The sequence below is a fragment of the Acidicapsa acidisoli genome (assembly GCF_025685625.1).
In the GTDB taxonomy this organism is placed as follows: domain Bacteria; phylum Acidobacteriota; class Terriglobia; order Terriglobales; family Acidobacteriaceae; genus Acidicapsa; species Acidicapsa acidisoli.
Map to the genome: position 1 here is coordinate 865,072 of NZ_JAGSYI010000001.1, position 230,686 is coordinate 1,095,757.

Genomic DNA, 230,686 nt, shown 5'->3' on the forward strand with positions numbered 1-230,686 from the left:
AGGTTTGTACCAACTCGAAGGACGCTGTCGATGGCGTATTGCGTTGCGTGCAACAGAGCCTGGCGAATCTGGTGCGCGTTGCCGAAGATTGCGGGCAGATCGGGCGCAACAGTGAGGCGGAATTCGATGGAATGGCGCAGGAAATCGGGTCGGTGCATCTGTTCGATGTCCGTGATGAGATCGACGACCGAAAACGAGTTGAAGCGCTCGGTGGAGAGGCGAGAGAAACGCGAGAGCCTCTCGAGGATTCCCTTCATTCGTCGTGCCTCGACCGTGATGGCCTCAGCTCCTCGGCTTTCGACGCCTCCCGGCACGGTTTCCTCAATCAGGGCGGAGTAACCGAGGATGACGGTGAGGGGATTGTTGAGCTGCTGGGCGACGTTGTTGGCCAGTTGTCCGACTCCCGCGAAGCGCTCAGAGTCGATGAGCTTGCCGAGCATGAGTGCCTGGGCGCGGGCTGCCTGCAGGCGGCCGGAGAGTATCTCCATGGGCAGCATGTCGTCGGCGCGGAGGTGCGGCAAGGGTGTCCGGGGCGCAGTGATCAGGATCGCGCCCTCTGGAGAGTTGTCGGGGCCGAGCATGGGAACCGCGCCGACGCGGGTCAGGCGCAGTCGTTCCAGATCGTCGCCGGGAGTCAGCCACGGAGTCAGGTCAAGACTCAGGGACTTGCTGTCGGGAACGAGCGCCTCTCCGTTGTTGGAGAAGCAGTCCGAGGGCAGGCGCTGAGCCAGCGAATCCAGAGCGCCGGCTGTAGCGCCGTCCATGCCAGCGTAACCGACCAGCTTGTATGCGCCGCTGGCGTTGCGCACGACCATGGCCGCAGAGGCGAAGCAGCTGTGCTCAACAATCATGCCGCAGAGGTGGCTGGTCTCGCGGTCGAACTCTTCCAGGTTGCGCGCGGTCAGCGACTGACGGGCATAGGCCTCCAGCTCCAGACGAACGCGGCGCTCCCTCTGCTGAGCGGTCTCATTCTTGTCGACTTCGTCTTCCAAAACCAACAGGATGAGTCCCATGGCAATAATGACCTTGCCCAGAATGGCAATACGGGCAAGGAGCAGTCCGAGCAGAATTGCCCGCATTTCGGGCCGGATGAGGAAGAATGGCGGCAGAGCGGAGGCAATGAAGCCCGAGGTGGTGAGAAAGACGCCTGGAGACAGCCGGCGAAAGTTGTAAACGACCAGGAGCGCCGCCATGAGCATGTTGCCCGACTCGACCACGAGCAGCGGGAAGTACACATTGCCATGAATGTAGTACGGGATACAGATCGCTCCGGCGACTGCGACTATCAGAACGGAAAGCCAGACGGGAACCGGGCCCTTCTGTAAACTCCAGGGGATGGCTACGGCAGCCGCCCAATAAGCCAGAAGTAGATAAACCCACAGAAACGGCCGGGTGGAGTACTGCGTATAGCCGTAATAGAGAAAGGTATACAGCAACAGAGGAACCGTGTAGGGAACGACAAACAGGATGCGTCGCCGGCCCATCTGAAAGCCGAAAGGTGACAGCGAGGCCAGAAAGAGCGCGGAAGAGAGCATCAACAACGACTCCCCCGCAACCTTGAGCCATACAACTGCGTGAGGTATCCCGGCGCCGGGCGGAATGACCCACTGGTTGACCATCCACAGGAGGATCTCCTGAAGCCCGGTGCAACTCAGAGCGAGCATCCACAGGAGTGTTCGAACACTGCGGAAGCGCGCGTGCAGGTAGGCAAACGCCAGCATGAGCGCTGCGATCAGGGTTATAGACGGAATCTGATAGTCATCGGGCATTGAAACTGACAGCAGACTCCTTCTCGGTTCGGTTCGGACTCAAAAAATTGCCTATGGACGGACCCGAGCCCGCGTATTGATCGCAGACGCCAGCCTGAATTTTCATATTGTGAACGCCCGCAGTGTGCACAAAGCTGTGCGGAAAGGAAACCACGAGGAGTTCATCAACGTCCACACTGATTAGAGAGAATCATGGGCTTCGATGGACTGTCACGAAAATTCAGCGGCATTTAGACCCGTATGTATCATCCTTCTTAACCCGGTCAAGCTATATGCGTCTAAAGTTGTAGTTGTTGTCGAAAATGATCGGAGCAAAAGCACGTGTCCACGGTAACTGGGAAATGCAAAATGGTGCGCCGAAGTGGTTTAGTTCTCCTTTTCGGCATGGTTTTGTGTGCCGGGGTGGTTTGGGGCAGCGACAAGAAGAAGCATGACGCCAATGCCACGGTTTCCTATACGCCTATGCCGCTCGATTCGGGTTACGGGCCGATGGATATTACCGAACCACCGATCTCTCCGGACGAAATCATTCACAAATTCACGGCCAAGGAGTCCGAATTTCGCCAGGCGCTGAATCACTACACCTACCGGCGTACGGTCAGGGTGCAGACGGTCAACGACGACGGCAAGGTGGACGGCGAGTACTACCAGGTGGACGATGTCATCTTCACTCCGGATGGCAAACGAACGGAGAAGGTGGTGTTTGCTCCGGCGAGCAGCCTGGAGCGGATCAGCATGTCCCCGGCCGATTTCCAGGACATTCAGCAGCGGTTGCCGTTTGTCCTGACGACGGAGGACGCGGGGCAATACGACATCAAGTATGTTGGCCGCCAGACGGTCGACCAGGTGCCCTGCTATGTCTTCGAGGTCGCCCCCAAGGTGATCGAGAAGAACAAACGGTATTTTCAGGGGAAGATCTGGGTGGATGCGGACGCGCTGCAGATTGTGATCACGAATGGCAAGAATGTGCCGGACGATCTGCGCAAAGGGCACGAAGATCTATCGACGCCGTTTACCACCTACCGCGAGCAGGTGGATGGAGAGAACTGGTTTCCGACGTACACCAAGGGCGATGGGGTGCTGCACTTCACGGGGGGGAACGGCTACCTGGGCGAGGATGTGCATGTGCGCCAGACGGTGAAATATACCGACTACAAGCAGTTCGGATCGTCCTCGACGATTATCTACGAGGGAACGAACATTTCGAATTCGCCGGATACCAATAAACCACCGGATGCTCAGAAGCCGAAGTAGATCCCTGAATCCAGATCAGTGATCCCAGGTCTCAAAATCGAGACCTGGGGCACCCGCACCCGCACCGCACGCGTCAGCAAATGACAGTTTATGCGTTGATGGCGAGGCCTTCGACTGCGCCGTAGGCGTCGAGCATGGATTCGCTCAACGTGGGATGCGCGTGGATGGTGTACATCAGCTCGTCTACCGTTCCTTCGAGGTCCATGGCGACAACGGCTTCGGCGATGATTTCCGTCGCCGAGGGACCAATGATGTGGACGCCGAGGATTTCGCCGTATTTTGCGTCGGAGACGATCTTCACGAAGCCGTCGTGGGAATCGACAATGGTGGCTTTGGAGTTTCCGGCGAAGGGGAACTTGCCGATTTTCACTTCGTGGCCCTTTTCCTTGGCTGCCGTTTCGGTCAATCCGACGGAGCCGATCTGCGGCTCGGTGTAGGTGCAGCCGGGGATGCGCAGGCGATTGATGGGGCGGAAGTGCTTGCCCGCGATCTTGGCGACGGCGACCATGCCGGCCATAGAGCCGGAGTGGGCGAGCTGTGGCATGCCGGCGACGATATCGCCGATGGCGTAGATGCCGGGCTCGGCGGTTTCCATCCACTCGTTGGTCTTGATGAAGCCGCGGTCTAGTTCGATCTTTGTCTTGTCGATGTCGATGTTATCGGTGCGCGGGGAACGGCCGACGGCGATGAGCACCTTATCGGCTTCCTTGACCTGCGATTTGCCGTTCTGGTCGGTGAAGGTTACTCTGACGCCGTCGGTTGTCTTCTCAACCTTTTCGACCCTGGCCCCGGTGTTGATATCGATGGCGCGCTTTTTGAACTGGCGGGTCAATTCCTTGGAGATTTCTTCGTCTTCGACTGGGACGAGCCGGGGCAGGAACTCGATAATGGAGACTTCCGTACCGAAGCTCCGGAAGATGGAGGCGAACTCGACGCCGACGGCACCTGCTCCAATGACCACGAGCGACTTGGGAAGAGCGGGGATGGAGAGGATTTCGATGTTGGTGAGGATGCGCGTATCGGCTTCGAGGCCGGGAAGCATTTTGGCCTGGGAGCCGGTGGCGACGATGACGTTTTTCGCCTTGATAAAGCTCTGCTCGCCGGCTGCTCCGCCGCCGCCCTCGGTGTAGATGCTGACGGTGTGGATGCCATCTTTGGCGGGGCCGGTGAGGCGTCCGTAGCCCTCGATGGTGTTGACCTTGTTTTTGCGCATCAGGAATTCGAGTCCCTTGACGTGCTTGGCGATGATGGCGTTTTTGCGCTTAAGGCCCTGCTGCCAGTTGAGGACTGGCTGAGTAACGCCGTCAATGCCGTAATCGGCTCCGTGTTTGAGGTGATCCCAGACTTCGGCATGGAAGAGCAGCGCCTTGGTGGGGATGCAGCCGACGTGGAGGCAGGTGCCGCCGAGCGCGCCGGAGCTTTCGATGAGAGCCGTCTTGAGGCCGAATTCGCCGGCGCGGATGGCGGCGGTATATCCAGCCGGGCCGCTGCCGATGATTGCTACGTCGTAAATTGTCTCTGCCAAGGGTCTTCCTTCCGGGCGCGCAGCGTCATCCTGCGGTCGCTCTTGCCACACATCAGTCTAATGGATGCGGTCTGGCGGGTTTCAGGATCATGCTTCGCAATCTGGGAGCGGAAGCAGGTCTGGCGGACGCCACTCCCTGCGAGCCGCCGAGTCTTTGACGACGTCGCCGGAGTAGTACAGGGTATGGAGGGTGCGGGCCTCGCCGAAAACCTCCACAGCCTGACGGGCGGCTTCAAGGCGGGATTGCGGCTGGCGCTGGCGGAGGAATTCGGCGACGATGACGAGCCAGAAGCGGGTGAGGGTTTCGTGATAGCCGGAGGTGGTTGTGTTTGCTCCGCCAACAGCACGGTTATAGGCACTGATGCGGGCGCGCATCTGCGGGAGAACCACTGCGACAGTCGAGCCGAACAGGTAGTTTGCTGCTGACGCCACGTGAGCGCCATGCGTCCACTCGGGCTTGGGGAGGGTGCCGTTCTCAAAGCCATGGAGAAAGGCGTCGAAGGACTCGGGGGTGGCCAGATGTTCGAGGCGCATGCTTTGAGTTTAGCCGCGATTTGACTCGGGATTGGCGTTGGGATTGGCGTTCTGGATGAGGCCGATTGCCGTTTGTGTGGCTTGGGGGGTGTCGCCGAAGTCTTCGATCCAGTGGACATTGGGCTCGCGGCGGAACCAGGTTAGCTGGCGCTTTGCGTAGTTGCGATGGCCCTGCTGGGCGGCGGTGATGGCTTCTTCGGGCGACATGGCGCCGTCGAGGACCGCGAGGGCCTGCCGGTAGCCGAGGGCGTCGAGGGCTTTGACTCTGCCGTAGCGGGCCAAGAGGCTGCTGGTTTCTTCGATTAGGCCGGCTTGGAACATCTGGGCTGCGCGGCGGTTTAGGCGATCATAGAGTTCTTTTCGAGGCGGGTTTAGGCCGATGCGCAGCAGGCGGAAGCCGGTGAGCGGGTCGCGGCCAGAGGCGAAGGCTGCGGAAAGCGGCTGTTTGGCGGTCAGGCAGACTTCGAGGGCGCGGATGAGCTTTGGGGTGTCGTTGGCGTGGATGCGGGCGGCTGAGGCTGGATCGAGGCGTTGCAATATTCGGTGCAGCCAGCCGGATTGGTGGCGCTTTTCGCTGCGGATGAGCCGGGCGCGCAGGTCTTCCTGGCGGGCGGGACCGGAGAAGAGGCCCATAGTCAGAGCGCGCAGGTAGAGGCCGGTGCCGCCGGTGACAAGCGGCAGGTGGCCGCGCTCAGCGATTTGGCGCATTGCGTGACGCGCCTGACGGGAGTATTCGCCGGCGGTGAAGGGCTGGTCGGGATCGACGACGTCGATGAGGTGATGCGGGACTCTGCCTTGTTCTTCGACGGAGGGCTTGGCGGAGCCGAGGTCCATTCCGCGATAGACGGCGACTGAGTCGCAACTGATGATTTCGCCATTGAAGCGCTCAGCGAGAGCCAGCGACAGCGCCGTTTTGCCGCTTCCGGTGGGTCCGAGGATCAGGACTGCGAGAGGATCATTAGAAACGGATGCCGCTACCAAAGACGCCACCAACCCTGGGGGAACAGCCATTCCGATGGAGTGTGCAACAGGCGGTATGCAAGAACACCGGCGACGGCGAGGAGCAGGCCGATGGCCTGATTGCGGTCGAAATTGAGCCGCTGGGCATTGCGGCGGGCGGTGCGCTGTTGCTGGTCGGCGAGGCTTTCGAGGGTGTTGTTCATTCGTTGGGCAAACATTGGTCACGCATTGGTCAAAGGCTAAGACCGGCAGCATCCTAGCGGAAGTATAGCGGACAGTTGGACGCTGAAGTGCCTGCGGTCTTTGCCGGGAAACCTGGATTGCGCTCGCACGGGTGCGGCTGGCTCGGATAGGCTGTAACTGGTAGCAGGCCGTTGTCGTCTTGGTCCATATCTGGCGGTATATTTCCCAGCAACGTATCAGGTAGAGGAAGTCATGAAGGTTCTGATTTTTGGTTCGGGTGGGCGGGAACATGCGTTGGCATGGGCCATCGCCAGGAGTCCGCGAGTTACAGAGGTTGTTTGCGCGCCGGGTAATGGGGGCATTGCTCAAGTGGCCAGGCTGGTGCCGGTGTCACTTTCGGATCTCGACGGAATGGTGCAGGTGGCGGTTGCCGAGCAGGCGGATTTGACCGTGGTCGGTCCGGAGTTGCCGCTCTCGCTGGGACTGGTGGACGCCTTGCAGCTTCGGGGATTGAAGGTCTTCGGGCCTACGAAGGCGGCCGCAATGCTTGAGTCGAGCAAGTCTTTCGCCAAGCGGTTTTTGCAGCGGCACAAGATTCCTACGGCGAACTACGCGGTTTGCAAATCGTTGGTGGAGGCGGAAAAGGCCATTGAGTTCTTTCACGCGCCGATTGTGGTCAAGGCAGATGGCCTTGCTGCGGGCAAAGGCGTAGTGATCTGCCAGTCGCGCAGGGCGGCTCTTGAAGCTGCGCAGGGATTGTTCACTGGCAAGCTGCTTGGTTCGCAGGAACAGCAACTGGTGATTGAGGAGTTTCTGGTTGGCGAAGAAGTCAGCTTTCTGTGCCTCACGGATGGTAATCACGTTTCTCCGCTGGTTCCGGCGCAGGATCACAAGCGCATCGGCGAAGGCGATACGGGGTCGAATACCGGCGGCATGGGAGTGTACTCGACCGATTCCATTCTGGAGCCGGAGATGCAGGAGTGGATCATGCATCACATCGCGCGGCCGACGGTTCGCGGGATGGCTCAGGAAGATAGTCCGTTCGTCGGCGTGCTCTATATCGGGCTGATGATGACGGCGCGCGGACCGCAGGTGCTCGAATTCAACGCCAGGTTTGGAGACCCCGAGACGCAGGCGATCCTGCTGCGGCTGGAGAGCGACCTCCTGGAGGCGCTGGAAGCGTGTGTCGAGGGACGGCTGGCCAAGACAGAGTTCCGCTGGAAGCCAGGAGCGAGCGCATGCGTGATCGCCAGCTCGGGCGGCTATCCGGGGAGCTTTCAGACAGGGTTTGCGATTTCGGGATTGGAAGACGCGGCTGCGATTCCCGGTGTGCAGGTTTTTCACTCCGGAACCGCTATGGTGGACGGCAAGGTATGTACCAGCGGCGGCCGGGTGCTGGGAGTGGCTGCCGCGTCTGATACGCTGACCGAGGCGCTTGAGAGCGCTTACCGGGCGATGGAAAAAATCAGCTTTGCGGGCATGTATTTCCGGCGGGATATTGGTCATCGGGCTCTGAACAAGTCTGGTTCTCGACCCGGTTCGCGATGAGGATGAGATAGATACAGCATGGGAGGGGGTTGGATGCGGAGAGCGATGCGTTTGGGTGGAATCGGGCGAATTGAGGGACTTGCGCTAGCGACGTGCGCGATAGTGGTGGGGCTGGGGCTGAGCTCTTGCGTGGCGAGCGGTCAGCAGAGTAGCGCGGCAAGCCCCTCTGCGGCACAGGTTCCGGAGACGAAGACGGAGATCTCGCCGAGTGAACGGTCATATCTGGACTACGCCAAGCAGGAGGAAGCGTTGCGGCGCACGGATTTTGCCAATCTCAAGCGGTTTCACCAGGAAGATGCGGCGGTGCCCGCTCCTGTTCCCGACGAGCAGCGGGTTGTTTTCATGGGCGACTCGATCACGCAGGCCTGGGTCCACAACGGCGTTCCTCCGGAGGCGCCGGTTGCGGGCAGACTGTATATCAATCGCGGGATCAGCGGGCAGACCACGCCGCAGATGCTGCTGCGCTTCCGTCAGGATGTGATCGAACTGAAGCCGAGCGCCGTGGTGATTTTTGCAGGGATCAACGACATTGCCGGGAACACCGGGGATATGACGCCGGAGCAGACCGAGGACAATCTGGCCTCAATGGCGGATCTGGCCAAGGTCAATGGAATTCGGGTGGTGCTTTGCTCGATTACGCCGGCTTTCGACTTTCCCTGGCGACCGGGACGGGAACCTGCGACAAAAGTGATCGCGCTGAACAACTGGATTAAGTCGTATGCGGAAAGCCACGGGTACGTTTATGTGGATTTCTACTCCGCCATGGTGGACGGACGCGGCGGTCTGCCACCGGCGCTGAGCAAGGATGGCGTGCATCCCACTCCGGCTGGGTACGCCATTATGAATCCGCTGGTGGAGGCTGGGATTGCAAAGGCGCTGGGTGGCATGTAGCTCCCGACATCAGGGTTTAGGCGCAAGGCTCTCGATTAGCTTGCTGTGAATTGTGGCCTGGGTTTCGGGGATGGTGCCGTCGTTGAGCCGCACTTCTTTGGGGATGCCTTGAAGCAGGATGCGCTGCACGCTTTTGCTGCGTCCGGCGAGCAGGACGCGCTGCGTGACCGTGGTGAGATCGCTGATGACCTGCACCGGCGCTTCGACGGCTGCATAGCCGTTGTTGGCGAGGTTGACGGCTACTAGATATGAGCCTTGCGCAGAGGCGGGCGTCGAATAGACGCTTTCGATGGAAAGGTCGGGGAGTCCTCTGTCCTTGTAGACCCAGTCATTGAAAAACCAGGCGAGATTGCGTCGCTGGCCGGCCTGTTCGATCACCTTTTCGAAGGCGTCGGGCGTGGTGTCTTTTGCGGGATCGTAGGCGCGGAGTGCGGCCGAGAGCGCTGCGTCGCCGACCAGGTCGCGCAGCATCCAGAAGACGTAGGCGGCTTTGGTGCGATAGTAGACAGGCGAGATGCAGGCGACCAGAGGTTGCCCATCGCTTTCGCCGGGGCTTTCCGGTTCGGCGAGGGTCAATGCTCCACGCGCATTGTCGAGCGTGGCCAGGGCTCGGTCGCGGCCCTGCTGCTTTTCGATCCACAGCGTACCCATGAAGTGCGCGACACCTTCGCTGAGCCACGACCTGGGCGACATGACCCAGGCGTGAGTGAGCGCGTGAGCCATGACGCCATCGAGCACGTCAACGGTGGCTGCGCGGACCGGGGTGGCAAGGAGCGAGCCGGTTTCGTAGGGGATATCGCCGTCCTCGGGCAGATCCAACACGACGAGTTGGGCACGGGGCTTTACGCCGAGCCAGCCTTGCAGGAATGGGGTTACTTCAGTGGCTGCGGCGGACCATGTGCCAACATTGGCGTCTGACTCGGGTCGAGTCCACAGGGTCATATTGGTCGCGGCGTGGCTGGTTCGGTTGGCTAGGAAGAGGCTGGGAGTTTCGAAGCCCAGGACGGAGTCGTCGACGTGGGCGGTTGCGATGGCGGGCAGCGTCGTGTCTGTGGACGAAGAGGTGGAAAGCGGAACTGTGCGGCCGTTGATCAGAGCTATGGTCTGGGCGACGTTGGGAGCGAGGCCGGCGGCGTACTCAACGGTGAGCGCCATGCGAAAGTGCGCTCCGGTCAGGCGCAGTTTGTGGTCGCCGATTTCGTCGAAGAGCCGGGCGCCGTCGCCGAGAATGACTGGCACGGACGAGACCGGATACCAGACCACGTTACCGAAGCCGCGCAAGCCGGTGAAATCGGTGCTGATGCGGTCCCAGTCGGAGCGCTCCGCGACTTCGTCTGGGGTTCCGATGGCGAGCAGGCGCTTGGTGGATTGGGAGATCGAGCCGGAGTAGGTCACGTCCAGTTGCAGGCTTGCGCCGGGAGCCAACGGAGCGGGTGGCGTGATAACAGCCTCGTGGAGCTGGCCGGTGTGATCGGCGTCGGAGTTGAGCACGGCTGTCGTAAATGGCATCTGGCGGTTATTCAGCCGAATCAGCTCCCAGTTCAGATCCGAGGAGAGCTGCAAGGGCAAGTGGACGAGCGGAACTTTGCCGTCATTGCGGACTGTGACTAGCGCACGCACGGCGAGATGGGCTTCGGCTGGGCGGAGCCGGAGATCGAAATCGAAATCCGTATATGTGAGGGCGGAGCGCTCAGTATCTGCGGCCGTGGGCTGCGCAGAAGCCTTGGCGGACTGTTGGGACGTTGCAGAACTTCCAGAGGAAGCGTTGGGAGCAGGGCCATCCGCCTTCTGGTCGACAACCTGGCCATTCTCGTCGGTTGACCTTTCGAGGATGACTTTGCTTTTCTTTGCCTGGTTTTGCTCCGTTTGCTGGATGGTGTCCGAAGAGACGGGCGGCGCGCCAGTCGATGTCTGGGCGGCGGCTTGGTCTATCAGCGCAGCGGACAGAAACAAGGCCGCGAGCATGGTCGAGGCGGCTGCGGGAAGAACGCTTGCTTTCATGAAACTTGTCTCCAGCTGATCCCCCACCGTTACGAACCAAGGCCCTTCAGCTTCCTCGGTTTGGACGGCGCTGCCGCGCTTTTGTCCTGCGTTTCGCCTCGGAGCTTGTTGCGGCGCTGGCGGTAAGCTTCGAAAAGCACGACGGCTCCGGCAGCGGAGACATTGAGCGAGCTTACACCGCCGGCCATGGGAATGCGCAGCAGGTGGTCGCAGGTTCGACGGACGAGGTCGTGAAGGCCGTCACCTTCGCGGCCCATCACCAGAGCGCAGTCTCCGCTGAAGTCGAACTGGTCGTAGTCCATGGTGCCGCGTTCGTCGAGGCCGATGATCCAGATATTGTTGCGCTTCAGATCCTCCAGAGACCGGACCAGGTTGACGACCCGGGCGATGCGCAGATGTTCCTGTGCACCGGCTGCGGCTTTTGCTGCGACGGCGCTGAGCGGGGCGGCGCGACGCTCGGTCATGACCACAGAATCCACTCCGGCGCCGTCGGCCGAGCGCAGCAACGCGCCGAGGTTTTGGGGATCTTCTATGCCGTCGAGCGCGAGAACGAGACGCGGCGAGCTGGTGGGCTCCAGGATGTCTTCTATGGAGAGGAATTCCTGCGCGCGAACGAAAGCGACCACGCCCTGATGAGCGGGAGTGCGGGCGATGTCGGTGAGTGTCTCACGTGGCTCGGTGCGGAGACGGATTTTTAGTTCGCGGCAGAGGGAGACTATCGCTTCGAGACGATCATCGCGGCGTTCGCGAGCCACCAGAACGTGGTCGAAACGGCGCTTGCCCGCTTTCAGCGCTTCTTCCACCGGATGGATCCCGTAGAGAGTCTGCATACTCTTTAGTGTAGGGCTTTTGGGTGCTGCCCGGCCGGATCGGTTCGTGGGCATCCGACGAGACACGTCTTCCTAGGCGGCTCTTGCGCGGATTGGGAATGCATGACACTGATATTGCGGAAGTTTTTGTCGAGATTCTTCGGTCCTCGAATAATATTTTCATTTTCTTGCGGAAGTTATTCAACGCGGCGAGGCGATTTTGCGTCTAAAGAATTGTGATGACAATGTTCGCCTCAGCCACCACGTATGGCACGACCGCCAAATCGCTCAGCGTTCGGGAAGCTCAGGAGCTGGTTCGCCAGGAAAGCCTGCAGATCGCCCAGGGGCTGAAACGTCAGGATGCCGGACTGCTCGACCAGCTGATTGTGCGCTATCAGCATCGGTTGCTGCGATATTTGCTTTACCTGACCAGCAACCGGGAACAGGCGGAAGATCTCTTTCAAGAGGTTTGGATGCGGGTTCTGGTTCGTGGCGGGCAATTTGACGGCAAGGCACGGTTCGACACCTGGCTGTTCACGGTAGCGCGAAATCTGGTGATCGATTGGCGGCGCAAGCGTACCATGTCGAGTCTGGATGAATTGTTCGAGGCTGCAGGCGAAGACGACCGCCCGATAGGGATTGAGATCGCGGCGGATGGCCCGTCGCCATTTGACCAGTGCGCCGGCGGCGAGGATCGGGAGCGGCTGACTGCGGCATTGCTGCAGATGGAACCGCTCTACCGGGAGGTTCTGGTTCTACGCTTCCATGAAGACCTTTCTTTAGAAGAGATAGCAAAAGTTACCCGGGCGCCTCTTTCCACGGTAAAATCACGCTTGTATCGCGGTCTGGCTTCCATGAAGCCGAAGTTGCAGGGATCCTACGGGGCGGAGCACACTGCAAATTGATCTTTCTGAACGGCAAGTCAGTTCGCTGCAATAGAGAATCGGAGCAGGATTGAACGCAGCTTCACATGCCGGGGAAACACAGAACGAGAACCGAGCCGGATCTGCTCCAGCGCAGACGTCTGGGCAGGCTCCTGAAGTGAGTTCCGATCTGCTGTCCGCCCTGACAGGCCGGGACGCGAACCGGGACCGGGATGTTTCCTTGCGGACTCGCCGTGTCATTATGAGTTCGCTGGGGGTGCTTCGGGAGCGAAAAGAGGACAAGAGCCGTGTGCGCTCTGTGGCTCTGGCTGTCACATTCGTGATTCTATTGTTGATAGCGCCGTTACTCTGGGAAGCCACGGACAGCCTGATCGCCGGCGAGCATCTGGGTGACCCCGGCAGCCAGTTGAGCCTGTGGGCCTGCATTGTTTGCACCACGATGCTGGGCGCCGCGCTGGTGGCTGGCTGGTGGCGCAAGCGATCGTAAGTTTCGTAACAACCTGACAGTATTCTTACCGCAACCTGACACAATCCTTACAAAAAATCGCTTCCCGCCCTCAAAATCGCAACTTCCTGTGGCCATAGAGCGTCTGTTTACGTAGATTTGCACGGTTAATCTGAGTTATTCTTCCGTGACACCCCTATGCGTGATCCACAAGCTTTCCCGGTCAATGAAGATGCGCGGCTGATCCCCATGTGGTCGATCATCGCCGCAGGCATCGCGTTTGTTGTTGTCGAATATTACTGGTGGCTCATCCTGCCGGCCACCCGTCACCATCCACCAGCGCCACTTGGGCTTCGCGTCTACTTCAACCTCTCATGGGGGCTGCTGGCCGCGCTTTACTTCCTGATGGTTGGCTACGTCAGCCGGGATGCGCCGCGCCGCTCGATGAGCGCGCGTTTCTGGATGGTGATCTGCTTTGTGCTGCCGGGTGGGATTGGCGCGGTGCTCTATTTCCTGCTCCGGCTGCCGGTTACTTCGCTTTGCGCCGCGTGCGGTACACATGTGCAGAATGAGTTTCATTTCTGCCCGCAGTGCGCTTATCAGCTTACCGCCAGCTGCGGGAACTGCTTCCGCTCGGTTCGAATCACCGACCAGTTCTGCACCCGGTGCGGCCATGAGTTGGCCGAGGATCACATGCCCGCGCGCCTGAGGGCAATTGCCGATTAAGGTGTAGTCGGCCAGTTTGACGAAATGGCAACCCTCAGGGGCTGAAGCCCCGCTCTTATTGCGGGATCTATGTACGGGCTGAAGCCCGTATCTTTCAAACTGATTCCACTACCGACGAAGACCTCGCTCCTGTGTTCCGGCTCCCGAAGAGTATTCTTTAGGGTGAAGTTCGTGGAGGAAGTGGTCTGGCATGGCAAACGGTATGCTGAAGGACGATTCGCTGCAACCATCTTCCCCTTTGAACGCTCCAAATCCCATGCCCATTACTGCACTGGTGATTGATGACGAGCGGCTGGCTCGGGAAGAGTTGAAGTTTCTGCTCGACGCTGCGGGCAATGTAGAGGTTCTGGCGGAGGGCGCGAACGGAATCGAGGCTGTGGAACTTATCGAGGAGTACCAGCCGGATGTGGTCTTTCTCGATGTGCAGATGCCAGGGCTGGATGGGTTTGCCGTTCTCAAGCACCTGATCGAGCATCGCGGCGTAGAGCGGCTCCCGCAGATCGTATTTGCCACGGCGTACGACCAGTATGCGGTTCGCGCCTTCGACGTGAACGCCGTCGATTACCTGCTCAAGCCATTTGATGGAAGCAGAATTCAGCAGGCTCTGGCTCGTGTTCGAGCGCGGCTTATCGATGGCGGGCAGGAGGGCAACGGCACGAATGGCACGGGAACGGGTTCCGGAGCGAAACCCGGCTCGGACGCCGAAATCAGTACCCTGTTGGAGATGCTGCATCGCCAGCAGGCTTCCCCGCGCAGCGCAACTCCCAGCAAATTGATTGTGCAAGTGCAGAGCCGGCTTCTGCTGGTGGATCAGGCAGAGATCTGCTATGCCGCCATCGAAGAGGGAACGATCCGCGTGGTTACACCGACGATCGAGGGGCATTCAAAGTGCCGGACCCTGGAAGAACTGCTTGAACTGCTCGATCCGAATCTTTTCTGGCGGGCGCACCGGGGATTTGTGGTCAGCATCAACCACATTCGCGAGGTGGTGCCGTGGTTCAAGTCCAGCTACCAGTTGCGCATGGATGACCGGAAGCAGACGGAGATTCCGGTGAGCCGGGCGCAGACGCGACGACTGCGTGAGCTCTTCAACCTTTAGAATGAGGCCGGATTTCTCTTCCGTGCATCCTTGAATCAGCAGGCGAACGAAGGGGTTGGAGCATTATGGGGCTATTTAAATTCGTGACCAACGGGTTTATCAACTTCTTCGGGATCACCCAGCCAACACCGCAGCATGAGCGGCAGGCGATCTGGTTCATTACCGGACTGCTGGTGCTGATCGTACTGGGGGCTGCTGTGGTTTTTGGCGTGATTGTGATGGCCTTTGGGCGGTAGGGCTGAAGCGCGGTTGCGTCGGCCTTTGTGGTTCCCACCCTTCGCAAAAGACGCGAAGGATGGGGCACCCAGATTTGTGGTAGCTACGTAAGTAGATAAAAGAATGTATTGTTGCTTGCTACTTAGTCGTAGCGTTCGAAGATGATCTGTTTCTTGTGCCAGCCGAAGCCGGTGAGGCGCTCTCGAACGGCCGAAACCATGTTGTTGAGGCCGCAGATGTAGGTATGGATATCGAAGGTCGGAGTCTGGTTTTGTAGCATTTCTTCGACGGCTACAGCAGTTTCTGCGACCGCGCCGGCTACAGCGGCTGAGGCGAGAGTGGCGGCATGGCCGCGGGTCTCGACAATGTGGCCCAAATACTCCTGCACGTAACCTCGGTGCCCTTCCCACTCATCGCCCGCGCGGCTGAGGGTGGTGATGTAGTGGAAATTCTCGTGCTCGGCGGCGATGCGGTCGAAGTAGTCGCGGTAGTAAAGCTCGCTTTCGTAGCGCGTGCCATAAATCAGCCAGAACTGCTTGCCTTCGCTCCGGTCTTCCCCGGCGTGTTCGCCTTCTTCCGGAAAGAGCCATTGGGTGAAGGAGCGCATGGGTGCAATTCCAGTGCCTGTCGCAACAAAGATGGAGTCTGTCAGCGGAGAGCGAAGGGTAAAGTTCCCGTGAGGTCCGTGGACCTGAACTGTGCCACCCTCGGGCAGATCGCAAAGGTGATTTGAGAAGAAGCCATTTTCGACGCGGTTCACGCACAGGTCAAAGCGGTTGGCGCTGGAGGCTGACGCTATCGAGTAGGCTCGCGTCTGGGTCTTGCCCCGGCCATCGACGGCAACGGTGGAGATGAATTGTCCAGCGGCGAAATCGAAGGTGGGCATCTCGTCGATCTGAAATTCGAGGTGATAGCACTGGGCTATATCCGAAATGCAAGCTTTCTGCACGAGGCGGGCAGTATAGGTTTGACGGAGCAAATTGGGTTCTCGCTTGAAATCGGAGTAAGGCCAGATGCGGGAAACGATCTCGCCTGCATGCGCCGATGAAACCGCTTCGAGCCTGATCTGATTATAAGACGGAGCCCGCTGCTATTTTGTGGCGTGGATTATACGGGTTGAGTTCGACGATGTAACTTCTTTTGCAATGTACGACGGCCCGGGCACTTATCTGCCCAGGCCGCTTTCTGCTCTTTGACTGGAAATTACGCTATTCGGAACATTCCCTCGGCGGCTAAAGCCAGCTGATTGGCTTGACTCTACGGCGTGGCTGAAGCCACGCCCTTTCAAGACAACAGGCTCCGGACAACCTGGCTCCGGGCTTGTTCAGAAGTTTCTTAGTGTGCGCGCAGGGTTTCGAAGAGGAACCATGCCCTGCGTTCTGCCTGATCGATCCAGTTTTCGAGCAGGCTGGTTGTGGCTACGTCGTTGTGCTTGGAAGTGATTTCATGCGTCTCGCGCATGAATTTGACCAGTTGCATGTTGTCCGAGTGCAGTTCGGAAAGCATGTCTTTCGGAGCCACGAAGGCTTCGGAATTGTCTTTCAATCGCTGGAAATGGGCGATGTCGGCGATGGAGTGCAGAGTGGTTTCGCCGATCTTGCGGGCGCGCTCTGCGATTTCGTCGGTAATTTCAAAGATCTGATCCGCGTGCTCGTCGAGCAGGAGATGGTAATCGCGGAAGTGGGGGCCGCTCATGTGCCAGTGGAAGTTCTTCGTCTTGATGTACAGAACAAAGGTGTCGGCTAAGAGATGCTTCAACTCCTCGGCGATCTCCACAACGCCCTTGCGCGCAAGGTCGGTTGGAGTCTTCAGTTCCTTGCTCTCCCGGGTATCCAGAACTGCTGATTCGCTCTTTGACATTTTTCTCTCCTTGAATGCCGTCCCCGAACAAGCTAAAGCACGATTCCTATGCCGATCACTCGTAATTCTGGAGTGTCCGGTGCTGAGCTGGTGGGCCATTCAGGCCAAAATCAGCGGCGCACCATCGTGCGAGAGTATTTCGGGATTGGCATGCATTCCATAAGATGCGTTTTACCTCAAGTAGACGCGGCGATTCGTTGAAATTCCTGTTACGGTTTCTGGCTGGCCAGTCGGGCGGCCTCGAATTCGTCGCCCTTGTTCCATGTGATTGGCGTTGTGGACGAGATTGCCTGCCAGCCGAGGTCCATGCCGAAACGAACCAGTTTGGCGTTGCCGGCAAAGTCCCAGTCGGGATGGTAGTTGTCGGAGAAGTTGTGGTAGTCGTTGGCGACGAAGTCCTTCAGCTTGGTTTCGCCCCAGGCGTGATCGTGCCCTTCGAAGAGCGTCCCTTCATCTACGGAAAAGGCGGGAATGCCAACGCGTGAGAGCGAGAAATGGTCGGAGCGGTAGTAGCTGCCGGCCTCGGGCCGGGGGTCGGGAACGATGGTCATGTCGAAGGCCTTGGCGGTCTTTTCGACTTCAGGATAGAAGCTGGTGCGCTGAGCGCCGTTGACGTCGATCTCCTGCGGTTTGCCGATGGGCAGGATCATGTCGTAGTTGATGTCGAGCGCGATCTGGCCTGCGGGAACGGGCGGGTTCTGGCCGAGGTATTCGGAGCCCAATAGGCCCTGCTCTTCGGCGGTGACGGCGGAAAAGATTACGGAGTGCGGCAGGGGAATCTTGACCTGGCTCCAGACGCGGGCCATCTCCAGGAGCATGCCAACGCCGGTTCCGTTGTCGGCTGCGCCGTTGAAGATGTTGTCTCCGGGCGATTTTGGATTGCCATCGGGGCCGGCCACGAAGCCGAGGTGATCGTAGTGCGCGGTGTAGAGCACCGCCTGGTCGGACGGCGGCTTGACGGCGGGAGGCAGGATGCCAACGACGTTTGCCGACTGGAATGGGCGAACCGTGCTTGCGACGTGGGCTTGAAGCTTGACCGCCAGTTCGACGGGCTTGAATCCGGGCTTGCCGGCATCGGCGAATTGCTGGTCGAAGTTGAGGCCGGTGGCGGCGAAGATCTTCTTCGCTACATCGAGCTGAATCCAGCTTGCAGCCTGCAAGTGCGGGTTCTTATCGTCGCGAAGGAAGGTCTTTTCGCTGGTGTTGGAGTTTTTCACCACGTCCCAGCCGTAGCTGGCGAGATCGGTGCGATGGATAATCAGCGCTCCGACTGCGCCCTTGCGCGCGGCCTGTTCGAATTTGTAGGTCCAGCGGCCGTAGTAGGTGAGCGCCTTGCCGCCGAAGAATTTCGGATCGTCGGATGGCGGGTCGCCGACGATGCAGAGGATCACTTTGCCCTTCACGTCGACGCCGGCATAGTCGTCCCAGCCGAATTCGGGAGCGGTGACTCCGTAGCCGACGAAGACGATCGGGGCCTCGATATCGACGGCGGGGGTGAGGGTTTGATTCGCAACGGTGTAGTCGTCGGCGTATTTCAGCGGAGTTGGTTCACCGGCGGAATTGACCAGGGCGAAATTTGTCTCGTCGGGGTTGACCTTCATGCCGACGAAGTTGATGTTCTGGAAGTACGTGCCCTGATCGCCAGCGGGTTTGAGGCCATAGAGCGCGAATTGCGTGGCGATGTATTTGGCCGCGAGATCGCCGCCGCGCAGGCCGGGATAACGGCCTTCGAGCAGATCGTCGGAGAGAAACCTGACGTGGGCGCGGATGTTTTCCGGGTCGACGAGCGGCTCGTATTTCTGGATCGTGTCTACAGGTGCAGCAGGCGCGGCGGGTGCGGGTGCGGGTTTCTTCTTTTTCTCGAACGGCAGCTTGATCTGAAAAGCATACGCCGACGTGCCCATCATGACGGCGGCCAGCAAAATGGCCAGCGTGGTCCTACTGTTGGGCGAGAGAAGCCTTGCAATTTTCTTGGATTTCACGGGAAACTCCGGACGATTATCGATTGGAGACGCGGTGCTGCAAAGGATGGTCTCAAATTCCCCGCTACCCTGCAAACGAAACTCTTGCGGCTGCTTATTCGAGAAGCCGGGAGATGCGCTCGACCTGCTCGCGCAGTTCCCCTAGTTCGCGCGTGAGATCGGCAACCTCCGATTCGAGCTGGGCGACGCGCTCGCTGAGTTCCGGATCGGTTGCCTGCGAGCTTGCGTAGGTCGATGAGTTTGCCGAGCTTGATGAGGCGGAAGCGGATGCGGATTCGAAACCCTGCACGTCGCCGCTGAGCAAATGCGCGTAACGGGCTTCTTTAGTGCCGGGCTGGCGTGGCAGGACTTTCACCAAGGCCGGATCGCGGGTCATCAGGCGCTGTAAGACGCTTTGCACATCGCCTAATTCGTCAAAGCGGTACATGCGCTCGGTGCGTCCGCGCAGTTCGCCGGGCGTCTGCGGGCCGCGGAGGAGCAGGACGCAGAGAATTGCGATTTCGCCGCGGGTGAAGTTGAAGACTTCCTGGCAGTGGTGCTCGAATTTGGCAACGCGGCCATCTCCGCGGACGGGGGCTGCGAGGTGTTCGTCTTCGAGGCCATGCAGCGCCTGGCGCACCTCAACCTCATCAAGAGCCATCACCGGCTCGCGGTTGTTCTTCTGGTTGCAGGCGTTCACCAGCGCGTTGAGCGAAAGCGGATAGTACTCGGGGGTGGTGATCTCCTTCTCGATCAGGGCGCCGAGGACGCGGGTTTCTACGCTGGTGAGCTGCATTACCTTGGGCATCTCCTCGGGAATATTTTCTCAGGCTTCCGCCTGTAACCCAATTGCCTTTGTATTCGTCTAATTATAGATAAACCATTCTAGATCAGCGCGATCCTGACAGAGAGCCCCAAAACACACCGCAACATTTCTTCTCTATTGGCATCTATACCAATAGAGGTTTGGGGATGATTACTAAGTTAAAAACATTTTTCTTTTTTCTTTCGGTATTTTCCTTGCCGGTTCTTTGCGCGTCAACAAGTCTGGCGCAGAATGCTAACCCTCCGGTTCGTCCAGGAACTCTGAATTACGTTGAGGGGTCCGCGACGCTCAGTGGCCACCCAATTTCGCTGCGCGCCACAGCCGCAGGCCCAAGAGAAGTGGCGGCCGGCAACACGCTCGCTACGGATAACGGCAAGGTTGAGATGTTGCTGACGCCGGGTGTATTTTTTCGCCTGGACGACTTCAGCTCGGCAAGAATGGTCTCGCCAGATCTAATCAATACCGTTGTGCAACTGGATAGTGGCCGGGCTTCCGTCGAGGTCGATCAGCTCTTCCCGCAGAACAACATTCAGATCGTGGTGAACGGCACCCCGACGCAAATCCTCAAGCCCGGCTTTTATGAGTTCGACGCGGACCGGGGAGCGGTGCGGGTCTTTGAAGGCAAAGCCGCCGTTCTCAGCCACGAAAACCAGCGGATTACCGTCGGCGGGCATCACGAGTTCGCCTTTGAAGCGTCGGCTCACTTCAAGCCCGCCAGCTTCGATACGCATATCACTAACGACGAACTCTACAACTGGAGCAGTCTGCGATCGGAATATCTGGCCGAGGCGAACACACAGATCGCGGGCGAATATGGATATGACGGCTTCGCCCCGGGCTGGTACTGGGATCCGTACTTCGACGGATATACCTTCATCGGATTGGATCCATTCTGGAGTCCCTTCGGCTGGGGATTCTACGGCCGAGGATTTTATGGGCGCGGCTTCTATGGTGGCGGCTATGGGGGCTACCGAGGCGGAGGCTACGGCGGTTTCCACGGTGGTGGCTACGGTGGCGGAGGCTTCCATGGCGGTGGTGGCGGCGGTGGTCACCGCTAAACTGTCCTTCCCGTTTACCTTTTCCTTATCCCGCGGCGGAGCGCCAAGCGCTCCTGCCGAGTGACAATAAACTTTTCATCTTTAAACCTCCTTCGGCGCTCATGGAGATTCTCCGTGAGCGCCGAAGCTGCAATTGCGGCGAATGCGCGAAAAACAACAAAGATCTTCGCGAGACCTGTTCCGGCTGTCGCGAGTCACGATCTCTTTGCGATAGAGTCCATGCTCCTCAGTTCGTCGGTATCAGAGCGAAACGCACCGAGCAGACTGCGTACACTGGCGGGTACGCCGATTCCTTCCGGCGATCCAGGGTCCGGTATGGGCGATTGCGGCAGCACCGGAAGCGGCAGGATACCCGCCCATACGGGCAGCGCGTAGTCCGCTTCGTCATCGATCGGGTGACCCGTTCGAATTTTGGCTGACGCTTCTTCGATCGAGAACTCCAGCACTTCGGTGGCCTTCAGTTCTTTTTCGGAGGGAGAGCGCACTTCATCCCAGCGACCGGCGAGGATGTGTTCGGAGATGATGCGCAACGCCTCGGTCTTCCGAGCTGCATCCTGGATCATGCGGGCATGTCCGAAGGCAACTACCGATCGGTAATTCATCGAGTGGTGAAAGGCTGAGCGTGCGAGCACAAGCGCATCCACGATCGTTACGGCTATGCAAGCAGGCACGCCGGTTTGCAGCTCACGCAACATGCGACTAGCAGGCGAACCGTGCAGGTAAAGCTTGTCAGCGTTGCGTCCGTAGATTGTCGGAATAACAAATGGCTGCTGGTTGACGGTAAAGCCGGCATGTGCCACGAACGCGGCATCGAGAATCGAATGGATCGTTTCTGTGTCGTATGCTGCGCGTTTGGGGACCCGCTTGATGCGAGAGCGTCCGGTGATGTTCATTCTTTCGCCCTGGTCTGGTCCGTGATCCAATTCACTTCCCACGTTTTGCCGCCGTCCTCGGAAAAGGCCTGTTCGAAGTGAGCCGAATTCGGTGTGATCTGTGACCATTGATAGCGAACGAAGATCTGGCGGCCATTGAAGGCTTCCTGGTCATAGAATTCACCGATGCCGTTCTTGAACTCGCCAGTTGTCGCCGGCAACGAGAGCTCGCCGGTCCTTCCGTTGGCCCAGTAGAGGCTCCATTGCCGCGACTCGGGGTTGTAAAGGCGAAGCGTCAAGCCCTCGACGTGGCCTGCGGGTCCATCGGTCTCAAACTCTTCGATATTTGCTCGACCGTTCCAGAGTTTGCGTGTCACAGAGGTTCCGTCATACTCAATCCACTGCGATGAACCGGACAGGGGATGCAGCATGCGCCTGAGGTGGATCTTCCAGGCCCCGATCTCGAAGTCGAAGTCATGCTGGCCACCGTGTTGTTCGGTGACGCTGCCGGGCGCGGACTTCGGTTCAACCTGGCCGGCTTGCTGTGCGTGGGTCTTAACTGCGAGAGCCAAGGCTGCCACGAGCACGAGCGCGCCAACGCTCAATCGGCGATTGCTAACTGTTCTCTGACGTTTCAATGTCGATCTCCTCCTGCACCGGACGAATCGTCACGGCACATCTACGATCTTGGAGAATCATGTGGTAATGTCAAAGAGCCACTTTCTATGGATTTCGTAATACCAATTCTGCGAGACTCGGGACCTATCTTTCGGCAGATTTACGCCGCGCTCCGCGACGCAGTGCTCGCCGGCAAGCTACCCCAGGGAGAGCGTCTGCCATCAACTCGCGAGTTGGCCGAACATCTTCATGTTTCGCGCACCGTGGTATTGCTTGCCTACGATCAACTGCTCGCGGAGGGATATGTGTCCGGGCGGCGCGGTTCGGGAACGTTCGTGGCCGGCGATCTCAATCTAACGATGATGAAGGAGCATACGGTTTCTGCGCAGATTCGCTTGTCCCGCTACGGGAGGCGGGCGGCGGATGCCTCATCGCATATCTCATTTCCGCAGCGACGTGAACGTCCTCTGCGTTACGACTTTGCATACGGCCGTAGCAATATCGATCTGTTTCCATTCGAGGCATGGCGGCGTATGCTGCTGCGCACCGCGCGTAAGGCCCCTGTGCGCGAATTGGACTATGGCGCGGCCGCAGGTTCTCCGGAGTTACAGGAAGCGATCGCGTCGCATGTGAAGCGGTCACGGGGAGTGGTGTGCGACCCATCGCAGGTCCTGATCGTGAACGGATCGCAGCAGGCGCTGGACCTCATTGCTCGCGTGCTGGTCGAGCCCAACGATGTGATTGGTTTGGAAGAGCCTGGATATCAGGGCACTCGCGAGGTCTTTCGCGTTGCAGGCGCCCGTCTGCATGGAATACCGGTAGACCATGACGGGATCGTTCCGGAGAAGATTACGCCCGGAGCGCGCATGGTCCTGGTTACACCATCGCATCAGTTCCCAACAGGTGCAGTCCTGTCGCTTTCGCGGCGACTGGCGCTTTTGGATTGGGCAAAGCGCAAGCGAGCTGTCATCGTCGAAGACGACTATGATGGCGAATTCCGATATGGAGGCCAAGCCCTCGAATCACTGCAAGGTCTGGACAGGGAGGGACGCGTTATCTACATAGGAACGTTCTCACGTACTGTGTTTCCGTCCTTGCGCATCGGATACATGATCGCTCCGGTAACACTTGTATCGGCTTTCACCGCGGCTAAATGGCTGTGCGATCGACACACATCGATGTTGGAGCAACAGACGCTCTCGGAGTTCATTGCGGGCGGGATGTACGAACGGTATTTAAGGCGCGTTCGACGGAGTAACACGGCACGTCGCGATGCGCTCCTCGAATCCATCGACACGGTCCTCGGAAACGATGTGGAAGTGACGGGCCAGGGCGCAGGCGCGCATGTTGTTCTATGGCCACGCGCCGATGTGAACGAAAGAATCGTCATTGAGCGAGCGGAAGGCTGCGGCGTGGGCATTTATGGCCTGTCGGGCTACTATCTCGGAAAACGCACACGCCCCGGAATCATTCTTGGATATGCGCGCTTAAGTGAATCAGAGATTCGTGAAGGCATTCGTCGACTGCATGCTATTTTCCGGCCAGATGGGACGATGCGGAGATCGAGATCGTCGCGGAAGCCGATCACACGATGATGCCGGCGGTGAGTTCCAAGAAGCAAATCTACTCGATGCTCTTTCCCGAAGGGCCACCTCTTCCTGCCTGGCACAGGGTGTCTTGAATACAAGGAATACTGGAGACGAGTTTCTCTTCTTACCGACGTCCGAGTGGGGCCGAATCAGTTGTCAATTGACCAGCACGGAGCGTAGTTGACGAACGGCCCGTGGTATCTCGTTCGTCGTTGTACTCCCAAAACCCAGGATGAAACCTTGACGAACCCGCCGGCCAAAGTAAGAAGGAGACAATGGGAACAGCCACAGCTTGTTCTGGGCCGCTCTCGCCGCGATCTCTCGATCGCGAAGCCCATTTGCCAATGTGACCGTCAAGTGCATACCGGCCTCGCTTCCGTGTACTTCCAGGAGATCGCTGCATTCGTTCCGAAGGCTTTCGGTAAGCACTTTTCGCCGTTCGCTATATAGTTGCCGCATTTTTCGGATATGCCGGCCAAAGTGTCCCATGTTCATAAAGTCTGCAAGCACTTCCTGATAAAGATAAGGTGGAAAAATGTCCATGGCAAAGCGGACTGCAACGAAGCGCTCCACAAGGTCAGGCGGAATCACGATATATCCGATTCGCATTGAAGGAAACAGGACCTTACTGAATGTCCCTATATAGATCACGCGAGAATTCGCATCCAATCCCTGCAATGACGCGATGGGCTGACTGTCATAGCGATACTCGCTGTCATAGTCATCCTCAATGACCCAGGCTCCCGAACTCTGCGCCCAATTGAGAAGCTGAAGTCGCCGCGAGGCGCTCATTGTCGAACCAAGCGGATATTGATGGGAGGGAGTTACAAAGACGGCACGCGCCTTGTGATATAGCTCAAGCCCTGCCGACACATTCAGGCCTTCGCTGTCCACGGGAACTGGTATGAGGCGGCAGCCCGCCGCTATGAGTACCGTTCGCTCCAGACTGTATCCGGGCTCCTCGACCCACACGGCACTACCCTGGTCGAGAAGAACGCGTGCGGTGATATCCAGCGCCTGCTGGGAACCGGAAACAATCATGATCTGATTTGGCTCGCACTTAACTGCTCGGGCAGTGCGGAGATAGTTGCAGATAGCGTCACGAAACCGTTCGGAACCAAGTGGGTCGATGTGATGAAGGATGTTGGCACGGGGATTTTTGCTGTGGTGAGTTACAAGGCCAGACCAAATCTGAAACGGGAACTGATCAATTGCCGGCTGGTGCACACCAAACGCGCCGTAGCCACGCGTCGTTGCACTGCTGTCGAAGCCGGGGAAGAGCAAGGAGCGGCGTGCTATCGGCCGCGGCCCGGAATGAGTTTGAGCCGGTATAACGACGGGCTTTTGCACTGACATCAATTGCTCTGGCAAAGAGCTGGACACATAAGTCCCTGCACATGCCCGGCTCTCAAAATACCCTTCGGCCAGAAGCTGAGCATATGCATTGAGGACAGGGAAACGAGATACCTTGATTTCGAGTGCAAGCTCACGGCTTGATGGTATCTGTTGTCCAGGACGAATGTCGCCCCGAAGGATTGCTGCACGGTATGCATCGTAGATCTGCTTGTGCAGTGGCGCGGCCGCTTTTCTATCAACGACGATGATGGGCGATATTCCGGCACAGGGAGGTCTCATAGTTACATTATTCTGGCTATTACAATATACGCTCATCTGGATATGGTTACTGACCAGACGCCGCCGGATACTGGATAAGTCAAAAGCTTCATGACCATAGACGCAGACAAAACCAGAGTCGCCTGCGACCTGAGTATATTCGTGAAGATTGTCGTGCTTCACCTAGTGAAGATTGATCGAATCATTGATTGAATTAGGGCCAAAATGCCACAAGTTATTTCGATGGCGGATAGCTATTGCTGTTCCAAAATTTGATGCATGCGCCCAGCGTTTTGTATTTCTTGCAGCGACGGGTTCTTACCTTCCTAACCTGTCGCTCTTTTTTTTGGGGGGGGCGCGAATTCGCGAACCTATGGGTAAACATTGTCCATCAGCCATGTGCAGTTGTTTAGAGGCAACTTGTTGCGGCATGTACCAGCCTTACTGGCGCGTGGGACTGCTTTCATGCAGCGCGGCCCCAAGCACAACTCCGAGATTAGGCTCCTGCACGAAAACGACCAACCTGAGATTTCCGGGATCGATGCCCGGTTTCAGATTTGCTTGAAAATCTTTGCTGAAGGGTCTTCCCTTCTCCAGTTTGCCTACTTTGATCAGTTCTTGCGCAACGGCTACATGTGTGAGCCGATGGCCACCGTTTTCTCCATGCAATACCTGAGACTCCGCGTGATCGAGCGCAAGTGCCGCATAGATATCTGCATTGCGTTTTTGTGACGTTCCATCAACCTCTATATGAGCTCGGAGAACAGCCGGTGCGCTCCCGTCAACTGTCATTGCGCTGATTGTTACAGGAACCTGCGGAGCCTTCACCGCATTCAGCAGCACCTGGCTCACCTGCTGTGAGTCACTCAATTTCAATACACTTGTTCCGTCGACGATCACTTGCGGCGTGTACGGGGAATTCAGTCCGAGGGCGCGAACATAGCCGTTCTGACGATCTGTGAACAATTGTGAGGAGTACGGGTCTTTCCAGCCGTCATGATTCCAGTAGTCTACGTGCTCGCTGAGTACGATCGCCTGCGCTCCTGCAATGGGTTGAGTCGAGTCAAGTTTCTGCAACCAGATATCCGCAGGAGGGCAACTGGAGCAACCTTCTGAAGTAAACAATTCGACCAGAATCGGCTTTGCAGAGTTCGGTGCATCGAGGCCTTGCGTCAGTTCAGCACCGTTTATCCATGCGAGGATGGCGAGAAGGGCAAGCAGTTTCATGGTTCATTCACCGTTGATGCGTTGTTGATTTCCGCGTCTCTGGCAGATGCATCCTTAACGAGGAAAGAAAAATAAGACGCCGCTGGCGTTTCACCGGCGGCGCCCTATGGTTGCGATCAGATTAGAACACGAACTTTCCGCCGAGTTCAAGGACACGCGGATCCCAGGTGCTGGTGGCTGTTCCATAGTTGCTGCCACCCGTGCTGGTCCCGATGTTATTGAATTCAGTGTGATTGAAAGTGTTGAATGACTCTGCACGAAATTCGAAATGAGCGCGCTCGGTAACCGCGAATGACTTGTAGAGCGAGGTCGTGAAGTTGACTCGGCCAGGACCGACGAAAGTATCTCTTCTTCCGTCACCAAAGCCCAGATTCGGACCGCCAAGGTAGCCCGGTGTGGGAGCTGCCTGAGGATCGGCCCCGCCGTCGGTTGCTGGAGTGCTGAACCAGTCGCCTACCTTGTGGTGATAATTGATCTTGCTCACAATGTTGGCACGGTTGGTGTAAGTTCCGCCCAGTGCGACGGGGTCTGTCACTCCCCCAAACCCGGCCGCGGCGGGAAGACCAGTCTCGGTGATAAACGTGCCGGCGATTTCCCATCCCCCGAGAACAGAGTGAACCAAACCGGGGCCCTTCGCGAAGATTGGAAGCTTGTAAATGTAGTTGGCCTGCAGTATCTGACGCCGGTCGTACCCGCTGCCCCCCTTATCGTACTTGAGGTTCCATGGGTTGCTGATCTGGGTAAGGTCCGTGTCGGTCAGATCGATGTTGTGCGAGTAGGTGTAGTCCAACTCACCGCTGAGTCCCCATTTGTTCTGAGCGCGAAGGCCCGTCTGGAACCCGTTGTAGGTTGAGTTGGTTGTGTTCTCCTCCTGGAGGATGTTGCCAAAGCCTTGGTAACTGCGGAGAGCGTTGTTAAGGCCGTAAGTTAGATTTGGCGCGCTACCCAAGCTCAGACCGTTGTAGCCTACCGATGCTTCCCGGAGGACATTGGAAGTAGTGACAGGGAAATTGTTGAGTGGGAGATCGATATTCTGGTGCCAGGCAAGGTTACCAACATACTGGACTACCCAGATCAGAGAAGGCGCCAATTCGTGCTGGACGCCCAGGCTAAACTGGGCTACTGCGGGAGCCTTATATGTGGTGGCCAGAGTCACCAGGCTGGCCGGCAGAATGGGCAGGTTCGTGACGCTCAGACAATTCGCCGGGTTGGCTGTCGTAGTCGCCGAGGTATACGAGCAGTGCGGATTGCTGTAGTAGACGCTGCCTACGTTGGGCACGTACTCGTAGGGCAAGTTGTTGTTGGCAAGATCGTAAATATCGTTGCCCTGCATGCGCTCATAGAAGGTGCCAAAACCGCCGCGAAGAACGGTCTTCCCGGTCCCGGTGAGGTCGTAGGAAAATCCCACTCGTGGTTGCAGGGTGGCGTAGTCATTTGTAACCACGCCGTGTGGGACACCGTTGGTTCCGGGGACTACCATGCCGTTGAGATAGTACGGGGCGGCAAAGCCTGCCGGCGTGCTGACCCCCACGCTGGTGGGATCGATTGCATTGGTCGAAGTCCAGATTGGCGGCGTGTTGATGTATTGGCCAGGCTCGAAATTGGACAATTGGTTATTGCGCTCCCACGCATGTGGCAGTGCGTCGTAGCGAAGCCCGAGTTGCAGGCTCAACCGGGGAGTGACCTTCCAGTTGTCATTTACGTATGCCGAAGGTGTCTGGTTGACGTAGTGCCGAATGGACATGGACTGCGGTTGCGAATAGCCCGTCGAAAGACCTAGCACGAGGCTCATGAACGGATCACCTGAGGTGCCGCCATTGCCGCTCCCTGTCTGGTTCTGGGTGAAACCGAAGTCTCCCGCTGCGTCGTTTTGCAGTTGCTGATTTTTGGTGTAGCGGTTGTAGCTGAAGCCGAACTTCATCGCGTGCTTGCCCCTGGTGTAGGAGAGATCGACCTTGGGCTCGTAGTCTTCCGCGGCGTTGTGCCACGGGCCATATCCGGTTTCTTCGTTGGTTCCGATACCTTTTCCGTTTAATCCGTTTCCGCTACCGCCGACGTTACCGAGGCCTGGAAATTGCCCGGAACCGGAATTGGTGAAGAAGTTTGCGGTTGTCCAGCCGCTTGGAGCAAGGGCGTCAGATGAGTTGGTGATGTTGATGATGTTGCCGTCGTAATTCATGGACGCTTCAACCAGCAGGCTAGGAGAGATTGCTGCGCTGACCTTGATCGCAGCACTGTTTGCGGGGTTGCTAAGCGTGCTACTGATCGTGTTGTAAGATTCGGAGTTCCAGCCAAGGTCGGCATCGGGAAAACCCTGAGAGACGCTGTCATGGATATAGTGTCCGAGGATCTGCCATTTGTCATTGACCTTGTGATCGATGCGAACAATTTCCTCAGAGACCGTAATGGGATTGCTTTCCGATGAGATGCTGTTGTCGGTAGAGGCCTGGGCGACCTTCGGGATCAACGGCGACTGAAGGTAAAGGATCGCATTGCTGTCAAACAATGAGGAGGGGATGATCTGGTTAGGGAACGGCTGTCCTCGATAGCCTGACAGACCAGCTGCGGCCAACTTAGCCGCGAATGCCGGATCCGGGACCTGCGCTACAGTCGGCACAACAATGACCTGATTGGGCGCATATGCGGGCGCAATGTAATGCAGATCTGTCCCCGCAACCGGGCGATCCGCGTCTGGAATTGTCGGTTGAACATTTGGCTGGCTGCCCTGAATAATGCGGCGCCATTCCTGGTTGTAAAAGAAGAAGGTCTTTTGCTTGCTCTGGTTGTAAACATGTGGGATAAACAGCGGCCCTCCCGCATTGCCGCCAAAGATATTCTGCCGCAGCTTGGCAACAGGGGAATGGGCGCCGTTGTATTTGTTGAAGAAGTTGTTGGCGTCGAAGTCGTCGTTTCGAACAAAGTCGTATGCTTCGCCGTGGAACTTCTCGGAGCCGCTCTTAAGAGCGAGGCTCATGGTTGCGCCGGAAGAGATGCCGTAGTCCGGAGGATAGTTGCTGGCCAGCACTTCAAACTGCGCAATCGCATCCATCGACGGCATGATGTCCATACCGCCCGCACCGCCGCGATCATCGGCTTCACCGCCGTCGATAAGCCAGATGTTGTGGCTCTGTCGCAGGCCGTTGACGCTGATGCCAAAGTCGGATGCCACCGATGTTGGCGTGTTATTGTCTGGCAGCATTGAGCTGACACCCAGGCCGAGCGCAGCCAGGGCGGCGAAGTTGCGGTTTTCTGTTGCGATCTCTGTGACCTGCTCGCCACTGATCAGAGTGCTGACCGTGTTAGATTCCGACTGCACTTGAAGTGCGTCTGCGGTTACGTCGACATTGACCGTCTCGGCGCCGATAGTCAGCTTTACATCATGCGCGAGGGTCTGAGAAATGTTCAACGTGAGACCTGCGGCAGTGTAGCTCTCGAAGCCCTTAGCTGTTGTCTTGAGGGTGTAGACGCCAACGTTGAGTCCAGGGAAAGAATACCCGCCTGTACCGTTGCTGACAGTGTTGTAGGCAAAGCCGGTTTCGGTCTGCGTGAGTGTCAGGTTTGCGCCCGGCACGGCAGCTCCGGTCTGGTCCGTAACGGTGCCGATAATCTCGGAGTTTTGCTGCGCCATTGCTGAAGCGCATGCAAACACCAGGAATAGCGGCAAGAGAAGCAACCTATATTTTGTGTGCATCATTTGGCCATCCTTTTGAAAGTTGATGCTGGTTCTGTTGCTGTTTTTGTTTTCGCTTTCCCAACTTTCGGCATAAGCGTTTTCATGAGTCTCGATTTCATGGCTCGTGCAATCAGCATGTCGATCGGAGACTCACCGAATATGCCTTTACTCGCTGTGAACGCGATAAATAGGGTTGACTGAAAGAGGTTGAAGCGCTTCTATTTCGCACACTCGCTTTTTCGCGCGCGCACGATAGCAGCGCCGTTGACAGAGCTTTGTTGCAAGCGGGATGGGCGTGACGGTACCTCATCAAGACACCGCGCCCGCGCGCCACGAAATGCTGAGTCATTTCGGTACGCGACAACTCATGGATCCTCGATCATGAACCTTCGGTCATGAATCTTCGGCGCGGAGAGACTCGGGACTCGGGCCGCTCCCGAACGCAACAGCACAAGAACCATTTATCCCCCTCGCTGCGGTCGGCAGCAATAGCCAGATTTTGGTTTTTGTCATAGCCAGGCATGCTGGCTTAAGAGGCGGCTGGAACGAATTGTGGGTGGATTTGAAGATGGAGGAACTGTCTTCCGGTCCGCATTTCGACCGGAAGGTCATCATCCTATGTGTGTGCTGGTAACCGGGTTGGACGCACGCCGGCCAGGTTGGCCAGAATCGGTCCGCACGTCGTTATCAGGCATGATCTGCAATCGCCAGCAAATAGATATAGACAGAAACACCGATGAAAATTAGCGGGAATTATCCATTCAGTTATCTGCAACAACAGTCTCTCCAGGTGCGCTGCAGTTTTCTTGCAACTACTCGACGGTGACGGACTTGGCGAGATTGCGCGGCTGGTCCACGTCGCAGCCGCGGCGAACGGCGATGTGGTAAGCGAGCAGCTGCAGTGGAACAATCTCAAGCAGCGGCAGCAGCAGCTCCGGTGCTTTCGGGATGGAGATGACGTGCTCTACGAGCTGCGCTATATCCTCCTGGCCCTCCACCGCGATGGCGATCACGCGGCCGGAGCGGGCCGTGACTTCCTGCACATTTGACAGCGTCTTTTCGTAACGGAGGCGCGAGCCCGAGTCGGTGTGATCCTGCGTAGCGAGCACGACGACCGGCAGCGTCTCGTCGATGAGAGCGTTGGGTCCGTGCTTCATTTCGCCTGCGGGGTAGCCCTCGGCGTGAATGTAGGAGATTTCCTTGAGCTTGAGCGCGCCTTCGAGGGCGATGGGGAAATGGATGCCTCGGCCCAGGTAGAGAAAGTCGCGCGCGTGGGAGAAGCTGCGCGCCAGCTCTTCGCATTGAGCGGAGATGCGCTTGAGCATCTCTTCGATCTTGGTTGGGATACGGCTGAGTTCTTCTACCAGCGCCATCGACTCGGCTGTGGTCAACTGTCCCCGGACCTGGGCTAGATGCAGGGCAAAGAGGAACAACGCCGTGATCTGCGAGGTAAAAGCCTTTGTGGAGGCAACGCCGATCTCAGGGCCAGCGTGGGTGTAGATGGTGCCGCTGGCGTCGCGCGTGATCATGGCTCCGACGACGTTGCAGATGGCGACGGTCTTTGAGCCGAGGGCGATCATCTCGCGCTGGGCCGCGAGGGTGTCAGCGGTTTCGCCGGACTGGGTGATGAGCAGGCCCAGCGCGTTCGGGTCGGCGATGGGGCCGCGGTATCGGTATTCGCTGGCGTAATCGACCTCGACGGGCAGCCGGGCGAGGCGTTCGATGATGTATTTGCCGGCGAGCGCGGCGTGCCAGCTTGTGCCGCAGGCGGCGATGTTGATGCTGGTAGCCTGTGCGAGATCTTCGGGTTTGAGGCCCATTTCTGCGAGAAAGACCTGGCCGGAGTCGAGCGAGATACGGCCCAGGGTGGTGTCCCGAATGGCGCGCGGCTGCTCCCATATCTCCTTGAGCATAAAGTGCTTGTAGCCGCCTTTTTCCGCCTGGATCGGATCCCAGAGGATGCGCTGGGGCTTGACCGGTAAGGACTTGCCCTCGAAGTCCGTGATTTGAACGCCGCCTAGTGTGAGGATCGCCATTTCGCCGTCATTGAGGAAGACGATGTTGCGTGTGTGGTGCAGGATGCCGGGGACGTCGGAGGCGACGAAGTACTCGCCCTCGCCGATGCCGAGGACGACTGGCGGCCCGAAACGGGCGGCGATGATCTTGTCCGGCTCAAGCGAGGACAGGACGCCGAGCGCGAAGGCACCGGTGAGGCGCTTGACGGCCTGGCGGACGGCTGCTTCGAGGGGGATTGTGGGAACCCACCCTTGGCCCACAGAACGGTCAAAGGATGGGGCACCCGCAGTCTCTGAGTGCGCGGAACTTTCTTTTTGAAGCGAACTTTCTTTTTGAATCTGTTCGATCAGGTGGGCGATGATCTCGGTGTCGGTCTCGGTAACGAAGACGTGACCCTGGGCGGTTAATTCCCTCTTCAGTTCCAGATAGTTCTCGACGATCCCGTTGTGAACTACGACGATGCGTCCGGTGCAGTCGCGATGCGGGTGGGCATTTTCTTCTGTGGGGCGACCGTGCGTGGCCCAGCGGGTGTGGCCGATGCCGTATGTGCCGTGCAGCGGGTGGTCGCGCAGCACCTGTTCTATATTTCTCAGCTTACCGGGAGCGCGGCGCACAGAAAGCGTCGCTTGGCCCTCGGTGCCCACGGCAATGCCCGCTGAGTCGTATCCGCGATACTCCAGACGCCGCAAGCCTTCGAGAATGACAGGGACTACTTCTTTTGAGCCGACATAACCGACGATTCCGCACATAGTTGGATTGTAGAACCCGACACCCGCTGAAATTATCGTTGATTCTCTGGCTTAGGCCTCTTCTGCTGCTACCGTGGCATAGGAACGCTGAAAGGATCGCCGCGCCCAGAAGCACAACACCAGCACAACTGTGCCGATGCCTACGGACACGGGATACCAGATGTTCGGGGCGGTCATGACGAAGGGTAGCAAGCCAACGGCTAGTGCAGGCGGCATATGCACTCGGAAGGCCCTCAGCACCGCGATTGAGCAAAGAGTGGTCAGCATGACGGCCAGAGAACTCGCCTGGAAGGCTTGATCGGCGAGGACTCCGATCAATGCCGTAAGAAAGCAGACGATGGGAAAGAAAATGGGACAGGCCATCCAGCCTGGCACCTCGGGATGTCCGAAGATTTCGTAGGCCATTACAACGAGCGGCGGAAAGAGGATGAAACGCAGGCCTGTGATTTGCGCGGCTGCTCCCAGGACAAGCACGAACGCGAGCAAGCTCAGAACCCAGAAGCGGCTATGAGGATAGGCTTCGAGAGCGTCCACCACTTCCGAGTGGCGCGCCGAACTGCCGGATGATGCTTCGACGCGAGGGCCCCAGCGTTTGAAAGCCAGCAATAGAACCACAAGACCGACGAGGCCGGCGCAGATCGAAACAGGATACAACCAGCTCTTTTCGCCCAGCACCATCGGCAACACCCCGGCGGAGATCGCCGGGCCGATTGCTGATCGGAGCAGCTTGATTACAGCCAGCGCGAGCAGCGCTATCACCGCACTGGCAACCGCGCCGTAGCTCGCGTGGCGGGTAATAAACAGGCCAACGATTGCTGTCATTGTCGGCGTCAGAATCAACCGCCATGGCTGGCTTGCCCATTTCCCGCCGGGACGAGTCATCACGTCATGCGACAGGGCCGCAAGTTCCGGGAAAAGAAGCAGATTTATCCCGGTGATGTGCGCAGCCAGCGCGATGATTCCCATGTAAGCGATCACCAGCGCTTCCGCTGTGAGAGTCGCAGTATGCCTTCTTTGTATAGTTTCCATCTGAATCCGAGCCGCTGATTTAATTCGTGCGCTGCAGGTACGCCTTGGCCGAGTCAGCCAGTGTGACAAAGGCAGCGCCGAGCATGATGACGTCCTTCACGATCAAGCGGCCCGCGCCGGAGAGATACGGGAACCCGTGAGTTGAGTCACCGAGAGCGGGTACCCAGGCCTCAGGCGTCGTCACGAGAAAGGACAAAGTCGTACACGCCATCAGAATGAGCAGAAAGCTGCCGACCGCAGCCACCTGTGGCAGGCGCGGATGAAGAGCGATGAGAATACCTATGGACACGATCACGATTCCAAGACCGTAAGAAACGGGGTAGGTTCCGTTGGTCTCATGCCATTGATGGTTTGCGGCGTTCAGCACACCTTCCTTGTTCATGTGCGCGCGGTACTCGGGCGCAGGGTGGTGGTAGACATAGCTCATCAATGGGCTGTTCGCCACCAAAGGCACAATGCCATCTGCCTCGTAGTTGGCGAACTTCAGACCGCCAATCCAGACCAGTACAATGACCAGCGCGAGGCGCAGGAGGCCCATTCCAAACCGGTCCAGCGATGCTGCTGCCCGGTAAATGCGCCGGATTCCGCTAGCTTTGGGCATTGTCGCCGCTTGATACGTTGCGTTCATCAGAAAATCTCCGTTCCATGGGCAGTTTTCGCTTGCCCTCTACAACAATGATCCTGCGATTTTCGAGACGGAGAGCTATCGGGAGTAGCATTGAGATAGCTGAGAGTCTCGATATGGACAGCCTTTCCCCGCTTTTTACACAGTTCACCCTTTCCGCATGCGTCTTTTTCTCGGGCCGACTCTGTGGCGTCTCCGGCGACCATGCGACGGAAACTGCCGGGCATCTCCATCTGCTGCGGAAGGGAGTACTGACTGTGGAGCGGCCAGACGGCCAGCGGCAGATGCTGACCGAGCCCAGCGTCCTGTTTTATCCGCGCTCTTGCCGCCATCGGCTCTGGGCCGATGAGGCGAGCGGCGCCGAGATTGTGTGCGCCCTTATCGAATTTGGCGCCGAGATGCAGAATCCGCTGGTACGCGGGCTGCCCGAACTGCTGGTTATTCCCTTGAAATCGATGAAAGAGCTTGAGCCGGCTATTGAACTGCTTTTCACGGAAGCTTCGGGAGAGCATCCGGGCCGTCAGGCGGCGATTAACCGGCTTGCGGAGTATGCTGTCGTGCTCATCTTCCGCGCGGCGATGCGGGAGCATCTGATTCACAGCGGAGTACTGATGGGGTTGGCCGATCCCCGGCTGGCCAGGGCCATCGCCGCCATGCACGCGGAGCCCGAACATCCATGGTCACTGGAAGCGCTCGCCGGAAAAGCCGGAATGTCCCGCGCTCGATTCGCAGCGCACTTTCGCCAGGTCGTGGGTGTCACGCCATTCGAATACCTCACAGACTGGCGTATAGGGATAGCTCAGACGCTGCTGAAAAAGGGAAAGCCGCTCAAGATCGTGGCTCCATCAGTCGGCTATGCCAGTTCGATCGCGCTCACGCGCGCATTCTGCCAGCGCGTTGGGCAGTCTCCCACGGAATGGACAATGCAAAATCGGGGAAGAATTAGGCATGCGGGCGCCACAATTGAGTGAGCCGAAGTAAATTAATCTGTCAGGCGGCGCGTGAGCGACCCGAACTGGGCGGCAGGAGCCATCAGGAAAATGGCGATCAGGTGCGTCCAGTGCGAATGATCCGGAGTTGAATACCAGGACCACATGGCAACGACTCCGATGGTCAGGGCGATCGCTGCTCCGATTCCCAGGGCGTTCTTGCGCGAAAACGAAGCCCCGACTGTGGCTCCGATGACTGCGAATACGATGCCGTAGATGGCGGTGAACCACGTGACTGCCGTGGATGCAGGCTTGTCGGGAGGAATACGGCCAACGAGGAACAGCAGAGCGGAGGAGACGGCAGAGATCAGATAGCCGACAATCCAGCCAGCTACACACAGGCCGAACGTCCTAAGAACGGAGGATTCAGCAGGTGGTGCATCCTTTAGGCTGGCCGGATTGGGCATGGAGGCTACTCCTCAATGCGATAGGTGTAATCCTCGATGACGGGGTTGGTCAAGACCTCTTTGGCGACGCGTTCAACCTCTCCGCGAGCGGCTTCCGGGGTCAGCCCTGCGGCAAGAGAAAGCACGAAATACTTGCCCTGACGGACGCTTTCGACGCCGGTGAATTGAATCTTTTTCAGTGCATTTTGGATCGTCTGCCCCTGGGGATCGAGAACAGAAGTCTTCAACGTGACATAGACATGTGCCTTCATTAACCATCATTATAGTAGTTCCGGCGTTGCCGGTGACGGCCTGAGTGCTCGGTGGTTTGTTGAGCAGGCCCGTGGGCCCGAACCCCAACCCGATTGAGGAGAAGTGAGAAAGCAATGATCAATTACCTGGAGTTGCCGGTCGGCGACCGTGCCCCTGAGATCTTTCGAGCAGTTATCGAGATTCCCAAGGACGGGACCAACAAGTTCGAGTACGACAAGGAGTTACACGTCTTCAAGCTCGACCGCAACCTTTATTCCCCAGTTCATTATCCCGGCGATTACGGATTTATTCCCTCAACTTTGAGCGACGACGGCGACCCTCTGGATGTCCTTGTGCTCGTACCGGGACCGAGCTTCCCGGGCTGCGTGCAGGAAGTCCGCCCGATTGGCCTGATGGAGATGCTCGATCAGGGCGTGCTCGACGAAAAGGTACTGGCAGTCGGCAATTCCAATCCCCGCTACAACAACGTCTGGAACTACACAGACATCTACCCGCATATGCTCAAGGAAATCACGCATTTCTTCTCGATCTACAAGGATCTGGAAGGCAAGCGCGTCGAGATCAAAGGCTGGCACGATGCGGCGTATGCCCGGGATCATGTCGTGCGAGCCATGAAGCTCTTTGAAGACACCAAACTGAAAAAGGCGCAGAAGGCCTGATTTAGAGAAATCACAGAATGGGTCTGAAATAGGTCAGAGGCGGAGCGGATAGTTCCGCCTCTGATTTCTTGTTTTCTCCGAAAAATCAGCCGGTCAATCCCGTCTAATTTCCGGTTAATCCGCCGCCGTCTCCTGCAGACGCCGCCGGCTTTGGCTCCATGCTGTGAGCCAGTAGAGAACCGGACCAACCAGCGCGACCAGAAAAGCAAACAGCAACGCGGAGAAGCTGCCCACTCGTTCGTCGCGCGAGGCGTAGAGCGCGTAGCCGATCAGCGCCGTCGGACCCAGCCCCAGAGCGCAGGCAACGGCAAAGTTGCCGGCTTTGAAAGGCCGCTCCAGATTGGGCTCGCGCAGCCGCAGCACGACCAGAGCCACGAATTCCAGGATCAGGCTCGCGCCATACAGCACCAGGTCGATCGAAATCAATCGCTCAAACGGCAGGTTGAGCGCCAGTGCCCAAGCAAGGGCGCAAAGCACCACAGAGACGTAGGGCACTCCGCGGCTGTTGCGCCGGGTCACGAATCTGGGCAGCATTCCATCCTCTGCCATGGCGACGGGCAGACGGGTGTAGCTCATCATGAGCACGTTGAACATGCCGAAGCCGTTGATGGCTCCCCCGGCGACGACCGCTGTCGCCAGCACTGGTCCGCCGATCATGCGCGCCGCGTCTGCCCACGACCCGGTCGAGAAGTTCGCCACCGAAATACCCATCAGAGCGACCGCCGCCAGCGGCAGGATATACGTGACCGCCACCAGCAGCGCTGCAGAAACCATCGCAAGTGGGTAATTGCGCTGTGGGTTTTCCACCTCCTGCGCCACAGTGGAGGCGTTGTCCCACCCCATGTAGTTCCACATGGCGACCAGTATGGCTGTGGAGAGCGAAGCCTCGGTGGACGCTGCGTGCCACTGGATCGCAGGATGAGCTGTAAAGCCATGCCAGAAGCCAAGTGCGATGAAAACCGCGAACGGAGCCAGCAGGAGCACGAAAAGCCCTACCGTGCCCTCGCCAACAGCCGGAGCGCCGCGCAGGTTCCACGCGCAGCAGACGACGACCACCAGCAGCGACCAAAGATAGGCGCGCGGGCCTTCCGTCAGATTGGGATTGAACCGGGCCAGATAACTGACAAAAATCGTCGGGTAAATGGCCATGTCGAAGACGCTTGCCGCAAGTGAGAGCCATCCCTCCTGGTAACCCCAAAAGGAGCCAAGCGCACGCCGGACCCAGACGTAAAAGCCGCCCTCCGCTGGAATCGAGCTGGCCAGTTCGCCGATCATGAGCGTAGTCGGTAAGCTCCACAGGAATGGCAGCAGGACGAGAATCAAAATCGCTTTGGCGAAGCCGGCGCCACCCAGAATGTCTTCAATCCCATACGGTCCGCCCGAGACCATGAAATAGGTCGCCGCGATCAGCGGGATAATACGAAGCTTCCGCCGGACGGGTTTGAGGGCAAAGCGCATGAATGTGAATGTAACAACCAAATGCCCTCTGCCAAAGGAAAAAATCGACCCTGCCGCTTTTTCAATTGGGAGGATCGTTCTGCCTCTCAAATGATGCCGGAAGCGGCGACTGGCGTGCCTGGAAGCAGGTTTTCCATCGGCCATTTGCGCCGCTGGATTGACCATCTTTAGAGGAATTCAGGCTGCCGGTTTCGAACTGCGAATACGATGCCGGTCGGTGCAGGCGGTGCCTTCAACCTGTCGAGATGGTGTCTGCACGGCAGAGATGGCCAGGCTTCGGGTATAATCCGGAGAGTCGGAGAGATGGCCGAGTGGCTGAAGGCGGCGGTTTGCTAAACCGTTGTAGGGTCAAAAGCTCTACCGGGGGTTCGAATCCCCCTCTCTCCGCCAGAACTATACATAAGATCAATTTATTCAATCACTTACATTATGCCTAATCCATCGCTGGCTCCTCGGGAATCTGCTCTTTGTACCTCTCGAGTTGCACATTTGTTGCATATGCGAGCCAAGGTAGCAATTCCATCCTCATAAGAGGTGAACGTTTTGAGCTTGAATACCTGACCCTAGCCGACTTCCCGGTAGTGACCTAGATCGGTTGATTTGCGCTGGAGCAGAGCCACAGAACCGTTCGATCCAGCTGACTGCGAAATCCACAGGAGGAATCAGAAGTGATCAAGAACGTGGCTGCATTGCTTAAAGCTTTCCAGGAAAGAGAGATCGAAGCGATCCAGCGCTCTGGTATCAGTCATGCTCCTACTATCGGGGCGCAATATGAAGGGATGACCGGCTCAGTCCTCAAGATGATGATCCCTCAAGAACTGGAACTTCAGGTTGTTTCGGGCTTTGTCGAAGGCGTGGATGGCACGCTCAGCGGTCAGATTGACGGAATGCTTGTTCGGGGCTCCGGCACTCCGATTCCAGGGATTCAATAGCAGTATAAATGGCCGATCAAAGATGTCCTTGCAGTCCTGGAAGTCAAGAAAACATTATTCGGAAGCGATCTGTCGGACGCGCACGACCAGCTCCAAAGCGTGATGGCACTCTTTTGGGAATATGCAAAGCTTATTAAGCCCTCCGACGGTATTGATATAAGCGCACCTCGGTACGTCTACTCCCAGATCTTAGGCGAGCCCGCGCCGGTAGCGTGAGAGCGATTTTCACACTTGGCTCGACTAACTCCGCGGATGGGCTGAGACCGGACTTTACGGTTGAATCGCATCTTTGTCGATACCTGCCCGGAGATGTCCAAGCTCCAACCCACTCCGAGCGGTTTTAGCGTTGCATATTCGAGTGCGGAACCTATCCGCAGCGCTGCCGTGTCTCGCATACGCAACCCCGGCGCGCCGCAAAGCAACTTCTCAACCCTGAGTTTCTAAAAATGTCCCCTTTCCTCGTTTCCGTCCGCCTTAACTGATAGGAAGCGCTGCCCATCCGCTAAAGCACCGATCCGAAACACGGCAGTTCGATTGAATCTCCTGATTTCATGGGTCTATTAAGACCAGGTATCGGGTCACTGAAAGCAGTAGGTCATAAGGAGGACGCAATGAGCCGTTTGACAGCAATGGCACTCTTCTCCGCACTCACTCTCAACTTGGCTACCGCCGACGCCCAGCAAATGAAGACGATTGTTACGTATACGTCCGGCTACGGCTCCGCTACCGAGACCGATCGAGACTTGGCAATCTCTGAGGCAACCCAAACAGCGCAGAATTGGGCGAACTCAGCCTGTCTGGGTATGGTCACGGATAGCAACGCCTCATCCTCAGCGTGCTCCAAGCTAAGCACCGATGACGACGGCAGCATCATATGGTTCTGCAGCGTTACGGTGAAGGATCGTTGCGAGACAGAATTCCGCGGGAGGTGATCTCTCCCGCAGATCCGTCTCCAGCCGGAAGCTGATGATAACTCACGGGCAGCATTCGCCGAAGGTGGCATTGTAGTCGTGCTGACTTCAACCTTGATCTGATTCGACACATTGATAACGGGGATGCTCACAGCTTTGACTTATCAACAAGCCCAAACCTTCGTGTAAAAGGAGGAAAAAGAAATGCGAAACCATCTTGGAAGATTGATCGCACTGCTCATATTGGTGGTTCCTCTGGCTATATCAGCTCAGCAGCAGAGCCCATGGACCGATACAGGTATTAATGGGCTCTCCATCCGATTCGACCAAGTAACCCCCACGAGGTGTGCGTGGGAGTTTCGAAACGATAGTATTCGAACTCTTGCGGTGTTCAACTTCCGCATTGAGGACTTCAACGCTGAAACGCGTGTACCCGAACACTCGGTCAGTCTGATTCCAACTCCCTTAAATTCCGGGCAAGAATTTGGAGGAGCATCAGCGTTCTCAGCTAATGCCAGCTGCAGATCGGTAAAACTCATAGTCACGAACATTCAATGGAAGTAAGATCCTTCCGGGGATGCGGACATTTCTGCATCCCCGGCAAACAAGTTATTGTCAATTTGGCTGACATCCTGAGAGGACGGCCAGCAACACCCGGGATAGAGAGCGGGCATCTAGTTGTGAAAGTTACCGAGCGACTATGCCGCCCACAAACCAGCGACTACGCTGATAAGTCGTGTTATACTCGCGGGCACACCGGAGCGTCATGCATGAAGCCTCTCAAACCCGACTCGGGTGACGGGAACTCCATTACTGCTCTGCTACAGCAACTCAGCGAAGGGAACAGAGAAGTAGAGGCGGCCCTAATCCCTCAAATCTACCCGGAACTACGGCAACTGGCGGCCCGCTATATGCGACACGAGCGCCGGAATCACACATTGCAGCCTACAGCGCTCGTCCACGAGGCTTATGAAAGACTCGTCCAGCAACCGCAGATTCCATGGCAGAATCGTGCGCATTTTTATGCATCTGCCTCTCAACTCATGCGCCATATCCTCGTAGATCATGCCCGCACCCGCCAAGCTGCTAAGCGAGGGGGTATTCAACATCAAGTAACACTGGACGAAGCACTTCTTCCGGAGGCTGGCCAATCCGCAGACATACTCGCCGTACACGAAGCACTTGAACGCTTAGCCAGGTTCGACGCCAGGCAATCACGGATCGTGGAGATGCATTTCTTTGGTGGATTGACATTTGAGGAGATGGCGTCGGTCCTGGGAGTGTCAGACCGCACAGTAAAACGAGATTGGAGCATGGCGCGAGCATGGCTGAAGGGAGAACTAACATCGAAGCAACTATGACTCCCGAACTTTGGCAACGGCTAAAACCGCTATATGAGGCTGCCCTCGATTTGCCAAAGGAACAGCGCGCCCAATATGTCTCAGACGTCTGCAAAGACGACGTGTGCTTGAAAGATGAGTTAGAGAAGCTGCTGAAATCTACGACTGAGCGAACACTTCCGCTCGACAATCCACTAATTCAATTTGGCAAGATATTCCGTGAGGGTCAGCGGACGCTTTCTGACGGGCAAGTGCTCCTAAATCGATTCCGGATTGTGAGGCATCTAGGATCGGGTGGCATGGGAGAGGTTTACGAGGCTGAAGACCTCTTCCTGCGGGGTGTTCACATTGCACTTAAAACGATTCATCCGGACATATCCGGCGATCCCATGATGCAGAAGCGCCTGGAGCGGGAGGTCCTGCTTGCGCAAGAAGTGACGCATCCGAATCTCTGTCCAATCCATACAATCTTTCACTGCGACGATCCGCCGCCTGCTTATTCGTTTCTGACCATGAAGCTGTTGCCCGGGCAGACACTGGCCGCACGATTGCAAGAGTCTTCCCAAATAACTAATGAGGACGGACTCTCAATTCTCCGCCAGATGTCTCTGGGAATTGGCGCTATCCACGCCGCAGGCATAGTCCATCGGGATATCAAAACGAACAATATCATGGTTGTCGGAAGCGGCCCCGGCCTGCATCTGTGGATCACCGATTTTGGCTTGGCGCGCGCCTACGAAACTGAATCGACCGCCTTGACGGTAGGAGCAGTAGGGGGAACACCCGGATACATCGCCCCGGAGCTGTTTCTTATGGACCCACCGTCCCAGGCCAGCGATCTTTTTGCTCTTGGCGTCGTCCTCCACGAGGTTTTTGCCGGAGAAAAGCCAAGGCCCGTTCCCGGCACGCATTCCTATACGATCAGCCCTCGGTTGACGGCCCCGAAAGTACCGTCACTTTGCGTTCACCTTATAACCGAGTGCCTCCAGGATGCCCCGCAGCGAAGATGCACCGCCTTTGCGGATGCTTTAGAAACTTTCGATTCCAAACTCGATCGCAGCCACTACATAGGTCGATCAGGACAATTCTGGACCCGACGTCGCTTTGCAGCCACCGCGGCGGTTGGCGTTTGTGCCGTTGCCGGAGGCACCTGGTGGAAATGGGATGAACTCGATAATGTGCTCCACCCGTTACCTCCGAAGCGCTTTGTCGCCCTTCTAAATTGGCCCAAGACCTCTGATTCCCGACTCACGCCGATGCTGACTGGGGCGCTTAGTGCGATCAAAAGCGAACTCTCGCGCCTTGAGGCGTTTGATCGGGACCTGTTAGTGATTACGCCTGAGGATGCGGGTACTGAGTTGATGCAAATGGATCACCTCAAAGACATCTGCGATTCATTAGGTGCAAACCTCGTCTTGGCGGCCTCGGTCCAGCCAACTCCGAGATACTTCAAAGTGCTTTTCAGGTTGCTAGATCCTGTATCCGAGCGCTTACTGCGCGAACGAACGCTAGAGACTTCTATTGCGGCGATAACCTCATTGCCACAGAAGGCAGTTAAGGCTGCGTCGGATTTGCTGAACTTACGTCATCCTTTTGCCAACAATTCCGTATCTAATGAACCAGGCACGGAGTCCGCTGCAGCGTTCAGCGCCTTTCAGGCAGGCGAAGATTTGATGAAGCAGCCGAATGATGCCGGTCTGAATCCTGCCATCGATAAGTACAAACTTGCCGTCGAGCAAGACGTGCACTTCGCCAAAGGCTATGCGAAGCTGGCCCTCGCATATTGCCGCCTCGCCACTCTGCGACACGATTCCGGCGCTCTCGAATTAGCCCGGGGAAATTCTAGGCTTGCCTTGGGACTCGACACGAATCTGGTAGACGGCCATATGGCCATGGCGTCCGTCTATGAGCAAAGTGGCGATATGCCTTCCGCCTTGCAGGAGATATCCAGGGCCTTGGCTATTGATCCCTCTAACCCTGTCACTCTAGTGTGGCAGGCCCAAATTTACACCCGCCTCAACCGTTGGGCTGAAGCCGAAGCCACCTATCAAAGGATATTGAACCAACGGCCTAACTTCTGGCTCGCCTATAACGAATGGGGCGTAGTCTTGAATGACCAGGGCAAATATTCCGAAGCGATTCAGAAATTCCAGGCAGCCTCCATTGCTGCTCCCCGTAACTCACTCGCCTTCAATAACGTCGGTTCGATCTATCTTCAGACGGGGCACTACCCCGAAGCCATTGACAATTTCACGAAAAGCCTTATGCTAAAGCCCAATGCTTTAGCTGCGTCTAACATCTCCGCTGCTTTGCGTACCGAGGGAAAACCCGCCGATGCGCTTCCATTTGCTTTAAAGGCCGTCGAACTGGATTCCGCGGACGATAACAACTGGCTAGAACTGGCGGACTGCTATGCTTCGCTTCCCGGAAAACAACGTGCCGCCAAGGAAGCTTACCTGAAGGCGGCGATAACTGCAGAGCGACGCCTGCAGATCGATGCGTCGGACGGGGCCTCCTGGATGCAACTCGCTCTGTACAAGGCCAAATCGGGCGCCCCCCAGATCTCGCTCTCGTTGATCAAGAAGGCTGAATCACTTGGAGCAGGGGACATTGACTCACAGCTTTGCAAGGCCAGGGTCTTGGAACTGTTGGGTTATCGAGACGAAGCGCTCGAGACACTGAGAGCTTGCCTATTAAAGGGGGCAACCGATTTTCAGATCTCCTCTGTCTCTGATCTGCGAACCCTCGCGCGCGACCCGCGCTACCGCAAACTCCTTCATACCAATCCAGCAACCTAGAAGGACCAATCCGCACCTAGTCGCTGAAAGGAAATCGACCCTTGAAAATGACAAAGTTCTCCCTCATTGCCATTTGTCTGCTCTTTCTGCTGTTGCCGAGCGGCTGCAAAAAGGTCCGAGTCGTAACGTGGGTTGCACCTAGCTTACCTGTGGAGAGCTATGCCGATGCCGGAACCACTCTGGAATGGGACCCGGTCGCGGGTCAGGGCTTCGAGATTAAGTTCACGCCAACGACTATCAGTCCATGTAAAGGCAATGAACCCTTAACCAGCGATGGTAAAAAACCGGTCGTGTGCCATTTGAAGAAGAATCGAGCCGGGTTTTATCAATACACCATTGTCATTTCTAACACCGTTGCTCCCACTGGCACTGTACCAAGTGGAGCGCCAGGCGTGTTTGCGCAACGAGTCGGACCGTGCAAATACTGTTCCAACCCAAGTGGTTTCGAATTCGTTTCGGCCAACACAAGCGGCTTGGCCACGCGTGGTGCCCAATCAATTGAGTTAGATGAGTGCAGTACCCCCAGCCAGACGGCGACCGCGCAGCCCCCATCCCTATCCGCTCCCGCTGGAACCAAGGTTTACTGGACATATGCAGGAGATGATCCGCCTGATGGCACATCTCCTATTAGCGTCGTTCTTCCAGCAGGGGTTTGCTCGAATTCAGGTACACCGACCACAATCACGAACCCCTACACCGCATGTACTCTAACGACGCCATCGTCGAATCCTTACACGTACCAGATCTCTGTGTACAACTGCACGAACCCAGGCTCGGCCTCCTTGACTGTGCAGTAGCAGTTGGCACGTGTAACGTGGCCGATCCTATTGGATCGCCGGACTCTGCTGAACGCAGGAACGCTGCAATCTTGTGCAATCAGAAAAGGTACTCGTAACTGCACTGTTTGAGCGGTCCGAGATAGTCAGAGATACCTTCACATGTCAGTCCGTTAGAAATAGACCCGGAGACGATTTCTCCGGGTCTATTGATTTCAAGCACAGTCTAACATTAAAGACCTATTTGAGCGCGATCAACGTGTCGCTGTTAGGGTTGAGACCTGCGTCCAGGTGATGTTCCATGGCTCTCTTCTCCGCTTTCGATGCTGGGAAGCTCAGCTTTCTCGAAGCACTCGGATAGCGAATCTCACGCAGGAAGTACTGGTCGCCATACTTGTGAAACAAGAGGCTGCCAGTGTTGGCCGGTTCGTTTGAATTGACTAGGCCCATGGCCCACATATCGACATTCCCCTGCCGGCTTCTAATGCTGAGCAAGTTAGGACGCTCAATGTTTGTGCCAATCGTGTAGATCCCAGCAGGCAGAGAGCTGCCGTTGACGGTGAAGTTGAATGGAACGGTTGCTCGCACGAGATGGTCTTGTGCGAGTGCGCAACCAGTGGCGATGAGGGTGACGGCGACGAAGTTGACAATTGCGACGATGGGTTTCATGACTATCTCCTTTTCCAGGAACCTTCTTCAGGTTCCTCCTGGGGCTCCAGAACACTTTCTCTTCTGGAGCTTGTTACTACGCATGGAGATATTGCATGCATGTGGCCAAAGATGAGCGCGCACGCGGTGTTTTCGTGATTTAACTGAGCACGTTTAATATCAATGAGATAGAGGGTACTTACAGTTTTCTGTTCAGCGAATTCCTGCTGCGCCCCTTCCAACGGTATCCGAACAGATACCAGCCAGTATCTTGTCGGTTCTGTCAGGGCATCGTTCCTCGATTTATCTATGTTTCTTTTTCGATTACGTTACACTCGAATGCACCGGAGGCTCTGATGCAGCCGCGGCTCCTCGTCATTTCGGGTTCGTTGACAGGAACGGTTCGACCGCTAATCGACGGACATATTACGATCGCCCTCGACGAGTCGAATCAGTTATGCCTGATCGACTCCGATGTCTCGCGCAGACATTGCACGATCGAGCAGGTGGCCGATCAATATGTGATTGTCGATCGCGAGAGTCCGTGCGGAACTTTTGTAAATGGAATTCCCGTAAGTCGAAAAGGTCTTGCACACGGTGATGCGATCCGAATCGGAAGATCTGAACTGGTGTTTCTGCTACACGAAGGGGAAGATACCGAAACGTCTCAAATACGCCTTAGTGACATTGCTTCCGCTCCATCTCTCCAGACAATTCGATTGGAAGACCGAACAGCGCCGACCTTCGCGGATCGAGTTGGATGGATGGCACGAGACCTGACAGCATTGTTGAGGATCAGCAATATCATCAATTCCATTCGAGATTTTGGACTCCTTCAGCTAGAGCTTCTGCGGCTAATCTGCGAAGTGATTCCCGCAGACCAGGGCGCCGTAGTGCTGCTCACTGATCTCAATGGGGAGCCCCATTCGATCATTACCTGGGACCGGCAACCTGATGCGAAGGAGTTGATCGAGATCCAGCGCGAGTTGGTTCACCGGGCAATCTGGGAACGATCGGCCGTCTTCACGGGCGCGTCAACGGGCGCTGGAGAGGCACACAGCGTTCTCTGCATGCCGCTCTGCGCCGTGGAAAAGACAATCGGCGTTATCTATCTCACTTCGCCTCACCCGGATTCGCCTTTTCGTGAGGATCACATACATTTTCTTGACTCGGTCTCACGCATCGCAGCGGTCACTCTGGAAAACATACTTGCCCTTGATGCATTGCGTTCCGAGAACCTGCAATTGAAGGCGGAACTAAACCCAACCTGCCGACTCGTAGGCGAGAGCCAGCAAATTCACCAGGTTGAAGAATTCATCTCTCGAGTTGCACATAGTGATTCCACGGTGCTGATCCGTGGAGAGAGCGGAACGGGCAAAGAGGTTGTAGCTCGCGCGATCCATCAAAACAGCCCTCGATCCGATCGGCCTTTCATCGCCATCAATTGCGCCGCAATTCCGGAGACACTGTTCGAAAGTGAACTATTCGGATATGAGAAAGGCGCCTTCACCGGAGCGACCGGGATGCGGAAGGGTAGGTTGGAGGCGGCCGGCGAGGGAACTCTCTTCCTTGATGAGATTGGGGAATTGCCCCCGCCAATGCAGGCGAAATTGTTGCGCGTCCTGCAGCAACGGGAATTCGAGCGAGTTGGCGGAACTCTATCCGTCCCATTCAAGGCACGGGTTCTCGCCGCCACGCATAAGAATCTTGAGCAAGCAATCAAGTCCGGCGAGTTTCGACAGGATCTGTACTACCGCCTCAACGTAGTCTCGATTCGCGTGCCGCCTCTGCGTGAGCATCGCGAGGACATTCCTCTGCTTGCCTTATATTTCGCGACAAAGTACGCAATAAAAAGTAAGCGACCGTTCAAAGGTATTTCCCGGGCAGCGCGGATGCTCCTGATAAGTTATAGCTGGCCCGGAAATGTGCGCGAATTGGAGAACGCAATCGAGCACGCGATCGTGCTTGGCCTGACCGAGGAGATCCTTCCGGAAGATCTTCCCAATGGCCTGCTCGAGGAACAAGCCGGGGGGCTCCCAGTATCGCGATACCACGAAGCGCTCAACGAGACAAAAAAGGAGTTGATTCGCAGCTCGCTGGGAGAAGCAAAGGGAAGTATTCCCGAGGCCGCGCGACTGCTCGGTATTCATCCCAAGTATTTGCATCGACTTGTCCGGAATCTCAATCTCAAGTCGGAGCTTTACTGATCATGTGTTTTCTCGAATTTGAGTCGGGACCGCTCGTATCGCCACTTTCGGACCAGAACGTCGATCTATATCGATAAGCCGTCAATTCTTGGGTTCACCGCGATAGGAATATTGAGCTATACACAGGAACGCTGGAAGATCTGTCTCTCATTCATTGCCGTTGTAACGAACCTCCACTAGAGTGCAGTCATCCTGGGCAGGGTTAGGAGCCTGGAATTTAGCCACCTGGTCGAGAATCTCCCCGATGTTGGGACAGTGGGTCACTACACTGAGCCATGACTCTTCAAACTGCCGACCTTTGCTATTTTCAGCTTCTGTGATTCCATCGCTTGCGATTACCAAACGTTCGCCAGGCAGAAGCACGGTTTTGGCTGAAGCGTAGATTGCTTCTGCGAACAGTCCAACCATCAAATTGCTGTCTTCCAAACGCCGGATCTGTTTGCCGCGAATTACGAGCGGCAATATGTGCCCGCAGTTAATGTATTCCAACTGGCCATCTGGATAGAGCTTAACGATCACCATCGTCGCGTACTTACCGATGTTTCGCTCGCAGAGGAAGCGATTTACCGCCGTGGCTATGTCGGATAAGTCTTGCCGCGCCGCTAACTGCGCATGGACAATACCTTGCAGGGTCGCCGCAACAATGGCTGCTGAAATCCCCTTGCCGGATACATCCACCAGAGTCACACAAACGCAGTCATCCAGGACCACAGCGTCGTAGAAATCGCCGCCGATCGCAAGGCAGGGGACGGTTTTCGCTTGAAGCGACGCATAAGGGAGCACGGGCAAAGCGATGGACATTAATCCACTGTGTATCCTGGCGGCTACAGCAAGCTCTTCTCTGGCTTGCCGAGCCTTCTGTTCGGCCTCGACCAGCAACGCGTTCTGCAGGAGAGCTGCTGCCTCAGCAGATACGGTGTCGAGAATCAGGTGATCAATCTCGCTAAGATCGCCCGGGGCGATCCGGCTGTCCAGGTATAACAGTCCGAGCAACTTGTCAGGCTCTTTCGGTGCGACCCGTTTCCGCAAGGGAACGCAGTGAATTCTGCGAATGTCATTCATCATGACGCTCGACCAACCCATTACCCTCTCATCGGTAGATGTATCGCTTACCGAGAACTTCCGCCGGCTATTGATCGCGTTCTCAATTGCTTTTTGTGAGATGCTCTGATCCTGCGCCAGCACTTCACCGGCGGAGTCGAGACCTTTCGCAAAATGCAGCTTTCTGTCTGCCCAAAGAAAGACGAATCCCCGCTCTGCCCCGGTCAATTGCAGTGTCAGATGCAATAATGCGCCCAGAATTTCGTCGATAACTTCGCCCTCATTCAACTGACGGGCCGCGCGAAGCAGCCAGTTCAGTAATTCGATCTCGCGTGCCGCCGGAGGGATTCCAGCGAGGGTGTCGGGCATCTCCTGAATGGAGGACAGCAAGTCATGGAAAGAAGTCTGCTTCAATGGACCGGTTACCTGCTCGTCAGATTCAACGACAAATCGCAATTTCTTGCCGGTGAGAGACCCGATTTGCAGCACATCGCCAGGCTTCAGAACCGCGTTTTGGATGCGGGCGCCATTGAGAAAGGTGCCGTGAGTACTGTTTTCATCTGAGACCGTCCAATTATCGCCCTCACGCGTAATGACTGCATGATGACGTGAGACGAGGGTTTCGTGCAGGACCATGTCTCGATCCGGAGAGCGGCCAATCGACACGGACGCGCCATCCAGAACGAAGTTGTGCTGTCCGTCGGAGTCGGAATAACTGAGAAAGCTGGCAGGCATCGTAAAATCCTTCCTCACTGACTGTACTCTTCACGACGATAGGACCGACTAGATTTATGTGACTCAATTTTGGCCAAAGCCATCAGGACGAAAGAGAGAGGCGACTGGCTGTCTGAAGCTTTGGAGGAAATGGTCCAACCGCACATTTGAACGGACGGAAACTCATCTGTCCGAAGGGGAAGCGCGTTCGGCGGCGCTTCCCTCTTTCGAGAGACACAATCGGACTGATCTACGTGTCTAACCGAGAAGCCTGATTAACAGGCCGCGGGGTAGCGGACGCCGTCTGTTCGAATTGCGATCGTTCCATACGCGGTCCTTACTATCCGACCAATCACAAACCAATTCCCAAATGCATTTACTCCCCAGATCTGGTAAGAGTAATCGACTTGGTAATCGACGCCGTTGACGTTGCACACTGTCATCACGGGAACTGGCGGGACAGCATATTGAGCAGTCTGATAGTGTGCGGCAGGGGACGAAAGCGCCGGGGCGTCTCCGCTCGAGAATGGCCCGACAACGGTGAACAGTGCCAATGCGATCATATTGTTGATCATGACGAATCTCCTTGGAATGAAGTGTCTCTGCGTTCGACTGCCTTCATTCCCTTAAGCGAAAACTGGCGACAAATCGTGCAAAGCACCTAGCTTCAAGATGCGCTACCCCGTTAGCATCAGGGCTCCCATTCAGGCAGAATTGAAAATGAGTTTCTTGTGTTGACGGAAGCACGCCCAACCGGTTTGAGAGTGGGAAGACGGCTCCGAAAGTCGGTATTCAGTAGAACCCGGGCACCAGTTCCCGAAGAGATCGAGCAGTTGCATGTTCCGTTGCACATTCGAGTGCCGAACTGCCTTATTTCATCCGAATACAGCCATTTCACATGATGCTAAGTTGTTGATTCCGCACGAGAAGGCACATGCGCGATAGATTTGCTAAACCGTTATAGGGTCAAAAGCTCTATCGGGGGGTTCGAATCCCCCTCTCATCTAGTCTGAAATCTATAACTTAAAAGATTCAAGCTCGCTAATTTCTGCAGATTTCCCCGTAAATTCGCAGATTCTGCCCCGCTAGAGAATTCTCTCCTCTCACTCGACTCCAACTCACATTCCTGCTGATTTTCTACCGGCGTTTTAACTAGTCGCTTTTCGATGCGAAGTTCGGCGATCGGAGTGCGGCTTCTTCGGGAATGGCAAATTGGATCTGCACATTCCCTCAGGGAAGCGTGATTGATATTCGTCGATTTGTTCCAGATGCCTAATTCACTGTTGGGACTGGAATACCCAACTCGGCAGGCGAAGGCAGCTTGTGATGTTCCCGCCATTCATCCCGGGCTAACTTGAAACGGTCGCTTCGTGATACCCAGAGTTGAGTTGCCATGTCATAGCGGAGCAGAACATTCTGCAACCAGTATGGGCGGTTTTCGCGCAGCCAAAGCTGCGAATATTGCAGGCGCGTGTAGCTGTAACCGTCGCGCATGTCTTCGCAGAGTCCGTTGACTCCTGTGATCGTTCCGAAGATTCCGTAGGCGCGCTTTGCTACCTGCGGATCGGCCTGTCCGGAATATAGATGGTTATAGAGGTTCGCAATCGTATCGGCTGTTTCGAACTTCTGTGCGATGAAGTCAAAACGGCGCGCGCCCAACTCCAGTGCATCGATGGCGTCGCTCTCACGCAGAGGCCCCGCGGCTCGTGCCTGCGCGATCTGCGCAATGGCCTGCTCCGCATGAAGGCGCATCTCGTGAATGAGCGGCCGCAGTTGGACGGCGACTGCCTGCCCTTCGGCACTCCATGGGTCGAGCCAGAAAAGGGCATCGGTGGACTCCCTTATCTTCGACTCGTCGAGCGCTTGGTAGATCGCGATCAGTTCGCGTTGCGCCTTGTCGAGATTGCCGGTCGTGTCTCCGTGAAAGATGCGTCCGTAAGAGTCTTGAAATTGCGCAACATCGCTGCTTCCGGATTGCCACCCCGCGGCGGCGCCGAACAACACGCCGTACCAGTCGGACAGAAAGAGACCTTCTCCATCGTCGTTCCAGATCGTATTCAACATGCCTGTGCTATGAGCCGCCTGGCCGTCGCGAACGAAACCCTGGATGTTGCCCAGTGCATAGTTATTGTCGGGGTAGACACGGCTCCAGTTATTCACTCCGGGCGCGACCCATGTCTCCATTCCGGCATCGACATATGGTTTCAGCCATGGTTCGAATCCCTTGGGCTCTGGATGATATGTCCAAGCCACGGCAATCATGTCTTTGGGCAGGCGCTTCACTTCGGCAGGATCATTCATTGCGATGTCGCCCCAGAACAACAGTCGGCGGTGCAGCGGCGCGAGCGTGTCATGAACCTGGGAGAGAAAATCAATATACACCGCGCCTAACCCGCGCGCGTCCACGGCATCGTGTGTCTGCCCTTTGCCTAAGTCGGCGGTTTCGTCTGCACCGATATGCAGGAATGGCGAGGGAAACATTGCGGCAATTTCCTTGAACCATTGGCCAATCAATGCCGGGGAGCCGGGCTGGCCGGGAGCGAGGACATTTCCCATTGGAGTTTCCGCGAGCGGAGCATACTGCTCATACTTCAAGACGTGATGCAGATGCCCGAAGGCTTCCTGCTCGGGGACGATGGTGACGTGATAGAGACGCGCGTAGTCGACGAGTTCGCGAACATCTTCGCGACTCATGCTTCCGCCCGGCAGCCCAGGAACGGGATTGGAGAGATACTGCAGAGTGTTCTCAAAGTATGCCGAGTAGAGATTGATCTTATAGGCTGCCAGGGTGCGTATCTGGCTCTTCTGAAAGTCCAGGGTCGGAACTGGACCACGCGATAGATCGTCTGATATTCCGCGATAACGCATCGCGGGCCAATCGCGAATCAGCGCCTTTTGCAATGTCGCCGAAGTACTGTTTCCGACGATCAACTGTTTGACCGTCTGCACGCCGTAGAAGATTCCGGACGAAGTGTCCGCAATAACGGCTAATCCGTTCCCGTTCGGAACAATCGCGTACCCTTCTTCATGCATTGGGCTATCGATTTTTGCGCCGGAGGCTGAGAGCAACTTCGCTGCCCGCTTCGAGTCCGACCGGAGCAATTCAATCACAGCCGAATGGCCATGCGCGTTCGAGATGTTAAGTTGCTGAAGCCACGCAGAGAGATCCTGCGCGGCAAAACGATCTTCCGAATCAGATCCGCTCTTGATCGACACCCCATGAGTCAGTTCGATCACGCCCTGAGAAGAATACTCACGAGGTATGGGCAAAAGCTTCGGCGCTTCGCCTGCGGTGACGGCTCTTGCGCTTCCCGCGGACGCTGCGATCGTCAAGGCAACTGCAATCAAACGGACAAAACCAGCTCGCGCTGAAATTGGGTTCCATACACGCTGTGAATTCACCTGTGCGACTCTCTGCTCTTTCACCAGCAATTTCCTCCACAAAACACTCTGTTTATATTGGTCGAACTGACCGCTTGCCGTCTGATCTGCCTAGGGGTCAAGCGGCTCAATCGGGTCCTGTTCCAGCGACTCCACCAAAGGCAGAAACGCAAGACTGGTATCGGAGGGCTGGCTGAGAATCCGGTAGGGCATATATCCCAATTCTTTCAGACAGCGGTCGGCGAATGGCTGTCCTGCGATGTAACCGACCTGCGCAGCATCGCTGATGACCAAAGCGGTCTTGTTCATCGGGACTCCATAGCGATATATTTCCCGCGCGGCGTTGCGCATGTTGGTGGTCGTGTGGCGGGCATGCGGATCGATGAGGATTGCGGATTCCGGCACGTTGAAATCCTGCAATAGCGCCTTTTTCATCTCGACGGCTTCGGAGAAGCGCGTCTGTGAGGGATGGACATATCCGCCGGAGACAAGGATGAACGGAGCTTTGCCTGCGTGATAGGCCTCGGCTGCCAACTGCACGCGTTTGCGCCCGGAGTTGGAGAGCGCGGTATCGCGATCCCCCGGTCCGGCTCCGGGAACAACGATCACCGAGTAAGCAAATTTATTCCATGGAGTTGCAGCGATGGCCTTGACAGCAGCGGCGTTGACGCCCGTTTCCATCGGCTCCAGTCTTCCGGCCTCATCCCGATGATTGAGCGCCAGAAGTTGCAGTGCAGAGTTGAGGGAGAGATCGAAGAATAAGGAAGAAGACGACGTGCCGCTATTGATGTCACTGACGAGCGAGTGGACGCGCTGCTGATAGTCCGCGGAGTTCACGTCGAAGGAGTAGGAGTCGATCAGCGGATAGCGCGGAGCGGTTCCCTCGCCGTACACGGAGATGACGTCATTCAGGCCGCGAGCACAGGTGTCCCATGCGTTCGCCAGCAGGTTGTCTCCACTCTGCTTTTGATACAGCACATACGCGCCACTGGGGCGAAGTTCCTTGTCGACAAGAAGCCGCAACGATTTGTTCTCCCGGTAGAGCCGGGCCAGTGCGAGAGAGACCGCATGAATTTCTTCGTCGTTCCACAAAAGGCCTTTGAGGGTACAGGCAACATTCTCCTTGCATTGTGCGAGTTCCCGTTCTACGGAACGTTTCCGCTCCGCGCTGATCTCGGCGATTTCCTGATCCGCAACAAGCGCACGCCTGACCTCGGCATTTTTTTGAAGCAGCGAAAGAAGATAAAAGTTCTTGTCCTGCAAAGGCGCGTTCAAAGGCAGTGGCTTTGTGACGGCCTGAGAAAAAGACGCTTGCGGAAAAGCCAGTACGAATGCGGCGAGCAACATTCGTCGCAGGAAGGAAGGCGGTGTCGACATGGAACATTCTCCGGATGACGCAAGAGGTATGAGGGCTCAGACGGTACGAGCAGGCTATTGGTTGCAGCGGACCGGCGGTTGCGTTGTTCCCGGCAGGTTGATGCCCATCCACCCGGCCAGCGTAGGCGCTATCTGCCGCATGTCGATGGTGCCAAGATCGCAAGCATGGATGCTGGAGCCTATCGCAAAAAAGGAGGACTGCAGTTCGGGATGATCGGGAAGGTATCCGTGTGTTCCGGTGCCGGGAATGGGTCTCAGGATATCGCCCTCAAGCCTTCCTCCGGCGGTAAACCCGGGCTTCCAGTCCACCAGGAATGAGGCTTTGGGATCGCCGCCGCGCGCGACAATTTCTTCATGAGTGAGAATGCGCGCGATTCCGTAGAGCGGGTCTTGCTGCATGTTGTCCAGGAGTGCTTTCACCTCGCTCAGAGTCTGCGCGTCATCGGGATCTTTCAGCATGATGTATGCAGAGCCGTCGGCATTCCACATCGTAGCTTTCCAGGAGGCGATGGAGGGTTGATTGTTTGGAGGAGACTTCTTGATTTGAATGAGTCCGGCTTCGACAAAGCGAATCAGCAGATTCACGCTCGTATGCGTGGCTGCAAAGCCATGATCGGAAACCACTGCGACGATTGCATTCGGATCGTTGGCGCGCTCGGCCTCGACCAGTTCCCCGATCATCTGGTCGATCTTTTCCATGGCCTTGTTGCTTTCCGGGCTGAATGGCCCGGTCGCGTGCTCGGCGTGATCCAGCGACACGAGATGAATGGTCATGAACCCTGGTTTGGCGTCGCGAATGATGGAGACTGATGACTTCGTCAGCAGGTCATCGAAGTCCGCTACCGAATCGTAGATGTAGAAGGGCCCTGTCTGCTTCTCGATCTTCTTCAGGTATCCAACAGGGCGAGAGATCGCCTCCATCAGGCTTGCGTCTGCGGGAGTGCGAATCGGATAGGCGGGCAGCAGGTAATCAATATCGTCCGCGTTTGTGGTGCTGGGCCAGAAGACGCTCGCGGTAACAATCCCCGCCTGCGCGGCCTCATGCCAGAGAGTCGGCGCTTTGAGATCGCTTGCGTACCAGAACCAGGCGTCGGTGTTGCGATTGAAGGGATCGAAGCGGACGTTGTTGTAGATTCCATGCTCCTGCGGCCACACCCCGGTGACCAATGTAGCGTGGCCCGGAAATGTCACCGTGGGCACGACGCCGATAACACCGTCCGCATACATGCCGTTTTGCAGGAAGCCGCGGAGAACGGGAAGATTCAGCTTATACACATCGGCTTTTGTTACATAATCCGGACGCATGCCATCGACGGAGATCATCAGCACCGGTGGTCTCGTCTTTGTCGTCTGAGCGGATGCGTAGTGGAAAACAGGGAAGATGGCCAGGATAAGGGCATAACAGAAAACCCGCCTGAGAAAACTCAATGACTACTCCTTTTAAATCGCAAAAAACTAGGCAGAAAAATTGCAAAGGCGATGTGGCCACATTGCGGCGGCCACATCGCGCGATCGAACTTTAGAAGTGGTAGCGAGCTGAGAACTGAATCTGCCGCTGCGGAGAACGCGTTGAGGTGATCTGACCGAAGTTGGTGCTGCTGATGCTGCTGGAGGGGTCAGCATAGCTGGCGATGTTGAAGGCGTTGAAGAAGTCCGAACGGAAGTCGACAGACTGGCCGCTCTCCGTGAAAACAAATGTCTTGAAGAGCGAGAGGTCCATTTCGCGATAGCCGGGACCGCGCTCGGTGCCCACTGCGGCGGTGCCAAAGGTGTTAGGCAGTTCCGGACCATACGCGCAGGCGTTGTTGTACGCGCCGGTACACGGCACTGCGGAGGGATCGGTGCCGAACCAGTCTTTCACGCTCCGGTCAAGCACTTTCAGAGGCTGGTACTGGTTGGCGCGGGCAGCGAAGGCGTTCGAGTTGGCATTGTTGGGACCGGAGATTGTGATGGGAAAGCCAGTGTGGAGCGATCCGGAACCGGCAAGCTTCCAGCCGCCAATGATCTCGTTCACCAGGTTGTTCCAACTCGCGCCGAACTTCTTGCCATGCCCGAAGGGCAGCTCGTAGATGCCGGTCGCGCTGAGATTGTGGCGCAGATCGAAGCCGCTCGGGCCGTAATCCGCTTTCGGATTGTAGGCATTCTCCCAATAAGGGCTGGGACCGTTGACTCCAGGAACGCCGTAGAAGCCTGGGTTATCCGTCAGCGACTTGGCGTAGGTGTAGTTGACGGTGAACTCCAAGCCGTTGCTCTGGCGGTGCCGCACGACAGCCTGAAGGGCGTTGTAGTTGCTCATGGCTTCCGATGCCGTTATGTCGACCGCACCGGTCTGCCCTACGAGGTTATAGAACGGAGCATTCGTGCATTTCGATGTGCAGGGGGATGTCCATTGGTTGCCGTCGATCGGCACGATCATATGCTGGCCGGTCTCTCCGACGTATCCGGCCTGGAACGAAGTATTAGCGTTGATTTCATACTCCGTAGTGAGACTGAATTCCTGCATGTAGGAGGGGCGAAGATTCTGGGACCAGGCATAGTACTGGGTGTTTGAGACCGAAACATTTCCGGGAGCGGTTGAAAAGCCGTTCACTACCTGCAAGGGCTGTCCACCCGCGTTTGTAGTGGGAGTGATTGCCTGCGCGGTGAAGGAATGCTCGTAGGGCGGATTTTCTGTGAGACGGAGGCTGGAGCCGGTGCCTTCGAGGGTGACTGTGGTGCCAAATCCTCCCCGCACGACCAGGCGCGGCGTAGGCTGATAGGCAAAGCCGATGCGCGGCATGAAGTTGGTGTAGACAGGGTTGTAAAGAGCGCGGCTGTTGCCGTTCTGCCCGGCATATTCCAGGCCCGCAGTTCCCAGCGAAGGATCCGCCAGGTTGACGTTCACTTCCTTGTTGTTGACTTCATAGATCGGCTGATCGTATTCATAGCGAACGCCGAGATTTATGGTCAGATTCGGCCGCACCTTCCAGTCGTCCTGCACGAAATAGGCATCGCGCCACTGGCGCTGTCCGGTGTAGCCTCGCACGCCGCCTACGCCTGCATACGAGGAGTAATCCAGAACGAAATCGGCAAAGGGATAGCCGTTGGATTCTCCCTGCGCGGGCGAGCCGGTGAACTGGCCGCTGTATTCGAAGAGGCCGAGAGTGCCGTCATTGCCCGGATCGAAGTTGTTTTGTTGATAGCGAATGAACTGGGCTCCGAACTTGGTAATGTGCGTGCCGTGCTGCCAGGTCACGTTATCGGAATAGATGTAGTTGTTGTCACGCTTCGAATAGACACCCGCGGTCGTTCCGAAGCTGCCCACCGTTCCGTTCGTCATGTCCTGTTCGCTGAAGCCGTTGTAGGTTTGCGCCCCGGGGATGCCCACCTTGGAGTTGCCGGTAACGCCAAACAATCCTGTCGGGTCGACGAGGTTGGTGTTGCCGTATCCAAGCCGGGTGAAGCTGGCGCGGGCTTCGTTCACCAGCGAGTTTGAGAAGACACGCGTCCAGTTCAGCACAATGCTGTGCACCGGGTAGTCGTCGGCTGCGGGAAAGCTGATGGGAAGCACGGAGTGAGCCACGCCGTCGTAGGCATCGCCCATGGAGTAGCGCCCCATGATCGTGTCCTTCGAATCGAGCGTGTAATCGACGCGGACGTCGCCCTGATTGTTGCCGATGAACGATTTCTGATAGCCGAGGTAATCGTTCTGGGCGATGCCGTCGGTGGCGGTTCGGTTGGGCAGAGGATAGGCTTCCGGATGGGCAAAGAGGAACTGCGCGACCGGGCTCTTGATCGGTACGTTCTGATTGCCTACGAAGGGAGCGAAGTTGTTTTGCGAGTCGTAAAGCTGGATGTTTTTTGAATCGAGAAGAGAGAAGTCGCCCTCGCGGAAGGATTCGGGGGCGACACTCGCGGTTCCCGCGCCGCCAGTGTGATAGCGAACGCCCTCATAATCGCCGAAGAAGAAGAGCCGGTTGCGGATCACCGGGCCGCCGAAGGTAGCGCCAAAGACTTCTTGCGTATAGCCGTTCTTTTTAACACCGGAGAAATTGTTGGCCCAGGTGTTGGCGTCCAGGTTGTCGTTCTCCAGGTAGTCGTATGCGCTGCCGTGAAAGTGATTGGTGCCGGACTTGGTGGAGAGCAGAACGGCGCCACCATTCACGTTTCCGTATTCGGCGTCCGCATTTGCGGTAATCACCTTGATCTGTTCGATGGCCTGCGGGGACGGGTTGTAGCCGATGTCATTGCTGAAGCTTTCATTGATGTCCGCGCCGTCGAGGAGGTAGTTGTTTGTTTGCTGGCGGTTTCCGTTAAAGGATGGAACGTCGGAGGCGCTGGTATTGCGTTCGATGGAGTTGGAGCCTGTGAATCCAGTCGGCTCAGGAGAAACCGAGCCCGGCAGAAATTGTGTGAGCGTCGAGAAGTTCGGACCATTCAATGGGATGTTGGCAATGGTCTCGGACGAGAGGGTAAGGCCCAGGGTCGCATTCTCGGCATTGAGGATAGGGCTCAGTTCGGAGTCCACGTTCACCGTTGTGCTGGCCTGCCCCACTTGCAACTTCATATTGACGTTGGCGACCTGGTCGATCTCCAGCCGGAACGGTCCCTCAGATGCTGTATCGAAACCGGGCGCGGTTACGCGGATGGTGTAGGTTCCAATCGGCAGAAACGGAAAATCGTAGAGGCCGTTGCGATCGCTGACTGTGTTGTTGATGACGCCGGTGGCCGTGTTTGTGACACCCACCTGTGCATCCTTCACAACCGCCCCGCTGGGGTCGGTGACGATACCGCGCACCGAGCCGGTGATGGTCTGGGCCGACGCTGTCCATGTGCTCGCAAACAGAGCTATCCAGCATATTGCGATCACAGCGCCAAAACCGTAAACGGATAATTTCCTAAGGCAATACGTAGAGCGGAAACTAAGCATTGTGTTTTCTCCAGCGGACTGAGTCCTCGACCGCTGTCTGGATTGTGAAGGCGGGGCATTGCGGAGTTGCGCGGTTTTACCCGCGTTTTACTGTCAAACTGCGAGCTTCTTGTCTACGTGGGAGATCGCATGTGCGCGTTACAGTCGCATCGGGCCGAAAAAGGGTCGATTTCCGTGGTGTTCATCTGCTGTTCAAGAACGGAAAGCTGGTCGGGATGCGATTCATGCGGGAGCGGTCATGACGCGTTTGTGGAAGAGCATCGCTAGAGCTGCGACGATGGCTAATCCTGCGCGAGCGTCGGCTGGAAGATCCATCAGACGTGGCAAAATGCGGATTGCGAGGCTTGATGAATGCTGCAGATACCGGGACGGGAATTCGAGAGGAGGATCGTCCCGGATAAATCTAGGGGTATATGCGATAGGCCACGATTGCCGGTCGCGAACCGATGCCGTTCACTTCCAGCGTTTTGAGCAGTAATTCAAAATGTGGCAGGGTCGGCCGATTTCCCAGAATAGGCGTGAAGAAGGAATCGAAATCATGATCGTTGGAGACGAACTCCGCTGCTGCCTGGGTGCCGGCGAGGGTGAATCCCTGCACCACTATCACGCTGCCTGTGCCGCTCAGGTTGGGCAGAAAGGCTACGGTGGCAAAGCCGGAGTCCGTAGGATCACGGTTGTCGTAGATATAGTCGGCGCGTTCTCCCGGACCCGGCTTTTTGTTTTCTACCTCCAGCGGCCCTTTTAGCTTGTCGTCGTGAAGAATGAAATTCATCTGGTGCTGGAAGAGTTCAAGCCACGGATCGGCTTCCAGAGAGCCTATCAAAATAAGATTCGCCTGCTTGAGGTCGTCAAGCTCCAGATCGCGCGCATAGCGGATTTCCGTCCGGCTGGGCACGGCTTCGGGCATATGGGTGAGGGCCACGGCAAACTTCAGATCGGCGAGTGAGGTGTACCGATGCTCGGCCAACGTCTGAAGCATTTGCCGGTCGCATGGCTGCTGGCAATCAACATCAGACAGATATCTTCCGCTTGCGTATTCCGCGATGGTCACGGGATGCCTGGTAAAGGCCTTCAGGATGATCAGGCTGCTGTCCGCGGGCACAATCAGCGTATCGCGGCTGCGGCTGAAGATTGCCGACCAGAGCTTATGCGCGGGAGTCTCCATTTGGCCGGCAGCGCGATGCCGCCAATCTCGGATGAAACTCGCCGCCGGCAGGGCGAGAGCCAGGATCAGGGCACATAGAAGGATGCCCGCTAGCTGGAAGCGGCGGACGGGCGGGAATGCTGGTTGTTTTTCCGTGACGGGAAGGATTGTTTCTTCCTCAACCATTTCGGCCGGAGCCGCAGGATAAGGCTCTACGATTGGGGCTGTCTCGATGCGCTCGAACTGGGGCACATAACTGCCGCGCGGAATCGAGAGAAGCAGTGACTCTGCGCTTCCCTCCTCGCGGAAATATGTCTCAAGACGTTGGCGAAGGCGGCTGGCGTGGGAACGGACAATATTGTCATCCCGAGGATCGTAACCGACGGAGCGGCCGAAGACGCGCTCCCCGATGAGCTGCTCATTCAGCTCTTCTTCCCTGCCCTCAAGGGACTGCTTCACGATATGGACCAGCAGGGTCGACAGCCGCGCCGACTTGGCGAAACCCGGAGCCGCTACGATGCGCTCGACAAGCTTCCACCTTGGATCCTTCTCGATGAAGCTCCGGGGAGCTTCTTCTTGTGCAGTCATCGGCATACGAGCATCTCGATCCCGATTCTAGTAGCCTGCACCGCGATTTTTTATGAAGACGGCGTGAACGTCAGCCGGACCGTATCCGCATGGAAGGCCTGATGCACCCTCGGATACGATCGCGGCTACGCATTAATTCACTTGGTTCATCTGGTATTTGAGATCCTGATCCATGATGTATCGACGCTCGGCATCGCGTTCCCGGAAGACTGTGATCTTACCCTCGGCCAACAGGAACGTGGTTCCAGTCTCGGGACGAGTGACCTGCCGGTTCACGTCCTTCATGGCACTCAGCAAACGCGGGCTATGACTGTTTTCCATGAGTACGACTTTTTGCAACTCGGCAGTCTCTGTATAAGCCTCCGGAATCGAGACTGAGGCATATCCCTGCCTGTTGAGGAGTGCAATCGCACCGTGAGAAGCCGCCTTCGTTACAGAGAGATGGGGATTCGTTGGCTTGTCGAAATCGACAACCGCAGTGCCGGATCCATCGCGAAAGGCGACCATTTCTTTGCTGTTGCCGATGGGCGCGACAAAGTCATACGCTCCATGGCCTTCCGTGACGACGGAGGCAGTCAGGCTCATGTGCTTGGGATCGGTGACGTCGAAGACTGTCAGGATTGCGCCGTCCCCTTGTTCTACGTATAAGTATGTCGAGCCGTTGTCATCCGCGCGGAGCAGAAGATCCTGGCTGGCGTTCCGCGCAAATTGCGGCTTGGTGGAGAGAGGCTGCACCATCAATTTCGGTTGGATGAAGGGTGCAGCTTGCAGCAGCGTGCCTGCGGATGTAGCTAGGAGCGTCGTCCCCAGAAGAATCTTTTTGATTGCGGAGTTCATGGCATTTCCCCTTCAATTTCAAGTCTCGCCTCCGCAAGGCCAGCCCGTCCAAATACAAATTCTTATTAATAATAAGTTTGATCGTTGCCCGTTCAGCGGGGTTCGGTCGCAAATGCTCCTGATTCGCGGTTCAGTTCGGGCGAGGTCGTTGCGCCTGAGTACAGTGCGATACGGTAACGAAATGTAACGGACTGGCCTTTTTCCAGCGTGTAGTCAAATGGCGGTTTTTTCGGGTCGAAGATGCTTTGGCCCAGCGGATTAGCTGCGAATAGTCCATAGCCGCGCGCGTGCCAGTAGGTTGGATAGCCGGGATTCTCCGGGTGATCGAAGATAGCGATCGTGACGGTGTGGCTCCTGGTGTGCCCTGTCAGCGCGCACCACTTGCCGCGTGTTCCCCAGGCTGCGTCTCCCTTCACGTCTTCGCTGGTGAGGTAAACGCCGGTTGCCGGAGTTGAGCCGGTGGCGTCTGTTGGCGCGGCATCGACTTTCGTGGAGTTTCCATTGGCATCCGTGAAGGCGCCGCCTTTTTCGGTGGGCGATTCGAGCCAGCGCGCGACGCGCATCCCGAGCAGCCCCTCTTTGTCGTCTTTGAAGACGACGCGGTCAAGAGCTGTGAGCGTGACGGCCTGATCAATGAATCGGACACTGCTGCGACGCCGGAAGACATAGCGCGTCGTCTCGTTGAGAATCTGCTCGTTTGCTCCGGTAATCCACGCGGATTCAACAACCAGTTCGCCGCGATCCGCGCCGCTTGTTGCAGAGACGACCTTCGTATGCAGGATCGTACCCATCTTCGACCGGGTATCCGGCGGGATGGCGTCCGAGTTGTTCCAGAAATCGAAGCCATTGGCGTTGCCGTAGTTGAACCAGAGGCCCGCGTGGTGAGGATGATCGACGCGCTCCCCCGCGCGAGGCTCCAGCGGGTAGCCTCGCGTGACCGGGATGCCTTCTTCGGTAATCAGCGGGTAGAGAGTCGGCTTCTTCAAGGAAGTGGGCCAGATATACGAGGTGAAGGGCTTGCCGTCGACCTTGATATCGACGCGCCGATGCGCCTCATCCGGCACAACCTGAATTCCCTTGCCGGGCGCAACGGCCAACGCGCTCGCCGCACTCAACAACACTGTAGCCAGCAGACTGAACGCCGCGATTTTAGGCATAGACCTTGCCCCCGGCCATGACTTGCTGAGTCTTATGGTCGAAGGTGACCTTTTCGCCTGTCTGGATGGCGGCAACGTTCATGCAGAGAGCGATGGAGTGGCTGTAACCAGCCTCGATGGAAGCATTCGGAGTCTTGCGCGAGCGGACACACTCCATCCAGTTACGCATGTTGGCCGAGGTCTGCGGATCGCGGCCGGTATCAGCCCCGTACGAAACGGATTCGGTCTTTTCCATCAGCGAGAAGCTCGGCAGTTGGTTTGCCTTGAGGCCCATCGCGGCTGCTTCCTTCGCTTCGAGGCCACCATCGGGAGTCACACGCTGCTTATCCATGTCAATCATGCCGCCATTGGAGTAATAAAGCTCCTTGACTCCACCAGCGGAATTCGTGAAACGCGAGGAGTATTGCACCTGGAATCCCTTGCTGGGATCGTCAAGCGGGCCGTAGTCGAAGACGGCGGTCATCGTATCCCAGTTCTGCCTGCCGTCCTTCCAGAGATAGATGCCGCCGTTCGCAACCACGCTGCGCGGATGTGGATACCCGCTGAACCAGTGCACCGTATCGATCTGGTGCACCAGCCACTGATCGGGAATGCCGGAGGAATAAGGCCAGAAGAGACGGAATTCAAGATACTTGCGCGCGTCAAACGGCTCATAGGGACGGTTGAGCAGGTAGCGCTTCCAGTCGGTGTCCTGCTCCTTCAAAAGCGGTACAACATCGGGACGCCGCCATCGGCCCGGCTGATTAACGTTCCACGTCATCTCGACCATGACGATGTCGCCAAACTTGCCGGATTGAATATACTCCGCTGCCTTCTGATAGCTGGGCGTCGAACGGCGCTGCGTTCCCACCTGCACGATCTTGCCTGTCTTATGGACAGCCGCGCGGAACTTGCGTGCATCGTCCATCGTGTGCGCGGTCGGTTTCTCCACATAGGCATCGCGCCCGGCTTCAACCGCCTCCACGCCATGCAGCGCGTGCTGAAAATCAGCCGTCGCAATCAGAACTGCATCGACATCCTTGCGCGCATACAGCTCATCATTGTTGCGAACCGCCGCGATGGAATTCCCACTGAGTTTCTGAATATAAGCCGCGCCTTCTTCGCGACGCCGGTTCCATATATCGGAAACGGCGACAAACTCGAAGTTCATCTCCTTTGCATTTTCGAGGAAGGCAGGAATCAGCGAACTCTTCATGCGGTCGCCGCAGCCTATGACGCCGACCTTGACGCGATCGTTCGCGCCCAGCACTTTGGCATAACTCGAAGCATTCCATGAGACTGCGGTTGCAGCCAGCACCGCGCCGCCCGTCTTCAGAAACTCTCTGCGATTGTCGCACTTCAATGACATCTTCTGCTCCTCCAGATAATTAGGTTTTAAGTTCGCATTTGCCTGGCTTTTTTCCGAAGGCTAATCCTCCAACCTCGGATCACTCGCAGTCAAGTCACAAGCGGCCGAATGTCTCATATTCCGACTTCTGGTGATTTGAAACTCTACAATATCTGCGGCCGCCATTCGTCTACAGAAGTGAGCGGATAGGCCATGAGCGTGACTTCGATGATCGAGCAAGACCGAACTATCTCCGAGGTCCTCGCAGAAGAACAATCCCGATTGCGCAAGTTTATCCGCAAGCGTGTGCCAAACGAAGCAGATGTGGAAGATCTTCTCCAGGAAGTCTTCTTCAAACTGGTGGAAGCCCATCGCCTGCTCACGCCGATTGACTACGTAACCGGCTGGCTATTTCGCGTCGCGCGCAATCGCATCACTGACTTTTTCCGCAAGAAGACAGCAGAGAACTTCGGCGACGCGTCCGTCATGGATGAAGAGGGTGAATGGCTGGAGATTGAAAATCTACTGCCATCGCCAGATGCTGGACCGGAAGCAATCTATTTCCGCAAAGTCCTTCTTAATGAGTTGGAACAAGCGCTCCGCGAGCTGCCCCATGAACAGCGGGAAGTATTCATCGCCCACGAACTGGAAGGTCGCAGCTTCAAAGAGTTGTCCGCCGAAACCGGCGAAAACATCAACACGCTACTCTCACGTAAACGGTATGCAGTGCTCCATCTGCGTGAAAGATTGCATCGCATTCACGACGAGTTCGCAACGAAATGAGGTAGTCCTATGGGAAACTCCTGGGTTATGAGAAATAAGTGGATCTTCTTTGTCGCCCCGCTCGCAATGGCGGCTTTCGTCTGGATCTGCGGTGAAGTGGTGATGCATTTATGGAACTGGCTCCTGCCAATGCTCTTCGGTTGGCACGAAATCACTTTCTGGCAAGGCCTCGGGCTGCTGATTCTTTGCCGGATTCTCTTCGGAAGCTGGGGTAGCGGTTCAGACCGTTCCAACTCCCGCCGGCATCGGGCCGATCGCTGGGAACGCATGACGCCCGAAGAACGTGATAAATTTCGCGAAAACATGCGCACTGGTTGCGGTCCCTTCGGAATACCACCTGCCGAAGGTAACGAGCCAGCCTAACGGCGCCCTCACGGGCCGCCATCAACGAACGCTGATGGCGGCCACTTCGTAGTCCTCCACACGCGGAATCGAGAAACGCAGCACCTGGTCTTCCATGCGGAAGTTCACGCTCTGCTCCGCGCAGAGCAACTCGACAGACTTCACATGCACGTCAGCCGGAAGCTTGAGGCTTACGCTCTGTGCGCCGAGCGGATAGACCGACTGCATCCAGCCATGATGCGCGTTCGGGTTGGTGTAATTGAGTAAGTGCACGGTATAACCGAGGTTAGTCTCCCAGGCAAAGACTTCGACAAATCCGTCCCCATCCACGTTCACCACGCGCTCGTCTCCGGTAAGCCAACGGATGGTGTTATGCATGAGACGCAGTAAGTCGCCATGACCTGTAAGCCAGTAAGTACGCTCGATATCTCCCGGAAAGTAAGCTACACGGCTTGTGCCTATCTCGCGCAGCACTACCGCAGGCTCGTCTGTATGAGACGCTGCAGGATAAGCCAGCTCCGGCGGATAGCGCACGAATCCAGGAACAACCGTAAGCACCGCATCCTGCACCGGCTTGAGCGGCACGCGATTCTGCGCGCCCGGCAGCCAGTTTGTGTCGGCAAAGCCGCTCAGTATGGCGTGCTGGCGCTCAATGCGCTGATAGTACGCATTGCCATTGGTGCCGATCACTTCGCCTGCCTTGCGAATTCCGAGTACATCTGCAAGGCCAAAGTCCGCGCGCGGTTTCAACTCTTCGTCATAGAGGCTGGTTTCAAAGCTGGCCATGATCGACCCGCCCGATTGCACATAGCTTCGAATCTGCTCACACTGCCGGTCGCTCAGCATTGCGATGTTAGGCAGCAGGAGCACTTTGTACTTACTCAGCCGCTCCGGCTCAAGACGATCTTCATGCACATAGTCGAAGGCAAACCGTCCAGCTAGCAGCGTCTCGTAGATACCGTGCGTCGTATCGCGCATATAAGTGCGCGAGTGTACAGCGCCAGGGCCGGGATAGAGAAGCTGCGTGCTCTGTCCCATCACGACGCCGACGTTGGCAACCGACCGCCGCACCTTGAAGTGAGCATCGTGCTTTGCCGTCCAGCGAAAGTAATCCGCGCCGACTTTCTGCCAGCGGCGATCTTCGCCAAAGCCATTCTCCGAGCCGATGAAGTGGTAATACGGAACCAGCCCACCAGCCAGCGTTTCATTCAGCCACATCTTTGCCTCGGCGGGATTCTTAGCAGCATTGCGCCATGGCACTTCGCTGGTCGAATAAGCGGCCGTGATGTTGGCCGCAAACTTGCCGTCGAGCACTGCGTTGCACACGCGGCCTTGCAGGGTGCATCCCCACACCGCGGGGTCTTCGTTGGTGCGGCCCTGGTTATCGCCCTGAAACCAGACAGCGGTCTTGCCCAGGCGGTCGAGATTCGGCCCCGCGTGGACGTTTCCGCCCAGATTCGCAAAGAAAAAGCTGTCTGGCTTCTTCTCTTTGGCGATCGCGTCGTACTTATTCCACAACTCGAAGAGGCGGTCGTTGAAAGCGCGCCAGTAGGCCACCGTATTCGGCGGCGCCAGCTTGCTGCAGATGCCGCAATGGCACTCAGGCAGGCTCCCCAGAGGCGGCCAGCCATTGGTATAAAAGCAGTCAACATCGTAGAGCGAATTCACCTCTCGCATTACTGCAGGAACGTAATCGTCCATGTAAGTGGAGAACATGCAGGTCCGGAAGAGGCGCGGTTCTTCGCCGTTGAACTGAACCGATCCATCCTTGTTGCGCATTGCCCACTCTGGATGCGCCTCCAGCGCGTCGCCCCAGTTCAAGTCCGGACTCATGCGGGCAACCACACGCATGCTGCGCTTGCGGGCGGCGGCCACGCACTCGCCAAAGAAATCACGGCCATTCAGGAATTTTCCATGCCGGTGGAACTTTACCTTCGATGGGTAATACGCCAGTATGCCGGTAACGCTGATATACACGATATCTGTGTTGCACGCGTGCCAATAGTCGGCCCACTCCTCGATGTTCATGACTGCCGGGTCATGTTCGGTCATGTTGCTCTGGCCCACGCGCCGAATCCGTTGCTGCCATGCCTCGGTGGATGAGTCCACCGGAGCCAGTCGAGTTGGCAGCGCTGCGAGCCTTACTGGCGTCATCACTCCCGCGACAGATGCAGCCTCTTCCGCGGAGGCCGTGAATGTTGGTTGGAGCGCTTCAAGCGCCGTTGCCAGGGGCAGTGCGGCTGCGCCCGTGGTGATACCGGTCTTCAGAAATGTGCGCCGATTGAGCATCGATTCTCCTGCGAGATACCAGCCCAGAAAGTGTAACCGCTGTCTTGAGTTCGCGTCGCTTTTCCGTTTCTGGTTCAGCATCGTGCCAGAGATGTGCGCCGTCCGGTATGCTCGTTTGCTGTGAGTTCCCCAAATTGCCAGGACGGTTCTGATGACGGAAAAGCGCGGAATTGCGAGGAGAGATTTCTTCAAGCAGGCTGCGGGCGCAATCGGCGCGGCGACACAGGCGTCGGGTTGGCCCGGCTTTACTGCGGCAGGCGTTGCCGCGGAGAGTATTGCTGAGACAGCACAGGCGGATCAGGAGCCGCATGCTGATCAACATACGAAGAACGCCGCAGTCGGGATTCATTTTCCGCGGGTCTTCACTGGCTCGCAGCTCAAGATGCTTGCCTTCCCGCTCGGCGGAGTTGCTGCCGGAAGCATTGCGCTGGGAGGTCGCGGCCAGCTACGGGATTGGGAGATCTTCAACCGGCCCAACAAGGGGTTTTCGCCCTCGTATGCATTTCCGGCAATCTGGGTTCAGTCAGGCGATGCGAAGCCAGTTGCACGTGTGCTGGAGGCTCGAATTCTGCCGCCCTACGAGGGTCAGGATGGGCTGGGTTCGAGCAATGCTCCGGGACTGAGTAGGCTTGCGGGAGCGGAGTTCACGGGACAATACCCGCTTGCACGGGTGCGATTCCTCGATCCGAATCTGCCGGTGCATGTTTCACTGGAGGCATTCTCGCCGTTTATTCCGCATGACCCTGACGACTCCGGCCTGCCTGTCGCGATTCTACGTTACCGGCTGCACAACCCAGGGACCGTGAGCGCAAAAGTGAGCATTGCATTCTCTGTTGACAATCCTGTGCATGGCGCATCGGGAGGAAACGCAGGCGGAGCTGCGGACGCGCCGAAGCCCGACTCGCGCTCGAATGAGTTTCGCTCGGAAGGCGGGCTGGCTGGGCTGGTGATGAGCAATTCCGGAATTGCGGCGGACGATCCCAGATTTGGAAGCTTTGTGCTTGCTGCGTTGACTTCCGGAGGGGCTGGGCCAGCAGTGAATACTACCTATTGGCGCGGATGGCCGAAGGGACGGTGGTGGAACTCTCCGCTGTTTTTCTGGGACAGCTTCTCTCGCGATGGAGCGCTGCTCGACGAGCCGCAATCGCGCGGCACCGTCAGCTCACTTTGTCAGCAGACGACGGTGCCGGCGGGTGGCTCGGCGAGCATCACCTTTCTGCTGGCGTGGCATTTTCCGAATCGGACTCCAGGCTGGTGCGGCTGGGATGCGCCTGCGGGCGAAGCCGGAACCATCATCGGCAACTTCTACAGCGCACGCTTCAAAAGCGCGTGGGAGGCAGCGCAATACACGGCTGCGAATCTCACGCGATTGGAGGCTCGCACGCGCGCATTTACGGATGCTTTTGCCGGGAGCACTTTACCTGATGCGGTAAAAGAGGCGGCGAGCGCAAATCTTTCGACGTTGGCTACGACGACGTGCTTTCGCACAGCGGACGGGGAGTTTCACGGCTTTGAGGGTTCAGACGATAAGTCGGGATGCTGTTTCGGCAACTGCCTGCATGTATGGAACTACGAGACAGCCACTGCATTCCTGTTTCCTTCGTTTGCGAGGTCACTGCGCGACGCCGCATTCGGATACAGCATGGACGATCAGGGCGGAATGCGATTTCGCCAGCTATTGCCGGATGGAAAGGAACGATTCAGAATTGCAGCCGCGGATGGGCAGATGGGACAGATTCTGCATGCCTATCTGGATTGGAAGCTGAGCGGGGACAATGCGTGGCTTAGGACGATGTGGCCACGGATCAAGAGAGGTGTAGAGTTTGCATGGATTCAGGGCGGGTGGGATGCGAATCGCGATGGAGTCTTCGAGGGCGTTCAACATACGACTTACGACGTTGAGTTTTACGGTCCTAACCCGTTAGGAGGCGTCTATTATCTCGGAGCTTTGCGCGCGGCGGAGGAGATGGCCATCGCTGTCGGAGAGAAGGAGACTGCGAGTGAGTATCGCAGGCTCTTTACCCAGGGCAGCCGTTGGATCGATGAGCATTTGTTTCAGGGTGAGTTTTATCGACAGCAGGTGCTCGGATATCCCAGGGATAAGATCGCTCCGCAACTGATAAGCGGAATGGGCAGCGAGAACACAGAGACGCCGGAGTACCAGGTTGGCGGCGGATGCCTTGTGGATCAATTGCTTGGGCAGTATCTTGCGAACGTCGCCGGGCTTGGGCCCCTGGTTTCGCCGGAACATATACGCGCGACGCTTGAGTCTATCTATCGCTATAACTACAAGCGTTCGCTTGCGGATCATGATTCGGTGCAGAGGACGTATGCCCTGAACGAGGAAGCTGCGGTAGTGGTTTGCGATTACGGAAAGGCTGTTCGCCCGAAGATACCGTTCCCTTATTACGCAGAGGCGTGGACAGGATTGGAGTACTCGTTGGCCGCGCTGATGTTCCATGCGGAGATGGTGGCGCAAGGGGTAGAGGTGGTTGAGAATCTGCGTGCTCGATACGACGGGGAAAAGCGCAATCCATGGGATGAGGCGGAATGCGGCCACCATTATGCGCGGGCGATGGCTTCGTGGACCAGCGTTGTGGCCCTGAGCGGATTCGAATATGACGGCGCTAAGGCGGCGGTCGTTGCGGCGCCGCGAGTGCCGCACGCGGAGTTCAAATGCTTCTGGTCCACCGGCACGGGATGGGGGACGTTTGCTTACAGCAAGGAAGGCGCCGGGGTGAGTTACCTGACGATCAAAGTGCTGGCCGGCAAGCTTCCGTGCAGGTCGATTGAGATGACCGCAACGGGCAGCGTCACCTGCTCAGGAAGCTACGGACGGATCAAGGCGCATGCGGTGCAAAGCCGCGATGGGCGGACGGTCTATCAATTGGATGAGCTTGTGGTCATTGCAGAGGGAAAGGAATTCAGCCTGGAGGTGCAGGCGTGAGTCTGACAACTGTCGACGCAAGGCCGTGGATTATTGTGGTGGGCGGATTTCTTGGCGCGGGGAAGACAACTCTTCTACTGGCTGCGGCGCGGGAGTTGAAGCGGCGTGGTGTGCGTAGCGCAGTGGTGATGAACGATCAGGGCGAGGCGCTGGTCGATTCGGAATATGCGTCCTATGCGTCGGCGCAATCGATCGATGGGTTGCGGCAGGGCGAAGTGACTGGGGGATGTTTCTGCTGCCGATTTTCTGAGTTGATCGGTGTGATGGAGGAATTGCGCGCATTTTCGCCGGAGATTATCTTTGCTGAGCCCGTTGGCAGTTGCACGGATATATCCGCGACGACGCTGCATCCCCTGCGCGAATACAGCGATCAATACCGGCTCTCTCCGTTCACTGTGCTGGTTGATCCGGAGCGGGCGCGGGAGGTGCTTGCCGGCGACGCTGATACGAATTTGAAATTTCTGTTTGAGAAGCAGCTTCAAGAGGCGGATGTTGTCTGCTTCTCCAAGTCGGACAGGAATTCTGTCACGCCTTCGCTGGATGTATTTGGCGCAGGAGATGTGCGGAGGTTGAGCGCGAAGACGGGCGATGGTGTTGCCGCCTGGCTGGATGAGATGCTCTCGGGAAGACTTTCCGCTGGGAGCCGCATTCTCGATATCGACTATGAGCAGTATGCTTGCGCGGAGGCGGCTTTAGTGTGGCTGAATCTTGAGGCCGAGGTTCGTCCGGCAGTGGCCGTTTCTCCTGCTGCGCTGTTGGGGCCGCTCTTCGATGAACTGGACACGAAGCTCAGCGCGGGCGGGATCGGCATTGTCCATCTGAAGGCCATCGTGCGCGCTGAGTCTGGGTTTGTGAAAGCCGCCATCTGCGCGAATGGCCAAGAGCCCGATGTGGAAGGGAATCTCGCTGCCTCTCCGGCGGCGAATCACAGCCTGCTGATGAATCTTCGTGCGCTTGGCGCAGCCCCGGAGGTGCGGAAGATCGTAGAAGAATGCCTTGGCAGGATCGATGGCGAGATCGATGACCTGAGGATCAGTTGCTTTCATCCGGCTGCGCCGAGGCCGGAACGACGCATAGTGGGGATGCGATCAGGACTCTAATTCGCGATATCCCGAGCACAAGTAGAAGGCCTCTTGTACGCTCTGTTGCGAGGCCGCCAGGAATCTCAAATTTTCTGTACCCATATCTGTCTGGATGGCTCTTGACAGACTGGAAGGCGGCCTTCAAGAATTGGGATTCGTTTCCCCGCAAGCCAGGGTCAGAAATCAGTCGAGGAAGAGTGTCGATGGCAAACGATCGTGTGTATTTTATTCCGTGGGACCAGACGACGGGATCTGTGCTTTCCAGTAGATGTGATGTTTATAACAACTACTACAAGGACCAAACTCACCACAAGCGCAATTGGACTCCGGTGTTTTATGACGACGTTCACCCGGGCGGCGTAATCGCCAACATGGGATCGGGATGGGGAACCCGCTTGGTCGTTGCAGGTCACGGAGCAGTCAATGACGGCAATATCTATGCAACCGAGGCCGGTGCAAACCCATTGAGTTACACAAACATTGTCGATCGCCTGGTTGCGCACGGCTTGAAGAAGTACTACACGGGAACCATCGGTTGCGATGTCTGTCATAGTGCGGAGGGCGCGAATCCTTTTGCCAAGCGGCTGGCCAAGGAATTGCATAATCGCGGCTACAAACTTACCTGCGTGATTGGCTATAAGGGAAGTCTGTACTCCGGCTACGATCTCGCCGCGGATTCTACTTTGGATGGCGACCACAAGTACCGGCATCGCACGGTAGAAACGGCAAGCGGAGACCGCGTCAAGAGCAAGAATGCGCAGGAGCGATTCTACGGATTATGAGCCATGCGGGCCTGCGCAGGGCCCGCATGTTTCTAAAAACGCTCGAGCCGTACGCGAACTACTTCGGGCTGTTGATGGAAGCTGAGGCCGCGGTCGGTTTCATCGCCATTCCAGAGGCGCAGCGGTTTCCAGATACCATTTTCATACGTGCCCTGCTCGGCGGTGACGATCTCCGAGCGAATCCATGGAAGCTTGCCGGGGAGATGGAAGCTGACGCTTGCGTCGATCCCGGTGACGAGGAATTCATCGGGGCCGAGTTGCGCTACGATTGCCGAACCGTGGGCGTCCTTGGTGCCTGGGGCGCGGCGTCCATCGGGTTGCGGATAGCCGAAGGCGACGGTTGCCTGCCATGCGCCGAAGTCCAGCTCCTGCGTGGCGTGGCCCGGTTCTTCGACACTGGTTTTCAGCTTGCCATCGAACTCGAGTTGCGCGATCTCGCGATCCATGGGGCCGACGAGCGCGAAGTTGCTGGAATGCGCTTTCCAAGGCTCGTCGCCGAGGATGTTCCAGCCGGAGGCATCGACGCCGAAGGGCGAGAAACCGATAGCTCCGTCGCCGAGGGCGTAGAAAAAGAATTTGGCGAAGCTGTCACCGCGGCCGGTTTCGGGAATCCAGAGTGGGTTGTCGGGACGGTGATAGGTGGCGATGATTTCGCGATAGAAAGGTGAGTCGTCGGAATAGACGTCGGGGCCGATGAGGTCGATCGACGGCGTGAGCGCCTTCCACATGCCGACGAGCTTCTGCACCGCTCCGCCGCTGGGATATTGAATACCCGGAATCGATATCTGGCGCTGCGGCAGCTCGGCTGCGGGATAGCTGACCCAGACGTTCATGTAATAGGGGATGGATAATTCGGCTTTGCCTGCGGCGGCTATTTCGTTGAGGTATTTGGCTTGATGGTAGGCCTGGAACGTTTCGTCGGCGTCGGAGCCGAAGACCTGGCTCCATGTCCCGGGTTGCTTGTGGGTTGCGGCGAGCAGATCGCCGGGAACGGGACCGGCGAACTCGCGGTTGGACTCTGCCGAGAAATCGCGAACGCTGCCGACGCCACCGGACTCGTTCTCGACCTGGATCATGAGGATGGTGTGATCTTCACTGTCGATCTCCTTGAGATGACGCGTGAGGGCGACGAATGCGGCCTTGTCGGCTTCCAGGGTGTTGCGGGAGTTGGCCGAGAGCACGTCGATGGGTTCGCCGTCGGGGCGGATCATGCGGGGATAGCGCTTGGTGTCAGCTTTGATCCAGGCGGGAGCGTAGTGGTTGTTGCCGTTTTTCCAGGTGCCGAACCATAGCAGGATCACGTGCAGGTTATGGCCGCGGGCGCCTTGCACGATCTGGTCGACGTTGGTGAAGTCGAAGTGACCCTGTTGCGCTTCCATCTGTTCCCAGTAGACGGGGGCTGCAACGGTGTTGGCGTGCAGTGCGGCCATCGATTGCCAGACCTGTGGGAGTTCGCTGGGCCACCCGCTGGAGTTGTGGATCTGGCCGCCGAGAATCAGATAGGGATGGCCATCGACCATCAATGCGTAGCGGCCGTCCTTCTGGACGAGCCTTGGCGCCTCTGCTGCCTTGGCGATGGTCAGACACGCGAGGACAAAGAGCACGGATAAACAGAAACGGAGCAGAGACGATTTGCGCATAATGGAGTTACCCTCAACGAAATGTAATCGTCTACATTCCGTAACGCAATGAAATTGTTTGAACCTGACAAATTGTTCTGTTTGCTGCGTGAGAGCGTCTTCACCGTTCTGTAAAGCCGGACGGCGGCAGCTTTGTTAGGGTTTTTATATGCGGAACTCTGTTGTAGTTGCATCTCTCATGACAGCCCTGGCGTTCGGCGCAGGCGCACTTCGAGGGCAAACGGTCGATCTGCCCACCAGCAAACAACTCCTTGGAGAGATTCCGGGGCATCCGCAACGGCTGAACAGCCTGCCGATGTCGATGGCTGTCTCGCCGGATTCACGGTACGTGGTTACGGTCGATGCCGGTTACGGGACTCGTGAGTCGAAGTTCGAGCAGTCGCTTTCTGTGCTGGATACGCAAACGGGCGTCGTTGCCGACTTCCCCGATGACCGGACAATGGTGCGAGCCAAACAGACGCTTTACTCGGGCCTTGCTTTCAGCCGCGATGGAAGCCATGTTTACGCGAGCATCGGCTCCATCTCAGACCCGCTTGGCAAGGACGCAGAAGACACGGGCAGCGGCGTGCTGGTTTATCGCTTCGCCGCGGGGAAAATCTCGCCGGAGCGAATGATCCATCTGCCGCTGCAGACACTTGCGCCGGGTAGGACGACCAAGGTGCTTGATGGCGTCCAGGGCGATAAAGGCGTGCCTTTCCCGGCTGCGATTGCGGTGGTTGGAGCTGCGGGTTCGGAAAAGCTGCTGGTTGCCGAGAATCTCTCGGACGACGTGCTGCTGATCGACCCTGTGAGCGGGGCGATTGAGAAGCGTTTCGATCTCTCTGAGAACGATGTTGTGCCATCGACATATCCCATCGCGCTGGCGATTTCACGGGATGGCGCTAAGGCTTATGTCGCGCTTTGGAATGCTTCGGAAGTTGCGGAACTGGACCTGGCAAAGGGAACGGTTGGGCGCAAGCTGGCGCTGTTGAAGCCGGAGAGCGCGGTTGCTCCTGGAACGCACCCGTGCGCGCTGGAGTTTTCGCCGGATGGGCGAACGATGTACGTGGCGCTGGCCAATCGCGATGCTGTGGCAGCGGTAAATATCGGCGCGGATCAGTTTTCCGTGAAGGGATACTTTGACACGCGGCTGCCGGGGCAGACCTATTTCGGCGCGGAGCCCGAGGCGCTGGCCATCAATGCCGACGGAAGCCGGTTGTATGTAGCCAATGCGATTACCGATGCCGTTGCGGTGTTGGATACGGCGAAGTTGACGCCGAAGGCCGCGAAGCAAGGGATGGTTGCTCCGGTTGGATTCGTTCCGACGGATTGGATGCCTATGGCGATGGCATTTCTGCCGGCAGCAGGCGGTGGAAAGCTGTACGTCGCCACGGCCAAGGGTCATGGAACGGGGCCGAACAACTCGCCGATGCAGATCATGGATGCGAGAACCGGTAAGGAGGTTGAGCGTCCTTCGACCTATATCGGAACGCTGCTCTACGGTTCGCTGGCGACGCTGGATGCAACGGATATCGAGAAGAATCTGCCGGAATGGACCTCGGTGGTCATCGAATCGAACCGGATGAAGGCGGCTTCGGAAAAGATCACGTTTGCCGGTGGGGCGCAGGACCGCATCAAGCATGTGATCTACATCATCAAGGAGAACCGGACTTACGATCAGATTCTTGGCGATTTGGCGAAGGATGGGAAACCGGTCGGCAATGGCGATCCGAAGCTGACGATGTATGGCCAGTCGATTACGCCGAACGAGCACAAGCTGGCGCTGCAGTTTGGCGTGCTGGATAACTTCTATGACTCGGGCGAGGTATCCGGGGATGGGCATGTGTGGTCGACGGCGGCCATCGGAACCGACTATCTGGAGAAGACATGGCAGCAGTCTTACCGGGGCACGCAGCGCACCTATGACTTTGAGGGGATTGTCGCGTATGGGTCGCCGCTGTTGCAGAAGATTCCCGATGTCAACGAGCCGATGAGCGGATATCTATGGGGTGATCTCGCCGCGCATGGCAAGAGTTACTACCACTTCGGCGAGTACATCGCCACGGTCTTCTGCAATGACCTGACGAAGGCGAAGAACGCGAATCCGCAGCTTGGTCCGATGCTGGAGGGACGCGACTGCTCGCACAAGGCCGTTGAGCCGGGAGAAGAGCTGCCTGCGGAGTGGGGTGGCGGGGTGAACAAGTGGCCCTGGCCGATTCCGCTGATGGCGTCGAACACGGCCACCAAGCCGCAGCTTGTGGGGCACTTTGCCGAGGAAGCTCCGGACTTTAATTTGCAGGTTCCCGATCAGGTCCGCGTGAACATCTTTGAACGCCATCTCAAGCAGTGGGTTGCGGACAAGGAGCAGGGCAAGGACACGATGCCGAACTTTGTGCTGCTTCGCCTGGGCAACGATCACACGGCGGGAACGAGGCCGGGCGGGCCTACGCCGAAGTCCTCTGTTGCGGATAACGATCTGGCTGTGGGCAGAGCGGTCGAAGCGATTTCGCACTCGCCGTTCTGGGACGACACGGCGTTCTTCATTCTTGAAGACGATGCGCAGGATGGCGGCGACCATGTCGAGGCGCATCGCAGCATCGCTCTGGTGATCAGCAAGTATGCTCCGCGCAAGGCGGATGGAACGCCGTTTGTCGATAGCCGATTTTATTCAACGGTAAGCGTGGTGCGCACGATGGAGACGCTGCTTGGGTTGCCTCCGATGAACAACAACGACGCCTTCGCTTCGATGATCTCGACGCTGTTTACCGGCCCTGGCGATCAGCCCGCGTATACTGCCGATACTTCCAATCGCGACAACGGACTGATCTACACCGCGAACAGTAAGAAGGCGGAAGGCGCGCAGGAGAGCATGAAGATGGACTTTCGCCATGCGGATCATGCCGATGCGCAGAAGCTGAATGTGATCCTGTGGAAGGATGCGATGGGCGATGCGCCGGTTCCGGCACAGCTCAAGCAGCATCACAAGAAGACAGCCGACAAGGATGATGATGATTAGGCTTCGTTAGTTCGGGGGGCGAATGCCTGCATCAGGCTTCGCCCCATCCGCCGCCGCCCGGAGTCTCGATGCGCAGAATGTCTCCTTTGGATAGTCTGCGGCTGCATTTGCCGGGTAATAGGATCTTTTCCTGACTTTCAAATTTTGTTACGGATGCCGTTCCGGCGAATCCATCTTTGCCGCCCTGTAAGCCATAGGGGCGGCATTTTCTGCGGTCTGCGAGCAGTGTGACCTGCGCATCGGCGAGTAGCTCGATCTCGCGGATGAGTCCGTCGCCGCCGCGAAATTGCCCCGCGCCGCCTGAGCCGTATCTGTACGCGTATCGCTTGACGCGGAAGGGATACGCGTATTCGAGCGCCTCGATGGGCGTGTTGAGCGAGTTGGTCATGTGCGTCTGCACGCCGGAGATGCCGTCCAATCCGGGGCGCGCGCCCATGCCACCTGCGGTGGTTTCGTAGTAGGTGAAGTGGTTGCCTGTTCGCGGATCGAGGCCGCCGATGGTCAGGTTGCTCATGGTGCCCGCGCTCGCTCCGGGTATGCGCGATGGGATGGCCTGCGCGAGAGCGCGCAGCAGAACGTCGACGATGCGCTGCGAGGTTTCGACATTGCCGCCCGCGACGGGAGCGGGCGGAAGCGCGTTGACGATGCTGCCCGAGGGTGTGATGAGCGTGAGCGGCCGCAGGATGCCCGCGGTTGCCGGGGCATCGCCTGTAAGAAGACAGCGCAGGACGTAAAAGCACGCGGAAAGCGTAATGGAGCGCACGGCGTTGATGCTGCCTGCTACCTGATTCGAGGATCCGGTGAAGTCGATGTGAATCTGCGCGGCATCGGGGTTGAAGTTGAGTTGTACCGCGATCCTGTGGGGCTGGTCGCTGACGCCGTCGTCATCGAGCCAGTCTTCGGCAGAGAATACTCCAGTCGGCATCGAGCGCAGTTGGGCGCGCACGAGACGCTCGGAGTAATCGAGCAGCTCTTCGGTGAGTGCGCGCAGCTTTGCGGGATCGTATCTTTCGGCCAACTCCCGAATGCGTTGTTCGCCTACGCGGCAAGAACCGATCTGCGACTGGAGATCGCCCTCGCGCTCTTTCGGTGTGCGCACGTTGAGCAGGATCAGATCGAGCATTTCGCGGTCAATTTCGCCGCCGCGCACGATGCGAACTGGCGGAATGCGGATGCCTTCCTGAAAGATTTCGCTGGCTGGTCCCATGGAGCCGGGAAAGGTTCCGCCGACATCGGCGTGATGGGCGCGATTGGCGATATAGAACGCAGGCCTCGTCATGCCCTTCAGAAAGACGCCTTCCAGAAAGACGGGAAGAACCATGGTGATGTCGGGCAGATGCGTGCCGCCGGCGTAGGGATCATTGAGGATGGCTATGTCGCCAGGAGCGAAGCGGATGGCTTCGATTGCAGCCTCGACGGACATGGGCATGGAGCCGAGATGCACGGGCATGTGATCACCCATGGCGATGACGCGTCCTCGGCCATCGAAGACTGCGCAGGAGTAATCGCGCCGCTCCTTGATGTTGGGCGAAAGCGCGGTACGGCGCAGGGCTGCGCCCATCTCTTCCGCTACGGAATGGACAGCGCTTTGGAAAATGGCGAGTTCGATGGGGTCGACTACAGACTGCGTCATGCTTCGGGAGCCTCAGCGAGCGTGATGACCAGGTTGCTAAAGCCATCAACCTGAGCGTGGCAGCCGGGCGGCAATAGTGTGGCGGAGGTATATTCGGTAATCATCGAGGGTCCGTGAAGAATGGCGCCCGGATTGAGCGCTTCGCGGTTGTAGACCTTTGCGCGGAGCAATTTTCCGTCGAAAGAGAGTTGCCGCTCGGCGTAGCATGCCTCACTGCCATCGCCTCGGATGAGATCGGATTCAGGCGGAAGGTAGGGTTCACGCGCGGCTGTCATGCGCAGTCGCAGATTGACGATTTCCACCGATTTCTCAGGGTCACAGAAGCCATAACGCTGGAGATGGAGTTGATGAAAGGTCTCGATGGCGTCCTTGGGTGAGCGCGGTTCGCAGGGAACGTTCAACTCGTAGCCCTGGCCGCGATAGCGCGCATCGATGCTGTAATGCGCTACGCCTTGCAGCCCTTCTTCGGTGAAATCGGCCACGGCGCGCTGCCTGAGTTCGTCGAAGATGTCGCTCAGGCCATTGATGGCGTCCTCTGGAAGCATCACGGTGCGAGAATAATCGCGCACAGCGTCGGCAAGCAGGATGCCTACGGCGGAGAGCGCGCCGGGCATGGCAGGAATGAGAACCGTGTCCATTTTCAGGGCTCGCGCCAGCGCACAGGCATGGAGCGGGCCGCCGCCGCCGAAGGCCACGAGCACGAACTCGCGGGGGTCGTGGCCCCGCTCGATAGAGATGACGCGGATGGCCTTCTCCATGTTGGTTTCGACGACGCGGAGGATTCCGGCGGCGAACTCTTCCGCGGTGGCCAGGGGACCCTTTTGTTCGCTGAATATCTGCTCGGTTCGCTGGCGGTTAAGCTGCACGCTGCCGCCGAGAAAGCTTTCCGAATCCAGCCTTCCCAGGAGCAGGTTCGCATCGGTTACAGTAGGGCTGATTCCGCGCCCGAAGCAGATGGGACCGGGATCTGCGCCTGCCGACTCGGGTCCCACGCGCAACATGCCGCCGGCGTCAAAACGGGCAATGGAGCCGCCGCCCGCGCCCACCGTGTGAATGTCGAGCATCGGCACGCTGATGGGCACGCCGGCTACGACGGATTCGCGAGAGAGCTGTGCGCCTCCGGTCGCGCTCCCAGTTGACGCGTCGGACAGAAAGACATCGGTGGAGGTGCCCCCCATGTCGAAGCCGATGATGCGCTCGAATCCGGCCCAGCGTGCGACCTGGCAGGCGCCGATTACCCCTCCTGCGGGACCCGACAGAACTGTGCGCACCGGCTCCTGAGCGGCGAGACGTGCGGGGATAATGCCTCCTGAGGACTGCATGACGTCGACACGGCTGCCTGCGTGTTGCGCTGTTACGCGCTGCTCCAGTTGCGTGAGATAGCTTTGCATGCGCGGGGCGAGATAGGCGTTGACAACCGTAGTCGATGCGCGCTCATATTCGCGGAACTCGGGCAGGATGCGATGCGAGGCCGAAATGGGAAGATTGAGAGAGCGCAGAGCTGCTTCGACGCGCTGCTCCGACTTGGGGTTGGCGAAGGAGAAGAGAAGCGAGATGGCGATTGATTGTGCATCGCTGCCGCGTACCTGCCGCAACAGCACGTCCAACTCTTCTTCGGTGGGCTCGCGCAGGATTTTGCCTTCGGCGCTGACGCGCTCGGAAACGCCGAAACGGAGTTCGCGGGGAACGAGGCAGACCGGAACAGGCGCGAACCAGTCGTAGAGGCTGGCGCGGGTTTGGCGGCCGATGGCGATGGTGTCTTCAAAGCCAGCGGTTGTGATGAAGGCGACGCGCGCGCCCTTGCGCTCCAGCATGGCATTCGTGCCGACGGTCGTGCCATGGCGCAGGTCCAATGTTTCGCGCGCGCCGAATTGCCTGAGGGCTTCGAGAATTCCGAGAGATGGGTCGGCGGGAGTGGAGAAGACTTTGAGAACACAGAGTTGGCCGCCGGAGAGGCAGACGCAGTCCGTAAATGTGCCGCCGGTATCGATTGCTACTCGCAATGGGGAATGCTCCCGTATTGTGGAGTTACGGCGTCCTGTTGCACCGTACTTTGAACTGTACTGCAACGGGAAGAATTGAGCACAGGGAGCGGATTTGAGGGCGATTTACGGATGGCTGGCCGAAGCTTCGACCGAGCAAAGGCGCAACCTCGTCGCTGCATCGCTGGGCTGGATGCTCGACAGCATGGATGTAATGCTCTATGCGATGGTGCTCGGCGAGGTGCAACGGGCGATGCATCTCTCCGCGGCCATGAGTGGAGCGATGATGTCGGTTACGCTGGTCTCTGCCGCTTTCGGCGGGATTTTCTTTGGCTGGTTTGCGGATCGATTTGGACGCGCACGTGCGCTGACTTCGAGCGTGCTGGTGTACTCCGTCGCAACGGCACTTTGTGGATTCACGAATACAGCGGTAGAACTGATGCTTTGCCGGGTGTTGCTGGGGCTTGGGATGGGCGGTGAATGGGCCTCGGGTGCTGCTCTGGTGGCCGAAACCTGGCCTGCGCGCCATCGAGGCAAGGCGCTGGCTCTTGTGCAAAGCTCCTGGGCCATTGGCTACGCGCTGGGAGCTGCGGTGGTTGCACTGGTTATGCCCCGGTTTGGATGGCGCGCTGTCTTTTTTGTGGGAATCTTTCCGGCATTGATTACGCTGTGGCTGCGGCGAAGGCTGCGCGAACCAGAAACATGGCAAAAGGAACGAACATCCAGAGTGCCCGTCGGCCAACTCTTTCGCGGCACTTTCGGCTACAGCATGCTCATCTGCGCGACGATGAATGCGGCCACGCTCTTTGCCTGGTGGGGGCTTTTTACATGGGTGCCGCGCTTTCTTTCGATGCCAGCCGCAGAGGGCGGCCGTGGTTTGAGCATCGTTCAGACCTCGGCCTGGACCATTGTGATGCAGATGGGGACATTTCTGGGATACGTTCTCTTTGGATATATCGCCGATCGCTTCAGCCGTAAATACACTTATATCGGCTATCTTGTGGTCGCTGCGCTATTGGTGCCTCTGTTTGCCTTCGTGCGCAGTCCGGGGGCGCTGCTGGTGATCGGACCGCTTGTCGGGTTTTTCGGGACTGGATACTTCAGCGGATTCAGCGTCATTACCAGCGAGCTATTTCCCACTTCGCTGCGGGGCTCGGCGATGGGATTTGTTTATAACAGCGGTCGGCTGGTCAGCGCCACGGCTCCTTACCTGATTGGCAGTGTTTCGGAACACGCGGGCTTAAGTTACGCGCTTTGTCTAACTTCAGGCGCGTTTCTGCTGGCGGCGCTGATTGCGACCCGGCTGCGGCTGCCTGCGATGGTTAGAAACTCGTTGTAAGGCGCAGATCGAAGCTGCGCGAGGGTCCGATTGCGTTACCCGAAAATAGTCCGCCAAAGTCGATGACGTTGAGTATGTTGTTCAGATTCTGTCCATCCACCTGAAGATGCATATTGATCCGGTCCGACTTATAGATATCGGCTCCAGCAGAGGCGTTGGCCTGGAATGCTGGATAAATTCGGCCGCGCGTGAAGTTAATGCGGCTTAGGACCTGAGGGCCATACTCCTGCAGTACCGTGGACGCGTCTCCGTCAAAGTCAAAGGGAAGACCTGTGTCATATTGCAGGCCGAAGGCGGTCCAGAGACGCGGGGTTAACTGGTAGCGAATGCGTCCGCGAACGGTATTGCGCTGGTCCTGCGAGTCCGGAGTATGGCCGGTCAATTGAGAGGCAGCCTGAGCGGCGTTTGAACCGAAGAAAAGACCGCCGGTGACTGGGAACCAGACATTGCCGACGGTGTACGAATAACTTCCGAAGCCAGAGAAATGGCGCCAGTCAGGGATCTCGACCTTACCTTCCGCACCATAGACGATTCCCTTACGGAAGGAGATAGGAAAGCTGATGGAGGTGTTGAATATCTGGCTGTCGTCGGCGTAGTTATCGACGACGCGCCGGAAGTAATTGCTCCCGATTTTCAGATGCCCGAGAAAGACCCAGGTCAGACCTGCTTCGTAATAATCGCCCTGCGAGGGCCTGACAGGCAGACTTAGAAACCCGGTGGGATCAATGGAAGTAACGGCACCTGAGCTGGATAGCAGGATGTTCTCAAAGGACGGTGTTTGAAAGACCCGGTCATAGGAGAAATGCAGGACTGTCTCGGCCGAAGGAAAGTAGTGCGAGATGGCAAGACGGGGCTGCAATGCCTGGTTGTTGAGTAATAGCTGATAGTGATCCCAGCGCAGACCGGCATTGATCGTCCAGTTATGAAGGCGTATCTGGTCTTGCAGGAATACCGATTGCTCAAGGTCGGGGCGATTGGCCTGATAGGCGAATGTAAGTGGCGATCCGGGGTCAAACTGCGTGGGATCGGTAATGAGATAGTTCAGCTTCTCATTCAGAAACAGGTTGTCGGATTCGACGCCGGCCTTCCATTCATTGTGTCCGCGATCGATAGTGACGCTCGCTTTGAAGTAGCCCTCGCGAAACCCGTTATGTTGAAAGACCTCGATGGGCGTCGACTCCGGGTTGGAGGTGAAGTCGGTCGTGTTGTCGCGCACCATTCCACGCAGATCGCCAATGGCGTCTCCGGAAAAGATGTGCTGGTACGAAATGGCGCCCATGGTTTCAATGCTGTCCGCATTCTGGCGTTGCCCGGCTGCCTGTTGCACAAATTCGTTTGGAATGTCGTAGCGGGCGAGTTCGTGGCGGAGGCTGAGACTGATTTGGTCATTCAAGGTAAAATCGCGCCGGAAATTGAGGGAGAAGTCGCCTTGCGTTCCGGTGTTGGAGTAATTTTGCGGGACTACGGGATTCAGATAGTGATCGGTCCGGCTGCCGCTGCTGCTTCCGCCCAGTGTGTTTCTGCCCCATGCGTATTGCCCTTGCGCGAAAGCTCCGGCTGTATCGAAGCTGCCGCCGGAGAGCACGGCCTGGCCGTGAAATCCTGGCTGTGCATCCTGCAGCGTATTGACCTCGACTACGCCACCCATTTTGCGCCCGTATTCAGCGGGAATTCCGGCGGTGTAGATGGTGACGGACTGGGCATCATCGGCTTCGATCTCAGGGCCGAAGCCGGGCGAGCGATTGTCGATGAGTGGAATGCCATCGACGACGAACTGCGTCTGATATTCGGAGCCGCGCGGATGCAGGACGGCATTGCCTTCGTAAAGCCAGCCCGGCTGCGAATTAACGAGGTCTTGCAGCGAACGGCCGGGGATTGAGCCGAGGCGGTTTTGAATCAGGGAACCTCTGATCTGATCAACGGAACCAGCCTGATCCGGATCGATGAGTGTATCGCTGGCGCTGACGGTCACCGATTGCTTTACAGACGACAGCTTGAGCTGAATCGTGTAGTGCACTGGGATGGTGGAACGAACATCGAGAAACTCCGAAACCTCGGCGAATCCCGCCTGCTGGAGCTCCAGGTGATAGCGGCCGAATGGCAGGCGCGCGGCGACCGCGCGTCCCTGGGCGTTGGTTGTGAGTGTGCTTGTGTAGTGATTGGCTTCGCTCTCAAGGCGAATCACGGCCTTGATTGCAAGGCCGGAGGGATCGGCGACGCTGAGATGCAGTTCTCCCTGATTTGCCTGGCCAAGAGCCGGCAGCGCCACAGACAGCAGGAGAAGCAATAGTTTTCTCATGGAGGCGATACCCGCGCCAATCTTCTACTCGGGAATGAATCTTCTGAAGAACCATACCCTTGGGGGGACAATGATTACCCGCTGTTTTCTAAGCTGATCGATATTCAGTGTAGTCCACGCGAAATGGGAGATGGCCGCCTGGATTCCGCTGAATGGATTTTGACGCGGGCACCGCGCGCCAGCGTGAATCATGCTTGCGGCCATTGCCGAAAGCGGACTGTTATTTGCTGCGTTTGCGCCGGAAGCAATCCGGGCTGTGGTCGTCGACGATGCCGGTGGCCTGCATGAATGCGTATACGATCACCGGGCCTACGAATTTGAAGCCTCTCTTTTTCAGGGCAGCCGAGATCGTCTCCGAGAGCGGAGTTTGGGCCGGAAGCGTTCCCGCTTTGTTCAGGATCGGCTTGCGGCCGGCCATTGTCCAAAGATAGTGCGAGAAGTCCTCGCCAGCGTCTTGCATGGCCAGGTAGATTCTGGCTCCGGCGACCGTTGCTCCGATCTTGGCGCGCGAACGAATGATGCCGGGATTGAGGAGCAGGCGGGCGATATCGTCTTCAGTGAATTTCGCTACGGCCACGGGGTCGAAGTTGCAGAAGGCCTCGCGGAAGGCTTCGCGCTTGCGAAGGATTGTGAGCCAGGAGAGGCCGGCTTGAAAGCCTTCCAGCATGAGCGCCTCCCAGAGCATGCGGCTGTCGTATTGGGGAACGCCCCATTCTTCGTCGTGGTACTTGCGGAGCAGGGGGTCGGTTTCAGCCCAGGCGCAACGATGCAGTGTGCTCATTTTGACCTCAGTGAAATTGTCGCGAAGCTGGGCTAGCACCAGAATCCGATAGACCGCTGTGCGGCCAGCGCTTATATTGAACTTCATATTACGGGAGCAGCCACGGCTGGGCCAGTTGGAATGGACGCAAACCAGTCTTCGGGAGCGTAGTCGAGAGTGATATCTGGAGATAACTATCTGTCGGCGGCTGCGACTCTGGGGCTAATTGGAGTTCCCCGCCCGGTAAAGGAATTGGCCGCGCAGCAATGGGACGCAATCGTCGTCGGCGCAGGACATAACGGGTTGGCCTGCGCGGCTTACCTGGCGCGAGCCGGCGAGCGGGTGCTGGTGCTTGAGTCGCGCGAGCGGATTGGCGGCGCGTGCACGGTGGAGGAGGCTTTCCCCGGCGTCAAGATGTCTCCCTGCGCTTATCTTGCGGGATTGCTGCATCCGCTGGTGATTAAAGAACTGAACCTGCCAGCGCGCGGATTTACATGGTCTCCGGCAACGAATGGGTTGTTTGTTCCCTTCCTCGATGGCCGCAGCATTCAACTTTGGGATGATGACGCCCAGTGCGACGCCGAGGTGCAGCGCTTTGCGCCGCGCGACCTGGAGGGTTTTCGCGCGATGTGCGCTGTGATCCGCAGGCTGCGCAACGCGCTGCGTCCGCCGGATGAGCGCGACGTTTGGATTGGGGAAGCGCCGACTCGGGAGCAGATCGAAGAGCGCCTTGGCAACGACACGGAAGCGCGTGCTGTGCTCTTTGACTGGTCGATGGCGGAGTTTGTGGAGCACTATCTTGAGGACGAGCAGCTTCAGGTTGCTTATCTTGGCCAGGGAGTGATCGGGACGAACGCCAGCCCATTCGATAAAGGCACAGCCTCGGTGCGCTTTCATCATTCCTCGGGACGGCTGGGCGGAATGCCGGGTATGTGGGGCTACGTCAAAGGCGGCATGGGGATGGTTTCGTTCTATCTGTGCGACGCGGCGCGCGAGGCGGGTGCGGTGGTGGCCGCGGGTGTTCCGGTTGCGCGGATATTGCCGGGCGAAGGCGTGCTGCTCGAAGGCGGAGAAAAGATCTCCGCGCCTGTGGTTATCTCAAATGCCGACCCGCGTGTGACGCTGCGCCTGCTTGGCGCGCAAGCGGACGCGGGATGGCGAGCGCGGGTTGAGTCTGTGCCAATCGAGGGATGTACGGTCAAGCTGAACGTGCTGCTGAAGGAATTGCCGAATTTCAAGGCACGCCCCGGGATTGACGAGCCGCACCATTATGGCCAGATCAACGCGCCGCTGACGAAGGCGGAGTGGAAGCAGAGCTTTGCCGCAGCGAAGGATGGTCGTCTCCCGGAACAGCTCTGGTGTGAGCTTTATTTTCAGAGCGTTCATGATGCGAGTGTTGTGCCGGAGGGAAAGCACACGATGAGCGTCTTTGCGCAGTATGTTCCGCATACCTTCGCGCATGGGTCGTGGGACGATCATCGGCAGGCAGCGCGCAAGCTGGCGCTTGACTCGATTGGGCGATTCTGCAGCAACATTCCGGAGGCTGTTGAAGATGCTCAGGTGCTTGGTCCTCCGGATATTGAAAAGAAGGTTGGACTTACCGGTGGGCATATCTTTCAGGGCGAGATACTACCGCAATATATGTGGAGCAACCGGCTTACCGCCCGCACACCTATGCCGGGCGTGTATCTATGCGGCGCTTGCACGCACCCCGGAGGCTCGGTGATCGCCATGAATGGGCGCAACGCTGCGATGGCGGTACTGAAGGATGTATCTGCATTGGTGGGCAGGTGAGGTAACTCCGGCAACAGGAAGGCGGCAGCTTTGGCGGATGCGAGCAACGCGGTAGCGCAGCAGCCCAGTGTCGTGCCCGAGATGAAGCGCGAGATCGGCTTCTTCGACCTGACGATGTTCTATGTTGTGAGCGGTCTGAGCCTGCGATGGATCGCGACTGCCGCAGCGTCGGGGCCGAATTCCATTGTGGTGTGGATTTTCGCGTGGATCGGTTTCTTTCTGCCGCTGGCCGCCTGCGTACTTGAGCTTTCTTCGCGCTATCCGCAGGAGGGCGGACTGTACGTCTGGGCTCGGGAGGGTTTTGGCGATTTCGCGGGATTCATCTCCGCATGGACTTACTGGATGAGCAACCTGCCGTATTTCTCCGCCGTGCTGTACTTTGCGGCGGGAAGCGCTCTCTTCGTTGCCGGGCCACAAGGCGCGAAGCTCGCCAACGAGAGCGGATACTTCATGACTTTTTCTCTGGTGGCGCTGGGCGGGATTACAGTCTTGAATATTCGCGGCGTAAAGCCCAGTAAGTGGCTGAACAATGCCGGTGCATTGGGAATGACTTTGCCGGTTCTGGTGTTGCTGATACTGGGGCTTATTTCATGGATGCGCGCAGGTTCGGCGACGCACTTCACGTTCGCTGCGATGGTTCCTCATGCCAGCATAAAGAACGCTATCTTCTGGTCGACGATCTTCTTTGCCTTTGGCGGCGTGGAGAGCGCGTCCTTTATGGGCGGGGAGATCAGAAACACGCGCAGGACGGTGCCACGGGCACTTATCTTCGCCGGTGTGCTCATTACGATGGGGTATATTCTCGGCACGATTGCCATGCTGGTTGCGATGCCGAGCGAGCAGATTAGCGGTCTGGGCGGATTTATGACCGCTATTGCACGGATGTGCCAAGATTTTCAAGTCGGCTGGATGGTCGTCGCCATCTCGCTGATGGTTACGCTCAGTTGCCTGGGTGCGGCTTGCGCTTATCTTGCGGCCTGTTCGCGGCTGCCCTTTGTCGCCGGCATCGACAACTATCTGCCCGCAGCTTTTGGCCGCATCCATCCCAAGTGGAACACGCCATATGTCGCGGTATTTTTCTATGGCCTAGCCGGAATGCTCTTTGCTTTTCTTGGGCAGGCAGCAACGACGGTCAAAGGCGCTTATGACGTGCTGGTAAGCATGAGCGTCATCACCTATTTCATCCCTTACCTGTTTCTCTTCGCTTCGATGATTCGTGTGCAGAGCGAGCCTGCTGGCCCGGATGTGATTCGCGTTCCGGGCGGAAGGCGGGTTGCGATTCCGCTGGCTGTTCTTGGACTGATTACAACCAGCATTACGATCTGCCTGTCCGTGTTGCCTTCGGATGACGAACCGAACAAGACGCTTGCGGTGGTTAAGATTGTCGGAATGACCTTTGTTCTGCTGGCTGCCGGAGTTGTGATCTACGCGCTTGGCAAGCGCAGGCAGGCGCGGAGTATGCACTTGCAACCAGTTATCGCCGAGCCAGCTCCGCTGATGCGAAACCTGCCCGATTAGTTTTTCCTATGGAAACTACCGATATGGACCAAAGGCTGGTCTCGATTCTCGCTTTATACGACGAAACTGCCCCGCTGAACGAGGCGCGCACCATCCCTGCGCCGTGGTATTTCGATCCGGCGATTGCAAAACTCGAAGAGCAGCATGTCTTCGGCGGGAACTGGCAAGTGGTTGGACGAACCGGTCAGGTGGCCAATCCCGGCGATTACTTTACCGCCGAACTTGCGAGTGAGCCGATTCTGGTGGTGCGTGGAGCCGACGGCCAGTTACGCGCCTTCTATAACGTATGCCGCCATCACGCGGCGGCGGTTGCTACCGCGCCTTACGGCCATGCGCAATCGTTTCGATGCCCTTACCACGGCTGGAACTACGGCCTCGACGGCAGCCTCAAGGGTATGCCGGAGTTCGCTGGCGTTTGCAACTTCGATCGCGCCGCGAACGGACTTGTGCCGATTGCTGTTGACGCGTGGGAGAGCTTTGTCTTTGTGAATCTCGCGCCGAACCCTGCCCCGCTCGGGAATTTCCTGGGGGACCTTGTCTCTCGCGTAACGCCGTTGGGGCTCGGCAACCTCCACTTCCACTCGCGCAGAGAGTACACACTCAACTGCAACTGGAAGGTCTACGTGGATAACTACCTGGATGGCGGATATCACGTGCCGCACCTGCACAAAGGCCTGAACAGCGTGCTGGACTACGCGCACTACACAATTGAGAACGGCGAGCGCTACTGCCTGCAATCGAGCCCGATGGTTGCTTCCGAAGACGCGCAGATTGCAGCAACTAGAACGGGCGACCGCGCCTGGTATTTCTGGCTTTATCCGAACTTCATGATCAATATTTATGACGGCGTGATGGATACGAATCTCGTTGTTTCGCATGGCGTCGACAAATGCCGCGTTATTTTCGATTTTTACTTCTCCGATATTTCCTCTGGTCGGGAGGAACACAACCGCGCCAGCATTGCTACGAGTGACAAGGTTCAGGATGAGGATGTCGCGATCTGCGAGTCTGTGCAAAAGGGTCTGGCTTCGCGCTCCTATGGAGCGGGGCGGCTTTCCGTGAGGCGCGAGACCGGCGAGCATCTTTTCCATCGGCTGCTGGCGCGGGATTTGAGATCCGGCAACGAATTTGACGCGAAGGAGCCCTTCCGACTCGCCGTGCGATGATAATCCTGAACGGATTCAGCGCGACTCTCCGGAATGTGCGCTGCATCACACAATCCAAGAGGCTTTCTTCTTCATGTCTGACAATACAATCCCGGGAACGGAATCGATCCTCCCGACCGCTCCCGAATCTGACTCTCACGCGACCGAAAACTCATCCTCCGCCGGGGATATGCAAGCCGCTGAACCCCAGACGCTCTCCGTGGTTGATCCCAAGATCGATCCGGAGATAGCGGCGGAAGTGGAAGCGGAAGTGCAGGCTGCGCATACTGCCGAGCCGTCTCCCGCTCCTGTTGCTGAGCAGATTAAACCCGCAGCCGTACCGGCCGCCGAGGCCAAGGCCGCCGAAGTCAAGTTAGCCGAAGTCGAGCCAGCCGCTGAACCGGAAGAGTCCTTTGCGGATATCTTTTCGGAGTTCCAGCGCACGCACTCGCGTCGCGAAGGTGAGAGCCAGATTCGCGGCACGGTTGTCGCCGTTACCGCGGACTCGGTTCTGGTCGATATCGGTTTCAAATCGGAAGGAATCTTGCCGCTGACTGCATTTGCCACCGCGAAGGAGCCGGTTAAGGTGGGGGACGCGCTGCAGGTTTCGGTGAAGGGACGCGACGAGGACGGGTATTACCAGCTCAGCCTGTTCCGGACTGCCGTTCCCAAGGATTGGACCAGCCTGGAACGCGCTTTTGCCGAGAAATCGACCATCGTCGGCACGGTGACCGGGGTGGTCAAGGGCGGTTTACATGTGGACGTCGGCGTCCGCGCCTTTCTGCCGGCCTCACGCAGTGGTGCGCGGGATACCGCGGAGCTGGAAAAGCTGGTTGGCCAGGAGATTCGCGTCCGGATCACCAAGCTGGACGTGCAGGACGAGGACGTTGTCGTCGATCGACGCGTTGTGACCGAGGAAGAAGCGCTCGAAGGCAAGGCCCGGCGATACGCCGAGGTACAGGAAGGTGCGGTTCTTGATGGCACTGTTCGCAGCCTGATGGAGTACGGGGCTTTTGTCGATCTGGGCGGGGTTGACGGGCTGCTGCACATCAGCGATATCGCCTGGAGCCGCGTGGCCAATGTCGCGGATGTACTCACGGTGGGCCAGCAGATTGAAGTCAAAGTGCTGAAGATTGACCCGGAAACTCGCCGCATTGCGCTCGGACTTAAGCAGTTGCAGCCTCATCCGTGGGATGCGGTCGCGGAGAAATACACGGCTGGCCAGCGCGTGCGCGGTGTTGTGACGCGCATCGCCGAGTTTGGCGCATTTGTCGAGTTGGAGCCGGGCGTCGAGGGGCTGGTTCATCTGTCCGAAATGTCGTGGTCGAAGCGGGTTTATAAAGCCACGGAGGTGGTGAATCTCGGCGACGTGATTGACGCTGTGATTCTAGCGATTGCGATTCCTGAGCGGCGCATCTCGCTTGGCCTCAAGCAGGCTCTCGGCGATCCATGGGTGGAAGCGGCAGCGCGAATGGTTCCGGGATCGATTATCGAAGGTCCGGTGGCGAGCATCACCAAGTTTGGCGCGTTCATTCAAGCCTCGGAGGGCGTCGAGGGGCTGGTTCACATCAGCGAGATTGTGGCAGATCGGCGGCTCAACCATCCTTCGGATGTGCTTCGCGTCGGCCAGGTGGTGCGCGCGCTGGTGCTCGATCTGGACAAGGAAAAACGCCAGCTCCGGCTCAGCATGAAGCAGCTCATTCCGACCAGCCTCGACGAATTTCTGGCTGAACACAAGGCCGGGGACGCGGTGACTGGCCGCATCGCGTCGATTGAAAACGGCGTCGCGCAGGTTGAGATTGGCGAGGGAATATTCTGCTCGTGCAAGCTGCCTGCGGCCGGTCCAGCGCAGGCAACCGCACAGCCGGAACCGGAAGCACCCAAGCCGGCGGCTGTCGATCTCTCTGCGCTCAGTTCGATGCTCAAGACGAAGTGGAAGACCGGTTCGAGCCCGACGGACGCGGCTTCGCCGAAGGCCAAGTCCAAGACTGTGGAGCCCGCAGGTCCCGGCCAGGTGCGCAGCTTCCGCATTTCTCAGATCGACTCTGCCGCCAAGCGAATCAGCCTGGAACTGGTGGGGTAAGATGTTTCAGGCTTTCGAAATGCATTTTTATCGAGCCTGAAAATAATTCCCTACATAGAAGGGGCATCAACGCATGGGCAGCTTGAATCGTCGTCAGATCTTGCAGAGCGGAGTCGCGTGTACAGCGGCCGCGCTGCTCGCTCCATCTGGTTCGCTAACAGCGGAAGCACAGACATCCGCGCAGGCTGCGCCGGTGCAGCGCAAGGGCAATATTCACCAGTCCGTCGCGCGCTGGTGCTACAAACAGATTGCGCTCGACGATCTCTGCGCCGCTTCCGCTCAGATGGGGCTCAAGGGCGTCGACTTGCTGCAGCCGGAAGAATTTGAAGTTCCCAAGCGTTACGGGCTTGTCTGCTCCATGGGTTACGCCGATGGCGGCGCGATCGACAAGGGCCTCAATCGGCTGGAGAACCACGACGCCATTGAGGCCGGGCTGCGCAAGAATGTTCCGCTGGCGGCCAAGGCCGGGGTGCCCAACGTCATCACGTTTTCCGGACTGCGGTCGGGCATGACGGACTGGGAGGGCGCGCGCAATACAATCATTGGCCTGAAGCGCCTGCGCTCCCTGATGGAAGACAATGGGGTGACTCTCTGCGTTGAGCTGCTCAACAGCAAGAAGGACCACCGCGACTACATGTGCGATCACACCAACTGGGGCGTCACAGTGATGGCGGAGGTTGGCTCCAACAACATTAAATTGCTGTACGACATCTACCACATGCAGATCATGGAAGGCGATTTGATCGCGACGATCACCGCCAATCATCAGTGGATCGGCCACTTTCACACCGGCGGCGTTCCGGGGCGGCATGAGCTGGACGATACCCAGGAAATCAACTGGGTCGGTGTGATGAAGGGAATTGCCGCGACCGGGTACAAGGGCTATGTGGCGCATGAATTTGTGCCCAGCAAAGATCCGCTGACCTCGTTGCGCCAGGCCGTCGACTTGTGCGACGTATAACGATCCTGCACTGAGCGCGTTGCGTGGAGTTTGAACTTCATCGAGGGCGCTTGCCAGCTTTCTGAGCTAGCCCTCGACGTCGCTTGCCACCGGCAGCCGCATTTCGACGATCAGGCCGCCCTCTTTCGAGTTTCGCGCTGTGACCGCGCCACCATGCAGGCGGATCGCACGCTCGGTGATCGCGAGACCTACGCCGTATCCGCCTGTCGAACGCTGCCTGGACAAATCGAGGCGATAAAAGGGCCGGAATATCGACTTCAGTGCCGCTTCGGGCACGCCCGGTCCGCAGTCTCTTACCTGAAGCACGGCGAAGTGAGTTCCAAGGCGATTTTCTTCGAAGAGCTGGATCTCGACGGAGGTTCCTTCGGCCGTATAGGCGATTGCGTTTCGAATGACGTTTTCAACCGCGCGCCCAAGCAGTTCGGGACTGCCCAGGACGGCTCCCGGGCCGGCTTTTTGCGGATCGCCTTGTCTGGATCCGGCAAAGCTGACGGCGCAGTTGCGGCGCTGGGCTTCGTAGTCCATATCCGGAAGCAGCTCGGCTACGACGTCGCGCAGTGAAACACGCAGCCGGTCGGGCAGCCGGGTGGAGGATTCTAGATGCGAGAGACTCAGCAACTGGCCGATCAGGGAATTCAACCGCCCGGTTTCGCGCTCGATGCGGTCGAGCTGATCCTCCATGCCCGGTTGCGCTTCTTCACGGGCCAATTCGAGCGCCACGCTCAGGCGCGCCAGCGGGGATCGCAGTTCATGGGAGACGTCCCGAAGCAGAAGTTTCTGCGCATCCACCAGCGACTCCAGCCGATCCGCCATCTCGTTGAAGTCGTAGACCAGCCCCCACAACTCGTCGCCTGTTTTGCGATTTGCCTTCCCTTTAGGCCATTTCGCGCGGGCGCGCAGGTTTCCCGCCGCTAACTGGCGCGCCGCCTCCCGCAGCGAGCCAATCGGGCGGGTGATCACCATCGTAATACCAAAAGTGACGAGCACCGAGACAATCAGGCTTATCAGCAGCCTCGGCAGCATCTCCCGATACGGTATGTAAACCTCTTTGGGATACGTGCCACGCAGCAGATAAGCAAATTTCTGCCCGTGCGCATCCTTGACCTCGATGCCTTCCAGATAGCCCGCATCGCGCCGCTCGCCAAGCAGGTAGCCGTCTTTGTGAAGCTTCGCCACTTCGGGCGCATAAACCTTCGCATCGACTGACTGGCAGAGTGCGTTGCCTCCCGCATCGAAGAGGATCGCGGGCTGATCGGCCGGACCTGGCCCTTCCAGAGGAAATGTGTTCGGAACTGCGAGAAGGGCCTGACAACCGCCTTTGCTGTACGCGGCTACCGACCGCTCGGCGTTCGACTCCATCATCCCGAACATCGAGGTATAGACAATTTCGTTCGATTCAAACTGATGCGCCAGAATGAAGATGGTGCAGATCAGGATCAGGAACTCGGTGAGCCAGAAAGAGAGAAATATCTTGGTAAACGTGCTTCGCATCCCGGTCAGATCTCCCGGCCTGCTGGAATGGATGGATCGGGCGAGGCTGAGGATGCCGGCGGATGTGCGGCAGCACCCGAAACCGGGACGGCCAACTGATAGCCGACGGAGCGGATGGTCTTGATCTGGTCGCCAAGCTCGGCGGCGTCGTCCAGCTTGCGGCGCAGACGGCTCACATGCATGTCCAAGCTGCGATCAAAAGGATTGAATTTCCGCTCGAGTACCAGCTCGGTGAGATGTTCGCGGGTGAGGATCTGCCCTGGAGAGCCCATCAATGCCCCGAGCAATTCAAATTCCACGTTGGTCAGATCCAGCTCGACCCCGTTGCAGGTGGCGGTTCGCGCACCGCTGTCCAACTCGATGCCCCCGACGGAGAGATGCTTGATGCAGGTCTTGCCGCCAATGGCTGTTTTGTTTGCGGCAGAACGGCGCAGAATTGCCCGGATTCGCGCCAGTAACTCCCGGGGATTGAAAGGTTTGGGCAGATAATCGTCGGCGCCGATCTCGAGACCCACGATGCGATCGATGTCCTCGCCGCGCGCTGTCAGGAGCAGTACGCTTACCTGCGAGCTGGTGCGCAGCCTGCGCAAAACTTCGAATCCGTCGAGGCCCGGCAACATCACATCGAGCAGAACCATTGAGAAGTCGCCGGTGAGAGCCCGGTGCAGGCCGAGTTCGCCGTTGTGCTCGGCGGTTACTGCGAATCCGTGACGCGCGAGATAGGCCTCGAGCATCGAGCACAATTCGACGTCATCATCAATGAGCAGTACGGGGTCCACGGGATTTCCTCGGGGCCGACGGTCGCGCTTAACTCCTGCGCGTGCATCGGCCACAATCTCCGTTGTACTCCAAAGAGCCGGTCTTCGCCGTAACGATTTGTAACACACGACTTATCACGCTTTGACACTTCTTTACGATTCGTGACGCATTATGACCGCACGCACTCCGGGTGGGTGATGTCATAGCAGATAAGGCAGCGACCAACAGAGTTCTTGCAAGCACGTCTTCTGCCTGGGAGCGGCGCCAGCTGGAAACAATCCGGGTGCCGTGAACCGCGAGTCTCATGGACCAGGCACCGCTCCCATTTGCATTGTTTCAACAGAAGACCCGCAAACCGGCAAGGAGAGCTTCGATGAATACGGGAAGTACCGAACTGGTGCAACTTTGCCTGGACGGCGACGACAACGCCTGGGCCAAACTGGTAGAGGAATACCGCGGCCTGGTTTACAGCATCTGCTATCTCTTCTGCGGCTCCACGCAGGATGCCGAGGATCTGGTACAGGATACGTTTCTCAAAATCTGGATGAACCTGGCCAGCTACGATCCCTCCCGCGGCGAACTCAAAGGATGGATCGCAACCGTCACCCGGAACCAGCGCGTCGATCGTTTTCGGCGCAGCGGCCAGGAGCGCCGCACTGATTCCATCGATTCGGTGATGACAACCGGCGGCCAGTGGGATCAGACCAACGCAATGCCTCTGGCTCAGCGCATTCCGGATACGCGCCCCACGCCGCATGACGTTGCTGTAACCAGCGAAGTGACGGCTATCGTAAGCAAGGCTGTCGACAGGATCTCGCCGGAGATGCGAGAAGTGGTCACCATGCGCTTTGTTCAAGGGCTGGATAATCAGGAGATCGCCCACCGTCTGCGTATTCCGGAAGGCACGGTGAAATCCCGCACCAATCGCGGGCGCGCCCAGTTGGTATCTCTGCTTAGCCCGATGCGGACTGCCCTTGGCGCGGCCTGACCGCCTCATAGTGCGAGAGATGCGCGCAATGGCTTGTGTAGGATGGGAAGGTCGCGTGGACGATGCGATCTTCCCATCCCAATGGCCACACTTCCTCTCACTCGGTCTGCAAATCCGTCGCGCCGATGGCGCATCGCCTGGCTGCTCGGCCTGGGCGTGCTGGTCAACTACTTCGACCGTGTGAATCTGTCGGTCTCGCAGGCGGCGCTTTACACAACCTTCGGAATCTCCAGTGTTACCTTCGGTTACCTTTCCGGAGCCTACAACTGGACCTACGCGATGTGCCAACTGCCCATCGGTGTGATTCTGGACAAGTTCGGAATTCGCCGCGTGGGCCGTGTCAGCACCTTTCTGTGGAGCATCGCGTCTTTTGCCGCAGCCATTTCACCCAGCGTTGGCGGACTCTTTGGTGCACGTCTTCTGCTCGGAGTCGGGGAAGCGCCGACCTTCCCGGCGAATGCCAAAGCTATCGGCCGCTGGTTTCCGCCACAGGAACGCAGCTTCGCCACTTCCCTCTTCGACTCGGCAGCCAAATTTTCCTCGGCGATTGGCGTCCCGGTGATTGGCCTGCTGCTGCTCCGGATCGGCTGGCGCTGGAGCTTCGCGGTTACCGGCCTCATCAGCTTCCTATACTTTCTTCTCTTCAGCCGCATTTATCGCGATCCGCAGGACGACCCGGAGCTGACAGAAGCAGAACTGGACTATATCGAACACGGCTCTATAACTTTGGAGCAAGGCGTTGCCGCGCTGGCCACACACCAGAAACCAGCCGTGGAAGATCCACCTGTGCCGCTGTGGACGCTGATGCGCCAGCCCAAGGTGCTGGGGATGGTCCTCGGCTTCGGCTCGTATAACTACGTTTTCTATCTGCTGCTGACGTGGCTGCCAGGCTATCTATCGATCCAGCTTCACCTCGACCTGATGCACTCGTTTTTGTACACCGGCTTTCCCTGGCTTGTAGCGACCTTTGCCGACCTGTGCATCGGCGGCCTGCTGGCCGATGCGCTCATCCAGCGCGGGTGGAATAGCAGCCGCGTGCGAAAGACCATCCTGGTTGGCGGGACGGCCTGCGGGCTGGGCATTTTGGGCGCGGCCAACGTTCATAGCCCGCTGCCCGCGCTGCTCTGGATCAGCCTTTCCATCGGCGGATTGTCGGCCGCATCGGCTATCGGCTGGTCGATTCCGTCGCTGATTACTCCGCGCAACTCGGTGGGAAGCGTGGGCGGGATTATCAACTTCTCCAACCAGATATCGGGCATCTCGGCACCGATTGTTACGGGCTATCTCGTCCAGTCCATGCATTCGTTCGCATGGGCGTTTGGAGTTTCCGCAATCTATCTGGTCATCGGAATTACTGCATATCTGGTCCTGCTTGGCCGTATCGAACCGATGTTCCCAGAGAGCCTCTGACGCTGTCTGAGTTATCTGGCAGCGTAGTGCTTTGTGGCTTCAGTCCTCGTGTTGGTCACGTCGAAGCTGCCATCCGGGCTCGCTGTCAGTTCGAGGGAATGTCCGGCATCTGGCCCCTGGGGGTTGGCGATGTATTGTTCCGCGGTGTTGTTGATGGGTCCGCCCTCTTCCGAGAAATGAAGCTGCCAGAGCGTCTCAAGGCCCGGCGCAGACTTGATCGTCTGGAGAACTGGCGTCGATCCACCCTTTGTAGCGCCGTTATCCATGATCGCGACCCGCGCATGAATCGCGTCCACCAGCGCCGGGCTCGAGCTCTGATTCCAGCCGTGATGGGAGACGATATAAATATCGACGTGTCCGAGCCTGTTGTTCGGGCACATCAACTGCATTTCCTTGTCCCAGGTGAGGTCGCCCAGGTCGAGCAGCTTCAGCTTGCCAAAGTTGATTTCAATCCCCAGCGAGCGCGAGTTCTCCGTCTGATCTGCGGGCCTGACTTCGGAGCTGGCGCAATAGGAGTTTGCCTCGCCGCCGCCAGGCAGAGGCTTGCCGATCAGGTTCCCATCCTGGCTGATTACGGTGGCCGTGAAGCCCTTAATAGGCAATACATCGCCCGGCTTTGGATGAATGACCTTGTACTTTCCGGTCGCCAGCGCCTGCTGATAGAGGGCGTAATCCTTCTCGGTAATTCCCTTGTCAAGCTCGCGATTCGGCCCGTGATCGAGGAAGGTTCCGACTGGAATGCGCTCTAACAGCTGCGGTATTCCTCCGGCATGATCGACGTGATAATGCGTCAGCAGCACATAGTCGATCTTGCTGATACCCGCCTCTTTTGCCGCTGCGACAATGCGGTCCGCATCGCGGCCGTTGTTGCCCGGCCAGCCCGTGTCAACCAGAAGCGACTGGCCCGCCGGAGTAACAAAGAGCGTCGACTGGCCACCCTCAACATCAATGAAGTAGACCCGCAGCTTACCTCCGGCTGGCGCGGCCTGAGCCGTTACCGCCGAAGTCATACATCCAGCAATCAAAACAACCGCAACGAAACTTATCGACTTGTGCAACCAGGATTTCACGCCGAATCTCCTCTTGTATCTCATAGTTCAAATAGTGCTAGCTATGTTGTTTTTGACCTTGCGGTAGCGCGGGTTGCGCCGGTCGATACGCCGCCATCCACCAGCAGCGTTTGCCCAGTAACGTACCGGCTTGACTCGGAGGCGAGAAATACAATCGCGCCATCCAGATCGTGCGGCTCGCCGTGACGCTTCAGCGGAATGCGGTCCATCAGATACTCCACCCACTCGCGGTCTTCGTAGAGAATCTTGTTCTGCTCGGTCTTGAACCACCCCGGCGCGAGACAGTTCACGGTGATGCCGTACTTGCCCCAGTCATCGGCCAGGCTCATCGTCAATTGCTTGATGCCGCCGCGGCTGGCGCAATACGGACCAAGCCCCGCAAAGCCGGCGACGCTCGTGACCGAACCGATATTGATGATGCGGCCGTAGCCATGCGGCACCATGCCGCGTGCGATCTGCTGCGCGACAAAGAAGCTGCCGCGCAGATTGGTATCGAGCACCAGATTCCAGTCGTCCCAACTGACGTCGAGCGCCGGCTTGCGCACGTTGCATCCCGCATTGTTGACGAGGATATGCACTTGTTCGCAGGCTGCGTTTACTGCCTCTGCCATGCGCAGGATGCTGCCGTGGTCGCGAACATCCAGTTCCAGCGGCAATGCCTTATGGCCCAGCGATTCGATCTCAGACACAAATGGCGCGAGATCGTCGATGCGACGGCTGGTAACGATCAGGTCTGCGCCAGCCTTTGCCAGTGCGCGCCCGAAATATTGGCCCAGTCCGCGGCTTGCGCCTGTGACCACTGCCGTTTGCCCGGTGAGATCAAAGAGAGGATTCGTCATAGCGTGTCCGCAGCTGCTAAACGAGGATCGATGACGATCTTCATCAGGTTTGGCTCTCTCGAATGCAGCCTTTCAAACCAGCTTGCGCCGTCGCTGAGCGGCGCGACCGCAGTGATGAGAGGCGTAACTCGAATCTTTCCGTTCGAAACTAACTCGATCGCCTCGGGATACTCCCCTGCCGAGGCGCACGAACCCTGCAAGCGGATCTGCCGCGAGACGACCTTTTGCAGAGGCAACGTAACCTGGGGCGTGATGTTGCCAACGAGCGTGACCGTGCCGCCTTTGCGCACTGCGTCGACTGCGGCGGAGACGGTTTCATCGCGCCCAACCGCTTCCAGAACGAGATCCACACCTCGCCCGCCGGTCAGCCGCATGACTTCCTCGGCCATCGCCGTTCCGGAGGCAAGAATGGTCTCGTCTGCACCGGAGTTTTCGGCCAGTTTTAGCCGTGTGGCGTCGACATCTGTGACCAGAATGCGAGAGCAGCCCGCTACCCGCGCCGCCTGCAGGATCAGAAGGCCGATCATTCCAGCGCCGATCACAAGAGCTGTTTCCCCGCCTTTGAGATCGGAGACCTTGACGGCGTGCAGGGCAACGGAGACAGCTTCCAGCATCGCCGCGTCGGCGAAAGGCAGCTCTGCGGGCAAGCGATACACAATGTGCTGAGGAACCGTGACAAACTCCGCGAAGGCTCCAGCGCGGCGAAAGTCCGGGGTGGAAACCCCGACGACCTGACGGTTGTCGCAGAGATTGATTTCGCCGTCGAGACAAAACTGGCAGGCCCCGCAATAGACGGTCGAATCGAAGGTGACGCGGTCGCCGACTGCGAACCCGCTGACACCCTCGCCGACTTCGGCAACAATGCCCGCAGCCTCATGGCCCATGACGAGCGGCGGAATCCGGCGGCCTGACGAGCCGTCATATCCATGCACGTCGCTGCCGCAGATTCCACAGGCGGCGACCTGAACCAACACTTCCCCCGGCCCCGCGACTGGGCGGGGTAGTTCTGCAACTTCCAGCTTGCTGTACTCGGACAAAAGTAGCGCCTTCATGGCGTGTGCAACCTCGCATACCAATGTACTACCTTGGGCAACTGCCCCTGCCACGGATTGAGACAATCAAAAGCTTGCAAATTGCTCCGGCAATAGGCAAGCTCATTCCCATGCCCGAATTGCCCGACATTACGGCGTATATTTCGGCGCTGGAAGCGCGCATTCTCGGCGAAGAGCTGGAAAGCGTTCGCATCGCCAGTGCCTTTCTGCTGCGCACCGCCCATCCCGCCGTCTCTGAGACCGAAGGCAAGACCGTGCGCGAACTGCGTCGCATCGGCAAGCGCATCGCAATTGGCGTTGACGACGATCTTTGGCTGGTTCTGCATCTGATGATCGCCGGGCGTCTTCACTGGCGGCCGCCCGACGCAAAGCTCGCGGGCCGCAATTACCTTGCCGCCTTCGATTTTCCAAAGGGCTCGCTGGTATTGACCGAGGCAGGTTCGAAGCGGCGCGCTTCTCTGCACATCGTCGCCGGAGAAGCCGCACTCAATGCGATGAACCCCGGCGGTGTCGAAGTCTTTGCGACAGATCTGGATGGATTTCGCAAGGCGCTCTCAGCCGAGAACCGTACCCTCAAGCGGGCGCTCACCGACCCGCGCATCGTTAGCGGAATCGGCAATGCGTATTCGGACGAAATTCTGCACGCCGCGCAGCTTTCGCCCGTTACTCTGACACACAAACTTGGCGTCGAAGAATGGAATCGGCTGTTCACTGCAACAAGGGAAACTCTTCAGCTATGGATGGATCGGATGAATGCCGAGGCCGCCAGATCGTTTCCGGAAAAGGTGACCGCGTTCCGGCGGGAGATGGCCGTGCATGGCCGCTTCGGCCAGCCATGTCCACGATGCGGCGAAAAGGTGCAGCGCATTCGCTACGCAGACAATGAGACGGACTATTGCGCGCGATGCCAGACCGGCGGACGGCTGCTGGCAGACCGAAGCCTGTCGAGACTGATGAAGTCTGACTGGCCACGTACGCTCGATGAACTTGAAGCTATCAAGCACAAATAACGACGCTGATTGACCGGTAAAGCAACCGATGGAAGACGGCAATTGCGTTGAGGCGTCGAGCCGAGTAGCATGGCCACGTTGACCTTTCGATTTACGATAGACAATCCAAGAAACCGCGCAGGAATCCAAGGGATGAAAAAGAGTCTGCTGCTCGCCATTCTTCTGCTTGGCGTCTCTTCGGCTGCATTCGCAGCTTCTGTCTTTACAACACGGCTTGACGACCCCGGGGCTGTGTATCTCACAGCTCAGGAATTTGGCGTGCACGGCGATGGGGTTGCCGATGACAGCGCAGCGATTCAGGCTGCGATTGATAAGACTGACACCAAAGCGACCGAAGGCATTGTCTTTGTGCCCTCGGGCCGTTACCGGCTGACTCGCACCATCTATATTCCGCTGGGCATTCGTGTGATCGGCTATGGCGCGACTCGTCCGGTCTTCGTGCTCGCCGATCATACTCCCGGCTTTCAAACCGGTATAGGCGACATGGTGATTTTCACCGGTGCGCATCACAGCGGGAGCGCGGCTGTTCGCGTACCGTTTCCGACCCCCGGCAGCGTGCCGCCAAATGATGCGATTGCGGACGCGCATCCGAGCACATTCTATTCGGCGATGAGCAATATCGACTTCGAGATCGGCGCAGGCAATCCGGCGGCGATTGCGATTCGCTTTCATGCAGCGCAGCATGCGTATCTCAGCCACATCGATTTTCATATCGGTTCCGGGCTCGCTGCTTTGACTCAGATCGGCAATGAAGCTGAGGATCTGCATTTCTACGACGGACGCTATGGGATTCTCACGGAGAAGCCTTCGCCTGCGTGGCAGTTCACGCTGATCGATTCCGTCTTCGAAGGCCAGCGCGAGTCGGCGATTCGCGAGCATGAGGCCAATCTCACGCTGATCCACGACACCTTCCGCAATGTGCCAACCGCCATCGATATCGATCCGCATTACTCAGATGAGCTTTGGGTCAAGGACTGCCAGTTCGAGAATGTCTCCGCGCAGGCCGTGATCATCAGCAACGAAAAGAGTCCGCTCACAGAGATCGGATTCGAGAATGCAGTGCTAAAGAATGTGCCAACCTTTGCGCTCTTCCGTGAGAGTGGAAAGAAGGTCTCCGGCAAAGGCGGAATCTATCAGGTCCGCAATTTCAACTATGGCCTGATCGTGCCCGGCGAAGGAGTGATGGGCTCAATCGAAATGCTATATGACGCGATGCCGCTGGGCAGTCTATCGGCGCCGCTCAAATCAGCGATTCCCGCCTTGCCGACAACGGATACGTGGGTGAACGTGCATACGCTTGGAGTCGTTGGAGACGGGACGACAGATGACACAGCCGCGATCCAGAAGGCTGTCGACACGCATCGCGTGCTTTACTTCCCGAGCGGCCATTACGTTGTGAGAAACACGATCACGCTAAAGCCTGACACTGTGCTGATCGGACTGCATCCGACTTTGACGCAGTTTGATCTGCTCGATGAGACGGCGGGCTATCAAGGCGTGGGTGCGCCTAAGGCCGTGATCGCTTCGCCTGCGGGCGGGACGAACATCTTGAGCGGCATCGGAATCTTCACCGGTGGCGTCAATGCGCGCGCCGTCGCTCTGCTTTGGAAGTCGAGCGCGGATTCACTGGTGGATGATGTGCGCTTTCTTGGCGGTCATGGCAGCGGGACGAATCCTTACAACAACAACCACACGGCCGATCCTGATCTGCACAAGCGATGGGATGGGCAATACCCAAGCCTGTGGGTAACGCAAGGCGGCGGTGGAACCTTTGCGGATATCTGGACTCCGGACACCTTTGCGCAAGCGGGATTCTTAGTTTCGGACACGAAAACTCCGGGCCATATCTATGAGTTGTCTACCGAGCACCACGTTCGTAACGAGATCAAGTTTGATCATGCGGAGAACTGGGATCTCAATGCGCCGCAGACCGAAGAGGAAGCCGGCGAGAGTCCTGAATCCTTGTCGCTGGAGTTCGACTGGTCGAAGAACATTACCGTCGCGAACTATCACGGTTATCGCGTGACGCGAACGCGAGCGCCCTTTTCGGCTGCGGTTCGCATTTATAACTCCGCGAACATACATTTCCGCAATCTGCATGTGAATGCCGAGAGCGGATATGCCACCTGCGATGACAACGGCTGTGGCACATTTCTCCGGGTGAGTAAGTTCCCTTATGAGAATGCTATCGAGGATGTGACGCGTCATCTGGAGGTTCGCGAGCGCGAGTTCGCGGTGCTCGACATTCCCGCACAACCAGTAACTCCCACACCAGTGGACGTCTCTGCAGTGCTCACGCCCGGCGCAAAAGTCGAAAGGCTCGAAGACGGCTTCTTTTCGATCTCCGGGGCTGCTGTGGATGCGGCAGGCAAGCTATATTTCGTCGATCATCACCAGCAGCGCATCTTCGGCTGGTCGCAGGCCGAGGGTCTTACGATCGAGCGGGACAGTCCGCTCGATCCGGTGAATCTGGCTTTCGACAAAACAGGTGATTTGCTGGTGCTTTCTTCCGATGGGCCTGCAGGAACGGCTTATTCGTTTCGTCCCGGCTCGCCGTATGATCCAATAGCAGTTCTTTCCTTGCGGGATACAAGGCCGCATCCAGAAGCGGCAGCAGTGTTACCGGTCAACTATTGGAACAACGGGGAGTTCAAGGACCAGCTTGATCCCAGGACATACACTTACACCACGCTTCCAGAGATGTTTGCACAGGATGTATCGACGTCCAAGGCAAAGGAGTATGTATCTCCAGATGGCAGCCTGTTTCTGCCTGCGGGGCGCGTCTTCCAGCAAGGGCCACCGGACTCAAGTGGATGGCGCTTCTCCGACAATCTCGACACTTACGGATTCACGAGTGCTCTGCCCGGCAAGCGGGTATATGTGAGCAGCGAATCGGAAGATCGCACCTACAGCGCCCTCGTCGGAGCAGACGGCACGCTGGGAGATCTGAAGCCATTTGCAGAACGCGGGGGTGAAAGTGTCGCGGTCGATCGTAAAGGCAATGTCTATGTTGCGAACGGCCAGATCTTTGTCTACAACCCGGCGGGAAAGCTGATTGGCGAGATCGATGTGCCGGAACGGCCGATTGATATCATCTTTGGCGGCGCTGACGATGACACGCTGTTTATCCTCGCCCACCACGCACTCTTCGCTGCAAAGGTGCGGGCTTCGGAATGATGCTCAATAGGAATCCGCCACGAGCGGGCGTGGCTCGCTGATTTGGATTGGCTCCTTCACGATCAGAAGATACGAGAGTGCGCCGAGGATCGAGACCATCGCGCAGATTACCAGTGTGAGATGAAAGGAGTGGGTGCGATCGAGAAGCCAGCCTGTGATAACAGGCGCAAAGGACGCGAAGATGAAGCTGCCGAAGTTCTGGATGGTCGCGACAGAGGCGACGATTTCGGCGGGCGCTATCGATTGCACCAGACCCCAACCTGAGTTGCCTGCCAGATAGGTGAAGAAGAGCGCCATGCCAATGCCGAAGGCCGCGCCTGTTGCGCCCGAGATGTATGGAACGAGCAGTGTGCACAGGGCGGAACACGTCATTCCGATCACCAGAAGAGTCCTGTGCGTCCTGATCGGCGGAACCCCATGGCGAACGAGAAAGTCAGCGAGGATGCCGCTGAGCATCATGCCGACTGCGCCGCAGGCGAAGGGGATGACAGCGATGACTCCGGTGGCCGAGACGCTTACGTGATGCACGGCTTCGAGGTAGTTCGGCATCCACGACATATACAGCCACACGGTATAGTTGACGCCTCCAAAGCCAAGCATCATTCCCCAGACAGTGCGGAGACGAAAGAGGCCTGTCCACTGCGAGAAAGTGATAGCAGAGCTTCTGCTTCCCTCACGCGAGGACTGGAGGTAAGCCTGCTCAGCGGCGTCGAGAGAAACATGCTTCCGGTCACGATAAAAGGCGTACCAGGCGATAGAAAGAAGCACACCAGGAATCCCAATCAGCATGAACATTCCGCGCCAGCCAAAGGCCAGCATAGTTACGGTGAGAATCGGCGGAGCAATCGCCTGACCAAGGGTCGTGGCAGAGTTGACGATTCCCATCGGCGTAGCGCGGTCGCGAACATTGAACCAGTCATTGACCGATTTGACGGCCGAGACGACAAATGGCGCTTCGCCGGCGGCCAAGCCGATGCGAGCCGCGAAGAAGGATGCGAAGCCACGGACAAGACCAGTCGCCGCCTGCGTTACGGACCAGAGAAACATGCCCGCTCCGAGCACGACGCGCTCGCCGATGCGGTCGAGAAGGATGCCCATCGGCAGTTGCGAGATGGCGTAAGAGAGCGAGAAGACCGAAAGCAGGAACCCCATGCGCGTGGCCGAGATGCCGAGATCGGCGCGGATGGTGGTGTTGGCGATGGCAAGCGAGCCGCGGTCGATGTAGTTGATGATGCCCGCGATGGAGAGGATGGAGACGGCGAAGAACTGAATTCTGGCGATACGGCGCGGTTTGTGCGGTGCGGTTTGAGAAGCCATGCTCTTTGCAATCATCCAATGCCGTCTATGGCGATGCGGCGGCGCATGGCAAGTGTAGAACATACGTGGCTGAATTCGTCACGTGGCTGGAATCGTTGATCGCGTGATCGGAATGGTTGAATGAATTCGCCGCGTGATCACCCACGGCGGCTATGCAGGAGAGATTATTCTAGGCAGACAGTACTTTGCTCGTTGACGCCTTGGAGGATTCTTACGGATGCGTTTTTATCGACGGATGATGTGGTCTTGCCTATGCTTGCTCGCTCTCACGATTGCCGGAATGGCCGCCGGCGCACAGACAAATGCTGCATCTAGTCCGGTCACGACTCAATCGACTTATGACCCGCGACTGACCTTTGCTCCGCTGACTTTGCCCGATCCGGTCAACCAGTACCGCTCCAGCAACGGCGCGCCGGGGCCCGCCTACTGGCAGAATGAGGCGGACTACGAGATGCATGCCGATCTCGATACGAAAGCCAAGGCTCTGCGCAACGATGAGGTGATTACCTATACCAACAACAGCCCGGATGTACTGCCCAGCCTGTGGATACACATGGAGCAAAACATCTACCGCAAGGACGCGAGGGCGCGCGTGGCCAATGGGATGCGTCCGCGGCGAAGGCAGACGCCGGATGACGAGGAGAACTCGAATGGTCGAACCACCGATGGCTTTGTTCTCGATTCGGTTGAGATCGAACAGGGCAAGGAGCGCGTAAAGGCTGACTACATCGTCGATGACACGCGGATGCAGGTTCGGCTGCCCAAGCCAATGGCGCCGAAGGGCAGTGTGCTCAAGTTACATATCCAGTATCACTATCAGATTCCCGGCGTGTGGGGTGGTCGCACGTCCTGGGGAATGTCGAAGCAGGGCGAGATTTACGATATAGCCCAGTGGTATCTCCGCATGTGCGTGTACGACGATCTGCGCGGCTGGGACACGCTGCCCTACATTGGCAGCGAGTTTTACCTTGAGTATGGCCACTTCGATTACTACCTGACGGTCCCGAGCGAGATGATTGTGGCCGGCTCCGGGGAGTTGGTGAATGCGAAGGATGTCTTGACGAAGACAGAACTTGACCGTCTGGACGCGGCCCGCAAAAGCGATAAGACGGTCGTCATTCGCAGCGTGGATGAGGTGAAAGACCCGGCCAGCCGCCCCAAAGTTGGAGGCACTCTTACCTGGCACTTCCGCATGGACCACACGCGCGACGTTTCCTGGAGCGCGAGCCCGGTTTTTGTGTGGGATGCGGCTCGCATCAATCTGCCCGATGGAAAAACCAGTCTTGCTGAAAGCGTTTATCCGCCGGAAAGCACAGGCGAAGAAGCATGGTCGCGATCTACCGAATATGTGAAGGACACCGTTGAGCGATTCTCTCGCCAGTGGTTCCCGTACCCCTGGCCGGCGGCGATCAATGTGGCTGGATTCTCAACCGGAATGGAATATCCGGGGATTGTTTTTGACGGCATTGAAGACAAAGGCAAGACGCTCTTCTGGATCACGGCGCATGAGATCGGCCACGACTGGTTTCCGATGATCGTGGGATCGAATGAGCGCCGCAATGCATTCATGGACGAAGGCTTCAACACCTTCATCGACATCGGGGAATCGGCTGAATTTCAAGGCGGGGTCTATGGTCCGAAACGCGACTCGGAATACTCTGCAAATGGAGAGCCAGCCGACACGATCCTCAAGGTGCTGGACAATCCAGCCGCTCCGAATATTCTCATGCCCGCAGATGCTTATCCATGGACGCTTGGTCATCCGGTGAGCTACTTCAAGGGCGCTTACGGCATGGTGCTGCTGCGCGAGCAGATCCTTGGCAAGGATCGATTTGATTGGGCCTTTCACAAATACATTCGCGATTGGGCTTACAAACATCCCTCGCCCTCGGACTTCTTCCGCGAGATGAGCAGTGAAGGCGGCGAAGACCTGGGCTGGTTCTGGCGCGGATGGTACATGAACAACTGGCGCTTCGATATGGCGGTTACCGCCATCGATGGCACGCACGTGACACTGGTAAACAAAGGACAACTGGTGCTTCCGGCGACCGTTGAAGTGCAATATACCGATGGAACCAAAGAGCGCTTTCGCGTGCCGGTGGAGAGTTGGGAGTCCAAGGGCGAATTGGCATGGCTGGGGGAGAAGCCAGTCGCGTCTGTCATTGTCGATCCCGATCATGTGCTGCCGGATGACGATCGCAGCAACAATTCGATGAGCGCAAAGTAACGCAAATCGTTATACCTCGACAGCCTGCGCGAGAGTCGCTGCCAGCGTCTTGACTCCGCGCAGGTCCATCTTGCCTGTGCCTAGCAGTGGCAGCGCGTCAACATGGAAGAAGAGGTTCGCCTTCGGCTTCCGGAGCGCGGGCAGATCGCTTTTTTGCAATTTATCGAGCACTGAAGCGAGTTTTTCCTCCGACAGCGTGGACAGCACGGCAATGCGCTCACCCTTCTTTTCATCGGGCAGGATGTTACCGAGAGAACCTGCTCGGTGACTCCAGCAAATTCATGCAGCCTGTCTTCGATGGTGATATGGGGCACCATCTCACCGCCGATCTTGCTGAAGCTCGAGAGACGATCAGTGATGGTGAGAAAGCCGTCTTCCTCCATCATGGCGACGTCGCCGGTCGTGTACCAGCCGTCTTTCAGCACCTCGGCCGTCTTTTCCGGGCGTCCCGGAGAGCCCTTCATCACGTTGGGCCCTTTCACCAGCAGCGTTCCAGCAGTATCGGGAGCAACTGGCTCCCGGGGTTTCTATATCGACGATCTTTACCGAGACTCCAGGCAAGAGATGGCCGATCCGGCCACGTCTTGAGGCAGCCTGGTGCAGTGGGAAGCGACACCAATCAGGTGTCCCGGTGGCGGCGGAAGCCACGGAGTGAGCCACGCGTTGGCGGACCGGATTGGCAATGTGATGAGTTCGACGCCGGAGGGCAACGCTGCACGGACGAGCTTGGTTTTGCTGGGTCGGCACAAAGGAATGGCGCCAGCGAGGGTTTCGTCTCGTGCGCATTCTTCCAGCGGAACGCCGACGGCTGGAAACGCGGTCGCCTCGCGAATTTCTGTCAGCAATATTTCGCGCAGGATCGGATCAGAGTCGATGAGCAGGAAATGATCCGGCGGAGGCGCGGCGAGCCATTGGGCAACACGATGCCGGATCGCTGCGGCAGGAAGGTTCAATTCTCGGACGGCCCGGAAGAAGCCCGCTATATGTTGATCGAGGATCTGCTCGGGCGTCGAAGGCGGTTCGGCGTTGGCGCGAACATAGACTCCGCTGCCATGGCGGCGTTCGGTCCAGCCGTCGTGTTCAAGTTGGCGGTAACCGGCGCTGATGGTGTTGGGATGGATGTTGAAACGTCGCGCAAGTTCGTGGGTACTCGGCAGCCGGTCACCGGGGCGAAGATCGCCGGACAAAATCGCCAGAACAACCTGGGTAACAAGCTGCCGATAAAACGGAACTTCGCTGCTGGGGGGCGAACCAGAGTCTCACGCGGAACCTCTGGGCTATTGTGACACTGACGGCTCAGTCCGCGAGTGTGCGCCGCCATTCGCCCGGAGTGGCATTCACTTTGCACCGGAAGCTCCGGATGAAACATGCCTGATCGGCGAATCCGCATCGAAGCGCAATATCTGCCTGGGTAAGGCGGGAATTCAGGAGAAGATCCTTTGCAGCTTCGATTCGCCGTTCCATCAGCCATCGATATGGCGTCTGACCAACGGACTGCTTGAAGGCGCGCACAAAATGACTTACGGATAACTGACATTCCCGCGCCACCTGCGACAGCGAAACATGCCCGTCCAGATTTGCGGTTAGTATCTCCGTTGCGCGCTGCATCTGACGGCGGGTCAAACCTCCGCGCATGGCGTACGGTTCGATCCTCATACCGCCATAGGTGCAGGCAATGTAAGCATGGATTGCAAGCACCGCATGGTCCAGATACAAGCTGCCCGCAAGTTCCGGGCTTTCCATCGCCTGCAGCAGACTGACTCCGAGATTCTTCAGGATAGGGTCAACTTTGCCGAACGGCCAGTTGAGCGTCTCGCAGCGGCGGGCTCCATGCTCGTCTGCAAACTCGCACAGGGAGGCGTGCGGCACGTATACCTGCAAAAGATCGAAAGCGCTCCCGAAGTAAACGGATGGCTCGTCTTCCAGATTCAGGATGCAAACCGCGCCCTCGCAACGGTTGTGATCGGCATTGACGAGGCGACTGCGTTGCCAGAGAGAGACAGGGCTGACGCTTCGCAGGTACAACTCGACGACAAATGCTTCTTCGGGCGGAGTCGGAATCGATACGTCAGGGAGAGGGTCGTTGGAACTAAGTCTCGTAACGGCGAGCTTGCAGATTCTGCGCGGCGTAACTCGGAATATCGGCTCATTGGGCAGCCGCATGTAAGCGGCCATCTGGGGCCCATATGCCCCCGGCTCGGACGCGCGCATGCTCTTTGAATTGTGGCTTGCTCCTGAACAACCGCGAGCCAAGACTTGGGAATGGGTTCGGCGAACCGGGACGGCGGTGATGTCGCTTCTCAGATTTGGCATCTGCATCGGAAGACCACCTAACTAAGGAATGTCGGGGTTGGGGAAAAGGATTCAAAAAATGTTGACGTGTCACGAATCGAAGGGTGCCGCTAAGAAAAGGCTAGACTTAGCGAGCCCCTCTGCGAAACCCCAATTCGGGCTTAGTTGATATACCTATTTGGAGGGAGCAGAAACCAGACCGAATGGGCCAGAGGGAGACCAGACGGGCAACGCGAATTGCCGCCAATAGCCCTTTGAGCGGGCTAGGCGAATCTATTCTGGGGGAGAAAGATCGACTCGGGACTATTACCGTTGCGGAGTGTGACTGTGGAATGCATCAGCGCCGCGAAAGGGATCGCGGCGCCCGAAAGACGGCTCCTCAGTGAAGTTTCCGGCGCAACGCAGCTTTGGCGCGCATCATACGAGACTTTGTTGCGGCAAGAGACAGGCCGGTCATCTCCGCAACTTCTTTAATGGAGACATCGTGACGCTGCTGAATTTCAACAACTTCCCGAAGAGCCGGCCGCAGTCGAACGATTGCCCTTCTCAGGTTTCTGGCGCGTTCGCTTCGAACGCAGTGAGCTTCGATATCGATCGAATGATCTTCAAACTCCCGGCATTGATGCGTTTCACCCGGCGCGCCGATATCCACGGAGGTCTCGGGATAGGAGCGTTTCCGGCGCAGGATCATCAGCGCAGAATTGATAGCGATGCGTGTGAGCCACGTCGAGAATTTCGATCTTCCGTCGAAGCCTTTCAGATGAACAAATGCCTTGAGGAACGCATCCTGGAGGGCGTCTTCGGCGTCTTCGCGGTTTCGCGTTACGCGAAAAACTGTCTTGAAGATCTTGGCGGAGTGCCTTCTCCACAGTTCGACAAAGGCCAGTTTTTCTCCGGCTTTAGTTGCCTCTACCAGCATCTCGTCACTCGCATAAGACAAGGTGCGCTGCACAGTTACGTCGTCGGCAAAGTTATAGGAATTCATGGGAAGATCCTTTTCCGAAGTGATCGGCTATCAACCGCTTCGACTGACTGATTTCGATCCTAAGATCCCTCTTCGCAGGAATCTTGACGAGAATTGCTGAAAATGTGCCCATGTTGCTCAGATTGTTCTTTTCAGTCACACACTCCGATGCGCGTCCTCTCGTTCGTACTTGACCCCGAACTCGGCGCTCTCTCGTCTCGGCCATTCTGCGCGAAGCTATAATTCGTCAACATTCCCCAGAACGTGCAAGACTTGGAAGTGAGGGCCGGATGCGCACGCCGGTTCTTGCAAGCATTTTCCCTGCGTTTGGAGAAGATGGATTTGAAGCCAAGATATCTTTTGAAGTTGCTGCTTTTGATAGGCGCCTCTGCGGCATTGGGACACACAGCCTTAGCGCGTGCCGAGTCTGCGGTCACGCGCTCGACTTTGCCCAACGGTATGCGCGTTGTTATCATTCGCAATTCGCTTGCCCCGGTTGTCACAGTCGAGACTAATTTCATCGTCGGTGGCAATGAAACTCCGGCAGGTTTCCCCGGAATGGCCCACGCGCAGGAGCACATGGCTTTTCGCGGATGCGCAGGCATGAATGCCGACCAGACCGCCGCTATCTACGCGCAACTCGGCGGCGATAACAATGCAGACACGCAGCAGAACATCACGCAGTACTACGCGACCATCCCGGCGGCGGACCTGGATATTGCACTACAGGCGCAAGCCACTTGCCTGCGCGGCGTCGACGACTCCGATCAGGAATGGTCCCAGGAGCGCGGCGCGATCGAACAGGAAGTCGCGCGCGACCTGTCCAATCCAACTTACAAGTTCATCAGCCGCCTCAATGAAGATATGTTCGCGGGCACGCCCTACGCGCACGATCCTTTAGGCACGAAGGCGTCCTTCGACACTACGACCGGGCAGATGCTTAAGGACTTCTATAACAAGTGGTACACGCCCGGGAATGCCATTCTGGTGATCGTCGGTGACATCGACCCGGCGTCTACCTTATCGAAAATCCAGCACCTCTTCGGCGATATTCCAAGCCATCCCTTGCCGGCGCGGCCGACAGTCGAACTGAAGCCGGTAAAGTCGGAAAGCTTTTCGCTCGATAGCAATCTCCCGTACGTTCTCTCTTTCATTGCATACCGCCTGCCTGGCACGAGTTCTCCGGACTACGCGGCGGCGCAGATCCTTTCCGATGTTTTGGCCAGCCAGCGCGCCGACGTCTACGCCATGGTGCCCGCTGGAAAAGCACTGGCTGCCGAATTCGGCATGGCTGAAACCTATCCCAAGGCCAGCGTCGGTTATGGCGTCGTCGCAGTCCCGTCGGCCACCGATATTTCAAGCTCCACTCAGGAACTAAAGAAGATTCTGGCCAATTACGCGGATAAGGGCGTTCCCGAAGATCTGGTGGCTGCGGCAAAGCGCAGCGAGATCGCCGCCGCGGAGTTTCAACGCAACTCCATTCCCGGCCTGGCCAATGTATGGTCCGATGCGCTCGCAGCCGAGGGCCGTACTTCGCCCGATGAGGACATTGACGCGATCCGGAAAGTTACGCTCGCCGATGTGAACCGGGTCGCCAAACAATACCTTGTCGATCAGAACTCGATAACAGCAACATTGAAGCCAGTCCCATCCGGGCAGCCCGTCGCGGACAAGGGATTTGGCGGTGGAGAGAAGCTGACCAGCGCTCCGACCAAGCCGGTGCAGCTCCCGGCATGGGCCGCAAGTTCCCTGGCGCAGCTCAAGGTGCCGTCCGACTACATCCAGGCTTCGGACACGACTCTACCTAATGGCATTCGTCTGATTGTCAAGACTGATCCGACAAGCCCGACGATCTCGGTAGCAGGCTCAGTCAGGCACAACTCAGACCTGCAAACCCCGCCAGGACAAGAAGGCGTCTCTGATCTGCTCGATGGCCTCTTCTCATACGGAACGCAAACCCTCGACCGGCTCGCATTTCAAAAAGCACTGGACGATATCGCAGCGAATGAAAGCGCAGGCTTCGGCTTTTCCCTCAGCGTGCTGAAGGAAAACTTCTCGCGCGGTGTTCAACTGCTGGCGGACAACGAATTGCATCCTGCGCTGCCGGCGGACGCCTTCGCCGTTGTGCAGAAACAATCCGAGGAGTTTGTCGCAGGCAACCTGCAAAGCCCCGGCTATCGCACCTCGCGAGCGCTGGATCTGGCGCTCCTGCCGCCGAACGATCCTGAGTTGCGTGAGGTGACTCCGGCAACACTCAGTCATGTCACGCTGGACGAAGTCAAGCAATTCCACGCGTCAACCTTCCGTCCGGACCTAACCACAATCGTAGTGATCGGCGACGTCTCCGCAGCCGAAGCGAAGACTGTTATCGAAAAGTGGTTCGGCGACTGGAAGGCCGCAGGTCCTAAGCCCGAAATCACCTTGCCTTCCGTCCCGGCCAACAAGCCTTCGACGGTGAGTGTGCCGGATGATCAGCAGGTTCAGGACTCGGTGGTCCTTGCAGAACAGATCAACATCAACCGATTCGATCCCGACTACTACCCGCTGCAGTTAGGCAATCACGTGCTCGGTGGGGGCTTCTACGCAACGCGCCTTTATCACGACCTGCGCCAGACCGCCGGTTACGTCTACACAGTAGACGTCAGCCTGGACGCATCGAAAACGAGAGCCAGTTATTCCGTCACGTATGGCTGCAATCCCGAGAATGTGCTGAAAGCGCGTACGCTCATTCAGCGCGATCTTGACCAGATGCGAACGGAAGCTGTCTCCGCGGATGAGTTGCACCAGGCGAAGGCGCTGCTCCTCAGGCAGATTCCGTTAAGCGAATCGAGCGAGGAAGCAGTGGCCGGAGGACTGCTCAGGCGCGCCGAGATTGGACTGCCTCTGGATGAGCCGATACGCGCGGCAAAGCGCTACTACGAGCTAAGTGCCGATGATGTGAAGGCCGCGTTCGCAAGGCAACTGCGCACTGGCGACCTGGTGCAGGTAGTGCGCGGCCCGGCTCCGCACTAAAGCAGGAATCGGCCTGAGTCTGTACACGTTTCGCCGGATTCAGGCCGATTTCAAAACAAGTTTCCAGCCACCGTCTCCGCGATGTGCTCAAGTGCATCGTCCTGCGCATCCGATGACTTCTCTGAATCGCTCTTCGCACGAAGATTGAGAGTGACAGTGAAGTGCATATCGCGCACCCGGCTGCTGATCGTCTCCGCCATCTGGCCTGGAAGCTTACACCGCAGTGCTTCGTTGCCGATCCCTTTGAGCTGACTGCTATCCGCCGGACACGAGGCCAACGCGCTCCTGCTCACCTCAATCCTGAGAAATGCAGCAGGCTCCAGACTTCGCGAAAAGTTGCATGAGCCTTGATCCTTATCCGATAGATTGACAGATAAAGATACTTCCCCGCCAAGCGCTTTCTCGGCAGTTCCCTTCGTTACCCAGGGACATGCTGTCGGCGCAGGAGTTTGCGCATACACAGAAACAGCAGTTACGGCGAACAGGCTGAGTAGAAATGAGTGCCTAACCATACCTATCCTGCGGCTTTCGTCTTCGTCTTAAGTTGCGGTAGCGCTGCGGACTTGAGAATCTTGCCGCCCTCCTGAAGCACGTGGAGTTGATTCACGTCCAGATTTCTGAACTGATCTACCTGGCCGCTCAGCCATCGAACTTCTACCAGGTCAACTTTCGTCGCCTGATCCAGCCCGAAATGCATACGTAGATCATTCTGCGAAAAATAGCTCCCTCCGCTTCGCAACTCTTCCATCTGCTGTAGGGGCTTGGCTGCATCCGGAGTGGTCTTCGTGGTGACAGTTACGCGGCTGCCGATGCCGGTCCGATTGGACTTGACGCCAACAAGCTTGATCTTGATCCAGTTGCGTTTAAGCGTCGAATCGCAGCGTAGCAACTGCGGCACAGCATTGATGCAGTTGACTGCAATGTCGATATTGCCGTCGTTGTTGTAGTCGCCGAAGGCACAGCCGCGAGCCGGAGCATTTTCAAGAACGCCAGGACCACCCTGGCTAGTCACTTCCTCGAAGCGCCCATTGCGCAGATTGCGGTAGAGATACTTATGCTCGGCATACTTCAGGTCGGCTCTCGACTTATCGACTTCGGGATAGACATGCCCATTCGACATAAGCAGATCAAGCCAGCCATCGTTGTCCATATCGAAGAAGCCGACACCCCAGCCAAGCAGTCGGGTGTTGACGCCAAGACCACCAGGATAAGTTCGATCCTCAAAGGTTGCATCGCCAAGATTGGTATAAAGCGAATCTGTATCGCCGGCGAAGTTCGTCTTCACAACGTCGAGATTGCCATCACGGTTGTAGTCCCCAATCGAAACGCCCATGCCCGCTTGAGGCTTGGCTTCTGCCGAGAGCGCTGCGCCCGCCTCAATGGCGATATCGCGAAAAGTTCCGTCCTTCTGATTGAGATAGAGCGTGGCCGGAGCGGAGTCATTGGCCACATAGATATCAGGCCAGCCGTCGTTGTCGAGATCTGAGGCCGCGACGCTCAGTCCATAAGTTCCGACCGCTGTCCACATGCCCGACTTTTCGCTGACATCGCTGAAGGTTCCGTCACCGTTGTTGTGATAGAGAAGATTACGACCACCCGGCAGCCCCGGCGGTCCGCATGCGACAAGAATGCCTTTATAAGTACACGGCCCATCTTCGGGCTTAGGTGCAGTCTTCAAGTCGAAGTCGACATAGTTTGCCACGAAGAGATCCAGGTTGCCGTCGCGGTCATAGTCGACAAAGGTGCAGCCCGTGTTCCAGCGGATCTTCGGTCCGGGTTGGATCAGCCCCGCTTGCTGTGTAACATCGGTGAATGTACCGTTGCCGTTGTTGCGATAGAGCGCGTTCTGACCGTAGTAGGTCACAAAAAGATCGTCGTGCCCGTCGTTGTTATAGTCGCCCACGCAACAGGCCTGACCCCAACCAGTCTTGTGCTCCAGGCCAGAGCCGGTCGTTACATCCATGAAGGTTCCGTCACGATTGTTCTTGAAGAGGTGGCAACGTGGCTCCTGGCCTGCCGGAAACCCATCCAAACGCCAGCCATTAACGAGGAACAGGTCGACCCATCCATCATCGTCGTAGTCATAGAACGCAAGGCCACAACCAGTCGTCTCAAGAAGATACTTATTCGTGAACTCACCGCCATAGATCGTCTTAACGTTGAGGCCGGCTTCTGTCACCACATCCACAAAGCTGACTCCAAGCGGCGTACCTTCAATGGGAGACTTCGGGCCCGGTGGAGGTGGCGCGGGCTTGGCCTCGTAACTACGCTCCTGCGGTCCAAGCTTCGGTAGATTGGGTGGAGTCTGTTCCTGCATCGGCGAGGCCAGGGCAAGTATGTCCGCAAAAGGCAGAACTAGCGCTGTGCTACTGAGAGAACGAAGAAACCTGCGGCGATTCAACGAATAACCATCCTTAGTATTCAGGGTTGCCCGGCGACAGCAGGTTGCGGCCTGTCCATGTGTACGTGCCACGGAGAGCTTTCTCTATTCATCTCCGGATGCATCCGAAGAAACTCAAGCGAGTAAGTTGGCGCGCCAGGGTCGATTCGCTTCATCGTATACTGCGCCGCTTCGTCCGTGGCTTGCTTCTTCATGCCCACGCGGCGATACAGGACAGCGAGATTGTAGTGAGCCGCCAGATCGTCCGGATCGATTTGCTGCAACGCCTTGAACTGCTGCATCGCATCGTCGCTGCGATGCTGTTGATAGTAGGATATGCCGAGTTCCCGCCGCGCATCGCGGGAATAGGGATATTGCGCAACGACCTTTTCGAGATCGGCAACTTCGGCCTCTGAGTGCCTCTGCCGCCGCTCGACCAACGCAAGGTAATAGAGAGCCCGTGCATCGTCCGGGTGCAGTTTCAAGGCCGTCTCCAGCGGTGCTCGCGCTTCATCATATTTTTCCCATTCGATATACACGATGGCTTTGTTGATGTACCCATCCTTGTAATCGGGGTGCAGGTGAATCACCTGCTCGAACGCCTTCATGGCTTCTTCGTACTGCTGTTCGTCGAGATAGCCGATGCCGACATTGTTCCAGCGCATCCAATCCTGATTATCTGTCGGTAATGGGGACGATGTTGGATTGTCGCCGATATTGAAAGTACGGCTTCGCGACGCAAGCTCGATTACCGGATAAGCAGGATGGTCTTTACCCAATACGTTGTTCAAGTAACTTTGGCGAAGATGCCGGTAGTCAACGGCTGCAGTGATCGTTATTGGACCTGTCAAATCTTTCGGGATGCGGAACTGATACCGGACAAGCGCGGAGCGTCCCGCTTGCACAGTGTTGTCATAAGCCACGGAATGAATCGTCCAGACCTTGTGGTTATCGACAAAATCTCCCAGCACGTCGACTGGCCGATTGGTAAAGCTGTGCGCGCTTGGATCGATCAACCCATCGAGCTTGAGGAAACCGCTCTCATAGACCATCGCGCCGGATGCATCCTTCACTGTGAACTTGACCCAGGCTTCATAAAGATCGCGCACCTCTGGAATCAGCGAGTGGCCTATGTTCTTGTTCTGCACGACGACATAGGCTTCCACAAGTTCATCCGGCTTGATAGAAACCGGAACCGAACCAAGCGGAGCAGCCATCGTGTTGTCGGATACTGACTTCAACGCAAAGATATCGACATTGAGATAGTTGCCGCTCTCCAGAAAGTCGACCGTCTTTTGCAGTTGCTCGTCGAAGCCGTAGTAGAACGGCACAGCCGTGTTGCCCGCAGGCCAGCGATGCGACATCAGTGTTCCCTGCTTTGCTCCGTAGTCCGGTAGCGTGATCGCTTCGCGTTTCATATGGCAGCCCTGACAGGGCGTGTAGTCTGCGCTGTAAAAAGTAAGTGGATTCTGTTGCGAGAATTTTGATCCCTGCCATTCGTCATAAGCGGTAAATGCGCGAATCCACTTATAGTCATTGAGCATTGGCGGCAGGTTTGCCTTGTGGCATGCGGCGCAGAACTCAGGCTTGTGAAGGAAATCCTGCATCACAGCCTTGCTGTGACGGTCAAGGTGCGCAAGTATCTCGGCGTCCGGAGCAATCCCGGGGATACGGTTTCCCTTCTCATCCACCAGCACGGCGGGCACGCCCATCACGAAGCTACCGTTGCCGAGCTTGGTTTGTACGCTCTGGATCGAGTGGCAGGTCATGCAGGTAAGCCCGTCGCGATCAAAAGACCTGTCGAACGGGTAGGTCTTATTCAGTGCGCCAGCGAGAATTCCGACCGGATTGTGGCAGCTATCGCAGTGACGCGCAAACTCAATGCCCTTGGTGCGCATGAGTATGTTCACACTGGTGCGATAGAACGGCGTCCGGAATGAATTGGCATGCAGCGACTGACGCCACTGGTGGTACGCCTCCTGATGGCAGTGGCCACAGTATTTGGCATCCGGAAAAGCTGTTGGTTCAAGAAAATCGCCGCCCTCCACGGCGGCATTTCCCGGCAATGCGATCCTGTCCTTGGCGAATGGAAACGCGTATAGCGGTCGCATCTTGTCCGCGTAGGCTTTGCGAACGCTAGCTTCATCGCGGGGTGGATCGTCTGCGCCCGCTGTGCCCGCGCCGTGAATCGCCTTAATGCCGAAAATCAGCGCCGCACAGAATAGCAGGCAAGGGAGAACGGCGCGTGTCGAGAGTGGCCTTATCGCCTTCGCTAATTCAGAGAGTTTGCGCATTGCATTCCGACCCGCTCAACCTGAGAAACGTACGACAGAATACAGGCAAATTGGGTGCACCCACTATAACCAAATCACGACACGAATGTACATCAACCCTAAGTCGGGCGATTGTTCCAATAAAGAGTCCTGCTTGGACTAAGTTCTGACTTTATCGCTTTATCGAAGCATCTTTTGCGAGCGCTTCGGCCTTTTGCCGCTCGGCAGTTGCTTCCGCGGTCTTGCCCTCCTGCTCCAATGCCTTGGCCAATCCCGCATGAGCCTCTGTGTAATCCGCATCGAAGCTGAGAGCCTCTCGAAACTGCGCAACGGCTTGTTCCAGATTGCCGCTTTTCAGTTGCGAGTTTGCTGAATTTGTCGCGACCTCGGCGCGTTGCCGGTTCATGTTGGCCCGCATCAGATCGGCGGCTTTCCGGCGCTCTTCTGTGGCCTCCGCCGGCTGATTCTGCCTGGCTAACACCGCCGCCAGCGTAAGATGCGGATCAGGCTGTTGCGGCAGTTGACGGATCGCCTCGCGCAACGCCGTGACTGCGTCGCTCAACTGGTCCAGCTTGCTGTAGACGCTGCCCAGAGTGGCCCATCCGTCGCCATTCTCCGGACGCAGCTTGAGCGAAACATTCAGCTCCCGTGCAGCCTCGGCGTAGCGACCCACCTGCATGTACAACACGCCGAGAATATACGGAGGCTCCGGCGCGGATGGGTCAATCTTTTCGGCAATCTCCAATTCGGGGATTGCACCGGCCGCGTCATCTTCCATCTTCAGAGCGAGGCCGAGGTTATAGTGCAACTGTGCTGCATTCGGAGATATCTTTAACGCTGCTCGTAGCTGATCGACCGCATCGTCGAACTGATTCAACTGGATGAATGCCGCTGCGAGATCCTGATGAGCTGTCGGATTCTCGGGAGCCAGCGACACCGCGCGTTGCAGGATCGGAACGGCATCTTTGGCACGCTGCGTCTGGCAGAGAGCCATACCCAGATTCGTCAGCATTTCAGCATTCTTCGGCTCCGAAGAGGAAGCCCGTTGCAGAAGAGCAATAGCTTCATCCAATCGATTTACGCGCTGCAGCGCCAGGCCCAGTTGATAGGCAGCCGCAGTGGAATGCGGATCGCTCTTGACGGCGTGCTCCAGCACTGGAATGGCCTGCGCGTCGTCGCCAGTATTGGCCAACTCCTGCCCGTACTCGACAGCGACGAGTGCGTTCTCTGGGGCCAGTTGATAGGCTTTGGCCAACTCGTCGAGGGCACCGGGCTGCTGCTCTGCTTTGCGCGCAAGTCCGCGATGCATGTACGCCATGGCAAAATCCGGATTTGCACTAAGGGCCTTACTAAAGGCCTGTTCCGCGTCGGACCAATCCTCGCGCTGCGCATAAAGAGAACCAAGCTCGTCCTGCAATTCGGCGCTGCGCGGATCAAGCGCAGCGGCCTCTTTCATTTTGGAGATCGCAGCTTGCACCTGATTCGCCGCCACGAGCGCCCGCGCATACGGAATGAGAATAGATAGAGCTAGCGGGCGCTTTTCCGCTCGGGCAGAGGACTCCAGCTTGGCGAAGAGCGGAAGCGCCTTGGCAGGCTGCCCGTTCTGTTGATAGGCAAGGGCAAGATTGAACTGCGCGCTGCTGTCGCCGGGCTTCATCGCCAGCGCTTTTTCCAGTTCCCGCGTGCCCTCGCCGACGCGGCCTAGGCGCACGAGAACAGCTCCCAAAGCGCTGTGGCCCTGCTCAGCCGAGGGCGCGAGTCGCACGACCTCCTGAAAATTCGTCAAGGCTGTTTTCAAATCGTTCCGAGCAAGCGCCGCCGTTCCCGAGCGATAGTCTGCGTCGGCCTGTTTGAGGCTCGCGGATGGCTCCTGAGCGTAGCTATCGGACCCCAGCGCGATGCAAGCGAACAGCAACAGGACGCCTGTATATGCAGTAAGCCGCATCCTGTTCAGGAGCAAAGTCATCGCGGAGTTCATGGTAACTGATCCTCTGACAAGCGAACAGCCATGGGAGCGGAGAACAGAGGCTACGTTGACAGCGCGGCGGATGGCTCTGTATGTTGGCCCCTGTTGATTGCCTGATAATTGCTTGACAATTGCTTGATAGACGACAGGACTCGGATGACGTTTCTTGAAACAACCAGATGTATCCTTACCGACAGCCACTTTGTCATTCCTCTCATCGTGTTCTGCGCCGGCCTTGCTCTCCTCATCGCCCTGCACTGACGGAGTTAGCCCAGGACACAGCACGGTTGAAGTAACGTCCGATTCGATCAGGCAATATATCTCAGCTGGAGTCTGGATGGTCGGCCTATGAGCAGTAGTTCCAACCGTTTTTATTCCGATAGGATCGTGAGCCTGGAGCCTCATGAAAAAGACAGTTACCGTGTTGTGATTGACGTAGGAGATGGAAAAACCATTGAAACGGTTTGCAGGGTTCACCAGACCTTCCCCGAACTCGGCAAAGCGGGTCGGACCTGCACCTTCGACTCCCGTGAATTTGGGTTGGAGTTTATGGCGGGAAATATCAATTCACGGGCGATTTGCAGGAAGATTGTTGAGTTTCATAACAAGCTGAACCCGATAATGTATGGCGGAATCCGTAAATCTGGAGAGAAAAACCCCGAATGAGTGAAGCTTCAGCTACGCGCACACCCTCCGCCGTAAATATTGGCTCAAGGCACGGCCTGGGCGTACTCTGCGGGCTCGCCGCCGGGGTTTGGCTTGGGGCCGCCGAAGCGCCGACCAAACTGGTTAACTCCGGCCTGTCTCCATTCGCAATTTCGCTGTGCATGGTAGCTGGGGTCTTTACTGCGCGCTGGACGGTTCCGACACTGCTCAAAGGCTCCCGCTATGTCTTTGCGGATCTTGCCGCGAAGAAGCATCTGCTCATCACCGCGATCCTGGCCGGTATGCTCTGGGCGGTTGCGAATACGCTGACTGTTTTTGCCATTCGCGATGTCGGCCTGACCATTGCCTTTCCGCTGTGGAACACCAACTCCCTCGTCGGCCTCATGTGGGGACGGCTGCTCTTCGGCGAATTGAAGGGAGCGAGCGCCAAAAACATTGCCAAAGTCGTGCTTGGCGCATTGGCAATCGTCGCGGCAGCGGTCATGCTCGGCTTCAGCACCATTCATGGCGATGTTGCGAGCGGCGTACACGCGGGTCGCGCGGTGAGCGGTATTCTGGCCGCACTGGGAGCGAGCCTGCTGTGGGGCACGATGTACATCCCGTACCGCAAGGCCTACATCAGCGGCATGAATCCGCTTTCGTTCGTAACCGCCTTCACCATCGGGGAGCTGGGCACCATGTTCGCCCTGGTGCTGGCGCTCGACGGCGGAACAAAGGCCGCGGTCTTTCACTCGCCGGAGGCAAAACACATGCTCTTCTGGCTCTTTCTGGGCGGCTTTGTGTGGGTCATCGGCGATCTCTTTCAACAGTTTGCAACCAAGTATCTCGGCATTGGCAGAGGCATTCCTCTCTCCAACACCAACCAGATCTGGGGAGTCGCCTGGGGCGCGCTGGTCTTCGGAGAACTCGCTCATGCCGATCTCACTCACAAGCTGCTGGTTATCTCCGGATCCATTGTCATGATCCTGGGAGCACTGGCGGTCAGCACTGCCGTCGCGACTTCACGCGAGCACACCTCGACCAATGATTCACTGGTGCGCGAATGTTCCCGCTACAATCTCGATTACCACTCCGTATTTGAGGCTTACGCCGGTGTTGAGAACAAAGACAGAGAGCAGAAACGCGGCTGGTGGGACTACGCAATTGTCGCGGTCGCCGTTGGAGCATTTATTTACCTAGGAGTGAATGCGAGAGTGCCGTCGCTGGCCATCGACTTCCCCTGGCTTTGCATCCTGTCCGGGGTTCTGGTCGTGACTGCAGCGGTGGGCGGCTGGGGACTTTGGAAGGCGACCCGATTCTCCTGAGTTCCGCAGTAAAACAGCTCGAACTCTCTTCCATCCCGCGTTTCACGCCGATCTGGCGTACTGTTTTGCGCTGCCAGAAAACGCATCCTGAGCGGCATGAGCCGCGAGGTGTCTTGGGATTTCCAGAAAAATCCACCTTGCCGATGAGTACGAAAAGCGGCTCTGCTGCCGTTACTCACGAATAATTTGGCTTGACATGGAACGCGAGCACGAAGGACTCTGTTCGTTGAGGATCGAATCTAATTAACTTGACAATTCCTCCCGATTTCCTGGAAAACGGTTTCTAGGGGGCTCCTTGACAGATCGTCCTGCGGCAAAAAAGAAAACTTCCGATGACTTGACCGAGCGCATGGATATCCGAACCATTGCGCGCATGGCCAACGTATCGATTGCCACCGTTTCGCGCACCATCAACCGGGTCAGCACGGTCAATCCCAAGATGGCCAAGCGTGTCTGGGACGTCATCGAGAAACTTGATTTCGTGCCCAACACCCAGGCTCGTGCGCTGGTTTCAGGTCGCAGCAAGCTCTTTGGGCTGCTGGTTTCGGAAATCACGAATCCCTTCTTTCCCGAGTTGATCCAGGGCTTCGAAAACATCGCGGTCGAAAACGGCTACGAAATCCTGGTCAGCTCCACGAATTACGATCCCACGCGGATGTCGCACTGCATCCGCCGCATGCTGGAGCGCAAGGTGGAAGGCGTCGCCATCATGACGTTTGGCATTGAGGAGCCGCTGCTCGACCAGTTGGCCAAACGAAAGGTTCCGCTGGTTTTCATCGACATCGGCCCGGATCGGCCCGGCGTCAGTGTCCTCAAAGTCGACTACCACCACGGCATCCGCCAGGCCGTGCAACATCTCGCCGCCCTCGGCCATCGTCACATCGCATTCGTTTCCGGACCGATGCGCCTGCATTCGGCGCAGTCCCGATTGGCAGCCTTTTCCAAGTCCATGCAGGAGTGCGGCATTTCGCCCGACGTGAGTCAGATCATCGAGGGCGACCACACGCTGGAAGGCGGCGCGGTTGCCATGGAGAAACTGCTCGCCCAGAAAGAGCTCCCAACCGCTGTCATCTGCTCCAACGATATGACAGCCATTGGCGTGCTGCACAAGCTTTACCGCACAGGCCTGCGCGTGCCCGACGATATTTCCGTGATTGGCTTCGACGACATTCACATCGCCGAAGTGATGATGCCTCCGCTGACCACGGTGCAGATGTCGCGCATTGACATCGCCAAGGCTGCTTTCGCCGCCCTGCGCGGTCACGTCGAAACGCCGGAACAGTTTCAGGGAAAACGCGAGTTCAAGATTCCAACCGATCTGATCGTCCGGGAATCTACGAGCTTTCCGCGCGGAACCATGACTCATCTGCGCAAGAAGTCCTGAATACCTTTGGATCTGATTTCGGATAGTAAATCCAAGTATATTTTTCATTCCATCAACAATCCTTTACTGCGCGAATTTTTAGTCATATAACTTTTCGTACCGCCATCTGACCGTTGCCAGTAGCGACAACTCCGGCACGGGCAAATTACCATGCGAGGGAGGATTTCAAACAGTGAATGCTTCCGCTTCCGCCCTTCGTGTGCCTGTGTTCCGGAACAGGCTTGGTACCGCCATCGTGACTGCGATGTTTACATTTGCCTTTCTGCTGCTTCTGGCTATTCCATCCGGCGCGCAGAACGTTGCGTTGAGAGACAAGATTGTGGCTGCTCTGCCGCCCGAGGCGCAGAACGTGATGACGCGCTTGTCGAGCCTGAGCGAATTGCCGGATGGGGCGTGGAAGATGCACTCCGGCGACATGGCTCACGGCGAGACGATAAGCCTCGATGAGAGCAACTGGCAGCCGATTGCCAAAGAAGCCAAGGCTCCCAACGACGCGGTGTGGTTTCGGCAGACGATCACTGTGCCGCCCACGTTGAACGGATACGACCTGACGGGCGCGCGGATCTGGTTCCAGTTCCATGCCAACGCCAATGGGCCAATGCCGCAGATTCTCTACTTCAACGGGCGGCGCGTGGCTCTGGGCGACGACCTCGAACCGATTGTGCTGCTGGATGAAGCAAAGCCCGGCGACAAAATCGTGGTCGCGGTAAAGCTGCTGCATACGGTCGACCAGAAAATCTTTCGCGGCGCGACGATGCGCATCGAGTTCCCTGCTTCCCGGCCCAATCCAGCGGCGTTGCGGACCGAGTTCATGAGCGCTGCGCTGCTCGTTCCAAGCCTCGCGCCCGGCGACGCTTCGAAGGAAGCGACGCTGACCGACGCCATTGAGGCGGTCGATCTGAAAGCGCTCGACGCACACGACCAGGCCAAATTCGATGCTTCGCTCAAAGCATCGCAGGCTAAGCTCGAAGCGCTTCGTCCGCTGCTGCAGTCGGCAACCTTCTATCTGACAGGCAATTCGCACATCGATGCCGCGTGGCTCTGGCCGTGGACCGAGACGGTCGACGTGGTCAAGCGCACCTTTGGAACCGCCCTGCAATTGATGTACGAGTACCCCAACTACACCTACACCCAGTCGGCGGCGGCTTATAACGAGTGGATGGCGCAGAAGTATCCCGATCTGAACGACCAGATCAAGCAGCGGATCAAGGAAGGCCGCTGGGAAGTGGTCGGCGGCATGTGGGTGGAACCAGACCTGAATATGCCGGATGGCGAGTCGCTGGTGCGCCAGTTGCTGGTGGGCAAGCGCTGGTACAAGCAAAACTACGGCGTCGACGTTCGGATTGGCTGGAATCCCGACTCCTTTGGATACACATGGCAGTTGCCGCAGATCTACAAGAAGAGCGGCGTCGACTACTTCGTGACCCAGAAGATGACCTGGAACGACACCAATCAGCTTCCCTTCAAGCTCTTCTGGTGGGAATCGCCCGATGGCTCCAAGGTCCTGGCATATTTCCCGCATGACTACGCCAATGACAACCTGAACCCCGTGCGGCTGGCCGATGACCTCGCGACCGCGCGAACCCGATCCACCGGCATGACCGACATGATGGACCTCTACGGCGTCGGCGACCACGGCGGCGGCCCCACGCGAGCCATCCTCGACGAAGGCGAAGCGTGGACGCCCGGCAGCACCGTGCCGCAGGCTGAAGCCGAGCCTGTGATGCCGAAGCTCCAGTGGGGAATTGCACAGAATTACTTCTCGTCGGTGGAAAAGCAGGTCGCTCCCGAGAGCCAGACATGGGACTACTCGTCGATCGCCAAGGGATATACGGCTCCTGCGGCAGTCGAAGGCAAAGTTTCCATCCCCACCTGGAAGAGCGAGCTTTACTTCGAATATCACCGCGGCGTGATGACCACGCAGGCCAATCACAAGCGCAATATGCGCGAAGCCTCCGAGGAAGTGCTCAATGCCGAGAAGTGGTCCTCGCTGGCCTGGCTCGACGGCAAAGCATATCCTGGCGCGGAGCTCACCGAAGACTGGAAAAAAGTCCTCTTCAACCAGTTCCACGACCTCGCGGCAGGCTCCGGCATCGGCGTCATCTACAAGGACGCGCAGAAGGATTACGACGTCGTACGCTGGTCCACGAATGAGATCGACTCGAGCGCGCTGGAGACAGTCGCCGCCAGAATCAATACAACTGCGGGAGAGAAATCCTCCGCCGAGCCTGCGATTGTCGTCTTCAACCCTCTCGGCTGGGAACGCTCTGGTGAGGTAAAGGCAACGGTCCAGGTCGCAACTCCCTTCCGCGAACTTCGGATTGCCGAGAACGGAGCGAAAAATGAATCGCTAGTTGCTCCGACCATCGTTTCCCGGACGCCCGGCTCAGGGCAAATGGAGATCAGCTTCCACGCGGAAGGAATTCCAGCGATGGGGTACAAGGTCTTTCATGTTGTCCCGGTCGACCGCAGCGAGGCGGCGACGCCAGTACCACCCTACACGCCGAAACAGGAGACAGGCGGCAAAGAGCTTGTCCTGCAAAACGAGCGGGACGGCCTCTCGGTGCATGTGAGCACGGACACCGGCTGCATCACCAGCCTGCGTGACGAAAAGACAAAGTATGAATGGCTCGCATCTGGAGCGTGCGGCAATGAACTGCAGGCCTTCAAGGACACGCCCAAGGATTATGACGCCTGGAATATCGATCCGGGAACGCTCGATGCCGCTCCCACTTTGATCAACAAAGCGGACTCCGTGGTGATGGTCGGCGATCAGTTGCATCACGGAGTTCGCGTGACGCGAACCTGGCAAAGCTCGAAGTTCGTCCAGACAATCTGGCTTGAGCCTGGCACGGACTACGTCGACATCGACAACGAGATCGACTGGCATGAGTCGCATGTTCTGCTGAAGGCTGCGTTTCCCCTGGCTGCCTCAAGCGATCACGCAACCTATGAAATCCCCTACGGATCGATCGACCGCACGACTCTGCGAACCAATAGCTGGGAGAAAGCGCAGTTTGAGGTCCCGGCGCAGCAGTGGGCAGACCTCGGCGACGGCCAACACGGCCTGAGCGTCATCAACGAGAGCAAATTTGGCTACGACGCCGTAGGCAACGTACTACGCCTTACCCTGCTTCGCTCCCCCAAATGGCCTGATCCGGATGCAGACATGGGCCACCATCATTTCCACTACGCGATCTATCCCCACGCCGGAACCTGGCAGCAGGCGATGACCGTCCGTCATGGTTTCGAATACAACTATCCGCTGACGGCCGTCGTAACCACTGCTCATTCCGGCGAGCTGCCGGCTGCGCACTCCTTTGCTTCCGTATCCCCGGACAACATCGTCCTCACCGCCATGAAAAAGGCGGAAGACACCAACTCGCTCATCTTCCGCGCCTACGAATGGGCGGGCAAAGCCGCCACAGTCGAATTCCACGTGCCGCCGGGCGCGACCGGAGCAACCGTCACCAACATGATGGAGACTCCGGAGGGAGATGCACTTTCGGTTTCCGGCGATACCGTCAAGGCTCCGATCAAGCCGTTTGAAATTCTGACGGTTCGAGTGGACTACCCAGGGAAATAGCATTTGAAACGGAACCCACCCCGGTCACAAAATCAACCTTGTTGCCCGGGTGGGCCAACCTGATTTGCCGGCCATGCTAGGCTAGAGCCGAGGGAGTACGGAATGGATATTACGTCGCCGTTTTTTGTCGTGCCGCTGCTGGCGGTGGTCTTTCTTGGCTGCATCCTGTTTGCCACGCTCACCGGCAAAGAGAAAAACTCACACTAGAGCCTTTTAGGAAACGAACAGCGAATGCTCGCGTGGTCTTTCTATCAAAGAAAGGCCACTCTTCACCACTCTTGATGAACCATACCATTTCCTAAAATGCTTTAAATTCCCATTGAAATTTTAGAGATTCGGGCTCGGCGTCTGCGCAGGATCAGACGCCGAATCGTTTTTCGTCTCCGGCTTTGGATCGGACACAGTCGCATCTGCCGGGGCGACCGGAGTTGCAGTATCCTGCTTCCCGGCAGCGACAGCCGCTGGGTTGGCCGTAACCGCAGAGTCCGTCGCAGCCGGAGTTACACTTGAAACCGGCGAACTGATGGGCAGGTTGAGCGTTTGGACCGTATCGGGGTCATCGCGCAGACGCAGGTAGAGCGTTCCATTGCCCCCATTCGCTCCCCCAGAGCGCGCGATATTCGGAATCGTCACAGCGCTGCCGGTAAACTCAGCCGGCACCTCGACGGCATTGGCCATATCCGGCGTGGTTGCGACTTCCGTGATCAGAAACAGATTGTTCCCGCTCAACTGGCATGGCTTTGCAGGGTTACGCGGGCAGCGCAGGTCCTTCGAGGCGGGACCAGCGGTAAATCCCGGCAGACGGACCAGCGTACCGAGCGGCACCCAGTCTCCTGTGATGCCATCTGCAGTAACGGCACGCAAATGAATCGGCCCGAAGGCCGATGCTCCGAAGCGCGCCAGCGGATCGAGGGCAGCGACGGCGGTGTGCGAGTCTTCCAGCATCAGGCTGCCATCGGTAAGGGACAGCGTGGTCTGGAAACTGCCGTCGACAGCAGCCAGCTCAACCTTTTCCGTCCGGGGAAATGCGCGAGGGACGCGCGAGCGCAGAAAGAAAACCAGCCTTCGCTGCAAAGGAAGATCGTTGGGGCTGCCCAGGTGTACCGGCAGCTGACTTCCTGGATCACCCTCGGAATCTTCGTGTTGGACGCCCTTGCTCAAGAGATCGACTTGAGGACGAGGCGCGCTGACAGTCGCCGGCACATGCAGCATTCGGCCATCACGCAGAGTCACCTTCGCCGAGTAGCTGTTCCCGGGTTGAAGCGTGTCCGTGACGCCGGTAGCCGACAATTCCAACTGATCGAAATCCTGAACGCGGTTCAGCGCCGTCGGAGTGAAGCTGATTCCAGCCAGATCGGCAGAGTCCACTTCATCCAGTCGCTTGCCTTTGAGCTCGGCGACCTTGTCACCGGCGCTGAGCGTAAGGTGCTCGATAGACGCAGCTTCGGCATAGGCTTTCAGGGGAAGCTCTTCCGGCTTGGCCAGACCGTATTGGCGGATAGCCATTGTAACTGTGCCGGGCGCAGCTTCTTTGAGGGGTACGGTAACGTCGAGTAATTCTGGCTTCGTGGATTTCCAACCGACCTTCACCGGTTTGGGCTCCGACGCCTGACCGGAAGACTTCGGTAAGGTTGCCTCAACCTCTTCGACGCACAGCGTACTTTCTCCCTCGATGTGCAGCGAATCCTCGCGACCGGTAATCAGCGCGTTGCGATCCGAGGCGGGGACGATCCAGCCGCCTTCCCGAGGCGAGCGCAAATGAAACTTCAGGCCCTCCCAGGAATCGAAGCCCCATTTGCCGCGCAATTCCGCGACGACTTCCGCTTCGGGCAATGTGGGCAGCGGTTTCGTGAGAACGAAACCGCCATCGGCGGGATTGGCTTCGACGGGAATATCGATGCCGCTCTCCGCCGGCTTGGACAGAGGAATCGAGCTCACCTCAACCAGTTCCGGATGCTGGGAGCCGGAATCCGCCAGCTTAGCCTTGGTTTCCAGATGCAGGGTAAGGTCGTGGGCCATCGCCGTTGCAAAGACCAGGGGCGCGCCCTCGGCAGAGAAGGTCAGATCAGGCTTGGTTGCGCAGTACGCCGGAGCCTGATTTGTAGCCGGAGCCTGTGCAGCAGTCGAGGCTGCGGCCTGCGCCGGCTCCGCCGAATGCATTTGAGGCAGATGGCTCGGTCCGACCGGAGGCAGCGCGATGACAATCACCGACTTGGGATCGCGAAAGGACGGCGGAACATTCAAGCGTAGATTGAGCGTGTCTCCCTGCTCCTTCTGGGGCAGAGCCAACGCCGGAATGTACTGATATTTGGCGGTGTGCATGCTGCTCAGGATCTTCGCCATGTCCACGATGGCTCCGACATACGGACTTAAGGCTCCAGCGCCGGCCATCGGGGCATAACTGAGCTGGTTCATCATGTCGGCGGCTGAGCCATTGGCCATCTGGTTGACGACGGATTGCGCGTTCGAGTCGTCGAGAACCAGCCCGTCTGTGTGCTGGACGAGGCATGGCGCCTGCTGTTCCGTCGGCTTGTCGAAACACTGCTGATCGACGTGAATACCCAGTGAACGTGCGGCGAGCTCTGTCTTTTCCTTGAGGACTTTGGGGTCGTTTGGAGAAATTGCCTTGACCTGCGCCAGATAAGCATCCAGTCGCATACGGTCCCAGCTGGCCTGCTGGAGATCCTGGCCGGCTCGTACAAATGCGCCCGGCCGATCATGGACAGACTTGCGCAGGGTGGTAAAGTCGCCGCCGGTTTCAGGGGCGAGAAAGAGCAGCGCCTGCTCGGCTTCAGCCGGAACCACAACAAAGACGCCTTCCTCGCGCACCTCGTGATTCCAGGTTTCTACGCGCCGGAACCAATCCGGAGGGGGAGGGTTGGTAGCCCCGCGGAGAAATGCGACGATCAGCACGTAATGAGCGGATTGGCTCTCAGGCAGGTCGGGATGGATCCAAAGCCGGTCGCCGGGGAGAAGATTGGGCACCTCGGCTATGGGCAGCGTAAGCCCATTACGCTGTACGTGAACATCCACTTTAGGACCGGCCAGGTCAAAGGCCGCGCCGTCTCCAAGACACGCCGTCGCGGCCCCCAGAAGAACGAAGAGCACAGACATCAGGACGGGCAACCGAGGAAAAACACAGCGACGCATGGCTACTATTGTACGGATGCCGCTTTGTGCCCGCATGGTTGCCGGATTAAACCGGCAAAAAATCGGTGAAAATTCCCGATTACCGGAGCGGTAATTTCTAAGATTGATTGCATGGCATCAAAATATGCTGGATCGTTGTTTCATATCGCGCAGTCATATATAGAAATTCTGGCTACTATCATGGCAGAAGATAAGGTTCGCGATATGTTAAGGGTCTTGCTACAATTGTAAGATTCTGCCGCAACAACTTGAGAAGCAGCTTAGTTCGGCGAAATCCGAAATCGAACAAATTCGTATTCTCTGAATTCGACTATTTTCGAATCCATTGCGGATTAGTGGAATCCGGGAGGACTTCAACAGCGTATAGGATTCTGGGTAGAAAAATCGACGATGGAGACTGGAAACAAAAAACGGAACCTATCCGCGAAATTATGACGTAATTCCCTAAGGAAATACGCTTAACGTTGTGAGTGGGGACTATATTCCCCTTTCGGGCCGTATGAGCGAATCGCAAGAAGCAAGAAATGAAGACAAAGTAAAACTAATACCGACTCGGTCGGCATTCCTCCCAACATAGCCTCGATGATCGAAGCTCCGATACGAGCTAATTTAGAGGAAATGGAAGAGCCGAAGAGGAGTCGGAAAAGCGGAGAGAACGATGAAAGCGATACAAAATACCCACCTGCGCGACGAGATAGACAACCTCACAATCCCCGAGGCTGAAGAGATTATCGAAGAGGCTCTGGAAGAGCTCGGATTTTCGACCGACCCTGGACTAATGCGGGCGCTGCGCTTCCTGGCTCCTCCTGGATATCAGGCGATTGTGGAGTTATGTGGAGAAAACGGCCGCAGTAAGCGACGCAACGCGAACGCAGCGTCCTGGAGTCCCGAAGAGGATGAAGTGCGAATCTATTTTGAACGGATCGGCGGAGATTCCGGGGAAGATGAGGACCGAGGGGAGGAACGGCACGCGCCACCGGCGCGAGTGCGAAATCCCCGGCCAGTGACGGCAATCTTCGAAGAAGGCAACGTGGAAGAGAGCAACGGCGCTCTACCGGCGGATATCGATGATCGCATCAAGGAATTGTGCGCGACTCTGGCCGAAGCCGAACGCGGAGGCCACGCATTCATTGCGTTGAAGTGGTTCCGGGATTCCTTCTTGCCGCGTAAGGCCTTCAGTTGGAATCAGAATCCGGAATCGCGGCAGATGATTCTGGCGGAGGCGATCTTGCGCGGAGTGGTGCTGACCAGCAAGATTCCCAATCCGAAGACGCCGGCCTATCCGACGACCACAATTCGGCTCAATCGAGCCGAGGCGGGCGTACCGGAAGAAGCGCAGCGTTTCCGCCCGGTGGCGGTCCAGGGTGATCTATTGAGCGTGGCCCTGGACGACGACCGGGGGAACCTGTGAGTTGCTATTTTCTTGATTCCACAGCTTTTATGAAGCTGTTCGTGCAGGAAGCCGGGACAGACGCGATCATTCGCCTGATGGAGGCTACTGAAGACAACCGGAAACTGATCTCGGCTGGCACCCCGCTCGAGGTGTATGCAGCCCTGAAGCGGCGCGAGCGCACGGGTGGCATCGCACCCCAGGATAGTGAGGCTGCGCGCAGCATTCTGCGTGTGGAAGCGGCCCGAATGGTGCAGCAGCCGCTCAACCCCGCAGTCTTGGAAGCCGCGCGGCAGATCCTGGATCGTCATGAGCTGCGATCCGCAGAGGCGTTGCAGCTGGGCGCGGCCGTCGTGGCGCGGGAGATGTTTCAGGGGATGGAAATCATCTTTGTAAGCTCAGATGAACGTCTCCTGGATGCCGCCAAAGGAGAGCGCTTCGAAACCCTCAACCCGGTCGGCAGTCCCGTCGGATAACAAAATACACGACGAAATCGCGAACTCCACCGGTACGCCTACAGGAAGCTGGCACGAGCGAAATGGGGTTTTGTTCCTCCGGCTACCGAACCATCTCGCACACAGACTTGGGCCAGAATTACTCAGGCAGACTTGCGTCGAAACAGTTCGTCCTTCTCCTTGCAGCCACAATTGGAACAACTGAGGCAGCAGAAAAGTAGAACTGCGACGCCTGCGGTGATGAGCACCGCGAGGAGAATCCCAACCGAGAATAAGGAGTGTGCCAAAGAATGCATAATGCGAACCTTATTGAACGGAACCGTTTTGAGCCAACCGGACGTTCAGCCTCCGGCAATCACTTAGATTGACGCGCAGATGAACAATTTGTCACGGAATCGCCGTTGCGTCAAGTGTAGCACTGGATTCCGGCTGCTGAATATTTAGACGCTCCAACAAAAGTTGCAGTTGCATCCCAGCGAATAAAAAGCGAAAATAGATAGATCGGGTGCCGACCATGGCCACTGCCTCCAATCCGGTCTCAAATACATTATCGGCAGCTCCCGCGCCAAACGTTAACTGGCTTTTTCTCGATTTGAATTCATACTTCGCCTCCGTGGAGCAGGAAGTTCGCCCGGAGCTTCGGAATCGCCCGGTGGCCGTGGTGCCATCGCTCGTGAATACTACATGCTGCATCGCGGCAAGCTACGAAGCCAAAGCGCGTGGCGTAAAGACCGGAACGATGGTGAAAGAAGCGCGGGAGCTTTGCCCCGAGATCGTCTTTGTGGAGGGCCGCCACGAGCTGTATACCGAGTACCACAAAAAGATCGTAAGGGCTGTGGAAACCTGCATCCCGGTGACTGCCGTCCGCTCGATCGATGAGATGGTCTGTCAGCTCATTGGGCGGGAGCGGTCTTTGCTGGCGGCGATGGACCTGGGGCGGCGGGTCAAAGAGGCCATACGCAAGCAGGTGGGCAGCACGCTGCGCTGCTCCGTAGGACTGGCCCCGAATCAGTACCTTGCCAAGGTTGCCACCGATATGGAAAAGCCGGATGGACTTGTTGCGCTGACCAAAGATGTGCTCAAAGACGCCTTGGCGACCCTGAAGCTCCAGGACCTGCCGGGAGTAGGCGCGCGAATGGAGAAGCGCCTGAACGACAAGGGCATAAATTCTATGGCCGATCTGATGGCAGTTCTGGAAAGGGATCACGGTCGGGAGCAGACCGGCGAGTTGTGGGGATCGGTGTGGGGCGAGCGAATGTGGCACTGGCTGAATGGCGACGATTTCGATATGGAAGAAACCGAACACGCCAAGTCAGTAGGACATCAGCATGTGCTGGCGCCAGCGTTCCGCAATCCGGAAAGCGCATGGGCCGTGGCGCACAAACTACTGCACAAAGCCGCCATGCGCATGCGCGGCGAAAAGCTCTGGACCAGCCGGATCGGATTGACCATCGCATTCGTCGGCAAGGGGCGCATCCGGGGATCTTCGCCATTTGGGCCGAGCCGGTCAGAGAGCTGGTCGGCCGAAATGCGGCTGCTGGAGTGCCAGGACAATGCCACGCTGATCAGGGCGCTGCATAAGCTGTGGAACCAACGGCCACAAGGACCGGCGTATCAACAGCCGTTTTTCCTCAGCGTAGTCCTTGCAGGCCTGGTCCCAGAGGCACGGCATTCGCTGACGCTCTTCGACGCGCAGGATGGCAGCGAAGGGCGGCAGCGGCTTGCCGAGACGATGGATACGCTGAACAACAAGTACGGAATGAGTACGCTGGCTCCGGCGACCATGCTGGCGGCCTTCGAAGCGGCGCCGACGAGGATCGCCTTCCGCTCCGTGCCCGAGCTGTTCGATCACTCACAGAAGGGGATCAGCGGTCGGCTGTAGCATCAGCCTCAGAAATCTTCGTGGAATGCCACCTCACCGGCCACTGCCACCTGATAAGCCGACACGCGCCGCTCGAAGAAGTTCGTCAGCTCCTGTACATCCTGAAGTTCCATAAAGCTGAACGGATTCCTGCTCCCGAAGATCGGCTCCATTCCCAGGCGAACCACTCGCGAATCAGCCACATATTCGAGATACTGGCGCATCTCGCGGACCGAAAGTCCAGCCACGCCGCCCGAGAGCAGATCTTCGGCAAACTGCAGCTCGCAATCGACCGCTTCGCGCATCATCGTAACGATGTCGGCTTCAAGCTTTGCATCGAAGAGCCCAGGGTGCTGGCTGCGAACGATGTTGACGACTTCAAACGCGAACTCCAGATGGCAGCTCTCGTCGCGGAAGACCCAGTTCGTCCCGGCGGCGAGGCCATTCAGCAGACCTCGGCTGCGCAGGAAGTAGACATACGCAAACGCAGCGAAGAAGAACAGGCCCTCAATGCATCCAGCGAAGCAGACGAGATTCAGCAGGAACTGCTTCTGCTCTTCCGGCGTGCGCAACTCATCGAGCTGCTGGATGGAGTCCATCCATTTCATGCAGAAATCTGCCTTCTTGCTGATGCTTGGGATGTTTTCTACTGCGGCAAAGGCAGCGGCACGCGCCTCCGGGTCAGGAACGTAGTTGTCCAGCAGCGTCAGGTAGAACTGCACATGCACGGCCTCTTCGAAGAGCTGCCGCGAGAGATATAGCCGCGCTTCGGGAGAGTTGATGTGCTTGTAGAGGTTGAGGACGAGATTGTTCGAGACAATCGAATCGCCGGTCGCGAAGAACGCAACCAGCCGTTGGATGAGGTGGATCTCCGCCGGGGTGAGCTTGGAACGCAGATCGACGAGATCGGTCGAGAAATCGACTTCTTCGACTGTCCAGGTGTTCTTGATGCCGTCCTTGAACATGTCAAAGAAGACGGGATAACGCATGGGCCTGAGCGTGAGCGACAGGCCGGGATCGAGGATGCTTAAAGGGGCTTTCGTAGACATAATGACTCCAAATTTCTGTTCAACCGGGATAGCTTACTGGCAGGCTTCGCAGGACTCGGGATTATCGAGCGAGCAGGCCACAGCTTGAATCTGCTCGACAGCCCGGTTGGCGACAGCAACCGTGGTCTTTGCAATCTTGGTAGCCGGGCGCGAGCGCAGATAGTAAGTGGTCTTGATCCCCTTCTTCCACGCGTACATATACATCGAGCTAAGCCGTCCGATATTCGGCGACTCGCTGAAGAGATTGAGCGACTGGCTCTGGTCGATATAGGCACCGCGATCGGCAGCCATGTCGATAAGCGAACGCATGGGAACTTCCCACACTGTTCGGTAGATCAGCTTCAGCTCGTCCGGGATTTCGTCGATCTTCTGAATCGACCCTTCTGCCATTTTGATCCGCGTGCGCATCTCTTCCGACCACAAGCCAAGCTGCTTTAACTCGGTGACGAGGTACTTGTTGATCTGCATGAACTCGCCGGAGAGCGTCTCGCGCTTGAAGAGATTGGAAATCTGCGGCTCGATGCATTCGTAGCATCCGACAATCGATGCAATAGTCGCCGTCGGTGCAATCGCGATCAGCAGCGAGTTGCGCAGGCCGACCGTCTTCATCCGTTCGCGCAGAGTCTCCCAACGCGCCGTGTCACGCGGCGTAATGCCCCACAGGTCGAACTGGAACTCGCCCCTGGAAGCGCGAGTCTCTTGAAACGCAGCGTGAGGACCATTCTTTTCAGCCAGATCGCACGACGCAGAGAGCGCGTGGAAGTAAATCTCTTCCTGAATCTTGGCGGAAAGCTCACGCGCTTCCGGCGAATCGAAGGCCCAGCGAAGCTGGAAGAAGACATCCTGCAGTCCCATCACGCCAAGCCCAACCGGACGCCAGCGCGAATTCGACACTGCAGCCTGCGAAACGGGGTAGTAATTGATATCGATAACCCGATCCAGCATCGGAACGGCATGGCGAACCGTCGCCGCGAGCTTGTCAAAATCAAACTTACCGTCCGTCAGGTGACGGCCAAGATTGATCGAGCCAAGGTTGCAGACGGCCGTCTCCTGATGCGAAGTGACCTCGGTGATCTCCGTGCATAGATTCGAGAGATGCACCGTGTTCCCCGGCTCGCCCGTCTGGTTGCACTTCACGTTGCAGGCGTCCTTGAAGACCATCCACCCATTGCCTGTTTCCGCCAGCGTCCGCATCATCCGCGCGTACAGATCGCGGGCCTTGATCTGGCGTTTGTAGAGCTTCTGGGTTTCCGCTTCGATGTACGCCTTTTCGAATGCCTCGCCGTAAAGATCCGTCAGGGTCGGCACATCCTTGGGGTCGAAGAGCGACCACATCCCGTCTTCATCGGCGCGACGCATGAACAGGTCCGGAATCCAGTTCGCAAGATTCAGATTGTAGGTCCGTCGCGCCTGATCGCCAGTGTTGTCGCGCATTTCGAGGAATGACTCGACATCGGCATGCCACGGCTCAAGATAGACGCAGCACGCTCCCTTGCGCTTGCCGCCCTGGTTGACGGCGGCGACCGAAGCATCCAATGTGCGCAGCCACGGCACGATGCCGTTCGACAATCCATTGGTCGCGCGAATCAGCGACCCCTCGCTGCGAATGCGATGAAAGGCCAGACCAATACCGCCCGAGAACTTCGACAGCAATGCAATTTGCTTGTAGGCGTCGTAGATCGAGTCCAGCGAGTCCAACGGCGAGTCGATCAGGTAGCAGCTCGACATTTGACTATGTTTGGTGCCGCTGTTGAACAGCGTCGGCGAACTCGGCAGGTAATCGTGCGAGGCCAGCAAGTTGTAGAAATCGACGGCCTCATTCACCCGCGTCGAAAGCCCGGCTGCCACGCGCATGAAGAAGTACTGCGGAGTCTCCGTGACCAGACGCGTAATCGGATGCCGCAGCAGATAGCGGTCGTACACCGTGCGCAGGCCGAAGTATTCAAAACGGTCCGAAAAGCGGTCATCGATGGCAGAGTTGAGCTTGCGGGCATTCGCCTGCACAAAGGCTGCGGCATCGGCAGAGACCACGCCCTCGCGGTTGCCGATCTCGATCGACTGCGAAAACGAATAAATATTCTGGCCAGCAACTTCCTTCGCAATGGTCGCAAGCAGCAAACGCGCAGCCAGGCGCGAGTACTCCGGCTCCTCGGCGATCAGCGAAGCCGCGGTCTGGATTGAAATGGAGTCAAGCTCCCGCGTGCTTGCGCCGTCAAAGAGGCCGCCGATGGTCTTGCTGGCTACGCGGATGGGATCGACATGGGGCAAGCCATGACAGCAGCGCTCGACGGCGCGGACAATCTTGTTGACGTCCACGGGTTCGAGACCGCCATTCCGCTTTCTGACTTGCATCTGAGGCGCGGCTTCGGCGAGCGGAAAATTCGGGTCGAGGTCCGTCAGTGTGGACTGAATTGTGGCCATAGGAATGGTCCTTTCGAAAGCCTTGTCGGCTGAGGTGAAGCGAATCTTGAGCCGGGAGGGTTCGAGACCGGAAAACAAGGGTGTCCTGAAAAAACGACAGCCCACATCACCCGGCCATCCCCTCGGAGGCGTGTGCATGTGCCATGCCCTATCGGACATGTCTTTCGGCAGGTCTTCGGACTTGCAGGCTACCTATTTGCTCCAGCTTCCCAGTCTTGAGAACGTCCACGGCTGGACAGTTGCTCGACCAGTGCTTGTATTGGAGCGTTCGTTCCTGCTTACCGCTGCGGGGCAGTTCCGGCATTTAACCGGATTCCCTTTCAGGTGAACCGCACGATTCACCACCGAAAGCAGAATCGACTATATCGTGAGCCTGAACGCGGGTCAACATCTATATGTTGTGGTTAATGTGGAAATAGTGACCATAGTCATGCGGCACCAGGGTCGTATGAATTCAGGAATCAGGCTTCGAAACATCTCCCAGCGCAGCTCTTGAAACATCTTTCTCAAAAAAAGCGTAAGGCTCTGCATCCCGCCCCGAGGAATTTTGCGGATTAGAGAGTAGAAGCACATGAGGAAGCTGTTGAACTGGCAGGCCCAATCCAATCTCGAGTTCGAGCAACTCGTCGAGGAGCACCAGTCGATGGTTTTCTCGCTGGCATGGCGCATGACGGGAGATCGCGGATTGGCCGAGGAGCTGGCCCAGGATGTGCTGCTCGAATTGGACCGCAATCTCCACAAGCTTTGCTCGGCCCAGCACGTCCGCTTCTGGCTGCGGCAGGTGACCGTACACCGTTCCGCGGATGCATTGCGCCGGAAGCAGACTAAGGCCGCAAGTCTGGGTACCGATTTGTGGGTAGAACTGGAGGAGCGGCACGTGCTCGTGGAGCCGCTGGATATGGACGACGCGTCTCCGCTGGGGCGGCGCATCGAAGAACTGCTGGCAGGTCTGCCGGAGTCGCAACGCGCGGCGCTTGTTCTCCGTTACCAGGAAGACCTGACGCCGGAAGAGATTGCAGTAACGTTGAAAGCGCCCGTGGCGACCGTAAAGAGCCAGTTACAGCGCGGCCTGAAACTGCTGCGCATGAGGGCGAGCCAGACGTTGAAGGAGTATGTCCGTGGAACATAGAGATTTGACCGAACAGGAACTCGCGGACTTCGAACGCAAGCTGCGGATCGCCTTGCAGCATCGCGATGCCCCGCCCGGAATGAAGCAGCGGGTGCTGGCAAGAGCACGCGAGCGGAGACAAGGACAGCATGGCCGCTGGTGGATGCTGCAGCGAATCGCCGCATCTGCGTTGCTGGCCGCGGTCTTCGGCGGCTTTGCGGTCTACAAACAGGTCGAAGAGCGCAATCTCGAACGGCGCAAGGGCGAGGAAGCGCGACAACAAGTGATGACGGCTTTTCGAATCACCCACCAAACACTGGAACGAGTGGGTGACCGCGTGAACGAGGGCACTGTGGCAGGTAGCCGGTCCAATTTGGGATATCAGACATTCAGGTAGTTTCCCCATGGGGAAGAAAGCGGGACAGGATGAAGCGGAATCAGGTTTGGGCCAGCTTGGTGGCATTGGGAATTGTAGTGACGGGCTCGTCCGGCGTATTTGCACAGGATTCCCTGCCAACAGCGTCGCCGATTGAAAAGACGCTGGCGGATCGCGCCACGCACGTAACGGAAGTGACGTTGGACAAAAACATGCTGGCCTTTGCGGCGAAGTTCATGGGTAAGGACAAGGACAAAGACAAGGATGGCGACAGGGACGACGAGGCCGTCAAGCAGATGATTCAGAACCTCAAGGGCGTCTACGTGCGCGACTACGAGTTCGACAAGGATCACTCCTACACGGCGGAAGAGCTCGAAGGGTTGCGCAAGTATATCCAGGGCACCGAATGGTCGCCGATGGTGCACGAACGAACCAAGGGAGCCGCTGAAGGCACGGACATTTACCTCAAGCTGGTCGACGGACAGGTGCAGGGCTTGTTTGTGCTCGATGCAGAGCCGAAAGAACTGGCTCTTGTGCTGATTCTGGGACCAGTTGATATGGACAAGATCGGCAGCCTTGGCGGTAACTTCGGGATTCCCAAAGACGCCGTGAAGTCGGTCAAGAAAGCACAGAAAGAGGCGGGCAAATGAAAGACAACCGTTGGTATGGGCTAATGATTCTGGCGGGTCTGGCAGCCGTCATGACTCCGATGATTCTGCTCGCCGCGAGCGGCAGCGGATCTGGCTTTGACTCCGTGGTGCACGGTATCGAGTCGCGCTACCACGCCCATGCCACGCGGATTCCTTTCATGGCGCTGATCAGCGGCATCGCGGGAATCGCATCGCATGGCGGCGTTCACGGATTGCACCTGGCCGAGATCGAAAACCTCCAGGGCCCGGTCGATGGCGCGGAACTGAACGCCCTCGTCGAGCAGCGCGTCGGCCCAGGTTGGCAGCGGATGATCCGCGAGACAAGCCGCAATTGCAGCAATCAGACCCTGGATCAAACTTCGGATCAGACCTTGAATCAAACTTTGATCTATGCAAAGCCCGAAGGCGACCGTATGGGGCTTTTGGTCGTTGATTTGGATGGCCACGAGATGGACGTCGTACAGGTGTCCGTCGATCCGAAGCACATTGACGACGACATGGGTCAATTCCGCCATCCGCATGGGAAGAAGCACCATCAGGATGATTCCAGTAGCGCCAAACAGGACGAAGACGAATCAGAATAACCGGAGGACTGGACGCGGAACCAAGTTATCCATTCCGCGCGCCTCCGAGCCTGCGTAGACTGACAGGGTGGGCACACAGCGAATGCCGCCGGTCTTCACCATGCAAGCCCCCTTGTACGCGTCTGGAAACACATCGGGACACGCATTGGGGCCCGGCGCGGACAATCCGGAGTCTCAGGCTTTCAAGGGCGGCGCGGAACCCTATCGTGGCCGTCTCGCGCCCTCGCCGACCGGAATGCTGCACGTAGGCCATGCGCGAACTTTCTGGACCGCCTATCAGCGCGCCCGCGATGCCGGTGGCACGCTTGTCATGCGCATGGACGACCTCGACCCGGACCGCAGCCGCAGCGAGTACGCCGAAGCCGCCGTCGAAGACCTGCGCTGGCTGGGCATCCGCTGGCAGGAGGGTCCGGGCGCAACCGGACAGGACAAATCCGACAAGTCCGGCAATGGCGGACCTTACGGGCCATACCTCCAAAGCAAGCGGCACAGTCTGTACGAGTCGGCCTGGCGCAAGCTGCTTCGCCGAGGTTTTCTCTATCCCTGCCGGTGCACACGCAAGGAACTGGCAGCGCTGGCTTCCGCCCCGCATGAGGGGGCCCAGATCAACCCCAGGACCAATCCCGAGATTAATCCCGAAGACGAGCCGATCTATCCCGGCACCTGCCGCCATTTAAGCGGAGAGACCGCGCAGCTTCCCGGACCAACCGCAAGCCGTTTCGGACCGGAGTCCGCCAACTGGCGCTTCCGCGTGCAGGACGGAGCGGTAGTCGAATTTTACGATCAGCATCTGGGCCGGCAGCGCTTCGTCGCCGGAGTGGACTTCGGTGACTTCCTGGTGTGGCGCAGAGACAATGTCCCCAGCTATCAACTGGCCTGCGCGGTAGACGACGCATCCATGGCGATCACCGAAGTGGTGCGCGGAGCGGATCTGCTCAAATCAACAGCCCGCCAGATCCTGCTGCTTCGTGCGCTGGGCTATGCCGCACCAAGCTGGTATCACTGCACGCTAGTAGCCGACCACAACGGCCAGCGGCTGGCCAAGCGCCACGATGCATTGAGCCTTCGCTCACTGCGACAACGAGGGCTCACGCCAATGAATATTCTTTCGGCCGATCTGCCTGTGATGGCTTAGCTCTGCTGTCTAGAACACGGTTAATTAGATGAGTCCTTACTCTTGAACTTCAAGACATTCCTCAGACCGAGAATGCCCGGAATCAGGAAGATCACGCTTCCAATTACGGAGAAAACGCCTATGACGTCGTGCTCGCGAAACTCTATTACGGAGCCGTTAATCAGCCAAACACCGGCGAGACAGAACATCAAAGAGAAGATCGTGAATCCAACTCTTTGAACAAGTGGCATGGACTCGCCGTCTTTGAGCCATGCCAAGTTGAAGGTTGGAGCTTCTTCTCTGATCGTCCGAAGTGGGTCATGGCCTTCATTCACCCGGATACTATGCAAGTGATCACGCTTAGTCTCGGAGTCCTTTGGCAGCATCAACGAAGCCTCAGCCGAGATTCTAAGACAGATTCGTACTCATGTCGAAAAGTTGTTTCGAGCCATCGCTGACTGGGACTCACCGCCCTTCAATAAGAACGCCAACATGAGCCCAAGCCTTTGAATAAGCCGCGAAGCTATTCAAACACCGGCACATAAACAGCAAACCCCCGCGGCGGCGCAGGAAACTCAGCATTCCCATCCCCGTCCGTCGTGCGTTCATCGGGATGCGCGTTGTCGTGGCCATCCCACGCCATCGGGCGAAATTTCTGATTCGGCCACTTAGTCTTGACGCTGGTTCCGCTCCACTTATCGCCGAGGTTATTCAAGACATACACCAGCCCCGGCTGGTCCACTTCGTCATTCTTGAAGCCGACGCGCTGCATGATGTAGAGGTCGGGATCGGCATGGAGGATCTGCGAATCGCCGCCCGCATAGTGATGATGCACATCGACCAGCGCGTCAATGCCATTTGGCGTTCCGCCACGGCCCAACCCATTGTTGAAGTAGTCATACCAGAAGATGCACGGATACCCTTCGTGTACAAGGATGAACGAGTAGGCCAGCATCTTGTCGTTGACGATCGCGTTCTCGCCCATGTCGTGGTTATCGACGAAAGTCGCAGCGTGCATGGGGCGCTTCATGACAACAGAACCGCCGTCCGTGAGATTGCGCAGATCGTAGTTGAGCGTGTCGCAGACGTCCTTGAGCTTGTAGCGAAGCGGAAAGTCAAAGGCAGCGATCTGATTGTCGGTCATGCCATTGACCCGGTCGATCCACTGCTCTATATCCTGGGGGCCGGACCACATCTCAGCGACGACGTAGGGCGTGAATTCGTTGCCGTCCCTGACATAGCGATACTTGGAGAGCACGCCAATCATCCATGCGCCGAAACCTTTTACGAAGTCGAAACGGAAGCCATCGAAACCCAGTTCCTCAATCATGAGCCGTGCGTAATCGAACATGGCCTTGTAAACCTCCGGGTTGCGATGGCACAGGTGAGGAAAGCCGGCGTAATTCTCCCCTTCGACCATGACCTGTTCGAAGCGGCTGGGGTGAAAGCTGTTCCAGTCGCGCGGAAATTTGCCGCTCTTTGGCTTGAACTTCGTCCAGCGCTTCTGGCCATCCAGCGGATTGACCTCTTCCTCATCCGCGCCGGAGTTGTGATTGATGACCATGTCGGCGTAGAGGCCAATACCGCTCTGGTGGGCCTTGGCGGCGAGCGCTTCAAGCTCGGCTCGATTGCCCCAAAGGGTCTTCACTCCGCCCTTCTGATCAAAGTCGCCTAGATCCCAATAGTCATACGGATCGTAGCCCATCGATCGGTGATCCGACGCCTTCGAAACAGGCGGCAGCCAAAGCGCGTTGAAGCCGGACTTGCCCAGCGCTTCGACACGCTCGGCGATCACATTCCACCAGTTGCCTTCCTTGTTCTCCAGCTTTGGCGCATCCCAGTAAAACGCCTGCATCATGACAGCCATCGTGGATTCTCCTCCAGCGCACAGCCGCGCATCCGGCTGCATCGGATTTCCGTAGCCCAATCTGGTCGAAATGCGGGTATGTTTTCCGGAACTGCGGAAATCCACAGGCAAGCGACAAGTTCTCAGATGCAACCGGGGAGGAATCGGCTGTCTCGCCGTGCTTTAGCTCGGAAGAAAGCATTAAAGCAGCGAGAAACCTGCGGGCCTTCAAGAACTACCTCAGCCCGCACGTCGAACTATGTTTGCGCTACTTGAGCTTCAGATCGAACTCCACGAGTTTGCGGGAGTCAAAGGAGCTGATCGTCTTGACCGCGCTCTTCTTCTTCCCCTGCTCGGCCCAGACTTCGTAGTCGTCAACCATGCCGACCTGGGCGAATCGGAAGGATCCGTCAGGGATGCTGGTGAAGCTCTTGATGTCGCGGCTCTTGAGATTCTTGAGAAAAACGGTGGCGCCCCCCACTGGCGAATCCCCCTCGCCAATGACTTTGCCCTGGAGGATTCGCTGACCAAAGTTCTGAGCTTCGGCGACTACAGGCCCAAGGCTACCGGAGCGGCCCGGATTGCCCACCGGAATCAACCCCAGCACCGTGATTGCAATCAGGCCGGAACCGAACAGGTAGCTTCTGGTTCGCTTCGACAGCTTCTTTGTTGGAAATGCACTTGGCATCACTCCTCTTCCTCTTCCTCGTCCAAAAACTCGTCGTCCTCTTCGTCAAGCTCGTCGCCATCCACATGCGCCAGCTCAATCGGCTCCGTACCGACCACTTCAAACTCGGTCCCACATTCGTCACAGGCGACAATGTCGCCCTCTTCCACTTCGTCCACTTCAAAATCCAGCGGGGTCTCACACTCTGGACAATTCGGCATGATGGCTCCTCCTTCTTAGCACCATTCAAGCTTTATGATGACAGCATCGCGCGGTGCGACTCCGCTAGTTTTAGGGAGAGACCTGCCTCCGGTCAAGGGCAGAGCGGAAGCAATCGCACTGAAATTTGAGACCAGTGGAGAAGAAACGCATGAATTTGCTTCGGTGCCCGCGCATGTCGCTGGTCTCTGTTCCATTTTGGCCCGTGTTCATCGAGCCTTTGTTCGCCGGGGTTATCCTCGGAATAGTCCTCGCCACTGCCCTCGGGCCTGTTTCCGCGGCGCAAGCGGATTATCAACAGCACGCCACTCCGGTCTCTGCGGCTCCAGCAGATCCGGCAATCGCCGGAGCGCTCGCCCGAGTTTCCGAAGCCCGCATTCATCAGACGATTGAAAAGCTGGTTGGTTTTGGCACGCGCGCCACGCTCTCCAGCATGGAGACGGACCTGCCTCCCGGAACGGGAGTGACCGCTGCCGCAGACTGGATTGCAGGCCAGTTCGAGGCGATATCGAAGGAGTGCGGCGGCTGCCTCGAAGTAAAGCGCGACACCTTCACCAATCCCATCGCCGAGCGCATTCCCAAGCCCACCACAATCACCAATGTCTACGCCATCCTGCGCGGCTCCGACCCGGCTCAGGCCAAGCGGATGTACCTGGTAACCGGGCATTACGATTCGCGCAACTCCGACACCCTCGATGACCACAGCACAGCTCCTGGCGCCAACGACGACGCCTCCGGCGTAGCTGTTTCGCTCGAATGCGCCCATGTCCTCAGCAAACTCAAGTTTCCCGCCTCGCTGGTCTTCGTCGCGGTCGCCGGCGAGGAACAAGGACTGAACGGCTCAGCACATCTGGCAAAGCTGGCCAAAGACGAGGGCTGGCAGCTCGAAGGCGTGCTGAACAACGACATCGTAGGCGGCAACACCACCCCCGGCGACACCCTCCAACGCAAAGACGTGGTGCGGGTCTTTTCCGAAGGCATCCCGCTCACAGCCTCGCCCGAACAATTGCGCCGCATTCGCGCCCTTGGAACCGTGGACGACGCACCCAGCCGCCAACTGGCCCGCGCCATGGACGATGTGGCCCGAACATACTTCCCCAGTAGCAGCTTCGGTCCGTTTCTGGTGGCGAGGCCAGACCGCTACCTGCGCGGCGGCGATCACACCAGCTTCAACCGCGAAGGATTCACCGCAGTCCGGCTGACCGAGTGGCGCGAGGACTTTAACCATCAGCACCAGAATGTTCGCGTAGAAAACGGCGTCCAGTACGGCGACCTCATCCAGTTCGTCGACTTCGCTTACGTCGCGCAGGTAGCGAAACTGAACGCGGCCACGCTGGCGACGCTGGCAGCTTCACCGGGAATCCCCCCGGACCTGAAGATTGTCACCGCAAATCTCGAAAACGGCACAACCCTGACCTGGAAAACACCCGAAGGAGCTCCATCCAGCCTGCACTACGAGTTGCTGTGGCGCGAAACAACCGCTCCCGACTGGCAATATGTGCAGACCGTTCCGGGGACCGGCGCGAACCCGATGACTCTGACTGTTCCCATCTCCAAGGACAACGTAATCTTCGGCGTTCGAGCAGTTGATGCCGCAGGGCATCGCGGACTGGTGGCGACACCGTAATTTGCAACGAAAACATGCGTAGCCTCTGCTATGGTGCTGCGTATGACCAAACGTCTGATCGATTGGATGGTGCGGAGATCGCCGCGCTGGGCGTACCTGCACAACCTTCCGTTCCGCCAGTTTGGCGTGCTTCTGGCAGGGGCCTTTCTTCTGTTCACTGTCAGCGGATTTTACGAAGATCTGTTGGACGGCGGCAGAATGCCATACGCCGTCGCCCTCACTATTGGGATTGTCAGCGGGCTGAACACAGTGCTCTGGATCGTGGTTGCCGCCCGGTTGCCGATGTACTGCCTGTTGGGGATGATTGCGCTTCAGTTCGTCCTGTCGACAATCAACCGTGTCATCCGCGAGTGGCTGGAGGCGACGTGGCATCTCTCGCCTGTCCCGTCCGGGGCCGGTCTGCATTTCGCGGCTACCTCCATTGCAATTGTGATCGTCGCCTCGTTCATCTGCTTCCTCCGATTCATGAAGATGACCGGACAGGAGGCAATGCGCATGAGGAGCGAGCTTGAACTGGCCCAGGGCATTCAAAAGACACTCGTTCCGCCCGTCAGCCCAAAGACCTGTTGTTTCGAAATCTACGGAATCTCTCATCCCAGCGAAAAGGTCGGCGGCGACCTGGTTGACGTGGTCGACCTGCCCTGCGGCGATACAGTGGCCTACGTGGCGGATATTGCCGGGCATGGACTGCAGGCCGGAATCCTGATGGGCATGTTGAAGACAGCGATAAGAACTGCCCTGGCAGACGAAGACGAAGTTGACGGCAAGGCCATGCTATCGCAGCTGATGTACCGGCTAAACGTGGTGCTGCCGCAGGTAAAAGAAGCCCACATGTACGCCACATTTACCTCGCTTCGCCTCAACCAGGACGGAGAGTCGTTTTATGGGATGGCCGCCAGCCCGCCGCTGCTTCACTGGAGCGCGGCAAGTCGAAGCATCACCTGCATTGAGGAGCAGCAGTTTCCGCTCGGATTGCTCCCAGTCTCCGAGTTTCCCGCCTGCCGGTTGCCTATGGAATCAGGTGACCTGGTAGTGATCGCGACGGATGGCATTCTCGAAGTGGCTTCGGAGACAAAATCCAGGCGGGGTGCAGAGCACAGTGTCGAATTCGGAGCTGCGCGGCTGGAAAAACTAGTGACCGACTGCGCCGAGCTGCCACTCCACGAGTTGGCGGCGTCTGTCCTTAGTGCAGCGCGTAGCTACGGCAGACAATTGGACGATCAAACCCTGCTGCTGGTGCGACGACTGACGAGCTGAAGACGAATTGTCATTCAGTATCTGGCGTCAATCCCATCAAATTTCTCGAAAACTCAGATGAATCTGACGCAAAACGACTGGCGCATGACATTGAAGCTTGAGAGGATGTAGGCTCAAGGAAGACGAATATGCCCAGGTTCGGTTCTGCACAATTCGCATTTCCCGAGTTCTCCGGTGCCACGCGCCGCCTGATCCTGTGGAACCTGGTGGCGTATTTTGTGCTGCTGCTGGCAACCACCGCTCGGCTGGACACGCTGCTGACCCTGATCAGCCATCTCGCCTTGCGTCCGGACATGGTCTTTGCCGGAGAAATCTGGCAGCCGCTCACGTACAGCCTCGTACACCCCGCGCTACTCGGAACACTCTTTGAGTTGCTGTCGCTGTGGTTTCTCGGCGGCCTCCTAGAATCGATGCACGGCAGCCGATGGCTGGACGGCCTCTATCTGGTTTCAGTCCTTGGAGCGGCGCTGACGGCAGTCGTGATCTTCGCCATCGGCTACAAGCTCGGCTCGCCGCAACCGCTGATCACCATCTACGGCTGCATGGGCGGCATCTTCGGAATGCTCACGGCCATCGCCGTGCTGCACGGCGACTTGCAATTCCAGCTTTTCTTCGTCATCGGCATCAAAGCCAAATATCTGGCTATCATCTACACCCTGATTGCCCTCGCGCAGACCTTCGGCGAACAGCGCATCTACGCCTTCGCACAACTCGGCGGAGCGCTGGCCGCCATCCTGTACGTGCGCAGCTCCCCCCGCCGCGGCTTCGGATTCGCTCTGAGCGAGCGCTGGTACGGCCTGCGCAACCAATATTACCGCTGGAAGCGCCGCCGGGCGGCCAGCAAATTTCAGGTGTACATGAAGAAACAGGGCCGCACCGTTCGCTTCGATGGTCAGGGCCGGCTGATCGACGAAGACGACGTCAAGCACGACGACCGCAAGCGCTGGAATTAGCGACTCAACCCTTACCCCGTTGAATCCAGTAGAATCCCTTCCTGTATGACTACGAAAAAGATCGCTTTCCTCTTTCCCGGCCAGGGTTCGCAAACCGTGGGCATGGGCCGCAGCCTCGCCGAAAATTTCCCCGTCGCTGCCGCAACCTTTGCCGAAGCCGATGACGCACTCGGCTTTCCGCTGAGCCGAATCTTCCTCGACGGCCCCGACGATGAATTGCGTTTGACCGAGAATACGCAGCCGGCAATTCTGACCGTAAGCGTCGCCGCCCATCGCACCCTAGCCGAGCACGGAATCACGCCAGCGCTAGCCGCCGGGCACTCTCTCGGAGAATGGTCAGCGCACGTGGCAGCGGGAACGCTCAGCTTCACCGACGCCGTTCGGGCCGTGAAAGCCCGAGGACGCTCCATGCAGACCGCCGTCCCGGCAGGCGAGGGCGCCATGGCCGCGATCCTCGCGTTGGCTGCCGAGCAGGTCTCTGAAGCATGCGCCGAAGCAGCGGCTGCAACTGGATTGGTCGTGTCGGCCGCGAACTTCAACTCGCCGGATCAGACCGTGATCTCCGGTGCGACGACCGCCGTTGAGAAAGCTGCCGAACTGGCGAAAGCTCGCGGAGCCCGCAAAGTAGTGATGCTGCCAGTCAGCGCTCCCTTCCATTGCGCGCTCATGCAGCCTGCTCAGGCCGATGTCGCCAAGTTCCTCAGCGGCATCACGATGGCCGAGCCACGCATTCCCGTTGCCGCCAACGTCAGCGGAACCCTGGTAACGACCGCCGATCAGGCACGCACCGCGCTCATCGAACAGGTGACAGGAACCGTCAACTGGGTCGGCTGCGTTCAGGCGCTCGCTGCGGCAGGAGCAGTGACGTATGTTGAAGTCGGACCGGGCAAAGTCCTCGCCGGATTGCTCCGCCAGATCGACCGCAGCCAGAAATGCGTCAACGTCGAGGACGCAGCAAGCCTTGAGAAAGCCCTGGCGGAACTAACCGCCACTCAGTAGTGGTCCAAACTCAGCTCAAACGGAGAAAATCCAAGCGTATGCTCTTTCTTGTCAAAGGCAAGAAAGAGCGGCTTGCTCTTGCGCCCATTAATCATCGCACCCACGATCAACTCCGTGCCAGTGAGCTTTCTCGCGACGATAATATGGCTGCTGATGGTTCCATAGTCGTTCGCCGAACTGTCCCGGCCCCAGTCTTCCGCAAATCGCTCGTAAGGATAAGTCGCGTACTGGGCCTGATGCTGTTTCCAGTCGAAGTCATTGCGCCAGATACCGTAGGCGCGAGGCAGGTCGTTGCCTTCCACCGCCTGCAGAAACTGGTTGACATCGCGCTCGCCCGCCCAGTAGGTCCACCAATTCCACGGATAGTCGATTGGCCGCCCCGTAAAAAACCACATTCCGACAAGAAACACGAACAGGAAAGCCAAAGTGCCCGAGAACACCTGGGAACGGCGGCGTGAGCGGGCAGCATCGAACTTGGGCGCATCCATCAGGGTCATCGTTTGCTATTCCTCAGCCGAGCGGGTTGAAAAAGAAGCATCTGGGCAGAAATGGCCGATCACCGGGCTGCCCGCAAATCGGGAACACTTCTATTAGAGACAACCAGACCCCGGAAAGTGTTCCCTGTGTGCTCCGGCGTCCTCCTATTTGTTCCCCTCATCCCTTGGCGACATTAAAACTGAAGCTGGTTCGGCTGCGCTCCTTATGGCGTTCGAAGGCCAGTTCGATCAGACGGCTGATCAAATCTGAATAGCCAAGGCCAGTAGCCTGCCACAGCTTGGGATACATGCTGATGGAGGTAAAGCCGGGCAACGTATTGACTTCATTCAGATAAATCCTGCGCTTGCCATCCGGCTCCATCAGGAAATCGACGCGAGCCAGACCGGCCAGATCGCAAGCGCGAAAAGCCTCGACAGCCATCGCGCGGATTTGTTTTGATTCAGCCGCAGTGATCTTGGCCGGAATGATCGGTACGGAGCCGTCCGAGAGATACTTCGCCTCGTAATCGTAAAACTCCTTGCCAGGCACAATCTCACCAACCACGCTCGCCTTCGGATCATCATTTCCCAGCACAGCCACTTCCAGTTCCCGCGCCTTCTTCTTCGCGCCGCCCACTCCCTGCTCGATAACGATCTTCCGATCAAAGCAAGCCGCAAGCGTCAGCGCCGGACCAAGCTCCTTTCGATCATGGACCTTGCTGATTCCAACCGAGGAACCAAGATTGGCCGGCTTGACGAAAATCGGGTACTTCAGCGCCGCTTCGATAGCCGCCACCGTCTTGCGCGGCGAAGCCTCCCACGCAGTCCGTAGAACTGTGACATGCTTCACAATGGGCAGTCGCGCCTGCGCAAAGAGCCGCTTCATGGCATCCTTGTCCATCCCAGCAGCCGAGCCCAAAACGCCGGAACCCACATAGGCGATATCCGCCAGTTCAAAGAGTCCCTGAATCGTGCCATCTTCGCCAAAGGTCCCATGTAGTACTGGGAAAACCACATCCAGCCGTCCCGAACCCAGGCTCGCCGCGTCAGGAACAAGCGCCGTGACAGCATCCGCCGGGGATGCCGTCGTCTCTGCCTCGGCCTGGAGAACCAGGTCGGCGGACTCGGAGTGGTTGCCCGTCAGCAGCGCCTGCGCACCGCCCGCTGTGAGCCAACGGCCAGTTTTGGTGATGCCGATCGGCACCACATCGAACTTCCTGCGATCAATTGCCTTAAGAATCGAAGCTGCCGAAAGCAACGAAACTTCATGCTCGCCGCTCCTGCCACCAAAGAGAATACCTACGCGCAGTTTCTTAGCCATGCCTCTTCGATTGTAGTGTCCCTGTTTCCGAGTGCAGGTGGCACGCCGGATTTTGTTTCGTCGTCACAATATCTTCTTCCCAAACGCTGAGCAAGCCAGTTCCACAGCCAGATCCGCAGTCCGGTTGCGCTCGTCAATCACTGGATTGACCTCGACGATCTCAAAGCTGAGCAATTTGCCATCGTCGGCGAGTATCTCCATGGCCAGATGAGCCTCGCGATACGTCACGCCTCCGCGAACCGGCGTGCCCACACCTGGAGCGTCTTCGGGATCGATCCAGTCCATGTCGAGCGATACGTGGTAGCCGACGGTGCCGCGCCCTGCGGCGCGCAAAGCTTCCTCCATCACCGCGCGCATCCCGCGCTCATCGATGTCGCGCATGGTGTATACCTCGGCCACGCCAGCGCGGCGGATGTTATCCCGTTCTGCCGAATCGATGTCGCGAACACCAACAATCACCGTGTTCTCGGGAGAAATCTTCGGCGAGTACCCGAAAATGTGGCTCAGCGGGCCCAAACCTGAGTCGGATCCTAAATCGAGTCCCGAGCCGGCACCCAACCCCAACAGCGCCGCCAGCGGCATGCCATGCACGTTGCCAGAGGGCGAGGTCTCCGGCGTGTTGATATCGGAGTGGGCGTCGATCCAGATAACACCGATCTTCTGATTGGCGCGGCGGTAAAACTCGGCCACTCCAGAAATCGTTCCAGCGGCCAGCGAGTGATCCCCGCCCAAGACCAGCGGCGTCATGCCGTCTTCCAGCGTCTGAACCACAGCCTCCGCCGTTCGGGTGCAGGTATCGGCAATCTCTCGAAGGAAACGGGCGTTGGCGCTGCCCAAGTTCTGCGTTTCCGCTATTTCGACCCGGATATTGCCACCATCGACGACCTGATGCCCAAGCGCTTCAAGCCGCGCTTCGAGGCCGGCAACGCGCATTGCCGACGGCCCCATATCCACGCCCCGGCGGCTTGCCCCGAGATCAAGCGGCACGCCAAGCACGCGGATCCTCCGCGTTGGGAGCGATTGGGTTCCGCGCCGCGAATATTGCGACTCAATTCGGGACTGTACGCCGGTTCTGGCCGGAATAAATTCGACTAAGTCTGATTCGTTGGTCATAATTACTGCTCCGACACATCTGCACTTTCTCCCGTTGTGAAGTTTCCATCGCCCGGGAGGTGATGAGTGTCAACCGCCTATTAAAGCAGACGCGGCCTGGAACTGACACTTAAGGGATACAAGTGACACATTTTAGGGATTTTACCTATTGCAGAAGGAACGTTATTCTTAGCTCTGCGAGCACATTGCTGGCGGGGTTAGATGTGGGTTGGTTCCCAGGGCTTATATCTACCGTTACATCAAAGCCGGCCGATAGTTCATTAAGGTGAATAACCGACCGGAAGCTTATGTGCAAGGCCCGAAAGTGGCGGGAGGCAAACAAATGCGGAAGCTGTCGTCATTCCTGCTGCTTCTGCTCTTTTTGCCTCTTGCAGCAGCCGCGCCTGGCCAGAACCGAGCCCCGCTCACCCACATACGGGACATAAAGTATTTGAGCAACGTGGAAGCTGCCAAGGACCTCCCTGTTCAGATCGAAGCCACCATCACCTATGCGCGACCCTCCGAGAATAATCTCTTCGTCATGGAAGGCGGCTTAGGGCTGTATATCCAGCTCAGTCCCGAGCTCGGTTCAAAGCTTGGTTCAGAGAACGGACTCGCCGCCGGAGACCGGATCGCGGTCACTGGCGTGACCAATGCCAGCTTCCGTCCGATGGTGATGGCAAGCCAGATTCGCTTCCTCGCTCACGGTGTATTGCCGGCCCCGCAACACGCAGAGTTCGACCAGTTGATCCGCTCTGAATTCGACTGCCAATACGTGCAGATCAGCGGGCACATCCTCTCCGCCGCATTCGATGACTCCCAGCCAAACCCGAAACTGCGCCTGCGGATCAAAGTCCCCGGCGGCACCGTGGACGGAATCATTGTCCGCCCCGGCGACCTGCGTCCAGAAGCGCTCCTGGACGCTGATGTCAGCCTCACCGGTGTCGCCGCGGCAACGTTCGACAGCAAGATGCAGGAAGGCGGGATCTCGCTGGATATGAACTCCTGGAAGGATCTGACTTACATTCGCCGTGCGTCTTCCGATTCGTGGTCGATCCCGGTGATCCCAATGGATCATGTGATCGATTATTACCGGTTCAGCAATCAGAGCCAGCGCGTTCGGATCACCGGCACGCTCACCTATTTCGAGCCGGGCGCGCTCGCGGTGGTGGAGCAAAGCGGCAGGTCGATGCTGGTGAAAACCGATTCCACGCTGCCATTGCATGCCGGCTCCGCAGTTGAGGCCTCTGGCTTTCCCACCATCGACGATGAAAATGTCCGTCTGGAAGATAGCCAGTTACGAGCAGCAACGCAGGCTACATCGTTCCCACCCACCAAGATTGATTGGGAGAGGGCCTCCGCCGGAGCCTATGCCAACGACCTTGTCGCCATGGAGGGCGAAGTCGTCGGCCTGGTGCATGACTCGCGCGTCGACCTGTTCATCATCGACTCCGGCGGCCACCTGTTTTCTGCAACGCTGCGGCACAGTTCCTCCGACGCAGCCAACGCCCTGTCGTACGCAATCATCCCCACCCTCGGAAGCCGGGTGCGCGTGATTGGAGTATGTTTTACGGACTTCGGCAACCACTGGCGCGACCGGTTCTGGTTTGACATTCGCATGCGCTCGCTGGCCGATGTTGTTGTATTGCAGCAGCCCTCGTGGTGGACAGTCAGACGGCTGGCGTACGTGATTACGTTGTTAAGCGCGATCATCCTGATCTTCGTGATCTGGGCAGGGCTGCTCGACCGTCAGTTGCGCAAGCAGACGGCCATATCGGCCAGGCAGAGCCAGGAAGATGCAATCCGCGAGCGCAGACTGGCGCGTCAGGAGCAGCAGAGAAGCCGCATCCTCGAACTCATCAGCAGTTCCGCCCCCTTGCCAAAGGTCTTGCAGGAGATCCAGACCATGGTTTCGTCGCGATTGTATGGCGCGTCTTGTCGCTTCGAATTGAGCGCCAGTCTCGGAGAAGGCGCTCGTCCGGAGCGTCCCGTCGATCCCGCAATCGTCTGCGAGGAACTGCTTTCCAGAGACGGCGCCACACTGGGTCTTTTGTTGGCAACCCCGCTGCGCCACATCTCCAGCGAAGCTGAAATTTCCGCTGCGATAGCGGCCGGAGCGCGGCTTGCCGAGTTGGCCATCGATACCCGCCGCCTGTACAGCGATCTGCGCCATCGCTCCGAGCACGATCTGCTCACCGATATTCCAAACCGATTCAGCATGGAGAAGAGACTCGATCAACTGATGCAGTCAGCACGCCGCAGCGAGGCCGTCTTCGGCATGATCTATGTCGACCTCGATCGGTTCAAACAGGTCAACGACCACTACGGACACCGGATCGGCGACCTCTACCTGCAGGAGGTAACGCGGCGCATGAAGCTTCAGTTGCGCAGCGAAGACATGCTGACCCGAATCGGCGGCGACGAGTTCCTCGCTCTCGTGCCCATTCTTCGCAGCCGGGCCGATGCCGAGGAGATCGCCCTTCGCCTGGAACGGTGCTTTGACGAGCCGTTTGATCTGGAGGGGATTCAACTGCACGGCTCCGCCAGCGTCGGCCTGGCAGTCTACCCGGCCGACGGCGCCACCGAAGAAGAGCTGCAGCGCTCCGCGGACGCGGCAATGTATGTGCACAAAGAGAGCAAGCGGCAACAGAAAAAACTCGCTCGGGAAATGCGCCACGCAAGCAGCCCAGAGATAATTGACCAGAAATAATTACACCGGCCACAGCGATCAGACCGGCGCTACGGCTTGGCTGGCTTGACCACCGGCGTGAGAGCCGTCGGCAAAGGATCTCCCCAGATATAGTGATCGAACCAGTATTCGTTCTCTTCCATCACCGCCCGCTGCTGCTTGGGCTTGTTGATGGGGTGTCCGAATCCGTCGTACACCACCATCTTCACCGGCACGCCATGATCTTCCAGAGCCTGCCGCAGCTCAAAGGAATTCGCCACCGGAACCCGCCGGTCCGAACCCCCATGCTGAATTAACGTCGGCGTCTTCGCTTTGGCGATATAGCTGATCGGCGAAGTCTTCCTGTAAATCTCCGGATCGTCCCATGGCGTTGCTTTCAGATACTGCGGCGTAAACGGAGTTATATCGGTATTGGCGTAGTAAGTCATCCAGTCCGAGATCCCCGCGCCGACCGAAACCGCTTTGAAGCGGTCGCTCGATGTCGTGATGAAAGCCGAGATATAACCACCTTCACTCCAGCCCATCGAACCCACGCGATCCTTGTCCACAAAGCCCTGCGCGATCAGGTAGTCAACGCCCGAGATCACATCCGCATAATCGCCCACCCCAAGATTCCGCACATTCAGCGAACGAAACTTCTCGCCATACCCCGCCGAACCGCGATAATTCGGCCGCAGGATCAGTGCGCCCTTGGCCACAAAACGCTCCATCGGGTAATACCGGTCTGGATTGATCATCGGCATATCAATGCCCGTCGGGCCACCATGGATTACAACCAGCAACGGATACTTCTTGCTGGGCGAAAAGTCTGCCGGCTTGTACAGAACTCCCTCGATCATCGCGCCGTCACCCGACTTCCACTGAACCACCTCCCGCTTCGCCGTATCGAATCCGCTGAGCTGCTCGCCAGCGTGAGTCAGCTTCACAGGCGCAGCAGCAGCCAAATTCGAGGCAAGCTCCGAGGCATAAATCTCAGGGAATTGATTCGCCCCAGCACCCTGATACGCCACATGCCGGAAGTCCTTCGAAAGCGAGAACTGCATCGCAATCTCAGACCCCGGCATCTCGATCTTCCTGACCGCCTCCGTCTTCGGGTTCAGCACGAATAGCGAAGAAGCCATCTTCTGCAGCGCCGAGAAGTAAATCCCATCCGGGCCCCAGTCCAGCAAATCGGCGTCTTCGTCGAAGCCCTGTGTCAGCACGCGAGGCGTTCCACCATTGCTGTCGACCACCGCAATCCTCTGGTCGGCATAAAAGAAGAACTTGCTCCCATTCGATGTCACATAAGCGATCTGGCTTCCATCCGGCGACCAATGCGGATTCACGTCCGGTCCCGCCGTTTCCACCAGTTTCTTCACCGCGCCGTCCGCGACCGCAACGGTGTAGATATCCGCGGAAAAGCCAGAGATCAGGTCAGGATCGCGTTGCGCGCTGAAAGCGATGCGCGAGCCATCCGGCGAAAACCGGAAGTAGCCGACACTGAACGTCTCTCCCTGAGTCAGCAGCTTTGGCTCCGCAGGCGCAGCCGTGCGGCCAGCGGCATCTGTTTTGGGCAGCTCAAGCAGCCACAGATGCGCCATTTCGTAATCGGCGTGAAAGACATGATACTCGCCGAAGTAATCCTTGCGGTCTTTCATCGCCTTGGGCTCAGGCCCGGTGGCCGCAATCGCGATCCGCTTCGAGTCAGGAGACCACTCGAAGCCCTCTACGCCGTCCTCCATCTTGGTCAACTGCTGCGCTTCCCCGCCATCGAGCGGCATCACATAGAGCTGATTCTTTTCCTTCGGCGAGCTAGGAAGCGGCCCGGGACGATTGGACAGGAACGCGATCCAGCGGCCATCCGGCGACCAAGCGGCATTATTGCTGGAGTTCGCCATGGCCGTAAGGCGATGGCTCTCGCCCGTCGCCGTGTCAGCCAGCCAGAGATCGGTCTCAAAAGCATTCGCGTCCCAATCCGTGCGCGTCTGCTCATACACCACATGCTTGCCATCCGGCGAGATACGCGGAGAAGCAACATGGTGCATCTCAAGCGATTGATCGATCGTCGGCGTTCTGGTGGGAACAGGCGTCTGCGCCCCGGCATCGGCAACAGCAGCAACAGAAAGAGCAAGCAACGCGAAAGATACCAGCGCAAGACGGTTCAAGCGTTTTCTCCTGGACGGATTTGACCGAAGTATACCCGCCCCAAGCTGGCCCCGCCAGTTCCCAGGCGATGATCGAAACCTCGGATTTCACGAACAATCATGGTAGTATTCCCCCACAACCCCGGTGACCACTATGCCGTTCGAGACAGATCTGTTCATCAGCTACACCCACATCGATAATCAACCCCTCATCAAGGGGCAGGAGGGCTGGGTTGACCGCTTTCAGTTTTCGCTGGCCTCGCTTCTGGAGAGGTGGATGGGCGAGAAGGCGCATATCTGGAAGGACGAAAGGCTGTCCGGCGACGACAACTTCGCCAAAGAAATCCTCTCTCAGTTTCCGAAGACCGCCGTGATGCTCTCCGTAGTCAGCCCTCGATACATCAAATCAGACTGGTGCAAGCAGGAGGTTGGGAAATTCTGCGAGGTAGCCGAACAGACGCTTGGGTTAGAGGTGAAGAACAAGTTCCGTCTGGTCAAAGTCGTTCTGGCTCCAATCGAACGCAGTCAACTCCCTCACCCCGCCATGATCAAGGGGCTGGGTTTCGAGTTCTACGAGGTAGGCAGCGACCAGACACCGCGCGAATACGACCCTTATTTCGGAGCCGAGTGGGGCGAAAAATTTCTGGATACAGTGCAGAAACTCGCCTTTCAGTTAAGCCTGCTTCTGAAGCTGGTCGCTGAGGCCGAGGCCGAGGCAAAAGCTCAGGCTAAGGCACTGACCGACACGATAAACGGGGCTAAGCCGGAAACCGCAACAACTACTCCGTCAACCCCATCAACCCAATCCAAGCCGACCGTGTATCTGGCCGAGTGCAGTTTCGATCAACGTACGGCCCGCGAGACACTGGATGTCGAACTGAAGCGCCATGGCTACCGAGTCCTGCCCGATCAGGAGCTGCCAAAAGATGAAGAGGCATACACAGCCCAGGTAGCCGAGTGCCTCCGGCAAAGCCAGCTGTCGATCCATCTGATCGGGAGCGCCTATGGAATGGTCCCCGACGGACCGAGCCAGAAGTCGGTCGTGGTGCTTCAGAATGAGCTGGCGATTCAACAAAGCCGGAACACTGGACTAAAGCGCCTGATCTGGGTTCCCGACGGCATCGCTCCCAAACAAAAAGAGCAGGTCGACTTCATCAATCTGCTGCAAACCAATGCCGACGCTCAGTTCGGAGCCGACCTGATCTCTTCCCGCGAACCGGAAGCAATCAAGGGCGCGATGCACTCGGCACTGCAGAAGCTGGAACAGAAGCAGGCAGCTGCCGCGGCGGCCGTGCCAAAAAGTGGCCAGGATGGCCGCAAGATGATCTTCCTCATCTGCGACGAAAAGGACCTGATGAGCACCATCCCGCTCAATAAGCTCCTGAAAGCGCGGGGATTCGACGTTGAGATTCCTTTGTTTGAGGGAGATGCCGCAGCCGTGCGCCAGACGCGTGTGGATCTCTTCGGCCGGGCCTCCGGTGTTCTGGTTTTCTACGGCGAGGGTGGCGCACAGTGGAGAGCGTCCATCGACGCCGAACTGAGAAAACACTCAGGCGGTCAGCATGACAAGGCGATCTACACCTGCCTTGCCGGGCCCGAAACCGTCGCCAAGCGCTATCTAATCGCAACCGAGGAACCGAACGTGATCAACTGCCTCGAAGGAATTAGCGAAGCGGCAGTCCTTCCCTTCCTCACTGCCATGAACGGAGTGCGCGGATGACGGAACTCGTGTCATTCACCATACCGGTTTCGACGACACTGGAGAACCCATTCCCCGGCCTGCGTCCCTTTCACGAGGATGAAGAGCATCTCTTCTTTGGCCGGGAACACCAGGTCGACCGCATGGTCGACAAACTCGCTGCGACGCGCTTCCTCGCCGTCGTCGGCACTTCAGGCACCGGCAAATCGTCTCTCGTCAACTGCGGCCTGAAACCTGCGCTGCATCGCGGTCTGATGGCCTCCGCAGGCACCTCCTGGTGCATGATTCAGTTTCGCCCCGGCGGCAGCCCTATCCGGGCGATGGCCCAGGCATTCGCTCAGGAACCCGGCTTTCTCGGCGAAGAAGATCCAGGCGGCCTGTCCCTTTTCCAGATCGCCCAATCGACCCTGCGAATGAGCAGCCTTGGTCTGGCTGATCTCTATCGCTTTGCCCGTCTCGCCCCGGGAACAAATCTCCTCGTCGTCGTCGATCAGTTCGAGGAACTCTTCCGGTACAGCAAGGCAGCCGGCGCCACCAGCCCCGACGGCGTCAGCGGCGACGCAATCGCCTTCGTGAACCTGCTCCTCGAACCGCTCTCCCACCCCGAGTACCCCATCTACATCGTCCTGACGATGCGCTCCGACTTCCTTGGCGAGTGCTCCAAATTCGACGGACTACCCGAAGTCATCAACGAAAGCCAGTACCTCGTGCCGCGCCTCACCCGCGACGAGCGCCGCGCCGCCATCGCCGGTCCAGTGCGCGTCGTCGGCGGAGAACTGAATCCTGTCCTGCTCACCCGCACCATCAACGATGTCGGCGACAATCCCGACCAGCTCTCCATCATGCAGCACGCCATCAACCGGACCTGGGCGCATTGGCAGGAAGACCGGCACGGCGAAGGCGTTGTTGCTCTCGAAGACTACGAGGCCGTCGGCACCATGGCGCGCGCCCTCGACGAACACGCGGACGAGGCTTATGGAGATCTGGAACCCGGCCGTCAACGCACGTTGTGCGAAAAAGTATTCAAGGCGCTGACCGACCGCGGCACCGACGCCCGTGGAATCCGCAGACCGATGCCATTTCAGACTCTTTGCTCGGTAGTCGGCGCAACTCCTGAGGAACTTACTCCCGTTCTGAAGGCCTTTCGGGACCCCAGCCGTTCTTTCCTGATGCCTCCCTTGACCGACGCGCTCGAAGCCGGAACGGTCATCGACATCTCGCACGAAATCCTGATGCGGGTTTGGGAGCGTCTCAAGCGATGGGCCGATGAGGAAGCGCAGTCCGCCAGCACCTATCGCCGTCTGGCCGAAAGCGCGGAACTCTTCGCCGCCGGCAAAGAAGCCCTCCTGCGCAATCCCGGCCTGCAGGCCGCGCTCGACTGGCAGTACTCCCAGACACCGAACGCGGCCTGGGCGCAGCTCTATCGAGCCGGATTTGACAAAGCAATCGAGTTTCTCAAGAAGAGCAAGGACGCACGGGACAAGGAGCGCGCCGAAGCCGTATTCGAGCGGCAATTCCGGCGACTTACACCTTATCTCATCGGCATTGCCTTTATCGCTTTCCTGTTCATCTCACCGAAGATCTCCGATTGGCTTCGACCGTCGATCAAGCCGCACCTGATACAAATTCTCAAAAGACACGAAAAGGCAGAGGATCTGACAACCGGGAGTATCCCCGTCAACCAGACCAATCAACCGAAATTCGCCGCAAAATCAAAGGCTAAGCTGGCTGAGGGATCACCAGCGTCGGAGATCAATGCGCCACCTGGCCTCGGCGCAATCACAAATCTAGGCCGCGAAGAGTTCGGCAATCGGGCCGAGCTAGCCGAAACCATCGTCAACACTCTTGGATACGGGCTGGGCGGCCTCACCAGCAGCTTGCTCTACCTGGCACTCTGGTCGGCAGGCAAAAGGGCTTATCGCCGCTTCGCATTCCCCGGAATTCTCATTCAGGCTGGCGCCAGGCCCCCAGCGGCACGGGGAGCAAAAGAACCAGAACCCAAACGTGGCGCCGCCAGCCGCACGGACAGCTCGGTTGCTCTATCCGCATCCGCGCCTGTAGATCTGGTGATGGCAACAATCTGGCGAAGACTACTGGCAGGACTGGTAGACTTCTGCGTCTTCATGACCCTGGGCATCGTCGCAATCGGATTCGTGATCTTTACCGAAGATGCCCTCAAGATTGCGAATGGAACGACAGGAGAAGATACCTGCATTTTTGGCATCTGGCTGCTCTCCGACTACCTGTACCAGGCGTTGACCAGGCAATGGGTCTTGCACGGCACCCTCGGCGAACTCGCCTGTGGCCTCTCCGTAACGGACCGAAACGGAAGGCTCCCCAGCTTCGGCCGTAACTCTGCGCGCTATCTGTTGCGCGCGCTGCCGTGGCTGGTCTCCTATGGATTGAATACTTTCGTCCGGTCAGGGGTATCCGACGCCGAGGCAGCAAGCACCATGCTCGGCTTCGAAATCATCTGCTCCTTCTTCGCCTCGGTTCTGGCGGTATTCACAATTCCATTCACCCCGCGAAAACAGAGCATCTACGACATGATCGCCGGAACACTCGTAGTTCGCCGCCCGAAGAAAGCCAAGCCACCGGCCAATCGCTTCGACCCCGCGGAAGCAGCATAAAACAAAAAGCCGCAATCCATCGCGGATTGCGGCCTTTGTGCTTTTATGGCTCAGATGGCTTACAGTTCCTTCACGCCCTCGACAAACGCCCGCAGCTTACGCGACCGCGACGGATGACGCAGCTTGCGCAGCGCCTTGGCTTCAATCTGCCGGATGCGCTCGCGCGTCACCTGGAAGCTCTGCCCAACTTCTTCCAGCGTGTGCTCCGAGCCATCTTCGAGGCCAAAACGCATCTTGATAACCCGCTCCTCGCGCGGAGTCAGAGTACGCAGCACCTGCGAGGTGTACTCCTTCAGATTCACGCTGATCACTGCCTCCGAAGGCGAAACCGCCTGACGGTCTTCGATGAAGTCGCCAAGATGCGAATCTTCCTCTTCGCCAATCGGCGTTTCCAGGGAAATCGGCTCCTGCGCGATCTTGAGCACCTTGCGGACCTTCGCCACCGGAATATCCATGCGGCGCGCAATCTCTTCGCTCGAAGGCTCGCGGCCCAGCTCTTGCACAAGCTGGCGGCTCGTGCGGATCAGCTTGTTGATCGTCTCGATCATGTGCACCGGAATACGGATCGTGCGTGCCTGATCCGCAATGGCGCGGGTAATCGCCTGCCGGATCCACCACGTCGCATACGTCGAGAACTTGTACCCACGCCGATACTCGAACTTGTCCACAGCCTTCATCAGGCCGATGTTGCCCTCCTGAATCAGGTCGAGGAACTGCAATCCGCGGTTAGTGTATTTCTTCGCGATCGAGACCACGAGACGAAGGTTGGCTTCAATCAGCTCCCGCTTCGCCTTCTCCGCGTCCATGTCGCCCTGGATCATCTCGCGCTGCGTCCGGCGCAGCTCGACGACTGTGACGCCCGCTTCCTGCTCCAGCTTTTCCAGATCGATGTGGCAATTCTTCTGCTGTTGCCGGTACTGCTTCTTCAGATCCTCGCTCTTGGAGAGGTCGAACTTCTGGTCTAGCGACTTGATCTGCCGCTCCAGCGAACGCATGATCTCGACCGTCTTGTTGACCTTGTCGAGGAGCCGCTTGCGTTCCTGGCCGGTGTACTTGAGTTCGCGAACAATCCGCGAAATCAGAATCTTCTCTCGTGCAATGAGCCAGCGAGTCTTGCGATGCTCGCGCGCCTTGGTCTTGGCGTTCAGCGTGAGCAGCTTCTCCTCAAGCAGCGCGATTTTCTTCTGGTGGCGCACCAGCGCGTCGATCCGGCTCGCCGTCTGACGAACCCGAGCCTGCACCACATCTTCGGTGAGCTCTTCCTCGTCGAAGGTCACCACTTCTTTCACATTGCGCACGCCGCGCTTCAAATCCTCGCCCAGCGCCACAATCTCGCGAATCACCACGGGCGAACGCGACAGCGACTTGAGCACGCGCATCTGCCCGCGCTCAATGCGCTTGGCAATCTCGACCTCGCCTTCGCGGGTCAGCAGGGGTACGGTGCCCATCTCCCGCAGGTACATGCGGACAGGGTCATTGGTTTTTTCCAGCGTCCCAGGGGTCAGATCCAGCTCGACATCTTCGCCCTCTTCGAGGTCAAAGTCCTTGTCGCCGCCAAATTTGGGGCCATCGAGCAGATCGATGCCCTGGGTGCCGATGGTTGTAATCAGGTCGTCCAGATCGTCGGCATTGTGCATATCGTCCGGCAACATGTCATTCACGTCGCCATACGTCAGATAGCCTTTTTCTTTGCCCGAATCGATCAGGTTTGAAATATCGTCTTCGAATTTGTCTTCAATCGCCAAAGCGCTCACATCTCCTGCGCGAAAAGTCTCGACTGCTCACCGTGTCGCACACGCAGCTCTATGCGGCGTCTGGCCCAGAGCTGAAAATATTTTCAGCCGCCAAACTCCGTACAGGCAAAAGTGCCCAACAACATCGGAGAGCGATGTCTGGTTGAGTTGCTCGGATCGGGACAATCTGCGCAGTTGGCCAAGTTTGGCCCGCCCCGGAGCCGCAGCTCATCTTTGGGGCAGTCGGACGCATGTCCTTCAGAGAGTAAAAGAATAACACATCGCACCTCCCGGATTAACAGCAAAACGCCCACGCAAGTCAAGTATTTTTTGCAGGCGCTCGGCGTTCGTCCGTCCCGTTTCCACGGTCTCCGTGCGGTCTCGCTCTGTATATAGATGTAAATTCAGGCATTTTAGTTCCAATTCTCCCTCCCTCGCGCCCAATTCCAGCTACTTTCCCCGCTCCAATACGGGAAACGAGCGACGGAACGGTCTAATATCTCCGTTTCCGCATGCTATAACGGCCCAATGCGCCACCAAGACTACGCACCCCGGCCCGCGCACATCCGATGGCTCCTCGATTCCGACCCCGCAATCCGCTGGCAGGTCATGAGAGACCTTACCAATGAGCCCCCCAAAGCAATTGCAGTCGAGCGCTCGCGCGTCGCAACCGAAGGCTGGGGAGCCCAGCTTCTCGCCCGCCAATCTCCGACCGGTGACTGGCCTGGCGGGCAGTGGGATCTCGTTACCCTCTGGAGCCTCGTCGTCCTGAAGGACCTCGGCCTCGCCCCCGCCAGCAAAGAGGCTCGCCGAATGATCGACCGCGTCGAGAAGGGACTCGTCTTTAAGCCGCTCAACAATCGGCCTTATCTTCATGGCGAAACCGAGCCCTGCATCAACGGTAGAATCCTCGGCATCGGCGCGTATCTCAAGGAGCCGAACGACGCTCTGGCCCATCAACTCCTGGGCGAGCAGCTCGAAGATGGCGGCTGGAACTGCGAAGCACCCAAAAGCCGTCGTTCTTCCTTCCACACCACCATCTGCGTCCTCGAAGGACTACTCGAATACGAGCGAGCAGGGCGCAAATCAACAGCCGTCACCGAGGCCCGCAAAAGAGCCGAAAATTATCTCCTCGAACGTCGCCTCTTCCGCTCGCTTCGAACTGGCGAAATCATCGACAAACGCTGGCTGCGCTTCTCATACCCAACGCATTGGCACTACGACATCCTACGCGGACTCGATTATCTGCGCGATGCAGAAATCAAACCCGACAGCCGCGTAAATGAGGCCATGGAAGTCGTGATGGAACGCCGCCATCAGAATGGGCGCTGGCCGCTCAACCTCCTTCATCCCGAAAAGATTCCGTTGGAGATGGAGACAGAGGTCGGCAGGGCAAGCCGCTGGAACACACTCCGCGCTCTCCGAGTCCTGCGCTGGTATAACTCAGCGAGTTCGTAGTAATTCGGGCGCGTTTGACGGCAATTCACTTCGCTGGAGCTTTAGCCTTCTCCAGATCTTTCGCACCGGCAAGATGTTTCTCCAGAACGGGCAAAGTCTCCTCCGCATAAGACTTCAGCGCTGGATTCTGTGCATCTGCCGCTTCTTTTTTGTAAATGGCTATTGCCTTGGTGTGTCCAGCTACCATTTCTCGGACATAACGAGCATCGAATGCCGCGCCGTTCAATTTTTCGAAAGGAGCAATCATCGCCTTATTATTTTCGGCGTCGATCGCGTTTGGCACATTGAGGCTCATCTGATGCGCTGTGTCTTGCACTTTATGCAGGTCGTTTGTGTGATCGGTGACCAGCATCTGGGCATAATCTTTTACTGGCTGCGAAGAAGACGCGGTTTGCGCCAATTGCCCAAGATTGGCTTCCACCATGTCCGTCTGTGCAACGAACTCGACAAATTGCTGATCAGTCATGGTCGAGCCTTGCATGGGCTTCCCTTTGGCTAACGCAGGAACCGAACAAAGAGCGAGGCAGCAAACGGCTGAAATCACATGTTTCATCAGATTTTTCCCCTTTCAAACCCGTTGGATGCCGAAAACAGCCGCCAGGGTCAAAAGCTGCTGCGAATAGCAGCATAGCCTTACAAAGCTGGATACAGCCCACACCGTCACCCGGCACACCTCGATCTCGCCGCCTGAATGTATCCGTGTGACTTGGATGGTGACACCGCAGCCTCCGGTCAGACAGCGATCCTCTCGGAACTCTCAGCTCTGATTGGGAGATTACCTGCCGCTCACGCCAGATGATTTCTGCGCAGGACGAAACTTGATGCCCATAAAGTGATTCGGAACGCCATTTTCAGCGGGGGTCTTTTCCAGAAGCCCCTTCGCAGAATCGTCGTGCTTCAGGTAAGCATCCAGAAAGTTCAGAGTATAGAGCGCAACCCAGGCGTAACTCGTGTTGGCGTCCTCGCGTCCGTAGTCGGCTACCTGATTCTCCGCAAAGCGTTGTGCACTCTCCCTCCGCTGGAACATGGAACTGAATTCGGGGTGTGCCATGCCCAGCATATTCACGGCGAGGAGATCACCATGTATCCAGGCGTTGAGGACGTTTGGACCAACTTTGTCTGCGGGAGGAATGTCATCATTTTCCAAATCTTCAAGACTCACATTTCGAGTGAAGCAAAGAAGCGGTATGGTCATCCGCTCTGGATGAACGTCTCCGGTTCCTTTCACGAGCCCGGGGTAATAGCGCATACTGCCGTCCATCTCCACCAGGGCATCGATGCGAGGGTCTCGTGCTGAGGCAAACAGGCTCGAGATTCCTCCCCAGCTCCAACTCACCACGGCAACTGCAGATAACTCGGTGTCGGGAAGCGACCTGGCATACGTAATGAGAAAAGAGATGTCGCGGGCCTGTGCATTGATCCCGTCCAGATCATCCGTCATGTCGCGCGTCGACACCCCTATAGACGGGCTTGCAAGAACGACGTAGCCATGACTGGCAAGATACTCGCACAGATCTGCATTCTCCCACGAAACGGAAGAGTCGCCGGGAGCATAGATAAGAATGGGATAACGCCCATCTGCCGGCTTCGCCTCTCGCACCGCCCAAAGCGGAGTGTCGAAGGACGTCTTCAGCAACGAACGCCACCGATTCTCTTTCTCATCTGGCGCTTTGAAATGGATCTCCGTGTCCGCCAGTTGGCTATAGTCGCCAACCGTCATCGGTTCTCCCGTGCTTTTCAACGATGGATACCAGATCAGTGTCTGCAGGGGACGGGCGTCCTCGCCCGCAGCGGGCTTTGATGGAGCCTTTGGGGAAGCGGGATAGGTACGTGAGCGATCGTACTGATCGACGACCCTCAACCCTACCGGATACGGTCCGGGCTTTTGCCGGAATTGGAATGAGGATGTTTGTGAAAGCGCGAATACGGAACCAGAGCATATAAATAATGCAAGAACGACAGTTTGGATTCGCGTTTTCAACGTGGCATTTCTCCCGATCTAATATACGGCTCGCGAAGCTGAGAGGTTCTGAAAGGCTAAACAGGATTCCCTGCCAAATCAACGAATCAATCCCCGGAAACGGGCTTCACTTCGGCCATCATCTTAGAAGTCCTCGTACACGGCTGCATGAGGCCAAACGCTGTAAGGACTAGCCACATAGTGAAGTCCAGTGTAGGGGGATTAATTGTATTCGGCGCCATGAAGACGAACTGCATATTACTCATCTCAGCCATAGGTCGGCTAAGTAATCGCGTTCGCTACATACACTCCAGTTCCCGCAGCTTCCGCTCTAGTTGCAGAATCTCCTGCGAGATACGAATGTTCTCCATCGAGTTACGATCAGTGGCCATATCCACAACCGCCCGCTTCTGGCCGATCGTCCATTTCAGCGCCTGAATCTCCAGATCCTTCACGATCTCTAGATCCTGCTCGTGCGTGCGGATATGCTCTCCAGGCTCCAGAAAGACCTTGCGCAGCAGCACCCGCTGCTCCTCCGTCGCTCCCGTAGCCTCAATATCCTGATTCTGGCGTCGCACCACAAGCTGCTCAAACAGCCCGGCAGGTAGATTCTGCAGCACCTGCTGCTGCCAGTCCGCCCGCGCCGCAACCTGCATCTTTTCGTCGAAATCGCGCAGGTTCGCGTGCAGCTCCTCGTACTCCTCCGGCGACTTCTGGTCGTTGCACGCCGCCTCGATGAAAAACTTCTCAAAGGCCATCAGCCCGGCCCCGGACTGGCTCTCCGCACGAGCTTCGATATGATCCTGCCGCTTCAGCGCAGCCTGTCGAATCTCCTCCCGCAAGACAGCCGAGTCGATCCCGAGCTTCTGCGCCGCGTCATGCGCAAACTGGTCCCGCTCCAGCTTCTGCGGAATCCGCCGGATGTGCGGCATCAGGTAGTTCATCGCCTTGATCTTCGCATCGGAGCTTGCGCCGGGAAAATTCTGCCGCGCCCGATCGATCAGATAATCCGACTGGCGGCGCGCCCCGCGAATCGCTGCAACGTACGCCTCCACGCCTCGCTCGCGGATGAAGCGGTCCGGGTCCAGACCGCCGTCCAGGGTCACCACCTTGATCGTGAATCCCTCTTCCGTGAGCAGCGAGATAGATTTCTCCGCCGCATTCGCCCCGGCTGCGTCCGGATCGAAGTTCACCACCACATTACCCGTCTGGCGTCGCAGCAGTCCGACCTGCTGCTCGGTAAAAGCAGTCCCTGAAGTTGCAATCACATTCTGAATGCCGCGCATAAAGACCGAGATGCAGTCCATCTGGCCCTCCACCAGCAGCGCAAACTCCATCGCCCGGATCTGAGCCTTAGCCTTGTCGAGGTTAAACAGCACCTGCCCCTTGGAATAGAGCGGCGTTTCCGGCGAGTTGATATACTTCGGCCCAGCCTTGTCGCCCGTATCGAGCGTTCGCGCCGTGAACGCGATGACCTTGCCCGATTCATTGCAGATCGGGAACATCACCCGCTTGCGGAAGCGATCGTAGAGCCTTCCCGGCTGCGCAGCGCCCGTCCCATCGCCCTGCTCCTTCCAACTGAATAATCCCGAGGCTCGCAGCGTTTCCGCGTCGGCCATTGGGGACAGCCGGTCTCGCAGCCCGTTGAAGTTATCCGGCGCATATCCCAGCCGGAAGAGTTTGATCGCCTCCGGCGCAACCCCACGGCCTGCCAGATATTCGCGAGCCAGCGCGCCCTCCGGCGATTGCAGTTGCTCCTGGAACCACGCCGCCGCAGTCTCGTGCAGGTCGAGCAGCTTGCGCCGTTGGCTGGCTTCCGCAGCCTCTTCCGGACTGTTGTACTCGCGTTTCGGCAGCGGAATCCCGCACTTCTGAGCCACTGTGCGCACAGATTCCGGAAAGCTCTGGTTCTCGATCTTGCCGACAAAGCTAAAAACGTCACCAGATTCGTGACATCCAAAGCAGTAGAAATACTGCCGCGCGGCATTCACCGAAAAAGAAGGCGATTTTTCCTTGTGAAATGGGCAAAGCCCCGTAAACCTTTGCGCCCCGGCCTGGCGCAGGCGGATATATCCGCCGATCACTTTGACAATGTCAGCCTGCTGTTTAACGGTTTGTGCGAAGTCGGACACGGACAGGTTTCAGAATAGAACCTGAGCGCGTCTCGCCCCGATGTGCAAATCCTGCTCAGAGTATCGGAAAATGCAGGTCATCTACTCTTTATCGCATGTAAACTACACAAAAACAAACACTTACACGCACAGATCGGAATTTCACATACCCGTCAGCCGAAACGTGGAAATCCCACGTCCCGGCTGAATGCTAATTATCAAACGCTACACGGACTCGGCTACGATCTTCGCCAGGTTAACGGCGAGATCGAGAATCTTCTCCATCACCTCACCAGCCTGCTTGAGCTTGGCCTCTCCGGATGTGGCGATATCTTTCTGGCGGAATTGCACACCTTCCTCCGGTCCGCCGAAAAGCAGCAGCAGGCTTTGATGCATGTCGGTTGGAACCTTGAAAGAGTAGAGGGTTTCGCCAGTTGCGTGATTCCGGAATTCAAGGGAATCCGTACCATCCCCATTACCCACGCGGTTGACGCGAAGGCCGCGCCCAGGGTCGCCCTGAAGCCTCTTCTCATTGCCGAGTTTCTTGAAGATTACGCGAGCGCGTTCGTGACCTGCCGACTTGCCTCCATCAGGAATGCCACAGTCGTCGGCGCGAAGATGTGCCTTCGGGCCAATCGTCAGCCATTTTCCTTCGTTGGGATAATACCAGTCGCTCGATTCGTCGTAGGGTTTGTAAGTTCCCTCGTGAGCGTTGTCCCACACATACATGTAGAAAGTGTCATTGGTTTTGTTGGTAATTTCGGTGAGTTCAGAGATATTGGTGGTCACTAAACATACCCTTTCTTTTCTGGTTTTAGAGCGCGGCAAGTTTATAACGCCGGGCCAGGGTTCGTCCCGATCATGAGGCGAATATAGGTCGAACTCAATTACCGGGGTTCTGCTGAAGGCTGAGCACATTGCCAAACGGATCGTTGAACCAGGCCACCTGCGTACCTCCCGGTGCCGTCCAGATGGCTAGCGGGTGGCTGTCATTCATGCCGGGATATCGGTTAAAGGTCACTCCAGCATCCGTGAGTTCGCCAACGGTCGCTGCAATATCGGAAACCTGCCAGCCAAGGATAGTAAAGGGCTGGGGTTTGAACTCGCCTGCGAACGTAACCCGGAACGTAGTGCCGTCGAGATCGAAGATGAGCGCAAATGGGCTTTGATCTTCAATGAACGCGAGGCCAAGCTGGTCGCGATAGAAGGCGAGGGCTTTGTCCTTGTCGCTGATCGGAACAAACGCAACGTGGGCTGCAGCGGAGAGCCTGAGAGAATTAGACATAGTGTTGTTCCTCGCGTCGGGAGTGGGCTTCCAGAGTGGCGAGATCAGGATATACGCAAAGTTCGCCGGAAAACGGGACCGGAACTGCAATTCTGGAGTGAAATGAAGTCAACAAAGACTGGTCTTTCCGACCCTGCCGTTTCCGACTTGGGAGCAATCGGTTTCGCATTGGCCGGCTTTACATTCTGGGTCTTGGCCGACACTTGCATCAAGCTGGTGGGCCAGTCGGGGCTGCCGCCGTATGAAATGGTGGCGTTTCTGGGCCTGTCCATGGCGATCTTTCTCAGTCTGTACGCAATTTCGCGAAAACAGATACACGTCTTACAACCGAAGCGTCTCGACCGTCAACTGACCCGCGCCTGCCTGGATATGGGGAATAACGTCTGCGTCGTGATCGCCCTGCGGCATCTGACGCTGACTTTGTTCTACATCCTGGTATTTACCGCGCCGATGGTGATTGCGCTTCTATCGGCGGTCTTTCTGCGCGAAGGACTGCCTTTGCGAAAAGGACTAGCGATTGTTATAGGATTTGCTGGAGTTGTGGTCGCAGTGAATCCGTTTGGAAGTGCGCGCGAGGGCGATTGGATCGGCTTTGCGGCTTGCATGGTTTGCGTCGCTTGCTTTTCGGTGAATATGGTCTGGTCGCGGGTTTTGACGCGCACGGAGCATCCGGAAAGCCTGACTTTCTTTTCGGGGGTGGTAACGGCGGCGGCGGGGTTTGCGCTGATGCTGCTGATCCATCGCGAGCCTTTGACGGCGCGGCTGCTGTTGGGATTGTTTGCGATGGGGCTGTTTTGCGCACTGGGGACGCTGTGTTTTTACATCGCGGTGAAGCATACTTCGGCGGCGAATGTTTCGCAGTATCACTACACGCAGCTCATTACCGGGACGCTGCTTTCGTATCTGATCTGGCATAACAAGCCGGGGGTTTTTGTGGTGATGGGTGGGGCGCTGATCTTTGCTTCGGGGTTATATATTGCCGTGGCGGCGCGGGATGTTGTGCCGCTGACTGAGGGGAATTGAGCGGGTTTGCAGTGTTCCACAATTGTTCCACGTGGAACATTGATTGCTGAATTGCGACGGGCTGATTTGGGTTTGTTGGAAGTGGCGTGATTTCAGAGAGTTCGCGTTGCGGAGAATTTTGAGCTTTTGTGCCTTGTTACAGCGAATGGGGATTTTGGTGTTTCGCGTTTTGTGAAACACCCGGCGTACGGACGATCCGCTAACTTTCTATCAGGATTTCGGTTTGGTATTTGGGGGCCAGCGCCAGGGCTTTCTTTATGAATTTGGCCATCTGGTCTTTGTCGAGAGCTGGCGGGGGTGTGGTTCGGCTGGCGACGGGTACTCCGACTTCGAGGAAGAACTTCTCGATTCCGGCGGGGGAACAGATGCAGATCAGGCGGCCCGGCTCGGAGGCGGCGTTGTGGAACTTGTGCGGGGCGTTGGATGGAATGGTGGCTGTGTCGCCTGCGCGGGCGGTGGTTTTTGTGCCGCGGAAGGTTACTTCGATTTCGCCTTCTAGGACAATGAATGTCTCGTCGTAGTTATGGCGGTGCAGGCCGGGTCCGCCGCCGGGAGGGACGTGCATATCGATGACGCTGTAGCGGCCGTTGGTGTCCTCTTCGGAGACGGTGATGGTGTAGGTGTCGCCGACCAGGCCTATGTGTGGCAGCTTTCCCTCACCGAGGCGGCCCAAGGCCAGGTTGCGGCTGAGATCGTCGGGTGGAAGGGGCCGGTATTCCGTTGACTGCTCAGGCATGCTGTTTCTCCCTTGGCTTTGTCGGCTGATTCCTTGTGAGCGCCTTCTGATCCCCTGGCCGACGAATTCGCCGGAACAGATTCAGGCTGATCGCACCTACGGATTCCTTCACGATAGTGAATCAATGCCTGCACGCGATGGTCTTCTTTGCACGCTTCTCAGGCTTTGAGAAGCCCAGGTTTCAAAGGCGAGACCTGGGGCATCCGCATTTCTTATTTGTTCGAACCTAGGCCTCCCGGCCTTTCCCAGGTTATTGCGGTACAAGCTTCAAAATAGTTTCATAGCGCATGCGCTTTGACAGGCTGTTTTTTAAATTCGCTGACGGGACTGGAAGGTATCGCTTCGCCATCGGCAGCGGTCTGTTGAATTGCGAAACGAGCTTAAATTCAGCCAGTCGCGCAGCCGCAACGTTGATATTGGCGTTGGAGATTGAGATTCCTCTCAGGCACGAGTCGCCTACTACGAGCAAAACTTGACCGTCTTCTTTGATAGAGTGCCGGAGCTGTTTCATGAATTGGTATACGTCTCCAGCATATCTCTCAACCATTCCAGCTTCCTTCTGAGTGAGTTGCTCCGTTGTTCCGGCGTCCCTCAATAGCGTGTTGGTCATTATGCCATCGCGCTGGCCCGGAGCGGAGCGTTCGGTTCCGATGCTACCTGACCGAATATCACGAAGACTTTCTACGCTATATCCAAGCCACACCAGAGAGAGTCTATGGCCTCTCAGATAATCGATGGCGTTTAGGTATGGTGGAGACGTGACGACTGCATCGACGGAGTGGGAGGCGATTCGCGATATTTTTCGCGAGTCTCCTCGGCACACTGTCACCTTTCCTTTGAGAGACCGCGAACCAAGACGATTTGCCAGAAGTTGGGCGGACCTTAATAGGCCGCCGTATACGTCGAAATCGTTCCCAAAAAACACCCTGTGAGGTCGGCTGTGAGAAGTATCCCTGGCAACGGACGCTCCACGCTCCTTCGTAACGATCGTTCTGCTCAATGCGACGCGGAGGACATCCGCCATGGGTCCCCTCATCTCTTTAAGTGCGCTGGCAATCCTCCTCAGTTGGGTCGCCTGTTTGGGCTCGAACCAGAAATTCACATATTGTGTTGTTTCTTCAGACGAGTCGATCCAAGGCAATATCGGACTCTTCTTTTGCTTTGCCTTGAGAATGAGGCCTTCTGCGGCACCTTCGATTTTTGAGTCGTCGACTGGTGTAGTCCACACCTTCGACATCAGTACGGCTAGTGGATCAACATCGAAGCCAATTGCCTCATGGCCTGACTCTGCGGCTACCCGCAGGACCGTTCCTGAACCGGCCATCGAATCCAAAATTACGGAACCGGGGCGGAGTGTCTGTAATACGCCGAACACGAGTTCGGGGGCCATCCGCGCCGGAAAAGGATGTATCGTTTTAAGATTCATATGTTTCAACGTGAATTCTTAAGGAAGTTCACAGATCCTGTGTACTTGTAGAAAAGGCGAGCCTTTCCCGCGTTATTGTGGAAGATTTTTACATGGTGTTGAGCATTTGGGAAGCGCCTAGGCTCCAATTGAGACTGGCCAAGAAATCCTTTTGCACGTGAAATCGTCTCTTGGATAGCGTCCGACGAACCCGCAATCGACGAGGACTCATGAATTGCAAGTTCTCCCGAGCTTCCCCTTGCTGTGCCTGCGATAAATTTGATCAGAAACGAAGGAAGTCCCCCTTGTCCGACGAGGTTGTGAAGGCTCTCAAGGGTTGTGATCTCTTCGGGCGCCCCTTTCACCACGGTATCCATTTCTGTCGAAAAATCAAAGAGGCCAAAGCCCATTTCGCCGCTGCTTGTTGAAACTGTTGCGCGGTCTATGCTAGCGTTTGAAACCTGAGAAATTCGGCTGTCTCCAATCCAAACGGGAGAACCAAGCTTAGCCAATATGGTTTCAAGAGACAGCCTGTGGTACACGAAGCAGCGATGCCAGTCTTGATATAACTGGGCTGGGATTGTGAGTTCAAAGTGTTCAAGATACCTTCCACGGGCTCCGAACATGCGCGCCCGTTGGATATAGGTATCCTGCTGGAGTTTTCCTCGAACGTTACGAGTGAAAAACATCGAAAGAAGATTAGGAAATGTGACTCCGCGTGACACGATGTTGCCACCGATAATTACTGTGAAGGGGACGGTCGGCTCGCTTGCTCTGTCGCCAAGTAACTTTCGGTCTCGCTCGCTGTTTAGGACCACGATAGAGGCCCGCGATGCGTTTTCGATAACGTATTCGATGATTGTCCGAACATTCGCCCTTGGATAGAGCGTCGGAGCTGTGGTGCGAATTTGCTCTACCAGGCTGTTGAATTCGCTGTTTTCGTCGTCCATGAGGATGTCGAAGAAGCCCTGCACCGTAGATCTGTCGATTGCGTGATCGCTTTTGTTCCCGCTCGTGTGCATCAACAGGGTGTAGTACTCTTCGGCGCCATTAACGTGTGAGTTTAGGTAACCAACCGTGATTGCGAATCTGATTAGGGCTGAAAATGCTTCGCTCTGGCTGGACTGATTTGAGACATGCCGCAGGCGATAATCAACCGGAGAACTGACCGAAAAGAAGACATCCGGTCCGGTATATGCCGGATGAGCGCGAAATCTGACCCACTTCTCAGTTTCGTTGCGCAGTGTGTTATTGAGATCTAGCCTTGCCGGAGTTGCGGTAACGCCGATGTAAAACCCATTTGCTCCGATCACCTGCTCAACCAGTGCGTTAATCTTAGTTTTCTTGTTCTTATTGACCTTTGAATTCGGCGTCGCGTAATCCGCTTCATCGTCGATAACAACGACTGAGTCACGCCCTTCTAACGACTCGATAAGTTTTCCCAAATCAGTGGCATTCTTCTTGCACAGAACGACCATTTCTTGGGAGAGTGGAACCTTTGCCGATGCGGCGAGTTCGAAGGAGCTTTTTGCAGCGGGGGCGAGCCCGGCTTCCTTGAAGCGGCGAAGATTCTGATTGAGAAGGTCAACGCTGTCGTTCATCAGATGGATGATCGTGCGGTGTCCAGAATCTAGGAGCCTGCCGGTAAGGCAAATCATCATCTCTGTTTTGCCGCTTTGTGGATCACCGTAGATGACCAGCGAACGCTCCTTCGCAGTTTCCAAATTTGCGGACGCTTCTTCTACAGTTTCTTCAATGCACGCTGTAGCAATCTCTTTCCGTTGCAACCGTGCCAGTTGTTTTGCGTAGCGGTCGCGTAATCGAGTTCGATCCTTGAAATTCGCTAATGATTCTTCTGGCGTCATTTAAGTCTCCTCTAATTGATAAGTCCAGACTAACTCTACTGTTGCAAGTTGCTACACGAATGAATGCGGATGGAATCCCAATAGTCAATGGATGGCTTCAGTATGAACCGTCGCTGGCGAAGTCATCAATTCTACAAACGACTTATCAAATTTAGATAGGTCGAGCTCTAGCTGGGTGCGGACTTTTTCAAGCTGGTTGGAACCTGCGGATTCCTTCCGGGAATGATCGACAGAAAAGCAACGGCAACTGCAGGAACAGGGCTAGCTTTTGTGGTTTCCCACCCTTGACGCAAAGTGCGCGTCAAGAATGGGGCACCCGGACGGTGGTGCGATGTAGGTTGGGGATAGGTCGGGCTTTCAGCCCTCTTGTTGGTTGACGGGGATCCTGTCCCAGGCGATGCCCTGGGCTGGGATAGCGGCGCGCCTTTGGCGCTTGGCCGGGCTTAGGAACATTCTCTCGGCGGCTAAAGACGTATTGATTTGTATGACCGTATGGCGTGGATACTGTCTGGGTTAAAACCCAGACCTGCCAGCCACGCCCTTTCAAAACAGTGGGGTTTTCATCGAGCGTGGCCGGGGTTATTTCAGGGCTTGGGGTGGGTGGCTTTGAAGGTGCCATCGTAGGACGAGAAGGACCAGTTGCCGGTGATGGCTTCGGAGTCATCGAGCTGGCCGTCTAACTTCAGTGTCGCGGTTTCGTTGGCTTCTTCGGAGTATGTGTCGAAGGCCATTTGCAGATGACCGTTCTTGTAGGTACCGGTGGCGGGTTTGTTATTCCAGGTGCCGGTGATGTTGCCTTCGGCGTCGACTGAGAACTCGGCGTCAAATTCGCGGTCGCCGCCCTGAGTGTCGAATACGAAGTGCCATTTGCCGTTGATTCGCTGATCCTGCTTATCCTGTTTGTCCGGCTTGGCCTGGTTATCTTGCTTGGCCTGGCTGGCTTGGTTGTCTTGCGCGTGGGCGGGGGTGGACAGGGTGATTGCCGCCAGAGCTGTTGCGAGAACAGCCAAGAGAAGTTTTTTCACGTTTGCTCCTTGAAATTGCAGTCTATCGGGCGATGGTGTGGCATGGCTATCGGATATTGGTTTGCGACAATGGCAGTTTGAAGAAAAGCCAACCCTCAGGGGCTAAAGTGTGTGCGTGAGAACTCGGGCCAGAGACATAAAGGACATAAAGATCGATGCGAAACGGCCCGTGGCTAAAGCCACTCCCATGTTTTGCGCTAAATTCAGCAGCCTAAAGGCTGCTGCTCCCTCCGATTCGCATACCCAAGTATTATGCCGAAATGAGTTCTCACGCGGACATTGAGGCCCGTACCCTTCAATTCTCCCCTTCAACCCGCTTTGAACTGACTCATTCCGTGGTTTGTTTATAAGACAGATCGAGCGCATGACTAGAGTTATGAGCGGCAGTTATGGCTTTTGGGGCGGCGCGGTCATTAACTCGATGAACATCTTTTGAAATCTGGGCAGGTCGAGGTCGAGCTGGGCATGGACGTGTTGCAGGTCTGTCTGCGGGCGGAAGTCGTCGGTCCACGTGAGGGTGTTTCCGTAGTTGGGGCCGTGGTTGATGTCTACGTCCATGTAAACGTATTTTTCGTGGGTGATGAGGGTGGGGTCGAGCCAGGCTGCGGCGGTGATCTCGTCCCACATGTAGTAGCGCTCCTGGGAGTATTTGGCGATGTACTGAGCCGCGGGATTGGACGACTTGCTGATGGCGTCGATCATGGCCGGGGTGAAGAGGGCTTTGATGGAGATGTCGACCGTGGTTACGTCGATGCGGGGCCAGTGGGCGCGCAGGGTGATGTGCGCTGCTTCGGGGTCGAACCAGAAGTTGAATTCGTGGCGTGGGTTCTCGGCGTATTCGGGGTCGGTGGTCTGGGGGTTGAGGCTGCCGCCCATGAGGATGATGCCCTGGGTGAGCGGGGCGAATTCGGGGTCGATGCTGAGGGCCAGGGCGATGTTGGTGAGCGGGCCGGCGGCGTAGATGGTGACCTGATGCGGGTGAGCGTGGACCTGACGGATGAGGAAGTGGACGGCGTCTTCTTCGATGGCGTGGGTGTGGGGCGCGCCTTCGGGCATGGGCGGGATTTCGTAGGGACCGTGGGTTTTCTGATAGATGACGGAGGCATGGGGCTTTTCGCCGTGGATGGAGTTGTCGGCTGATTGGACGAGGTTGGTTGGGCCTCCGCCCCAGGCGCCTAGCCAGTCGACGTTGCCGACGAGCGGGGCTTCGAGGCTTGTCTCCTGCTGGTTGCGGACGAGCGGGTAGATGGCTCCCATGGCGACGGGGACGTCGGTGCGGCCGATGAGTTCCAACATGCGGAGGGTGTGCTGGGTTTCTTCGTCGCGCCAGGCGTTGCCGGTGACCATGGTGATGCCGAGGACCTGGACCTGCGGGGACTGGAGCAGGGTCATCATGGCCATCTGGTTGGAGCCGCCAGGACCGGAGCCGTCCTGGTCGATGAGGACCATTTTGCGGGGTGCGACTGAGTGGTTTTGAGCCGAGGCGGACGGGATCAGGCAGAGAAGCAGAAGGAGGGCTGAGAGCGGGCGCATGGGCGGTATTGTTGCATACCATGGCCCGCAGATGACGGTTGCCCTGGGAATTTGTCCTATGTGAGATTGCTTTCGGGTTTCCAGACGTAGAGATAATCTTCGTCGCTCGAAGTTACGATTTCGATCCCTCTTGAACGGGTTGCACGGCTCAGGGCAGAACGGATGTTCTCTTTTGAGTCGGGCAGGGCCGAGAGAGGAACCTTGAGTGCTGAGCCGTGCTCTAACTGGGCGATGTCGTTCAGCAGCAGTTCGACGATTTGTTTGTGCTTGCCATCGCGGCCTTTTGGGACGTCGGCTTGCAACATGGATTCAAACATCATTGGGGTCCGTTTTGGGTCTTGGTTGGTTGCCATAGCGTCTCCTCTCACGCAATCGGCGCGTAAACGTGATGCTAACGTGATACAAACATAACATGCCCGTGGAAAGTTCATCAAGATTTTTTGGCGAGGAGCTGGCGTTTACGTACAACTAAAAGATTTTTAAAGAGTTAACCCGTATTTTGGATTCGCTGCTAGGCTCGAAGCAAGGTGAACTATATGTCCAAAGTAATGAATTTCGAAACCGTTCCACTGGCTGAGCTGGCTTCGAAAGGCATCACGGCTCGGGTTGATCGACCGAAGCCTATTGTTCTGGTCGTGGACGATGAGCGTGTGATTGCCGACACGCTTGCGGCGATTCTTGGACGAAGCGGCTTTGCAGCTCTGGCTGCTTATCAGGGATTTAACGCGCTTGAAATTGCGCTTGCGAATCGCCCTGATCTACTGCTGACTGACGTTGCGATGCCGGGGATGAATGGTATCGAACTGGCAATTGCGGTGAGGAAGGCAGTTCCGGAATGCAGGGTGCTTTTGTTTTCCGGACAGGCCACGACAGCGGGTTTGCTTGCGCAGGCCCATGAAGCGGGGCACGACTTTACGACTCTCCAGAAGCCTCTTCATCCGACAGAGCTGCTGGCTCGCATCTCCGAGACTTTGGAAGTTCCAACCACAATATAGAAGTAGGCTTGCGCGAATTCCGGCGTCAGCGCCGGTAGCCGCTGTCGCGCCTGGGACGGTCGCCGCGACCTCGGTCGTTGCGGTTTCCGCGGTCGCTGCCATAGCCGGAGCGGCTGGGCATGGTGGGGATGGGCGCGGGCAGGTGGGTCTTGCCCTTGGGGTAGACGACGAGGTAGCGCTCCTGGCCTTCGCCGACGGAGGCGGATTCGACATCTTCCATGTTCTTGAAAGCGAGATGGAGCATGCGGCGTTCGCGGGAGTTGGACGGCGGGAAGCTGAAAGGCTGGCCTGATTGGCGAACGCGTTCGGCGGCGGTTTCGGCGGAGAGCTGAATCTCCTGAGCGCGGAGGGCTTTGAAGTTGAGCGCGTCGAAGCTGACGAGGTCGTGTTCGCGGACGTCGAGGCGGAGGATCTGGATCGCGATGTGCTCGAGGGAGCGGAGGAGTTCGCCGCCGCGCTGGGTGAGCAACGGAGCGTCGGGGCCGGCGAGCTCTACGTTGAGGACCTGTGCGCCGCCGGTTTCGGCGCTCTCTGGCGGGGCGCTGGCGCTGATGCGGTATTTCAGGCGCAATCCGCCTAAGTGGATGACCGAATTGAGGAAGTTCGCGATTTGTTTGGCGGATTGTTGCAGGTCGGCGATTGGCATGACAAACAAGTATCGCAAATTGGAGCGCGGAACGGGAATTGCGGCTTGATAGCCGGGTTCTTTGCGTCGACAGAACCCGGCTGGATGCTAGAGGATTTGGCGGCTGGGGGCGGTTTCGCGGCTTGCGAGGTAGCGGCGGACGGCGACAGGAACTCCAAAGGCGAGGGTGAGAATCAGGCCGGTGGAGAGAAGATCGCGGCCGTAGAAGGGCAGTCCGGCGGCGAGACAGGTGAGCAGGCCAGTGAATGTGGGCGCGTACATGCCGCCTGGGTTGTGCGCTCCAGCCCAGACGGCGTAGTTCGATGCGAGGAAGAAGGACGTGGGGCCGATGATCGCTGCGGAGGCTACTCGCAGGACGGAGACGTGGCGGGCGAGCAGGATGCTGCCCAGCACGATGGCGGCGGCGTTCCAGGCCCAGGTGACGAGGTAGGACTGCCAGATGAAGTCGTAGCCGTAGACGTGCGTGGTGAGGTAGTAGTCGACTCCGGCGAATGCGGCGACGGGCAAGAAGATTTCACGCCAGTTGCGGCGCGCGCCGAAGTAGAGCAGCGAGCCACCGACGGCGGTGAATCCGTACCATCCGGCGTGGGGAATGACGCGGCTCAGAAGAGCGGCAAGCAACAGCAGATATGCGGGCATGAATACCTCAGGAAAATTGATTGAACTGGTTGATTGGATGGGCTTCAGAAAAGCCGGAACGCTCTATTCATTCTGAGGAGCATTTGGGGATGGGTCAACTGAAAGCTGTTGACGGGATGAAATTATGCTGAATTGGCGTTAAAACTGCGCTCCGATTTCCTGCCCTTAGTCATTTTCATCATTTTCATCATGGCAAGTAATCCTACGCAGCAAGTATGAGGGACGAGGTGCTGGATAACGGCCCAGGGCTAAAGCCCATTTCTTATCGCCCCCATCTTCAAGGGCCTGAAGGCCCCTGCTCCCTCCGACTGGAGGAATACGCATTTGTGCTGTTGGGAGACTTGTCTTGATCATTTTTGTTCCTGGCCACCGAGAAACTGGCCGGCGTCTTCTTTGCCGTCTACGATGTAGACCCAGCCGGAGAGTGGGGATTGGCCGAGGATCTCGTCGAGCCGATCGTTGGAGGCGCCGATCATGCTGGTGTTTCGCCAGGAGTATGCAAAGCGGAGGTCGCTGAAGTCGACGGTGGTCCAGGCGCGGGATGGCGGGAGATCGGGAGCCGGATGACCGGAGACGGATCTCCGGCCGAGGTCGCGGACGACCGGCCACTGGGACCAGTCGAGATAGACCTGACCGAGGCGGGTGCGTTTGGCGGCTTCGATGGCGGGGGTGTCCTGCGGCTTGAAGAGCGAGTCGACGCGGGAGTCGCTGACGACCTGGCCGGAGCGGGTGTCGACTTCCGCGGTTTGCCAGGTGGTCTCGGTTTCGAGCAGGGCGTGCCAGCGCCAGGGGTTGATGGGGTAGGGTTCGAGGGCGATGCGGCGGATAGGGGTTGGCGTGACCTGGGCTGCTTCGACGAGGTTGCGGGCGGCGGCGTGCTCGGCCCAGCGCCAACACCAGAGGATGACCATGCCGGAGAGTGCGGCGATGGCCCAGCCACGTCCGCGAAAACGGGTGCGGCGTGCGCCTACTTCGCGATCGGCGAGGCCGAGAATTGCCGGGACGATGAGGGCTGCGAGAAGAAGCGCCCAGAGCACCGGCTCGGCGATGAAGACGAGATCGCCGGAGTACCAGCGGGGGTTGAAGGGAAAGAATGGGCGCAGGCCGTAGTTGTTGGTCCAGTCGAGGAGCAGGTGACTGAGATCCGCAATGAAGGCTGCTGCGTAGACCCATAGCCAGCGGATGGGCTGACGTTCTCTGAGGTTTCTGCTACGAGACTGGAAGATGCGATTCAGGAGCCAGTCAATGAACCAGACGAAGCCGGTGATGGCGAGCGCCATGACAGGGGCCGCGACGAAGGTATGAGTGATGCCGCGATGGTGTTCGAGGCCGGCGACGGGCCCGCTGTAGGGCCAGAGGACGTCCATATCGGGCGCTTCGGCAGCGAGGGTGGCTGCGAGGGTGGCGTAGGCAGTGCGGCGGTTGAGCCCGGCGCGTCCGATGCAGGCTCCGGTGAGGAAGTGGGTGACTGGCTCCATAAGTGACCTATTCTAGGTCATTCTGGGCTTGAGGGCTGGCGGTCGACGCAGGTGTTGTGGTCGTCAGCGTTAGCGTAGGCAGGACGAGCTAAAAAGTTGTCCCTCTGACTCATTCTTGGACACATGCGCGTTTCTCGGTACCTATCTTGAATTCTTCACGGAAACAATTCTCGATGAGTGATTTGCCTGAATGCATCTTCCTACTGTTGAAGTTTCTGCCTGATCCTTTCGCACGCTTGCGCCGCCATATTCACGTGGATGATGCCCTCGCTCGTGACAACCCGTTCGATGACATCCTTGTTGTCACAGAGAGCCTCCAATGCTGGCAGCGCCCGTGGATCGCCGATCCATTCCAGAGCGCGTATGGCATCGCACAATCCGACGAGACGCATTGTGTGAAGGGTGCCGAGAAGCGGTACGACCGCCGGCTCTCCTATCAAAGCAAGAGCGTTTGCGGCTTCGAGAGTTGTCTCAAAGTTGCATTCTTGAAGCACTTCAATCAGCCCACGGATCGCCCGTGGATCGCGAAGGGGTGCAAGCGCGCGCAGTGCCGCGAGCCGAACATCTATGTCATCGTCATTGGTCGCGGCTCGCAGGAGACCGAGAAGAGCAGAACGGTCCTTTATGAAACCGAGGGCTTGGGCGGCCAAAATACGGACGATCCAGTCATCGTCCTCTTTGAGTGCGTGGACCAAGCTATCTGCCAAAGCGGGGAACAGTTCCGGCGCAGCTTCCAACCTCTCGACGGCATAGTCATCCAGCAAGTCGTGTCGGCTCAACCGATCTTCGTTTATCTCGATGAGCGCGCGGGACGCGAACGCTCTCCCGACGTCCTTGCATCGATTTTCGGTCAGCCTCACATCGAGGCTCCGCCACAACTGCATCACCAAGCGGAAGGGTATTCGACTACCTTTGGCAAAAACGCCGAGGGTGTAGTACAATGTTTGATCCTCTCTCGGGAGCCGGTCCAGGCTCACATCGAAACAGATCTTCAGATTGGTCTGAGGATCTTTCGAGTAGCGATCTAACCTTATCTCGGACACCCGCTGTACTTCGGCAAGCCAGTCCATTCCCGAAACGTCCTGCGAAAGAACAGCTCCGGCGATCTTGAGGGCCAGCGGAAGGTATGCGACGCGCTTTGCAACGAGCCCGAACGCCGGGTCCTCTCGTCCTGCCCACCTCTTCAAGAGTTCTACCGACTGCCCCTCTGTTAAACATTCCAAAGAGAGCACCTTAGCTGCCCACTGGAGGCCGACGGACCGGTCTCGCGTCGTAAATAGGATTCGAACACGGGGAGCGCTCCACTCGCCAGTCCGGAAAGTTTCAAGCTGTTTGGCTTCCACAACATCATCCAACACCAGGAGCGTCGCTTTTTGTTCCAGCAAGTTGCGCAACCGGCTTGAGCCCGAAGCCAGAGTCTCGTAAGCTGATTCCCGATCACCAAGAGCCCTCCCAGCTTCTCGCACTTGCTCCAGGAGATTGGCCTCGTTGATCCCCAGCCAAATGATCCCGTCGGGAAACGCATCTTGAATTACACGGTCATGACAGATTTCTTGGGCAAGTACGGTCTTGCCAAGGCCTCCCATCCCATGTATGCCGACGATTCGCATCTCTGGGCCTTCGCCTGTAAGGAGTTGGCGCATCTTCGTCACCTCCTCAGGGCGCGCGACGAAGTTCGGCGGAAGCGGCGGGACCGTGGAGCGAGTGACACGATACTCCAGTCGCAGAACCACGCTCGCACCTCCGCGAACGTCTTCGAGCAGGAGCTTGAACTGTGCGGCATAGGAGTTTGCACCGCTGAAGTCGCGGTACTGTTTTGCTTCGAGATACAGTGGAATATCGCTGCCCAAGCGGGCAAGCAGGGGAATAACCCGTTTCCCCTTGCGAAGTGAGCGGAGCTGCTCTGCGCGGCAAATCTCAGAGGCATTACATCCCGGGGTCACCAAGGCCAGGACCACGTGGGATTTGTCGATGGCGCGCTCGATTTCGGTCGTCCATGAAGCGCCACCCGCGAGGCGCTGCTTGTCTAGCCAGGCGTCGAAGCCTTCCGCCTGGAGGTCCCGCTGGAGGCGCTGAGCCAAGTCCGCGCCGTCCTTGCGAGCATATGAGATGAAGATGCCGGCTTTGCGCTGCACAGCCATCCGTGGTGTCAATCTATCATCTTTGATTCTCAGTCGCTTGACGACGCGATAGTGGGAGCTCCCGGTACAGCGTTTTTGGCTCACTCGGAGGGACGCCCAAGACACTTTTGGCGAGTGGTCGTTCACTCAGAAGTTGGTCCATACCTCGGATTACTCCCGCCTTGTCGGCATGTCGGAAGGAATTATCGAGGCACTGGAGTAGTTTTGGGCGTATCACCGGCAAACCGGACGTAGTTCTCAAGTTAGCGCCTGTTGGTTTTGTGGTCTCCCACCCTTTGTGCAAACTACGCACAAAGGATGGGGCACCCGAGTTCTTGCTGAGACTTAAATCGAATAACTCTTAATAGCACTTGTAAGGCAGGAATTTGCCGCTCATCTCGATTTTGACGCGGTCGCCTTTGGGGTCGGGTTCGCGGGCGATGGACATGTTGAAGTCGATGGCGCTCATGATGCCGTCGCCGAATTCCTCTTCGATTAGGGCTTTCCACGTTGTGCCGTAGTTCTGGACGAGTTCGTAAAAGCGATAGATGAGCGGATCGGTGGGCGGCATGACGGAGCCTGCTCCGCGCATTGGAGGTTCGGTGAGGAGCGCTGCGTCGGCGTCGTCCAGATCGAGGACGGCGGCTGCTTTCTGGGCTTCTTCGGCGGTGAGTGGGAACTGGCCGAGCAGGGCGGCCGTGTACATAACTGCTGAACCGCTGCCGAGGGCGGGAGCAATGGTGGACCACTTGAGCTTAAGCCGCCGTTTTGCTGCAAGGATCTTTTCTGTGAGTTGCTCTCGCGCTGTCATGGTTCCCCTCTGTTGTGACTCTCGATCTTGAATATATCAATGGTCAATCCATGATCAGTTCATTGTTCCCGGGAACTTTTCAGAAAGGGAGTTGCGTTGTGATTCAGGTGAAATTCTGGCAGGATGGCTTACGAGCTCCGATGCGAAAATCCAGGGATGTTCCTCTTACTTTGCTGGCCGCTGCAGCGCTGGCTTCGGTTGGCTGTCACAATGGGCCGCGCCGGTGCGTGGATGCGCAGAATCATCTTATGCCGGATTCGTATTGCGACGAGAAACACGGCTCGGGTGCTCATTTCGTCTATGGCGGCTCGAGTGGCGGCCATGTTGGAGATATGGTTGTAGGCGCGAGTGAATCGGGCGTAAGCTTTGGCGGATTTGGCCACGGCGGCGGGGATGGCGGCGAATAATGCGGCGGCACAGGATTGAACCGCGACGTAATTGGCGAAAGTGCGTGGAGCAGGTGGGATTAACTTACCACTCGCTAGAGGACGGCACTCCGTATTGGGATGAGTCGGCTTATTGGGAGTTTTCTTCGGCCGAGATCGACAGGCTTGAGGCGGCTACGGCTGAGATTCAGCGGTTAACGCTGGCTGCGGGAGATGTGATTCTTGAGCGCGACTGGCTGGGCAGGATGGGGATTCCGGCCAGGGTTGCCGGGCTGATCCGGGAGACATGGCAGAGTGAGCCTCCGGCGCTGTATGGACGGCTCGATCTGGCCTATGACGGACGCAATATCAAGCTGCTCGAATACAACGCCGACACGCCGACCGCGCTGGTGGAAGCTGCGGTCGCACAGTGGTATTGGCTGGAAGAGCGATTTCCGAAGGATGACCAGTTCAATTCTCTGCATGAGAAGCTGGTGGCGAAGTGGAAGGATCTGGGGCCGTATGTCTCCGAGCCTGTGTTCTTCGGCCACGATGGCAGCGAAGAAGACTCGATGACGATTGCTTACCTGCGCGATACGGCGCAACAGGCAGGGCTGAGGACGGCGGCGCTGGCGATGCGCGAGGTCGGATGGGAAAGTGCTCAGGAGAGATTCGTGGCGCCGGGGCGGCATCCAATTGGGACGATTTTCAAGCTGTATCCGTGGGAATGGTTGCTGGAGGATGCTTTTGGCGAGCACGCGCTGGCGACGATGAACGCAAGGCAGCAGAAACCGGTTCCGGGGAAGGTGCCGTGGATAGAGCCGGTGTGGAAGATGATGTGGTCGAATAAGGCGCTGCTGGCGATTCTGTGGGAGCTGAATCCGAACCATGAGTTGCTGCTTCCGGCGTACCTGGATGGTCCGCGCAATATGCAGAACTATCTTCGAAAGCCGCTGTTTGGGCGCGAGGGAGCGGGAATCACGGTCTTTCGCAACTGGGCGGAAGATGAGGGTGCTGTGGCGGCGAACGCGCTGGATGCCAAGGCTGCATCGGGGAAATTTGTGTATCAGGCGATGGCTTCGATGGCGCAGGGGGATGGCAAGACGGCTGTCCTCGGAAGCTGGTTGGTGGATGGAGAGCCCGCGGGGATGGGGATTCGCGAGTCGGATGGGTTGGTGACGACGAATACCAGCCAGTTTGTGCCTCATTTGTTTCGGTAAGGCGGATACCGCGCTGCAAGTTTTTGTGGTTCCAACCCTTTTCGCGGAGTATGCGAAAAGGATTGGGCACCCGTCAGGACGGCACGCGGCTATACTCTTGAGCTGAGAATCCAAAGGAGAAGAGAATGACGCGGGACAATGCCACGATCGTCCGGAGCTTTGCGGATGAAGTGATCACACAAGGGAACATCGAAGCCGCAGCGCAATATGTCTGGGAAGACGTGATTGAGCAGGTTCCACTGCCTGGGCAAGGTCCCGGACTCGAGGGTCTCAAAGACATCCTTCGCGCCATGCGCGCCGGCTTTCCCGACCTGGTCTTCTCCATCCTGGAACAAATCACAGAACACGATAAAGTCGCCAGCCGCTTCGAATGGACCGGTACGCACCGTGGTGAATTTCTCGGCATTCCCGCAACAGGACGTTTTGTTCGCGTCTGGGGGATTGTCATTGACCGCCTGGAGGATGGCCGTATCAAGGACACCCGCATCCTCATGGATACCCTCGGCCTGATGGGCCAACTCGGCGTCCTGCCTTCTCCGGGCACACCTTGAAGCACAGATCATCACGAACGTGCTTCGGTCACGATGACAAGGCCCTATGCATTGGAGCTTTTCTTCCGGGGGCTGAAGCCCCCGGCTCTCTCCGAGATTTTTAATGGACTGCTGGCGAGTTCTATGCGTCGCCCAGCATCTGGTGGACTTCCTGTAACGTCGCCATGGAGGATTGGGCGCCTTTGCGGGTTACGGAGATGGCGGCGGCGGCGGATGCGAACATGGCGGCTTCGAGGCGGGACTGGCCCATCGTGATGGCTGCGGCGAAGGCTCCGTTGAAAGCGTCGCCTGCTGCGGTTGAGTCCACGGCTTGCACGTGGAAGGGCTGGATGCGCATTTCGCTGCCGGAGGGATCGGCGAGAAATGCGCCCTTTGAGCCGAGCTTGAGGACAACGCCCTTTATGCCTTTGGCTTGCAGCTCCTGGGCGGAAATGGCGAGGTTTTTCTCGGTTTCGCCGATATAAAACGCGGTTTCGGTTTCGTTGGGTGTGAACCAGGCGACTTGACGGAAGAGCTCTTCGGGCAGTTCGCGGGCGGGTGCGGGATCGAGGATGAGCGGGACGCCGGCGTTGGTGCAAAGCGTGGCGAGATGGACTACGGTTTCGAGCGGAATTTCCAACTGAGCCAGGACGAGGCCGGCTTTGCGGATCTTTTCGGAATGCTGATCGAGGAAGGCCGGGGTGACCTGGGTGTTGGCGCCGGGGATGACGACGATGCTGTTTTCGCCGGTGGCGGAGACGGTGATGAGAGCGACGCCTGACGATCCGGGCGCGGTGCCGACTGAGCTGGTGTCTACTCCTGCCTTGTTGAGGCCGTCGCGGAGCTGCTTGCCGATGTCGTCGGAGCCGACTTGGCCGATCATCTGAACCTGAAGGCCGGAGGGCACTCCGAGGCGAGCGGCGGCGACGGCCTGATTGGCTCCTTTTCCGCCGGGATGGTTCTGGAAGTCGGTGCCGAGGATGGTTTCGCCGGCCGCGGGGATGTGCGCGGCAGTGACGACTAGGTCCATATTGATGCTGCCGACGACGACGATTGGTTTCTTTTCTGCCATGGGATGGATGAATCCTCCTGCGATGATTGGGCTCGCGTTCAGGCCTGCTTAATAAAGTGGCGCCAGGGCTACCAGCGTCAGACCAAGGAGGAACAAGACAAACATCCAGAAGAGCAGTTGCTTTGCTTTGCCTGGTGCGGTGGCGAACTCCCGCCACGCGAAGACGCCCCAGGCCGCTGTCACCATGGTAGCGCCCTGGCCTATGGAGTAGGAGACTGCGGGGCCAACTACTCCGGTACGGGAAGCGACAAAGTTAAGGGTCGCGCCGGTGCACCAGATGGCTCCGCCGACGATGCCCCAGAGATGCCAGGAGGGTTTGGCCTGTGCGTAGGCCGCCATGGAGACCGGGGCTTTGCCGTCGAGCGGCTTGCGCATGAGCAGGTAATTGAAGGGAATGGCGCAGAGGGCTACTCCGACGACGAAGAGGAATGAGATGGCGTAGGGCCCGGGCGCGCCTTCCCCTGTCATGGCGCGAGAGACGAAGGGGTAGAAGGTGCCCATGAGCAGGCCAGCAACGAGGCTTAGCAGGATGCCGCGCAGGCTGGGCGCTTGTTTCGTCGCTTCGCGGGCGCGGTAGGCGGCGGCATCACAGACGATGGCTGCTGCAACGAGCGCGACTCCGGCGAAGAGCATCAGCGGATTGCCCTTGGGGGTGAGGAGATAGCTTGATACTGCTCCCACGACGAGGGCGATGCCGATGCCGATGGGGAAGGCCACGGCGAGACCGGCGATATCGATTGCTGAGACGAGGAGCAGGTTGGCGATGTTAAAGTCTGCCCCGCCGAGGACGGCCCAGAGGATGCTGTTTGGGCTGGCGTGGGCGATGTCCGCCAGAAACGGCAGGCCTGCCGTGCCCATGCTGCCGAGCGTGAGGCCCCAGGCGATAGCGCCGACGAAGAGACCGAGGACGTAGTCCCAGTAGAAAAGCTGGAAGCGATAGCCAGGTGTGAGCTTGAGGGTGTTGGCCCATGAGCCCCAGCACAGCATCGTCACGATCATGAAGGCCAGGGCTATGGCGTACGATTCCGGCTGATACATTGGGCCTCGCCTTACGAAGCATTCAGCATAGTGGTATCCCACCCTTTTCGCAAAGTACACAAAAAGAATGGGGCACCCAGCGCTGGGCTTATGCGTTCGATTTTTCGAGTGCTTCCTTCATGCCTGCCCAACTGATGCGAGTGGAGGCTTCGGGTGTTCCGGCGCCGCGCCAGTGGGTTTCGAGGCTTACCGCGCCGCGATAGCCGGTCTGCTTGAGTGCGTGGAACTGGGCTACCCAGTCGGGCAATCCCTGGCCTACTGCGGCCCATTCGAAGCCGTTTTTGGTGCCGGGCTTGAGGACGGCGCATTTGACGTGGCAGTGGCCGATGCGGTCTTTGGGCAGTAGATTCCAGCCTGCGGGGAAGGCGTCTGTTTCGCCACGGGCTACGGCGTTGCCTGGGTCCCAGTTGAGTTTGAGGTGCGGGGTCTGCACTGCGGCGAGGGTCTTTACGGATTCGCGGGCTGTGGCGGTATTGCACTCGTATTCGTTTTCGAGGACGAGGAGAAGGTTTTGTTTGCCAACGATTTCGGCGGCTTCGCGCAGCTTGGCGTTGATGGCTTCGCGATAGGGGGCGGGATTGTCGAGACGCCAGAAATCGAAGCAGCGAATGATGGCGGTCTTGAACTGCTTGGCGAGGCTGATGCACTTTTCCAGGACTTCGTCCTGCTCTTTGAAGCCGAAGCTGGCGCCGAAGTTGTCGTTTTTGGGGCTGTAGGGAGAGCGCGGCGCGCCGGGCCAGTCGGTTTTGAAGAGCGGGCTGGCGATGTCGGTGACGCGGAGCTTGTATTTGTCGAGGATGGCGTTGGCTTTGGCGATGTCGGCGTCGTCGAGCTTGGAGATGTTTTTGCCCCACATGGAGCGCAGTTCTACCCATTCGAGGCCGAAGTCGTTGGCGATGACAGAGCAGGCGTGGTCGAAGTCGTCGGAGATTTCGTCGCTGATTATGGCTACGCGGAAGCTTGATTTGAATTGGGCAGCGATTACGGAGATGGGCAAAGAGCTTGCAACGGCGGTTGCGCCGGTTGCTTTTAGAAAAGTGCGGCGGGAAAGATCGGACATCGTGGCTCCTGGGGCCTGAAATGGTCAGGGAAGGTTAGGGCTAGCGATTATACGAAGTCAACTTCTTGCTTAAAGAGACAGGCTTTTCGTGAATGGCCTGTGACTGGACAGTGCCAGCGAAGCAAGGATAGTATCGCGGCCATGATGTCTGCAACGAGTCGCAGAAGTTTCCTTCGGGCGGGGGCCATGGCAGCAGCCGCTGCGGGCGCACTTTCTTCGCGTGGATTGAGTGAGTCTGGATTAGGCGAACCGGCAATGGCCGCGGAGGACGGCAAACGTCCGCAGATCAGGCTTGGCGTTGCGAGTTACTCGTTTCACAAGTTTGACCGGGCGCATGTGATCGATTTCATGAAGCAGTTGAACACGCCCTGGCTGAACTGCAAGGACGTGAACGACCATCTGCCGATGACTACGCCGGAGGCGACGGGCGCGGCTGTGGCGGCTTACAAGGCTGCGGGCATTGAGCTGACTGCGGCGGGTGTGATCTATTTTCCGACGACGGATCGGGCGGACATCGAGAAGAAGTTTCAGTATGTGACACGGGCGGGTTTGTCGCTGATTGCGGGCAGTCCGACGCGGGAGTCGCTGCCGGTGGTGGAGGAGTTCGTCAAGCAGTATGACATTCGTCTGGCGATTCACAATCATGGGCCGGAGGACAAGCAATGGCCTTCGCCGCTGGACATTCTCAAGGTGATTCAGCCGATGGACCGGCGCATCGGCCTGTGCATCGACGTAGGGCACACGGCGCGGACTGGCACGGACCCTGTCGAGGCGATTCGCAAGGGCGGGTCGCGGGTCTTTGATGTGCACATGAAGGATCTGGCCGATATGGCGGTGAAGGAAAGCCAGGTTGCGGTGGGCGACGGCAAGATGCCGGTGCGCGAGATCTTCGCGGCGCTGCATTCGATGGGGTACAAGGGGTTTGTGGATCTCGAATATGAGATCCACGAGGATGATCCGCTGCCGGGGATGATCAAGAGCTTTGCTTATATGCGCGGTGTGCTGGCGGGGATGGGGTATGAGGATTAGTGGCTGGAGAGCAAAGCCACGGTAGCCGTATCCCTTTCCGGCATCGTTCAAAGTGGATTTTTCTTAAGCGGAAATGGTAGTGGGTCCATTTTCAGATTATTTATTTATGGCGGGCCGTCGCTCGGGATTAGCTTTCACTTCTCACAAGCCGAATTGTAGGCTGGAATCAATACCCACAAACGAGCACCGCCGCAGCAAACAACTGGCGCAACGGCCGCAAGTGCGTATGAGCAAAGGGAAACTCTCACACATGAGGCATCTCAAGCTGTTCTCTCTTCTTTCGGTTCTGTCGCTGGCATTGTTCGCCGCAGGTTGCGGCAGCGGCAATAGCATCGGTCACACCGCGCAGACCATCACCTTCGACAATCCCGGCACGCAGACAATGGGAGCACCGCTGACGCTCTCGGCGACGGCTAACTCCGGCCTCACGGTCTCCTTTACTTCGGCGACCCCCAGCGTCTGCACGGTCTCCGGGACGACGGCCACATTTGGAGCCGCCGGAAACTGCACAATCGACGCCAGCCTGGCCGGCAACAGCACCTATGCCGCGGCGTCGCAGGTACCGCAGAGCTTCACAGTCAACCCGGCCATCAGCCCAACCACAACCGTTTACATCGCCGGGTTTGCGCTCACTGCCACGTCTGCCGGGAGCCCCGGCAACAATGTGGCCGAGATTTGGCAGCTTACCTCCGGCAGCCCAACTGCTACCACGACGGCTCTATCGATGCCCAGCGGCATGACAAGCTCGCAAGCCTACGCAATCGCGGTCTCGGGTAGTGATGTGTATGTGGCGGGAACTGCCTCGAACGGCACGAACGATACCGCCGTATATTGGTTGAACGGCGCGGCCACTATCTTGCCCAGCAACATGACAATCTCAGAGGCCGGCGCAATCGCGGTCTCGGGAGGCAATGTGTACGTGACGGGATTTGAAGAAAACAGTGCGGACAGCGCCACCGCCGTACTCTGGGTGAACGGCACAGCCACGACGTTATCCCCGCCCAGCGGCATGGCATATTCGAGCGCCGGCGCGATCGCGGTCTCAGGCAGCAACGTGTACGTTGTGGGATTTGCGTGGAACACCGATAGCGACGAAAGCGCTGTACTCTGGGTGAACGGCACGGCCACACTTTTGCCCGTGCCCAGCGGCCTGACGGGTGATTATTACGCCAACGGAATTGCAGTCTCGGGCAGCGATGTGTATGTGTCGGGAACCACGAGCCCAGACGTCGGAAACGACACCGCAATAACTTGGGAGAATGGTGGGGCGGCCACGACGCTGCCGATACCTCCTAACGACACGGCACAAGATTATGGAGCGGGAGTGACCGCGGTCTTGGGCAACGATGTGTACGTGGCGGGAGCTGGGGTGAGCGGCACGACGGGCAACACTACCGCCGCATACTGGCTGAACGGCACGGCCACGTCGTTGCCCCTGCCCACTAATACGACAGGTTCTCCCGCCACTTCTTCGGCCGTCGGGATCGGCTTCTCCGGCAGCGATGTGTATCTGGTGGGATCTGCGGGCCAGCACGCCGCATACTGGGTGAACGGGGGCGCGGGTACGCTTTTGCCCATGCCGAGCGGCATGGCATATTCTAACGCCAGCGCGGTTGCAGTGGCGACTCAGTAACAGGGAGGGGGACACTCTCGGTCGGCAGGTGGCCCGATTTCGGGAACTCTTTCACAGCCATCAATGAGGGCACCGGGGAGACCACGGCCCGCTACAGTTGGGATCGATCATGATCGATCCCCGCAAACGCCCTACTCGTCAATCAATTTCCAATTTGCAGTCCAGAATCGGAAGCGGGGATTCAATTGACCCGCTTCCGGGGATGATCAAGAGCTTTGCTTATATGCGCGGGCGTGCTGGCGGGGACGGGGTACGAGGATTAGGGATCGGCAGGCAGCCTTGTCAGTGCTCGCCGTTCGCGCTGAAGTCGAAACTTATAGTCGAAAAGCATGAGCAACCATCTATCGGACAGCGCATTTCTTCACCTTTCGAAAAATCCTCGATGTCGTACGCGATGATTGTGTGCGGGTTGAATGGGTGCCCACACTGTCTGCAATTGCCATTCTCATCATCCATGCTCTGACTGGCGGCAGGCTTTGGAGCAACCATCTCTGATTTTTTGTTCACCCGAGCCTCCATTCTCTATAGCACCTACTTGTTCTCTTCGATAATGGCCAGATCCCAGGGCTTCAGGATAAGGGTTTGATTCGGTGAGATCGCGGCTCCGGTTAGCAGGTCTTGTCCGGCGGCGTAGGGGTACTTCAATGTCTGGTTGGCGCTGGAATAGTTCAGGTAGTAATGCAGTTGCTTTCCTTCGCGATTCGTGCCGTGTTTGACGTGGACTGAGGCGGGAAGTTGCTGGTCGGCACTGGTGAGGCCGGCGCTCTTGAGGCAGTCGAGGACGACTTTGGCTTGCAGTGCATTTGAGAGCTGCGTGCCTTCGTAGACTAGTTCGCCGGAGCCGTAATGGTTGCGCGTGATGGCGGGCCATTTTCCGAAGAATGGGTGATCGTAGTAGGCGAGTGCTTCGGCGTGCTCCAGTTGCAGGAATTCGGCCCATGCGCTGACTTTGTTTTCTTCGCCTGCGTGGTATGGGTCGCCTTTGAGCGCTAATGGATGTTCGAGGTTGGAGAACTCCTGGTAGTTGAAGCCTGCGGCTTCGCGCAGCGGGCCCGGGGCGCGTTCCCAGCGGACGGCGTCGTTCTCGTTGGTGAATCCGCTTTTGAAGGTCATCAGCACATGGCCTCCGCCTTTGACGTAGTCGGAGATTTTCTTCAGCAGCGCGTCGTCTGCGACGTACAGAGATGGGACGATTAGCAGCTTGTATTGCGAGAAGTCGGCGTTTTCGGGGAATACGAAGTCCGCGCCTACGTTGGCGTCGTAGAGAGCGCGATGCAGTTGGACGATCTGGCCGCCGTAGCTGTCGCCTGCCTTGCCGGGGACCCATCCGCTGCTGCCGCCGCGTTCGTAGGGCATGAAGGTGATGCCGTTGGAGGAGTCGACGCTGTAGAGGATTGCGACTTGATTTTTGATCTTGAGATCGACGAGTCTGGGGCCTATCTTTTCGAGTTCGTGGGCGGTTTTTGAGACTTCGGCGTAGGCGCGGTTGGGTTCTAGATCGTGACTGAGGACGCCTTTCCAGTACGTCTCCTGCCCGGCGTGGATGGAGTGCCAGTGCCAGTACTCGACCATGTTGGCTCCGCTGGCTAGATAGCCGTAGACGTCGAGGCGCATCTGGCCGTCGTAGGGCGGGAATTGACCGGCGGAGTCCCAGCCGAGGGTCTGTGCGTTGGTTTCGGTGACGAGGAAGTTGCCGTGCTTGAGGGATCGGGCGAAGTCGCTCTGCTCGGCCTGCCATGCGCCGTCGAGATGATCCTGCGTGCCGTGGTAGATGTTGTTGGCGACGACGTCGAGGGACTTGGCGATCTCGAATTCGTTGCGGTCGGTGTGCATCATGCCGCCGAAGTCGTGGGTGACGAACTGATTTGGCCCGCGGTACTGGCGGACGAGCGCGGCCTGCCACGCGAGATAGTCGGCGACGCGGAGCTGCTCCCAGCGGGACCATTCGAGCTTGTAGCTGGTGCTGGTGGCGCGGTCGGGGATGGGCATGTTCTCCCAGCCGTTGACGTCTTCGCCCCAGTAGTTGAGGAACCAGGCTTTGTTGAGCGCGTCGGTGGTGCCGAACTTCTGCTTGAGGTGGTTGACGAAGCCGGTGAAGACGTCTGGATTGTACGCCCCGTAGGAGCCGGTTTCGTTGTCGATCTGCCAGCCGATGACGGTGGGGTTGTCGCGGTAATGCGCGACCATGTTGGCGATGACGCGCTCGGCGTAGAAGCGGAAGGTGGGATTGTCGGTGTCCATGTTCTGGCGCATGCCGTAGGTGGTGTTGGCATCGGCGCCCTGGTAGCGGGCGAGGACTTCGGGATGCTCGTGGACCATCCAGGTGGGAACGGAGTAGGTCGGCGTGCCCATGATGACCTTGATGCCGGCCTTGCCCATGGCGTCGACGACGCGGTCCATCCAGGCGTATTCGAAGTGGCCGTCTTCGGGCTCCCAGAGGCTCCAGGTGGACTCGCCCATGCGGACGACGCTGATGCCTGCGTCTTTCATCAGGGCGACGTCCTTTTCAAGGCGACCGGGCTGGAGATCGGCTGGCATGTATTCGTTGTAATAGGCTGCGCCGTAGAGGACGTTCTGGAAAACAGGGGGCTGGCTGGCTGTGGTGGTTTGCGCGGGGCAAAGCATGGGCTGCGCGAGCGCGCATATAAGGGCTGGGAGCAGGGCGGATGACAGGGATATGCGCATAGAGGTCACTTCCGTAAAGGTTTTCTGTAATTGCCAATGGTACAGGATGGAGGTAGCCGCGGAGACCCCTCGTTTCCCCGATGCTGTCTCGCGGAGCGCCCCGGATTTCTTAGCGTTCAATTGTGGACAGCCGATTTTGTGGATTTGCGGAATAATGAAGGGTCCGTATGGTCACTCGAATTTGCGTGGCCGGGCAAAAAATTCGATGAGAGGTTTCCACAGTGATGAACTCCCCCTTTGGGTTCCGGACTTATGGACGCTTGGCGTTCGCGGCGGCATTGGTGATTGTTGGCGCGAGCGGTTGCAAATCCAAGCAGGACGCGGCGATTGAACATGCGAAGCAGCAGGCCGCGAGCACCGGGCAACCGCAGCAGGTGATTTCAACGGACAAGGATGGAAATACGGTCACGACCGTTGTGCAGCCGCCGGAGCCGGGGCAAAAAGGCGAAGTGGTGACGACGACGGTGACTCCGAAGCCGGCGGCTGGAACACCGGCGGCCGCAACGAATGGCGCGGCGGATAGCTCCGGTTCTGCCGCGCCGAGTTCGCCTGCGGGCTCAGGGGCCACGCCGGCTTCGCAGACTGCGGCTGCGCCTGCGCCGCCGCCTCCTCCGCCGCCGGTGGATGTACCTGCCGGAACTGAGCTTGCGATTCGGGTCGATCAGCGGTTGAGCGCCAAGGGAAGCAGACCGGGCGAAAAGTTCACGGGCGAGATTGTGACTCCGGTGAAGGATGGCAGCGGCAACGATGTAATTCCGAAGGGATCGCGTGTGACCGGGGTAGTGGACGAGGCGCACAAGCGCGGCCACTTCAAGGGCGCGGCTACGCTAGAGCTGCGGCTGACTTCGCTGACCTTGGGCGGGAGAGAATATCCGCTGGAAACGGCTGATTTACGCGAACGGAAGAAGGGCAAGGGCAAGCGGACTGCCGGTATGATTGGCGGCGGCGCAGGGCTGGGAATGCTGATCGGCGGGGTAGCTTCCGGGGGAACCGGGCTGATCATCGGCGGATTGGCCGGTGCGGGTGCGGGAACGGCAGGCGCGGGGTTGACTGGTAACCGGGACCTCGTGATTCCGGCCGAGTCGATTGTGCACTTTAAGCTGAAGGATGATTTGCAGATTCAGCCCTGAAACCTCAGGGCTGAATCTTGATGTCGCATTCGCGTTACGGATTGAGCATGTGGATGGTGTGCAGCCAGATATCCACGCTGTCGGGCCAAGTGGTGGCGGGGGTATCGGCGCGGCGGCGCAGTCCAAAGCCGTGCCCGCCCTGGGCGTAAATGTGGAGTTCGGCGGGAACCTTGGCGTTCTTGAGAGCGAGGAAGTAGGTCGTCGAGTTCTCGATATGGACAGGGTCGTCTTCGGCCTGCACGATGAATGCGGGCGGCGTCTGGGCATTGGGGTGAATGTCCAGCTTGTCGAGGAAGCTCTGTTCGGCATCGGCCAGGTAGCCGGGGTAAACGAGGACCGCGAAGTTGGGGCGGCAGCTTAGCTGGTCGGCGGCATCGATTGGCTGGTAGAGCCGCTTGTCATAGTGGGTGCTGAGGGCTGCGGCGAGATGCGCTCCAGCGGAGAAGCCGAGGACGCCGATACGGTCGGGATCGATGTGCCAGTCGGCGGCATGCGAGCGGACCAGACCGACGGAGCGTTGCGCGTCTTCGAGGGCGGCCGGGGATTTCGGATACGGGCCGGTGTTGGGGACGCGGTACTTCACCAGGACGCAGGCGATTCCCTCTTTGGTGAGCCAGTCGCAGACTTCCGTGCCTTCGAGGTCAATGGCCAGGATGTTGTATCCGCCGCCGGGAAAGACTACGACGGCAGCTCCGGTGTTCTCGCCTTTGGGTGGGTAGAGGGTGATGGTGGGAGTGGAAACATTGCCCAGATGCATCAGGGGGCGGCCGGCGATCAGGTTGTCTTTCGGGGTGGTCAGGTCGGCCTCGGGGCCTTTGGTCGGGACTGGGTCGGGGATGGCATTTGGCCAGATATTTATCGTTGTATGGTCCGGCGACGGCGGCCATACCGGGTTCTGAGCGGAGCTTTCTAAGGGCAGGCAGGCGATCAGACTGGCAGCTGCTGCCGCGAGGATGGGGAAGCGATTGCGCATGGGAAAACCCCTTATCTAGTATCAGAGGCGATGATTGCAGCCGGGGGCGTGGCAAGGCAAGCTGCGGGGCTGGCTTACGCAAGGCAGGTCTGTTGGTATATCTTGACTTGCAGCCGCTGAAAGGTCTCGCCAAGGCGGCCGGGGGCGCATGAACTGGACAATTAGGGGCCGTCTGGGCCTGATGATGTTCCTGGAGTATTTCATCTGGGGCGCGTGGTACGTCACGCTGAATACATGGCTTTCTACCTCGCTTCATTTCTCAGGAACGCAGTTGGGCGTCGCTGCCGGAGTCACCACGATTGGCGCGATGGTATCGCCGTTCTTTGTTGGACTGGTGGCGGACCGGCTGTTTGCGATACAGGGTTTATTGGCGGTAATGCATGGGCTGGGGGCGATTCTTCTCTTTCTGGCCTCGACGCAGACGAGCTTTACGCCGTTTTACTGGGTGATTCTGCTGTATTCGCTGTGCTACATGCCTACGATGGCGCTCACCAATGCGCTGGCCTTCCGCCAGATGCGGGAGCCGCAGACAGAGTTTGGCCCGATTCGCGTGCTTGGCACGGCTGGCTGGATTGTTGCGGGACTGCTGGTCGGCAACCTGCATATTGAGCCGACAAAGATTCCGATGCAAATTGCAGCGGCATCTTCGCTGCTGATGGCGTTGTACTGCCTCACGCTTCCAAATACGCCTCCGCTGGGCCGGGCGACGAAGGTCACGCTTTCTTCAGTCTTTCCGATCGAAGCGATCAAGCTGCTGGGAAACCGGTCGATGGCGGTCTTTGCGATTGCGTCTTTTCTGATCTGCATTCCGCTGCAGTTTTACTATGCTTTCACCAATCTCTATCTCAATCAGATCGGTGTCGACAACGCAGCGAGCAAGATGGCGGGCGGGCAGATTTCGGAGTTGGCGTGCATGCTGCTGATCCCGTGGTTCTTTCGCCGGCTGGGAGTGAAGTACATGCTGGTGGCGGGCATGTCGGCGTGGGCTATACGGTATGTGTTCTTTGCCTTTGGCAACTCGGGCTCAGCGATGTGGATGTTGTGGGCGGGGATTCTGATGCATGGCATCTGCTACGACTTCTTCTTTGTCACCGGCCAGATCTATATCGACCGCAAGGCGGACGTGAAGCTGCGCGCGGCGGCGCAGGGCCTGATGACTTTCCTGACGTATGGCGCGGGAATGTTTGTCGGTTCGTGGCTCTCGGGTGCGGTGGTGCAGCGTTACACCGTGGGAATGCTTGCCGATGGCGCCGGACACGACTGGCGCTCAATCTGGCTCTTCCCGGCGATTATGTCGGTTGTGATTCTGGTGCTGTTCCTTTTCACCTTCTCTGACCGGACAAAAGCTCGTGTGGCGGAGAGCGCAGAGCTGGCATCGCAGGCTACTTCCTGAGAAATAAAACGCGCGTGATATTAGATGGGCCAAGGAGATACTCGGATGAATTCCCTATCGAGACGAAGGTTTATTGCAGGCGCAGGCAAGGCTGGCGCGGCGGCTGTTGCGGCATCAATGATGCCGCGAGCCATGTGGGGTAACCCTGTTGGATTGCCTCTCGGTATTCAGCTTTACACCGTCAGCAAGTCATTGCAGGAAGATATTCCCGGTACGCTCAAGCAGTTGCATGACACCGGCTATCGCGAGGTGGAGACAGCGGGTCTGGTGAAGCATACTGCGAAGGAGTTTCGCGCTTTTCTGGACGATGCGGGGTTGAGGTGTCCGAGTTCGCACCTTCAACTCGCGGGCGACAATCTTGATGAGCAGTTTGCCGATGCGAACGCTTTGGGAGCGCACTATGCGGTGACTTCTGTGCTGCGGAGTTTCAGCCCGGCGGAGGTCAAGGCGCTTACGTCCACGGCCGCGACGCCTGCGGCTGGAAGCAGCGCGCCGCCGAAGCATCCTCCGATGCAGCCGCTTGGGCTGGATGGCTTCAAGAAGACCGCGGCGCGGATGAATGAGGTCGGCAAGCAGGCCAAGGCCGCCGGATTGCAGTATGCCTATCACAACCATAACTTCGAGTTTGAGAAAATGCCCGATGGCAGCTATGGGTATGACGTGCTGGTGAAGGAGACCGATCCGGATCTGGTGAAGTTTGAGGTCGATTGCGGCTGGATGGTGGTTGCCGGGGCCGATCCGGTGGCTTACTTCCATAACTTTCCGGGACGCTTTCGTATGCTGCACATCAAGGATTTTCAACCTGTTCCGAAGCCGACGACCGCGCTAGGCGGGCCGGAACGGCCGAAGGGCGCGGATCTGGGCACCGGATTTGTTCAATATACGAAGATCTTTGGCGCTGCGAAGGCTGCGGGCATCGAACATATCTTTGTCGAGCAGGAGGCTCCGTTCCCGGTCTCGCAGATGGATTCGGCCAAGGCCGACTATGTCTTTCTTCAGAAATTCAGTTAGGAATCCGACTTAGTGGAATAGGACAAACCATGACTATCTTGAATCGCAGGAATTTTCTGAAAGCTGCAAGCGTTACTGCTGCCGGTTCTCTGGCTGGAACGAAGCTGTTGGCGCTTGCGGGACGTGAGGGCGGACGGCCCCTTGCGGCCAATGACCATATTCAACTGGCGCTGATCGGAGCCGGCATCCAGGGGCAGGGCGACACGCGAACGGCCATTCAAGTGCCCGGCGTGAAGCTGGTGGCTGTAGCCGATTGCTACCAGGGACGGCTCGACCACAGCAAGGAGCTGTGGGGCGACGATATCTTCACAACGAAGCATTATGAGGAGATATTGGCTCGCAAAGATGTGGACGCGGTGCTGATCGCCACTCCCGACCACTGGCATAAGAAGGCCGCGATCGATGCGATGACGGCGGGCAAGGACGTTTATTGCGAGAAGCCGATGATCCATCTCTACTCTGATGGACCGGAGATGATCGAGGCGGCTCGCTCGACGGGGCGGATTATTCAAATCGGTAGCCAGCGCGTGAGTTCGGCGGTATATGCCAAGGCGAAGGAGCTGCTGGCCGCTGGTGCGATTGGCGAACTGAACCTGGTGAATGCGCGCTGGGATCGCAACTCGGCGATGGGCGCGTGGAATTACACCGTGCCGCTGGATGCCTCGCCGGAGACATGCGACTGGCCGCGCTTTCTGGGGACGGCGCCGAAGATTCCGTGGAATGCCGAGCACTTCTTCCAATGGCGCAAGTGGAAGGCGTATGGAAGCGGCGTGGCGGGGGATCTCTTTGTACATCTCTTCAGCGGAACGCATTTCATCACTGGCGCAAAGGGTCCGACGCGAGCCGTGGCTTCAGGCGCGTTGCGATTCTGGAAGGATGGCCGCGATGTGCCAGATGTGATGCTGGGAATCTTCGACTACCCGGAAGGCTTTAACCTGAGCCTGCGCGTGAACTTCGTGGATGGCGGTGAAGAGAGCGAAGGGCTGATCTTCACCGGATCGGAAGGTACGATGGAGATTGCCCGAAATACGGTCAGCGTGAACCGTTCTCCGCGCCAGAAGGGTCCGAACTACACCGTCTTCACCTACACGGAGGCGATGCAGAAGGAGCTGATCGCGGATTACGAGAAGAAGTATCCGCGCGAGCGTGAGACGGGAGCGCTGCCGCTGGGTTCAGACAGCTATGTTGCGCCCGTGGGATACAGCGACAGCTACGACCACTTTCATAACTTCTTTGATTCGGTGCGCAGCCGCAATCCGGTAGTTGAGGACGCAGTCTTCGGCTACCGCGCGGCAGGTGCGGCTCTGCTTGCCAATCTCAGCTATGAGAAGGATGCTGTGGTGCATTGGGACCCGGAGAAGATGAAGCTGGTTTAATGAAGGCGGCGGGTTAGCACAGAGGGGTGTTCGTAAGCGGACACCCCTTTTCATTTTTGGACAGCGCTGTATTTGCTTCCGCAGTGGATATATAGAAAACAGAACGGGTTGGGAATGGCTGTTTAGCTGCAATGTTTGCTTGGATTTCGTTCTTTCTGGAGGCGCGATGTTCAGTGTTGTGCAGGATCTTCGATTGGCGGTGAGGCAGTTGCGGCGGTCTGGGAGCTTTACTTTCACCGTCATTCTCACGCTGGCGCTGGGTATTGGGCTGAATGCCGCAATCTTTACCATGGTGGACTGTGTGCTGCTGCGGCCGCTCGGGTATCGCGATGCGGACCGGATTTTCGGGATTGATTCGCGCTTTCTTGATGAGCATCGAGCAATTCCGCGAGTGGGCGGAGCGGATTATGTGGATGTTGCCGGCAGAATTGGCGGAACTACCGGGGCGCTGGAATATACGGCCTTCTACAGCGGATTTCAGGATGGGCTTCAGGTCGGCGGGCGCACCCTATTTACGGACATTGCTTATGCCAGTCCGTCTTTCGGCCAGGTGATGGGCGTGGAGCCGCTGGCGGGGCGAGTCTTTCTTGCCGACAAGCCTGGGACGGGCGATGTGACGGAGCCGCAGGAAGCGATGGTTTCGAGCGCCTTTGCCCGGGAGAACTTTGGAAGCGTAGCGCAGGCTGTTGGGCGAACGATCGGGACCGAAGGCCAGTTGCGCACCGTGGTGGGCGTAATGCCGGATGGATTCTCGTTTCCCGGCAGGACACAGGTGTGGATTGAAGCGCCTTCCGCGCCGGATGTACCGAGCCGCACGGCCTACAACCAGCGAGCGATTGGCAAGCTGCGTCCGGGAGTGACGGCAGCGATGCTGAATGCCCAGTTGGATACGCTCTCGAAACAACTGGCCGCGGCATATCCGGAGGACAAACACAAGGCGCTGGAGGCGGAACCGCTGCAGGAACAAATCGTGGGCAAGATACGACCGACGCTGCGGCTGCTGATGGCGTCGGTGGGCGTGGTGCTGCTGATTGTCTGCGCGAACATTACACATTTGCAACTGGTGCGGGCTACGAAGCTGCGCCGCGAGGTGACGATTCGCACTGCGCTGGGAGCAACCCGCGCTGCTCTGGCTCGGCGCGCCGGGCTGGAAGTGCTTGCGCTGGCTATTTGCGGCTGCGGCGCGGGCGTGCTCGTGGCGCAGCCGACGTTGCAACTGCTGATCCGGCTGGCGCCGCCGGAGATTCCGCGCCTGAATGATGTGCGGCTCAATGTAGATGTGATCCTGTTCTCATTTTTGATCAGCTTGCTGACGATGGCGGCGACGGCGCTGCTGCCGCTGTGGCGGTCATGGCAGGTTGATCCGGCGTCGGCGATGAAGCAGGATGCGGCGCGAGGGACGGAAAGCCGTGGTTCTGGCCGGCTGCGACAGGCGCTGATTGTAGGAGAGGTGGCGCTGACGCTGATGCTGAGTGTGGGCGCGGTGCTGCTGGTTCGGCAATTGATGGCGCAGGCGCGCGTGGATCTCGGATTCGCCCCGGAGGGACTCGTGATGCTGGATACACATAAGATCGGCGCCATCGCCAGGCTGCGGCCTGAGCAGTTCTTTGGGCCTCATGCCGATCCGGCGGCCGTGCAGGCGGCTGGGCAGCATGATATGCACGAGCTGGAAACGGTGCTGGACGGGGTGCGGACGGTGCCAGGAGTGGGGAGCGTGGCCGCGGCTTCCGGCGCGCCCACGACGTCGATGATTCCAGACGTGGATTACGCAGTGCGTGGGGTAAACGAGTTCAAACCCGGAGCGGAACGCCTGCCGAATGCGAACATTCTGGGCGTCACTCCCAATTACCTGGAGACCATGCGGATTCCGGTGTTGCGAGGCCGAGGCATTGCGGATGCGGATCGCGCGGGCACCGAGAAGGTGGTGGTGATCAGCGAGTCGATGGCACGGCAGAGCTTTGCCGGGAAGGACCCGATCGGCAAGCAGATCACATGCGGGTGGGATTCGAATGGCGAGTGGTGGACGATTGTGGGCGTAGTGGGAGACGTGCGGCAGGATTCTCCGGCTTCAGTTCCCTATCCAACAATCTATGCGCCGATTTCGCAACATCCGCATACCTCCAACGATGTGCAGTTGATGGTGCGGACGCGCACAGACACCCGTGCGATGACAGCTGCGCTGATGCGGTATCTGAACAAGCAGTTTCCTCAGGTTGCGGTGAAGGGTGCGACGATGCGCGAGAATCTTGGCGAATCGCAGCGGGCGCAGCGGTTTCGGACGTTGCTGTTTGGAGGCTTTGCAGGGGTGAGCATTCTGCTGGCGATCACCGGGATGTACGGCGTGACGGCTTATACCGTGGCTGAGAGACGCTTCGAGTTCGCGCTGCGATTTGCGCTGGGTGCGCAGCGGGCACAGGTGCTCGCGTCCGTGCTCAAGGGTGCGCTTACGGTTGCGGCGGTTGGCGTAGCCGGCGGCGTTGCGTTGAGTCTGGCGTTGATGCGCGTGATCGACAGCCTGCTTGGCGAGATGCCCGCCTTTGACCCGGTTTCTTTTGTGATCGCGGCGGGCGGGGTCTTGTTGATTGCGCTTGCTGCGACGCTTCAACCTGCCTATCGGGCGGCTACGGTTGAGCCGATGCAGGTTTTGCGCGACGAATGAGTGTTGAGGCAACCCACCCTTTGTGCAAAGAGCGCACAAAGGATGGGGCACCCAGATCCTCGAGAATTGAAGACACGAAAACCAAGGCTATTGCGGCAATGGTTTCAGGTTTATAGTGCGGCCGGTTTTGGCGGATTCGCGGGCGGCGTCGAGGATTTGCATGACGATCATGTTGGTGTCGAGTGAGGAGAGATCGCCTTCGGCTTTGACCTGACCGCGAAGAACAGCGGCGAGATAGTTAAGCGAGCTCTGCTGGTTATCTGCCAGCGGCGGCACTGTCACTTCCGATTCGGCTTTTTCGCCCGCATAGCGAGCGCGCATGTGGTCTGCGGCTTCGGTGATGGCATAGCCTGTCGAGCCGTACACTTCCATATCCTTGCGGCTGAAAGGCCAGTTCCATGAGGGTTGCAGGACTGCCTGCGCCTTGGGGTAGCGCACAATAATCGTGGCGTCGTCATCGACCTTTGGGTAGATGCCGGGCTTGTCGGTGAGCGCTACGGCGGTGACGCTGAGGGGAGTTTCGCCGTGCATAATCAACGTCATCAGATCGGCGCCGTAGCAGCCGAAGTCAAACATGGCGCCTGCGCCGTTCTTTTCCGGATCGGTGAGCCAGTTCAGGAATTCAGGCCCTACGCCGATCTCCTTCGGGCCTTCGTGGCCATCATGTACGACGACGCGGCGTACCTCGCCCAGTTTGCCCTGATTTACTTCGCGAATTGCTTCGGCGTTGCTGGAGTACCAGGTGGTTTCGTAGTTCACGAGGACCTGGACGTGGTGTTCGCGGGCGGCTTTGCGAATGGCGATGGCATCGGCAATTGTTGTCGCCAATGGCTTCTCGACCATGGAACTGATGCCGCGCTGGGCCGCCGCTTCGATGACCTTGCGGTGGTCCTGGATATCGGTATAGACGAGGACCGCGTCGGGATGAAGCTGGTCGAGCATGGTATTCATGTCGGTGAAGAAGAGCTTGTGGTCGAGATGAAACTGGGATGCGTATCTTTCCGCCAGCTTCGTATCGGGCTCGGAGATTCCGACCAGTTGCATGTTGGTGTTCTTGGACAGCGGGCCAAAAAGCCCCCGTGCATGGTCGTGAACCAGGCCAACGATGACGACGCGAATTGGCGCGCCCGGTGTTACAGCGCGAGAAATGCCGCAGGCGAACGTCAAGAGCATTAGAACCAGAAGAGTGTGATTGAGCCGTCCGAGCAGGAGTTTGCGAAGCATTTAATAACCTCTCGTTTGTATATTGAATTGATCGTGGGTCTTGCGTGTGCCGGCAGAGACGGTTTTGCTGTCCTCGCCGCAAGCGGGCAGCGTGCTTAGCCGGATTGATCTTATCGCAACAGACCACCGGGTTGTCATGGATTGTCGGACGATACCGGACGACGGCGTCTCGATGCAGCGGGCAGTTGGGATAGGATATACTTCCGCCACGGTACATGCGGCCCAGCTGATACCCGGGAAATTCCTGGCAATCTATAGAAGCTAACTTGATAACCGCAACCGATTGCCGCTTGATCCATCGGATGGATTGACTCATGCACGATCGGCGCAATTGTGTGTACCGACATTGAATATGATGCGCTTTCCGATCTCAAAGCTCCTCGCATTCGCAGCCATGACTGCCATGGCCGCTTCCCTTTCCGCGCAACAGACGGAAAAGCCGAAACCCGAAGACACGGAAATATGGGAGCCGGTGCCGGCGGTGGTGACGCCGGGCGCAAACAACACGGCGCCTCCATCAGACGCAATCGTACTTTTCGACGGAAAGAACGAGGATGAATGGGTGTCGGCGAAGGACCATTCGCCGGCCAAGTGGACGGTTGCTGACGGGGTGTTGACAGTGAGCAAGGACCCCGTCAACGGTGGCAGCATCGAGACCAAGCGGAGCTTCAAGAACTACCAGCTCCATGTCGAGTGGAAGATACCGGAGAATATTACCGGCTCCGGTCAGGCGCGCGGCAACAGCGGAGTCTTTCTCGCCTCCACCGGGCCGGGAGACGCAGGGTACGAGCTGCAGGTGCTGGATGCTTTCGGCAACAAGACCTACGTCAACGGGATGGCGGGCAGCATCTACAAGCAGGCGATTCCGCTGGCGAATCCGGCGCGAAAGCCAGGCGAGTGGGAGACATACGATGTGGTGTGGACTGCGCCTACGTTCAACGAGGACGGCTCTCTGAAGACGCCGGCGTATGTCACGGTCTTTTTCAACGGCGTACTGGTCGAGAATCACTTTGAATTGCAAGGTCAAACGCTCTACATCGGCAAGCCGTTCTACAAGAAGTATGACTCTGCGCCCATCAAATTGCAGGCGCATGGCGACAAGAGCGAGCCGATCAGCTTCCGGAATATCTGGATCCGCGAACTGCCCTAAGCCGTGTTGGATTACGGCGGAAATTCCGGCGTTATTTCCCGGCTCAGAGGCGAGAACCCATCACGCATGGCGGCGAGCAGATACGCCGTTTGTCGCCATGCGGTAAAATTGGGTTTTGTCGGGCCTATAGCTCAATGGTTAGAGCAGCGGACTCATAATCCGTTGGTTCCAGGTTCAAGTCCTGGTGGGCCCACCAGCTTTCTCTGTACGAAATATGAAGGTGCGCATCCGGTACAGTGCCGAGGAGTCATCCACGATTCCCGTGCTTTTGGCAACTTGTTCTGGCTTCATAATGCCGGAATCATCCCGTTTCGAATGAGACGAATGCTTTCGTTTGCTTCGAATATTAGTAACGCATCGAGCGAGTCTTCGCAACCCTCTGAAGACTCGCGAGGAATACCTGAGCACGCTCGAGAGACAAGGACTGATTGAATCCGTCACGACGTGAAGGGCCACCGGAGGTACGATGAGTCCCATGTTATGGGAAAGAGACAAGACTGGCCTCGTTGCGCTCCATCCCGCGGCAGAAAGCACGGGATGGAAATTGTGAAAGACAACCCTACAGACATTCTTGGCGAAGGCACCGAACGAGCGGCACCGGAGGTACGGCACCGTTCGTTCAGATAGTTGTTGGAATTAGTGCTGAATGGTCTGGCGATGTTGACGCATGCTTCCCTCCACGGCCGGAGTTAGATTTACAGCGCTCTGCGACATGAAACCATCAGTCAACGTCTTCAGGAATGCCACGATATCGTCTTCGTCCGAATCGGACAGCCCTAGATTTCCGATAGTAGTGTCTTCGTTTGCTGTAACCTCTGCCTGAGGCTAGCAGGTCTTCTTTACATTCGGATCGTTGGCGGTCGGGCACTTAGCATCGCGAGTGTTATAGAAGTGCACAACTTCTTTCAGGCTCTTCAGGTATCCGTTATGCATATATGACTTTACGAACCCGGGATAAGGCCTGAGATCGACATTACGCAGCGTGGGCACCTGCACTTTGCCGTCGAATTGCGGAGCTAGCTGTATCCAGGACTGGTCAGGAACCGGCGTTCCCTGCGATCCGCTCAGAAACGCTCCTACTCCCAGATCCACAAATGCCAGACCTTGGGGATTAGCAACGAAGCCATGCTGATCCGGCTTGTTTTCGTGGTAGAAGGGAAGGTCCAGATTTTTTGGCAGACCGAGATTTGATGAGGTGAAATCGGTGAATAGTGGCGCAGCGTCCGCCACCGTTCCGCCAGTAGCTCCGTTGGCATTTCCGCTCAGATGGCAGGTGTTGCACTGAGCGTGGCCATTGAATAATGCATAGCCATGCTGCTCCTGCGCGGTGAGCGTAGCCTGCCCTGCCAGAAAGGCATCGAATTTGGACGAAAAGGCATTAACGCCTGGTGAAGCCTCATACGCCGCGATGGCCAAGGCAAATTGATCGTAGACGGCATTTGCACGGTTTCTGTCCTCGGTGCTGAGGCTCAACTGCGGCCCTACACTATTCCTGCCGACCGGAGTGCTGCAGGTCTTTTCCGCATCCGCGGGCCATTGAATCGATTGCAGCGACGGCCCACACACCTTAACGAAGAGAGTGGCATAGTTTCCGCGCGATAACCGGTACGCCACGCAGGCAGTGTCCGGTAGACCCATTTCTACAGGATTTGTTGGCGGCCCCTGGGACTGTTCCGCCGCGGCGCTCTGAAGCCTTGCTCCAGTAGCCCGCATATCCCAGAAATTTCCTCCGTAGAAGTCCTGCTGAGTGGCGTTGAAATGCAGGATGGGAGCCAAAGTTGCATAGCCATAGCTCTGCGGCTTACGGGGCCCGTGAGCATCTGGTATAAGGTGACACCCAGAGAATAGAGATCACTGCGGGTATCAATCGAGCGATTCATGCGGCCGGTTTGTTCAGGCGCCATATAGGCCAGGGTTCCGGCAATAATCTCCGGCGGCGCGGGTGGCTGACGTTCCTGCCTGAACTGAGACGCGATTCCGAAGCCGGTGAGCCACACTTTTCCGGCTTCATCGACAAACACGTTTTCAGGCTTGATGTCCTTGTGGATTAGGCGTTGCCGATGGACTTGGCCGAGGGCTTTCGTCAAGCCAATGGCGACGCGCAGGAAGCGTGTCAAATCGAGTGCTTGCCCTTGGTTCTGCCCAAGAATCTTATCCAGCGGCTCGCCGCCAGGGTCCTCAAGTATGAGGATCGTCCGCCCGTCGTGTCGAGTGAGCGCGAGAGGCTTAACTGCCCACGCGGAATCGAGTTCGGCCGCTAGTGAGAATTCATGCTCCAGCCGCCGAATAACCTCAGGCGACTGCTGTTCTGCGGCGAGTGCCACCACCAATATTGAAGATGGGTTGCCATGCTGCTGGACGCGGTAAAGGGCGAATTCCGCGCCGTCCCTGAGGGGCACGAGCACGTACCCATAGGGTCCCGAGATGGAGGGAAGCCCCGTCGCCATGGCTGCACGTTTTCAGAATATTCCCTTTGGCGAGAGCTTAGTAGGACCTCAACATCGCCTCGGCGCAATTTCTTTTGACGCCCCATCTTGGCTGGTGCTCTCCGACTGCGGTCGATTGATCGACTAGTTCGGTTGGGTGGGATATCTAGCGCTGTGAGAACCGCGACAGTAGATCGCGGTTGATTTGGAATGGGATAGTAGTGGTCGCACCTGCCAAACAGAACGCACAAGCCGCTGTGATGTCGGTGGTTTCCTCTTCTCAAGTACAGTGACGGTATACCCGTCAGCTTTTCTCATTTACAACAAACTGCTCTAAATTACGGTCGCTCAACTACTTGCGGTTACGCTCAATTACGCTGGCATTTTATTTATTATCATATACTTACAGAGATTTCCGGAAACTCATAATCCGTAAATTACGCTCAATTACCCTTGACTACGGTCCATTACTCTAAACTTCGGCAACGCGAGGCCGGAGTCAAATAAGGGCCCATAGCTCAATGGGTTAGAGCAGAGCACTCATAATGCTTTGGTTCCAGGTTCGAGTCCTGATAGGCCCACCCGAAATCAGATTCTCAGCTAAAGGTACGCAGGCAGTACATCGCAAAAATCGTCCAAGAGCCCTAAACACCTACTTCTTAGATCAGTTCTCGTCGGGCGAATAGAGCCTCTGTCGGTCAACACTGAACTCTCAATGAGCGCACTGGACTGAAGTCAAGAGTTGAGCCAAGGGTCACTTGTCCGGAATGCCGACTACACGGCCATGTGACCCGCTGACACTTGTCGCTGAGCGAGTTGACGATTTTGTTGTAAGTTGAGATCATCGCGGGACTATCGCGGAAATTTTGCTCATATGACACCTAAACTGGCGAGATATTCATAGTGCCCGCTGGTGGGGTTGCGAGGCGTTTCAGGCTTCACCATTCAACGGCGACCTTGCCGAAATAGACGCCACTGGCCTGGTAACGGAAGGCGTCGGCCAACTGATCGAGGGGGAAGCTGCTGTCCAGGACAGGGCGCATCCCCGACTGTTCGAGCGCAACGACATAATCCTGCTGCTGGCGCCTGCTGCCGACCATAAGTCCTTGCAGGCGGGCCTGCTTGGCCATCAGATCGACGGTCGGCACTTCACCTTGTAGCCCGGTCAGAACGCCTATTAACGAGATATGGCCCCCTACGCGCACCGCTGTGATGGATTGGGCAAGCGTGCCGGGCCCCCCGGCCTCAACGACATGATCTACGCCGCCTCCCGTGAGGTCTCGCACGCGCTTTCCCCAGTCCGGCATTTGGCGATAGTTGATCACATGGTCGGCACCGAGGACGCGGACACGTTCCAGCTTCTCGTCAGAAGACGACGTGACGATAACCGCCGCACCCGTCATCTTCGCGATCTGCAACGCCGCGATGGAAACGCCGCCGGTACCCAGAACCAATACTGTGTCGCCGGTTTTGATTTGCCCATCGCAAACCAGAGCCCGCCAGGCGGTGACCCCAGCGGTGGTAATGGTTGCGGTCTCGGCGTGGCTCCAACCGCGTGGCGCGTGCGTGAAAGCCGTCGCCGCACGTACCGAAAAGTACGCGGCGAAGCCGTCGATGCCATCGCCTGGCGTGCCGGCGAGGTCGCCCACCGGTACCCTGGGCAGCCCATCCTGCCATTGAGGGAAGAAGCAGGAAACGACATGGTCGCCTGGCCGGAACTCCGCCACGCCTTCGCCCACGGCTTCGACCACACCGGCGCCGTCCGACATCAATACCCGACGGTCAGCGGTCGGGAGACTGCCATTGGCGACCAGCAGGTCGTGGTAGTTGAGCGATGTCGCGTGGAGCGCGATCCGGATCTGGCCCGGCCCCGGCTGACCAGGGTCCGGGATGTCGCGGACCTCGATCCGATCCAATCCGCCAGGCGCACGAAGGACTGCAGCTTTCATTACGACCTCCCTTTCCGTGCCGCGGCGACCAGACCGTCGAGCCAGTCCTGATGACCGTTGATCATCACGTTGGGCTTCGTCTTGGCGAGTTCCTGGGCTGGTTTGCCCTTCTGGGATTCCTGCGTGAGGATGCGCACCCGCCCGCTTGGGAGATCCTCGATCAGCCAGGAGTGATACACGTCGAAGCGTGTATCGCCTTCGCCGCCCCAGCCATGCCAGCCAACGCGCCCCGGCTTACCTTCGGCCGGTGGAACGTACTCCAAAACCTGCGCTTCCACCGGCAAACCGAAGGTCTCGAAGTAGAAACGCACGCCGTCCTCGAGCTCTGGCCCCTTGCCGTCATAGAAACGGATATTGGCTGAGTTCGAATAGTAGGTCGGCCAAAGCAAGGCCTTGCTGAGGAATGGCCAAATATCGCTACCGCTTAGTCCTGCAACAATAGCTTCGTTTGATGCGAAGTTGTCGGTGAAGCCAGGGATGTAATCCTCGGGCCAGAAAATCTCATTCATCTAAGTAGCTCCTTTCCCGGGCTGCACTGCTCCCGGGCGATGGTGTTCGATGGTCTTTCAGAGAGCGGCTGGTGACTACGTCAACGCACGCTGAGTTCAGGAAGGCGGATCGCTGGTCTGGGGCTCTGGAAGGGCGTGGCGGGATAAACGCCGCCGCAAGGTGTTTCGTACCCTTCAGACAGGCTCTTCCAGTACCAGAAAATTTGAATCCATCACCTCATCTCGCAGCGGAATCAGCGCCTGGTACCCGGGAGAACCGTGCCAAGCTTCAATCGCCGCAGCGTCTTTGAATCTCACGATCAAGCAGGAATCAGCGCTGAACCCGCCAACGAGCGATCGGGCCTTGCCGCGGGTGACAACGCTTCCCCCCTGACGCTCCTAAGGTTGGTCCAGCGGCTGACGAATACTCGGGAATGCGGTTGGCATTCTTTACCTTGGTAAATGCATTCAAATAAGCGGCCACAATAATCTCCTGCTGGCTATGGTTGTGATGGCTTCGAAGTAGGCTTACTTTTCAAAGAACATGAAGAGCGGAACATCGTGATAGTAGTTCGGCACGTCGGCAGCGCCCGCCTGGCCTTCCGGGGAGGCCATGGCATCGATGGCAGCCTGAGTGCTGTCGAATGTGCCGGACCAGTACCAGAAGAATTCGCCGGCACCGCCGTCCACCGCACGGACAGGCCCATAGCAGTAGCTTCTAACTCCGGCCAGTTTGGTGGTCATCGGCCCGTGGACTTCGCGATAGTACTTCTCGAAATGCTTAGGATCGTTGGGTGTCTTGTAGAGAACGATGAGTTCGACCATTGGTATCTCCTTTTGGTTTGGCATTCAGATAAGTTGAGCGACAATCGCATCGACAAACTGCGGGATGTCGTAAATAAAGCGGCCCGTGATTACGTTCCCGTCGATCACCACTGGCTGGTCCAACACGCCGGTGCCGATTTCGAAATACCCTAACGTGGTCTTTGGAATGCGGCGTTGTGCAACCTGCACCAAGTCTTGGATTGTGGCGAGTCGAGCCTTTGTCATGGGCCTAGATTAGAATTACTGGATGGGAGTCGCATGTACGTCCGTGCAGTCTTTCTTGGATTTGGCTGCACCGAAAGCCAGTGGCAAGGTTGCCAAAGCTGGCTTTCGGCAATAGGGTGACCTATTCGCCAGAACTGCAAAAAGGTGCGGCTCGAAGGATGTATCTGCTATGGCAAGCCTGGCAGTCGCGACGCGGCGGACATATGTCGATCGGGAGTCTCTCCATCACGCCTTGACTTCCGATCTGGTTGGCTGGACCGTTTCTGAAACGCGCGAGGCTCCTCTTCTCACGCACGTTGTGTCACATCGCCTGGGTGACATCCGCCTCGTCGAGCTATCCGGCAATCCGTTTGGAGCGGTACGCGGGCGCGCGGAGATATCGGGGGACGGCGACACGTACCTTGGAATCCTATATCAAAGATTCGGCTCGACCCTGTGTAGGAGAGGCGACCACCTCGTGATCGTCGGCCCCGGCGAAATCTGCGTCTGGCATAGTGGGCGCCCAGTTTCATTTGAGATGCCTGAAAAATTCGAGAAGCTGTGCATGATCGTCCCGATCGCGCGGTTTGAAAGCGTGTTGTACAACGCCGAGACCTACGAGGGCTTGCACTTGCCTGGTGGCAGCAACCTGGCCACGCTTCTGGGTTCCTATTTGTCGACATTGACCGATAGCGTGATGACGCGGAACGATAGCACGCCTTTTGACGCCGTCGACGTAACGCTGGAACTGCTGGGAGCCGCATTCCGGGCACAGCGGCGATCGTCAACAATAGCGCCTCGCGATCAGCTATTTGCGCGCATCAGCGACGATATCGAAGCCCGCCTTGATGACGTCAATCTATCGCCGACGAGGATTGCCGAAGCTAATGGGATCTCGATTCGATATCTTTATACGCTGTTCAGCGAACAGGGCGAGACCGTATCAGGGTGGGTGCGAAGACGACGTCTCCTGCGTTGCCGAGCAGAGTTAGACGGAGCAGATACCGAGGCCTCCATAACCGAGATCGCCTATAGGTGGGGTTTCAATGATTCCGCCCATTTCAGCCGATTGTTCAAAGCCTCTTTCGGAATGTCGCCGACACAATATCGGTCTTCGCGACGGTTGGGTGCATCCGACAAGTAATTGCGTTCCCTGCGATTTTGTCAGCCAAAACTCACGAAGCGGTAACCGGCGGCGCCTCGTTGTTTACTATCCGGCCATGCGACTATCAGGGAGGTCCCGTTGGAGCCGGCGGCCCAAATGAGTGCACCCCCGCCTGGCTTCCCGATCAGTGGAAGATAGACAACCAGCGCAAATGCCGGCTCGGTAAGCTCACACCCCACCTGTGGTTCGTGTAGCGCTCACCGGGAAGTTGCCGTAAAATCGGCAAACCGGACATTGGGCCAAAACAGGTGCTGTCCGGATCGCCGACTATAAAACCGGAACTACGGCACGACTGTTTCTGTCAGCGTTCGCACCCAAGTCTCAGTGACTCGCCGCGGCCTCAAGACTTCCCAGCGTGGTCGCCATATTCCCAGTCATAAGGCTCGCCGATGTCGCCGAGGATAAACCGCACCAACTCGACGAAGCCCGCTTCCGAGCGAACATCATTCGAAAGGATCAACACGCAGCGCTGACTGGCCTCGATACAGATCAGAGTATTCGCGGTCTGTCCATCATGGCCGCCCTTAAAGAAGCCGTGGCCCTGCGGGCCGTCAAATACAGTGACTCCCAGCCCCGAAGCCAGATCCTTGCGCTGTTCACTCACAGGCAAATCGGGCTGGAAGAGCGGGAACAGACCGGCAGTCGTGATATGCAAGCTTGGCTTTGTGATTTCGGCGCGCGAGGCCGGACTCAGGCCATCGCCGCTCACCAGTGCCGCGGCAAACTTTGACAGGTCTGAGATGGTGGTATTCATCGATCCCGCCACGCGCACCTTGCTGCGCTTCTCGTGGGGCTGCGGTTGGCCCTGATCGTTCCAGCCATCCGCCACGTTGGGGTCGGAACCGTTCTTCCACACAAGGCTTGTGCGGGGCATTCCCAGACGGTTGAAATCTGCCTTGGCCAGATCGCCGACGTCCAGCCCCAACCCCTGCGCCGTTCTCCCGTGTTCAATCACGAACTGCAGCAGGATCATCCCTTCACCCGAATAGCTGAAACGAGTGCCGGGTTCGAAATGGATGCGCAGTTTCTGGTCGGGCTCAATAAACCAGAAGTTGCTGAAGCCGGTGGAATGAGTCAGGCACATACGCGGCGTGATCTTTTCCCAACGCGGATCGTCGGCCAGATCTTTATAGGGCCCGTACTTGTCTGGGAAAACGGTATCGGGGCCATAGCTCGGGAGCGCCTTTTCCAGGTAGTCTTTGAGCGGTGTGTCAAGTTTGAGCTTGCCCTGATCGACCAGTTGCATGACGGTGTAGGCAAACACTGTCTTGGTGAGAGAGGCGCCGTACATGACCGTGTCCGTGGTCAACGGATCTCCTTTGGCGTTACGGATGCCGTAGGCGTCGACGTAGTCGACCTTGCCGTGATCGATGACTGCAACGGCCATACCGTTGGCGTGGGTGCGAGCCAGTATCTTGCTAACTTCGGCGTCGATGGCCGTGCGGTTGGGTATGGTTTGTGAAGCAGCCGTGATGGGAAGGCATATGGCAACGAAAAGCGCTGTCAAAAGCGAAAAAGCATTTCTCCGTGCATTCATGATGAGAGGTCCTTTCAGAACTCGATCCTGACTTGCGAGCTAACCACGTAAGCGACCACGCCCGGCCTGCAAGGGTGTACGTACTCGACTCCACGAAAGTTCTGTGACTGCTCGCGGCTCATGGCCCACTGAGATTTCCAGGCAGGATCCGCTTTCGGCTGGGTGAGAATTCGGAGAACCTTTGCAAGTTCCGCTGCTGTCGGTGGATGCATTGTCGCCGGGCGCTCGTCGGAGACCCTGCGGACTCCGAATTTACTGGTCGCGGGCGAGTGGCCGGCCACACTTACATGATCCAGTTCTGGGAAGGGCGAGCTGGCCGCTGGGAGCGACCTCGGTGCTCTGTCCAGATAGGCGACAGCCCAGGAGTTGGGTGTAGGCGCCCTTGTGCAAATGTCCGGATAGCCGACTATACAGACAAGTGGATTATCTCTTTGAGGGAATTGGCAGCCCATAATCTTTTCGTTGAATGCTGTTAGAAATCGGCCTCAATATCAATGGTGAACTTGATCTCATCTCCAAGAATTGCCGTCTAATTTAGGAGCAAAGTTGAAATCACTGCGTCTAAGGATGCCGATTGCATTGAAACCGACGATCAACTCGGATTCGCTACAGATTCTTAAAGAGTGCACAATAACTAATACGCTCATCTATCACTGAAGGCATCATAGTGCCGAACGAGGTGGCCGATTTCAAAGATAAGTTAGTAACAGAAATGTCTAGCGCCCAACATTAGCCGCGCGTGGTGCCAGTTCAAATCCTCTATGTGACAAGCATCACCGCGATCGTCAGGGATCAACGTTGACGGCCGCTAAGCCGCCGACGCTTCCTTACTAGCGCTTGCTCTTACCCGCACTCTCTGCATCTACTTCAGCGCCCTGATAGAAAATTTATCTGACATCACTCTCAAATTGTGTGAATCTCCAGGACGGCTACGGTGTAGGGATCGAGGTCAATGGTGAGATCTTTTCCGTAAGTGAAAGGACGAGAGACAGGAGCGATAACCTCAGGATTTTCGATCGAGGCCTGATCGTTGAGTCTTGCGGTGATGATGTGAAGGGTCGCGGTGGCCCGCTCAGGAGCAGCGTTACCCTGCAGGCGGACAAGAAGAGTGTTGCGGTTTCCCTGATAGTTGACAGCTTTGATGACGATACGGCGGTTGTCTTCGCTGGTGGTGGCAATAGCGTCAACGGAGTCGGGTAGCCAGCCGGATGGAATCTGGGTGGAGATCTTGTCGAAGAGGAGCTTGCGGTCAGGAACGTCCCGAATAGTGCCAGCGGCGGAAGCCAGATAGCGTGGCGCGAAGTGCTGGCGGAAGAGCTTTTCAACGACGTAGCTACCGCCGGGAAACCAGGATACGTGGTCGTGATAGATGGCCGAGGTCCACTTTGGATCATCAGTGGTGTTACGCATAAGAAGGGCGGGGCAGGTCATGGTGAGACCGGGGCTGAGTTCCTCATACATGATGAGGCTACCAGCGGCGTGTAGGCCGGCACGCCAATCATAAGTGTGTTGGAGACTCCATTCGAGTACAGCAACCTCAATGTTCGGATGTCTGGAGGCGCGGACGTACTCGCAGAGGTTAGTTAGGTAGCCGCGAATACGATCGATGCCTGAGGCAAAGTTATCAGGCTCGTACTCATAGTTGTGGCAGCCAAGGATATCGAAGTTATTGCCCGCAATGTCGATGACCTTCTTGCTCCAGTCCATGTCATTGGAACGCTTTTGGCCGCAGGCTACGATGCGGGCGCCCGGAACGATTGCGCGAAGACGGCGGCCGTAGATGTTGACGATTCCAGCGTAGGACTCGGGCGTGAAGCCGTTGTTCATGGGCTCATTGTCGATCTGAAAGTAGCGAACGTTGTAGGGCTCGGGATGGCCGTTTTGTGTTCGCAGGCGGCCCCACTCGGTTGAGGGTGGGTCATTAAGGTAGTGGACCCAGTTCATGGCGTAATCGAGATCTTCTTGCTTGGTTGTAGGAGCGGCCAAGACGATGAGCGGTTCGCAATTGAGGCGCTTGCAGAGTCCAAGGAACTCATCGGTGCCGAAGCCGGCGTAATCAGAGTAGTTGCCCCAGTAGATATTGGGGTGATAGCCGCGAGCGGCATACCGGCCGACGGCTTCCTTCCATTTGTAAGTGGAGGCAAAGGAGCCTCCGGGCCAGCGGATGAAGGAGGGTTCGAGACTACACAGAGCATTGAGGAGATCGGGACGAAGCATGCCGTCGTGGCGGACATCAGAACGCATGAGGGAGACGAAGTCGATGAGGAGGGCGCCATGGCCGGAGGCGGTGATCTCGATGGAGGCCTGGGTGTCTCGTAGATGACTGGTAAAGGAAAATGGAAGCTCATGCCAGTCAGTTCCGTTCAACACAAGTGGCACCGATGCTATGGTGTTTCCAGTGGAACCGAGGACTCCTAGAGTAAGCTTCGGGGAACCATTCTCTCCCTTCACCCAAAGAGAGCCTTCGTATTTCGTATTGTCCTCAAGAAAGATACGCTTCTGCCTGATGCCTGCCTCTCCTCCGTCGACGCGCAGGCGTACACTCTTCTTGCCATTCTGAAAGTCGAGCTGGGCAACTTCGACATGACCCTGCTGAGAAATAGGTTCCCAATAAGTCTGAAAATCCGGACCTTCGAATCCAGCGCCACGGATTTGTTCGGCGAAGAGGCCGTCTTCGACCGAGTGATTGATGTGCTCCAGAAATTGGCCGTAGATGCGTTTGTCGATGGGTACGGACGCGCGATCTGTATCAATCACGAGGACAGCAACACGGGATTCCTCCGCAGCAACAGTGGCAATAACTGAATTGGAAGCAAGTGACGCGGTGACGGCGGCTGCAGTTGAGTGGATGAGGAAGTGTCGTCGATTCATAGGGAGCGGAGTCCTCGACTTGAGTTGGCTAGATGGCTCGAATTGTCGAACTTCGAGACCTGTTCGGCCCCGCTATCATCGTCCTGCAAACGCGGCCATGCTCTTTGACTGTCGCACTTCACACGGTGTGGTCCGCATGCCCTGTTCGCGACGCCAGGATCCGGTCGAATGGATTATGCCAATATGATCCTGCGAGCTTCTCCATCGGGATCATCCGACATACGGCATTGGTTATTCCAGATCATCGTCCTGTTCATTTCAGGGTCGGTAGGCTCCCATCTCAGGCCAGGTATGCTCGGATTTCCAGTTGCTGCAAACGTTGCCCATGATGCAGCCATCTTTCTCGCTAGTGCCTGCGCCTCGGGTGTGTTGCCCGTTCCCTGCTCGCAGCGCTTGGTGTTATCAAAGCAGAATTGGAGATCGGCGGTGTGCCACGCGCCCGGTGCGCCATCGAGAATCTGTGTCTGCCAGGTGAAGTAGTAGGTGTAAGCAGGAGCGGCTTTGAGTTCGTGCTTCAATCGCGCCATCTTCACCACGTTGTTGCGCATGGATAGCCCGTTCAATCCTGGATTGCCGCTGCATATGTAGGACAAGGTTCGAATCTGTTTTTGCGGATAGGCCTTCTTCAGAGCGGCTACAATGGCCGTTGCCTTTTCGTCGCCGTAAGCTTTGGTCAGGCTCGCATGCCACTCTTCTTCCGTAGGCTTAGAGGACATGCGGTTGCCTTCTTCACTGACGGAGCCAATTAAAATGGGCACATTCTTCGATATCTCAGGCGCAGCATCGAAGAAAGACCGCATGTTGATCACCTTGCCGTCTACACACGGTGACCACCCGACCCGCGGTGCACCCGGCGCTCCCGGTCCCATCATCGGCGGCCCCGGCGGATTAATCTTCGCCGCTGCAGCATTGCCTGCTGCAAACAGCTTCGCCCACTCCATCTTCTGTAGGGCCCCAATATCATTCGGCGCAAGCCCGAGCTCTTTCATCACCTGCCGGGCTAGTTCTTTCTGCTGATCCCTGCTGGGAATATTCCCGCCTCCGCCCGACTGCGCCGAAGCCCGATGGAACAACCCCACCGCCGAAGGCATGCCCATCAGCGTCGTCACCTTCGACCCGCCGCCCGACTGTCCGTAGATCATCACCCGATCCGGATCGCCGCCAAAGTTTTCGATGTTCTCGTGAACCCACTTCAGCGCTGCAACCAGGTCCGTCATCCCCACGTTCGCCGAGTCCTCATACGCCGAGCCGCCAATCTCCGCGGCATCAAAGAACCCAAGAATGTTCAGGCGATGATTGACAGAGACCTGCACCACGTCATGGTGCCGCGCCATCTGTGCGCCTTCATGCGAGGGCAATTCATAGGACGATCCGAAACTGAACCCTCCTCCGTGCATGTAAAACATCACGGGACGCTTACCTGTCAGGCTCGGCGTCCAGATATTAAGCTTCAGCATGTCCTCGCTTTGCCAACCGTCGTCCCAGTCAAAGAGGAACGTTTGCTCGATGCCCGTCCATGCATGCAGATTCTGGGGGCAATTGGCTCCGTACACCAGCGCTGGATATTCGTCCGTCCAAGGTGCGGGCGGCTTTGCGGGGAGCCAGCGATTCTCCCCAGCCGTGGTCTCGCCATAAGGCACTCCCTTGAACGTAAGCACACCGCCGTCGACAAACCCACGCACCTTTCCATACTGCGTCTTCGCAACCGCCGAGCGCGGCGTGGAGCAGTTGCCAGGCTCTTGATGTGCCGCGGTCTTGATACTGTCGGAGGCGAGCGCGGATTGGCCGGTTGTGATGTTTACTGCCGCAGATGCGGAAAGAAGCAGCGCCTCGCGGCGGGTGAGAACAATACGGTTTGAAGATCCCGACATGAATGCTCTCCTTTGCATATCTCCTGCCGCATAACCAGACAGATCTTTTTTGCAGCGCAATTGCAGAACCCGTGTTACTTATTTTCAGACGAATGAGTGATAATTGCAGACCTTGTGAAGATGTTAGCGGCAACCTGTCGTAAAGCATAGATTCCGGTTGAAGAATGGCAGCACGTGGTTCTGGAAGCGATCAGCCACAGCGCTCGTGTGCGTGCCAGAGTATATCTCAAAGCTGTTTGCAACCCCATAGTTATCGAGAATCTGGTGCAGTTTGGTGGCGTCGAAGCGCAAACCATCTTGATCGCCGACATCCATCGCAATGGCGCGGTACTGCTTAAGATTTCCGATGTACTGATCTACGAATGCCAGCGGGGCATTGGCTGCATATTTTGCCATGATCTCCGGCTGCGGCACACCGTCCTTCGTTGGCAGATCGAAGTAGAGCGGCGGGTTCTTCGGATCGGGCGCCCAGGCTGCCGCCGTCGCGTATTGGGCCGATTGGAAGCCCGGCGACTGGGCGGCGAGGTCGGTCGGGGATTTCGCCGCCGAAACTTTCTTCTCGTTGGCAATCGCCCGCTCCTTCATTTGATCGGCTGGCCCAGGTCCACCGCCAGCCATTGGAGACATACAGCACGGGCTCATGATATAGAGTGCGCCGAATACATCGGGGTGTTTCATGCCGATGCGGGAAGCGCCGTATCCACCCATGGAGTGGCCGGCCAATCCTCTGCTCTGCCGATCCGGGATGGTGCGGTAATGCGCGTCGATGTAGGCAACAACATCGCGCGCGACATAATTCTCAAAATCGCCCGTCGTGGCAGAGCTTGAATACATGGAGCCGTTGTAAATCGTCTTGGAATCGGGCAGGACGACGATCATCTCCTTCGCCCCTTTCGCGAACGCTCCTTCAACGGTCTGCGGGACATGAATCTCATGCGTCCACTGCTCGGCTCCGATCGAGTATCCGTGCAACGCATACACCACCGGATAGCGGCGCTTCTTGTCTTTCTCGTAGCTCGGCGGCAGAAAGACAATGACATCTCGATCGACGGCCTCGCCCTCGAGGTTTCCTTCAAGAGACGCACCATGGATCTTGATGTGCTCCACGGCCACCGGCTTTGCGCCCGGCACGGGGTCGGGCACAAGCGTCTGCACCTGGGCGCGGAGCGTCCCCGCTGGTGCGGTAATCATGACAAGTGCGATGACGATTGACAACGGAACGGTTTTCATCTGGACTCCTTGCTCGAAGGCGGACTACTGCACTGGATAGGAATAAATGTTGACGCTAAATGGGCATATAAACAGTGTTCCGGGCAGTGCCCCGAGCGACTGCTCCTCGACCTGAACCTCGGGCGTTTTATCTACCTGAACCGTCGCATCGATTTTGTCCGGGGCCATGCGCCACAGTCCGGAAGGTCGCAGCGATGCGCCAATTCATCGCAGGAGCAGCTCCTCGGTATCTGAGAACAGCAAGAGCCAAACGAAACACATCTCCCCTTTGCGCACTTCAGCAAACGCTTTCTGAATTGTTGGCCCCGGGGCCGTCCTAGAAAGCGTCGTTGATCTCCAAAAATGGAACCACCTGACTATACAAAGGACAGGACGAAGAGTACAAGCTAAAAAATCGCTTTATTTATGCAGATCCGCCGGTATAGGATACCGATGCTTCTATTTCCCTCAGAGACAGAGCTTTGAAAACATTTTCTGTCACGCAGGTGCATGATGCGAACAATCGGAATCGTGATGTTGTTAAGTGCAAGCCTTTGCCTTGCTCAGGGCTCGGGCGATTTCAAGCCAGCTTCATCCAACGTTCTTGACGCCCAGTTTCCGCAGGTCGATAGCAGCTCGCGTGTCCAGATTCGCTTTAGGGCGCCCGATGCGACTAAGGTGCGGATCAATTTCTGGAGCGGCGAGAAAGCCGACATGGAGAAGCAGCCGGACGGGTTCTGGACCTTCACGACAAAATCCATGGCGCCCGGCCTTCACTACTACACGATCGTCGTCGACGGCGCAGAGGTCAGCGACCCGGGGAGCACAGCTTACTTCGGAGGCAGCAAATGGGCAAGCGCCGTTGAAGTTCCCGAAGCGGGCGCCGACTACTATCTACCTAAGGAAGTGCCACACGGCCAGGTGCGGGAAGTGTGGTATCACTCCAGCGTGACAGGGACGTGGCGGCACGCTCTGGTCTACCTGCCGCCGGACTACGACGCGCAGACGAAGACTCGCTGTGCAGTTCTCTATCTGCAACACGGCGGCGGCGAGAACGAAACCGGATGGATCCGGCAAGGCAAAGCAAATTTCATCCTCGACAACCTGATCGCGAGCGGCAATACGAAGCCGATGATCATCGTCATGGCCAATGGTTATGCGAGCCGCGCGGGATATGTCGTTCCTGACCTCACAGGAAAACCATTCGGTTCGCCAGAGTTCACTAAGGTCATGCAAGAGCGGATGAGCGCCTTTGAAGACGACATGACCCAAGCACTGATCCCATTTATCGATAAAACATTCCGCACAATTCCCGATCGCGATCACCGCGCCATGGCGGGTCTTTCCATGGGCGGGATGCAAACCTTTCAGGTCACCTTCGATCATCTCGATCTCTTCTCCTATATCGGCGGGTTTAGCGGTGCAGGCAATCCTTTCCTGGCGGGCAATAACAAGTTCGACGTGAAGACCTCATATCACGGAGCTCTGGCCGACCCCGCCGCATTCGCAAAGCGCGTGCACCTGCTGTGGATCGGCGTGGGCACCAATGAGCCAGAGCGTATGAAGACAGGGCTGGAGAGCCTGCACACCTCGCTGGATGAAGGAGGAGTTCAGCATATCTTCTACGAATCGCCCGGCACCGATCACGAATGGCAGACCTGGCGGCGCGACCTGAACGACTTCGCACCGCGACTATTCCAGCCGGTCGGTCAACAATCACGAGTGGATCATGGAAGGTAGAGTGAACCCCACCTTCGTTCCGGCGCATTCAAAGGCGATGATCCGTTCTTCTAAGCTGTTTGCGATTGCAGGTCTTTCCATCATGGCGGGATTGATCGGTCAACTCACCCCGGCGCAGACCGCTAACTCACGCGAGGTCCTTTGGTACCGGACTCCTGCGCCTGTGTGGGATAGTGCTCTGCCCATCGGCAACGGGAGGCTCGGCGCGATGGTTTTCAGCGGAGCCAACGCAGGTGCCAACAATGGAGACCGGCAGGCCTTCCCGAAGAATGCTCCGTTGATGGATGGGGCGCAGACTTCAGGTGAGGATGAACATCTGCAGCTCAACGAGTCCTCCCTCTGGAGAGGCAGCCGCGCCGATCGGCTTAATCCGCGCGCTCACGGCGCGGTTCCAGAGATTCGCAAAATGCTGCTCGACTCCAAAGGGTTGGATGGGGCGAAGATTTCTGCTGCCGAGAAGATGGCTCAGGATGAGATGATCGGCGTTCCGCCGGGAATGCCGGGTTACAGCACGCTGGGCGATCTGTACTTGCGCGCGACGAAGCGTGGCGCAATCGACGACTATCGCAGACAACTGGATCTTGGCACTGGGATCGTGCGCGTGACCTATACGATGGATGGTGTTCGCTACACGCGAGAAGTGTTCGCGTCGGTGCCGGACGATGTCATCGTGGTGCGACTCATGGCAGACCGCAAAGGGGCGATCGCCTTTCGCGCGAGCATGGACCGGCCGGATGATTTCAGCGTGGCTGCGCGCGGAGAGGACAGGCTGATTCTGCGCGAGGGAGCTGATCACAAGGATCAGATTCGGTTTGCAGGCGAGGTGCTGTTTCTGCCCACAAGCGGTTCAGTGCATGCAGAAGGCTCAGAGATTGTGGTAACAGACGCAGATGCCGTAACTGTGTTCATCGCAGCGGCCACCGATTTCAAAGGAGGTCCCTTTGCGGGTGGCGATCCTGTGGCAAGGTGTGAGAGTGTCTTGGGTTACGCACAAAAGCGGAGAGCCGAAGAGATTCTCACCAGGCAGGAGGCGGTCTATCAGCAACAATTCCGACGCATGGTGCTGCACCTCGGTGCGACGCAGAAGGTCAGTGAGGACCTGCCCACCGACGAGCGGGTGAAACGCGTGAGCGCTGGAGCTGACGATCTGGGGCTGCAAGAGCTCTATTTTCAGTTTGCCCGATACTTATTAATCAGCTCGTCGCGGCCGGACGGATTGCCGGCTAACTTGCAGGGGATCTGGGCAGCTGGCATCGACAATCCATGGGGATCTAAATACACCATCAACGTCAACACGGAGATGAACTACTGGCTCGCAGAGCCGGCGGCCCTTGGTGAAACGGTATTGCCACTGATCAACCTCATTGACATGGTTCGCGATCCCGCCAGCGGTACCGGGTCACAAGTCGCGGGGCAATACTACGGAGCCCATGGATTCATGATCCACCACAATACCGATCTCTGGGGCGACGCTGAGCCTATTGATGGCTATCAGTGGGGAGTGTGGCCGATGGGAGGCGCATGGCTTTCTCTTGCGGCATGGGATCATTATGCATTCTCGTCCGATAAGCAGTTCCTGCGAAAACGAGCATGGCCAATCCTGCACGATGCTTCGACATTCTTCCTCGACTATCTCGTGAAGGACGATTCCGGCCATCTGGTCACAGGTCCTTCCATCTCTCCGGAGAACCGTTACACCCTTCCGGACGGAACAAGTCATTCGCTCACCATGGGCCCCACGATGGATATCGAAATTGTGCGAGAACTCCTCCAACGCACACTCGATGCAGGGCAAATTCTCGGGGAAGATCCGGCTTTTCTGGAACGGTTGGAAGAGGCTCGCAGCAAGCTGCCGCCCTTCAAGATTGGCCGGCTCGGCCAGTTGCAGGAGTGGCAGCAAGACTATGATGAGCCGGAGCCGGGTCATCGTCACATATCTCATCTATGGGCGCTCTTTCCTGGAACGCAGATCTCGGTGGAGCACACTCCTGAACTTGCCAAAGCGGCTCAGGTTTCTCTGGAACGGCGCCTGTCCTTTGGCGGAGGACAGACAGGATGGTCTCGTGCGTGGGTGGTGAATTATTGGGATCACCTTCATGACGGAAAGCAAGCCTACGACAGCCTGCAAGTCATGATCCGTCAATCGACATTCCCCAATTTGATGGACACGCATCCTCCAGGGCTATTCCAGATCGACGGCAATCTAGGGGCCGCAAACGGAATGCTTGAGACTTTGGTCCAATCGCGTTGGATGCCCAAAACAGTGGAAGTTGCACTGCTCCCCGCGTTGCCGGAGGAGTGGAAAAGCGGATCCGTTGAAGGCTTGTGTCTTCGTGGCGGCTCTACTTTGTCCATGCATTGGGCGGATGGAAGGATTGTCTCCTTACGGCTTCATGCCGCGCAGGATGGATCGATCAGGCTTATGCTTCCGCAGCATGCGTCGATCCTGAGTGTTCACACCCTGGCTGGAAAACGTCAGGATGTGGCGGCGGATGGCGGGTTCAAACTCAAAGCTAACACCTCGTATGAAGTGAGCTTGCAATGATTTTCGATCACTTCGCGATTGGTGCAGTCAGGCCGATGGTTATTCTGACACGCTAGGGCCTATTTCGCGACCGACTCAACTGTCCCTGCGACGGGAAACAAACACCAGCCAAACAGAATGTCCATCGTGGTTGGCAGAAGTGAAGGAGCAGCGCGATCCACTTATGAATATCCGAATTCAATTGTGTTTTCTCTTGGGACTGATCTCCGGTTCAACTCTCTTCGCTGCCGATTTCTCCATGAGGGTGACCGACAAGAATTACCTGAATACTCAGGGTTTCAGCGTGTTTCTGTACGACAGCACGTACCATCCAGTTTTCGTAGACCAGAAGAACACTGCCATGGAGATGATTCTCCACGGGGCACGCATTGCCACCAACGGCGACGTGCGCCTGATGCCAACGCCCGAACAGTGGGATCTGGTGGCGACCCTCAAAGGCCGCCACGCCGATAAGGCGAACAACCGGCTCACCGCTGACCTCGCTTTCCCGTCCTTCGATCTCAGCTATACCCTGGAAGTCGCTGCGGAACCAGGTGGCGTGAAGGTCAGCATCAATCTAGATAAGCCGTTATCTGAGAAACTGGCCGGGCGGGCGGGCTTCAACCTGGAGTTCCTGCCCTCGATCTACATGGGTAAGTCTTACCTTGTAGACGGAACCAAAGCCGGCATCTTTCCGCGAACGCCGAACGATCCGATGGTCAAGGTGTTGCCGTTGGCCGATGAGCCGAAGAAGGCGTACTACCTGGAAGATTGGGACAAGGCCAAGGGATACACGCAGCCGCTGCCATTTGCCGAGGGCAAGAGCATCACCCTGGGTGTCGATGACACGCTTGCCCGGGTCAACGTTGTTTCGGACACGGCGAACCTTATGCTCTTCGATGGACGCGATCGCGCGCAAAACGGCTGGTTTGTATTGCGTTCGCTGATCCCTTCCGGCAAAACTTCTGGGGCTATCGTGTGGCACATTCACCCCGATGTGATTCCGAACTGGACGCGCCCGCCGATGATTGCGCACAGCCAGGTTGGTTATGCGCCGGATTTCTCCAAGGTTGCGGTCGTCGAACTCGATCCCCAATACAACGGGCCGAAGACGGCCAAAGTGCTGCGCCTGATGGAGGATGGATCTTATAAACAAGTGTTCGAGGGCCCGATCACGCCTTCAACGCCCTGGCTGCGCTACGTTTATTCGAAATTCGACTTCACGCCGGTCAAGGACCCCGGTCTTTATGTAATCGAGTATGCAAACCAACGTACGGCGCCCTTCCCCATCTCCAAGGACGCTTACGCGAACATCTGGCAGGACAGCCTGGATCATCACATTGCGGAGCAAATGGATCATGTTTCCGTTCGCGAAGGCTACCGCGTGTGGCACGGCGCCTCGCATTTGGATGATGGCCGTCTCGCACCCGTGGTTGGGGAGCAATTCGATGGCTGGAATCAGGCCGCGGCAACAGACGGGAAATATAAAGGCGGCGATCACATTCCCGGGATGAACGTCGGCGGCTGGTATGATGCCGGCGACTACGACCTCGAGGAGCCTGCGCAGCTAAGCGTAATTCAGAGTCTGGCTCTGGCGTACCGCGAGTTTGATCTCAAGTACGACGAGCTTACTGTCGATGAAGGGGCGCGTGAGGTCGAGATGCATCGTCCGGATGGAGTGCCGGATACGGTGGAGCAAGTGAAGCACGGCGCGCTATTGATCCTGGCGCAGTTTCACAATATCGGCCACTCAATCCGCGGCACTCACGAACCGGATTTGCGCCAATATACCCATCTGGGCGATGGAGCGTCGAAAACCGACGGCCGCATCTATGACTCTAAACTTGGTCCGAATGAAGTGAGGGGGGATTACTCGGGCAAGCCGGACGACCGTTGGATTTTTTCCACAACAAACCCGTTCTTTCAGTGGAATGCCATTGCAGCGCTGGCTGCAGCGTCTGATGTGCTGAAAGGCTATGACGCCGCACTCGCAAAAGACTGCCTCGATACCGCAATTAAGGCATGGAACGACGAGAAGGCTCACCCGACGCCGTCTCCGGTGAGCGGGGCTGGCGGAGGAGCTCCGGCAAATGCTCCCGCAGCGGGCGTGTTGGCGGCGTCTCAGGGTGTGGTGTCTGGCTCTCATACGGGCGCGGCGACGGCTTCTAGCGGAACCGTTGCCCAACCGACTCCGGCAACTCCGCCAGCGCCTCCTGCTGGCCGTGGCGCGTTCAGCGTTGGGCAGGACTGGGCCGCGGCTCTGGAATTAACGATTGCCACACATGGCGCCGAGCCCTACAAGTCCCGCCTGAAGGAGTTGTTCCCTCAGATGATCACCTCCCAGCAGATGGGCTTCCGTGGCTGGACGGCAGTCCGGGCGTTGCCTTATCTGGACGCTAGCGCAAACGATCAGCTGCGGGAAGCGGTGAAGACCTACGTGGCGGATTTGAACAAGCAGTTGGACGCCACGCCGTTCGGTGTGCCCCCGAGCTTGGGCACCTGGGGCGGATCTGGCGCCGTGGTCGACATGGCTATCCGGATGTACTTTCTGCACAAGACGTTTCCGGATCTTGTGGGCCCCGAATATACGCTTCGCGCCGTCAATTACGTTCTTGGCACGCACCCGGTTTCCAGCACTTCGTATGTAGCTGGCGTCGGTACGGTCTCGAAGACGAAGACGTATAGCAACAACCGCGCCGACAATGCTTACATTCCAGGCGCCGTGATTCCGGGATACATCGTCATCAAGCCGGATTTCCCGGAGTGCATCGACGACTTCGGATTCCTTTGGTTCGAGGATGAAGCCGTCGTTGCCGGATCGGCAAGCTGGGTCCTGGCCGGCAACGCTGCGGACGCGATCACTAAGGAAGCAAAGTAACATTGGTGATGAAAACGGCTGGTCGGTCCTCTCCGGCCAGCCGCAAACGCACCTAAGTATCCTCGATCTAAAAGCACCACGGACCTCAACGTGTCGATCCTGATGCAATCGGTTACTCGTGATCAGCTACAGCAAAGCGTTAAAGCAATCAATATAGAGACGTTGCCGGTTGAGGCCCTGCGTTGATCGATGCATTCTGAGACGAATGGGACGAATGCTTGCGTTTGCTTCGAATATTGGCACAATGGAAGCAGAGGTGGATCATGTGTCCTACTGCTGTCCTCACGCCCTGAATTCCGTCTGAGCGGAAGCTGAGCTCGCCAGACAGACAAAGGATATCCTCACTCTGCGCATAGGAAAGAATGCGGCGCTCGATCTGCGTGCCATAAACTTCGCATCGGAGCCGACGGTGAAAATTCCGGCATCTGCCGCGCGTCTCCTGACTGGACAAGGATCAGTCACACGCTTACCAGGACTGATGGCAGGCAGACCTTGGCTACTGGATTCCTAATCTGTCAGCCATCCTGATTAAATCTGCCAGCGAATGTGCTTGCATTTTGCGCATGATCTGCCCCCGATGGACGCGGATCGTGATCTCACTTGTGCCAAGGTCACCAGCGATTTGTTTGCTGAGTCGACCCGCGACAACGAACGGCAGAACTTCTCGCTCACGGCGGGTCAACTTGGAGCAGTTCTCTTGCAGTTCGGCCAGTTGCGATTTGTTGGCCTCCTCCGCGACAAGCGCCATCTGCACTTCGCGGGAGAGGCGCGCCTCGATCACGCGAAGTGCCCTCTCGGCGGCTTTGCGTTGTTCGTTTTCCTTCCTCAACTCGTCCTTCGCAATCGCCAGCTCTTCCTTTTGCTGAGTACGCTCGGAATTGAGTTCTTGAGCAATCGTGCGTTCGCTCAGCAGCTGAGCTTCTCGCAGCCCAATCGCCGCTTGGTTCGCAGCAATGTTGAGAAGCAACCGTTCGGATTTGCTCGGAAAATCGGATCGGTCGGAACCGGCGACGAATACACCCTTTCGCCCATCAGAACCGAAGGGAAATGCCGCAAGCGCGAACTGGCCATCTCCGTGCCGACTGCTCAGCACAGAGGATCGAGTTTTCGGATCTTTCCTGAGCCATTGTCCGAGCACCTGACGAAGACCATCATCGCTCTCGATCGTATTTCTCCAGCCGGTGACCCGAATCCTCTCGATCCGTTTGCCGTCTGGGAGATTCACGCCCGCATATACAAAATCCAGCTCGAAAATACGACAAATGGCGTCAGTTAACGTTTTGATGACATGATCCTGTTCCTGGCCTGCCCATATGGCCGGTAATGCGAGGATCCCGATAAGGTCATTGAGACACGCCTTCAGCCCGACGTCACCGTAGGTCTCAATAGTCTTTGTGCCGCCAGAAGTCAACGCTACCCCACTCTCTTTAGCCGAGTCGGCTTCCTATTACGCAGCTCTTCCAGGAACTCCTGAGGCGGAACGAAGAATGGATTCTCACGAAGCATTCCGCCAATGATGACCAGCGGATGGGTCCTCATCACGTCAACAATGATGTCGGCCGTAAACCGGCTGAGGTCGTAAGTGCAGATGACCGGATTAATGGGCTCGCGTTGCTGAATCCATTCGTAATTCGCGGTTGATTCGTACTCCAGCAGTGCATTCGCGTCCAGATCCGCCTCTAAAGCCCATCCCATGTCGGTCACAAACCTCGTGAGCGGGAATCCCTTTTGCGTCGCATCGTCCATAATTCGCCGATACGTGGATAGCGTTTCATGCTGATCAAAATAGCCCTTGGGAAGATGGGTAGTTGACCAGTCAAGCAATTCCAAGTGGCCATCCTGGAGCACTGCGTCCACTTGGATTCCGGCCGATGCAAGTTGCAGGTAATGGTCAGTGCGTAGGTGAGGATTGATGGTGTGGACATTCTTCTGGCCCAACTCAATGCCCTCCTTCATAAAGGGGAGCAGCACCTGATATTTCTCATCGGAGGTGTTGAAAAAAGCACAAACATGGGCCCGATGGTCCAGCGTTGAGCCAGCCACGTGAATCGGGTGAGTTATTTCGGTCAGCGGGTTACATCGCGACATCGCCGCATCCTTGATCTGGACCATTACAGACGTCTTCTCCGATGGTTGGGATTGCTCAGTGAATCCTGGTAGAGCGCGTCGGTCTTGCGCCCACCCGGAGACCCAACGGCCTTCTCCAGAACCCGGGAATGTGCCTGGAGCCGAACCATCATAAGTCTAAACGAACGTATAATGGACGGCCCATTGTCCCTATCGCATGATGATTTAGGACTTCGGTCTCGTTCAGGATGAGGGAAAGCAGCAGCGCCCTACTCTGGCTTTTAAGAATAATCACGGCTGTAACAGCACTCATAGTTCGCGGATAGCCAGCTAATCCTATTCCTCGACTAACAGTTCCAAGGCAATTTGAAAACCAAACCAGGAGGTTCCAATGTCTGAATCTAAGAAGAAAGTCGCACTTGTTACTGGTGGCTCACGAGGAATCGGAGCCGGTATCGCAAAGCGTCTGGCACGCGATGGCGCAAGCGTGGCGATCACGTATACCCGAGGGGCGGATGCCGCCGCTTCCGTCGTCAAGGAGATTGAGAGCAACGGCGGAAAAGCCTTCGCCATTCAGGCGGACGCAACTGACGCGGATGCGGTTATAGCCGCGGTGGAGAAAACCGTCGCGACATTCGGGCGGCTGGATGTGCTTGTAAACAACGCCGGTACAGCCATCCCGAAGACGTTCGAAGACACCACACTGGAAGAGATAGACCTGGTGATCAATATCAACATTCGAGGTGTGCTCATCGCTACAAAGGCGGCCTTGAAACACATGAACGATGGCGGACGGATCATCAATATCGGCTCTTGCGTTGGAGAGCGAATGATGACGCCGGGACTCGCCG

General features: G+C 57.6%; 170 protein-coding genes, 3 tRNA genes, 3 pseudogenes and 1 riboswitch (2 of these 177 running past the window's edge). Of the genes and pseudogenes, 76 read left to right on the forward strand and 100 right to left on the reverse strand.

Translation table 11 applies throughout. The features are described 5' to 3' along the window. Window positions 1–1,769 carry the 5' portion of a sensor histidine kinase gene (locus OHL23_RS03540; RefSeq protein ID WP_263350390.1) on the reverse strand. The gene continues 262 nt to the left of window position 1, outside the view, so the window shows 1,769 of its 2,031 coding nt (coding positions 1–1,769); the start codon lies at window positions 1,767–1,769; the stop codon falls past the left edge of the window. A gap of 348 nt (window positions 1,770–2,117) precedes the next feature. On the opposite strand from OHL23_RS03540, the gene OHL23_RS03545 reads away from it, so the two are divergent. Continuing rightward, a complete protein-coding gene (locus tag OHL23_RS03545) occupies window positions 2,118–3,023 on the forward strand; it encodes a LolA-like protein (RefSeq protein WP_263350391.1) in 906 nt (301 codons plus the stop codon). A gap of 88 nt (window positions 3,024–3,111) precedes the next feature. Here the strand turns inward: OHL23_RS03545 and lpdA are convergent, their stop codons facing one another. From lpdA to OHL23_RS03565, 4 genes are all read right to left on the reverse strand, one after another. Continuing rightward, the gene (gene lpdA / locus OHL23_RS03550; RefSeq protein ID WP_263350392.1) at window positions 3,112–4,548 is read right to left on the reverse strand and encodes a dihydrolipoyl dehydrogenase; all 1,437 of its coding nucleotides are present in this window, start codon (window positions 4,546–4,548) and stop codon (window positions 3,112–3,114) included. An 87-nt stretch (window positions 4,549–4,635) separates the two neighbouring features. Further along, a complete protein-coding gene (locus OHL23_RS03555) occupies window positions 4,636–5,082 on the reverse strand; it encodes a hypothetical protein (protein WP_263350393.1) in 447 nt (148 codons plus the stop codon). Between the two features lie 9 nt (window positions 5,083–5,091). Then, the gene (gene miaA, locus OHL23_RS03560; RefSeq protein ID WP_263350394.1) at window positions 5,092–6,063 is read right to left on the reverse strand and encodes a tRNA (adenosine(37)-N6)-dimethylallyltransferase MiaA; all 972 of its coding nucleotides are present in this window, start codon (window positions 6,061–6,063) and stop codon (window positions 5,092–5,094) included. Further along, window positions 6,057–6,260: a hypothetical protein gene (locus OHL23_RS03565; protein ID WP_263350395.1), complete on the reverse strand. Its 204-nt coding sequence runs from the start codon at window positions 6,258–6,260 to the stop codon at window positions 6,057–6,059. The genes miaA and OHL23_RS03565 overlap by 7 nt, the downstream gene beginning before the upstream one ends. Window positions 6,261–6,477: 217 nt before the next feature. Here OHL23_RS03565 and purD point away from each other — a divergent pair, with 217 nt between their 5' ends. Both purD and OHL23_RS03575 read left to right on the forward strand, forming a co-directional pair. Next, entirely contained in the window at window positions 6,478–7,773 is a 1,296-nt protein-coding gene (gene purD / locus OHL23_RS03570) for a phosphoribosylamine--glycine ligase (protein WP_263350396.1), read from the forward strand. A gap of 33 nt (window positions 7,774–7,806) precedes the next feature. After that, the gene (locus OHL23_RS03575; RefSeq protein ID WP_263350397.1) at window positions 7,807–8,664 is read left to right on the forward strand and encodes an SGNH/GDSL hydrolase family protein; all 858 of its coding nucleotides are present in this window, start codon (window positions 7,807–7,809) and stop codon (window positions 8,662–8,664) included. 9 nt (window positions 8,665–8,673) lie between these two features. Here OHL23_RS03575 and OHL23_RS03580 read toward each other — a convergent pair whose 3' ends face one another. Together OHL23_RS03580 and rlmB are read right to left on the reverse strand one after the other, a co-directional pair. Beyond that, a complete protein-coding gene (locus OHL23_RS03580) occupies window positions 8,674–10,665 on the reverse strand; it encodes a gluzincin family metallopeptidase (RefSeq protein WP_263350398.1) in 1,992 nt (663 codons plus the stop codon). Window positions 10,666–10,694: 29 nt separating this feature from the next. Beyond that, window positions 10,695–11,495, reverse strand: a complete 801-nt coding sequence (rlmB, locus tag OHL23_RS03585; RefSeq protein ID WP_263350399.1) for a 23S rRNA (guanosine(2251)-2'-O)-methyltransferase RlmB — start codon at window positions 11,493–11,495, stop codon at window positions 10,695–10,697. A gap of 218 nt (window positions 11,496–11,713) precedes the next feature. On the opposite strand from rlmB, the gene OHL23_RS03590 reads away from it, so the two are divergent. The 5 genes from OHL23_RS03590 to OHL23_RS03610 all read left to right on the forward strand — a co-directional run bounded on the left by OHL23_RS03590 (window position 11,714) and on the right by OHL23_RS03610 (window position 14,864). Next, window positions 11,714–12,379 (forward strand): RNA polymerase sigma factor, encoded by a 666-nt coding sequence (locus OHL23_RS03590; protein ID WP_263350400.1) that lies wholly within the window; start codon window positions 11,714–11,716, stop codon window positions 12,377–12,379. 49 nt (window positions 12,380–12,428) lie between these two features. Further along, entirely contained in the window at window positions 12,429–12,845 is a 417-nt protein-coding gene (locus OHL23_RS03595) for a hypothetical protein (protein WP_263350401.1), read from the forward strand. A 156-nt stretch (window positions 12,846–13,001) separates the two neighbouring features. Next, window positions 13,002–13,529, forward strand: a complete 528-nt coding sequence (locus tag OHL23_RS03600; protein ID WP_263350402.1) for a zinc ribbon domain-containing protein — start codon at window positions 13,002–13,004, stop codon at window positions 13,527–13,529. Window positions 13,530–13,785: 256 nt separating this feature from the next. Continuing rightward, window positions 13,786–14,628 (forward strand): LytR/AlgR family response regulator transcription factor, encoded by an 843-nt coding sequence (locus OHL23_RS03605; protein WP_263351720.1) that lies wholly within the window; start codon window positions 13,786–13,788, stop codon window positions 14,626–14,628. A gap of 65 nt (window positions 14,629–14,693) precedes the next feature. Beyond that, window positions 14,694–14,864 (forward strand): hypothetical protein, encoded by a 171-nt coding sequence (locus OHL23_RS03610; RefSeq protein ID WP_263350403.1) that lies wholly within the window; start codon window positions 14,694–14,696, stop codon window positions 14,862–14,864. Window positions 14,865–14,986: 122 nt separating this feature from the next. Here the strand turns inward: OHL23_RS03610 and OHL23_RS03615 are convergent, their stop codons facing one another. The 4 genes from OHL23_RS03615 to OHL23_RS03630 form a co-directional block, all read right to left on the reverse strand. After that, window positions 14,987–15,823, reverse strand: a complete 837-nt coding sequence (locus OHL23_RS03615; protein WP_263350404.1) for a ferredoxin--NADP reductase — start codon at window positions 15,821–15,823, stop codon at window positions 14,987–14,989. A 356-nt stretch (window positions 15,824–16,179) separates the two neighbouring features. Next, on the reverse strand, window positions 16,180–16,704 hold the full coding sequence (locus OHL23_RS03620; RefSeq protein WP_263350405.1) for a Dps family protein: 525 nt from the start codon (window positions 16,702–16,704) through the stop codon (window positions 16,180–16,182). Window positions 16,705–16,913: 209 nt separating this feature from the next. Continuing rightward, on the reverse strand, window positions 16,914–18,686 hold the full coding sequence (locus OHL23_RS03625; RefSeq protein WP_263350406.1) for a M28 family peptidase: 1,773 nt from the start codon (window positions 18,684–18,686) through the stop codon (window positions 16,914–16,916). 94 nt (window positions 18,687–18,780) lie between these two features. After that, a complete protein-coding gene (locus tag OHL23_RS03630) occupies window positions 18,781–19,461 on the reverse strand; it encodes a YceH family protein (RefSeq protein ID WP_263350407.1) in 681 nt (226 codons plus the stop codon). Between the two features lie 176 nt (window positions 19,462–19,637). On the opposite strand from OHL23_RS03630, the gene OHL23_RS03635 reads away from it, so the two are divergent. Then, window positions 19,638–20,549 (forward strand): hypothetical protein, encoded by a 912-nt coding sequence (locus OHL23_RS03635; protein ID WP_263350408.1) that lies wholly within the window; start codon window positions 19,638–19,640, stop codon window positions 20,547–20,549. Between the two features lie 194 nt (window positions 20,550–20,743). Here OHL23_RS03635 and OHL23_RS03640 read toward each other — a convergent pair whose 3' ends face one another. Further along, window positions 20,744–21,442, reverse strand: coding sequence for a pyridoxamine 5'-phosphate oxidase family protein (locus OHL23_RS03640; protein ID WP_263350409.1), 699 nt, complete (start codon window positions 21,440–21,442; stop codon window positions 20,744–20,746). Continuing rightward, on the reverse strand, window positions 21,439–22,059 hold the full coding sequence (locus OHL23_RS03645; protein WP_263350410.1) for a hypothetical protein: 621 nt from the start codon (window positions 22,057–22,059) through the stop codon (window positions 21,439–21,441). Before OHL23_RS03645 ends, OHL23_RS03640 begins: the two co-directional genes overlap by 4 nt. Before the next feature lie 87 nt (window positions 22,060–22,146). On the opposite strand from OHL23_RS03645, the gene pdxR (OHL23_RS03650) reads away from it, so the two are divergent. Next, window positions 22,147–23,634 carry a MocR-like pyridoxine biosynthesis transcription factor PdxR gene (gene pdxR, locus OHL23_RS03650; RefSeq protein WP_263350411.1) on the forward strand — a complete coding sequence of 496 codons (1,488 nt, stop codon included), beginning with the start codon at window positions 22,147–22,149 and terminating at the stop codon, window positions 23,632–23,634. 150 nt (window positions 23,635–23,784) lie between these two features. Here the strand turns inward: pdxR (OHL23_RS03650) and pdxR (OHL23_RS03655) are convergent, their stop codons facing one another. The 6 genes from pdxR (OHL23_RS03655) to OHL23_RS03680 all read right to left on the reverse strand — a co-directional run bounded on the left by pdxR (OHL23_RS03655) (window position 23,785) and on the right by OHL23_RS03680 (window position 34,564). Then, window positions 23,785–25,425 (reverse strand): MocR-like pyridoxine biosynthesis transcription factor PdxR, encoded by a 1,641-nt coding sequence (pdxR, locus tag OHL23_RS03655; RefSeq protein ID WP_263350412.1) that lies wholly within the window; start codon window positions 25,423–25,425, stop codon window positions 23,785–23,787. 258 nt (window positions 25,426–25,683) lie between these two features. Beyond that, on the reverse strand, window positions 25,684–26,469 hold the full coding sequence (locus OHL23_RS03660; protein ID WP_263350413.1) for a DUF1223 domain-containing protein: 786 nt from the start codon (window positions 26,467–26,469) through the stop codon (window positions 25,684–25,686). 121 nt (window positions 26,470–26,590) lie between these two features. Further along, complete coding sequence (locus tag OHL23_RS03665) at window positions 26,591–30,163, reverse strand: TonB-dependent receptor (protein ID WP_263350414.1); 3,573 nt, start codon at window positions 30,161–30,163, stop codon at window positions 26,591–26,593. A 791-nt stretch (window positions 30,164–30,954) separates the two neighbouring features. Continuing rightward, window positions 30,955–32,907, reverse strand: a complete 1,953-nt coding sequence (gene glmS, locus OHL23_RS03670; RefSeq protein ID WP_263350415.1) for a glutamine--fructose-6-phosphate transaminase (isomerizing) — start codon at window positions 32,905–32,907, stop codon at window positions 30,955–30,957. Between the two features lie 51 nt (window positions 32,908–32,958). Then, window positions 32,959–33,936 carry an HPP family protein gene (locus OHL23_RS03675; protein WP_263350416.1) on the reverse strand — a complete coding sequence of 326 codons (978 nt, stop codon included), beginning with the start codon at window positions 33,934–33,936 and terminating at the stop codon, window positions 32,959–32,961. Window positions 33,937–33,955: 19 nt separating this feature from the next. Continuing rightward, the gene (locus OHL23_RS03680) at window positions 33,956–34,564 is read right to left on the reverse strand and encodes a YkgB family protein (RefSeq protein WP_263350417.1); all 609 of its coding nucleotides are present in this window, start codon (window positions 34,562–34,564) and stop codon (window positions 33,956–33,958) included. 113 nt (window positions 34,565–34,677) lie between these two features. Here OHL23_RS03680 and OHL23_RS03685 point away from each other — a divergent pair, with 113 nt between their 5' ends. After that, on the forward strand, window positions 34,678–35,532 hold the full coding sequence (locus OHL23_RS03685) for an AraC family transcriptional regulator (protein WP_263350418.1): 855 nt from the start codon (window positions 34,678–34,680) through the stop codon (window positions 35,530–35,532). Window positions 35,533–35,543: 11 nt separating this feature from the next. On the opposite strand, the gene OHL23_RS03690 is transcribed toward OHL23_RS03685, so the two are convergent. Both OHL23_RS03690 and purS read right to left on the reverse strand, forming a co-directional pair. Further along, a complete protein-coding gene (locus OHL23_RS03690; protein ID WP_263350419.1) occupies window positions 35,544–35,957 on the reverse strand; it encodes a hypothetical protein in 414 nt (137 codons plus the stop codon). A gap of 5 nt (window positions 35,958–35,962) precedes the next feature. Next, window positions 35,963–36,208 (reverse strand): phosphoribosylformylglycinamidine synthase subunit PurS, encoded by a 246-nt coding sequence (gene purS, locus OHL23_RS03695; RefSeq protein ID WP_263350420.1) that lies wholly within the window; start codon window positions 36,206–36,208, stop codon window positions 35,963–35,965. A gap of 114 nt (window positions 36,209–36,322) precedes the next feature. Between purS and OHL23_RS03700 the strand changes: the two genes are divergently transcribed. Then, window positions 36,323–36,868, forward strand: a complete 546-nt coding sequence (locus OHL23_RS03700) for an inorganic diphosphatase (RefSeq protein WP_263350421.1) — start codon at window positions 36,323–36,325, stop codon at window positions 36,866–36,868. 114 nt (window positions 36,869–36,982) lie between these two features. On the opposite strand, the gene OHL23_RS03705 is transcribed toward OHL23_RS03700, so the two are convergent. Beyond that, entirely contained in the window at window positions 36,983–38,347 is a 1,365-nt protein-coding gene (locus OHL23_RS03705) for an APC family permease (protein WP_317891647.1), read from the reverse strand. A gap of 276 nt (window positions 38,348–38,623) precedes the next feature. Here OHL23_RS03705 and OHL23_RS03710 point away from each other — a divergent pair. From OHL23_RS03710 to OHL23_RS03730, 5 genes are all read left to right on the forward strand, one after another. Continuing rightward, a tRNA-Ser gene (locus OHL23_RS03710) sits at window positions 38,624–38,716 on the forward strand. A gap of 278 nt (window positions 38,717–38,994) precedes the next feature. Beyond that, window positions 38,995–39,258 (forward strand): DUF6602 domain-containing protein, encoded by a 264-nt coding sequence (locus OHL23_RS03715; protein ID WP_263350422.1) that lies wholly within the window; start codon window positions 38,995–38,997, stop codon window positions 39,256–39,258. A gap of 611 nt (window positions 39,259–39,869) precedes the next feature. After that, entirely contained in the window at window positions 39,870–40,190 is a 321-nt protein-coding gene (locus OHL23_RS03720; protein WP_263350423.1) for a hypothetical protein, read from the forward strand. A gap of 749 nt (window positions 40,191–40,939) precedes the next feature. Next, window positions 40,940–41,530 (forward strand): sigma-70 family RNA polymerase sigma factor, encoded by a 591-nt coding sequence (locus OHL23_RS03725; RefSeq protein WP_263350424.1) that lies wholly within the window; start codon window positions 40,940–40,942, stop codon window positions 41,528–41,530. Beyond that, window positions 41,494–44,307: a serine/threonine-protein kinase gene (locus tag OHL23_RS03730; protein WP_263350425.1), complete on the forward strand. Its 2,814-nt coding sequence runs from the start codon at window positions 41,494–41,496 to the stop codon at window positions 44,305–44,307. The genes OHL23_RS03725 and OHL23_RS03730 overlap by 37 nt, the downstream gene beginning before the upstream one ends. A gap of 1,016 nt (window positions 44,308–45,323) precedes the next feature. Here the strand turns inward: OHL23_RS03730 and OHL23_RS03735 are convergent. Then, window positions 45,324–45,752, reverse strand: a complete 429-nt coding sequence (locus OHL23_RS03735; RefSeq protein ID WP_263350426.1) for a hypothetical protein — start codon at window positions 45,750–45,752, stop codon at window positions 45,324–45,326. A gap of 335 nt (window positions 45,753–46,087) precedes the next feature. Between OHL23_RS03735 and OHL23_RS03740 the strand changes: the two genes are divergently transcribed. Then, window positions 46,088–47,938 (forward strand): sigma 54-interacting transcriptional regulator, encoded by a 1,851-nt coding sequence (locus tag OHL23_RS03740; RefSeq protein ID WP_263350427.1) that lies wholly within the window; start codon window positions 46,088–46,090, stop codon window positions 47,936–47,938. 147 nt (window positions 47,939–48,085) lie between these two features. On the opposite strand, the gene OHL23_RS03745 is transcribed toward OHL23_RS03740, so the two are convergent. The 10 genes from OHL23_RS03745 to OHL23_RS03790 all read right to left on the reverse strand — a co-directional run bounded on the left by OHL23_RS03745 (window position 48,086) and on the right by OHL23_RS03790 (window position 64,434). Then, a complete protein-coding gene (locus tag OHL23_RS03745; protein WP_263350428.1) occupies window positions 48,086–49,714 on the reverse strand; it encodes a SpoIIE family protein phosphatase in 1,629 nt (542 codons plus the stop codon). A gap of 254 nt (window positions 49,715–49,968) precedes the next feature. Beyond that, window positions 49,969–50,268 carry a hypothetical protein gene (locus OHL23_RS03750; RefSeq protein WP_263350429.1) on the reverse strand — a complete coding sequence of 100 codons (300 nt, stop codon included), beginning with the start codon at window positions 50,266–50,268 and terminating at the stop codon, window positions 49,969–49,971. Window positions 50,269–50,965: 697 nt separating this feature from the next. Next, entirely contained in the window at window positions 50,966–53,119 is a 2,154-nt protein-coding gene (locus OHL23_RS03755) for a beta-N-acetylhexosaminidase (RefSeq protein ID WP_263350430.1), read from the reverse strand. A gap of 66 nt (window positions 53,120–53,185) precedes the next feature. Next, window positions 53,186–54,451 carry a YdcF family protein gene (locus tag OHL23_RS03760; protein ID WP_263350431.1) on the reverse strand — a complete coding sequence of 422 codons (1,266 nt, stop codon included), beginning with the start codon at window positions 54,449–54,451 and terminating at the stop codon, window positions 53,186–53,188. 54 nt (window positions 54,452–54,505) lie between these two features. After that, window positions 54,506–55,879 carry an alkaline phosphatase family protein gene (locus OHL23_RS03765; RefSeq protein WP_263350432.1) on the reverse strand — a complete coding sequence of 458 codons (1,374 nt, stop codon included), beginning with the start codon at window positions 55,877–55,879 and terminating at the stop codon, window positions 54,506–54,508. A gap of 91 nt (window positions 55,880–55,970) precedes the next feature. Next, entirely contained in the window at window positions 55,971–59,360 is a 3,390-nt protein-coding gene (locus OHL23_RS03770; RefSeq protein ID WP_263350433.1) for a TonB-dependent receptor, read from the reverse strand. Between the two features lie 403 nt (window positions 59,361–59,763). Continuing rightward, the gene (locus tag OHL23_RS03775) at window positions 59,764–61,092 is read right to left on the reverse strand and encodes a hypothetical protein (RefSeq protein ID WP_263350434.1); all 1,329 of its coding nucleotides are present in this window, start codon (window positions 61,090–61,092) and stop codon (window positions 59,764–59,766) included. A 132-nt stretch (window positions 61,093–61,224) separates the two neighbouring features. Beyond that, window positions 61,225–61,929 carry an LVIVD repeat-containing protein gene (locus tag OHL23_RS03780; protein WP_263350435.1) on the reverse strand — a complete coding sequence of 235 codons (705 nt, stop codon included), beginning with the start codon at window positions 61,927–61,929 and terminating at the stop codon, window positions 61,225–61,227. A 92-nt stretch (window positions 61,930–62,021) separates the two neighbouring features. Then, window positions 62,022–63,086, reverse strand: a complete 1,065-nt coding sequence (locus OHL23_RS03785) for a DUF6807 domain-containing protein (protein WP_263350436.1) — start codon at window positions 63,084–63,086, stop codon at window positions 62,022–62,024. After that, window positions 63,079–64,434: a Gfo/Idh/MocA family oxidoreductase gene (locus tag OHL23_RS03790; protein WP_263350437.1), complete on the reverse strand. Its 1,356-nt coding sequence runs from the start codon at window positions 64,432–64,434 to the stop codon at window positions 63,079–63,081. Before OHL23_RS03790 ends, OHL23_RS03785 begins: the two co-directional genes overlap by 8 nt. A 192-nt stretch (window positions 64,435–64,626) precedes the next feature. On the opposite strand from OHL23_RS03790, the gene OHL23_RS03795 reads away from it, so the two are divergent. Both OHL23_RS03795 and OHL23_RS03800 read left to right on the forward strand, forming a co-directional pair. After that, the gene (locus OHL23_RS03795; protein WP_263350438.1) at window positions 64,627–65,196 is read left to right on the forward strand and encodes an RNA polymerase sigma factor; all 570 of its coding nucleotides are present in this window, start codon (window positions 64,627–64,629) and stop codon (window positions 65,194–65,196) included. Between the two features lie 9 nt (window positions 65,197–65,205). Continuing rightward, a complete protein-coding gene (locus OHL23_RS03800; RefSeq protein WP_263350439.1) occupies window positions 65,206–65,559 on the forward strand; it encodes a DUF3106 domain-containing protein in 354 nt (117 codons plus the stop codon). Between the two features lie 21 nt (window positions 65,560–65,580). On the opposite strand, the gene OHL23_RS03805 is transcribed toward OHL23_RS03800, so the two are convergent. Next, on the reverse strand, window positions 65,581–67,827 hold the full coding sequence (locus OHL23_RS03805) for an alpha-amylase family protein (protein ID WP_263350440.1): 2,247 nt from the start codon (window positions 67,825–67,827) through the stop codon (window positions 65,581–65,583). Between the two features lie 151 nt (window positions 67,828–67,978). On the opposite strand from OHL23_RS03805, the gene OHL23_RS03810 reads away from it, so the two are divergent. From OHL23_RS03810 to OHL23_RS03820, 3 genes are all read left to right on the forward strand, one after another. After that, on the forward strand, window positions 67,979–70,774 hold the full coding sequence (locus tag OHL23_RS03810; protein ID WP_263350441.1) for a non-lysosomal glucosylceramidase: 2,796 nt from the start codon (window positions 67,979–67,981) through the stop codon (window positions 70,772–70,774). Next, the gene (locus tag OHL23_RS03815; protein ID WP_263350442.1) at window positions 70,771–71,874 is read left to right on the forward strand and encodes a CobW-like GTP-binding protein; all 1,104 of its coding nucleotides are present in this window, start codon (window positions 70,771–70,773) and stop codon (window positions 71,872–71,874) included. Before OHL23_RS03810 ends, OHL23_RS03815 begins: the two co-directional genes overlap by 4 nt. Before the next feature lie 185 nt (window positions 71,875–72,059). Further along, a complete protein-coding gene (locus tag OHL23_RS03820) occupies window positions 72,060–72,638 on the forward strand; it encodes a hypothetical protein (RefSeq protein WP_263350443.1) in 579 nt (192 codons plus the stop codon). Between the two features lie 32 nt (window positions 72,639–72,670). Here the strand turns inward: OHL23_RS03820 and OHL23_RS03825 are convergent, their stop codons facing one another. Beyond that, on the reverse strand, window positions 72,671–74,278 hold the full coding sequence (locus tag OHL23_RS03825) for a DUF5597 domain-containing protein (RefSeq protein WP_263350444.1): 1,608 nt from the start codon (window positions 74,276–74,278) through the stop codon (window positions 72,671–72,673). Window positions 74,279–74,426: 148 nt separating this feature from the next. Between OHL23_RS03825 and OHL23_RS03830 the strand changes: the two genes are divergently transcribed. Continuing rightward, on the forward strand, window positions 74,427–77,273 hold the full coding sequence (locus OHL23_RS03830; RefSeq protein ID WP_263350445.1) for a bifunctional YncE family protein/alkaline phosphatase family protein: 2,847 nt from the start codon (window positions 74,427–74,429) through the stop codon (window positions 77,271–77,273). Between the two features lie 31 nt (window positions 77,274–77,304). Here the strand turns inward: OHL23_RS03830 and OHL23_RS03835 are convergent, their stop codons facing one another. Both OHL23_RS03835 and OHL23_RS03840 read right to left on the reverse strand, forming a co-directional pair. Then, window positions 77,305–78,906: a hydantoinase B/oxoprolinase family protein gene (locus OHL23_RS03835; RefSeq protein WP_263350446.1), complete on the reverse strand. Its 1,602-nt coding sequence runs from the start codon at window positions 78,904–78,906 to the stop codon at window positions 77,305–77,307. Beyond that, the gene (locus tag OHL23_RS03840; protein ID WP_263350447.1) at window positions 78,903–80,909 is read right to left on the reverse strand and encodes a hydantoinase/oxoprolinase family protein; all 2,007 of its coding nucleotides are present in this window, start codon (window positions 80,907–80,909) and stop codon (window positions 78,903–78,905) included. The genes OHL23_RS03835 and OHL23_RS03840 overlap by 4 nt, the downstream gene beginning before the upstream one ends. 94 nt (window positions 80,910–81,003) lie before the next feature. Here OHL23_RS03840 and OHL23_RS03845 point away from each other — a divergent pair, with 94 nt between their 5' ends. Further along, window positions 81,004–82,227 carry an MFS transporter gene (locus tag OHL23_RS03845; RefSeq protein WP_263350448.1) on the forward strand — a complete coding sequence of 408 codons (1,224 nt, stop codon included), beginning with the start codon at window positions 81,004–81,006 and terminating at the stop codon, window positions 82,225–82,227. On the opposite strand, the gene OHL23_RS03850 is transcribed toward OHL23_RS03845, so the two are convergent. Then, window positions 82,211–84,526, reverse strand: coding sequence for a TonB-dependent receptor (locus OHL23_RS03850; RefSeq protein ID WP_263350449.1), 2,316 nt, complete (start codon window positions 84,524–84,526; stop codon window positions 82,211–82,213). The two genes, OHL23_RS03845 and OHL23_RS03850, sit on opposite strands and share 17 nt — an antisense overlap. Before the next feature lie 220 nt (window positions 84,527–84,746). Further along, complete coding sequence (locus tag OHL23_RS03855; RefSeq protein WP_263351722.1) at window positions 84,747–85,307, reverse strand: DNA-3-methyladenine glycosylase I; 561 nt, start codon at window positions 85,305–85,307, stop codon at window positions 84,747–84,749. 156 nt (window positions 85,308–85,463) lie between these two features. Here OHL23_RS03855 and OHL23_RS03860 point away from each other — a divergent pair, with 156 nt between their 5' ends. From OHL23_RS03860 to OHL23_RS03880, 5 genes are all read left to right on the forward strand, one after another. After that, a complete protein-coding gene (locus tag OHL23_RS03860) occupies window positions 85,464–87,080 on the forward strand; it encodes a phytoene desaturase family protein (protein WP_263350450.1) in 1,617 nt (538 codons plus the stop codon). Between the two features lie 30 nt (window positions 87,081–87,110). Continuing rightward, window positions 87,111–88,598: an APC family permease gene (locus OHL23_RS03865; RefSeq protein WP_263350451.1), complete on the forward strand. Its 1,488-nt coding sequence runs from the start codon at window positions 87,111–87,113 to the stop codon at window positions 88,596–88,598. Window positions 88,599–88,621: 23 nt separating this feature from the next. Next, window positions 88,622–89,764: an aromatic ring-hydroxylating oxygenase subunit alpha gene (locus OHL23_RS03870; RefSeq protein WP_263350452.1), complete on the forward strand. Its 1,143-nt coding sequence runs from the start codon at window positions 88,622–88,624 to the stop codon at window positions 89,762–89,764. 73 nt (window positions 89,765–89,837) lie between these two features. Then, window positions 89,838–91,826 (forward strand): S1 RNA-binding domain-containing protein, encoded by a 1,989-nt coding sequence (locus OHL23_RS03875; RefSeq protein ID WP_263350453.1) that lies wholly within the window; start codon window positions 89,838–89,840, stop codon window positions 91,824–91,826. 73 nt (window positions 91,827–91,899) lie between these two features. Then, entirely contained in the window at window positions 91,900–92,787 is an 888-nt protein-coding gene (locus OHL23_RS03880; protein WP_263350454.1) for a hydroxypyruvate isomerase family protein, read from the forward strand. Between the two features lie 66 nt (window positions 92,788–92,853). On the opposite strand, the gene OHL23_RS03885 is transcribed toward OHL23_RS03880, so the two are convergent. Together OHL23_RS03885 and OHL23_RS03890 are read right to left on the reverse strand one after the other, a co-directional pair. Beyond that, entirely contained in the window at window positions 92,854–94,278 is a 1,425-nt protein-coding gene (locus OHL23_RS03885; RefSeq protein ID WP_263350455.1) for an ATP-binding protein, read from the reverse strand. Between the two features lie 5 nt (window positions 94,279–94,283). Then, window positions 94,284–95,057, reverse strand: a complete 774-nt coding sequence (locus OHL23_RS03890) for a response regulator transcription factor (protein ID WP_263350456.1) — start codon at window positions 95,055–95,057, stop codon at window positions 94,284–94,286. Between the two features lie 353 nt (window positions 95,058–95,410). On the opposite strand from OHL23_RS03890, the gene OHL23_RS03895 reads away from it, so the two are divergent. Together OHL23_RS03895 and OHL23_RS03900 are read left to right on the forward strand one after the other, a co-directional pair. Then, a complete protein-coding gene (locus OHL23_RS03895; protein ID WP_263350457.1) occupies window positions 95,411–96,025 on the forward strand; it encodes an RNA polymerase sigma factor in 615 nt (204 codons plus the stop codon). An 81-nt stretch (window positions 96,026–96,106) separates the two neighbouring features. After that, window positions 96,107–97,435, forward strand: coding sequence for an MFS transporter (locus tag OHL23_RS03900; protein ID WP_263350458.1), 1,329 nt, complete (start codon window positions 96,107–96,109; stop codon window positions 97,433–97,435). 11 nt (window positions 97,436–97,446) lie between these two features. Here OHL23_RS03900 and OHL23_RS03905 read toward each other — a convergent pair whose 3' ends face one another. Genes OHL23_RS03905 through OHL23_RS03915 form a run of 3 tightly spaced genes read right to left on the reverse strand, consistent with a single transcriptional unit; the run spans window position 97,447 to window position 100,396 of the window. Continuing rightward, window positions 97,447–98,505: a ComEC/Rec2 family competence protein gene (locus OHL23_RS03905; protein WP_263350459.1), complete on the reverse strand. Its 1,059-nt coding sequence runs from the start codon at window positions 98,503–98,505 to the stop codon at window positions 97,447–97,449. A 41-nt stretch (window positions 98,506–98,546) separates the two neighbouring features. Beyond that, the gene (locus OHL23_RS03910; protein WP_263350460.1) at window positions 98,547–99,344 is read right to left on the reverse strand and encodes an SDR family NAD(P)-dependent oxidoreductase; all 798 of its coding nucleotides are present in this window, start codon (window positions 99,342–99,344) and stop codon (window positions 98,547–98,549) included. After that, window positions 99,341–100,396 carry a galactitol-1-phosphate 5-dehydrogenase gene (locus OHL23_RS03915; RefSeq protein ID WP_263350461.1) on the reverse strand — a complete coding sequence of 352 codons (1,056 nt, stop codon included), beginning with the start codon at window positions 100,394–100,396 and terminating at the stop codon, window positions 99,341–99,343. The genes OHL23_RS03910 and OHL23_RS03915 overlap by 4 nt, the downstream gene beginning before the upstream one ends. Before the next feature lie 110 nt (window positions 100,397–100,506). On the opposite strand from OHL23_RS03915, the gene OHL23_RS03920 reads away from it, so the two are divergent. Both OHL23_RS03920 and OHL23_RS03925 read left to right on the forward strand, forming a co-directional pair. Next, window positions 100,507–101,406, forward strand: a complete 900-nt coding sequence (locus tag OHL23_RS03920; RefSeq protein WP_263350462.1) for an Fpg/Nei family DNA glycosylase — start codon at window positions 100,507–100,509, stop codon at window positions 101,404–101,406. A gap of 132 nt (window positions 101,407–101,538) precedes the next feature. Further along, window positions 101,539–104,583 (forward strand): glycosyl hydrolase family 28-related protein, encoded by a 3,045-nt coding sequence (locus OHL23_RS03925; protein WP_263350463.1) that lies wholly within the window; start codon window positions 101,539–101,541, stop codon window positions 104,581–104,583. 3 nt (window positions 104,584–104,586) lie between these two features. Here OHL23_RS03925 and OHL23_RS03930 read toward each other — a convergent pair whose 3' ends face one another. Beyond that, the gene (locus OHL23_RS03930) at window positions 104,587–105,900 is read right to left on the reverse strand and encodes an MFS transporter (protein WP_263350464.1); all 1,314 of its coding nucleotides are present in this window, start codon (window positions 105,898–105,900) and stop codon (window positions 104,587–104,589) included. A gap of 217 nt (window positions 105,901–106,117) precedes the next feature. On the opposite strand from OHL23_RS03930, the gene OHL23_RS03935 reads away from it, so the two are divergent. Continuing rightward, a complete protein-coding gene (locus OHL23_RS03935) occupies window positions 106,118–108,127 on the forward strand; it encodes a M1 family metallopeptidase (protein WP_263350465.1) in 2,010 nt (669 codons plus the stop codon). 9 nt (window positions 108,128–108,136) lie between these two features. On the opposite strand, the gene OHL23_RS03940 is transcribed toward OHL23_RS03935, so the two are convergent. From OHL23_RS03940 to OHL23_RS03955, 4 genes and pseudogenes are all read right to left on the reverse strand, one after another. After that, window positions 108,137–108,298, reverse strand: coding sequence for a hypothetical protein (locus tag OHL23_RS03940; protein WP_263350466.1), 162 nt, complete (start codon window positions 108,296–108,298; stop codon window positions 108,137–108,139). 371 nt (window positions 108,299–108,669) lie between these two features. After that, a pseudogene (locus tag OHL23_RS03945) lies at window positions 108,670–109,338 on the reverse strand (GntR family transcriptional regulator); the annotation flags it as partial. A gap of 85 nt (window positions 109,339–109,423) precedes the next feature. Next, on the reverse strand, window positions 109,424–110,302 hold the full coding sequence (locus OHL23_RS03950; protein WP_263350467.1) for a helix-turn-helix transcriptional regulator: 879 nt from the start codon (window positions 110,300–110,302) through the stop codon (window positions 109,424–109,426). A gap of 496 nt (window positions 110,303–110,798) precedes the next feature. Next, complete coding sequence (locus tag OHL23_RS03955; protein WP_263350468.1) at window positions 110,799–111,404, reverse strand: RNA polymerase sigma factor; 606 nt, start codon at window positions 111,402–111,404, stop codon at window positions 110,799–110,801. 315 nt (window positions 111,405–111,719) lie between these two features. Here OHL23_RS03955 and OHL23_RS03960 point away from each other — a divergent pair, with 315 nt between their 5' ends. Next, window positions 111,720–114,395, forward strand: a complete 2,676-nt coding sequence (locus tag OHL23_RS03960; protein WP_263350469.1) for a M16 family metallopeptidase — start codon at window positions 111,720–111,722, stop codon at window positions 114,393–114,395. A 50-nt stretch (window positions 114,396–114,445) separates the two neighbouring features. Here the strand turns inward: OHL23_RS03960 and OHL23_RS03965 are convergent, their stop codons facing one another. The 4 genes from OHL23_RS03965 to OHL23_RS03980 all read right to left on the reverse strand — a co-directional run bounded on the left by OHL23_RS03965 (window position 114,446) and on the right by OHL23_RS03980 (window position 121,026). Then, window positions 114,446–114,907, reverse strand: coding sequence for a hypothetical protein (locus OHL23_RS03965; RefSeq protein ID WP_263350470.1), 462 nt, complete (start codon window positions 114,905–114,907; stop codon window positions 114,446–114,448). A 2-nt stretch (window positions 114,908–114,909) separates the two neighbouring features. After that, entirely contained in the window at window positions 114,910–116,796 is a 1,887-nt protein-coding gene (locus OHL23_RS03970; protein ID WP_263350471.1) for a CRTAC1 family protein, read from the reverse strand. A gap of 20 nt (window positions 116,797–116,816) precedes the next feature. Then, the gene (locus OHL23_RS03975; protein WP_263350472.1) at window positions 116,817–119,069 is read right to left on the reverse strand and encodes a tetratricopeptide repeat protein; all 2,253 of its coding nucleotides are present in this window, start codon (window positions 119,067–119,069) and stop codon (window positions 116,817–116,819) included. A 151-nt stretch (window positions 119,070–119,220) separates the two neighbouring features. Next, entirely contained in the window at window positions 119,221–121,026 is a 1,806-nt protein-coding gene (locus OHL23_RS03980; RefSeq protein ID WP_263350473.1) for a tetratricopeptide repeat protein, read from the reverse strand. Between the two features lie 336 nt (window positions 121,027–121,362). Between OHL23_RS03980 and OHL23_RS03985 the strand changes: the two genes are divergently transcribed. The 4 genes from OHL23_RS03985 to OHL23_RS04000 all read left to right on the forward strand — a co-directional run bounded on the left by OHL23_RS03985 (window position 121,363) and on the right by OHL23_RS04000 (window position 127,954). Further along, the gene (locus tag OHL23_RS03985) at window positions 121,363–121,680 is read left to right on the forward strand and encodes a hypothetical protein (RefSeq protein WP_263350474.1); all 318 of its coding nucleotides are present in this window, start codon (window positions 121,363–121,365) and stop codon (window positions 121,678–121,680) included. Next, on the forward strand, window positions 121,677–122,984 hold the full coding sequence (locus OHL23_RS03990; RefSeq protein WP_263350475.1) for a GRP family sugar transporter: 1,308 nt from the start codon (window positions 121,677–121,679) through the stop codon (window positions 122,982–122,984). The genes OHL23_RS03985 and OHL23_RS03990 overlap by 4 nt, the downstream gene beginning before the upstream one ends. Before the next feature lie 295 nt (window positions 122,985–123,279). Beyond that, a complete protein-coding gene (locus OHL23_RS03995) occupies window positions 123,280–124,368 on the forward strand; it encodes a LacI family DNA-binding transcriptional regulator (RefSeq protein WP_263350476.1) in 1,089 nt (362 codons plus the stop codon). A gap of 172 nt (window positions 124,369–124,540) precedes the next feature. Beyond that, a complete protein-coding gene (locus OHL23_RS04000; protein WP_263350477.1) occupies window positions 124,541–127,954 on the forward strand; it encodes an alpha-mannosidase in 3,414 nt (1,137 codons plus the stop codon). Window positions 127,955–128,281: 327 nt separating this feature from the next. Here OHL23_RS04000 and OHL23_RS04005 read toward each other — a convergent pair whose 3' ends face one another. Then, a complete protein-coding gene (locus OHL23_RS04005) occupies window positions 128,282–131,104 on the reverse strand; it encodes a hypothetical protein (RefSeq protein WP_263350478.1) in 2,823 nt (940 codons plus the stop codon). 658 nt (window positions 131,105–131,762) lie between these two features. Between OHL23_RS04005 and OHL23_RS04010 the strand changes: the two genes are divergently transcribed. The 3 genes from OHL23_RS04010 to OHL23_RS04020 all read left to right on the forward strand — a co-directional run bounded on the left by OHL23_RS04010 (window position 131,763) and on the right by OHL23_RS04020 (window position 134,831). Further along, window positions 131,763–132,515 (forward strand): hypothetical protein, encoded by a 753-nt coding sequence (locus OHL23_RS04010; protein ID WP_263350479.1) that lies wholly within the window; start codon window positions 131,763–131,765, stop codon window positions 132,513–132,515. After that, complete coding sequence (locus OHL23_RS04015) at window positions 132,512–132,970, forward strand: type II toxin-antitoxin system VapC family toxin (RefSeq protein ID WP_263350480.1); 459 nt, start codon at window positions 132,512–132,514, stop codon at window positions 132,968–132,970. The genes OHL23_RS04010 and OHL23_RS04015 overlap by 4 nt, the downstream gene beginning before the upstream one ends. 493 nt (window positions 132,971–133,463) lie before the next feature. Further along, the gene (locus tag OHL23_RS04020; RefSeq protein WP_263350481.1) at window positions 133,464–134,831 is read left to right on the forward strand and encodes a DNA polymerase Y family protein; all 1,368 of its coding nucleotides are present in this window, start codon (window positions 133,464–133,466) and stop codon (window positions 134,829–134,831) included. 8 nt (window positions 134,832–134,839) lie between these two features. On the opposite strand, the gene OHL23_RS04025 is transcribed toward OHL23_RS04020, so the two are convergent. After that, entirely contained in the window at window positions 134,840–135,859 is a 1,020-nt protein-coding gene (locus OHL23_RS04025) for a ribonucleotide-diphosphate reductase subunit beta (protein WP_263350482.1), read from the reverse strand. A 33-nt stretch (window positions 135,860–135,892) separates the two neighbouring features. Beyond that, window positions 135,893–138,280, reverse strand: coding sequence for a ribonucleoside-diphosphate reductase subunit alpha (locus OHL23_RS04030; protein ID WP_263350483.1), 2,388 nt, complete (start codon window positions 138,278–138,280; stop codon window positions 135,893–135,895). A 149-nt stretch (window positions 138,281–138,429) separates the two neighbouring features. Then, window positions 138,430–138,644, reverse strand: a riboswitch (cobalamin riboswitch). 207 nt (window positions 138,645–138,851) lie between these two features. Between OHL23_RS04030 and OHL23_RS04035 the strand changes: the two genes are divergently transcribed. The 5 genes from OHL23_RS04035 to gluQRS all read left to right on the forward strand — a co-directional run bounded on the left by OHL23_RS04035 (window position 138,852) and on the right by gluQRS (window position 142,133). Continuing rightward, window positions 138,852–139,409, forward strand: a complete 558-nt coding sequence (locus tag OHL23_RS04035) for an RNA polymerase sigma factor (RefSeq protein WP_263350484.1) — start codon at window positions 138,852–138,854, stop codon at window positions 139,407–139,409. Continuing rightward, window positions 139,399–139,785 carry a hypothetical protein gene (locus tag OHL23_RS04040; protein ID WP_263350485.1) on the forward strand — a complete coding sequence of 129 codons (387 nt, stop codon included), beginning with the start codon at window positions 139,399–139,401 and terminating at the stop codon, window positions 139,783–139,785. Before OHL23_RS04035 ends, OHL23_RS04040 begins: the two co-directional genes overlap by 11 nt. A gap of 29 nt (window positions 139,786–139,814) precedes the next feature. Further along, a complete protein-coding gene (locus OHL23_RS04045) occupies window positions 139,815–140,414 on the forward strand; it encodes a DUF4252 domain-containing protein (RefSeq protein WP_263350486.1) in 600 nt (199 codons plus the stop codon). Further along, window positions 140,411–140,998, forward strand: coding sequence for a hypothetical protein (locus OHL23_RS04050; protein WP_263350487.1), 588 nt, complete (start codon window positions 140,411–140,413; stop codon window positions 140,996–140,998). Before OHL23_RS04045 ends, OHL23_RS04050 begins: the two co-directional genes overlap by 4 nt. A gap of 67 nt (window positions 140,999–141,065) precedes the next feature. Continuing rightward, a complete protein-coding gene (gluQRS, locus tag OHL23_RS04055) occupies window positions 141,066–142,133 on the forward strand; it encodes a tRNA glutamyl-Q(34) synthetase GluQRS (RefSeq protein ID WP_263350488.1) in 1,068 nt (355 codons plus the stop codon). 502 nt (window positions 142,134–142,635) lie between these two features. On the opposite strand, the gene OHL23_RS04060 is transcribed toward gluQRS, so the two are convergent. The 3 genes from OHL23_RS04060 to OHL23_RS04070 form a co-directional block, all read right to left on the reverse strand. After that, window positions 142,636–143,979 (reverse strand): alpha-amylase domain-containing protein, encoded by a 1,344-nt coding sequence (locus OHL23_RS04060; RefSeq protein ID WP_263350489.1) that lies wholly within the window; start codon window positions 143,977–143,979, stop codon window positions 142,636–142,638. A 247-nt stretch (window positions 143,980–144,226) separates the two neighbouring features. Beyond that, complete coding sequence (locus OHL23_RS04065) at window positions 144,227–144,646, reverse strand: carboxypeptidase-like regulatory domain-containing protein (protein ID WP_263350490.1); 420 nt, start codon at window positions 144,644–144,646, stop codon at window positions 144,227–144,229. Further along, entirely contained in the window at window positions 144,646–144,846 is a 201-nt protein-coding gene (locus tag OHL23_RS04070; RefSeq protein WP_263350491.1) for a hypothetical protein, read from the reverse strand. The genes OHL23_RS04065 and OHL23_RS04070 overlap by 1 nt, the downstream gene beginning before the upstream one ends. Window positions 144,847–144,995: 149 nt before the next feature. On the opposite strand from OHL23_RS04070, the gene OHL23_RS04075 reads away from it, so the two are divergent. The 4 genes from OHL23_RS04075 to fabD all read left to right on the forward strand — a co-directional run bounded on the left by OHL23_RS04075 (window position 144,996) and on the right by fabD (window position 149,680). Then, window positions 144,996–146,471 (forward strand): M28 family metallopeptidase, encoded by a 1,476-nt coding sequence (locus tag OHL23_RS04075; protein WP_263350492.1) that lies wholly within the window; start codon window positions 144,996–144,998, stop codon window positions 146,469–146,471. Window positions 146,472–146,513: 42 nt separating this feature from the next. Continuing rightward, complete coding sequence (locus tag OHL23_RS04080) at window positions 146,514–147,728, forward strand: PP2C family protein-serine/threonine phosphatase (RefSeq protein ID WP_263350493.1); 1,215 nt, start codon at window positions 146,514–146,516, stop codon at window positions 147,726–147,728. Between the two features lie 128 nt (window positions 147,729–147,856). Further along, window positions 147,857–148,681, forward strand: a complete 825-nt coding sequence (locus OHL23_RS04085; RefSeq protein ID WP_263350494.1) for a rhomboid family intramembrane serine protease — start codon at window positions 147,857–147,859, stop codon at window positions 148,679–148,681. Between the two features lie 45 nt (window positions 148,682–148,726). Beyond that, window positions 148,727–149,680: an ACP S-malonyltransferase gene (gene fabD, locus OHL23_RS04090; RefSeq protein WP_263350495.1), complete on the forward strand. Its 954-nt coding sequence runs from the start codon at window positions 148,727–148,729 to the stop codon at window positions 149,678–149,680. Here the strand turns inward: fabD and OHL23_RS04095 are convergent. The 3 genes from OHL23_RS04095 to rocF all read right to left on the reverse strand — a co-directional run bounded on the left by OHL23_RS04095 (window position 149,674) and on the right by rocF (window position 152,590). After that, on the reverse strand, window positions 149,674–150,177 hold the full coding sequence (locus tag OHL23_RS04095) for a hypothetical protein (RefSeq protein WP_263350496.1): 504 nt from the start codon (window positions 150,175–150,177) through the stop codon (window positions 149,674–149,676). The two genes, fabD and OHL23_RS04095, sit on opposite strands and share 7 nt — an antisense overlap. 157 nt (window positions 150,178–150,334) lie before the next feature. After that, entirely contained in the window at window positions 150,335–151,477 is a 1,143-nt protein-coding gene (locus OHL23_RS04100; RefSeq protein WP_263350497.1) for a D-alanine--D-alanine ligase family protein, read from the reverse strand. 63 nt (window positions 151,478–151,540) lie between these two features. Further along, window positions 151,541–152,590: an arginase gene (gene rocF, locus OHL23_RS04105; RefSeq protein WP_263350498.1), complete on the reverse strand. Its 1,050-nt coding sequence runs from the start codon at window positions 152,588–152,590 to the stop codon at window positions 151,541–151,543. 322 nt (window positions 152,591–152,912) lie between these two features. Here rocF and OHL23_RS04110 point away from each other — a divergent pair, with 322 nt between their 5' ends. Continuing rightward, window positions 152,913–155,279, forward strand: coding sequence for a GGDEF domain-containing protein (locus OHL23_RS04110; protein ID WP_263350499.1), 2,367 nt, complete (start codon window positions 152,913–152,915; stop codon window positions 155,277–155,279). Between the two features lie 29 nt (window positions 155,280–155,308). On the opposite strand, the gene OHL23_RS04115 is transcribed toward OHL23_RS04110, so the two are convergent. Continuing rightward, window positions 155,309–157,402, reverse strand: a complete 2,094-nt coding sequence (locus tag OHL23_RS04115) for a S9 family peptidase (protein WP_263350500.1) — start codon at window positions 157,400–157,402, stop codon at window positions 155,309–155,311. 133 nt (window positions 157,403–157,535) lie between these two features. Here OHL23_RS04115 and OHL23_RS04120 point away from each other — a divergent pair, with 133 nt between their 5' ends. Then, entirely contained in the window at window positions 157,536–159,101 is a 1,566-nt protein-coding gene (locus OHL23_RS04120; protein ID WP_263350501.1) for a toll/interleukin-1 receptor domain-containing protein, read from the forward strand. After that, on the forward strand, window positions 159,098–161,710 hold the full coding sequence (locus OHL23_RS04125) for an nSTAND1 domain-containing NTPase (protein WP_263350502.1): 2,613 nt from the start codon (window positions 159,098–159,100) through the stop codon (window positions 161,708–161,710). Before OHL23_RS04120 ends, OHL23_RS04125 begins: the two co-directional genes overlap by 4 nt. 59 nt (window positions 161,711–161,769) lie before the next feature. On the opposite strand, the gene rpoD is transcribed toward OHL23_RS04125, so the two are convergent. Beyond that, the gene (gene rpoD / locus OHL23_RS04130) at window positions 161,770–163,455 is read right to left on the reverse strand and encodes an RNA polymerase sigma factor RpoD (RefSeq protein WP_263351723.1); all 1,686 of its coding nucleotides are present in this window, start codon (window positions 163,453–163,455) and stop codon (window positions 161,770–161,772) included. Window positions 163,456–163,971: 516 nt separating this feature from the next. On the opposite strand from rpoD, the gene OHL23_RS04135 reads away from it, so the two are divergent. Next, the gene (locus tag OHL23_RS04135; RefSeq protein ID WP_263350503.1) at window positions 163,972–164,901 is read left to right on the forward strand and encodes a hypothetical protein; all 930 of its coding nucleotides are present in this window, start codon (window positions 163,972–163,974) and stop codon (window positions 164,899–164,901) included. Between the two features lie 25 nt (window positions 164,902–164,926). On the opposite strand, the gene OHL23_RS04140 is transcribed toward OHL23_RS04135, so the two are convergent. The 5 genes from OHL23_RS04140 to OHL23_RS04160 all read right to left on the reverse strand — a co-directional run bounded on the left by OHL23_RS04140 (window position 164,927) and on the right by OHL23_RS04160 (window position 170,257). Further along, a complete protein-coding gene (locus OHL23_RS04140) occupies window positions 164,927–165,454 on the reverse strand; it encodes a DUF4142 domain-containing protein (RefSeq protein WP_263350504.1) in 528 nt (175 codons plus the stop codon). A gap of 222 nt (window positions 165,455–165,676) precedes the next feature. Beyond that, window positions 165,677–166,621: a dienelactone hydrolase family protein gene (locus tag OHL23_RS04145; RefSeq protein WP_263350505.1), complete on the reverse strand. Its 945-nt coding sequence runs from the start codon at window positions 166,619–166,621 to the stop codon at window positions 165,677–165,679. Window positions 166,622–167,160: 539 nt separating this feature from the next. Then, window positions 167,161–168,993, reverse strand: coding sequence for a DNA primase (dnaG, locus tag OHL23_RS04150; protein WP_263350506.1), 1,833 nt, complete (start codon window positions 168,991–168,993; stop codon window positions 167,161–167,163). 204 nt (window positions 168,994–169,197) lie between these two features. Beyond that, complete coding sequence (locus tag OHL23_RS04155; RefSeq protein WP_263350507.1) at window positions 169,198–169,761, reverse strand: hypothetical protein; 564 nt, start codon at window positions 169,759–169,761, stop codon at window positions 169,198–169,200. A 94-nt stretch (window positions 169,762–169,855) separates the two neighbouring features. After that, entirely contained in the window at window positions 169,856–170,257 is a 402-nt protein-coding gene (locus tag OHL23_RS04160; protein ID WP_263350508.1) for a VOC family protein, read from the reverse strand. 102 nt (window positions 170,258–170,359) lie between these two features. Between OHL23_RS04160 and OHL23_RS04165 the strand changes: the two genes are divergently transcribed. After that, complete coding sequence (locus tag OHL23_RS04165) at window positions 170,360–171,280, forward strand: DMT family transporter (RefSeq protein WP_263350509.1); 921 nt, start codon at window positions 170,360–170,362, stop codon at window positions 171,278–171,280. A 199-nt stretch (window positions 171,281–171,479) separates the two neighbouring features. On the opposite strand, the gene OHL23_RS04170 is transcribed toward OHL23_RS04165, so the two are convergent. From OHL23_RS04170 to OHL23_RS04195, 6 genes are all read right to left on the reverse strand, one after another. Continuing rightward, entirely contained in the window at window positions 171,480–172,016 is a 537-nt protein-coding gene (locus OHL23_RS04170) for a cupin domain-containing protein (RefSeq protein ID WP_263350510.1), read from the reverse strand. A 250-nt stretch (window positions 172,017–172,266) separates the two neighbouring features. Next, window positions 172,267–173,406, reverse strand: coding sequence for a hypothetical protein (locus OHL23_RS04175; protein WP_396127262.1), 1,140 nt, complete (start codon window positions 173,404–173,406; stop codon window positions 172,267–172,269). Window positions 173,407–173,447: 41 nt separating this feature from the next. Further along, window positions 173,448–175,286, reverse strand: coding sequence for a Z1 domain-containing protein (locus OHL23_RS04180; protein WP_263350512.1), 1,839 nt, complete (start codon window positions 175,284–175,286; stop codon window positions 173,448–173,450). Between the two features lie 584 nt (window positions 175,287–175,870). Next, entirely contained in the window at window positions 175,871–176,311 is a 441-nt protein-coding gene (locus tag OHL23_RS04185) for a hypothetical protein (protein WP_263350513.1), read from the reverse strand. A gap of 387 nt (window positions 176,312–176,698) precedes the next feature. Then, window positions 176,699–177,844, reverse strand: coding sequence for a nucleoside hydrolase (locus OHL23_RS04190; protein WP_263350514.1), 1,146 nt, complete (start codon window positions 177,842–177,844; stop codon window positions 176,699–176,701). A 56-nt stretch (window positions 177,845–177,900) separates the two neighbouring features. Continuing rightward, window positions 177,901–178,197 (reverse strand): hypothetical protein, encoded by a 297-nt coding sequence (locus OHL23_RS04195; protein ID WP_263350515.1) that lies wholly within the window; start codon window positions 178,195–178,197, stop codon window positions 177,901–177,903. A 183-nt stretch (window positions 178,198–178,380) separates the two neighbouring features. Between OHL23_RS04195 and OHL23_RS04200 the strand changes: the two genes are divergently transcribed. Further along, window positions 178,381–178,839 (forward strand): response regulator, encoded by a 459-nt coding sequence (locus tag OHL23_RS04200; RefSeq protein WP_263350516.1) that lies wholly within the window; start codon window positions 178,381–178,383, stop codon window positions 178,837–178,839. A gap of 25 nt (window positions 178,840–178,864) precedes the next feature. Here the strand turns inward: OHL23_RS04200 and OHL23_RS04205 are convergent, their stop codons facing one another. From OHL23_RS04205 to cynS, 5 genes are all read right to left on the reverse strand, one after another. After that, window positions 178,865–179,485: a Jag family protein gene (locus tag OHL23_RS04205; protein ID WP_263350517.1), complete on the reverse strand. Its 621-nt coding sequence runs from the start codon at window positions 179,483–179,485 to the stop codon at window positions 178,865–178,867. 87 nt (window positions 179,486–179,572) lie between these two features. Then, a complete protein-coding gene (locus tag OHL23_RS04210; RefSeq protein WP_263350518.1) occupies window positions 179,573–180,124 on the reverse strand; it encodes a DUF6580 family putative transport protein in 552 nt (183 codons plus the stop codon). Window positions 180,125–180,474: 350 nt separating this feature from the next. After that, on the reverse strand, window positions 180,475–181,602 hold the full coding sequence (locus tag OHL23_RS04215) for a metal-dependent hydrolase (RefSeq protein WP_263350519.1): 1,128 nt from the start codon (window positions 181,600–181,602) through the stop codon (window positions 180,475–180,477). 200 nt (window positions 181,603–181,802) lie between these two features. Continuing rightward, window positions 181,803–183,755 (reverse strand): NB-ARC domain-containing protein, encoded by a 1,953-nt coding sequence (locus tag OHL23_RS04220; protein WP_263350520.1) that lies wholly within the window; start codon window positions 183,753–183,755, stop codon window positions 181,803–181,805. Window positions 183,756–184,083: 328 nt separating this feature from the next. Then, window positions 184,084–184,533, reverse strand: a complete 450-nt coding sequence (cynS, locus tag OHL23_RS04225) for a cyanase (protein ID WP_263350521.1) — start codon at window positions 184,531–184,533, stop codon at window positions 184,084–184,086. Window positions 184,534–184,673: 140 nt separating this feature from the next. Between cynS and OHL23_RS04230 the strand changes: the two genes are divergently transcribed. From OHL23_RS04230 to OHL23_RS04240, 3 genes are all read left to right on the forward strand, one after another. Then, a complete protein-coding gene (locus OHL23_RS04230; protein ID WP_263350522.1) occupies window positions 184,674–184,940 on the forward strand; it encodes a hypothetical protein in 267 nt (88 codons plus the stop codon). Continuing rightward, window positions 184,940–186,118 (forward strand): glutathionylspermidine synthase family protein, encoded by a 1,179-nt coding sequence (locus OHL23_RS04235; RefSeq protein ID WP_263350523.1) that lies wholly within the window; start codon window positions 184,940–184,942, stop codon window positions 186,116–186,118. Before OHL23_RS04230 ends, OHL23_RS04235 begins: the two co-directional genes overlap by 1 nt. Window positions 186,119–186,243: 125 nt before the next feature. Beyond that, window positions 186,244–186,669: an ester cyclase gene (locus tag OHL23_RS04240; protein ID WP_263350524.1), complete on the forward strand. Its 426-nt coding sequence runs from the start codon at window positions 186,244–186,246 to the stop codon at window positions 186,667–186,669. A 121-nt stretch (window positions 186,670–186,790) separates the two neighbouring features. Here OHL23_RS04240 and rbsK read toward each other — a convergent pair whose 3' ends face one another. From rbsK to OHL23_RS04255, 3 genes are all read right to left on the reverse strand, one after another. Next, window positions 186,791–187,720, reverse strand: coding sequence for a ribokinase (rbsK, locus tag OHL23_RS04245; RefSeq protein WP_263350525.1), 930 nt, complete (start codon window positions 187,718–187,720; stop codon window positions 186,791–186,793). 48 nt (window positions 187,721–187,768) lie between these two features. After that, on the reverse strand, window positions 187,769–188,758 hold the full coding sequence (locus OHL23_RS04250) for a GRP family sugar transporter (protein WP_263350526.1): 990 nt from the start codon (window positions 188,756–188,758) through the stop codon (window positions 187,769–187,771). 88 nt (window positions 188,759–188,846) lie between these two features. Continuing rightward, on the reverse strand, window positions 188,847–189,818 hold the full coding sequence (locus OHL23_RS04255) for a TIM barrel protein (RefSeq protein ID WP_263350527.1): 972 nt from the start codon (window positions 189,816–189,818) through the stop codon (window positions 188,847–188,849). 144 nt (window positions 189,819–189,962) lie between these two features. On the opposite strand from OHL23_RS04255, the gene OHL23_RS04260 reads away from it, so the two are divergent. Together OHL23_RS04260 and OHL23_RS04265 are read left to right on the forward strand one after the other, a co-directional pair. Beyond that, the gene (locus OHL23_RS04260; protein WP_317891669.1) at window positions 189,963–190,847 is read left to right on the forward strand and encodes a sugar phosphate isomerase/epimerase family protein; all 885 of its coding nucleotides are present in this window, start codon (window positions 189,963–189,965) and stop codon (window positions 190,845–190,847) included. 250 nt (window positions 190,848–191,097) lie between these two features. Further along, complete coding sequence (locus OHL23_RS04265; protein ID WP_263350529.1) at window positions 191,098–192,480, forward strand: hypothetical protein; 1,383 nt, start codon at window positions 191,098–191,100, stop codon at window positions 192,478–192,480. 531 nt (window positions 192,481–193,011) lie between these two features. Here OHL23_RS04265 and OHL23_RS04270 read toward each other — a convergent pair. Then, complete coding sequence (locus OHL23_RS04270; RefSeq protein ID WP_263350530.1) at window positions 193,012–195,165, reverse strand: beta-galactosidase; 2,154 nt, start codon at window positions 195,163–195,165, stop codon at window positions 193,012–193,014. Between the two features lie 224 nt (window positions 195,166–195,389). On the opposite strand from OHL23_RS04270, the gene OHL23_RS04275 reads away from it, so the two are divergent. Next, window positions 195,390–196,295: a hypothetical protein gene (locus tag OHL23_RS04275; RefSeq protein ID WP_263350531.1), complete on the forward strand. Its 906-nt coding sequence runs from the start codon at window positions 195,390–195,392 to the stop codon at window positions 196,293–196,295. 34 nt (window positions 196,296–196,329) lie between these two features. Here the strand turns inward: OHL23_RS04275 and OHL23_RS04280 are convergent, their stop codons facing one another. Beyond that, window positions 196,330–197,268: an alpha/beta hydrolase gene (locus OHL23_RS04280; protein ID WP_263350532.1), complete on the reverse strand. Its 939-nt coding sequence runs from the start codon at window positions 197,266–197,268 to the stop codon at window positions 196,330–196,332. Between the two features lie 148 nt (window positions 197,269–197,416). Here OHL23_RS04280 and OHL23_RS04285 point away from each other — a divergent pair, with 148 nt between their 5' ends. The 4 genes from OHL23_RS04285 to OHL23_RS04300 all read left to right on the forward strand — a co-directional run bounded on the left by OHL23_RS04285 (window position 197,417) and on the right by OHL23_RS04300 (window position 203,707). Then, window positions 197,417–198,661: a nucleoside permease gene (locus OHL23_RS04285; protein WP_263350533.1), complete on the forward strand. Its 1,245-nt coding sequence runs from the start codon at window positions 197,417–197,419 to the stop codon at window positions 198,659–198,661. Window positions 198,662–198,706: 45 nt separating this feature from the next. Continuing rightward, the gene (locus OHL23_RS04290; protein WP_263350534.1) at window positions 198,707–199,672 is read left to right on the forward strand and encodes a sugar phosphate isomerase/epimerase family protein; all 966 of its coding nucleotides are present in this window, start codon (window positions 198,707–198,709) and stop codon (window positions 199,670–199,672) included. Between the two features lie 29 nt (window positions 199,673–199,701). Beyond that, window positions 199,702–201,048: a Gfo/Idh/MocA family protein gene (locus tag OHL23_RS04295; RefSeq protein ID WP_263350535.1), complete on the forward strand. Its 1,347-nt coding sequence runs from the start codon at window positions 199,702–199,704 to the stop codon at window positions 201,046–201,048. A 166-nt stretch (window positions 201,049–201,214) separates the two neighbouring features. Beyond that, on the forward strand, window positions 201,215–203,707 hold the full coding sequence (locus tag OHL23_RS04300) for an ABC transporter permease (protein WP_263350536.1): 2,493 nt from the start codon (window positions 201,215–201,217) through the stop codon (window positions 203,705–203,707). A gap of 87 nt (window positions 203,708–203,794) precedes the next feature. Here OHL23_RS04300 and OHL23_RS04305 read toward each other — a convergent pair whose 3' ends face one another. Further along, window positions 203,795–204,931 (reverse strand): Gfo/Idh/MocA family protein, encoded by a 1,137-nt coding sequence (locus OHL23_RS04305; protein WP_263350537.1) that lies wholly within the window; start codon window positions 204,929–204,931, stop codon window positions 203,795–203,797. Window positions 204,932–205,283: 352 nt separating this feature from the next. Between OHL23_RS04305 and OHL23_RS04310 the strand changes: the two genes are divergently transcribed. Both OHL23_RS04310 and OHL23_RS04315 read left to right on the forward strand, forming a co-directional pair. After that, entirely contained in the window at window positions 205,284–206,081 is a 798-nt protein-coding gene (locus OHL23_RS04310; protein WP_263350538.1) for a 3-keto-disaccharide hydrolase, read from the forward strand. A 120-nt stretch (window positions 206,082–206,201) separates the two neighbouring features. Continuing rightward, a tRNA-Ile gene (locus tag OHL23_RS04315) sits at window positions 206,202–206,277 on the forward strand. A 629-nt stretch (window positions 206,278–206,906) separates the two neighbouring features. Here the strand turns inward: OHL23_RS04315 and OHL23_RS04320 are convergent. Together OHL23_RS04320 and OHL23_RS04325 are read right to left on the reverse strand one after the other, a co-directional pair. Continuing rightward, window positions 206,907–207,857: a cytochrome-c peroxidase gene (locus OHL23_RS04320; RefSeq protein ID WP_263350539.1), complete on the reverse strand. Its 951-nt coding sequence runs from the start codon at window positions 207,855–207,857 to the stop codon at window positions 206,907–206,909. Between the two features lie 44 nt (window positions 207,858–207,901). Continuing rightward, window positions 207,902–208,528, reverse strand: a pseudogene (locus tag OHL23_RS04325) (serine/threonine protein kinase); the annotation flags it as partial. Between the two features lie 486 nt (window positions 208,529–209,014). Here OHL23_RS04325 and OHL23_RS04330 point away from each other — a divergent pair. After that, window positions 209,015–209,088, forward strand: a tRNA-Ile gene (locus OHL23_RS04330). Between the two features lie 357 nt (window positions 209,089–209,445). Here the strand turns inward: OHL23_RS04330 and OHL23_RS04335 are convergent. The 5 genes and pseudogenes from OHL23_RS04335 to OHL23_RS04350 all read right to left on the reverse strand — a co-directional run bounded on the left by OHL23_RS04335 (window position 209,446) and on the right by OHL23_RS04350 (window position 211,994). Further along, on the reverse strand, window positions 209,446–210,456 hold the full coding sequence (locus tag OHL23_RS04335; protein WP_263350540.1) for a zinc-dependent alcohol dehydrogenase family protein: 1,011 nt from the start codon (window positions 210,454–210,456) through the stop codon (window positions 209,446–209,448). After that, window positions 210,456–210,965, reverse strand: a complete 510-nt coding sequence (locus OHL23_RS04340) for an SRPBCC family protein (RefSeq protein WP_263350541.1) — start codon at window positions 210,963–210,965, stop codon at window positions 210,456–210,458. Before OHL23_RS04340 ends, OHL23_RS04335 begins: the two co-directional genes overlap by 1 nt. 174 nt (window positions 210,966–211,139) lie before the next feature. Continuing rightward, a pseudogene (locus tag OHL23_RS28705) lies at window positions 211,140–211,328 on the reverse strand (DUF1330 domain-containing protein); the annotation flags it as partial. A 144-nt stretch (window positions 211,329–211,472) separates the two neighbouring features. Beyond that, on the reverse strand, window positions 211,473–211,769 hold the full coding sequence (locus OHL23_RS04345; RefSeq protein WP_263350542.1) for an EthD family reductase: 297 nt from the start codon (window positions 211,767–211,769) through the stop codon (window positions 211,473–211,475). A 24-nt stretch (window positions 211,770–211,793) separates the two neighbouring features. Continuing rightward, a complete protein-coding gene (locus OHL23_RS04350; protein ID WP_263350543.1) occupies window positions 211,794–211,994 on the reverse strand; it encodes a hypothetical protein in 201 nt (66 codons plus the stop codon). Window positions 211,995–212,163: 169 nt separating this feature from the next. Between OHL23_RS04350 and OHL23_RS04355 the strand changes: the two genes are divergently transcribed. After that, window positions 212,164–213,117, forward strand: coding sequence for a helix-turn-helix domain-containing protein (locus OHL23_RS04355; protein WP_263350544.1), 954 nt, complete (start codon window positions 212,164–212,166; stop codon window positions 213,115–213,117). A gap of 361 nt (window positions 213,118–213,478) precedes the next feature. On the opposite strand, the gene OHL23_RS04360 is transcribed toward OHL23_RS04355, so the two are convergent. The 5 genes from OHL23_RS04360 to OHL23_RS04380 form a co-directional block, all read right to left on the reverse strand. Continuing rightward, a complete protein-coding gene (locus OHL23_RS04360) occupies window positions 213,479–214,675 on the reverse strand; it encodes a serine hydrolase domain-containing protein (RefSeq protein WP_263350545.1) in 1,197 nt (398 codons plus the stop codon). A 903-nt stretch (window positions 214,676–215,578) separates the two neighbouring features. Further along, complete coding sequence (locus OHL23_RS04365) at window positions 215,579–217,546, reverse strand: carbohydrate binding domain-containing protein (RefSeq protein WP_263350546.1); 1,968 nt, start codon at window positions 217,544–217,546, stop codon at window positions 215,579–215,581. Window positions 217,547–217,719: 173 nt separating this feature from the next. Next, a complete protein-coding gene (locus tag OHL23_RS04370) occupies window positions 217,720–219,417 on the reverse strand; it encodes a carboxylesterase/lipase family protein (protein ID WP_263350547.1) in 1,698 nt (565 codons plus the stop codon). 123 nt (window positions 219,418–219,540) lie between these two features. Beyond that, the gene (locus OHL23_RS04375) at window positions 219,541–220,647 is read right to left on the reverse strand and encodes an alpha/beta hydrolase (RefSeq protein WP_263350548.1); all 1,107 of its coding nucleotides are present in this window, start codon (window positions 220,645–220,647) and stop codon (window positions 219,541–219,543) included. Between the two features lie 24 nt (window positions 220,648–220,671). After that, entirely contained in the window at window positions 220,672–220,815 is a 144-nt protein-coding gene (locus tag OHL23_RS04380) for a hypothetical protein (RefSeq protein WP_263350549.1), read from the reverse strand. A 321-nt stretch (window positions 220,816–221,136) separates the two neighbouring features. On the opposite strand from OHL23_RS04380, the gene OHL23_RS04385 reads away from it, so the two are divergent. The 3 genes from OHL23_RS04385 (at window position 221,137) to OHL23_RS04395 (ending at window position 227,768) form a co-directional block, all read left to right on the forward strand. After that, window positions 221,137–222,366 (forward strand): alpha/beta hydrolase-fold protein, encoded by a 1,230-nt coding sequence (locus OHL23_RS04385; protein ID WP_263350550.1) that lies wholly within the window; start codon window positions 221,137–221,139, stop codon window positions 222,364–222,366. Beyond that, window positions 222,356–224,911 carry a glycoside hydrolase family 95 protein gene (locus OHL23_RS04390; RefSeq protein ID WP_263350551.1) on the forward strand — a complete coding sequence of 852 codons (2,556 nt, stop codon included), beginning with the start codon at window positions 222,356–222,358 and terminating at the stop codon, window positions 224,909–224,911. The genes OHL23_RS04385 and OHL23_RS04390 overlap by 11 nt, the downstream gene beginning before the upstream one ends. Before the next feature lie 139 nt (window positions 224,912–225,050). Further along, entirely contained in the window at window positions 225,051–227,768 is a 2,718-nt protein-coding gene (locus OHL23_RS04395; RefSeq protein WP_263351724.1) for a glycoside hydrolase family 9 protein, read from the forward strand. A gap of 496 nt (window positions 227,769–228,264) precedes the next feature. Here OHL23_RS04395 and OHL23_RS04400 read toward each other — a convergent pair whose 3' ends face one another. Next, a complete protein-coding gene (locus OHL23_RS04400) occupies window positions 228,265–229,179 on the reverse strand; it encodes a response regulator transcription factor (RefSeq protein WP_263350552.1) in 915 nt (304 codons plus the stop codon). 2 nt (window positions 229,180–229,181) lie between these two features. Beyond that, window positions 229,182–229,880, reverse strand: a complete 699-nt coding sequence (locus OHL23_RS04405; RefSeq protein WP_263350553.1) for an MEDS domain-containing protein — start codon at window positions 229,878–229,880, stop codon at window positions 229,182–229,184. A gap of 346 nt (window positions 229,881–230,226) precedes the next feature. Here OHL23_RS04405 and OHL23_RS04410 point away from each other — a divergent pair, with 346 nt between their 5' ends. Next, window positions 230,227–230,686: the 5' portion of an SDR family NAD(P)-dependent oxidoreductase gene (locus OHL23_RS04410; protein WP_263350554.1), read on the forward strand. 281 nt of this gene lie beyond the right edge of the window; the window shows 460 of its 741 coding nt (coding positions 1–460); its start codon is at window positions 230,227–230,229; the stop codon falls past the right edge of the window.

Excerpts from the sequence above, each read along its gene's own strand:
- OHL23_RS04140 (WP_263350504.1), bottom strand. The coding sequence starts at position 165,454 with ATGAAACATGTGATTTCAGCCGTTTGCTGCCTCGCTCTTTGTTCGGTT.
- OHL23_RS04345 (WP_263350542.1), bottom strand. The coding sequence starts at position 211,769 with ATGGTCGAACTCATCGTTCTCTACAAGACACCCAACGATCCTAAGCAT.
- OHL23_RS03760 (WP_263350431.1), bottom strand. The coding sequence starts at position 54,451 with ATGTCGACACCGCCTTCCTTCCTGCGACGAATGTTGCTCGCCGCATTC.
- OHL23_RS04350 (WP_263350543.1), bottom strand. The coding sequence starts at position 211,994 with ATGACAAAGGCTCGACTCGCCACAATCCAAGACTTGGTGCAGGTTGCA.
- fabD (WP_263350495.1), top strand. The coding sequence starts at position 148,727 with ATGACTACGAAAAAGATCGCTTTCCTCTTTCCCGGCCAGGGTTCGCAA.
- OHL23_RS04205 (WP_263350517.1), bottom strand. The coding sequence starts at position 179,485 with ATGCCAATCGCCGACCTGCAACAATCCGCCAAACAAATCGCGAACTTC.
- OHL23_RS03965 (WP_263350470.1), bottom strand. The coding sequence starts at position 114,907 with ATGGTTAGGCACTCATTTCTACTCAGCCTGTTCGCCGTAACTGCTGTT.
- OHL23_RS03985 (WP_263350474.1), top strand. The coding sequence starts at position 121,363 with ATGAGCAGTAGTTCCAACCGTTTTTATTCCGATAGGATCGTGAGCCTG.
- OHL23_RS03665 (WP_263350414.1), bottom strand. The coding sequence starts at position 30,163 with ATGATGCACACAAAATATAGGTTGCTTCTCTTGCCGCTATTCCTGGTG.
- OHL23_RS03855 (WP_263351722.1), bottom strand. The coding sequence starts at position 85,307 with ATGAGCACACTGCATCGTTGCGCCTGGGCTGAAACCGACCCCCTGCTC.
- OHL23_RS04355 (WP_263350544.1), top strand. The coding sequence starts at position 212,164 with ATGGCAAGCCTGGCAGTCGCGACGCGGCGGACATATGTCGATCGGGAG.
- OHL23_RS04135 (WP_263350503.1), top strand. The coding sequence starts at position 163,972 with ATGCGCCACCAAGACTACGCACCCCGGCCCGCGCACATCCGATGGCTC.
- OHL23_RS03640 (WP_263350409.1), bottom strand. The coding sequence starts at position 21,442 with ATGAACATCACCGGACGCTCTCGCATCAAGCGGGTCCCCAAACGCGCA.
- OHL23_RS03900 (WP_263350458.1), top strand. The coding sequence starts at position 96,107 with ATGGCCACACTTCCTCTCACTCGGTCTGCAAATCCGTCGCGCCGATGG.
- OHL23_RS03610 (WP_263350403.1), top strand. The coding sequence starts at position 14,694 with ATGGGGCTATTTAAATTCGTGACCAACGGGTTTATCAACTTCTTCGGG.
- OHL23_RS03960 (WP_263350469.1), top strand. The coding sequence starts at position 111,720 with ATGGATTTGAAGCCAAGATATCTTTTGAAGTTGCTGCTTTTGATAGGC.
- OHL23_RS04190 (WP_263350514.1), bottom strand. The coding sequence starts at position 177,844 with ATGCGCCCGCTCTCAGCCCTCCTTCTGCTTCTCTGCCTGATCCCGTCC.
- OHL23_RS03935 (WP_263350465.1), top strand. The coding sequence starts at position 106,118 with ATGCGTTTTTATCGACGGATGATGTGGTCTTGCCTATGCTTGCTCGCT.
- OHL23_RS04180 (WP_263350512.1), bottom strand. The coding sequence starts at position 175,286 with ATGACGCCAGAAGAATCATTAGCGAATTTCAAGGATCGAACTCGATTA.
- OHL23_RS03690 (WP_263350419.1), bottom strand. The coding sequence starts at position 35,957 with ATGCCCAATCCGGCCAGCCTAAAGGATGCACCACCTGCTGAATCCTCC.
- OHL23_RS04170 (WP_263350510.1), bottom strand. The coding sequence starts at position 172,016 with ATGCCTGAGCAGTCAACGGAATACCGGCCCCTTCCACCCGACGATCTC.
- OHL23_RS04070 (WP_263350491.1), bottom strand. The coding sequence starts at position 144,846 with ATGCCGAATTGTCCAGAGTGTGAGACCCCGCTGGATTTTGAAGTGGAC.
- OHL23_RS03680 (WP_263350417.1), bottom strand. The coding sequence starts at position 34,564 with ATGAACGCAACGTATCAAGCGGCGACAATGCCCAAAGCTAGCGGAATC.
- OHL23_RS04010 (WP_263350479.1), top strand. The coding sequence starts at position 131,763 with ATGAAAGCGATACAAAATACCCACCTGCGCGACGAGATAGACAACCTC.
- OHL23_RS03780 (WP_263350435.1), bottom strand. The coding sequence starts at position 61,929 with ATGAACTCCGCAATCAAAAAGATTCTTCTGGGGACGACGCTCCTAGCT.
- OHL23_RS04370 (WP_263350547.1), bottom strand. The coding sequence starts at position 219,417 with ATGTCGGGATCTTCAAACCGTATTGTTCTCACCCGCCGCGAGGCGCTG.
- OHL23_RS03790 (WP_263350437.1), bottom strand. The coding sequence starts at position 64,434 with ATGTCATTGAAGTGCGACAATCGCAGAGAGTTTCTGAAGACGGGCGGC.
- OHL23_RS03950 (WP_263350467.1), bottom strand. The coding sequence starts at position 110,302 with ATGGCCGCTTACATGCGGCTGCCCAATGAGCCGATATTCCGAGTTACG.
- OHL23_RS03880 (WP_263350454.1), top strand. The coding sequence starts at position 91,900 with ATGGGCAGCTTGAATCGTCGTCAGATCTTGCAGAGCGGAGTCGCGTGT.
- OHL23_RS04235 (WP_263350523.1), top strand. The coding sequence starts at position 184,940 with ATGCGGCGGCACAGGATTGAACCGCGACGTAATTGGCGAAAGTGCGTG.
- OHL23_RS03930 (WP_263350464.1), bottom strand. The coding sequence starts at position 105,900 with ATGGCTTCTCAAACCGCACCGCACAAACCGCGCCGTATCGCCAGAATT.
- OHL23_RS03700 (WP_263350421.1), top strand. The coding sequence starts at position 36,323 with ATGATCAATTACCTGGAGTTGCCGGTCGGCGACCGTGCCCCTGAGATC.
- OHL23_RS04250 (WP_263350526.1), bottom strand. The coding sequence starts at position 188,758 with ATGTATCAGCCGGAATCGTACGCCATAGCCCTGGCCTTCATGATCGTG.
- OHL23_RS03915 (WP_263350461.1), bottom strand. The coding sequence starts at position 100,396 with ATGAAGGCGCTACTTTTGTCCGAGTACAGCAAGCTGGAAGTTGCAGAA.
- OHL23_RS03730 (WP_263350425.1), top strand. The coding sequence starts at position 41,494 with ATGGCTGAAGGGAGAACTAACATCGAAGCAACTATGACTCCCGAACTT.
- OHL23_RS04300 (WP_263350536.1), top strand. The coding sequence starts at position 201,215 with ATGTTCAGTGTTGTGCAGGATCTTCGATTGGCGGTGAGGCAGTTGCGG.
- OHL23_RS03850 (WP_263350449.1), bottom strand. The coding sequence starts at position 84,526 with ATGAGAAAACTATTGCTTCTCCTGCTGTCTGTGGCGCTGCCGGCTCTT.
- OHL23_RS04195 (WP_263350515.1), bottom strand. The coding sequence starts at position 178,197 with ATGGCAACCAACCAAGACCCAAAACGGACCCCAATGATGTTTGAATCC.
- OHL23_RS04390 (WP_263350551.1), top strand. The coding sequence starts at position 222,356 with ATGGAAGGTAGAGTGAACCCCACCTTCGTTCCGGCGCATTCAAAGGCG.
- OHL23_RS04110 (WP_263350499.1), top strand. The coding sequence starts at position 152,913 with ATGCGGAAGCTGTCGTCATTCCTGCTGCTTCTGCTCTTTTTGCCTCTT.
- OHL23_RS04240 (WP_263350524.1), top strand. The coding sequence starts at position 186,244 with ATGACGCGGGACAATGCCACGATCGTCCGGAGCTTTGCGGATGAAGTG.
- OHL23_RS04335 (WP_263350540.1), bottom strand. The coding sequence starts at position 210,456 with ATGAAAGCTGCAGTCCTTCGTGCGCCTGGCGGATTGGATCGGATCGAG.
- OHL23_RS03635 (WP_263350408.1), top strand. The coding sequence starts at position 19,638 with ATGATTACTAAGTTAAAAACATTTTTCTTTTTTCTTTCGGTATTTTCC.
- OHL23_RS04030 (WP_263350483.1), bottom strand. The coding sequence starts at position 138,280 with ATGGCCACAATTCAGTCCACACTGACGGACCTCGACCCGAATTTTCCG.
- OHL23_RS03800 (WP_263350439.1), top strand. The coding sequence starts at position 65,206 with ATGGGAAACTCCTGGGTTATGAGAAATAAGTGGATCTTCTTTGTCGCC.
- OHL23_RS03675 (WP_263350416.1), bottom strand. The coding sequence starts at position 33,936 with ATGGAAACTATACAAAGAAGGCATACTGCGACTCTCACAGCGGAAGCG.
- OHL23_RS04215 (WP_263350519.1), bottom strand. The coding sequence starts at position 181,602 with ATGGAGCCAGTCACCCACTTCCTCACCGGAGCCTGCATCGGACGCGCC.
- OHL23_RS04160 (WP_263350508.1), bottom strand. The coding sequence starts at position 170,257 with ATGTCTAATTCTCTCAGGCTCTCCGCTGCAGCCCACGTTGCGTTTGTT.
- OHL23_RS03590 (WP_263350400.1), top strand. The coding sequence starts at position 11,714 with ATGACAATGTTCGCCTCAGCCACCACGTATGGCACGACCGCCAAATCG.
- OHL23_RS03740 (WP_263350427.1), top strand. The coding sequence starts at position 46,088 with ATGCAGCCGCGGCTCCTCGTCATTTCGGGTTCGTTGACAGGAACGGTT.
- OHL23_RS04310 (WP_263350538.1), top strand. The coding sequence starts at position 205,284 with ATGATGCGCTTTCCGATCTCAAAGCTCCTCGCATTCGCAGCCATGACT.
- OHL23_RS04255 (WP_263350527.1), bottom strand. The coding sequence starts at position 189,818 with ATGTCCGATCTTTCCCGCCGCACTTTTCTAAAAGCAACCGGCGCAACC.
- OHL23_RS04360 (WP_263350545.1), bottom strand. The coding sequence starts at position 214,675 with ATGAATGCACGGAGAAATGCTTTTTCGCTTTTGACAGCGCTTTTCGTT.
- OHL23_RS03975 (WP_263350472.1), bottom strand. The coding sequence starts at position 119,069 with ATGCGCAAACTCTCTGAATTAGCGAAGGCGATAAGGCCACTCTCGACA.
- OHL23_RS03955 (WP_263350468.1), bottom strand. The coding sequence starts at position 111,404 with ATGAATTCCTATAACTTTGCCGACGACGTAACTGTGCAGCGCACCTTG.
- OHL23_RS04385 (WP_263350550.1), top strand. The coding sequence starts at position 221,137 with ATGATGCGAACAATCGGAATCGTGATGTTGTTAAGTGCAAGCCTTTGC.
- OHL23_RS04005 (WP_263350478.1), bottom strand. The coding sequence starts at position 131,104 with ATGCGTCGCTGTGTTTTTCCTCGGTTGCCCGTCCTGATGTCTGTGCTC.
- purS (WP_263350420.1), bottom strand. The coding sequence starts at position 36,208 with ATGAAGGCACATGTCTATGTCACGTTGAAGACTTCTGTTCTCGATCCC.
- OHL23_RS03920 (WP_263350462.1), top strand. The coding sequence starts at position 100,507 with ATGCCCGAATTGCCCGACATTACGGCGTATATTTCGGCGCTGGAAGCG.
- OHL23_RS03685 (WP_263350418.1), top strand. The coding sequence starts at position 34,678 with ATGGACAGCCTTTCCCCGCTTTTTACACAGTTCACCCTTTCCGCATGC.
- OHL23_RS03925 (WP_263350463.1), top strand. The coding sequence starts at position 101,539 with ATGAAAAAGAGTCTGCTGCTCGCCATTCTTCTGCTTGGCGTCTCTTCG.
- OHL23_RS03660 (WP_263350413.1), bottom strand. The coding sequence starts at position 26,469 with ATGAAACTGCTTGCCCTTCTCGCCATCCTCGCATGGATAAACGGTGCT.
- cynS (WP_263350521.1), bottom strand. The coding sequence starts at position 184,533 with ATGACAGCGCGAGAGCAACTCACAGAAAAGATCCTTGCAGCAAAACGG.
- OHL23_RS03830 (WP_263350445.1), top strand. The coding sequence starts at position 74,427 with ATGCGGAACTCTGTTGTAGTTGCATCTCTCATGACAGCCCTGGCGTTC.
- OHL23_RS03775 (WP_263350434.1), bottom strand. The coding sequence starts at position 61,092 with ATGACTGCACAAGAAGAAGCTCCCCGGAGCTTCATCGAGAAGGATCCA.
- OHL23_RS04290 (WP_263350534.1), top strand. The coding sequence starts at position 198,707 with ATGAATTCCCTATCGAGACGAAGGTTTATTGCAGGCGCAGGCAAGGCT.
- OHL23_RS03725 (WP_263350424.1), top strand. The coding sequence starts at position 40,940 with ATGAAGCCTCTCAAACCCGACTCGGGTGACGGGAACTCCATTACTGCT.
- OHL23_RS04060 (WP_263350489.1), bottom strand. The coding sequence starts at position 143,979 with ATGGCTGTCATGATGCAGGCGTTTTACTGGGATGCGCCAAAGCTGGAG.
- OHL23_RS03825 (WP_263350444.1), bottom strand. The coding sequence starts at position 74,278 with ATGCGCAAATCGTCTCTGCTCCGTTTCTGTTTATCCGTGCTCTTTGTC.
- OHL23_RS03785 (WP_263350436.1), bottom strand. The coding sequence starts at position 63,086 with ATGCCTAAAATCGCGGCGTTCAGTCTGCTGGCTACAGTGTTGTTGAGT.
- OHL23_RS03795 (WP_263350438.1), top strand. The coding sequence starts at position 64,627 with ATGAGCGTGACTTCGATGATCGAGCAAGACCGAACTATCTCCGAGGTC.
- OHL23_RS03910 (WP_263350460.1), bottom strand. The coding sequence starts at position 99,344 with ATGACGAATCCTCTCTTTGATCTCACCGGGCAAACGGCAGTGGTCACA.
- OHL23_RS04260 (WP_317891669.1), top strand. The coding sequence starts at position 189,963 with ATGTCTGCAACGAGTCGCAGAAGTTTCCTTCGGGCGGGGGCCATGGCA.
- OHL23_RS03870 (WP_263350452.1), top strand. The coding sequence starts at position 88,622 with ATGGACCAAAGGCTGGTCTCGATTCTCGCTTTATACGACGAAACTGCC.
- OHL23_RS04035 (WP_263350484.1), top strand. The coding sequence starts at position 138,852 with ATGAGGAAGCTGTTGAACTGGCAGGCCCAATCCAATCTCGAGTTCGAG.
- OHL23_RS04050 (WP_263350487.1), top strand. The coding sequence starts at position 140,411 with ATGAAAGACAACCGTTGGTATGGGCTAATGATTCTGGCGGGTCTGGCA.
- OHL23_RS03875 (WP_263350453.1), top strand. The coding sequence starts at position 89,838 with ATGTCTGACAATACAATCCCGGGAACGGAATCGATCCTCCCGACCGCT.
- OHL23_RS04230 (WP_263350522.1), top strand. The coding sequence starts at position 184,674 with ATGCGAAAATCCAGGGATGTTCCTCTTACTTTGCTGGCCGCTGCAGCG.
- OHL23_RS03545 (WP_263350391.1), top strand. The coding sequence starts at position 2,118 with ATGGTGCGCCGAAGTGGTTTAGTTCTCCTTTTCGGCATGGTTTTGTGT.
- OHL23_RS04270 (WP_263350530.1), bottom strand. The coding sequence starts at position 195,165 with ATGCGCATATCCCTGTCATCCGCCCTGCTCCCAGCCCTTATATGCGCG.
- rbsK (WP_263350525.1), bottom strand. The coding sequence starts at position 187,720 with ATGGCAGAAAAGAAACCAATCGTCGTCGTCGGCAGCATCAATATGGAC.
- OHL23_RS04285 (WP_263350533.1), top strand. The coding sequence starts at position 197,417 with ATGAACTGGACAATTAGGGGCCGTCTGGGCCTGATGATGTTCCTGGAG.
- OHL23_RS04085 (WP_263350494.1), top strand. The coding sequence starts at position 147,857 with ATGCCCAGGTTCGGTTCTGCACAATTCGCATTTCCCGAGTTCTCCGGT.
- OHL23_RS04295 (WP_263350535.1), top strand. The coding sequence starts at position 199,702 with ATGACTATCTTGAATCGCAGGAATTTTCTGAAAGCTGCAAGCGTTACT.
- OHL23_RS03750 (WP_263350429.1), bottom strand. The coding sequence starts at position 50,268 with ATGATCAACAATATGATCGCATTGGCACTGTTCACCGTTGTCGGGCCA.
- rocF (WP_263350498.1), bottom strand. The coding sequence starts at position 152,590 with ATGACCAACGAATCAGACTTAGTCGAATTTATTCCGGCCAGAACCGGC.
- OHL23_RS03600 (WP_263350402.1), top strand. The coding sequence starts at position 13,002 with ATGCGTGATCCACAAGCTTTCCCGGTCAATGAAGATGCGCGGCTGATC.
- glmS (WP_263350415.1), bottom strand. The coding sequence starts at position 32,907 with ATGTGCGGAATCGTCGGTTATGTCGGCTCAAAAGAAGTAGTCCCTGTC.
- OHL23_RS04200 (WP_263350516.1), top strand. The coding sequence starts at position 178,381 with ATGTCCAAAGTAATGAATTTCGAAACCGTTCCACTGGCTGAGCTGGCT.
- OHL23_RS03575 (WP_263350397.1), top strand. The coding sequence starts at position 7,807 with ATGCGGAGAGCGATGCGTTTGGGTGGAATCGGGCGAATTGAGGGACTT.
- purD (WP_263350396.1), top strand. The coding sequence starts at position 6,478 with ATGAAGGTTCTGATTTTTGGTTCGGGTGGGCGGGAACATGCGTTGGCA.
- OHL23_RS03620 (WP_263350405.1), bottom strand. The coding sequence starts at position 16,704 with ATGTCAAAGAGCGAATCAGCAGTTCTGGATACCCGGGAGAGCAAGGAA.
- OHL23_RS04100 (WP_263350497.1), bottom strand. The coding sequence starts at position 151,477 with ATGGCTAAGAAACTGCGCGTAGGTATTCTCTTTGGTGGCAGGAGCGGC.
- OHL23_RS04080 (WP_263350493.1), top strand. The coding sequence starts at position 146,514 with ATGACCAAACGTCTGATCGATTGGATGGTGCGGAGATCGCCGCGCTGG.
- OHL23_RS04280 (WP_263350532.1), bottom strand. The coding sequence starts at position 197,268 with ATGCGCAATCGCTTCCCCATCCTCGCGGCAGCAGCTGCCAGTCTGATC.
- OHL23_RS03565 (WP_263350395.1), bottom strand. The coding sequence starts at position 6,260 with ATGTTTGCCCAACGAATGAACAACACCCTCGAAAGCCTCGCCGACCAG.
- OHL23_RS04020 (WP_263350481.1), top strand. The coding sequence starts at position 133,464 with ATGGCCACTGCCTCCAATCCGGTCTCAAATACATTATCGGCAGCTCCC.
- OHL23_RS04145 (WP_263350505.1), bottom strand. The coding sequence starts at position 166,621 with ATGACGGTTGGCGACTATAGCCAACTGGCGGACACGGAGATCCATTTC.
- OHL23_RS03885 (WP_263350455.1), bottom strand. The coding sequence starts at position 94,278 with ATGCGAAGCACGTTTACCAAGATATTTCTCTCTTTCTGGCTCACCGAG.
- OHL23_RS04045 (WP_263350486.1), top strand. The coding sequence starts at position 139,815 with ATGAAGCGGAATCAGGTTTGGGCCAGCTTGGTGGCATTGGGAATTGTA.
- OHL23_RS03990 (WP_263350475.1), top strand. The coding sequence starts at position 121,677 with ATGAGTGAAGCTTCAGCTACGCGCACACCCTCCGCCGTAAATATTGGC.
- OHL23_RS04025 (WP_263350482.1), bottom strand. The coding sequence starts at position 135,859 with ATGTCTACGAAAGCCCCTTTAAGCATCCTCGATCCCGGCCTGTCGCTC.
- OHL23_RS03895 (WP_263350457.1), top strand. The coding sequence starts at position 95,411 with ATGAATACGGGAAGTACCGAACTGGTGCAACTTTGCCTGGACGGCGAC.
- OHL23_RS04365 (WP_263350546.1), bottom strand. The coding sequence starts at position 217,546 with ATGAATCGACGACACTTCCTCATCCACTCAACTGCAGCCGCCGTCACC.
- OHL23_RS04340 (WP_263350541.1), bottom strand. The coding sequence starts at position 210,965 with ATGAATGAGATTTTCTGGCCCGAGGATTACATCCCTGGCTTCACCGAC.
- OHL23_RS03735 (WP_263350426.1), bottom strand. The coding sequence starts at position 45,752 with ATGAAACCCATCGTCGCAATTGTCAACTTCGTCGCCGTCACCCTCATC.
- OHL23_RS03745 (WP_263350428.1), bottom strand. The coding sequence starts at position 49,714 with ATGCCTGCCAGCTTTCTCAGTTATTCCGACTCCGACGGACAGCACAAC.
- OHL23_RS03805 (WP_263350440.1), bottom strand. The coding sequence starts at position 67,827 with ATGCTCAATCGGCGCACATTTCTGAAGACCGGTATCACCACGGGCGCA.
- OHL23_RS03770 (WP_263350433.1), bottom strand. The coding sequence starts at position 59,360 with ATGCTTAGTTTCCGCTCTACGTATTGCCTTAGGAAATTATCCGTTTAC.
- OHL23_RS04375 (WP_263350548.1), bottom strand. The coding sequence starts at position 220,647 with ATGAAAACCGTTCCGTTGTCAATCGTCATCGCACTTGTCATGATTACC.
- OHL23_RS04265 (WP_263350529.1), top strand. The coding sequence starts at position 191,098 with ATGAGGCATCTCAAGCTGTTCTCTCTTCTTTCGGTTCTGTCGCTGGCA.
- OHL23_RS03580 (WP_263350398.1), bottom strand. The coding sequence starts at position 10,665 with ATGAAAGCAAGCGTTCTTCCCGCAGCCGCCTCGACCATGCTCGCGGCC.
- OHL23_RS04095 (WP_263350496.1), bottom strand. The coding sequence starts at position 150,177 with ATGACCCTGATGGATGCGCCCAAGTTCGATGCTGCCCGCTCACGCCGC.
- OHL23_RS03555 (WP_263350393.1), bottom strand. The coding sequence starts at position 5,082 with ATGCGCCTCGAACATCTGGCCACCCCCGAGTCCTTCGACGCCTTTCTC.
- OHL23_RS03630 (WP_263350407.1), bottom strand. The coding sequence starts at position 19,461 with ATGCAGCTCACCAGCGTAGAAACCCGCGTCCTCGGCGCCCTGATCGAG.
- OHL23_RS04275 (WP_263350531.1), top strand. The coding sequence starts at position 195,390 with ATGAACTCCCCCTTTGGGTTCCGGACTTATGGACGCTTGGCGTTCGCG.
- OHL23_RS04165 (WP_263350509.1), top strand. The coding sequence starts at position 170,360 with ATGAAGTCAACAAAGACTGGTCTTTCCGACCCTGCCGTTTCCGACTTG.
- rlmB (WP_263350399.1), bottom strand. The coding sequence starts at position 11,495 with ATGCAGACTCTCTACGGGATCCATCCGGTGGAAGAAGCGCTGAAAGCG.
- OHL23_RS03980 (WP_263350473.1), bottom strand. The coding sequence starts at position 121,026 with ATGAACTCCGCGATGACTTTGCTCCTGAACAGGATGCGGCTTACTGCA.
- OHL23_RS03720 (WP_263350423.1), top strand. The coding sequence starts at position 39,870 with ATGAGCCGTTTGACAGCAATGGCACTCTTCTCCGCACTCACTCTCAAC.
- OHL23_RS04125 (WP_263350502.1), top strand. The coding sequence starts at position 159,098 with ATGACGGAACTCGTGTCATTCACCATACCGGTTTCGACGACACTGGAG.
- OHL23_RS03810 (WP_263350441.1), top strand. The coding sequence starts at position 67,979 with ATGACGGAAAAGCGCGGAATTGCGAGGAGAGATTTCTTCAAGCAGGCT.
- OHL23_RS04210 (WP_263350518.1), bottom strand. The coding sequence starts at position 180,124 with ATGCCCGCATATCTGCTGTTGCTTGCCGCTCTTCTGAGCCGCGTCATT.
- OHL23_RS04120 (WP_263350501.1), top strand. The coding sequence starts at position 157,536 with ATGCCGTTCGAGACAGATCTGTTCATCAGCTACACCCACATCGATAAT.
- OHL23_RS04305 (WP_263350537.1), bottom strand. The coding sequence starts at position 204,931 with ATGCTTCGCAAACTCCTGCTCGGACGGCTCAATCACACTCTTCTGGTT.
- OHL23_RS04075 (WP_263350492.1), top strand. The coding sequence starts at position 144,996 with ATGAATTTGCTTCGGTGCCCGCGCATGTCGCTGGTCTCTGTTCCATTT.
- OHL23_RS03835 (WP_263350446.1), bottom strand. The coding sequence starts at position 78,906 with ATGACGCAGTCTGTAGTCGACCCCATCGAACTCGCCATTTTCCAAAGC.
- OHL23_RS04380 (WP_263350549.1), bottom strand. The coding sequence starts at position 220,815 with ATGGCCCCGGACAAAATCGATGCGACGGTTCAGGTAGATAAAACGCCC.
- OHL23_RS03605 (WP_263351720.1), top strand. The coding sequence starts at position 13,786 with ATGCCCATTACTGCACTGGTGATTGATGACGAGCGGCTGGCTCGGGAA.
- OHL23_RS04405 (WP_263350553.1), bottom strand. The coding sequence starts at position 229,880 with ATGGTCCAGATCAAGGATGCGGCGATGTCGCGATGTAACCCGCTGACC.
- OHL23_RS04065 (WP_263350490.1), bottom strand. The coding sequence starts at position 144,646 with ATGCCAAGTGCATTTCCAACAAAGAAGCTGTCGAAGCGAACCAGAAGC.
- OHL23_RS04175 (WP_396127262.1), bottom strand. The coding sequence starts at position 173,406 with ATGGCCCCCGAACTCGTGTTCGGCGTATTACAGACACTCCGCCCCGGT.
- OHL23_RS03820 (WP_263350443.1), top strand. The coding sequence starts at position 72,060 with ATGGCAAACGATCGTGTGTATTTTATTCCGTGGGACCAGACGACGGGA.
- pdxR (WP_263350411.1), top strand. The coding sequence starts at position 22,147 with ATGGATTTCGTAATACCAATTCTGCGAGACTCGGGACCTATCTTTCGG.